This window comes from Paeniglutamicibacter sp. NPDC091659 (assembly GCF_044756805.1).
Classification (GTDB): Bacteria; Actinomycetota; Actinomycetes; order Actinomycetales; family Micrococcaceae; genus Paeniglutamicibacter.
This window is the reverse complement of record NZ_JBIVTO010000001.1, coordinates 646,659-873,740: the sequence shown is the minus strand read 5'-3', so window position 1 is coordinate 873,740 and position 227,082 is coordinate 646,659. Positions and strand designations below refer to the sequence as shown.

General features: G+C 65.5%; 214 protein-coding genes, 1 tRNA gene and 1 riboswitch (2 of these 216 running past the window's edge). Of the genes, 104 read left to right on the top strand and 111 right to left on the bottom strand.

The features are described from left to right. Positions 1-3,717 carry the 3' portion of a PQQ-binding-like beta-propeller repeat protein gene (locus ACIQLF_RS03995; protein WP_400294551.1) on the top strand. Its footprint begins 93 nt before the window's first position, so only the last 3,717 of its 3,810 coding nucleotides appear in the window; its start codon lies beyond the left edge, outside the window; its stop codon occupies positions 3,715-3,717. Between the two features lie 258 nt (positions 3,718-3,975). Here ACIQLF_RS03995 and ACIQLF_RS03990 read toward each other — a convergent pair. Further along, positions 3,976-4,048: transfer RNA gene (locus tag ACIQLF_RS03990), tRNA-Ala, on the bottom strand. Positions 4,049-4,128: 80 nt separating this feature from the next. Continuing rightward, positions 4,129-4,341, bottom strand: coding sequence for a helix-turn-helix domain-containing protein (locus tag ACIQLF_RS03985; protein ID WP_400294549.1), 213 nt, complete (start codon positions 4,339-4,341; stop codon positions 4,129-4,131). 396 nt (positions 4,342-4,737) lie between these two features. Between ACIQLF_RS03985 and ACIQLF_RS03980 the strand changes: the two genes are divergently transcribed. Both ACIQLF_RS03980 and ACIQLF_RS03975 read left to right on the top strand, forming a co-directional pair. After that, positions 4,738-5,214 carry an Lrp/AsnC family transcriptional regulator gene (locus tag ACIQLF_RS03980; protein WP_400294546.1) on the top strand — a complete coding sequence of 159 codons (477 nt, stop codon included), beginning with the start codon at positions 4,738-4,740 and terminating at the stop codon, positions 5,212-5,214. A gap of 144 nt (positions 5,215-5,358) precedes the next feature. Further along, on the top strand, positions 5,359-5,757 hold the full coding sequence (locus ACIQLF_RS03975; RefSeq protein ID WP_387527730.1) for a RidA family protein: 399 nt from the start codon (positions 5,359-5,361) through the stop codon (positions 5,755-5,757). 91 nt (positions 5,758-5,848) lie between these two features. Here the strand turns inward: ACIQLF_RS03975 and ACIQLF_RS03970 are convergent, their stop codons facing one another. Next, positions 5,849-7,549 (bottom strand): PucR family transcriptional regulator, encoded by a 1,701-nt coding sequence (locus tag ACIQLF_RS03970; protein ID WP_400294543.1) that lies wholly within the window; start codon positions 7,547-7,549, stop codon positions 5,849-5,851. 128 nt (positions 7,550-7,677) lie between these two features. On the opposite strand from ACIQLF_RS03970, the gene ACIQLF_RS03965 reads away from it, so the two are divergent. From ACIQLF_RS03965 to ACIQLF_RS03945, 5 genes are read left to right on the top strand one after another with little or no spacing between them, the layout of a single operon-like run. Then, entirely contained in the window at positions 7,678-8,973 is a 1,296-nt protein-coding gene (locus tag ACIQLF_RS03965) for an alpha-hydroxy acid oxidase (RefSeq protein ID WP_400294541.1), read from the top strand. Positions 8,974-8,975: 2 nt separating this feature from the next. After that, on the top strand, positions 8,976-9,917 hold the full coding sequence (locus ACIQLF_RS03960) for an ABC transporter substrate-binding protein (protein ID WP_400294538.1): 942 nt from the start codon (positions 8,976-8,978) through the stop codon (positions 9,915-9,917). A gap of 17 nt (positions 9,918-9,934) precedes the next feature. Beyond that, positions 9,935-10,855, top strand: a complete 921-nt coding sequence (locus tag ACIQLF_RS03955) for an amino acid ABC transporter permease (protein ID WP_400294535.1) — start codon at positions 9,935-9,937, stop codon at positions 10,853-10,855. Beyond that, positions 10,852-11,616, top strand: a complete 765-nt coding sequence (locus ACIQLF_RS03950) for an amino acid ABC transporter ATP-binding protein (protein ID WP_400294532.1) — start codon at positions 10,852-10,854, stop codon at positions 11,614-11,616. The genes ACIQLF_RS03955 and ACIQLF_RS03950 overlap by 4 nt, the downstream gene beginning before the upstream one ends. A 45-nt stretch (positions 11,617-11,661) precedes the next feature. Next, a complete protein-coding gene (locus ACIQLF_RS03945) occupies positions 11,662-12,078 on the top strand; it encodes a RidA family protein (RefSeq protein ID WP_400294529.1) in 417 nt (138 codons plus the stop codon). Between the two features lie 31 nt (positions 12,079-12,109). Here the strand turns inward: ACIQLF_RS03945 and ACIQLF_RS03940 are convergent, their stop codons facing one another. From ACIQLF_RS03940 to ACIQLF_RS03905, 8 genes are all read right to left on the bottom strand, one after another. Further along, on the bottom strand, positions 12,110-13,246 hold the full coding sequence (locus tag ACIQLF_RS03940) for an acyl-CoA dehydrogenase family protein (RefSeq protein WP_400294526.1): 1,137 nt from the start codon (positions 13,244-13,246) through the stop codon (positions 12,110-12,112). A gap of 50 nt (positions 13,247-13,296) precedes the next feature. Further along, positions 13,297-14,229, bottom strand: a complete 933-nt coding sequence (locus ACIQLF_RS03935; protein ID WP_400295036.1) for a cytochrome b/b6 domain-containing protein — start codon at positions 14,227-14,229, stop codon at positions 13,297-13,299. A 39-nt stretch (positions 14,230-14,268) separates the two neighbouring features. Continuing rightward, on the bottom strand, positions 14,269-15,237 hold the full coding sequence (locus tag ACIQLF_RS03930; RefSeq protein ID WP_400294523.1) for an electron transfer flavoprotein subunit alpha/FixB family protein: 969 nt from the start codon (positions 15,235-15,237) through the stop codon (positions 14,269-14,271). Between the two features lie 13 nt (positions 15,238-15,250). Further along, positions 15,251-16,015 carry an electron transfer flavoprotein subunit beta/FixA family protein gene (locus ACIQLF_RS03925; RefSeq protein ID WP_400294521.1) on the bottom strand — a complete coding sequence of 255 codons (765 nt, stop codon included), beginning with the start codon at positions 16,013-16,015 and terminating at the stop codon, positions 15,251-15,253. A 128-nt stretch (positions 16,016-16,143) separates the two neighbouring features. Beyond that, positions 16,144-16,668 (bottom strand): isopentenyl-diphosphate Delta-isomerase, encoded by a 525-nt coding sequence (gene idi / locus ACIQLF_RS03920; protein WP_400294519.1) that lies wholly within the window; start codon positions 16,666-16,668, stop codon positions 16,144-16,146. 224 nt (positions 16,669-16,892) lie between these two features. Continuing rightward, on the bottom strand, positions 16,893-18,422 hold the full coding sequence (locus tag ACIQLF_RS03915; RefSeq protein WP_400294516.1) for an APC family permease: 1,530 nt from the start codon (positions 18,420-18,422) through the stop codon (positions 16,893-16,895). 87 nt (positions 18,423-18,509) lie between these two features. Continuing rightward, positions 18,510-19,388, bottom strand: coding sequence for a universal stress protein (locus tag ACIQLF_RS03910; RefSeq protein ID WP_400294513.1), 879 nt, complete (start codon positions 19,386-19,388; stop codon positions 18,510-18,512). Positions 19,389-19,392: 4 nt separating this feature from the next. Continuing rightward, entirely contained in the window at positions 19,393-20,817 is a 1,425-nt protein-coding gene (locus tag ACIQLF_RS03905; RefSeq protein WP_400294510.1) for a flavin monoamine oxidase family protein, read from the bottom strand. Between the two features lie 109 nt (positions 20,818-20,926). On the opposite strand from ACIQLF_RS03905, the gene ACIQLF_RS03900 reads away from it, so the two are divergent. Continuing rightward, positions 20,927-21,592: a TetR/AcrR family transcriptional regulator gene (locus ACIQLF_RS03900; protein ID WP_400294508.1), complete on the top strand. Its 666-nt coding sequence runs from the start codon at positions 20,927-20,929 to the stop codon at positions 21,590-21,592. Positions 21,593-21,671: 79 nt separating this feature from the next. Further along, a complete protein-coding gene (locus ACIQLF_RS03895; protein WP_400294505.1) occupies positions 21,672-21,911 on the top strand; it encodes a hypothetical protein in 240 nt (79 codons plus the stop codon). Between the two features lie 76 nt (positions 21,912-21,987). Here ACIQLF_RS03895 and ACIQLF_RS03890 read toward each other — a convergent pair whose 3' ends face one another. The 3 genes from ACIQLF_RS03890 to ACIQLF_RS03880 form a co-directional block, all read right to left on the bottom strand. Next, a complete protein-coding gene (locus ACIQLF_RS03890) occupies positions 21,988-22,350 on the bottom strand; it encodes a hypothetical protein (protein ID WP_400294502.1) in 363 nt (120 codons plus the stop codon). A gap of 205 nt (positions 22,351-22,555) precedes the next feature. Then, entirely contained in the window at positions 22,556-23,056 is a 501-nt protein-coding gene (locus tag ACIQLF_RS03885; RefSeq protein ID WP_400294499.1) for a DUF456 domain-containing protein, read from the bottom strand. A gap of 29 nt (positions 23,057-23,085) precedes the next feature. After that, a complete protein-coding gene (locus ACIQLF_RS03880; protein WP_400294497.1) occupies positions 23,086-23,859 on the bottom strand; it encodes a hypothetical protein in 774 nt (257 codons plus the stop codon). Between the two features lie 266 nt (positions 23,860-24,125). On the opposite strand from ACIQLF_RS03880, the gene ACIQLF_RS03875 reads away from it, so the two are divergent. Further along, positions 24,126-25,283, top strand: a complete 1,158-nt coding sequence (locus ACIQLF_RS03875; RefSeq protein WP_400294494.1) for a D-alanyl-D-alanine carboxypeptidase family protein — start codon at positions 24,126-24,128, stop codon at positions 25,281-25,283. Positions 25,284-25,473: 190 nt separating this feature from the next. On the opposite strand, the gene ACIQLF_RS03870 is transcribed toward ACIQLF_RS03875, so the two are convergent. Continuing rightward, positions 25,474-25,662 (bottom strand): hypothetical protein, encoded by a 189-nt coding sequence (locus ACIQLF_RS03870; protein WP_209999827.1) that lies wholly within the window; start codon positions 25,660-25,662, stop codon positions 25,474-25,476. 201 nt (positions 25,663-25,863) lie between these two features. Between ACIQLF_RS03870 and ACIQLF_RS03865 the strand changes: the two genes are divergently transcribed. The 4 genes from ACIQLF_RS03865 to ACIQLF_RS03850 are packed head-to-tail and all read left to right on the top strand — an operon-like array spanning position 25,864 to position 30,735. After that, a complete protein-coding gene (locus ACIQLF_RS03865) occupies positions 25,864-26,622 on the top strand; it encodes a LamB/YcsF family protein (RefSeq protein WP_400294491.1) in 759 nt (252 codons plus the stop codon). Continuing rightward, the gene (locus ACIQLF_RS03860) at positions 26,619-28,259 is read left to right on the top strand and encodes a carboxyltransferase domain-containing protein (protein ID WP_400294489.1); all 1,641 of its coding nucleotides are present in this window, start codon (positions 26,619-26,621) and stop codon (positions 28,257-28,259) included. The genes ACIQLF_RS03865 and ACIQLF_RS03860 overlap by 4 nt, the downstream gene beginning before the upstream one ends. A gap of 11 nt (positions 28,260-28,270) precedes the next feature. After that, positions 28,271-30,013: an acetyl/propionyl/methylcrotonyl-CoA carboxylase subunit alpha gene (locus tag ACIQLF_RS03855; protein ID WP_400294486.1), complete on the top strand. Its 1,743-nt coding sequence runs from the start codon at positions 28,271-28,273 to the stop codon at positions 30,011-30,013. 41 nt (positions 30,014-30,054) lie between these two features. After that, the gene (locus tag ACIQLF_RS03850) at positions 30,055-30,735 is read left to right on the top strand and encodes a GntR family transcriptional regulator (RefSeq protein WP_400294484.1); all 681 of its coding nucleotides are present in this window, start codon (positions 30,055-30,057) and stop codon (positions 30,733-30,735) included. Between the two features lie 77 nt (positions 30,736-30,812). Here the strand turns inward: ACIQLF_RS03850 and ACIQLF_RS03845 are convergent, their stop codons facing one another. Genes ACIQLF_RS03845 through ACIQLF_RS03830 form a run of 4 tightly spaced genes read right to left on the bottom strand, consistent with a single transcriptional unit; the run spans position 30,813 to position 34,292 of the window. Further along, the gene (locus ACIQLF_RS03845) at positions 30,813-32,006 is read right to left on the bottom strand and encodes an ABC transporter permease (RefSeq protein WP_400294482.1); all 1,194 of its coding nucleotides are present in this window, start codon (positions 32,004-32,006) and stop codon (positions 30,813-30,815) included. Continuing rightward, on the bottom strand, positions 31,994-32,692 hold the full coding sequence (locus ACIQLF_RS03840; protein ID WP_400294480.1) for an ABC transporter ATP-binding protein: 699 nt from the start codon (positions 32,690-32,692) through the stop codon (positions 31,994-31,996). The genes ACIQLF_RS03845 and ACIQLF_RS03840 overlap by 13 nt, the downstream gene beginning before the upstream one ends. Next, the gene (locus tag ACIQLF_RS03835) at positions 32,689-33,792 is read right to left on the bottom strand and encodes a peptidoglycan-binding protein (RefSeq protein WP_400294477.1); all 1,104 of its coding nucleotides are present in this window, start codon (positions 33,790-33,792) and stop codon (positions 32,689-32,691) included. Before ACIQLF_RS03835 ends, ACIQLF_RS03840 begins: the two co-directional genes overlap by 4 nt. Then, on the bottom strand, positions 33,789-34,292 hold the full coding sequence (locus tag ACIQLF_RS03830; protein WP_400294475.1) for a hypothetical protein: 504 nt from the start codon (positions 34,290-34,292) through the stop codon (positions 33,789-33,791). Before ACIQLF_RS03830 ends, ACIQLF_RS03835 begins: the two co-directional genes overlap by 4 nt. 171 nt (positions 34,293-34,463) lie before the next feature. On the opposite strand from ACIQLF_RS03830, the gene ACIQLF_RS03825 reads away from it, so the two are divergent. Further along, the gene (locus ACIQLF_RS03825; protein ID WP_400294473.1) at positions 34,464-35,120 is read left to right on the top strand and encodes a response regulator transcription factor; all 657 of its coding nucleotides are present in this window, start codon (positions 34,464-34,466) and stop codon (positions 35,118-35,120) included. Then, positions 35,107-36,360 carry a sensor histidine kinase gene (locus ACIQLF_RS03820; RefSeq protein WP_400294471.1) on the top strand — a complete coding sequence of 418 codons (1,254 nt, stop codon included), beginning with the start codon at positions 35,107-35,109 and terminating at the stop codon, positions 36,358-36,360. Before ACIQLF_RS03825 ends, ACIQLF_RS03820 begins: the two co-directional genes overlap by 14 nt. Positions 36,361-36,368: 8 nt before the next feature. Here the strand turns inward: ACIQLF_RS03820 and ACIQLF_RS03815 are convergent, their stop codons facing one another. Continuing rightward, on the bottom strand, positions 36,369-37,109 hold the full coding sequence (locus ACIQLF_RS03815; RefSeq protein ID WP_400294469.1) for a SurA N-terminal domain-containing protein: 741 nt from the start codon (positions 37,107-37,109) through the stop codon (positions 36,369-36,371). Between the two features lie 241 nt (positions 37,110-37,350). Here ACIQLF_RS03815 and ACIQLF_RS03810 point away from each other — a divergent pair, with 241 nt between their 5' ends. The 8 genes from ACIQLF_RS03810 (at position 37,351) to ACIQLF_RS03775 (ending at position 45,947) form a co-directional block, all read left to right on the top strand. Further along, positions 37,351-37,881, top strand: a complete 531-nt coding sequence (locus ACIQLF_RS03810) for a hypothetical protein (protein ID WP_400294466.1) — start codon at positions 37,351-37,353, stop codon at positions 37,879-37,881. A 117-nt stretch (positions 37,882-37,998) separates the two neighbouring features. Further along, positions 37,999-38,121 (top strand): hypothetical protein, encoded by a 123-nt coding sequence (locus tag ACIQLF_RS03805; protein ID WP_400294464.1) that lies wholly within the window; start codon positions 37,999-38,001, stop codon positions 38,119-38,121. Then, the gene (locus ACIQLF_RS03800) at positions 38,118-38,207 is read left to right on the top strand and encodes a potassium-transporting ATPase subunit F (RefSeq protein WP_209999870.1); all 90 of its coding nucleotides are present in this window, start codon (positions 38,118-38,120) and stop codon (positions 38,205-38,207) included. The genes ACIQLF_RS03805 and ACIQLF_RS03800 overlap by 4 nt, the downstream gene beginning before the upstream one ends. After that, positions 38,207-39,874: a potassium-transporting ATPase subunit KdpA gene (gene kdpA / locus ACIQLF_RS03795; protein WP_400294462.1), complete on the top strand. Its 1,668-nt coding sequence runs from the start codon at positions 38,207-38,209 to the stop codon at positions 39,872-39,874. Before ACIQLF_RS03800 ends, kdpA begins: the two co-directional genes overlap by 1 nt. 6 nt (positions 39,875-39,880) lie before the next feature. Beyond that, a complete protein-coding gene (kdpB, locus tag ACIQLF_RS03790; RefSeq protein WP_400294460.1) occupies positions 39,881-42,052 on the top strand; it encodes a potassium-transporting ATPase subunit KdpB in 2,172 nt (723 codons plus the stop codon). A gap of 59 nt (positions 42,053-42,111) precedes the next feature. Then, positions 42,112-42,741, top strand: coding sequence for a K(+)-transporting ATPase subunit C (gene kdpC / locus ACIQLF_RS03785; protein WP_400294458.1), 630 nt, complete (start codon positions 42,112-42,114; stop codon positions 42,739-42,741). Between the two features lie 3 nt (positions 42,742-42,744). Beyond that, entirely contained in the window at positions 42,745-45,270 is a 2,526-nt protein-coding gene (locus ACIQLF_RS03780; RefSeq protein WP_400294456.1) for a DUF4118 domain-containing protein, read from the top strand. Continuing rightward, positions 45,267-45,947: a response regulator gene (locus ACIQLF_RS03775; protein ID WP_400294454.1), complete on the top strand. Its 681-nt coding sequence runs from the start codon at positions 45,267-45,269 to the stop codon at positions 45,945-45,947. The genes ACIQLF_RS03780 and ACIQLF_RS03775 overlap by 4 nt, the downstream gene beginning before the upstream one ends. 21 nt (positions 45,948-45,968) lie before the next feature. Here the strand turns inward: ACIQLF_RS03775 and ACIQLF_RS03770 are convergent, their stop codons facing one another. From ACIQLF_RS03770 to lysA, 4 genes are all read right to left on the bottom strand, one after another. Then, a complete protein-coding gene (locus tag ACIQLF_RS03770) occupies positions 45,969-46,778 on the bottom strand; it encodes an amino acid ABC transporter ATP-binding protein (RefSeq protein ID WP_400295033.1) in 810 nt (269 codons plus the stop codon). A 16-nt stretch (positions 46,779-46,794) separates the two neighbouring features. Further along, positions 46,795-47,748 (bottom strand): amino acid ABC transporter permease, encoded by a 954-nt coding sequence (locus tag ACIQLF_RS03765; protein ID WP_400294452.1) that lies wholly within the window; start codon positions 47,746-47,748, stop codon positions 46,795-46,797. Next, positions 47,735-48,676, bottom strand: a complete 942-nt coding sequence (locus ACIQLF_RS03760) for an ABC transporter substrate-binding protein (protein WP_400294450.1) — start codon at positions 48,674-48,676, stop codon at positions 47,735-47,737. Before ACIQLF_RS03760 ends, ACIQLF_RS03765 begins: the two co-directional genes overlap by 14 nt. Before the next feature lie 71 nt (positions 48,677-48,747). Then, positions 48,748-50,049 carry a diaminopimelate decarboxylase gene (lysA, locus tag ACIQLF_RS03755; RefSeq protein WP_400294448.1) on the bottom strand — a complete coding sequence of 434 codons (1,302 nt, stop codon included), beginning with the start codon at positions 50,047-50,049 and terminating at the stop codon, positions 48,748-48,750. A gap of 186 nt (positions 50,050-50,235) precedes the next feature. On the opposite strand from lysA, the gene ACIQLF_RS03750 reads away from it, so the two are divergent. Then, a complete protein-coding gene (locus tag ACIQLF_RS03750) occupies positions 50,236-51,849 on the top strand; it encodes a PucR family transcriptional regulator (RefSeq protein WP_400294446.1) in 1,614 nt (537 codons plus the stop codon). Positions 51,850-51,867: 18 nt separating this feature from the next. Here ACIQLF_RS03750 and ACIQLF_RS03745 read toward each other — a convergent pair whose 3' ends face one another. Beyond that, a complete protein-coding gene (locus ACIQLF_RS03745) occupies positions 51,868-53,151 on the bottom strand; it encodes an MFS transporter (RefSeq protein WP_400294444.1) in 1,284 nt (427 codons plus the stop codon). Between the two features lie 233 nt (positions 53,152-53,384). On the opposite strand from ACIQLF_RS03745, the gene ACIQLF_RS03740 reads away from it, so the two are divergent. Then, on the top strand, positions 53,385-54,374 hold the full coding sequence (locus tag ACIQLF_RS03740) for a nucleoside hydrolase (protein WP_400294442.1): 990 nt from the start codon (positions 53,385-53,387) through the stop codon (positions 54,372-54,374). Further along, positions 54,371-55,360 (top strand): adenosine deaminase, encoded by a 990-nt coding sequence (locus ACIQLF_RS03735; RefSeq protein ID WP_400294440.1) that lies wholly within the window; start codon positions 54,371-54,373, stop codon positions 55,358-55,360. Before ACIQLF_RS03740 ends, ACIQLF_RS03735 begins: the two co-directional genes overlap by 4 nt. Before the next feature lie 82 nt (positions 55,361-55,442). Here ACIQLF_RS03735 and ACIQLF_RS03730 read toward each other — a convergent pair whose 3' ends face one another. The 3 genes from ACIQLF_RS03730 to ACIQLF_RS03720 form a co-directional block, all read right to left on the bottom strand. After that, a complete protein-coding gene (locus ACIQLF_RS03730; RefSeq protein ID WP_400294438.1) occupies positions 55,443-56,261 on the bottom strand; it encodes a putative hydro-lyase in 819 nt (272 codons plus the stop codon). A 59-nt stretch (positions 56,262-56,320) separates the two neighbouring features. Continuing rightward, entirely contained in the window at positions 56,321-57,538 is a 1,218-nt protein-coding gene (locus tag ACIQLF_RS03725; RefSeq protein WP_400294436.1) for an NRAMP family divalent metal transporter, read from the bottom strand. Between the two features lie 466 nt (positions 57,539-58,004). Further along, positions 58,005-58,298 carry a DUF1540 domain-containing protein gene (locus ACIQLF_RS03720; RefSeq protein WP_400295030.1) on the bottom strand — a complete coding sequence of 98 codons (294 nt, stop codon included), beginning with the start codon at positions 58,296-58,298 and terminating at the stop codon, positions 58,005-58,007. A 241-nt stretch (positions 58,299-58,539) separates the two neighbouring features. On the opposite strand from ACIQLF_RS03720, the gene ACIQLF_RS03715 reads away from it, so the two are divergent. Further along, entirely contained in the window at positions 58,540-59,997 is a 1,458-nt protein-coding gene (locus ACIQLF_RS03715) for a GuaB1 family IMP dehydrogenase-related protein (protein ID WP_400294434.1), read from the top strand. 31 nt (positions 59,998-60,028) lie between these two features. Here ACIQLF_RS03715 and ACIQLF_RS03710 read toward each other — a convergent pair whose 3' ends face one another. From ACIQLF_RS03710 to ACIQLF_RS03700, 3 genes are all read right to left on the bottom strand, one after another. After that, positions 60,029-60,523, bottom strand: coding sequence for an Lrp/AsnC family transcriptional regulator (locus ACIQLF_RS03710; protein ID WP_387527852.1), 495 nt, complete (start codon positions 60,521-60,523; stop codon positions 60,029-60,031). Between the two features lie 118 nt (positions 60,524-60,641). After that, the gene (locus ACIQLF_RS03705; protein WP_400294432.1) at positions 60,642-61,097 is read right to left on the bottom strand and encodes a DedA family protein; all 456 of its coding nucleotides are present in this window, start codon (positions 61,095-61,097) and stop codon (positions 60,642-60,644) included. A gap of 109 nt (positions 61,098-61,206) precedes the next feature. After that, positions 61,207-62,463, bottom strand: coding sequence for an MFS transporter (locus tag ACIQLF_RS03700; protein WP_400294430.1), 1,257 nt, complete (start codon positions 62,461-62,463; stop codon positions 61,207-61,209). Positions 62,464-62,670: 207 nt separating this feature from the next. On the opposite strand from ACIQLF_RS03700, the gene ACIQLF_RS03695 reads away from it, so the two are divergent. After that, positions 62,671-63,552 carry a hypothetical protein gene (locus tag ACIQLF_RS03695; protein WP_400294428.1) on the top strand — a complete coding sequence of 294 codons (882 nt, stop codon included), beginning with the start codon at positions 62,671-62,673 and terminating at the stop codon, positions 63,550-63,552. Between the two features lie 27 nt (positions 63,553-63,579). Here ACIQLF_RS03695 and ACIQLF_RS03690 read toward each other — a convergent pair whose 3' ends face one another. Both ACIQLF_RS03690 and ACIQLF_RS03685 read right to left on the bottom strand, forming a co-directional pair. Continuing rightward, positions 63,580-64,791, bottom strand: a complete 1,212-nt coding sequence (locus tag ACIQLF_RS03690) for an NAD(P)/FAD-dependent oxidoreductase (protein WP_400294427.1) — start codon at positions 64,789-64,791, stop codon at positions 63,580-63,582. A gap of 91 nt (positions 64,792-64,882) precedes the next feature. Continuing rightward, positions 64,883-65,221, bottom strand: coding sequence for a bifunctional 3-phenylpropionate/cinnamic acid dioxygenase ferredoxin subunit (locus ACIQLF_RS03685; protein ID WP_400294425.1), 339 nt, complete (start codon positions 65,219-65,221; stop codon positions 64,883-64,885). Between the two features lie 251 nt (positions 65,222-65,472). Between ACIQLF_RS03685 and ACIQLF_RS03680 the strand changes: the two genes are divergently transcribed. Beyond that, positions 65,473-66,501: a PQQ-dependent sugar dehydrogenase gene (locus tag ACIQLF_RS03680; RefSeq protein ID WP_400294423.1), complete on the top strand. Its 1,029-nt coding sequence runs from the start codon at positions 65,473-65,475 to the stop codon at positions 66,499-66,501. Here ACIQLF_RS03680 and ACIQLF_RS03675 read toward each other — a convergent pair. The 15 genes from ACIQLF_RS03675 to ACIQLF_RS03605 form a co-directional block, all read right to left on the bottom strand. Further along, positions 66,498-66,908 (bottom strand): hypothetical protein, encoded by a 411-nt coding sequence (locus ACIQLF_RS03675; protein ID WP_400294421.1) that lies wholly within the window; start codon positions 66,906-66,908, stop codon positions 66,498-66,500. The genes ACIQLF_RS03680 and ACIQLF_RS03675 overlap by 4 nt on opposite strands. Positions 66,909-67,099: 191 nt before the next feature. Next, the gene (locus tag ACIQLF_RS03670) at positions 67,100-68,566 is read right to left on the bottom strand and encodes an aldehyde dehydrogenase (NADP(+)) (RefSeq protein WP_400295027.1); all 1,467 of its coding nucleotides are present in this window, start codon (positions 68,564-68,566) and stop codon (positions 67,100-67,102) included. Positions 68,567-68,640: 74 nt separating this feature from the next. Then, on the bottom strand, positions 68,641-70,092 hold the full coding sequence (locus tag ACIQLF_RS03665) for an FAD-dependent oxidoreductase (protein ID WP_400294419.1): 1,452 nt from the start codon (positions 70,090-70,092) through the stop codon (positions 68,641-68,643). After that, positions 70,089-70,355, bottom strand: a complete 267-nt coding sequence (locus ACIQLF_RS03660) for a (2Fe-2S)-binding protein (protein WP_400294417.1) — start codon at positions 70,353-70,355, stop codon at positions 70,089-70,091. Before ACIQLF_RS03660 ends, ACIQLF_RS03665 begins: the two co-directional genes overlap by 4 nt. Continuing rightward, positions 70,352-71,533, bottom strand: a complete 1,182-nt coding sequence (locus ACIQLF_RS03655; RefSeq protein WP_400294415.1) for an NAD(P)/FAD-dependent oxidoreductase — start codon at positions 71,531-71,533, stop codon at positions 70,352-70,354. The genes ACIQLF_RS03660 and ACIQLF_RS03655 overlap by 4 nt, the downstream gene beginning before the upstream one ends. A gap of 8 nt (positions 71,534-71,541) precedes the next feature. Continuing rightward, positions 71,542-72,252, bottom strand: coding sequence for a GntR family transcriptional regulator (locus tag ACIQLF_RS03650; protein WP_400294413.1), 711 nt, complete (start codon positions 72,250-72,252; stop codon positions 71,542-71,544). Between the two features lie 29 nt (positions 72,253-72,281). Then, positions 72,282-73,235: an ornithine cyclodeaminase family protein gene (locus ACIQLF_RS03645; RefSeq protein WP_400294411.1), complete on the bottom strand. Its 954-nt coding sequence runs from the start codon at positions 73,233-73,235 to the stop codon at positions 72,282-72,284. Beyond that, positions 73,232-74,233: a proline racemase family protein gene (locus ACIQLF_RS03640; RefSeq protein ID WP_400294409.1), complete on the bottom strand. Its 1,002-nt coding sequence runs from the start codon at positions 74,231-74,233 to the stop codon at positions 73,232-73,234. The genes ACIQLF_RS03645 and ACIQLF_RS03640 overlap by 4 nt, the downstream gene beginning before the upstream one ends. A 95-nt stretch (positions 74,234-74,328) precedes the next feature. After that, positions 74,329-75,234 carry a dihydrodipicolinate synthase family protein gene (locus ACIQLF_RS03635; RefSeq protein WP_400294407.1) on the bottom strand — a complete coding sequence of 302 codons (906 nt, stop codon included), beginning with the start codon at positions 75,232-75,234 and terminating at the stop codon, positions 74,329-74,331. 128 nt (positions 75,235-75,362) lie between these two features. Then, positions 75,363-76,841, bottom strand: coding sequence for an alanine/glycine:cation symporter family protein (locus ACIQLF_RS03630; protein WP_400294405.1), 1,479 nt, complete (start codon positions 76,839-76,841; stop codon positions 75,363-75,365). Between the two features lie 462 nt (positions 76,842-77,303). Next, positions 77,304-78,098 (bottom strand): endonuclease/exonuclease/phosphatase family protein, encoded by a 795-nt coding sequence (locus ACIQLF_RS03625; protein ID WP_400294403.1) that lies wholly within the window; start codon positions 78,096-78,098, stop codon positions 77,304-77,306. A 191-nt stretch (positions 78,099-78,289) separates the two neighbouring features. Next, entirely contained in the window at positions 78,290-78,799 is a 510-nt protein-coding gene (locus ACIQLF_RS03620) for a hypothetical protein (protein ID WP_400294401.1), read from the bottom strand. A 47-nt stretch (positions 78,800-78,846) separates the two neighbouring features. Then, the gene (locus ACIQLF_RS03615) at positions 78,847-79,056 is read right to left on the bottom strand and encodes a DUF6973 domain-containing protein (RefSeq protein ID WP_400294399.1); all 210 of its coding nucleotides are present in this window, start codon (positions 79,054-79,056) and stop codon (positions 78,847-78,849) included. A 418-nt stretch (positions 79,057-79,474) separates the two neighbouring features. Continuing rightward, positions 79,475-79,732, bottom strand: a complete 258-nt coding sequence (locus tag ACIQLF_RS03610) for a hypothetical protein (RefSeq protein WP_400294397.1) — start codon at positions 79,730-79,732, stop codon at positions 79,475-79,477. A 60-nt stretch (positions 79,733-79,792) separates the two neighbouring features. After that, the gene (locus ACIQLF_RS03605; RefSeq protein ID WP_400294395.1) at positions 79,793-81,082 is read right to left on the bottom strand and encodes an alpha/beta fold hydrolase; all 1,290 of its coding nucleotides are present in this window, start codon (positions 81,080-81,082) and stop codon (positions 79,793-79,795) included. A gap of 464 nt (positions 81,083-81,546) precedes the next feature. Between ACIQLF_RS03605 and ACIQLF_RS03600 the strand changes: the two genes are divergently transcribed. From ACIQLF_RS03600 to ACIQLF_RS03590, 3 genes are all read left to right on the top strand, one after another. Then, complete coding sequence (locus ACIQLF_RS03600) at positions 81,547-82,566, top strand: proline racemase family protein (protein ID WP_400294393.1); 1,020 nt, start codon at positions 81,547-81,549, stop codon at positions 82,564-82,566. Positions 82,567-82,682: 116 nt separating this feature from the next. Continuing rightward, on the top strand, positions 82,683-83,471 hold the full coding sequence (locus ACIQLF_RS03595; protein WP_400294391.1) for a LuxR C-terminal-related transcriptional regulator: 789 nt from the start codon (positions 82,683-82,685) through the stop codon (positions 83,469-83,471). 46 nt (positions 83,472-83,517) lie between these two features. Then, positions 83,518-84,348 (top strand): SDR family NAD(P)-dependent oxidoreductase, encoded by an 831-nt coding sequence (locus tag ACIQLF_RS03590; protein WP_400294389.1) that lies wholly within the window; start codon positions 83,518-83,520, stop codon positions 84,346-84,348. A 72-nt stretch (positions 84,349-84,420) separates the two neighbouring features. Here the strand turns inward: ACIQLF_RS03590 and ACIQLF_RS03585 are convergent, their stop codons facing one another. Further along, positions 84,421-84,852: a VOC family protein gene (locus tag ACIQLF_RS03585; protein WP_400294387.1), complete on the bottom strand. Its 432-nt coding sequence runs from the start codon at positions 84,850-84,852 to the stop codon at positions 84,421-84,423. 191 nt (positions 84,853-85,043) lie between these two features. Between ACIQLF_RS03585 and ACIQLF_RS03580 the strand changes: the two genes are divergently transcribed. The 5 genes from ACIQLF_RS03580 to ACIQLF_RS03560 all read left to right on the top strand — a co-directional run bounded on the left by ACIQLF_RS03580 (position 85,044) and on the right by ACIQLF_RS03560 (position 89,666). Continuing rightward, entirely contained in the window at positions 85,044-85,547 is a 504-nt protein-coding gene (locus ACIQLF_RS03580) for a MarR family winged helix-turn-helix transcriptional regulator (protein WP_400294385.1), read from the top strand. A gap of 211 nt (positions 85,548-85,758) precedes the next feature. Continuing rightward, positions 85,759-86,085 (top strand): hypothetical protein, encoded by a 327-nt coding sequence (locus ACIQLF_RS03575; RefSeq protein ID WP_400294383.1) that lies wholly within the window; start codon positions 85,759-85,761, stop codon positions 86,083-86,085. 312 nt (positions 86,086-86,397) lie between these two features. Beyond that, positions 86,398-86,712 carry a DUF4190 domain-containing protein gene (locus ACIQLF_RS03570; RefSeq protein ID WP_400294381.1) on the top strand — a complete coding sequence of 105 codons (315 nt, stop codon included), beginning with the start codon at positions 86,398-86,400 and terminating at the stop codon, positions 86,710-86,712. 105 nt (positions 86,713-86,817) lie between these two features. After that, positions 86,818-86,936: riboswitch (SAM riboswitch) on the top strand. Between the two features lie 39 nt (positions 86,937-86,975). After that, complete coding sequence (locus tag ACIQLF_RS03565; RefSeq protein ID WP_400294379.1) at positions 86,976-87,521, top strand: OsmC family protein; 546 nt, start codon at positions 86,976-86,978, stop codon at positions 87,519-87,521. 582 nt (positions 87,522-88,103) lie between these two features. Beyond that, on the top strand, positions 88,104-89,666 hold the full coding sequence (locus ACIQLF_RS03560) for an amino acid permease (RefSeq protein ID WP_400294377.1): 1,563 nt from the start codon (positions 88,104-88,106) through the stop codon (positions 89,664-89,666). Positions 89,667-89,776: 110 nt separating this feature from the next. On the opposite strand, the gene ACIQLF_RS03555 is transcribed toward ACIQLF_RS03560, so the two are convergent. The 4 genes from ACIQLF_RS03555 to ACIQLF_RS03540 all read right to left on the bottom strand — a co-directional run bounded on the left by ACIQLF_RS03555 (position 89,777) and on the right by ACIQLF_RS03540 (position 93,591). After that, positions 89,777-91,021, bottom strand: a complete 1,245-nt coding sequence (locus ACIQLF_RS03555; RefSeq protein ID WP_400294375.1) for an MFS transporter — start codon at positions 91,019-91,021, stop codon at positions 89,777-89,779. Between the two features lie 153 nt (positions 91,022-91,174). Then, positions 91,175-91,981, bottom strand: a complete 807-nt coding sequence (locus ACIQLF_RS03550; protein WP_400294373.1) for an ABC transporter permease subunit — start codon at positions 91,979-91,981, stop codon at positions 91,175-91,177. Next, positions 91,978-92,940: an ABC transporter ATP-binding protein gene (locus ACIQLF_RS03545; protein ID WP_400294371.1), complete on the bottom strand. Its 963-nt coding sequence runs from the start codon at positions 92,938-92,940 to the stop codon at positions 91,978-91,980. Before ACIQLF_RS03545 ends, ACIQLF_RS03550 begins: the two co-directional genes overlap by 4 nt. Then, complete coding sequence (locus ACIQLF_RS03540) at positions 92,941-93,591, bottom strand: TetR/AcrR family transcriptional regulator (protein WP_400294369.1); 651 nt, start codon at positions 93,589-93,591, stop codon at positions 92,941-92,943. A 276-nt stretch (positions 93,592-93,867) separates the two neighbouring features. Here ACIQLF_RS03540 and ACIQLF_RS03535 point away from each other — a divergent pair, with 276 nt between their 5' ends. Next, entirely contained in the window at positions 93,868-94,380 is a 513-nt protein-coding gene (locus ACIQLF_RS03535; RefSeq protein WP_400294367.1) for a cupin domain-containing protein, read from the top strand. Between the two features lie 58 nt (positions 94,381-94,438). Here the strand turns inward: ACIQLF_RS03535 and ACIQLF_RS03530 are convergent, their stop codons facing one another. Next, positions 94,439-95,080 (bottom strand): TetR/AcrR family transcriptional regulator, encoded by a 642-nt coding sequence (locus tag ACIQLF_RS03530; RefSeq protein WP_400294365.1) that lies wholly within the window; start codon positions 95,078-95,080, stop codon positions 94,439-94,441. A 59-nt stretch (positions 95,081-95,139) separates the two neighbouring features. On the opposite strand from ACIQLF_RS03530, the gene ACIQLF_RS03525 reads away from it, so the two are divergent. Both ACIQLF_RS03525 and ACIQLF_RS03520 read left to right on the top strand, forming a co-directional pair. Continuing rightward, positions 95,140-95,529: a DUF1304 domain-containing protein gene (locus ACIQLF_RS03525; protein ID WP_400294363.1), complete on the top strand. Its 390-nt coding sequence runs from the start codon at positions 95,140-95,142 to the stop codon at positions 95,527-95,529. Between the two features lie 40 nt (positions 95,530-95,569). Further along, on the top strand, positions 95,570-96,580 hold the full coding sequence (locus ACIQLF_RS03520) for an NADP-dependent oxidoreductase (protein WP_400294361.1): 1,011 nt from the start codon (positions 95,570-95,572) through the stop codon (positions 96,578-96,580). A 100-nt stretch (positions 96,581-96,680) separates the two neighbouring features. On the opposite strand, the gene ACIQLF_RS03515 is transcribed toward ACIQLF_RS03520, so the two are convergent. Continuing rightward, the gene (locus ACIQLF_RS03515; RefSeq protein WP_400294359.1) at positions 96,681-97,415 is read right to left on the bottom strand and encodes a FadR/GntR family transcriptional regulator; all 735 of its coding nucleotides are present in this window, start codon (positions 97,413-97,415) and stop codon (positions 96,681-96,683) included. A 149-nt stretch (positions 97,416-97,564) separates the two neighbouring features. Here ACIQLF_RS03515 and ACIQLF_RS03510 point away from each other — a divergent pair, with 149 nt between their 5' ends. The 3 genes from ACIQLF_RS03510 to ACIQLF_RS03500 are packed head-to-tail and all read left to right on the top strand — an operon-like array spanning position 97,565 to position 100,510. After that, complete coding sequence (locus ACIQLF_RS03510; RefSeq protein WP_400294357.1) at positions 97,565-98,365, top strand: (Fe-S)-binding protein; 801 nt, start codon at positions 97,565-97,567, stop codon at positions 98,363-98,365. Then, positions 98,362-99,867 carry a LutB/LldF family L-lactate oxidation iron-sulfur protein gene (locus tag ACIQLF_RS03505; protein ID WP_400294355.1) on the top strand — a complete coding sequence of 502 codons (1,506 nt, stop codon included), beginning with the start codon at positions 98,362-98,364 and terminating at the stop codon, positions 99,865-99,867. The genes ACIQLF_RS03510 and ACIQLF_RS03505 overlap by 4 nt, the downstream gene beginning before the upstream one ends. Positions 99,868-99,871: 4 nt before the next feature. After that, complete coding sequence (locus tag ACIQLF_RS03500) at positions 99,872-100,510, top strand: lactate utilization protein C (protein ID WP_400294353.1); 639 nt, start codon at positions 99,872-99,874, stop codon at positions 100,508-100,510. 74 nt (positions 100,511-100,584) lie between these two features. On the opposite strand, the gene ACIQLF_RS03495 is transcribed toward ACIQLF_RS03500, so the two are convergent. Next, on the bottom strand, positions 100,585-101,142 hold the full coding sequence (locus ACIQLF_RS03495; RefSeq protein ID WP_400294351.1) for a hypothetical protein: 558 nt from the start codon (positions 101,140-101,142) through the stop codon (positions 100,585-100,587). 169 nt (positions 101,143-101,311) lie between these two features. After that, on the bottom strand, positions 101,312-103,051 hold the full coding sequence (locus ACIQLF_RS03490; RefSeq protein ID WP_400294349.1) for an L-aspartate oxidase: 1,740 nt from the start codon (positions 103,049-103,051) through the stop codon (positions 101,312-101,314). Positions 103,052-103,129: 78 nt separating this feature from the next. On the opposite strand from ACIQLF_RS03490, the gene ACIQLF_RS03485 reads away from it, so the two are divergent. Continuing rightward, entirely contained in the window at positions 103,130-104,071 is a 942-nt protein-coding gene (locus ACIQLF_RS03485; RefSeq protein ID WP_400294347.1) for a LysR family transcriptional regulator, read from the top strand. 93 nt (positions 104,072-104,164) lie between these two features. On the opposite strand, the gene ACIQLF_RS03480 is transcribed toward ACIQLF_RS03485, so the two are convergent. Together ACIQLF_RS03480 and ACIQLF_RS03475 are read right to left on the bottom strand one after the other, a co-directional pair. Then, positions 104,165-104,833, bottom strand: a complete 669-nt coding sequence (locus tag ACIQLF_RS03480; protein ID WP_400295024.1) for an ABC transporter ATP-binding protein — start codon at positions 104,831-104,833, stop codon at positions 104,165-104,167. 78 nt (positions 104,834-104,911) lie between these two features. After that, positions 104,912-106,387 (bottom strand): ABC transporter permease, encoded by a 1,476-nt coding sequence (locus ACIQLF_RS03475; protein WP_400294345.1) that lies wholly within the window; start codon positions 106,385-106,387, stop codon positions 104,912-104,914. Between the two features lie 282 nt (positions 106,388-106,669). Between ACIQLF_RS03475 and ACIQLF_RS03470 the strand changes: the two genes are divergently transcribed. The 6 genes from ACIQLF_RS03470 (at position 106,670) to ACIQLF_RS03445 (ending at position 114,824) form a co-directional block, all read left to right on the top strand. Next, on the top strand, positions 106,670-107,491 hold the full coding sequence (locus ACIQLF_RS03470; protein WP_400294343.1) for a DUF4184 family protein: 822 nt from the start codon (positions 106,670-106,672) through the stop codon (positions 107,489-107,491). Between the two features lie 407 nt (positions 107,492-107,898). Continuing rightward, positions 107,899-108,390 carry a nucleoside deaminase gene (locus ACIQLF_RS03465; RefSeq protein WP_400294341.1) on the top strand — a complete coding sequence of 164 codons (492 nt, stop codon included), beginning with the start codon at positions 107,899-107,901 and terminating at the stop codon, positions 108,388-108,390. A gap of 14 nt (positions 108,391-108,404) precedes the next feature. Next, positions 108,405-109,901 (top strand): NCS2 family permease, encoded by a 1,497-nt coding sequence (locus ACIQLF_RS03460; RefSeq protein ID WP_400294339.1) that lies wholly within the window; start codon positions 108,405-108,407, stop codon positions 109,899-109,901. A gap of 29 nt (positions 109,902-109,930) precedes the next feature. Continuing rightward, a complete protein-coding gene (locus ACIQLF_RS03455) occupies positions 109,931-111,133 on the top strand; it encodes an XdhC family protein (RefSeq protein ID WP_400294337.1) in 1,203 nt (400 codons plus the stop codon). Next, a complete protein-coding gene (locus tag ACIQLF_RS03450; RefSeq protein ID WP_400294335.1) occupies positions 111,124-111,972 on the top strand; it encodes an FAD binding domain-containing protein in 849 nt (282 codons plus the stop codon). Before ACIQLF_RS03455 ends, ACIQLF_RS03450 begins: the two co-directional genes overlap by 10 nt. Positions 111,973-111,977: 5 nt before the next feature. Continuing rightward, positions 111,978-114,824, top strand: coding sequence for a molybdopterin-dependent oxidoreductase (locus ACIQLF_RS03445; protein WP_400294333.1), 2,847 nt, complete (start codon positions 111,978-111,980; stop codon positions 114,822-114,824). Here the strand turns inward: ACIQLF_RS03445 and ACIQLF_RS03440 are convergent. The 12 genes from ACIQLF_RS03440 to ACIQLF_RS03385 form a co-directional block, all read right to left on the bottom strand. Continuing rightward, positions 114,777-115,397, bottom strand: a complete 621-nt coding sequence (locus ACIQLF_RS03440; RefSeq protein ID WP_400294331.1) for an NTP transferase domain-containing protein — start codon at positions 115,395-115,397, stop codon at positions 114,777-114,779. The genes ACIQLF_RS03445 and ACIQLF_RS03440 overlap by 48 nt on opposite strands. 145 nt (positions 115,398-115,542) lie before the next feature. After that, the gene (locus tag ACIQLF_RS03435) at positions 115,543-116,535 is read right to left on the bottom strand and encodes a glycine betaine ABC transporter substrate-binding protein (protein WP_400294329.1); all 993 of its coding nucleotides are present in this window, start codon (positions 116,533-116,535) and stop codon (positions 115,543-115,545) included. A 3-nt stretch (positions 116,536-116,538) separates the two neighbouring features. After that, complete coding sequence (locus tag ACIQLF_RS03430; protein WP_400295021.1) at positions 116,539-117,201, bottom strand: ABC transporter permease; 663 nt, start codon at positions 117,199-117,201, stop codon at positions 116,539-116,541. Between the two features lie 116 nt (positions 117,202-117,317). After that, positions 117,318-118,601, bottom strand: coding sequence for an ABC transporter ATP-binding protein (locus ACIQLF_RS03425; protein WP_400294327.1), 1,284 nt, complete (start codon positions 118,599-118,601; stop codon positions 117,318-117,320). Then, positions 118,594-119,235, bottom strand: coding sequence for an ABC transporter permease (locus ACIQLF_RS03420; protein WP_400294325.1), 642 nt, complete (start codon positions 119,233-119,235; stop codon positions 118,594-118,596). Before ACIQLF_RS03420 ends, ACIQLF_RS03425 begins: the two co-directional genes overlap by 8 nt. A gap of 1,035 nt (positions 119,236-120,270) precedes the next feature. After that, positions 120,271-121,227: a carbohydrate kinase family protein gene (locus ACIQLF_RS03415; RefSeq protein ID WP_400294323.1), complete on the bottom strand. Its 957-nt coding sequence runs from the start codon at positions 121,225-121,227 to the stop codon at positions 120,271-120,273. Further along, on the bottom strand, positions 121,220-121,750 hold the full coding sequence (locus ACIQLF_RS03410; RefSeq protein ID WP_400294321.1) for an ureidoglycolate lyase: 531 nt from the start codon (positions 121,748-121,750) through the stop codon (positions 121,220-121,222). Before ACIQLF_RS03410 ends, ACIQLF_RS03415 begins: the two co-directional genes overlap by 8 nt. Continuing rightward, on the bottom strand, positions 121,747-122,526 hold the full coding sequence (locus ACIQLF_RS03405) for a BtpA/SgcQ family protein (RefSeq protein ID WP_400294319.1): 780 nt from the start codon (positions 122,524-122,526) through the stop codon (positions 121,747-121,749). The genes ACIQLF_RS03410 and ACIQLF_RS03405 overlap by 4 nt, the downstream gene beginning before the upstream one ends. 56 nt (positions 122,527-122,582) lie before the next feature. Then, a complete protein-coding gene (locus ACIQLF_RS03400; RefSeq protein WP_400294317.1) occupies positions 122,583-123,344 on the bottom strand; it encodes a GntR family transcriptional regulator in 762 nt (253 codons plus the stop codon). Positions 123,345-123,375: 31 nt separating this feature from the next. Then, a complete protein-coding gene (locus ACIQLF_RS03395) occupies positions 123,376-124,296 on the bottom strand; it encodes an ABC transporter substrate-binding protein (protein WP_400294315.1) in 921 nt (306 codons plus the stop codon). A 47-nt stretch (positions 124,297-124,343) separates the two neighbouring features. After that, positions 124,344-125,108 (bottom strand): amino acid ABC transporter ATP-binding protein, encoded by a 765-nt coding sequence (locus tag ACIQLF_RS03390; protein WP_400294313.1) that lies wholly within the window; start codon positions 125,106-125,108, stop codon positions 124,344-124,346. Then, entirely contained in the window at positions 125,105-126,034 is a 930-nt protein-coding gene (locus ACIQLF_RS03385) for an amino acid ABC transporter permease (protein ID WP_400294311.1), read from the bottom strand. The genes ACIQLF_RS03390 and ACIQLF_RS03385 overlap by 4 nt, the downstream gene beginning before the upstream one ends. Before the next feature lie 833 nt (positions 126,035-126,867). Here ACIQLF_RS03385 and ACIQLF_RS03380 point away from each other — a divergent pair. The 5 genes from ACIQLF_RS03380 (at position 126,868) to rraA (ending at position 131,223) form a co-directional block, all read left to right on the top strand. Beyond that, positions 126,868-128,517 carry an amidohydrolase family protein gene (locus ACIQLF_RS03380; RefSeq protein WP_400294309.1) on the top strand — a complete coding sequence of 550 codons (1,650 nt, stop codon included), beginning with the start codon at positions 126,868-126,870 and terminating at the stop codon, positions 128,515-128,517. Next, positions 128,514-129,149 carry a bifunctional 4-hydroxy-2-oxoglutarate aldolase/2-dehydro-3-deoxy-phosphogluconate aldolase gene (locus tag ACIQLF_RS03375; protein ID WP_400294307.1) on the top strand — a complete coding sequence of 212 codons (636 nt, stop codon included), beginning with the start codon at positions 128,514-128,516 and terminating at the stop codon, positions 129,147-129,149. The genes ACIQLF_RS03380 and ACIQLF_RS03375 overlap by 4 nt, the downstream gene beginning before the upstream one ends. Before the next feature lie 69 nt (positions 129,150-129,218). Then, positions 129,219-130,067: a fumarylacetoacetate hydrolase family protein gene (locus ACIQLF_RS03370; RefSeq protein WP_400294305.1), complete on the top strand. Its 849-nt coding sequence runs from the start codon at positions 129,219-129,221 to the stop codon at positions 130,065-130,067. 12 nt (positions 130,068-130,079) lie between these two features. Continuing rightward, positions 130,080-130,667 (top strand): DUF805 domain-containing protein, encoded by a 588-nt coding sequence (locus ACIQLF_RS03365; RefSeq protein ID WP_400294303.1) that lies wholly within the window; start codon positions 130,080-130,082, stop codon positions 130,665-130,667. A 91-nt stretch (positions 130,668-130,758) separates the two neighbouring features. Continuing rightward, positions 130,759-131,223, top strand: a complete 465-nt coding sequence (gene rraA / locus ACIQLF_RS03360) for a ribonuclease E activity regulator RraA (RefSeq protein WP_400294301.1) — start codon at positions 130,759-130,761, stop codon at positions 131,221-131,223. A 223-nt stretch (positions 131,224-131,446) separates the two neighbouring features. Here the strand turns inward: rraA and ACIQLF_RS03355 are convergent, their stop codons facing one another. Genes ACIQLF_RS03355 through ACIQLF_RS03345 form a run of 3 tightly spaced genes read right to left on the bottom strand, consistent with a single transcriptional unit; the run spans position 131,447 to position 135,048 of the window. Then, positions 131,447-132,970, bottom strand: coding sequence for an amino acid ABC transporter permease/ATP-binding protein (locus ACIQLF_RS03355; protein ID WP_400294299.1), 1,524 nt, complete (start codon positions 132,968-132,970; stop codon positions 131,447-131,449). 9 nt (positions 132,971-132,979) lie between these two features. Beyond that, a complete protein-coding gene (locus ACIQLF_RS03350; protein ID WP_400294297.1) occupies positions 132,980-133,846 on the bottom strand; it encodes an ABC transporter substrate-binding protein in 867 nt (288 codons plus the stop codon). A 41-nt stretch (positions 133,847-133,887) separates the two neighbouring features. Continuing rightward, complete coding sequence (locus ACIQLF_RS03345; RefSeq protein ID WP_400294295.1) at positions 133,888-135,048, bottom strand: M20 family metallopeptidase; 1,161 nt, start codon at positions 135,046-135,048, stop codon at positions 133,888-133,890. Between the two features lie 126 nt (positions 135,049-135,174). Here ACIQLF_RS03345 and ACIQLF_RS03340 point away from each other — a divergent pair, with 126 nt between their 5' ends. The 7 genes from ACIQLF_RS03340 to ACIQLF_RS03310 all read left to right on the top strand — a co-directional run bounded on the left by ACIQLF_RS03340 (position 135,175) and on the right by ACIQLF_RS03310 (position 142,745). Continuing rightward, a complete protein-coding gene (locus tag ACIQLF_RS03340) occupies positions 135,175-136,110 on the top strand; it encodes a LysR family transcriptional regulator (RefSeq protein WP_400294293.1) in 936 nt (311 codons plus the stop codon). 130 nt (positions 136,111-136,240) lie between these two features. Further along, complete coding sequence (locus tag ACIQLF_RS03335) at positions 136,241-136,825, top strand: flavin reductase family protein (protein ID WP_400294291.1); 585 nt, start codon at positions 136,241-136,243, stop codon at positions 136,823-136,825. Between the two features lie 48 nt (positions 136,826-136,873). Continuing rightward, positions 136,874-138,361: a 4-hydroxyphenylacetate 3-hydroxylase family protein gene (locus tag ACIQLF_RS03330; protein ID WP_400294289.1), complete on the top strand. Its 1,488-nt coding sequence runs from the start codon at positions 136,874-136,876 to the stop codon at positions 138,359-138,361. 29 nt (positions 138,362-138,390) lie between these two features. Then, the gene (locus ACIQLF_RS03325; protein WP_400294287.1) at positions 138,391-139,068 is read left to right on the top strand and encodes a DUF1028 domain-containing protein; all 678 of its coding nucleotides are present in this window, start codon (positions 138,391-138,393) and stop codon (positions 139,066-139,068) included. A gap of 101 nt (positions 139,069-139,169) precedes the next feature. Further along, positions 139,170-140,324: a M20 family metallopeptidase gene (locus tag ACIQLF_RS03320; protein WP_400294285.1), complete on the top strand. Its 1,155-nt coding sequence runs from the start codon at positions 139,170-139,172 to the stop codon at positions 140,322-140,324. After that, positions 140,311-141,744, top strand: a complete 1,434-nt coding sequence (locus ACIQLF_RS03315; protein WP_400294283.1) for an aspartate ammonia-lyase — start codon at positions 140,311-140,313, stop codon at positions 141,742-141,744. The genes ACIQLF_RS03320 and ACIQLF_RS03315 overlap by 14 nt, the downstream gene beginning before the upstream one ends. Positions 141,745-142,088: 344 nt before the next feature. Beyond that, entirely contained in the window at positions 142,089-142,745 is a 657-nt protein-coding gene (locus ACIQLF_RS03310; RefSeq protein ID WP_400294281.1) for an NAD(P)H-binding protein, read from the top strand. Positions 142,746-142,762: 17 nt separating this feature from the next. Here ACIQLF_RS03310 and ACIQLF_RS03305 read toward each other — a convergent pair whose 3' ends face one another. Both ACIQLF_RS03305 and ACIQLF_RS03300 read right to left on the bottom strand, forming a co-directional pair. Next, positions 142,763-143,650: a polysaccharide deacetylase gene (locus tag ACIQLF_RS03305; RefSeq protein ID WP_400295019.1), complete on the bottom strand. Its 888-nt coding sequence runs from the start codon at positions 143,648-143,650 to the stop codon at positions 142,763-142,765. Between the two features lie 29 nt (positions 143,651-143,679). Then, positions 143,680-144,648, bottom strand: coding sequence for an asparaginase (locus ACIQLF_RS03300; RefSeq protein WP_400294279.1), 969 nt, complete (start codon positions 144,646-144,648; stop codon positions 143,680-143,682). A gap of 317 nt (positions 144,649-144,965) precedes the next feature. Here ACIQLF_RS03300 and ACIQLF_RS03295 point away from each other — a divergent pair, with 317 nt between their 5' ends. Then, positions 144,966-146,534, top strand: a complete 1,569-nt coding sequence (locus tag ACIQLF_RS03295) for a long-chain fatty acid--CoA ligase (RefSeq protein ID WP_400294277.1) — start codon at positions 144,966-144,968, stop codon at positions 146,532-146,534. Between the two features lie 39 nt (positions 146,535-146,573). On the opposite strand, the gene ACIQLF_RS03290 is transcribed toward ACIQLF_RS03295, so the two are convergent. The 3 genes from ACIQLF_RS03290 to ACIQLF_RS03280 all read right to left on the bottom strand — a co-directional run bounded on the left by ACIQLF_RS03290 (position 146,574) and on the right by ACIQLF_RS03280 (position 149,038). After that, positions 146,574-147,194 (bottom strand): class I SAM-dependent methyltransferase, encoded by a 621-nt coding sequence (locus ACIQLF_RS03290; protein ID WP_400294275.1) that lies wholly within the window; start codon positions 147,192-147,194, stop codon positions 146,574-146,576. 241 nt (positions 147,195-147,435) lie between these two features. After that, on the bottom strand, positions 147,436-147,975 hold the full coding sequence (locus tag ACIQLF_RS03285) for a DUF2231 domain-containing protein (protein ID WP_400294273.1): 540 nt from the start codon (positions 147,973-147,975) through the stop codon (positions 147,436-147,438). A gap of 217 nt (positions 147,976-148,192) precedes the next feature. Continuing rightward, complete coding sequence (locus ACIQLF_RS03280; RefSeq protein WP_400294271.1) at positions 148,193-149,038, bottom strand: HpcH/HpaI aldolase/citrate lyase family protein; 846 nt, start codon at positions 149,036-149,038, stop codon at positions 148,193-148,195. Positions 149,039-149,245: 207 nt separating this feature from the next. Here ACIQLF_RS03280 and cycA point away from each other — a divergent pair, with 207 nt between their 5' ends. Then, positions 149,246-150,700 carry a D-serine/D-alanine/glycine transporter gene (cycA, locus tag ACIQLF_RS03275; protein WP_400294269.1) on the top strand — a complete coding sequence of 485 codons (1,455 nt, stop codon included), beginning with the start codon at positions 149,246-149,248 and terminating at the stop codon, positions 150,698-150,700. A gap of 107 nt (positions 150,701-150,807) precedes the next feature. Here the strand turns inward: cycA and ACIQLF_RS03270 are convergent, their stop codons facing one another. The 3 genes from ACIQLF_RS03270 to ACIQLF_RS03260 all read right to left on the bottom strand — a co-directional run bounded on the left by ACIQLF_RS03270 (position 150,808) and on the right by ACIQLF_RS03260 (position 154,139). Further along, positions 150,808-151,635 carry a Gmad2 immunoglobulin-like domain-containing protein gene (locus tag ACIQLF_RS03270; RefSeq protein ID WP_400294267.1) on the bottom strand — a complete coding sequence of 276 codons (828 nt, stop codon included), beginning with the start codon at positions 151,633-151,635 and terminating at the stop codon, positions 150,808-150,810. A 221-nt stretch (positions 151,636-151,856) separates the two neighbouring features. Beyond that, on the bottom strand, positions 151,857-153,032 hold the full coding sequence (locus ACIQLF_RS03265; RefSeq protein WP_400294265.1) for an NADP-dependent malic enzyme: 1,176 nt from the start codon (positions 153,030-153,032) through the stop codon (positions 151,857-151,859). 321 nt (positions 153,033-153,353) lie between these two features. Continuing rightward, positions 153,354-154,139 (bottom strand): ABC transporter ATP-binding protein, encoded by a 786-nt coding sequence (locus ACIQLF_RS03260; RefSeq protein WP_400294263.1) that lies wholly within the window; start codon positions 154,137-154,139, stop codon positions 153,354-153,356. A 199-nt stretch (positions 154,140-154,338) separates the two neighbouring features. Here ACIQLF_RS03260 and ACIQLF_RS03255 point away from each other — a divergent pair, with 199 nt between their 5' ends. The 3 genes from ACIQLF_RS03255 (at position 154,339) to ACIQLF_RS03245 (ending at position 158,763) form a co-directional block, all read left to right on the top strand. Continuing rightward, positions 154,339-156,024: an ABC transporter transmembrane domain-containing protein gene (locus ACIQLF_RS03255; RefSeq protein ID WP_400294261.1), complete on the top strand. Its 1,686-nt coding sequence runs from the start codon at positions 154,339-154,341 to the stop codon at positions 156,022-156,024. Beyond that, positions 156,021-157,781: an ABC transporter ATP-binding protein gene (locus ACIQLF_RS03250; protein ID WP_400294259.1), complete on the top strand. Its 1,761-nt coding sequence runs from the start codon at positions 156,021-156,023 to the stop codon at positions 157,779-157,781. The genes ACIQLF_RS03255 and ACIQLF_RS03250 overlap by 4 nt, the downstream gene beginning before the upstream one ends. A 91-nt stretch (positions 157,782-157,872) precedes the next feature. Next, positions 157,873-158,763, top strand: coding sequence for a DUF1963 domain-containing protein (locus ACIQLF_RS03245; RefSeq protein WP_400294257.1), 891 nt, complete (start codon positions 157,873-157,875; stop codon positions 158,761-158,763). Between the two features lie 126 nt (positions 158,764-158,889). Here ACIQLF_RS03245 and ACIQLF_RS03240 read toward each other — a convergent pair whose 3' ends face one another. The 5 genes from ACIQLF_RS03240 to ACIQLF_RS03220 all read right to left on the bottom strand — a co-directional run bounded on the left by ACIQLF_RS03240 (position 158,890) and on the right by ACIQLF_RS03220 (position 163,976). Next, entirely contained in the window at positions 158,890-160,020 is a 1,131-nt protein-coding gene (locus ACIQLF_RS03240; RefSeq protein ID WP_400294256.1) for a FecCD family ABC transporter permease, read from the bottom strand. 17 nt (positions 160,021-160,037) lie between these two features. Beyond that, positions 160,038-161,114 carry an iron chelate uptake ABC transporter family permease subunit gene (locus tag ACIQLF_RS03235; RefSeq protein WP_400294254.1) on the bottom strand — a complete coding sequence of 359 codons (1,077 nt, stop codon included), beginning with the start codon at positions 161,112-161,114 and terminating at the stop codon, positions 160,038-160,040. Continuing rightward, the gene (locus ACIQLF_RS03230; protein ID WP_400294252.1) at positions 161,089-162,000 is read right to left on the bottom strand and encodes a siderophore-interacting protein; all 912 of its coding nucleotides are present in this window, start codon (positions 161,998-162,000) and stop codon (positions 161,089-161,091) included. Before ACIQLF_RS03230 ends, ACIQLF_RS03235 begins: the two co-directional genes overlap by 26 nt. Next, the gene (locus ACIQLF_RS03225; protein WP_400294250.1) at positions 161,997-162,971 is read right to left on the bottom strand and encodes an ABC transporter substrate-binding protein; all 975 of its coding nucleotides are present in this window, start codon (positions 162,969-162,971) and stop codon (positions 161,997-161,999) included. The genes ACIQLF_RS03230 and ACIQLF_RS03225 overlap by 4 nt, the downstream gene beginning before the upstream one ends. A 180-nt stretch (positions 162,972-163,151) precedes the next feature. Continuing rightward, the gene (locus tag ACIQLF_RS03220; protein WP_400294248.1) at positions 163,152-163,976 is read right to left on the bottom strand and encodes an AraC family transcriptional regulator; all 825 of its coding nucleotides are present in this window, start codon (positions 163,974-163,976) and stop codon (positions 163,152-163,154) included. Between the two features lie 121 nt (positions 163,977-164,097). Between ACIQLF_RS03220 and ACIQLF_RS03215 the strand changes: the two genes are divergently transcribed. The 5 genes from ACIQLF_RS03215 (at position 164,098) to ACIQLF_RS03195 (ending at position 168,021) form a co-directional block, all read left to right on the top strand. Then, positions 164,098-164,499 carry a helix-turn-helix domain-containing protein gene (locus tag ACIQLF_RS03215; protein WP_400294246.1) on the top strand — a complete coding sequence of 134 codons (402 nt, stop codon included), beginning with the start codon at positions 164,098-164,100 and terminating at the stop codon, positions 164,497-164,499. A 51-nt stretch (positions 164,500-164,550) separates the two neighbouring features. Next, the gene (locus ACIQLF_RS03210; RefSeq protein ID WP_400294244.1) at positions 164,551-165,234 is read left to right on the top strand and encodes a GerMN domain-containing protein; all 684 of its coding nucleotides are present in this window, start codon (positions 164,551-164,553) and stop codon (positions 165,232-165,234) included. A 68-nt stretch (positions 165,235-165,302) separates the two neighbouring features. Continuing rightward, on the top strand, positions 165,303-166,565 hold the full coding sequence (locus ACIQLF_RS03205) for a PLP-dependent aminotransferase family protein (RefSeq protein WP_400295016.1): 1,263 nt from the start codon (positions 165,303-165,305) through the stop codon (positions 166,563-166,565). A 59-nt stretch (positions 166,566-166,624) separates the two neighbouring features. Continuing rightward, the gene (locus tag ACIQLF_RS03200; RefSeq protein WP_400294242.1) at positions 166,625-166,921 is read left to right on the top strand and encodes a DUF503 domain-containing protein; all 297 of its coding nucleotides are present in this window, start codon (positions 166,625-166,627) and stop codon (positions 166,919-166,921) included. Between the two features lie 311 nt (positions 166,922-167,232). Further along, on the top strand, positions 167,233-168,021 hold the full coding sequence (locus ACIQLF_RS03195) for a hypothetical protein (RefSeq protein WP_400294240.1): 789 nt from the start codon (positions 167,233-167,235) through the stop codon (positions 168,019-168,021). A gap of 170 nt (positions 168,022-168,191) precedes the next feature. Here the strand turns inward: ACIQLF_RS03195 and ACIQLF_RS03190 are convergent, their stop codons facing one another. From ACIQLF_RS03190 to ACIQLF_RS03175, 4 genes are all read right to left on the bottom strand, one after another. Next, positions 168,192-169,655 (bottom strand): L-lactate permease, encoded by a 1,464-nt coding sequence (locus tag ACIQLF_RS03190; protein WP_400294238.1) that lies wholly within the window; start codon positions 169,653-169,655, stop codon positions 168,192-168,194. A 219-nt stretch (positions 169,656-169,874) separates the two neighbouring features. After that, positions 169,875-170,327, bottom strand: a complete 453-nt coding sequence (locus ACIQLF_RS03185; protein WP_400294236.1) for a DUF4383 domain-containing protein — start codon at positions 170,325-170,327, stop codon at positions 169,875-169,877. Positions 170,328-170,461: 134 nt separating this feature from the next. Beyond that, positions 170,462-171,760, bottom strand: a complete 1,299-nt coding sequence (locus ACIQLF_RS03180; protein ID WP_400294234.1) for a cytochrome P450 — start codon at positions 171,758-171,760, stop codon at positions 170,462-170,464. A 67-nt stretch (positions 171,761-171,827) separates the two neighbouring features. Then, complete coding sequence (locus ACIQLF_RS03175) at positions 171,828-173,459, bottom strand: FAD-dependent oxidoreductase (RefSeq protein ID WP_400294232.1); 1,632 nt, start codon at positions 173,457-173,459, stop codon at positions 171,828-171,830. A 305-nt stretch (positions 173,460-173,764) separates the two neighbouring features. Here ACIQLF_RS03175 and ACIQLF_RS03170 point away from each other — a divergent pair, with 305 nt between their 5' ends. Both ACIQLF_RS03170 and ACIQLF_RS03165 read left to right on the top strand, forming a co-directional pair. Next, on the top strand, positions 173,765-174,370 hold the full coding sequence (locus ACIQLF_RS03170; RefSeq protein ID WP_400294230.1) for a DUF1326 domain-containing protein: 606 nt from the start codon (positions 173,765-173,767) through the stop codon (positions 174,368-174,370). Positions 174,371-174,398: 28 nt separating this feature from the next. Continuing rightward, complete coding sequence (locus ACIQLF_RS03165) at positions 174,399-175,169, top strand: DUF2182 domain-containing protein (protein WP_400294228.1); 771 nt, start codon at positions 174,399-174,401, stop codon at positions 175,167-175,169. A gap of 46 nt (positions 175,170-175,215) precedes the next feature. On the opposite strand, the gene ACIQLF_RS03160 is transcribed toward ACIQLF_RS03165, so the two are convergent. After that, positions 175,216-175,593 carry a winged helix-turn-helix transcriptional regulator gene (locus ACIQLF_RS03160; RefSeq protein WP_400294226.1) on the bottom strand — a complete coding sequence of 126 codons (378 nt, stop codon included), beginning with the start codon at positions 175,591-175,593 and terminating at the stop codon, positions 175,216-175,218. Positions 175,594-175,701: 108 nt separating this feature from the next. On the opposite strand from ACIQLF_RS03160, the gene ACIQLF_RS03155 reads away from it, so the two are divergent. The 6 genes from ACIQLF_RS03155 (at position 175,702) to ACIQLF_RS03130 (ending at position 182,283) form a co-directional block, all read left to right on the top strand. Then, the gene (locus tag ACIQLF_RS03155) at positions 175,702-176,307 is read left to right on the top strand and encodes an NAD(P)-dependent oxidoreductase (RefSeq protein WP_400294224.1); all 606 of its coding nucleotides are present in this window, start codon (positions 175,702-175,704) and stop codon (positions 176,305-176,307) included. Between the two features lie 218 nt (positions 176,308-176,525). Beyond that, the gene (locus ACIQLF_RS03150) at positions 176,526-178,193 is read left to right on the top strand and encodes an ABC transporter substrate-binding protein (RefSeq protein ID WP_400294222.1); all 1,668 of its coding nucleotides are present in this window, start codon (positions 176,526-176,528) and stop codon (positions 178,191-178,193) included. A 65-nt stretch (positions 178,194-178,258) separates the two neighbouring features. Beyond that, on the top strand, positions 178,259-179,224 hold the full coding sequence (locus tag ACIQLF_RS03145; protein ID WP_400294220.1) for an ABC transporter permease: 966 nt from the start codon (positions 178,259-178,261) through the stop codon (positions 179,222-179,224). Then, on the top strand, positions 179,221-180,123 hold the full coding sequence (locus ACIQLF_RS03140) for an ABC transporter permease (RefSeq protein ID WP_400294218.1): 903 nt from the start codon (positions 179,221-179,223) through the stop codon (positions 180,121-180,123). The genes ACIQLF_RS03145 and ACIQLF_RS03140 overlap by 4 nt, the downstream gene beginning before the upstream one ends. After that, entirely contained in the window at positions 180,120-181,760 is a 1,641-nt protein-coding gene (locus ACIQLF_RS03135) for a dipeptide ABC transporter ATP-binding protein (RefSeq protein WP_400294216.1), read from the top strand. The genes ACIQLF_RS03140 and ACIQLF_RS03135 overlap by 4 nt, the downstream gene beginning before the upstream one ends. Positions 181,761-182,022: 262 nt before the next feature. Next, positions 182,023-182,283 carry a hypothetical protein gene (locus ACIQLF_RS03130; protein ID WP_400294214.1) on the top strand — a complete coding sequence of 87 codons (261 nt, stop codon included), beginning with the start codon at positions 182,023-182,025 and terminating at the stop codon, positions 182,281-182,283. 27 nt (positions 182,284-182,310) lie between these two features. Here ACIQLF_RS03130 and ACIQLF_RS03125 read toward each other — a convergent pair whose 3' ends face one another. The 6 genes from ACIQLF_RS03125 to ACIQLF_RS03100 all read right to left on the bottom strand — a co-directional run bounded on the left by ACIQLF_RS03125 (position 182,311) and on the right by ACIQLF_RS03100 (position 188,832). Continuing rightward, positions 182,311-182,934, bottom strand: coding sequence for a phosphoribosylanthranilate isomerase (locus ACIQLF_RS03125; RefSeq protein WP_400294213.1), 624 nt, complete (start codon positions 182,932-182,934; stop codon positions 182,311-182,313). A 105-nt stretch (positions 182,935-183,039) separates the two neighbouring features. Beyond that, positions 183,040-183,819, bottom strand: coding sequence for a hypothetical protein (locus ACIQLF_RS03120; RefSeq protein ID WP_400294211.1), 780 nt, complete (start codon positions 183,817-183,819; stop codon positions 183,040-183,042). 142 nt (positions 183,820-183,961) lie between these two features. Beyond that, positions 183,962-185,392, bottom strand: a complete 1,431-nt coding sequence (locus tag ACIQLF_RS03115; RefSeq protein WP_400294209.1) for a dihydrolipoamide acetyltransferase family protein — start codon at positions 185,390-185,392, stop codon at positions 183,962-183,964. A 72-nt stretch (positions 185,393-185,464) separates the two neighbouring features. Next, positions 185,465-186,445 (bottom strand): alpha-ketoacid dehydrogenase subunit beta, encoded by a 981-nt coding sequence (locus tag ACIQLF_RS03110; RefSeq protein ID WP_400294207.1) that lies wholly within the window; start codon positions 186,443-186,445, stop codon positions 185,465-185,467. Further along, the gene (gene pdhA / locus ACIQLF_RS03105; RefSeq protein WP_400294205.1) at positions 186,442-187,590 is read right to left on the bottom strand and encodes a pyruvate dehydrogenase (acetyl-transferring) E1 component subunit alpha; all 1,149 of its coding nucleotides are present in this window, start codon (positions 187,588-187,590) and stop codon (positions 186,442-186,444) included. Before pdhA ends, ACIQLF_RS03110 begins: the two co-directional genes overlap by 4 nt. A 120-nt stretch (positions 187,591-187,710) precedes the next feature. Continuing rightward, positions 187,711-188,832, bottom strand: a complete 1,122-nt coding sequence (locus ACIQLF_RS03100; protein ID WP_400294203.1) for a histidinol-phosphate transaminase — start codon at positions 188,830-188,832, stop codon at positions 187,711-187,713. A gap of 92 nt (positions 188,833-188,924) precedes the next feature. On the opposite strand from ACIQLF_RS03100, the gene ACIQLF_RS03095 reads away from it, so the two are divergent. After that, positions 188,925-189,317 carry a phage holin family protein gene (locus ACIQLF_RS03095; protein ID WP_400294201.1) on the top strand — a complete coding sequence of 131 codons (393 nt, stop codon included), beginning with the start codon at positions 188,925-188,927 and terminating at the stop codon, positions 189,315-189,317. Here ACIQLF_RS03095 and ACIQLF_RS03090 read toward each other — a convergent pair. Next, positions 189,298-190,701 carry a hypothetical protein gene (locus ACIQLF_RS03090; protein ID WP_400294199.1) on the bottom strand — a complete coding sequence of 468 codons (1,404 nt, stop codon included), beginning with the start codon at positions 190,699-190,701 and terminating at the stop codon, positions 189,298-189,300. The two genes, ACIQLF_RS03095 and ACIQLF_RS03090, sit on opposite strands and share 20 nt — an antisense overlap. 79 nt (positions 190,702-190,780) lie before the next feature. Beyond that, the gene (locus ACIQLF_RS03085; RefSeq protein WP_400294197.1) at positions 190,781-191,113 is read right to left on the bottom strand and encodes a hypothetical protein; all 333 of its coding nucleotides are present in this window, start codon (positions 191,111-191,113) and stop codon (positions 190,781-190,783) included. A 200-nt stretch (positions 191,114-191,313) separates the two neighbouring features. On the opposite strand from ACIQLF_RS03085, the gene purB reads away from it, so the two are divergent. Then, on the top strand, positions 191,314-192,723 hold the full coding sequence (purB, locus tag ACIQLF_RS03080) for an adenylosuccinate lyase (protein WP_400294195.1): 1,410 nt from the start codon (positions 191,314-191,316) through the stop codon (positions 192,721-192,723). A 138-nt stretch (positions 192,724-192,861) separates the two neighbouring features. Here the strand turns inward: purB and ACIQLF_RS03075 are convergent, their stop codons facing one another. The 3 genes from ACIQLF_RS03075 to ACIQLF_RS03065 all read right to left on the bottom strand — a co-directional run bounded on the left by ACIQLF_RS03075 (position 192,862) and on the right by ACIQLF_RS03065 (position 196,190). Next, positions 192,862-193,431, bottom strand: a complete 570-nt coding sequence (locus tag ACIQLF_RS03075; RefSeq protein ID WP_400294193.1) for a cysteine hydrolase family protein — start codon at positions 193,429-193,431, stop codon at positions 192,862-192,864. Beyond that, complete coding sequence (locus ACIQLF_RS03070; RefSeq protein ID WP_400294191.1) at positions 193,428-194,867, bottom strand: purine-cytosine permease family protein; 1,440 nt, start codon at positions 194,865-194,867, stop codon at positions 193,428-193,430. The genes ACIQLF_RS03075 and ACIQLF_RS03070 overlap by 4 nt, the downstream gene beginning before the upstream one ends. A 348-nt stretch (positions 194,868-195,215) precedes the next feature. Beyond that, positions 195,216-196,190, bottom strand: coding sequence for a flavin reductase (locus ACIQLF_RS03065; protein WP_400294189.1), 975 nt, complete (start codon positions 196,188-196,190; stop codon positions 195,216-195,218). A gap of 195 nt (positions 196,191-196,385) precedes the next feature. On the opposite strand from ACIQLF_RS03065, the gene ACIQLF_RS03060 reads away from it, so the two are divergent. Genes ACIQLF_RS03060 through ACIQLF_RS03030 form a run of 7 tightly spaced genes read left to right on the top strand, consistent with a single transcriptional unit; the run spans position 196,386 to position 201,802 of the window. Next, a complete protein-coding gene (locus ACIQLF_RS03060) occupies positions 196,386-197,012 on the top strand; it encodes a GntR family transcriptional regulator (protein WP_400294187.1) in 627 nt (208 codons plus the stop codon). Positions 197,013-197,050: 38 nt separating this feature from the next. Continuing rightward, positions 197,051-197,719, top strand: coding sequence for an amino acid synthesis family protein (locus ACIQLF_RS03055; RefSeq protein WP_400294185.1), 669 nt, complete (start codon positions 197,051-197,053; stop codon positions 197,717-197,719). Then, positions 197,716-198,267, top strand: coding sequence for an amino acid synthesis family protein (locus ACIQLF_RS03050; protein WP_400294183.1), 552 nt, complete (start codon positions 197,716-197,718; stop codon positions 198,265-198,267). The genes ACIQLF_RS03055 and ACIQLF_RS03050 overlap by 4 nt, the downstream gene beginning before the upstream one ends. Positions 198,268-198,282: 15 nt before the next feature. Then, a complete protein-coding gene (locus ACIQLF_RS03045; protein ID WP_400294181.1) occupies positions 198,283-199,035 on the top strand; it encodes an alpha/beta fold hydrolase in 753 nt (250 codons plus the stop codon). Continuing rightward, complete coding sequence (locus tag ACIQLF_RS03040) at positions 199,032-200,516, top strand: aldehyde dehydrogenase (RefSeq protein WP_400294179.1); 1,485 nt, start codon at positions 199,032-199,034, stop codon at positions 200,514-200,516. Before ACIQLF_RS03045 ends, ACIQLF_RS03040 begins: the two co-directional genes overlap by 4 nt. A 14-nt stretch (positions 200,517-200,530) precedes the next feature. Further along, on the top strand, positions 200,531-200,737 hold the full coding sequence (locus ACIQLF_RS03035) for a 4-oxalocrotonate tautomerase family protein (RefSeq protein ID WP_400294177.1): 207 nt from the start codon (positions 200,531-200,533) through the stop codon (positions 200,735-200,737). A gap of 18 nt (positions 200,738-200,755) precedes the next feature. Beyond that, positions 200,756-201,802 (top strand): LLM class flavin-dependent oxidoreductase, encoded by a 1,047-nt coding sequence (locus tag ACIQLF_RS03030; RefSeq protein WP_400294175.1) that lies wholly within the window; start codon positions 200,756-200,758, stop codon positions 201,800-201,802. A gap of 292 nt (positions 201,803-202,094) precedes the next feature. Here the strand turns inward: ACIQLF_RS03030 and ACIQLF_RS03025 are convergent, their stop codons facing one another. From ACIQLF_RS03025 to ACIQLF_RS03015, 3 genes are all read right to left on the bottom strand, one after another. Next, positions 202,095-203,045: a CobW family GTP-binding protein gene (locus ACIQLF_RS03025; protein WP_400294173.1), complete on the bottom strand. Its 951-nt coding sequence runs from the start codon at positions 203,043-203,045 to the stop codon at positions 202,095-202,097. Then, complete coding sequence (locus ACIQLF_RS03020; protein ID WP_400294171.1) at positions 203,042-204,721, bottom strand: amidohydrolase; 1,680 nt, start codon at positions 204,719-204,721, stop codon at positions 203,042-203,044. The genes ACIQLF_RS03025 and ACIQLF_RS03020 overlap by 4 nt, the downstream gene beginning before the upstream one ends. Positions 204,722-204,866: 145 nt before the next feature. Then, a complete protein-coding gene (locus ACIQLF_RS03015; protein WP_400294169.1) occupies positions 204,867-206,168 on the bottom strand; it encodes an MFS transporter in 1,302 nt (433 codons plus the stop codon). A gap of 184 nt (positions 206,169-206,352) precedes the next feature. On the opposite strand from ACIQLF_RS03015, the gene ACIQLF_RS03010 reads away from it, so the two are divergent. Further along, positions 206,353-207,282: a LysR family transcriptional regulator gene (locus ACIQLF_RS03010; RefSeq protein WP_400294167.1), complete on the top strand. Its 930-nt coding sequence runs from the start codon at positions 206,353-206,355 to the stop codon at positions 207,280-207,282. Positions 207,283-207,392: 110 nt separating this feature from the next. Here ACIQLF_RS03010 and ACIQLF_RS03005 read toward each other — a convergent pair whose 3' ends face one another. Beyond that, a complete protein-coding gene (locus ACIQLF_RS03005; RefSeq protein WP_400294165.1) occupies positions 207,393-207,995 on the bottom strand; it encodes an NADPH-dependent FMN reductase in 603 nt (200 codons plus the stop codon). Positions 207,996-208,156: 161 nt separating this feature from the next. Then, positions 208,157-208,522: a DoxX family protein gene (locus ACIQLF_RS03000; RefSeq protein ID WP_400294163.1), complete on the bottom strand. Its 366-nt coding sequence runs from the start codon at positions 208,520-208,522 to the stop codon at positions 208,157-208,159. Between the two features lie 125 nt (positions 208,523-208,647). Between ACIQLF_RS03000 and ACIQLF_RS02995 the strand changes: the two genes are divergently transcribed. Further along, positions 208,648-209,079 carry a winged helix-turn-helix transcriptional regulator gene (locus tag ACIQLF_RS02995; protein ID WP_400294161.1) on the top strand — a complete coding sequence of 144 codons (432 nt, stop codon included), beginning with the start codon at positions 208,648-208,650 and terminating at the stop codon, positions 209,077-209,079. A gap of 142 nt (positions 209,080-209,221) precedes the next feature. Here the strand turns inward: ACIQLF_RS02995 and ACIQLF_RS02990 are convergent, their stop codons facing one another. Then, positions 209,222-210,001: a VOC family protein gene (locus ACIQLF_RS02990; protein ID WP_400294159.1), complete on the bottom strand. Its 780-nt coding sequence runs from the start codon at positions 209,999-210,001 to the stop codon at positions 209,222-209,224. 455 nt (positions 210,002-210,456) lie between these two features. Between ACIQLF_RS02990 and ACIQLF_RS02985 the strand changes: the two genes are divergently transcribed. The 3 genes from ACIQLF_RS02985 to ACIQLF_RS02975 are packed head-to-tail and all read left to right on the top strand — an operon-like array spanning position 210,457 to position 215,483. Then, the gene (locus tag ACIQLF_RS02985; protein WP_400295014.1) at positions 210,457-211,806 is read left to right on the top strand and encodes an MFS transporter; all 1,350 of its coding nucleotides are present in this window, start codon (positions 210,457-210,459) and stop codon (positions 211,804-211,806) included. Then, positions 211,807-213,978 carry a molybdopterin oxidoreductase family protein gene (locus ACIQLF_RS02980; RefSeq protein WP_400294157.1) on the top strand — a complete coding sequence of 724 codons (2,172 nt, stop codon included), beginning with the start codon at positions 211,807-211,809 and terminating at the stop codon, positions 213,976-213,978. After that, the gene (locus ACIQLF_RS02975; protein ID WP_400294155.1) at positions 213,978-215,483 is read left to right on the top strand and encodes an FAD-dependent oxidoreductase; all 1,506 of its coding nucleotides are present in this window, start codon (positions 213,978-213,980) and stop codon (positions 215,481-215,483) included. The genes ACIQLF_RS02980 and ACIQLF_RS02975 overlap by 1 nt, the downstream gene beginning before the upstream one ends. A 114-nt stretch (positions 215,484-215,597) precedes the next feature. On the opposite strand, the gene ACIQLF_RS02970 is transcribed toward ACIQLF_RS02975, so the two are convergent. Next, positions 215,598-216,368, bottom strand: a complete 771-nt coding sequence (locus tag ACIQLF_RS02970) for a sirohydrochlorin chelatase (protein WP_400294153.1) — start codon at positions 216,366-216,368, stop codon at positions 215,598-215,600. Continuing rightward, positions 216,365-216,742, bottom strand: coding sequence for a nitrite reductase small subunit NirD (gene nirD, locus ACIQLF_RS02965; protein WP_400294151.1), 378 nt, complete (start codon positions 216,740-216,742; stop codon positions 216,365-216,367). Before nirD ends, ACIQLF_RS02970 begins: the two co-directional genes overlap by 4 nt. Before the next feature lie 405 nt (positions 216,743-217,147). Between nirD and nirB the strand changes: the two genes are divergently transcribed. From nirB to ACIQLF_RS02925, 8 genes are all read left to right on the top strand, one after another. Continuing rightward, positions 217,148-219,778: a nitrite reductase large subunit NirB gene (gene nirB / locus ACIQLF_RS02960; RefSeq protein ID WP_400294150.1), complete on the top strand. Its 2,631-nt coding sequence runs from the start codon at positions 217,148-217,150 to the stop codon at positions 219,776-219,778. Continuing rightward, positions 219,775-220,800 carry a uroporphyrinogen-III C-methyltransferase gene (gene cobA / locus ACIQLF_RS02955; RefSeq protein ID WP_400294148.1) on the top strand — a complete coding sequence of 342 codons (1,026 nt, stop codon included), beginning with the start codon at positions 219,775-219,777 and terminating at the stop codon, positions 220,798-220,800. The genes nirB and cobA overlap by 4 nt, the downstream gene beginning before the upstream one ends. Then, the gene (locus ACIQLF_RS02950) at positions 220,797-221,924 is read left to right on the top strand and encodes a uroporphyrinogen-III synthase (protein WP_400294146.1); all 1,128 of its coding nucleotides are present in this window, start codon (positions 220,797-220,799) and stop codon (positions 221,922-221,924) included. Before cobA ends, ACIQLF_RS02950 begins: the two co-directional genes overlap by 4 nt. A 657-nt stretch (positions 221,925-222,581) precedes the next feature. Further along, on the top strand, positions 222,582-224,075 hold the full coding sequence (locus ACIQLF_RS02945) for an APC family permease (RefSeq protein ID WP_400294145.1): 1,494 nt from the start codon (positions 222,582-222,584) through the stop codon (positions 224,073-224,075). A gap of 44 nt (positions 224,076-224,119) precedes the next feature. Continuing rightward, a complete protein-coding gene (locus tag ACIQLF_RS02940) occupies positions 224,120-224,542 on the top strand; it encodes a VOC family protein (protein ID WP_400294143.1) in 423 nt (140 codons plus the stop codon). Beyond that, on the top strand, positions 224,542-225,306 hold the full coding sequence (locus tag ACIQLF_RS02935; protein WP_400294141.1) for an SDR family NAD(P)-dependent oxidoreductase: 765 nt from the start codon (positions 224,542-224,544) through the stop codon (positions 225,304-225,306). Before ACIQLF_RS02940 ends, ACIQLF_RS02935 begins: the two co-directional genes overlap by 1 nt. A gap of 48 nt (positions 225,307-225,354) precedes the next feature. Beyond that, on the top strand, positions 225,355-226,407 hold the full coding sequence (locus ACIQLF_RS02930) for a Rieske 2Fe-2S domain-containing protein (protein WP_400294139.1): 1,053 nt from the start codon (positions 225,355-225,357) through the stop codon (positions 226,405-226,407). Then, positions 226,388-227,082: the 5' portion of a PDR/VanB family oxidoreductase gene (locus ACIQLF_RS02925; protein WP_400294137.1), read on the top strand. 307 nt of this gene lie beyond the right edge of the window; the window shows 695 of its 1,002 coding nt (coding positions 1-695); the start codon lies at positions 226,388-226,390; its stop codon lies beyond the right edge, outside the window. Before ACIQLF_RS02930 ends, ACIQLF_RS02925 begins: the two co-directional genes overlap by 20 nt.

Sequence of the window (227,082 nt, the reverse complement as noted above, 5' to 3'; positions counted from 1 at the left end):
ACAGGCCACATGATGCTGAGCAACGAGATCGTCGGCATCGAGCAGTCCGCCGCATGGGCGCAGACGATGCTCGCCGGCGCCTGCCCGCTCACCGCGGAAGGCGTGGCCGGCGAGTCCGGCGGCGCGCCCGGCTCCCTCGTCCTCCAGCTGGCCTGGGACTGCAAGCTGACCCAGCTTGACCTCTCTGCCCTGCTGCAGGCGGCCCAGATGGACTCGCTCGTGGTCGAGTTCGACGGCAACACCGTCGTCGCCACGGAAGCGACCCCCGTCGTTGACGCGTACGGCGTGCACGCCCCCGCGCCCACCGGAGCCCTTGAGCTGCCTCCGCAGAGCCTGCTGGTCCTGGCACTGGGACTGGGCGTGGCACTGGTTGTCATCCTGGCCCGCCGCAAGGTCCCCGCCGACTCCGAGTCCGGCTCTGGGCGCCCGAGCCCCGCGCGGACCGGAAAGTTCCGCGTTGCCACCAGCGGCGGCTTGGCCGTGGCCTTGATCGCCCCGCTGCTGGTGCTGGCCCCGACCGCCGCCACCGCTGCCCCGGAAGCCCCCGCGGCCAGCGAATCCCCGGCCACCAGCGAAGCCCCCGAAACCCCCGCACCCAGCGCGGACCCCGCCCCCACCTCCACTTCGACCGCTCCATCCGCTCCAACCGCCAAGACAGCTTCCAGCACCCCCGGGCTAAGCCTGACCACGCAGGACCCGAAGGTCGGGCAGCAGCTCTCCTTCCGCTACATCACCGACGCCCCGGCCTCGAACAACTGGGTGGGACTCTACGGACCGAATGACACCCCGGGCCCCATCGCCGCACGCACCTGGGGCTACGCCCCAAAGGCCGACGGCACCGTCACCCTGGGCAGCGGCGGCCTCGGCGCCGGCACCTGGACCGCACACTTCCTGGCCAAGGACGGCTACGCGCCGCTGGCCGACCCGATCACGTTCACGCTCACCAAGACGACCACCACCGACGTGGCCGTCGTCCAGGGCACCGTGTTCAAGGACCTCGACGCCGACGGCGTCCGCGATTCGGGCGAGCCCGGCATGGGCGGCGTCTCGGTCACCGACGGCGAGGTCTGGTCCAAGAGCGAGGCCGACGGTTCCTACAGCTTCCAGATGGATCGCACCCGCCGCGAAACCGACCTGGTCCAGATCGTGTCCCCGAACGGGTACACCCCCGCACTGCGCGCCGACTCCGTGCCGCAGCACTTCCGCACCGTCCCCGCCGGCCCGTCGCCGCTGACCGGGCTGGACTTCGCCCTGGTGGCGGACAAGAACGCCGCCGACCCCAAGGAAAAGTGGTCGATGGTCTCCGACGTGGAGGTCAGCAACACCACCGACGCCTCGGCCGCCTCCGGCCTGCCGACCTGGACCGGACGCGTGAAGGCGATGTCCGAGAACGCCGAAACCACCATGACCATCACCACCGGTGACCTGACCGTCACCGACTACGCCGCGGAACCGCGTCGCCAGGGCGGCTATGACATCCTGCGCGACGGCCTGACCGCCGGCAAGCTCGGCCACGCCTTCTACCCGGTGATGGGCAACCACGACGTCGGCGGCACCGCCACGTCGGTGGGCTACGGCGGCAGCCTCGAGTACTGGCGCAAGAACATGGGTCCGGAGTGGTACAGCTTCGACCGCAACGGCCGCCACGCGGTGGTCCTGGAAAACAACTACGACTCCTCCGGCCTGAAGCCGCAGCTGGAATGGCTCAAGGAAGACCTGGCCCGCCACGCCGTGGGCAAGCAGGTCATGGTGTTCGCGCACCGCTCGCTGTTCACCAAGTGGGGCCCGGGCGCCGGCATGCAGCCGATCATCGACGAGCTGGCCAAGTACGACGTGCGCATGTTCGCCGCCGGCCACAACCAGCAGGCCGAGTACCGCCGCGGCGCGTTCAAGCGCTCCGTTGAGGTCAACAACATGGGCACCTACGGCCTGGACTCCACCCGCCCCGACTACAAGATCGTCGACTTCTCCGGCATCACCGATGACCCGAAGACAGAAGCCAACGAGGACACCGGCTACATCGGCGGCACGCACCGCCAGTTCGGGGTGAACGACGACGTGGCCATGGTCAGCCCCGCCGCGGGCAGCACCCACGGCCACAAGGCGGGCGTACCCGTCCAGCTGTTCGTCGAGGACGACGGCCGCACCCCGGACACCGCCTCGCTGGTCGTCAAGCGCAAGGAAAACGGCAAGACCGTCTGGGAGGACGGCGCCCTGACCTTCGGCCAGGAGAAGAAGGCCACCGGGATCGTCAACTGCTACACGCCTCCGGGCGGCAAGGCGGAGAAGTGCCCGGAGGTCAGGACCTCCTGGACCCGCGCCGGCGCCCACATCGAGGGCCTGACCCCGGGCAACTACGTCGCGACCATGAACGCCGTCGACACCGCCGGCAAGGCGTGGCCGAAGGTCGTCAACGAGTTCGAGGTCGTCGCCGAGGTCCGCGCCTCGCAGGCCGCCCCGGGCCAGGACTGGCTGCGACAGGGCCGCGACGAGTCCGGCGCCTCGGACAGTGCGGAGAACCCGGGCGCTGACCTGGACCTGCGTTGGTCCGCAAACACCGGCGAGCAGTTCCACCTCAACGGCGCCGCCGTAGTCGATGGCAAGGTCATCGTCGCCTCCCGTGCGCTGGACTCCCCGTACAGCATGATGCTTGCCTACGACGCCCGCACGGGCGCCGAGGCCTGGCGCACCTACCTCGACGGCGACGCCGAGTCCTCCCCCACCGTCCACGGCGACAAGGTCTACCTGACCACCGGCGTCGGTCGCGTGTACGCGCTTGACGCCAAGAACGGCGCGGTTGCCTGGGAAACCATCGACGACGAACACAACAAGGGCGAGACGGTGCGCCGCTACGGCCGCGCCGGTGGCCCGGTGAGCGTGTTCGACCTCGAGGGCAAGCCTCCCGTGGCCGTCTACCAGGAATGGGGACAGGTCATCTGCCGCAACGCCGAGACCGGCGCCAAGCTGCCCGGCGGCTTCTCGGCCCCGGCTGGATGGGGACAGTTCCGCAGCACCGCGGTGCGCCAGCCCGGTTCCAGCACCGCCTACCTGCACTCGGGCTCCAGCCAGAGCCTGATGAGCATGGACCTGAACACCTGCAAGAAGATCTCCTCGGTGGACACCGCGGGTGACCTGTTCTCGCAGTCCTCCCCCGCCTTCACCAACCCAGAAGAAGGAGATCCGCAGCTGGTGACCACCACGGTCTCGGGCACCCGCGGACACAACCCGAAGGACGTCAGCACCAGCTGGCACGCCAAGCTCGGCATCGGCGCCGCCTGCCAGGACGGACCGCCACCGGTCAGCAGCCCCGCGACCTTCGGCTCGAAGGCCTACGTGGCCAGCATCGATGGCGTGGTGCGGGCGTACGACACCAGATCGGACACCCCGGCCACCCCGCTGTGGGAAACCAAGCTGGGTTACCTGCCGGGCGAAAGCCCGATGGATGACCCGTTCCGGGTACAGGCAGGCTGCAAGGGCGAAGGTGCCGGTTCGCCGGCCGGACACGCTCTGGCCACCGAGACTGTCATCTACGCGGGAACCCGCGACGGACGCGTGGTCGCTCTTGACCGGGCTTCGGGCAAGAAGCTGGCCGAGTACAACCTCGGCGCGGCTGTGGCCTCGTCACTGACGATCAGCGGCAACACCTTGTTCGCCCTGACCGACGACGGAACTATGCACGCGTTGGTGGCCACCAACTCGGCACCGAACGGAGGCTAACGCCTGCTGACATGTAGGTACGTTTGTCACCGAGTCACCTAGGAAAGCGGCTCCCGGTTCACTGAACCGGGAGCCGCTTTCGTGTGCCGTTCGGGGCTGCGGCAGGCTGCCGAAGCGGGAACGACATCAAACTTTTGCGATCATTCCATCCCGGCTGTTCGTTCAGGACAGACACCCAGAGGCGACTCACCAAATGCGCAACTTAAACGAAGAATGGCCCGACCAATCCCAAAAGGACTAATCGGGCCATAAATCTAGTGGAGCATAGCGGAATCGAACCGCTGACCTCTTCGATGCGAACGAAGCGCTCTACCAACTGAGCTAATGCCCCGGGTCTCGAGCCAAGGCCCTCAACGATTCATAGCCTAAACCCACAAAACCCCGTGGACAAAATACGGTGACGCAAGGTGCTTAATCGCCGGATTCGTTCTCGATGGAACCGGCCTCGATTGATTCCCGGGCAACGGTGTACTGCCGCTGGATATAGGCCTCGAGCTCGCTGCGTTCCACGCGCCAAACGCCCCGGCCGCCAATCTTGATGGCCGGGAGATCGCCGCTGCGCACCAGCGAGCGCACCTGTGGCAGGTTGACGTTCAACTCGTCGGCAACATCTTCAAGACGCATGAATCTCATACAAAGAACGTTACCCCCATGCCGGGCGGGAAACGTGTCAAACCCAATCTGTGGATATCCAAGCCCCGCACGGGACAGACCGGGCACATCCACCCGTTAACCAAAGCTGGTCCGCGACAACTCCAAGTATTTGGAATCGTTGCGGACCACCTTTGAATTCGACCTGAAACCTTGTGGGTCAGCCCAAACACGGGACCTGATAGGTTCCCGGATCGGGGGTCTGCTCGCCGCGGCTTGTGGCCTTGGTTGAGCTGCTAACAACCACTAAAGCAACCATCGGTCATACCGTGCAACACAGTTGGGAATCGCTGATCATTTTGACTAACATGGAGCGGTAGCAACCGCACAACTTGGTCAATTTGACCGCACTTAGCCGAAGGAGTCGGAATGACGCCGGAATCGTACCAACTGGATGATACGGACAGGCGCATTCTTTTGGCCCTGGATGATGATCCCCGCGTCCCGACCATGATGCTCGCACAGCGACTGGGCCTGGCCCGCGGCACGGTGCAGACCCGCATGGAGCGGCTGGCTTCCTCCGGCGCATTGCGCCCGAATTCCAGCCGCGTAAAGCCGGCCTCCGTCGGGCGAGGCGTCTCCGCCATGGTGAGCGCGGAGCTCGACCAGTCGCACCTCAACGAGGCGATCGAGGCACTGCGGAAAATCCCCGAGGTCCTTGAATGCGTGGCCCCCGCCGGCGACACCGACCTGCTGATCCGCGCCGTAGCCATCGACCCCGACGACCTGTACCGCGTGAGCGAAGAGATCCGGCTGTGCCCCGGCATCACCCGCACCTCCACGTCCATGATCCTGCGCGACGTGATCCCGTACCGCACCACGGAGCTGCTCAAGCGCCTGAGCTAGGGCATCACGCAATTCCGGAACTTCAATTGACCGTTCGGCCGTTTCCCTTGGAAACGGCCGAACGTGTTTCGGCACCTCTTGCCGATGCCCTAGGCTTTTGAAGGGGTCACGACAGGCCTCACCACCAGTCAATCCAGGAGCACCATGAGCACTTCAACAGGCCTGAGCAACATTGACGTTGCAGGCATGACCACCGACCAGAGCCCGTTCCCCAGCGCCACGCGTGCAGGTGACTTCATTTTCGTTTCGGGCCAGGTCTCGAAGGACGAGAACAAGGTCCTGGTGGGCGAGGGCGACATCTACGCGCAGACCGTCCAGACCCTGAAGAACCTGGAAAAGGTGCTCGCCGCCTACGACCTGACCCTGGCCTCGGTGGCAACGACCACCGTTTACATCAACGACGCGGCAATGGCCGGCGAGTACAACCGTGCGTGGGTCGACACCTTCGCCGGACACCGCCCGTCGCGCGCGACCATCGTGGCACCGCTGCTCAACGACAAGCTGCTGGTCGAGGTCCAGGCCACCGCCTGGGCCGGCAAGTAACCCCGCAGACCTGTTGCCCCTTGCGGGTTCGCTGCCTCGGATCCCGGAGCCGCGCACCCGCGAGGGGCATTTTGCTGCCCGGAACCCGCCTTCAGCGTTCCTGCAGCGTCAGGTTGCGCAGCGTGGTCTGGGTGCTGAGATCCGTGGTGGTCAGGCGCAACCATAGCCAGAGGCGCTTTTGCGGATCCTCGAGTTCCAAATTGAAGTTCTTGGCCATCTGCGCAATCCGGTAGCGGACCGTGTTGTTGTGGACATGCAGGTTCGCCGCCATGGTCGAAATGTTTCCGCTGGAGACCAAGTAGGCCCGCAAGGTGTCCATGTAGTCCGTCTGGTGTTCCTCGTCGTAGGACCGGATTGCCTCGATGCCGTCTGCCGTGCCAAGCCCCGTCTCCGCGATGAATCTCCCGACCTTCATGAGGTTCAACGGAATCCTGTGGTCCTCATAAAGGGCGACGGCCGGCACGGCCCTGCCCCCGGCGCTCCCGGCGTTCCCTGCGACGGCTTCCCGGTTCAACAGGTATTCAAGCGCCTGCAGCGCCTCGGTCCGCGATTCCGGCAGGTCCTCGATGCGCCGTGCGATGCCGCCCACCGTGGCAATGAGCGGATGGGAACTGATCGTGTGGGAGTAGGCCCCGATCTCCTGCACGACCCTGCGGTGCAGGGCGCGGGCATCGTTTCCGGGGCAGGGAAACACTGCATAGATGACCGATCCGATCAGCGCGCTGTGGCTTGTCTTGAACTGCACGTTGGACACCGTCGTGACAAGGTGCAGCAGCCGCTGGATCTCGCGCACCGAATCAAGGGAACCCGACTCCGGCCTGGCGATCGTCAGTGCCGCGACCGCGAGCCCCCGGGTCACGTCCAGCCCCAGCTGCGCGGCGGCAAACGAGGCATGCGCGGGGTCGTCGATGAGGGTGCGGATCAGGTCGCCGTTGCGCCTCTCCCCAAAGTCCGAGGCCGAACGCGCATGGAGCATGTGCAGGCCGGCCAGCGGAGCCATCCGGTCAAGCGCCTCCACCGCCGCCGGCACGTTCCCGGCTCCCGGGTCAATGATCCAGATGGAACCCAGCAATTCGCCGCCGGCCCGCACCGCCAACGCCAGCCGGCCGACGCCCTCGTCCGTTGAAGGGATGTACAGCGCGCCGGCTGCCGCATACACGGCCTTGAAATCCGCGTCGAACGCCGGAGGCTTGCTTTCCTGAAGCGCCAGGGTGGTGACGCGCCGCAGCTCGTCGATGGGTTGGCCCGGCAGCGTCGAGTACCCGAGCACCCGCCCGAGCGGATCCACGATGCTTGTGGCACCGTCCGTAATCGATGCGACCGCGTTGGCGAACGCGTAGAGGTCGCCCAGACGCACGCCCGAGACCGAATCCGCGGCGGCACCCATGACCGATGCCCTGGCAAGTGCCACCAGCCGCGTCCAGTCGGCATCGCGGGGCGCCACCAACAGGGCCAGCCCGTTTCGTATTGCCGCTGTTCGCAGCTGGTCCATATGGCTGCCACGCGCCTTGATGATCACCGCCGCCGCGTTGCTGTTGGATGCCCTGTGCAGCAGCTGTTCGAAGTCGGCCGATCCGTAGGTGATTCCGACGGCAAGGATGATCCGGTCATCGACGTTTGTCCACTCATCCAGCGGGTCGTACATCAGCACATCGGAGACCGGATGCTCGAGGTTTTCGGGAGTCGGATTGACGTGAACCAGATCCGCCTGCATGAACTCGATGCAGTTCGAGAGGCGCACCTGCCCCGATTCCGTTCCGGCGACCTGACTTCCATAGCTTTGTGCATCCATCTTTGGAAGATACCACAGGGTTCTGGCAGGTCTTATGGACGTTCTCACATGACCACGCGGAGAGATTTAGATCACTATTGAGGAAGCAGGTGGAACGGACTTCCACGTTAGAAATTTGAGGAAAAGCAATGCGACTGAAAGACATCCTGGCACTCGCCTCCATCCAGGGACCGGCCCGCACGCCGGCCGAGCGACTCAAGCGGAGCTGCCACAGCGTGGAAGACATGCGCAAGCTCGCTTCCAAGCGACTTCCCAAGTCCATTTTCGACTACATCGAAGGCGGCGGAGAAGACGAGTTCTCGATGCGCCGGAACCGCTCATCCTTCGATGACTGGTCGTTCATGCCCAAGTGGGGCTCCGTGGACAACATGGATTTGAGCTCCACCCTGCTCGGCGGACCGACGTCCCTGCCGTTCTACCTCTCCCCCACCGGCGGCACCCGCCTGTTCAACCCCAAGGGCGAAACCGCGGTGGCACGTGCCGCCGAGGCCCAGGGCATCCCCTACGGCCTGGCCCACCTGAGCACCACCACCATGGAGGACGTCAGCGCCGCCGCCCCCACCCTGCGCCGCTGGTTCAACCTCGAGCCGATCGCGGACAAGGTCGAGTTGCAGGCGGTGCTGGACCGCGTCTCCCGCGCCGGCTACGAAGCACTGATCGTCAACGTCGACTGCCGCTCGATCGGCCACCGCGAACGCGACTACCGCAACGGCTTCACCGCCCCGCCGACCATCAAGCCGAAGACCGTCGTCGAGGGCGCACTGCACCCGCGCTGGGCCCTGGGATTCCTCGCCAACGACGCCATTGCCTTCCCGAACCTCGACGCCGAGGAGCCCACCGGCCCGCTGGCGTCCAGCCCGGACATGTGGCGCACCCTGCTTGCGGGCGCCTACGAGCCCACCGACTGGGCCGACCTGCGCGAGATCCGCATGCGCTGGAGCGGACCGATCATCCTCAAGGGCGTGGTCAACCCGAAGGACGCTGCATTCGCCGCCGAATACGGCTTCGACGCCATCCAGGTCAGCAACCACGGCGGACGCCAGCTGGACCACATGGCCTCCCCGCTGGACGTGCTGGAAGACATCGCTGCGGCCGTAGACGGCCGCCTGGAAATCATCGTCGACGGCGGCATCCGCCGCGGTTCGGACATGGTCAAGGCCATCGCACTGGGCGCCACAGCCTGCTCCATCGGCCGCCCGTACCTCTACGGCCTGGCCGCCGCCGGCGAGGTCGGCGTCGAACACGTCATCAACCTGTTCCGCGACGAGATGATGCGCGCCATGATGATGCTCGGCGTCACCAGCATCGAGGAACTTCGCGCCAACGGCCGCGAACTGCTTCGCCACAAGTCAGAGTCATTCCCGTCCGCACCGGCAATGAAGCCGGCGGATTCCGAGAACAGCTACGCAGAAACGAGCCTGTAACCATGAAAAACGAGACACCCCGCCTCCGTTCACGGCGCAGCCGCTTTGCCGCAGCAACCGCCGTGGCAGCCGCAGCCCTGCTGGCACTGACCGCGTGCGGCGGCTCCACCCAAACCGCAAGCACATCCTCGGCCGCCGTCGCCGCCGGAACCTCCGTCCCGGAAATCGCGCTCAACGAGGCAGCCATCAAGATGCTGCCCGAGGCGGTCAAGACTTCCAAGGTCCTGCGCGTGGGCATCCCCACCAACGAACAGCCGACCCAGTACTTCCTGGAAGGCACGCAGGAGCTCACCGGCGTCAACCCGGACATCGCCCGCCTGATCGGGGCGTCGCTGGGTTTGAAGGTGGAAATCCAGGTGGCAAACTTCGACTCCATCATCCCCGGCATGGCGGCCGGCCGCTACGACATGACCGTCTCTTCCATGACCCCCACGAAGGAACGCATGAAGGTGCTGGACTTCGTCGACTACATGGCGATGGGCAACTCGATCGCCGTCGCCAAGGGCAACCCCACCGGGATCGCCAAGTACCAGGACCTCTGTGGCAAGAAGGTCGGGCTGCTCACCGGCTCGTACCAGCTCACGGTGAACATCCCCGAATACAACAAGGACTGCGTCGCGGCAGGAAAGCCGGAGATCGTCTCCAACCAGTACCAGGACACCCGCCAGGCCATCTCCGCGCTCACCAGCGGACGCCAGGACGCGGTGCTCGCCGACTCCCCGATCCTGGACTTCGCCGCCTCGAAGAACCCCACCCTCGAGATCGCCTCCGCCTACGACTTCACCCCCGTGGCCGCAGGCGTCCCCATCGAATCCGGCCTCAAGGATCCGGTTGCCGCAGCGCTGGCGGAAATCATCAAGTCCGACGCGTACAAGCAGGTCCTGGCCAAGTACGGCCTTGAAGCCAGCGCCATCACCGACGCCCGCGTCAACTTCGCCCAGTAGCAATGGAAGTGAACACCATGCAACCCCAGAACGCCCCGTCTGCCACAGCGCAGGCCACGGCCGCGGAGGAACCGGCCCCGGTCATCCCGCTCAAGCACCCGGTACGAAACGCCTTCGCCGCCATCATCGTCGTGGTCGCCGCCCTGGCCGCCATCGACGTGGCGCTCAACGAGCGCTACCACTGGGACGTCGTCGCCGACTACCTCTTCGCCCCGCGCATCCTCACCGGTGCCGCACTGACCCTGATGCTCACGGTCGTCTCGATGAGCGTCGGCATCTCGCTCGGCGCCGTGCTGGCCATCATGCGATTGAGCGAAAACCCTATCCTGAGCACCATCGCCCGGGGCTACATCTGGTTCTTCCGCGGGACCCCGCTGCTGGTGCAGCTGATCTTTTGGTACAACATCGCGGCCCTGTACCCGGTCATCGCCCTGGGGCTTCCCTTCGGCGGACCCTCGATCGTCCTGGGCTCGGCCAACGTGCTGATCACCCCGCTGGGCGCGGCCCTGCTGGGCCTGTCGCTGAACGAGGCAGCCTACATGGCCGAGATCATCCGCGGCGGCATCGGCTCGGTGGACCGAGGCCAGTACGACGCCTCGAAGGCGCTGGGCATGAGCGGTTCCAAGCTGATGCGCCGCATCATCCTGCCACAGGCCATGCGCGTGGTCCTGCCGCCGACCGGCAACCAGGTCATCTCGATGCTCAAGGGCACCTCGCTGGTGTCCGTGCTGGCGATCTCCGACCTGCTGTACTCGGCCCAGATCATCTACTCGGAGAACTACCAGACGATCCCGCTGCTGATCGTCGCCAGCCTCTGGTACCTGCTCATGACCACCATCCTGAGCTTCTTCCAGGAAAAACTCGAACGTCACTACGGACGCGGCTTTGACTCTGTCATCAAGCGCAAGCGTTCACGCAAAGCCAGGAGCGCAAAATGAGCAACGTCATGGTTGAGGCCCAGGGAGTCCGCAAGAGCTACGGGCACCTCGAAATCCTCAAGGGAATCGACCTGCAGGTCCAACGCGGTTCGGTCACCTGCCTGATCGGCCCCTCGGGCTCGGGCAAGACGACTTTCCTGCGCTGCATCAACCACCTGGAGAAGATCAACGCCGGCCGCCTCTATGTCGACGGCTCGCTGGTGGGCTACGAGGAACGCAACGGCCGCCTGCATGAGATGCGGGACAAGCAGACGGCGATCTCGCGCCGCGCCTCCGGCATGGTGTTCCAGCGCTTCAACCTGTTCCCGCACATGACCATCATGGAGAACATCATCGAGGCACCCATCCAGGTGCAGGGCCGCAACCGCAGGGAGATCACCGCCGAGGCCCAGGTCCTGCTGGACCGCGTGGGGCTGGGCGACCGCGGCCGTTCCTACCCGCAGGAGCTCTCCGGCGGCCAGCAGCAGCGCGTGGCCATCGCCCGCGCGCTGGCCATGAAGCCGAAGCTGATGCTCTTTGACGAGCCGACCTCGGCCCTTGACCCGGAACTGGTCGGGGAGGTCCTGGACGTCATGAAGGACCTGGCCGAGGAGGGCATGACCATGGTCGTGGTGACCCACGAGCTGGGCTTCGCCCGTCAGGTCGCCGACCACGTGGTCTTCATGGACGGCGGCGTGGTGGTCGAATCCGGGCCGCCGGCCGAGGTCCTGGACAACCCGCAGAACGAACGCACCCAGGCGTTCCTCTCCAAGGTCCTCTAAGCATCCCCGTCCCGCGTGACCATCAACCAGCTAGGAAAAGTCTCAATGTCAGAAACCAGCAGCATGCTCCGCCAAGAGGTCTCCACCCAGGATGCGCCGCCACCGTCGTGGGCCTACTCGCAGGGCATCGTCGCCAACGGATTCCTTTTCACCGCCGGGCAGACGCCGCACGACCCCGTCACCGATGAAACCGTCGGCATCTCGATCGAGGAACAAACCACCCGGGCCATGCAAAACCTTGCAGCGGTGCTGGCGGCCCACGGCCTGGACTTCTCCCACGTCGTGAAGACCACCGTGCACCTGCACCACCCGGGCCGCGACGCCGCGGGGTTCAACTCGATCTACGAACAGTTCGTCGTCAAGCCCTACCCGGTGCGAACCACCGTGGGCTCGTTCCTCGGGGACTTCCTCGTTGAGATCGACGCTGTTGCGGTGGTCCCGCAGGCGGAAACAGGCAACTAACCGGCACCAAACCCGCGACAAGGGGGTGCGGCTACCGCTCCACCGCCAGGCGCCCGATGATCAGGCGCATGATCTCGTTGCTGCCTTCCAGGATCTGGTGCACGCGCAAATCCCGCACGATCTTTTCGATCCCGTAGTCGGAAAGGTAGCCGTAGCCGCCGTGCAGCTGCAGCGCGGTGTTTGCCGCGTTGAACCCCGCGTCCGTGGCCACCAGCTTGGCCATGGCGCACAGCCGCACGGTGTCCTTGGTGCCGCGCTCGAGCGCGTCCGCGGCGCGCCACACCATGGTGCGGGCGCTCTCCAGCTCTGTCTGCATGTCCGCGATCTGGAAGAGCAGCGCCTGCTGCCCGATCAGCGGGGCGCCGAAGGCCGAGCGTTCCTTCAGGTAGGCGATCGACTTGTCCAGGGCCGCCTGGCCGCCGCCCAGCGAGCAGGCGCCGATGTTGACCCGGCCCCCGTTGAGGCCCTTCATGGCGATGCCGAACCCGGCGCCCTCGGCCCCCAGCCGGTTGCCCGCGGGGATCCGCATGTTCTCGAACACCACCTGGCGTGTGGGCTGGGCGTTCCAGCCCATTTTCTTTTCCAGCGGGCCGAACGAGAGGCCCTCGACGCCGTCCTGCACAATGAAGGCGGTGATCCCGGCGCTGCCGGTGTCGGCGGTGCGGGCCATGACCACGTAGACCCCGGAGCTTCCCGCCCCGGAGATGAATTGCTTGGTCCCGTTGAGCACGTAGTCGTCGCCGTCGCGGACCGCCCGGGTGGTCAGCGCCGCGGCGTCGGAGCCGACGCCGGGTTCGGTCAGCGCGTAGCTGGATAGCGTTTCCATGCTGCACAGCCCCGGCAGCCAGGCCGCCCGTTGGTCGTCGTTGCCGAACTCGTCGATCATCCAGGCGACCATGTTGTGGATGGAAATGTAGGCGGCGATGGTCGGGTCGGCCTTGGCCAGCTCCTCGAAGATCAGGGCCGCGTCCAGCCGGCTCATCCCGGAGCCCCCGAAGTCCTCGCGAACGTAGATGCCGCCCATGCCGAGTTCCCCGGCCTGGGCCAGCACGTCGACCGGGAAGTGCTTGGCCTGGTCCCATACGACGGCGTGCGGGGCGATGTTTTCGGTGGCGAAGTCGCCCACCATGTCGACGATGGATTGTTGCTCTTCGGTCAGGTCGAACATCTGTGCTCCTGTCTTCGGGGATGTGCGGATGGCGTGGGTCGCCGGGTGTCTTACTTGCCGACCTTTCCGGTCAGCGCGGCCACGGGCCGCAGGAAGATCGGCTGGGCCAGGAACCAGAAGCCGACGACCACCACGATCGACACGGCGAAGATGACAAGCCCCGTCCAGTTATCCGAATTGCTGGCCGCGTACATGTGGTTCAGGTTGCGCAGGGCGCCGGTGGCAAACACCAGGGCCACGTGGACCACCACGAAGGCGACGAAGTAGAGCATCACCGGGAAGTGCAGCGCCCGGGCCAGTTCCATGGGGTAGGCCTTGTTCAGCTTCGGGGCCTTCTTGGGCCAAGCCGCGGACATGCGCAGGCCGGTGGCGATGGCCAGCGGCGCGGCAATGAAGACCGTGGTGAAGTAGGCCAGCAGCTGCAGGGCGTTGTAGTTCACCCACCCGTCCTCGGTGGGCCAGTCCAGCGAGAGATACTGCAGCGCCGCGGAGGCCGCGTTGGGGAACACGTCCCAGCTGGTCGGCACGATGCGCATCCATTGCCCGGTGGCGAAAAGCACGATGACGAAGACGATGCCGTTGAGCACCCACAGTGCGTCGAGGGTCAGGTGGAACCAGAGGTCAAGGCTGATCCGGGTCGGGGCGCCCTTGGTTTTGATGAGCCCCTTGTTGTTGCGGACCCAGTGCGCCGCGGGCCGGGTCACGGTGCGCACCTGCCAGCCGGTGCGCACGATCAGCACCAGGAAGAACATGTTCAGGAAGTGCTGCCAGCCCAGCCAGGCCGGAAGCCCGACCGGCGCGCCCTCGGGCAGCGGGGAATGCCCGGGGTACCTGTCCATCCAGGCCTTGACCCCGTCGAGGCCCGTCAGCCACCGGGCCGCCAGCACCGCCACAATGAGCAGGACAACCAGCGATCCGGCAACGACCCCGGCGCGCACCCACTTGTTGCCGGCCTGCTTCTTCTTCGCCGTGGACTGGGCCATCATCACCAACACCTCGCAGACATGTTCTTGTTGCCTTGGTCAGGAACGGTTCTTGAGCAGTTCGATGACCTGGGGAACCACGGTGAAGACGTCCCCCACGATGCCGAGGTCCGCGATCTCGAAGATCGGGGCGTCCTCGTCCTGGTTGATCGCAACGATGGTCTTGGCGGTCTGCATGCCCGCCCGGTGCTGGATGGCGCCGGAGATGCCCAGCGCCACGTAGAGCTGCGGGGAAACGCTGACACCCGTCTGGCCGACCTGCGCCGTTTGCGAAATGAACCCGGCGTCCACGGCGGCCCGCGAGGCACCGACGGCCGCACCCAGCGCGTCCGCGAGTTGTTCGACCAGCACGAAGTTTTCCTCCGAGCCCAGGCCGCGTCCGCCGGAGACCACCGTGGCGGCCCCGCGCAGTTCGGGGCGCGTCGGGTTTTCGGGGGCATCGGCATAGGAATCGATGGTTGCCTGGCTGCCCGCGGCAGGCGCGAGCTGCACGGAAGTCACCTCCGGGGTCGCCGCGGGTGCCTGCTCGTCGATGGCCCCGGAGCGGACGGTGATGATCGGCAGGACGTCCGGAACCGTGGCGTGGACCGTGTAGCTTCCGCCGAAGACGGAGTGCTCGGTGACGATCCTTCCGTCGACCAGCGAGGCATCCACGACGTCGGCGAGCACTCCCCCGCCGGTGCGGACGGCCAGCCGGCCGGCGGCCTCGCGACCGTCCACCGAGGCCGCGGTGAGCACCGCGGCCGGGGCGTGGGCGGCGACGGCGTCGGCCAGCGCATCTACCAGGGGCGCACCCAGCAGGGCGTGTGCCGCATCCGTCCGGGCCGCGTGGATCCGCACGGCGCCCAGCCCGCCGAGCACGGCGATGGTTTCGGGATCCAACGGCGCGGCGGAGACGGTGACGGCGACGGGGGTCCCCAGCCGGGCCGCGACGGCCAGCAGGCCCCGGGCCGAGGCGGGAACGTGTCCGGTGTGGGTGAGTTCGATGAGAACCACGATGTTCGGCATGCTCGGTCCTTTGCTAGATCAGCCGCTGGGCGGTCAGGAAATCGACGAGCTCCTCGGCGGCGGCTCCCTCGTCAACGATCTTGCGGCCCGCGGCCCGCGCGGGCCGTTCGGCCAGATCCAGCACGCGGCTCCGGGGAGGCGACCCCACGCCGAGTTCGGAAGCGGAAAGGGTGGCGACCGGCTTGCGCTTGGCTCCCATGATGCCCTTGAAGTTCGGGAACCGGGCCTCGTCGAAGCGCTCGGTGACGGTCAGCATGGCGGGGAACGCGGCCCGGACCCTCTGGGTTCCGGCCTCGGTCTGGCGTTCGCCGCTCACCACGCCGTGGGTGACGTCGGCGGACAGCAGCGATCCGAGCAGCGGAAGTCCCAGGTGCTCGGCTACCATGGCGGGGATGATTCCCGCGCGGCCGTCGGTGGATTCGTTGCCGGCGATGACCAGGTCGGCGTCCGTGCCGCGCAGCGCGGCGGCCAGCGCCGCAGCGGTGACGGTGAGGTCCGCCCCGGCAAGGGAATCGTCGAGCACGTGGATCCCGGAGTCGGCCCCCATGGACAGTGCCTTGCGGATGGCTTTGGCGGCCTCGGAAGGACCCATGGTCAGCACGACCACCTCGGTGGATTTGTCTTGGTCCTTGACCGTGAGCGCCAGTTCCAGGGCTCGTTCGGTGATTTCGTCAATGACGGGTTCGTTGGCGTCGCGGTCCAGTCTGCCGGTGTCCGGCTCCAGCCTGCGTTCCTCCGCCGTGTCCGGAACCTGCTTGATCAAGACCACGATTTTCATCCAAGTACTCCCTCGATGCTGGGCTTTTCGCTCAATCGTGAGACTACTTGGAAGGCTACGGATTTACTAGGGCTTCCTAGCAAAATGTGGCGCATCGGCGGTGCCCCTTGCGCGGTGCCGGCTGCGGGCTACCCGGCGTCGAGCGAGCCCTGGGCGATCTGTTCCAGCAGCCAGGGCGAAAACGCGAAGGGGGTCGCTTCCGCGGCCAGGCGCAAGGCCGAGGGGTCCACCCAGGCGTATTCCGAGACCTCGTCCGGGTTGGGGTCCAGGTCGGCGCCGATGACGGCGGCGAAGACCGGGCAGATCTCGTTCTCTACGATGCCCGAGGCGTCGACGGCTCGGTAGCGGAAGTCGGGAAGCAGGCTGCGGATCGCTGTGACGCTGGTTCCCAGTTCCTGCCCGGCCCGGCGCGCGATGGCCGCCTCGAAGGATTCCTCGGGCCCGGGGTGTCCGCAGAAGGAGTTGGTCCAGACCCCCGCCCAGGTCTTCTTGGACAGGGCCCGGCGGGTCATCAACAGCTGACCTGCCTCGTTGAACAGGTAGCAGGAGAAGGCCAGGTGCAGCGGGGTTTCGGCGGTGTGCACATGGGCCTTGGGTTCGGTTCCGATGCGGGTGCCTGCCTCGTCCAGCAGCACCACCAATTCCTCGCTCATGACACTCTTCCATCAAGGGTTTTCAAGGGGCCTGCACCGCTGTCGCACTTTGGTTGCTGTTGCGGCGCATGCTTCGATCATCCCATGTCCGGAAACGGGGAGCCATTCGGCCGGTGCAACCCGGAGAGGCTCCCGCACCCGGACATAAAGCTACCCCGCACCGTCGAAGAGGCGTCAAAGACGATGCGGGGTAGCTGGATTGTGGGTGCCGTTGCGGCACGGGCCTACTTCAGGCGCTTGAGTGTCTCGCCCTTGAAGAAGCCGGGCTGGCGCACACGCATGATCACCATGATGATCACGCCGAGCAGCAGCACGCCCATGCCCAGGATGAACACCATGCCCAGGCCGCCGATGTTGGATCCCGATCCGTAGTCCGGGCTCATGGAGTCCCTGGCGGTGCTGAAGAACATCACCAGCAGGACCACGCCGCCGACCAGCGGGGCCAGGAACTTGAAGACGATGTTGCGTGCCGAGGCGAACAGCTCGCGGCGGAAGTACCAGACGCAGGCCAGCGCGGTGACGCCGTAGTAGAAGCAGATCATCATGCCAAGGGCGGTGATGGTGTCCCACAGGGCGTTTTCGCTCAGCAACCGGGTGACGACGTAGAACGCGGCCGCAGCGGCGCCGGCGGTGATGGTGGCCACCGACGGGGACATGAAGCGCGGGGAAACGTTTCCGAAGCGCTCGGGCAGCGCCTTGTAGTAGCCCATGGCCAGGATGGTGCGGGCCGGGGAAACCATGGTCGACTGCAGGGAGGCAGCCGAGGAGGAGAGGATCGCCAGGGACATGAGGATCGCGAACGGACCCATGATCGGGCCGGAGAGGACCGCGAAGATCGATTCCTGGTTGTCCGGGTTTCCGGCGCCCAGCCCGGTGTCGCCGACGCCCGCGTAGGAGATCACGGCGAGGGCGACGACCATGTAGATGGCCATGATGACCAGCACCGTGATGGTGGCGGCGCGCCCCGGCACCTTGTCCGGGTCCTTGGTTTCCTCGTTCATGGTCAGGGTGACGTCCCAGCCCCAGAAGATGAAGATCGACAGGGAGACGCCGGCGGCGAAGGCCGAGAAGGACTCGACCGCCATCGGGTTGAACCAGTCGAGGCTGATCGGGGTGGCGTCGAAGGCCGTGCCGTTGTTCACGTGGATGAACGCCGCAATGGCGAACCAGCCCAGGACGATCAGCTGGAAGGCCACCAGCACATACTGGAAGATCTTGGTGGTCTGCATGCCCCGGTAGGAGATCCAGCAGGCCAGGGCAATGAACACCAGGGTGGTGGGGATGTTGACCCACAGGTTCTTGGTCAGCTCGGCAATGGCTTCGTTGCCGGTGAGCTGGGCCAGTAGGATGTAGAAGAAGTCAACAGCGACCGCGGCAAGGTTCGAGAGCACGATGATGGTTGCGGCGATCAGGCCCCAACCGCCCATCCAGCCGATCCAAGGCCCGAAGGCACGTGTGGCCCAGGTGAACGAGGTGCCGGAGTCGGGCATCGCGCTGTTGAGTTCGCGGTAGCCAAGGGCCACCAAGAGCATGGGCAGGAACCCCGCGAGGAAGATGGCCGGGAGCTGGGTGCCGACTTCGGCGACGGTCGGGCCGAGTGCCGCCGTCAGGGTGTAGGCAGGGGCGATGCAGGAAATCCCGATGACGACCGCGCCAAGGACGCCAACGACGCCCTTGTTCAGTCCCTTTTCGCCGAGGCCCGATTCGGTCTCTAGCATCGGCGTTTTCGCGCCGGTCGCTTCTGGACGACTCATGTTGTAATTCTTTCATCCGGATGCCGTTTCATCCCCTTTCCCGGAAGATGGGATAGGGGATGAAGCGGCATCAAATGGTGGGTAACGCTAGGACTGCGCCGACCCGGGCTTGTAGTTCTTGGGAACCACAACGAGCGGAACCGGCAGGGTCCGCAACATGCGCTGGGCCGTGGGACCCATGAAGAGTCGCCGCTTGCGAGCCAGGCGGCTCGAACCGACGACCGCGATTTCGCCGTCTTCCCAACTCAATTCCGCAATTGCGTCATCGATGTTGGACCCGGAGGCAACCAGCACCTCGGCGTCAAGGTCCAGCGCGGCAACAACCTCGCCGACCTTTGTGCGCGTGGATGCGATCGCCGCCTCGAGCGAGGCTGCGTCGGCATCCATTTCTTCCTGTTCCACCAGGGAAACCACGCGAAGCGGCAATCCCTGGGCGGCGGCGGCCGCGGCAGCGGCCTGCACTACGCCCTTCAGTCCCGGCCGGGTCCCGACGAACGCGGTGACGCGACTGAGCTTTCCGTGGGCCTTTTCCAGCGAGGCGACAGCCTCGGGAGAGCCCATCGCCACCGGGAACGGAGAGGAATGGAGCAGCGCGCTGGCCACCGAGCCGGGGGCAAAGAACCCGACCACGTGACGCCGGCGCCCGCCGAGCACGATGACCTGCGCACCGGTTTCCTTGGCAACCGCGATCAATCCCTCCGCAGGGGAAGGAACCGAACGGGCGATCACCCGCGCGCTGACACCCTGGGGCACCAGCGCGAGGGCCTGCTTGGCCCACTCATCGACCTTGGCGGCCATGATCGAGGAGTAGCCGTGGTCGCTGCCCGGGTACACCGCGGAGAACGGGGTGTGCTCGGGCAGGACAATGGCGATGTCCAGGTGCGCATCGGCTCCGCCCAGGGCCGAAGCCAATGCTATGGCTTCGGCGCCGCGGGCATCGGCCGTGTATCCGACGAGGTAGCGCATGGAACTAGGCGTTCTGTTCCTGCGCGGCGGCGAACTTGGAGACGACGCCGTCGTAGTTCAGGTCGTAGTCGGTGCCGTCCACGGCCGCGACGATGCGTGCGGCGGTGCGGCGGCCCATGCGGACCGCGCCGTCGACGTGCTGGTAGCCTTCGCCGGCCAGGTCCGAGGAGGAGAAGTAGATCGGGCCGACGTTCTTGTTCTGGTCCGGCCCGAAGCGGAACAGGCCGCCCAGGTCGTAGCTGGTGGCGTAGGCGCCGCGGGTCCATTCCTCGGAACCGAAGTCCGAGAGGTAGAAGACCTCCGGGGTCAGTGCCTTCTCGCCCAGGAACGCGGCGATGCCCTTGAGGATGGTTTCCTTGCGCTCGGCCTCGGAAAGCTCGAACATGGCGTCGGCGTTGACGTCGGAGATGAAGCCGACCAGGGTGCCGGTGGACTCGCCGTGGTAGGTGTTGTCGTACACCTCCTGGATGATGCTGTTCGGGCCGAAGCAAGTGCCCGAGAGGCCCTCTTCGCGCCAGAACGGGGTGGAGTACACGGCGTGGACCTTGATGACCAGGCCCATGGACTGGTGCTGGTGGGTCACGTGCTGGCGGCGCGGCATCGGCGGGTTGTAGGAGATGCGCGAGTACAGGTTCGGCGGAACCGCGATGACGACCTTCTTGGCGTTGACGGTGACGTCGGCGCCGTAGGCGGTGACGCCCTCTTCGGACCAGTCCAGCTTCAGCACCGGGTTGTTCAGGTAGACGTCCTCGCCCAGGCGCTCGGCCACGGCGATGGAAACGCCCTGCATGGTGCCGACCATGCGGCGGTCGAGGATGAAGTCTTCGTCGACCAGGTTGGAGAACGAGCCCGCGGAGGAGGACATCAGCAATGCCTGCAGCGCGGAGAAGGTGTGGGCGGGCTTGGTGAGCATGCCGCCGGCGATGAACAGGCCGATGTTGTTGCAGGCGGCCTCGTCGCTGGAGATGGTGCGCAGCCAGTGGTGGAAGGAGATCATGTCAAGCTCCGCGGCCTGCGGGTGCTCCCACGGGGCGTCCGGGTTGACCTGCGCGGTGAGGCGGTCCAACTCGGCGATGAGCTTGTTCATTTCGGCAATGGTGGCTTCGCCGACCGGGAAGTCTTCGCCCTCGTAAACGGTGCGGGCGCCGTCTTCCGCGATGTAGACGGACTTGCCTTCCTTGTAGCGCTCGAAGGTTTCGATGCCCAGTTCCTCGATCAGCGAGTACAGGCCGGTCTGGTCCGGGGAGATCCACTGGCCACCGATTTCGATGGTGGCTCCGTCCATGTTCTGGCTCCAGGTGCGGCCGCCGACGCGGTCGCGGGCTTCCAGCACTGCGACGGTCTTGCCGGCCTTGCGCAGCTCGTATGCCGCGGTCAGGCCCGAGGGGCCAGCTCCGATGATGACGACGTCACGATCCAGAGTTGTCATGATTTCCACTTCTTTCGTTGCGCTAAATGAATGGCGTTCATTTACTAGACTGGTTTAATAGTAGGACAGAAGAGAAGCATTGTGAAGTGAGCCACGTGAGGAGCCCCTTGTGCCCGAAGAAACTGCGCAATCCACGCGCCGCAGGGCCGGCAGGCCGCGTTCGGTGGTGTTGGATCGCGAGCTCATTGCGCGGGCCGCGCTGAAGCTGGTTTCGACGCAGGGATATTCGACGCTGACCATGTCCGCCGTGGCCAAGTCGCTGGGCGTCTCACCGTCGGCGTTGTACAACCATGTTGACTCCAAGCAGGAACTCATGCAATGGATCCAGGAAATCGTGATGGACGGGGTCGATTCCTCGGTGTTCGCCACGCACGCATTGGATCAGGCACTCTTCCGCTGGGCACAGTCGTACAGGGACGTCTTTGCGGAGCATGCCCCGCTGATCCCCATGATCGCCGTGCTCCCGGTTTCGGGTTCCCCGCGAACCCTGGAAATGTATGAGGCAGTGGCAGGGGGCTTCGTGCATGCAGGCTGGAAGCAGGAGGCGATCATCCCGGCCATCGTCGCCTTGGAATCGTTCATCTTCGGCTCGGCACTGGATGCCACAGCCCCGCTGGATATCTTCAACCCCGGCGAGCATGCGGGAAAGCTGCCGCAATTCGAGGGCGCCCTCGATGCCCAGCGAGCCACCGGCAAGAACAACTCAGAAACCGCGTTCCTCACGGGCCTGGCGGCAATCATAGGCGGCCTGCTTGCCGCGGGCGCCGGCAGCTAGAAAAATCCGTCACCACATGGGACGGAGCAATCCGTGGCAACCCGGTGCCTGCGCGCCCCGCAGAACATAGAGTAGTGCCATGAGCCAAACACCCAGCAGCGGCAAGAACCCCGTCACCGGATTCCTGTCCAAACTTACGGCCAAGAACTGGATCGCGATTGTCGGCGCCATCCTTGCCGTGGTCTTCGTTGTGCAAAACCGCCAGAGCGTCCGCATCGAGCTGTTTTTCCTGAATCTCAATGCGCCGCTGTGGATAGCCCTCGGCGTCGTTCTGCTGATCGGCTGGGTCGTCGGACGGTTTTCATTCAGAAAACGCTAGGCCGTACAACCAAAAAATCGCCTCGACCCGCGGCCAACCGGTGTTGGCTGCGCTTCGAGGCGATCGATGTCTGGGATCAGAAGGAACTGCCCATGATCTGGGTCAGCGTTTCCGGGTCGCCATAGGAATAAATGGCCCAGGTCAGGCCGCCGACGATGGCGGTGCTCACGGCGGCCCAGGCCGCCGAAAGACGCATCATCAGGCGGATCTCCTTGCGGCTGATCGACAAACGATCCGCGGAGTAGTCGCCGGCCACCTTGCCGAAACGCTCGGCGGGGGTGACCGCCGCGAGGGCATTGAGGCTCACCAGGAAGTTTGAAGCCGTATCGCTGGTGCCGTCGGACAGCAGCGCCCGGGTCAGGTTGTTCTTGCGGTCCTGGGTCATTTCCACGATGCGATCCCCGTGGCGGGCCAGCAGGATGTCTTCACCAAGTGGCATCGTTCGATGTGCCAGACGCATTGCATTCCCCTTCAAGGTCACCCGGCCGCGGGGAATGAACACCCACGGTTTTCTCAGTCTCTTTCCTTTCGAGACTACGGGCAGGTGGCAGGGCAACCACCGAATACGGGGAGAACGGTTGGCAAACTCACAGGGGTGTGTGGCCCACGCCGCGGGCGCCCTGTGCCGGAGCGCACAAACCCTGTCAGCGCGTGGAGAAATGGACGATGACGCCGATCATCCACACCGAAGAGGCCAAGGCCGCACACCCGAATTCCGTCAACATGCCAAGGCCCATCGCCTTCAGCGCGGACCCCGAGGCCCGCAGCGCCTCGGGCAGGTTCCTGCGGCGCGAGTACTCACCCACGAGCAGCCCGACGCCAAATCCGAGGAACAGCCCGACCACCGGGATGAGGAACATTCCAACGATGGCCAGAATGATCGCCAGGAAGATGGATCCGCGCGGAATGAGTTGTTGCTTGAGGTTCCGCCCGGTGAGGACCGTGGAGGCGCTCCAGCCGGCGAGCGCAATGGCCATGCCGATTCCCGCAGCCCACCACGTTGCCGGGCTGCCTATGATCCAGCCCCAGGCAAGAAGGGTGCCGACGGTGAGCAGGCTTCCGGGCAGCACCGGGATGATGGTTCCCAGTGCCGCTACGGCCAAGAGGATTCCGGCAATGACGGTTGCGATGATTTGGATGTCCACGCACCTAGTCTGACAGGAAGTCCAATGGCCTATTTCGCATCCGGACGATCCGGCCATTTTCCGAAGCGCCGCAACGTCCTGCCGTCTGGGGGATCCGCAATCCAGGTGCCAACCAACGACAGGTCTTTCGGGGTCTGCGCGTGGATGACAACGCCATGGGTTCGTTCCGAGCCGCCGCCGGGGCTGCGGCAAACAATCTCCGTGGTTTGCAGGTCCAGCAGCGCCAAGCCGGCCACCGTCACCAGTACCCGCTCGAAGGGTGGCCGGTAGTTGTGCAACACGGCGCTTCGAAGCGAAGGAGCACCGGCAACCTTGGGCCCCATGCTCCACCAGCCACAAGTGCTGTTGACGGCCTGCGAGATGTTCATGCCGATGTTGAGGCCGTAGAACTTTGCCGCGCGTGTGGGAACCCCCTGGGCAGCAATGCGTTTGGCCAGTTCCGATTCAGGTTCTCCCAACGCTTCGGTCGCATCGCCCCGAACGGTTGCACCAATGCAGCGAAATTGCAGGCTCGCCTCATAGCCACCCATGGATTCCGCATCCAGATGTGGCAGGGCCTCAAGAAACTCCACGACGGACTCGGGCACACGGGGGTCCTTGTACCCCTGCACGCTTCGGAGCGGAAGAACACCGGCATCGATCAATCGATAACCGGCGGTGCTGCCTCGGCCCAGCCGCGCAAAGGCCGCCCGCTTGGAGACCGTACGCTCATCAACCCAAGTGGCATGACGAATTTCTTCCCAGAGTCGCGGCGTGTTCCGATCATTTTCACCCAATCTGCACAGGTCAATACGTAATGGCATCCAGGCTCCCCCAAAAAGTGCTCGGCGCCCGCGCGACAGGTGTGATGCGGGTCTCTTCGAAACTAGATTCCGTAGAATCAATTTCCCATCTCCAAGACGATCCTATGGGTGATTTTGATACTTGATAAGATCTTTTATGAAAAATCTATAGATTGAAAATTGATAGTGTTATCTCTACGTCTCGCGCATCAGGAGATCTCGGACAGGAACGCTTCCAGCCGCCTCCTAGATGTGCACTTCTTTAGCCATGGGGGCCCTTCTCAGTCATGACCAATTTTTCTATGCCTTCTCCTTCGTTGAAGGCACCGGCGAATCGCCACTTCTGGAGATGGGGACTGGTGCTGGGCCTTGGCGCAAGCCTCGTCCTTGCCCCGCTTGCCGCAGCTCCGGCATCCGCCACCCCAACCGTGGCGCACGGGGTCACTCCCGCCGCCGCCCCCGGCATGCTCACACCAGGCCCGCGCCAAGCGACAAGGGCCGCCACCAAGCGCGTCGACATCTCGGTCAAGACCACCGCAAATGTCAATATCCGCCAGGGCGCCTCTGCCAAGAAAAAATCCCTGAAGATCATCCCGGCCAACACCACCTTGCGGGCCACCGCGCAGGCGTCAAACGGCTGGTACAAGGTGAGCTACAAGGGCACCGCCGGACACATTTCGAATGCCCACGCGAAAAAGGTAACGGCGAAGAAACCGTCGGCAACGAGGGTTTCCGGTGGAAGGGCGGTCGTCACCGGCAAGTACAGCACCAACCGCGCCGGGCTGGACGCCAGGTTCTGGACAAAGGACAAGACCACCAGCCTGTACCGCAGCGTTGGAGGAGCCGCGCGGATCAAGGACATCCCCCGCAACTCGGTGGCCTATCGCGACCTGAAGCTGGAGAAGAAGGGCGGGCAACGTTCCGGCTGGTACTTCGTGCGAACCCAGGGCACATCCGGTTGGGTCAAGTCCTCTGCATTGAAGCGCAGCTCCAATGCACCGACAGGCAACCCCAATAAGTACAGCTACAAGTCCATCAAACGCATGACCAACGGCAAGATCGACCAACGGGCGCTGTCCACGGTTTCGTGGGACAAAGAAAAGACGCTGATCGCCGCACCCGCGGTCGCGTCCCTGACCAGGTTGAACACCGCATTCAAGAAGAAGTTCGGCAAGGACCTCACCATTGACCTGTCCTACCGCACCCGGGCGACCCAGGACTACTACTGGAAAGAACTCGGCCCCTACATTGCCGCGCGTCCCGGTACTTCGAACCACGGCTGGGGTACGGCCATCGACTTCCCCGAATCGTACGACTATTCGTTCCGGGGAAAGTACTACAAATGGCTCAAGCAGAACTCGAGCAACTACGGCTGGGTCCACCGCAAGATCCTTGAAGAGGGCAGCCCGTACGCCGAAGCCTGGCACTTCGAGTACTACGGCTAAAAGCCGGGCCATGCATCGGTTGCCCGACCAGTCGGTGTTGATTTAGAAGTCATCTGGCAACGGGTCCGGCGACGCTGGCCGGCTACATCACGAGGACTCGGGTAGTCCACCAAATCTTGGGGGTCGGTGGACTGCCCGCTCTTGTCACCGACAAAGCGCCACGCCCGCCCGACCTCGGCCAACCGACACGTCAGTCGTCGATGATGCACCAGCTGCCGACGCGCTCATAGGCGCTGTCGTAGACGTCTTCCTCGGCGCCCTGCTCCATCGGGTAGTTCTTGAGGTTCCCGGCCCAATACCGAAGGGCCCGGGTGATCTCGGCCTCGGGGTCCAGCTTGACCGCATCGGTATTCATGTCGATCTCGAAAACAAATTTCATGTTCTCCCCGCCCCTCGGTTCGGCGATGCCCATCGGCATCAGACCCTGTTCCCTTATCCTAGGCACCGCAAACCCGCTATGCCATGATTCTGATACATGGGCCCTCGACAAGCCGACGGAACACCGCCCCGAAGGATTGTTGAACAATCTGTGGAATTAGTGCATCCTTAAAGAAACCACATCAAGAGACGGGGGTCACAAATGCCATACATCGACCTGAATTCCGACGTCGGAGAATCCTTCGGCAACTGGACCATGGGCGACGACGCCGCGATTTTCACCTCCGTCTCCTCGGCAAATGTTGCCTGTGGATTCCACGCGGGTGACCCAAGCGTCATTGCCCAGACCTGCCGCGATGCCGTCGCCGCCTCGGTGACCATCGGCGCGCACGTCGGGTACAGGGACCTTGCCGGCTTCGGCCGACGCTTCCTGGACTGCTCCCCCACCGAGCTGGCCGACGACGTGCTCTACCAGCTGGGCGCCCTCGAGGCGCTGACCCGCGCGGCGGGTTCCACCATCAAGTACGTCAAGCCGCACGGCGCCCTGTACAACACCATCGTGCACCACGAGGCCCACGCCCAGGCCGTCATCGACGCCATCCGCGCGTTCGGTTCCGACCTCCCCGTCCTCCTGCTCCCGGGCTCCGTGGCCCTTGCCAAGGCCGAGGCAGCCGGCCTGCGCCCGGTGGCGGAGGCCTTCGCGGACCGCAACTACAACCCGGACGGCACCCTGGTCTCCCGCCGCGAGGCCAACGCCGTGCTGCATGACCCGGCCCAGGTCACCGCCAACATGATCCGCCTGGCCACCGAAGGCACCATCGTTGCCGTCGACGGCTCGGTCATCACCATGAACGCCGAAAGCATCTGCGTCCACGGCGACACCGCCGGGGCCGTCGCCATGGCCGCGGCAGTGCGCTTCGGCCTCGAGAACGCCGGCGTCGGCATCAAGAGCTTCGCATGAGCATCGTTTCCACCCGTTTTGCAGGCACCCGCTCGGTGCTCGTCGAGCTCTCCGACCTCGACTCGGTCCTGGCCCTCGGCGCACTTCTCGAGGCAAGCCCGCTACCCGGCCAGGTCGACGTCCTGGCCGCAGCCAGCACGCTGTTCATCAAGACCGACGGCTGGGCCAGCGCCCAGAAGATCTCCACCGCAGTCCTCGCCATGGAACTGGGCTCGGCCCCGGCCGATGCGGGTTCCCTGGTGGAGGTCCCCGTGTTCTACGACGGCGAAGACCTCGCCGAGGTTGCCCGGCTGACCGGGCTCAGCGTCGAGGGCGTCGTCAACGCCCACTCGCAGCAGACCTGGCGCGCGGCCTTCGGCGGCTTCGCCCCGGGCTTCGCCTACCTGCTGGGCGAGAACCAGGTCTTGAACGTCCCGCGCCGCGACACCCCGCGCAAGGTGGTCCCCTCCGGCGCCGTGGCTCTTGCCGGCGACTACTCGGCCGTCTACCCCCGCCAATCCCCCGGCGGCTGGCAGCTCATCGGCCACACCGACGCGGTGCTCTGGGACCTTGAGCGCCCGAACCCCGCGCTGATCCGCCCGCAGGACCGGGTGCGTTTCATCCCCTCGCGCACTTCCCTGCAGGTGGCCCCGGCCCCGGCGGCCGCCCAGGCACCTGCCGCCCAGCACGCCGCGCACGGCACGTTGCTCGTCGTGGATCAGGGCCTGCAGTCCCTGATCCAGGACCTCGGCCGCCCCGGCTTCGGAAACCTGGGCGTCTCCGCCGCAGGCTCCGCCGACACCGGCGCGGCCAGCCAGGCCAACCGCCTGGTCGGCAACAAGAGCTCCTCGGCCCTCATCGAGAACCTCATGGGTTCGATCACCCTGCAGGCCGCCGGCGACCAGGTGCTGGCCGTGTCCGGCGCCGAGGCGGAGATCATGGTCGTGCCGGTCGAGGACGACGAGTTCCACGAGGAACGCCTGGTCCCCATGAACACCCCCTTCGCCCTGCTCGACGGCGAAATCGTCACCCTCACCCCGCTGGGGCAGGGCCTGCGCAGCTACATCGCGGTGCGCGGCGGCATCGATGTGCCCCCGGTGCTGGGCTCGCGCTCCACCGACTCGATGTCAGGCATCGGCCCGGCCCCGCTGACCCGCGGATCGGTGCTGCCCGTCGGCGCCGTCCACGGCGCGCACGTGGTCGGCAACCCGGAGCCCTCCACGCTTCCGGTCCCCGACGAGGACGGCGTGTACACGCTGCGCATCAGCGCCGGACCGCGCGACGACTGGTTCGGAGAGGCCGGACTGGCCCGGCTCACCGGCCAGGTCTGGAAGGTCTCGGCCGAATCCAACCGCGTCGGCGTACGCCTGGCCCTGGGCGAGGACGCCACCGCGCTGGAGCGGGTCCGTTCCGGCGAACTCGCCAGCGAGGGCGTCGCCATGGGCGCGCTGCAGGTCCCGCCGTCGGGCCTTCCGGTGCTCTTCCTCGCCGACCACCCCGTTACCGGCGGCTACCCGGTCATCGCCGGCGTCATCGCCGAGGACCTCGGCGCCGCCGCCCAGCTCCCGCCCGGAGCCGCGATCCGCTTTGCCCTGATCGACCCGCACGCCCACCACGTCTCCCACGCAGCCCGGGCCACCGGCTCCCGCACCCACTAAGGAATCCACGCATGAAGAAAGTACTGATCGCCAACCGCGGCGAGATCGCCGTCCGCATTGCCCGCGCATGCGCCGACGCCTCCATGGTTTCCGTGGCCGTCTACTCCGACCCGGATGCCGATTCGCTGCACGTGCGCCGCGCCGACGAGGCCTACGCGCTGAACGGCGCCTCCGGTGCCGACACCTACCTGAACATCGGCAAGATCCTTGACATCGCCGCCCGCTCGGGCGCCGACGCCGTGCACCCGGGCTACGGCTTCCTGGCCGAGAACGCCGACTTCGCGCAGTCCGTCATTGACGCCGGACTGACCTGGATCGGCCCCTCCCCGGACTCGATCCGCGCCCTGGGCAACAAGGTCACCGCACGCGAGATCGCCGTGCGCGCCAACGCCCCGCTGGTGCCGGGCACCGAAGGACCCGTGGCCTCGGGCGCCGAGGTCCGCGCCTTCGCCGAGGAATTCGGCCTGCCGGTTGCCATCAAGGCGGCCTTCGGCGGCGGCGGGCGCGGCATCAAGATCGTGCGCAACTTCGAGGAAATCGACGACGCCTTCGACTCCGCGGTGCGCGAGGCGACCGTGGCCTTCGGCCGCGGCGAGTGCTACGTGGAACGCTTCCTGGACAAGCCGCGCCACGTCGAGGCCCAGGTCCTGGCCGACATGCACGGCAACGTCGTGGTCGTCGGCACCCGCGACTGCTCGCTGCAGCGCCGCCACCAGAAGCTCGTCGAGGAGGCGCCCGCGCCGTTCCTGAGTGACGAGCAGCGCGCCTCCATCCACTCCTCCGCCAAGGCCATCTGCCGCGAGGCCGGCTACCACGGTGCCGGAACCGTCGAGTACCTGGTGGCCCCGGACGGGCTGATCTCTTTCCTTGAGGTCAACACCCGCCTGCAGGTCGAGCACCCGATCACCGAGGAAACCACCGGCGTCGACCTGGTCGCCGAGCAGTTCCGCATCGCCTCGGGCCAAGCCATCTCCTTCACCGAGGACCCGGCCCCCCGGGGCCACTCCTTCGAGTTCCGCATCAACGCCGAGGACCCGGCCCGCGGCTTCCTGCCGGGCCCGGGCCGCATCACCGCGTTCGAGGTCCCGACCGGTTCGGGCATCCGCGTCGATTCCGGCGTGCGCACCGACTCGGTGATTCCCCCGCACTACGACTCGCTGATGGCCAAGCTGATCGTCACCGGCGCCACCCGCGCCCAGGCGCTGCGCCGCGCCAAGGTCGCCCTGGACGAGATGGTCATCTCCGGCGTCCCGTCGGTGCTGCCGTTCCACCGCGCCGTGGTGCGCAACGCCGAGTTCGCCAACAACGAGCGCTACGGGGTGTACACCACCTGGATCGAATCCGAGTTCGCCGAGGCGCTGGCCTCCAGCCCGGAGATCGCCGCGGCCGAGCCGGGTTCCACGCGCGAAACCCTGACCATCGAGGTCGACGGCAAGGCCATGAACATCGGCCTGCCGGCCTCGCTCGTCGATTCGATCCGCCACGGCGGCACCGGGATGGCCTTCGACCTGGCCGCCGAGAACATCGCTGCCGCGGCCGACGAGTCCACGCTGGCGGCCCCGATGAACGGCAACCTGGTCAAGTGGGCCGTCGAGGAGGGCGAGGTCGTCGCCGAGGGCGACACCGTGGCAGTGCTCGAGGCCATGAAAATGGAGTCGGCCATCGCGGCGCACCGTGCGGGCACCTTCAGCCGCGGCGCCCAGGAACCGGGAACCGCCATCACCCGCGGCGAAGCACTCGGGAGCATCGCTTAATGCATCGCGGTCTCTCGGCGGGTATCAACTAGATTGGAAAGATGCTGGTGAACTCCGTACTTTCGTCGTTGCCCCTCGCTGAGGGCTCCACCCACGCGCACACCGGCGAGTGGGTGGCAGCGGTGCTGCGCTCGCGCATCGCCGAGGGCCAGCTGCTGCCCGGGGCCAAGCTCTCCGAGCAGTCGCTGTCCGCCGCGCTGGGGGTCTCGCGCAACACCCTGCGCGAGGCCTTTGCCGTGCTGGACCACGAGCTGATCATCACCCGCATCCCCAACCGCGGGGTCTTCGTCTCCTCCCCCGGCGCCAGCGGCGTGAAGGAAATCTACGGCGTGCGTCGCATCATCGAGCCCGCAGCGGTGCTCTGGGGCCCGAACCTGGACGTCGAGGCCCTGGCCGCGATCGTCGTCGACGCCCGTGCGGCGCTGGCCGCCGGGGACATCGCACAGATGGCGGACGCCAACCAGTGCTTCCACGAGCAGCTGGTCCGGGCCACCGGAAGCGAGCGGCTGCAGGAACTCATGACCCGGGTGCTGGCGCAGATGCGCCTGGTCTTCCATGCCATGAGCGACGCCCCGGATTTCCACTCCCACTACGTCGAGCTCAACGCCTCCCTGGTGGAGCTGCTGGTCGCCGGGAAGCGCGACGAAGCCTCGGTCGCCCTGCGCGGCTACCTGGACCGGGCCGAGGCCGAACTCCTGGACCACCTGGGCGAGGGCAACTAGCCGCCGGCCCATGCAGACGCGGAAGCGGCCTTTCGGAATTCGATTCCGAAAGGCCGTTTCCTTTTTCCCCGGCGTTCCTAGGCAGAGGCCAGCGCCGCGGTCGGCGCGGTGCGCGAGGCCCTCACCGCGGGCAGCACCCCGGCGATGGCGCCCACCGCGATGGTCACCAGGATCCCGGCAAACAGCACGGCCGGCGGGATCGCCACGACCCAGCCGTTGGATCTTGCAGCGATCGCGGTGACCAGCCAACCCAGCAGCGTGCCGGCCAGCCCGCCGAGGGCCGAGAGCAGCATTGCCTCGAAGAGGAACTGCAGGCGGATGTGCCGGCGCGTGGCCCCCAGCGAGCGCCGCAGGCCGATCTCCGAACGGCGTTCGAGCACCGAGATGACCATCGTGTTTGCAACCCCGATCCCGCCGACCAGCAGCGCGATCGAGCCCACGCCCACCAGCAGCCCGGTGAACGCCTGGTCCACGGTGTTCTTCGCCGCCAGCGCGTCGGAGGGGCGCGAAACCTTGACCGAGCTGGGCGCCTGCGGGTTGATCGTGGGCGGCAGCAGCTCGCGCACCGCCGCCACCCGGTCCTCCGTGGAACGCTCGAAGACAAGCGTCGGGGTGCCCGTGTAGCCCAACAGATTTCGGGCCGCCGGCTCCCCCACCAGCGCGGTGGAGTCCAGTTCGGGGGCCAACGGGGAGGAGTCCAAGATGCCCACCACGGTGAATTGCTGCCCGCCGAGCCACACCAGCGACCCTGCGCGCTGGATGCCCAGGCGTTCGGCGGTGGTGCGCCCCAGCACCGTGGCCGGAAGCTTCTCGGTGGCCGCGTTGAACCAGCTGCCGTGCAAGAGCTTGGCCCCGGTCGCCGCCAGCAGGTCGCCGTCGGCCACGGCAGCTTCCAGTCCGCCGGTGCGTGAGGCCTCGATCCGGTCGCTGCGGTAGATATTCACGCCCTCGATGGCGCCCAGCGAGCCCACGTGCTGCACCCCGGGGATGCGGCGGATGTTGGCCACTGCTTCCTTCGGCAGGTCGACGTCTTGGCCCAAGACATCGGTGCCGGCCGATACCGTGAGCAGGTTGGTGCCGAGCACCGCGAGCTTCTCCTTGACCAGCGCCTGGCTGGAGGTGGAGATGCCGATGACGGCGATCATCGCGGCAATGCCGATGGCGATGCCCAGCGAGGAGAGCACCGCCCGCATGGGGCGTGCGCGCAGCCCGTGGAATCCCAGTACGAACAGGTCCCCGGCGCGCAGCCGGGAGCGTTTCAGCTGGCCCATGAGGTTACCTTCCTGTCGTCCGAGATGATTCGCCCGTCGCGGATGCGCACCCGGCGCGGCAGCTGTTCGGCCAGCTCGTTGTCGTGGGTGATGACCACTACCGCGGCTCCCTGCTCGTTGAGTTCGCGCAGCACCGAGACAACTTCGGCGCCGGAGGCCGTGTCGAGGCTGCCGGTGGGCTCGTCGGCCAAAATCAGCCGCGGGTTTCCCACCACGGCCCGGGCGATGGCCACGCGCTGGCGTTCGCCGCCGGAAAGCTGCCGGGGGTTGTGTCCCAGCCGGCGGCCGAGCCCGACGCGCTTGAGCGCGGCGGCGGCGCGTTCCCGGCGCTCGCGTGGCGGTATCCCGGTGTAGAGGAGCCCGGTCGCCACGTTCTCCAGTGCGCTGACCCCGTCCGAAAGGTGGAATTGCTGGAAGATGAACCCGATGGTGTGGGCCCTCAGGGCCGAAAGTTCGGCGTCGTTCAACGTGGCCAGGTCGTGCCCGGCAATGAACGCATCCCCGGCAGTGGCTCGGTCCAGCGAACCGACGATGTTGAGCATGGTGGACTTGCCCGAGCCCGACGGCCCGACGATGGCAAGCATCTCTCCTTCCTCGATCACCAGGTCAACCCCGGCCAGGGCGGTGGTGGGCGGGGACCCGTAGGTCCGCTCCACGCCGCGCAATTCAATGACGGGTGTACTCACTTGGCAACCACCACGGTGTCCCCGGCCTTCAGGTCTCCCTTGAGGACCTCGACCAGGCCGTTGGCGAAGATTCCGGGCTTGACCGGCACCAACTTCACCAGCTCGCCCTCGGTGACCTCGACGGCGAATCCTCCGCCGGGCTGGGCGAGGAGCGCGGAAACCGGAACCTGCACCACTTTCTTTGCCTTGACCTGTGTGAACTGCACTCCCACGGGTACGTCCTGCAGATCGGCGGCGGCTTTCTCCTGCTCCAGCACCACGGTCACCGGGATCTTGCGGGTGGCCCCGTCGGCGCCTTCCTGCTCCACCGGGGTGCCGACGGCGGACACGGTTCCGGGTTCCGTGGCACCGCCCGGCAATGAGACGCTGACCTTGGCGCCCTTCTTGGCCAGGGACCGGGCGGAGGTGTCGAGGAAGACCTCAACCTCCTTCTTGACTCCGGTGACGGAGATGATCTCGCCGCCGGCCGCCGAACCCGCCTTGGCCTTGGCCTGCTGAACGCGCACATCCTTGGGAGAGAAGACGATCCGGCCGTGTTCGATCGTCCCGTCCTGGTCAAGCCCCAAGGACTTCTGCCAGTACTTCACTGCGGTCTTGGTGACGGGCGTGAACCTGGTGTCGGGGGTCAGGTGGAAGAACCCCAGTGAGGCCAGGGACTGTTCGAGCTGGAGCACGTCGTTTCCGTCGGTCATGCCCTCGGAGAATGCGCGCCAGGCCGGAAGCTTGCCTCGCATCAGCACCACGGGCTTGTCATCGATGCGGAAGAGCTCGTCGCCCACCGACACGACGGTGCCCGGGGCGCCGGTGGAGGTGACGGTGCCTTCCAGGGCGGTTCCCATGTCCCGCGGTGTCCCATGGCCCAGGTTGCCCTGCACCCGTACGGTCTCCACCAGGTCCCCGCGCACCACCTGCATGCGTTCAAGATCCAGCGGGGTTGGCCCCTCGGCCTCGGCGGCCGGCGGCCGGAGCATGGCCAGGATGCCGAACAGCAGGGCCACGGCAACCATGCCCGACACGGTGAGGAGCACCGCACGTTTGGTGCGCCGAGGACGCTTCATCGCAGGTTCGTCGTCAAGCCGGGTTGCCTCGGGGGCGCTCACTTGCCGTTCTCCTGGCCGTTGGCCTTGTTGGTGCACTTGTCGACGACGTCGCCGTCGGTTTCCGGGCCGAAGGCGCCGGTGGACACCGGTTGTCCCTTCACCGGGTCCGGGTAGTCGTACCCGGCCTCTCGCATGCAGGAGGCGAAGACCAGCTGGAAATCAAACATTTCCTGCTCGGTGGGCTGGTTTTCGTCGACCGGAGGATCCCCGATGGTTTCCGCACACTTGGCGTAGGCCTTGTCGAAGGCCACCATGTCGTACTTCGAGAGGTCCACCGAGCCGGTCATTCCGCCCTCGCCGGTCTCCGGGCCGGTGATGTCGAAGCCCGCGGCCAGCATGCAGTCGTCGGTCTTTTGTCGCCAGTCAATCAGCGAATGCTGGTAGTCGTCGGTCTTTAGCTCGGTGCCCTGCGGTTTTGCCGGGGAGCAGGCCGTCAGGCCCAGCACCAGAACGATCCCGGTGAAGGCCGCGACGCGGCGGGCGATGGAGGTGTTCTTCATGGTGCTGTCCTTGCATTCGATAAGCGGGTGCCTTGTTCTCTTGGAATCCAGCACACCAGAACCGGGGTTTAAGGAAGGTAAAGGTCGGCGTTTACCTTTTCCCAACCGGATTCCTGATTGACTGGTGGAAGTCAGCAGCAGCCAAACCGCGAAGGGAACGGGAAGTCACACGTGCGCGTCCTGATCGTTGAAGACGAGGAATTCTTGGCCGAGGCGATCCACGATCGACTCGCGATGGAATCGATCACCGCGCAAGTGGCGGGCGACGGAGACGCCGCGCTGGCCGCTCTGCTGCAACAGGACTTTGATGTGGTGCTGCTGGACCGGGACATCCCCGGGGTGCACGGCGATGAGGTGGCACGCCGGCTGGCCGCGGACCCGCAGGGACCTGCGGTTCTCATGCTCACCGCCGCCGGGGACCTGGAAGAGCGCGTCGCGGGCCTGGAGCTGGGGGCCGACGACTACATGTCCAAGCCATTCGAGTTCGCCGAGCTGATCGCCAGGCTGCGGGCCCTGTCCCGCAGGAAGTTCACCACGCTGACGCCGGTGCTCGAACGTGGCGGGATCCGCGTTGATTCGGCGCGCCGTGAAGTCAGCCGCGACGGCAACCCAATCTCGCTGACCCCGAAGGAATTCGCGGTGCTGGAATTGCTCATGCAGGCGGGCGGCGGGGTGCTCAGCGCCGAGACCCTTCTGGAGCAGGCCTGGGATGCGAACGCCAATCCGTTCACCCACGCCGTCAAGGTCACCATCAGCACGCTGCGCCGCAAGCTCGGCGAGCCCAGCCCCATCAAGACCGTTTCGGGAGCCGGATATGCCTTCGTCTAGGACCCCGCGACGGGATGCAGCAAGTCCCGGGATCCGCAGGTACCGGGCCACGGTCCGCACGCGCCTTGCCCTGACCTATTCTGCGCTGCTCACCGGGTCCGGCATCATCATGCTCGGCCTCGTCTACGTCTTCATGCGTTTCGTTCCGACCTACGACCTTGCGGCCTCCACCGTTGCCCCTGCGGCAACGGCCGTGCCCGGCTACACGCCCGATCCCCCGGCCCCCGTCGTCGGTGTTCCCGAGGGAAGCGTCCCCGCAACGCCCTCGGGACCTGCCTCCGAATTGCTTGTCACTTCCACCGACCAGATGCTCAACCTGCTGCTGGTGATTTCTTTGGTTGTCCTGCTGGTCCTTGCTGTCTTGGGAGTGGTCGTCGGCTGGGCGGTTGCGGGCCGCATGCTGAAGCCGTTGCAGTACATCAATGCGGCCGTGCGCGACGCGACGCACGGGGACCTGGGCCAGCGCATCGGGCTCACCGGTCCGCGTGACGAGATCTCCGAGCTTGCCACGAACTTCGACACCATGCTGGAGCAGTTGGAGCGCTCCTTCGCCGCATCCAAACGCTTTGCCTCGAACGCCTCCCACGAGCTGAGCACCCCGCTGGCCACCAGCCGCGCCATGCTCGACGTGGCCATTGCCCGGCACGACGACCCCGAGACCGCCAAGGTGTTCCACCGGCTGCGCATCATGAACGAGCGCAGCATCGAGATCGCCCAGGCCCTGCTGGAGCTGGCCCGGGTCGATTCCTCAGCCGCCCGCACCGAGCCGATCGACCTTGCCGCTACCGCTGCCGAGATCGCGCGGGCCTGTGCTGCGGAAGCCGCCGCACGCGGGATAAAGGTGGAGCTCTCGCTGAACCCCGCACCCATGGCAGGGGACCCGGTACTGATCCGCCAGCTGCTGACCAACCTCGTGCAGAACGCCATTCGGCACAACACGGAAAGCGATGGGCACCTGTCCATCCGCACCGCATCGTCGAGGCCCCACGGAGAGGCAACTGTCGCGGTCGCCAACAGCGGGACCATGCTCGATCCGGGCACGGTCCAAAACCTCACCGAACCGTTCTTCCGGGCGGCGGGCCGCACCTCCGCGTCGGGAAGCAAGGGACACGGGTTGGGCCTGTCGATCGTCTCCGCCATCGTCGAACGGCATCGCGGCGCGCTGGCCCTGGAAGCACGGCCAACGGGCGGGTTGTTGGCGACGGTCACGTTCCCCGGCACGAAGGTTCCCGCGGAATAGCCTGCTGGCTACATGTACGTCTTGATTTTGGCACCCTTGCGGAGCTTCTCCACATAGGTCTTGACCGCGGAGGCTTCCTTTTGCAGCTTCAGTTGCTGGCCCAACTCGGATTTGATCTGGTCGAACTTCGGGACCTCGGTGTTTGCCGGTGAGCCCTTGGCCTTCTGTTGCTGGAGCAGCACGTCGTAGGCGGCCTTGAGTTCCGCTTCGGTGGGCTTAAAATCGCCTATCTCGTTGGCGATCAGGCGTTCGACTTCCAGCTGCGTTCGCAGCTGGGCGCGGACCGACTTTTCGTCAATGCCCTGGGCTTCCATGGACTTCAGGAATTCGGTGCTGCTCATCTTGTTGCTCTTGGCGACATCGGCCAGCGCCTGTTCTTGGTCCTTGCGTGTGGCAAAGATCTTTTCCTTCGCCGCCTGCTGGATCAGCAATTCGGTGTTCACCAGTCCTTCGGCAGTCTGCTTCTTCAGCTGCGTCTGGTCGAGTTCCTGGCCCGACATTTGCGCCTGCAACGCCACCTGCTGGAACTGCCCCTCATAGATGCGGGTGAAGTCGGCCTTTGAAATCTTCTCGCCATTCACAGTGGCAACCAGGTCAGGAACGCCCGACAAGTCAGGTTTCGGCGCTTCTGCCTCGGCGCCGGGCGAAGCCGGTGCGGATTCACTGGTCGACGGGCTGGCTTCCGGCTCGGCCGATCCGCTGCACGCGGTCACGAACGACAACGAGGCGATCAGGACGATGGACGCCATCCACTTTTTGTTCACAGTTCACTCCCGGTGCTTAGACAACCCTTGGAACACTAACAGGTGCAGCTGGCACCGGGCTGGATCCGAACGTCCACCGCATGCCCGTCAGCGGGGCCATCCGGGCGCCTCCCTTTGCGTCGTCGTCAGCGAGGGTGCGGGAGAATGGCAGCGTGTTGCCGCAGCGCCGCAACACATGCATCACGATTCGGCTTCGGCACGGATAATCCTCATTCGGTAGGGGACGATGAAGTCCATGAACTTCCGCTCGCTTTCCGGTCACCCCGATCGCACCACAAAACGCCTGATCCGCACCGCATTCGGCCTGACGTTGGCCGGTGCTGCGAGTTTGCTGGTCTCGGGATGCCAACCGCCGTTCTCCGGCGCACCGCCCTGCATGCCGCCCGAATACGTCTTGGATTCCACAAGCTTGAAGGCCGGTGAATCACTCACCGTTTCGGCTCCGGATGCCACATGCGATCCGCGCTACGGCGAGCGCGCCCAGATCCAGATCGATCTCCTGGACGAGCAGAACGAGGCGCTTCTCACCGAGCTGGCTCCGATGGGCGATGCCGGCTCCTTTGAGCACACCCTGCGCATTCCGGCCACCACGAAGCCCGGCAGCTACAGCATCTCCGCCACGCCCTACGGAGTCGATTGGTGCGACGACACCGGCCGCAACAACCGCATTGAAAACCTCGGATTCGGCCAGTCCGGCATGGCCGTCATACGCGTTGCCTGCGCCACTCCATACGTGCCGTTCCGGGTCACCAAATAGCGCGCTGACAGCCATGTTTGGGTTCGTCGGCGTCAGCACCGCGTAGGGCTTTGGCGCCGGGGCGTAAGGATTTCGTGAGGATCGGGTCCACCGCGTTCGGGCGGGTATCTGATGGAGATGTCATCACCGTATCCATCAGGAGGGCCGTCGCCCATCATGCTCGACATCTTGTATCTATTCGCCACCCTCGCGCTGTTCGGCGCGCTGGGACTCGTGGTGCGGGCGGTGGAGAAGCTTTGATCATTTTTGAGCTTGTCGCCGTCGCGCTCGGCATCGCCGGCGTCGCCTACCTTCTTGTAGCACTGCTGAAGCCGGAGCGATTCTAATGTGGTTCACCATCGCCCAGGCCGCCGCACTGGCACTGGCCCTTGCAGTCCTCTACCGTCCGCTGGGCGACTACATGGCGAGGGTATACACCTCCACCAGGGACACGAAGGTCGAACGCGGCCTCTACCGCGTCATGGGCGTGAATCCCTCCGCAGCCCAAACGTGGCAGGCCTATGCACGCTCGGTGCTGGCCTTCTCGCTGATCGGCGTGGTCCTGCTCTATGCACTCCAGCGCCTGCAGGCTTGGTTGCCGCTGGCCTTGGGCCTGCCGGCGGTTCCGCCGGGGCTCGCCTTCAACACCGCAGCATCGTTCGTGACCAATACCAACTGGCAGTCCTACTCCGGCGAATCAACCATGGGTTACTTCGTGCAGGCCGCCGGCCTGGGAGTGCAGAACTTCGCTTCGGCAGCAGTCGGCCTGGCCGTCTCGGTCGCGCTCATCCGCGGCCTGGCCGCACGCAAGGTCTCCACCATGGGCAACTTCTGGGTGGACCTGGTCCGCGGCGTCGTACGTCTGTTGCTTCCGCTGTCGGCAATCGCGGCAATCCTCCTGCTGGCGGGCGGTGTCGTCCAGAACCTCAACGGGTTCACCGATGTGACCACGCTCAGCGGCGGGGTGCAGTCCATCCCCGGCGGGCCCGTTGCGTCGCAGGAAGCCATCAAGCTCCTGGGGACCAACGGCGGCGGATTCTTCAACGCCAACTCTGCCCACCCCTTCGAGAACCCCACGCCGCTGACCAACCTGTTCCAGTGCGTCCTGATGCTGGCCATACCCTTCGCCTTGACCCGCACGTTCGGGGTCATGGTCGGAAACAAGAAGCAGGGCTACACGATCCTGGCCGTCATGGCAGGGCTGTTCCTGATCTCGCTCACCGCACTGACCCTGCTCGAATATGCGGGGGCCGGAACAGGTCCGCAGGCCGCGGGCGCCGCGCTCGAGGGCAAGGAACAACGCTTCGGCATCGGCGGGTCGACGCTCTTCGGCACCACCAGCACGCTGACCTCCACCGGCGCCGTGAACTCCATGCACGACTCCTTCACCGCCCTGGGCGGGATGCTGCCACTGCTGAACATGATGCTGGGCGAGGTCGCTCCCGGCGGCGTCGGATCCGGGCTCTACGGCATGCTGGTCCTGGCCATCATCACGGTGTTCATCGCCGGTCTTTTGGTCGGCCGGACCCCCGAGTACCTGGGCAAGAAGATCGGCTCGCGCGAGATCAAGCTCGCCTCGCTCTACCTGCTCACGGTTCCCACGCTGATCCTTTCCTTCACCGCGTTGAGCTTCGCCATCCCGGGGATCCGCGCCGAGATCGAATCGGTCTCCATCCTGAACCCCGGCCCGCACGGCTTCTCCGAGGTGCTCTACGCCTTCACCTCCGCCGCGAACAACAACGGCTCGGCCTTTGCCGGGCTCACCGCCAACACCCCGTGGCTGAACACGACCCTGGGCATCGTCATGCTGCTCGGCCGGTTCTTGCCCATCCTCTGGGTGCTTGCGCTGGCCGGCACCCTGGCTTCCCAGGACCGCGTCCCCGTCACCGCGGGAACCCTTCCCACCCACAAGCCCCAGTTCTCGGTCCTGCTGGGCAGCATCACCCTCGTCGTCACGGCGTTGACGTTCTTCCCGGTCCTTGTCCTGGGCCCCCTAGCCGAAGGATTGCTCTAACTTCCCATGTCCACTCTCACCAAGCCCCCGACAGAACCGCCGGTCGAAACGGCGGCCCATGCCCACCACCATCCGCACGCCCCGCGGACCAGCGCACTGAGCCTTGCCCAGATCCGCGCCGCCCTCCCGGGTACGTTCAGGAAGCTCGACCCGCGGCAGATGTGGCGCTCCCCCGTGATGTTCATAGTGCTCATCGGTGCGGTGCTCACCACCGCGCTGGCCATCGCCGAGCCCTTCCTGCCGCCGGCTTCCGGCGCGGACAACGCCAACACCCCCGTCGGATTCACCGCCGCGGTGTCCCTCTGGCTGTGGCTCACCGTGCTCTTCGCCAACCTGGCCGAGGCCGTCGCCGAGGGCCGCGGCAAGGCCCAGGCCGCATCGCTGCGCGCCTCCCGCACGTCCACCATGGCCGCCAGGTTCGAGCACTACGACCCGACGGCGGACCCGTCGGGCAGCAACCAGACAACTGTCCTGGCGCCCTCCACCGACCTGCGCATCGGCGACTACGTAAGGGTCGTCGCAGGCGAACTGGTACCGGGCGACGGGGAAATCGTCCACGGCATCGCCGCGGTCGACGAATCGGCCATCACCGGCGAATCGGCACCCGTCATCCGAGAGTCCGGCGGCGACCGCTCGGCCGTCACCGGCGGCACCAAGGTCATCTCCGATGCGATCGTCGTGCGGATCACCACCGCCGTCGGGGACTCGCTGGTTGACAAGATGATCCGGCTGGTCGAGGGCGCCCAGCGCCAGAAGACCCCCAACGAGGTGGCGCTGAACATCCTGCTGGCAACGCTGTCGATCATCTTCCTGGTGGTCGTGCTGGCGCTGAACCCGATCGCCGCGTACTCCAACGCTCAGGTGGGGCTGCCGGTTCTCGTTGCGCTGCTGGTCTGCCTGATCCCCACCACCATCGGGGCGCTGCTCTCCGCGATCGGCATCGCCGGCATGGACAGGCTCATCCAGCACAACGTGCTGGCCCTGTCCGGACGCGCTGTGGAGGCCGCGGGCGACGTGACCACGCTGCTGCTGGACAAGACCGGCACCATCACCTACGGCAACCGCCAGGCAGCCGAGTTCCACCCGCTGGCCGGATACACCGAAGCGGAGCTGGCACGGGCCGCGTCCGACGCCTCGGTCGCCGACGCGACGCCGGAGGGCCAGTCGATCCTGGCGCTCGCCGCGGCCTTGGGCGTGGAGGCCAACCGGAACCCGGACGGCGTTCCCGTCGAATTCACCGCCCAGACCCGCATGAGCGGCATCGACTTTGCGGACGGCAGCGCACTGCGCAAGGGCGCCGGCTCGGCGATCCTGGCCTGGGTCGAGAAGGTCGCGCCGCTGGAGGCGACGCGGCAGCAGGAACTGGAGGCGATCATCGAGAAGATCTCCACCGTCGGCGGAACCCCGCTGGTGGTCGCCACCCGCACCGGGGACACCGCGTCGGTGCTGGGCGTCGTCTACCTCAAGGACGTGGTCAAGGAGGGGCTGAAGGAGCGCTTCGCGCAGCTGCGCGCCATGGGCATCCGCACCGTGATGATCACCGGCGACAACCCGCGCACCGCCGCCGCGATCGCCGCCGAGGCGGGCCTCGACGACTACCTGGCGGAGGCCACGCCGGAGGACAAGATGGAGCTGATCAAGCGCGAGCAGGCCGGCGGCAACCTGGTGGCCATGACCGGCGACGGCACCAACGACGCCCCTGCCCTGGCCCAGGCGGACGTGGGCATGGCGATGAACTCCGGCACCTCTGCCGCCAAGGAGGCGGGCAACATGGTGGACCTGGATTCGGATCCCACCAAGCTGATCGACGTGGTCCGGATCGGCAAGCAGCTGCTGATCACCCGCGGCGCGCTGACCACGTTCTCCATCGCCAACGACGTGGCCAAGTACTTCGCGATCATCCCGGCGATGTTCTCCGTGGTGTTCCCGGGCCTGGCGGTCCTGAACATCATGGGCCTGTCGACCCCGGCCTCCGCGATCCTCTCCGCCGTTATCTTCAACGCCGTGGTGATCGTCTTCCTGATCCCGCTGGCGCTGCGCGGGGTGAAGTACCACCCGCGCTCGGCCGCGGCCACGCTGAACCGCAACCTGCTGATCTACGGCGTCGGCGGGGTGCTTGTCCCGTTCATCGGCATCAAGCTGATCGACATGTTGATCTCGCTGATCCCAGGGTTCTGATGCGCGCCCCAGTTCCCTCCTCCCCCGTCCCGCCCTCCGAAAAGGAATGACCCCACATCATGGCCACCATCCGATCCTGGCCCCGCACCCTCTGGGTGTCGGTGCGCACCCTGCTCATCTTCACCCTGGCGCTCGGCGTGCTCTATCCCGCGGCAATCCTGGGCGTGGGGCGGCTCGCCTTCCCCGCCCAGGCCAACGGCTCGCTGCTTGAGGCACCGGCGCACGCGGCTCCCAACAGTGCCGCCGGCCCTGTCGGCTCCGGGCTGATCGGGCAGACGTTGAACGACGCCTCCGGCAACCCCGACCCGGCCTTCTTCCAGCCCCGCCCCTCGGCCGCCGGCGACGGCTACGACGGGACGGCATCCTCCGGCTCCAACCTGGGCCCGGAGAACCCCAAGCTCCTGGAAGCCATCGCGGAGCGCAAGGCCGCCTACCTGGCCGAGAACCCCGGCACCACCGTGGTTCCGGCCGATGCCCTGACCACATCGGCCTCCGGGCTGGACCCGGACATCTCCGTGGCCAACGCCCTTGACCAGGCGGCACGCGTCGCCAAGGCCCGCTCGCTGGATCTGGCCAAGGTGGTCGCATTGGTCAAGGAACAGACCACCGGGCGGGACCTCGGGTTCCTCGGGGAACCCCGGGTAAACGTGTTGAAACTGAACATTGCCCTGGTGGGGCTGGAGAATTAACACATGACACGCGGAACGCTTCGGGTATTGCTGGGCGCCGCCCCCGGCGTCGGCAAGACCTATGCCATGCTCCAGGAGGGGCACCAGCTGCTGGCCGAGGGCCGCGACGTGGTCCTGGCGCTGGTGGAAACCCATGACAGGGAACCCACCGCCGCGCTGGTGGACGGCCTGGAAATGGTGCCCCGCCGCGTGTTCACCCACCGCGGGGTGCAGCTGAGCGACATGGACCTGGCGGCGGTGCTGGCCCGGGCCCCGGAGATCGCCCTGGTGGACGAGCTGGCGCACACCAACGTGGGCACCGGCGGCAACGAGAAGCGCTGGCAGGACGTGCACGCGCTGCTCGATGCCGGGATCGACGTGATCTCCACCGTCAACGTGCAGCACATCGAGTCCCTCGCGGACGTGGTCCGGGACATCACCGGGGCCGCCCAGCGCGAGACCATCCCCGATGCCGTGCTGCGCGCCGCGGACGCGATCGAGCTGGTGGACCTGACCCCGCAGGCGCTGCGCGCCAGGCTGGGCGAGGGCCTGGTCTACCCGCCCGGGCGCATCGACGCGGCGCTGTCCAACTACTTCAGGCTCGGCAACCTCACCGCGCTGCGCGAGATCGCGCTGCTCTGGCTGGCCGACGAGGTCGACTCGGCGCTGGAAAAGTACAGGGCCGAACACGGGATCTCCACGCGCTGGGAGACCCGCGAACGCGTCATGGTCGCGCTGACCGGCGGCGAGGAGGGCGAGACGCTGCTGCGCCGCGGGGCGCGCATCGCCGCCCGCAGCAGCGGCGGGGAACTCTCCGCCGTGCATGTCACGGCCCCCGACGGGCTGCTCGCCGCGCACCCCAAGGTGCTGGCCGACCAGCGGCTGCTGGTCGAACGGCTCGGCGGCACCTACCACCAGGTGATCGGCGAGGACGTGCCCTCCGCGCTGGTGGAGTTCGCGCGGGCCTCCAACGCCACGCAGCTGGTCATCGGCGCCTCGCGCCGCTCCAAGCTGGCCACGGCGCTGACCGGCCCGGGCATCGGGGCGGGCATCGTGCGCCTGAGCGGGGACATCGACGTGCACATGGTCAACCACGCCGCCGCGGCCCACGGGCACCGGCTGCCGCGCTCCCGCGGGGCGCTGACCCGGGGCCGGACGCTCGCCGGGTTCGTGCTGGCGCTGCTCGGCGGGCCCCTGCTGACCTGGTTTCTGCGCGGGTTGCCCAAGACCGACGACTCCATCACCGTCGACGTGCTCGCCTACCAGTTGCTGGTGGTCATCGTGGCGCTGGTCGGCGGGCTCTTCCCCGCGGTCTTCGCCGCGCTGCTCTCCGGGCTGACCCTCGACTTCTTCTTCATCAACCCGCTGTACACCATCACCATCGCCGAACCCACGCACCTGGTGGTGCTGATCCTGTACATCCTGATCGCCATCCTGGTCTCCGTGGTGGTGGACCAGGCGGCCCGGCGGCACCGCGCCGCCACCAGGTCGGCGGCGGAATCGGCGCTGCTGGCCACCGTCTCCGGCTCCGTGCTGCGCGGTGCCGACGCGCTGGAGGCCCTGCTCAACCAGACCTGCGAGGCGTTCTCCCTGCGGGGCGTGCGGCTTCTCGAGGGCAACGGCGAGACCCACACCGCGGGCACCCCGGGGCCCGGTCCCGCGGGCGCCGTGCTGCCGGTGGGCACGAACGCAACGCTCGAGCTCCACGGCCGGGACCTGCCCGCCGCGGACCGGCGGGCGCTCGCCGCGATCGTCTCCCAGCTGGAGGCCGTGCTGGATTTCCGGGCCGTCTCAGCCGCAGCCAGCGAACTGGCCCCGCTCGCCGAAGCCGATCGCGTGCGCAGCGCCCTGCTGCAGGCCGTCGGCCACGACCTGCGCCGCCCGCTCACGGCCGCGACCACGGCGGTGACCTCGCTGCGTTCCACGGAGGTCGCCTACGGCGAGCGGGACCGGGCGGAGCTGCTGGAGACCGCCGATGAGTCCCTGCACGCGCTCTCCGTCCTGGTCACCGACCTGCTGGACGTCTCGCGCCTGCAGGCCGGCATGCTGGGCGTGAACATGACTTTGGTTTCCGTCGAGGACGTGCTGCTGCCCGCGCTCGAGGAGGCGGGCCTGGGTCCCGCCGACATCGAGGTGGACGTGCCTCAGGACCTGGACCAGCTCACCGCGGACCCGGTGCTCATGCAGCGCATCGTGGTGAACCTGCTGCTCAACGCGCTGCGCTACGGGGCCGGCGCCCGGCGCCCGATCCTCGCCGCCAGCCAGTTCGCCGGCCGCACCGAGGTCCGCGTCATCGACTTCGGCCCCGGCATCCCCGCCGCGGAAAAGGAGGCGATCTTCGTGCCGTTCCAGCGCCACGGGGACACCGACAACCTGACAGGCCTGGGCCTGGGCCTGGCGCTGTCCCGCGGTTTCGCGGAGGGCATGGGCGGGTCGCTGGCCGCGGAGGACACCCCCGGCGGAGGATTGACCATGGTGCTGTCGCTGCCGGCGGCACCAACACCGACGGAACCCACCCCGGGCGGACCGACAGGAGGCGCCAGCGCATGAAGATCTTGATTGCCGACGACGACCCGCAGATCCTGCGGGCCCTGCGCATCACCCTCGGCGCCTACGACTACGAGGTGGTTCCCGCCGCCGACGGCGCCGCCGCGGTGCACCTGGCCGTGGCAACCCACCCGGACCTGGTGCTGCTTGACCTGGGCATGCCCAAGCTCGACGGGCTGGAGGTGATCGCCGCGCTGCGCGGCTGGTCATCCATCCCCATCCTGGTGATCTCCGGGCGTTCCGACGCCTCGGACAAGGTCGCGGCGCTCGACGCCGGGGCCGACGACTACGTCACCAAGCCGTTCTCCACCGAGGAGCTGCTGGCGCGGATCCGCGCGCTCTCCCGGCGCACCCCCGGCGCCTCGGAGGTGCCCGTCATCCGGTTCGGGGACGTGAACGTGGACCTGGCGGCCAAGCAGGTCACCCGGGGGACCCCGGAAAAGCCGGTCAGGCTGACCCCCACCGAGTGGCGGGTGCTGGAGGTGCTGCTGAACAACCCGGGCAAGCTGGTCACCCAGCAGACCCTGCTGACCGAGGTGTGGGGACCGCACCTGGTCAAGGAGACCGGCTACCTGCGCCTCTACCTGGGCCAGCTGCGCAAGAAGCTGGAGGCCGCCCCGGCCGAGCCTCGCTACCTGCTCACCGAGCCCGGCATGGGCTACAGGTTCGTCCCGGACTGAGTCCCCTCGCCGGAGGCCCCGCTAGATCACGTTTTCCAGGAAGGCCCTTGTGCGTTCGTGGCCCGGGTTGTCCAACACCGCCGAGGGCGGCCCGGATTCGACCACCACCCCCCCGTCCATGAACACCACCTCGTCGGCGACGTTCCGCGCGAACCCGATCTCGTGGGTCACCACGATCATGGTCATGCCGCTGGCGGCCAGGCCCTGCATGACATCGAGGACGTCCCCGACGAGTTCGGGGTCCAGCGCCGAGGTCGGCTCGTCAAAGAGCATGAGCTTGGGTTCCATGGCCAGCGCCCGGGCGATGGCCACCCTCTGCTGCTGCCCTCCGGAGAGTTGGGAAGGGTGCAGCGAGGCCTTGTCCCCCAGCCCCACCTGCTCCAGCAGGTCGCGCGCCTGGGCCACGGCCCGCGCCTTGGGGGTCTTCTTGATGCCGATGGGTGCGGCGATGATGTTTTCCAGCGCGGTCATGTGCGGGAAAAGGTTGAACCGCTGGAACACCATGCCGATCCCCTGGCGCTGCCGGGCCACCTCGACGGGCTTCATCTCGTGGAGCTTGCCGTTGCGCTGCGCATAGCCGATGAGTTGGCCGTCGAAGTTGATCCGCCCGCCGTCGATGCGTTCCAGGTGGTTGATGCAGCGCAGGAAGGTGGATTTGCCGGAACCGGAGGGTCCCAGCAGGCACATGACCTGCCCGGCCTGCACCGAGAGGTCGATGCCCTTGAGGACTTCGACCGGTCCGTAGCTCTTCCTGACGCCTTGGGCCTGGACCAGCGGTTGGCGGGCCTCGGTGGCATGGAGCGGGGATGTGGTTTCCAGGGTGCCGTTCATGGTGGTCTTCACTTTCCTAGCTGTGGCGTGCGCGGTTGAACAGGGCGACGATCCGGCCGATGGGCGTGGGGCCCAGGGCTCGGGAACCGCGCCCGTAGTGGCGTTCGAGGTAGTACTGCGGTACGGAAAGGACCGAGGTCAGGGCCAGGTACCAGACGCTGACGACGATGAGCAGTTCCACCTGGTGCAGGTTCTGCGCGGAGATCCTGGCCGCGACGGTGTAGAGCTCTGCCACGGCGATCAGCGAAAGCAGCGCCGTGTCCTTGAGCATCGAAATCGTTTCGTTTCCCATGGGCGGGATGATGACCCGCATGGCCTGCGGCAGTTCGACCTTGAACAGGGTGAACAGCGGGGTCATGCCCAGCGAGTAGCAGGCCTCCTTTTGCCCCGGGTCCACCGAGAGCATCCCGGCACGCACGATTTCGGCGGTGTAGGCGGCCTGGTTGGTGGTCAGGGCGATGACGCCGGCGACGAACGCGGGAATCAACGCGTTGGTGTCCACCGTGAACACCGTGAAGTCGGTGAACGGGATCCCCAACGAGAGTTGCTTGTACAGCAGGCCTAGGTAGCCCCAGAAGACGATCTGCACCAGCAGCGGCGTTCCCCGGAAGATCCACACGTAGAGCCAGGCGACGCCGGCGAGCACCGGGTTGGACGAGAGCCGCATCAGGGCCAGGACGATGCCCAGGATCGTGGAGAGGACCATCGTGATGACTGTCAGCACGACCGTCAGCACCGCGCCCTGGACGATGCGGTCGTTGAACATGTACTTGGAGATCGTGGCGTGGTCGATGTTCGGGTTGTTCCACAGCGAGGTGCACACGCCCACCAGCCCCAGCAGGATGACGGCCGCCAGCACCCACCGGCCCGGGTGTCGCAGCGGGACCGCCTCGATGTCGTGGGGGTTCGGGCTTGCCTCCGACCGCAGTTCCTCCGCGCTTGTGCCTTGCAGCGTGTCATTTCCCGCCATTGTTGACACCGGCCTCGGTCACGGCGAAGTCGCCCAGGTCGTACTTTTCCATCAACTTGGCATAGGTGCCGTCGGCAACCAGGGACTGCAGGGCCAGGCGCAGCGCCTCGGTCAACTCCACGTTGTCTTTCAGCAGGCCGATGCCGGTGTAGACGGGGTTGTAGCCGGACGGGAACTCCGGGTCCTTGACCAGTTCAAAGATCTTTCCGTCCCCGGCGGTTGCCGCGGCGTAGGACGCAACCGCCGCATCCACGACATCGGCAACGGCCTTGCCCGAACGCACGGCGGTCTGGGCGTCGAGTTCGCTGGGCAGCTGCACCAATTCGATGGGGTTCTTGCCCGCGTCCTTGCACTTGGAGGCGTATGCATTCAGGTACTCGCCCTGGATCGTGGCCTTCTGGACCGCAACCGGCTTGCCGCACAGATCGACCAGCGACTTGATCCCGTCGGGGTTTCCCGCGTTGACCAGGATCATGAATCCGGCGTGGAAGTAGTCGACGAAGTTCAGCACCTTCTGGCGCTCGGCCGTGTCGTTCATGCCGGCAAAGATGATGTCGTTCTTCCCCGCCTGCAGCGAGGGGATGGATGCGTCGAAGGCCTGCTGCTGGAAGTTGAACGTGACCCCGAGCTTGGCCCCCATGGCCTGCGACAGGTCGTAGTCCAGCCCGGTGGGGTTGTCGTTTTCGTCGAGCATCTCCATGGGCGGGTTCGGGATGTCGGCCGCCACGTTGATGACGCCCGATTCCTTGAACTTGGCGGGCAGCGCCGCGGCAGCGGTGCTGTCAACGCCGATGTCCAGTGCTGCGGAGCCCGGCCCGGCGTTTGCCGGCTCGTCCGAGGAGCACCCGGCGAGGGTCAGTGCCAGGCCGAGCGCGGCGACGGAGAACATTTTCAGTCCGGGGCGGAAGCGGTTTTCAGTGCTGTTCATGACGGGTTTTCCTTTGGGAGTCCGGGGGGGCACGCAGGTGGGGAGCAAACGATGGGGCAGGGTGAAACGGTTTACCAGCGGCGCTGGAGCGCGGGTTGCTGCGTGCGCAGCAGGTCTTCGTAGGTTTCCCGCGCCACCGCGAGGGTGGAGGAACCATCAGCGCAGAAGATGACCGGTGGCTTGCAGGCGCCGTTGTAGTTGTTGGCCAGCGTGTAGGCGTAGGCGCCCGTGGCCGGCATGGCGACCAAATCCCCGACCTGTGGGTCCGGGAGGGCCACGTCCTGGCACATGAGGTCCCCGGACTCGCATTGGCGCCCCACCACGTCGGCCACCACTGTGGGTTCGGCGCCGAGCTTGGTGGCCAGCAGCGCCTCGTAGCGCTGCCCGGTCAGGGCGATGTCCATGTTGTCGGCCATGCCGCCGTTGACGGCCACGAAGGTCTTGCCGGTGGTCTTGACCGTGTTGACCGTGTACAGGGTGATGCCGGCGCGGGCCACGATGGAGCGGCCCGGTTCGATGATGAGCTTGGCGTCGGCCGGCAGCAGCCTGTCGGCGGCCTCGGTGATGGTGTCCAGGTAGGATTCGACGCTGGGTGCGACCTCGTCGTAGGTGTATTTCACGCCCAGGCCCCCGCCCACGTCGTAGGTGGTGAAGGTGCCGAACTCCGCCACCGACTTCACTGCCTCGGCGAACGGCTCGGTTTCCAGCACCTGGGAGCCGATGTGGACGTGGATGCCCTCGAACTCGAGCATGGGGTGTGCCGCGATGCGGGCAATGGCCCGGGTGATGTCGGCCGGAGGCAGGCCGAATTTGGAGTCGTTTCCGCCGGTGACCTGGGAGGCGTGGGTTGCCGGGGTGATTCCCGGAATCATCCGCAGCAACACCTTTTGCGGTTTGGCGGCCAGCTTCTCGATGCGGTCCAGGTCGTCGAAGTTGTCCACGATGACGGCCCGGATTCCGGCTTCCAACGCCATCTGGATTTCCTGGTCGGATTTGGCGTTTCCGTGCAGATAGATGCGCTCGGGGCTGACGCCCGCGGTCAGTGCCATCATCAGTTCGCCGCCGCCTGCAACGTCGACGCTCAAACCCTCGGCCTGCGCGATGGCGTACATGGCCACGCAGGGAAGGGACTTCGAGGCGAAGAGCACCTCCGAGTTCGGGCGGCGGCTGCTGATCCCGTCGACGAAGCGCCGGATCTGCCGGCGGAGCCCCGTTTCGTCCATGATGTAGGCCGGGGTCCCGTACTGGCGGGCGAGTTCGGTGACGGGGACGCCGCCGATGGACAGTTCGCCGGTGTCGGAAATGGTTGATTCCTCGGGGAGGATCTCCATGAGGAGATCCACCGAGGGCGCTGCTTGCTGGGTCACTGTCATGTGGATGGGATTCCTTCGGGCTGGCAATCACCCCCGCCTCGCGGCCGGAGCGATCAAGTGTGAATGTGATCTGCGTCAAGCGTAGGATTGCCAGCATCGAAAGATTTAGTAGTACCAAACAATATTGACGTGCTTGATTTGTCCTATCCGCTAAAGACGTGCGGGCAGGCGCCGGAAAGGACTCCCTTGAACAACAGCGGTCGACCGCTCAGCCTCGGCGGATTGCTTGGCATCCTGGGCGCACCGTTGCTGACTCCACTCACCGGTGCCGCCGGACTCGAGTCCTCGATCTCGGTCCCCGTCATCCACGACCATTTGGATACGCTGCCGGAAACCCCCGGCGGGATCCTGTTGTTGGTGGGGGTGCAGCCGCAGGCCCCGGGGTTCGGTGAGCTGATGGTGCGCGCGGCCGAGAACGGCTACAGCGCGGTGGCGCTGAAGACCCATGGCCAGCCTCCGGAAAACGGGATCCTTGATGCGGCGCCGCTGCCGGTAATTCAGGTCGACGACCAGGTGCCGTGGCTGCACCTGGACAACCTCATTACCGCGGTCACCAGCGGCAGGCCCGCCGGCACCGCATCGGCCGAGTCATACGGCCAGGACTTGTTCGTGCTGGCAAATGCGTTGGCCACGGCCACCGACGGTGCGGTGGCCATCGAGGACCTGGACCGAAACATCCTCGCCTACTCGAACCTCGAGCGGCATGTGGTCGACCCGCTGCGACGCAGCGGCATCCTGGCGCGCCAAGTGCCCGACATGGAAAAGAACATCGACCAGTACCGCTCCGTGATGCTCACCGACACGGTGGTGCATTTTCCGTACGACCCCTCGGACGGCGAGTTGCCCCGATGCGCCGCCCCGGTCCGTGCCGGACGCCAGATCCTCGGATCGATTTGGGTCATCGAGGACAAGGAACCTCTGGGGCCGGAGGCCGAAAGCGCTCTTCTTGAGGTCGCACGGCTGGCCGCGGTGCATATCCTGCGCGCGCAGAATGCCGTGGACCTCGAACGCCAGGTGCGTACCGAGTGGCTGCGTTCGGCGTTGGACGGTCATGGCTCGGACCCGGCCACTTCGGCCCGCTTCGGGCTGATGGAGGGCCTTTCCCCGGCGTTGCTGGGCTTCATGTTTGCACCCGAAGCGGCGGCCGGCGCCGGCGTGCCGCCGCTGCCGCTGACCCGGCAACTCGGCATCGCGGCCGAGCAGTACTGTTCGATATTCCATTCCAACGTCTCCGCGCTGGAATCCGGCCGCGTGGTCTACGTCCTGGTGCCGGCCATCCGCTCCGAGGCCGCGGCCCTGCGGCTGGCTTCCGGTGCCGCCACCGCACTGGGCGCCCGGCTGGGACACCAGGTCAACGTGGCCGTCAGTTCGGTGGGCGAGAGCCCCGGCACCGTGGCCGACCTGCGCCGCGAGCTTGAAGACATCATTGGCGTGATCGAGCGCCCGGACCCCGGCATGGAAATCGGGCAGGTGGTGAGCACGCGCGATGTAAACGCCGCGCTGCTGCTACGCCAGCTGACCTCGTTGCTTCGCAACCAGCCACGGCTCATTCACCCGGGGATCCATGAACTGCTGGACCACGATGCCCGAACAGGGACCGAGTACAGGGTGAGCCTCTGCGCATACTTTGCGCACACCGGCGACATGGCGGCCGCGGCGCGATCGCTGAACGTCCACCCCAATACGCTGCGCTATCGGGTGAGGCGGGCCACCGAGTTGTTCGACCTGGACTTCACCAGGGGCGATGACCAATTGGCGCTCTGGGTGCAATTGCGGCTGGCGGAGTCCGCCGGCGGCTGAGCCTGCACCGATACCTGTCTAGACCCGCTCGAGCGCGTGGGGCAGGTGCTTGCGCGAGTTCAGCGCGACCGTGGCCAGCGACGCGGTGCACAGCAGGACCATGCCTGCCAGGATCCAGGCACCGCCAATCCACTGGGCCAGGAATGCCACGATGGTCGGGGCAAGGAAACCCGCGTAGGCCAGCGTGTAGAAGTACCCGGTCAGCGCGCCGAGCTCGTGGGCCGCGGCGGCCCGCTGGATTTCCAGCAAACCGCCGACCATGAGCAGGCCGTTTCCGCAGCCGAGGACCGCAGAGGCCGCCAGGCCCAGCGCCGGGGCGGCCGTGAGGATCGCCAGCAGCACCAGGCAAAGCCCCAGCAGCACCACGCCGAGGCCTGTCAGCAGCGACCTGGCGTTGCGGACGGTGTCCACGCGCCGGGCCAGCGGCTGGATGAGCACGCTGCAGCCCAGCGTGATGGCCACGGCCGCCGTGGCGTAGGCCAGGCGCCCCTCCCCCAGGCTGGGAACCACTGCGGGAATGACGGCAAAGCCGGTCGTTCCGGCGGCGAACACCCACGGCGCAGCCGGGGCAACCACCAGCCGGAAGCGCTTGCGTCCCTCGCCGTGGTGCGGTTTGTCCGCGGCCTGGGAGCCCTGTGGCTGGTGTGCCGTCCTGGTTTCCGGCATCCGAGCCAGGACCGCCAGCAGCGGAATGCACAACAGGATGTGCACCGCATAGGGCAAGACCTCCGGGGCCGGCGCCCAAGCCGCCAGCAGACCACCCGTCACCGGGCCCAGCCAGAATCCGGCCGCGGTCATCAGCGAGGCCCGCCGGGCCCCGGAGCCCGGGACCGATTTCAGGTCCCAGGGGGCCTGGGAAAGTTCCTTGACCCAGCTGGTTGCCGCGGCCATCGCCAGGCCCGTGGCGGTTCCCGCCATGAGGCGGCCGATGAACAACGGCGCGGCGCCGAAGACCGCGCCCGTCATGGCAACGCTCGCGACCATCGAGAGGGACACCGCAAAGATCGTCACGCGCTTGCGGCCGGTCCTGTCCGAATAGCGCCCGCCCAACAGCAGTGCGGGCACCAGGCCCGCGACGTAGATGCCCAGCATCGAGGTGACAAGCACCTCGGAGAAGCCGTGGTGCTGCCGGTAGTAGACCAGCAATGAAACGAATTGGTTGGCGCCCCACCCGACCATCGTCAAGGACAGCGCTGCGGGGAACCAAGGTCTTGCGGGTCGTGACACGACGGCGGGGACTCGACTTTCAAATCGGCAGGGTGCGCGGCGAGCACCCTGCCGCGATGGCCGGCGTGGCTGCACAAACGCATTTCAGGCCAGTGTTTCATGGTTGACCTGTGTCCGCTGGTTTGATGACGGGCTGCCCTGCCCGTCTCCCCACACGAAGGCGCTCTCTGCGGGTGCGCTCAGCCCGGGGAACCCGGATCCGGAAACGCCCCTTCCACCGGGACCACCAACGGGGGACAACACCGGTTCCCCGGAGCATGGCAGGTATCCTTGTAGCCAACTCGCACGCCAAAGCCAAGGATTCCAGCATGAACGCCACCCCCGACAACGCCCCCGTTTTCCTCGATTGCGACACCGGGATCGACGATGCCTTGGCGCTGGCCTACCTGCTCGGAGCCGGGGCGAACCTCGTGGGCGTCGGCTCGGTCAGCGGCAACACGGATGCGCTGCAGGGCGCGACCAACACCCAGAACCTCTTGGCGCTGGCCGGACACGGGCATGTCCCGGTGGCCCTGGGCCACCACGACGCGCAGGCACGTCCCTACGGCGGCGGCGCGCCCCACGTCCACGGCCAGAACGGCATCGGCGAGGTCGAGCTGCCCGACGCGGGCCTGGAACTGGCGCCCGAGTCGGCACCCGAGATGCTGGTGCGGCTGGCCCGGGAGCACCGGGGTGAGCTGCGTGTCATCGCCATCGGCCCGCTGACCAACATCGCCGCGGCGCTGCGCCTGGACCCGGAGCTTCCGGGCCTTGTCCGCGAGCTCACCATCATGGGCGGCGCCGCCATGGCCCCGGGCAACATCACCGCGGCCGCCGAGGCCAACATCCACAACGACCCTGAAGCCGCCGCGGAGGTCTTTGCCGCGGACTGGGAGATCGTCCTGGTCCCGCTGGACGTGACGATGAACCATGTGCTCGAGGAAGCCGACCTTGATCGCCTGAAGGCCAGCGAATCCCCGGCGGTGCAGGCCGTCGGGTCGATGCTCGGCTACTACTTCGATTTCTACAAGGGCGTCTTCGGCCGCCGCTGCTCGGTCATGCACGATCCGCTGGCCGCCGCCATCGCCATCGGCCTGGTGCAGGCAACGTCCGCCCCGCATGCACGCGTGGTCGTGGATGCCACCGACGGCCCCGGACGCGGGCAGACCATCTGCGACCTGCGCGGACGCTACAAGGGCTACCCCAAGCCGTCCGGCGCGCGCTGCCGCGTGGTGTTGGAAGCCGGGGAAGGCGCCATCGAGGAGATCATGCGCGGCACCCTGGCGCTGGCCGATGCGCCGTCAGTGGCCCGCCCGTGAAATTGCCTGTCGCCGAACTGCACATACATCTGGAAGGGACGCTGGAGCCCGAGACCATCCTGCGCCTGGCCGGGCAAAACAACATCGAGTTGCCGTGGCCTTCGCTGGAGGAGCTGCGCGCGCAGTACAGCTTCAGCAACCTGCAGTCCTTCCTTGACCTGTTCTATGCGAACATGGCGGTGCTGCGCACCGCCGCGGACTTCCAGGAGATCACCACCGACTACCTGCTGCGCGCCCACGAATCGGGTGTGCGGCACGTTGAGTTGTTCTTCGACCCACAGGCCCATCTCGAGCGCGGCCTGACGCTGACCGAGGTGATCGCCGGGATCCGTGCGGGCCTTCAGGAGGGGCTGGACCGTTGGGGCATCACGCACCGGCTCATCGCCTGCTTCTGGCGCCATGCCCCCGCCGAATCCGCCATGGAGATCCTGCGCACCCTGGTGCAGGAGAAACACGCCATCGACGGCATCGGGTTGGATTCCTCGGAGCTCGGCTACCCGCCGATCCTGTTCCAGGAGGTCTTCGCATTTGCCCGTGAAAACGGTTTGCACGTCGTGGCACATGCCGGCGAGGAAGGCCCGGCCGAATACATCGTCCAGGCCCTTGACCTGCTGAAGGTCGAACGCATCGATCACGGAATCCGCTGCCTCGAGGACCCTGCCCTGGTACAACGGCTGGTGGCCGAACAGATGCCGCTGACCGTGTGCCCGCTCTCGAATGTGCGGCTGCGGGCGGTGGACACCATCGCCCACCACCCGCTGCGGCAGATGCTGGACCTGGGCCTGAAGGTATCCATCCACTCGGATGACCCCGCCTACTTCGGCGGCTACCTGGACGCGAATTTCGCCGCGGTCATCGGGCAGTTCGACCTGAGCCGCGAGGACCAGGCGGTGCTGGCCAGGAACTCGATCGAGGCTTCCTTCCTCGAAGCCCCTGCCAAGGCCGCGCTTCTCGGCGAAGTGACCGCCTGGCTGGAATCACGCTAGATTCACCCCAGAAGCAAAGCAATGCCCGCCCGGTTGAACCGGGCGGGCATTGCTTTGCGCTTACGTATGAATGCGGTCGGCGCTACGGCACCAGGTAGTTGCTGTCGCGTGCGTCGGTGATGAGCATGTGCCCGGGCGCATGGCCGATGGCCAACGCCGGGCGGGACTCCATGACGGCCGCCTGCGGGGTGACCCCGCAGGCCCAGAACACCGGGATGTGCCCTGCAGGGATCTCCACGGGATCGCCGAAGTCGGGCTTGGACAGGTCCGTGATGCCCAGTTCCTCCGGGTTGCCGATGTGCACCGGAGCGCCGTGGACGGCCGGGTAGCGTGAGGTGATGCGCACCGCGTCCGCCACCTGCGAGGCGGGGATCGGGCGCATCGAAACCACCATGGGGCCGCTCATGGATCCGGCGGAGGCGCTGCGGATGTTCGACTTGAACATGGGCACGTTCACGCCCTGGTCGATGTGGGCGATCTTGATGCCGCCTTCCATCAGCGCCGTCTCGAACGTGAACGAGCAGCCCACGATGAACGTCACCAGGTCGTCGCGCCAGTACTCGGCCAGGTCCGTGGGCTCGGCGATCTTCACGCCGTTTTCGTAGACGAAGTATTGCGGGACATCCGTGCGGATGTCCCCGCCCTTCAGCAGTTCCCCGCTGGTCTCCCCCGCGTCCAGCACGCCCAGGATCGGGCAGGACTTGGGGTTGCGCTGGGCAAAGAGTAGGACGTCGAACGCCTGGTCCTTGGGAACGATGATCAGGTTCGCCTGCGCATATCCCAGGGAAAACCCGGCTGTGGGGCCGACCAGCCCGTTGCGGAAGAGCTCGCGGGCCTGCGCCGGGGAAAGCCCTGCACGGTTTTCGGGAAGCCGGGCGGGGCGTGCGTCGGCGTTCGTCATCTGGATGTCCTTTCAATACGCATGGCGGGAGAGGGGCTTTGGGAGGAACCCCGGCAGGGTTAGGCCCAGAGCTTGGCGAGGCCCGCCAGCGAGTTCCAACCCAGGAACAGGGTCAGCAGCCAGGTGACCACGCCGATCAGCAACAGCCACTTCGGGTAGACGTAGCCCTGCAGCAGGTCACGGCGTCGCCAGGCGACCCAGAGCAGCACCGCGAAGCCAACGGGCAGGATCAGCCCGTTGAAGGCGCCTGCGAAGATCAGCAGCGTCTGCGGCGCCTGGCCCAGGAACATGTAGATGACGGCGCAGACCGAGATGAACGCGACGGTGATCAGGTTGCGGGTGCGCTCCGGGGTGGTGGACTTGGTGACGAAGGAAACCGAGGTGTACGCGGCGCCGATCACGGAGGTCAGGGCGGCAGCCCACAGGATCACGCCGAAGGAGCGCATGCCGATGTCGCCGGCCGCGTGGCCGAAGGCCTCGGCGGCCTTGTTGTTGCTGGTCAAAACGACTCCGCCGGCAACGACGCCGAGAATGGCCAGGAAGAGCAGCACGCGCATGATGCCGGTGACGATGATGCTCAGGATCGATGTCCTGGTGATGTCCTTGATGTTGTCGACACCGGCCGCGCCGGAGTCGAGCATGCGGTGGGCGCCGGCGTAGGTGATGTAGCCGCCGACGGTGCCGCCGATCAGCGTGGTGATGATCAGGAAGTCGATCTGCTCCGGCAGGACCGCGTTCTTCAGGGCCTCGCCAACCGGGGGCGCGGCGACGATCGCCACGTAGAGCATCAGCAGGATCATGATTGCGCCGAGCAGGACCACGATCTTGTCCAGGGCCATGCCGGCACGCTTGGAGAGGAAGATCAGGATAGCCACGACGGCGGAAATGATGCCGCCGATCTTGGGGTCGAGCCCCATCATGGCGTTGATGCCCAGGCCGGTTCCGGCGATGTTGCCGATGTTGAAGACCAGGCCGCCGACGAAGACCAGGGCCGCCAGGACCCAGCCGATGCCGGGAAGGACCTTGTTGCCCAGCTCCTGGGCGCGAAGTCCCGAGACGCCGATGATGCGCCAGACGTTCAGCTGGACGGCGATGTCCACCAGGATCGACACCACGATGGCGAAGGCGAACGAAGCCCCGATCCGGACGGTGAATTCAGTGGTCTGGGTGATGAAGCCCGGGCCGATGGCGCTGGTCGCCATGAGGAACATGGCGCCGAGCATCGCTGTGCGCCGGGCTGAAGTGCTGAGCTTCGGTTTAGTGCTGGGAGTCGCCATGATTCCATCCATCGGGGTGCGGGTGACAGCTGTCACAAGTGGGGAGCAATGAAAGGTACATTACATGTTGTTGAACAATCATGGCAAGAGGGTTGTTCAACAATTGAGGCAATTCGGGTGCGCCCACAATGCTTGGAGGCCATCTTCCTCTCATTGAATCGCTCAGGCCCACAGGAGACAACACTTGGTCGCATGCCAAACCTCCACCACGGTCTCGGCAACACGAAGGTCACGGAACCAGCTGCGTCAGGCAGCCACCCGCCTGGCGGCAATGACGGCGCCACGGGGGCCTAGACGTCAACGAATACGACGCCCGGGAACCGATGCAAGGCTGATGGCGTTGCCCCGCACTACCAGGGGGCAACCGTCGAGCGTCGGAGCCAAATAGCCCAAACGGCAAATGCCGCCGGCATGAACCCGTTGATTCCACAGGGTTCATGCCGGCGGCATTTTGTCTTTGCGGAGCCTAGAACTTGTGCTCGTAGGTCAGGCAGTCGGCGTTGTCTGCGCCGGGACCAACCCGAACCTCGGTGGCGGCGCACATGAGGTGCTCATTGTGGGAGCATTCGATGCGCTGACAGGCACCAACGGAGGCCAAGACCTTCGGCAGACCGCCATGGACTCCGGTATCGATAAACGTGGCACACTGCGCGTGGTCGGCGTTGCCGCCGATGGTGATTCCTGCAGCACCGCAATGCGAATGGTCATTGAACGAACAATTTGCGACGGCGCACTCGGCGACGGGGACAGAAACGGCCATAATGCTCTCCCAAAGATTGGCAGCCACGCGGTATTCGAGCCGCTCTTCACCCACCATACGCCCGGAATGGCCAATCAAATTAGTGCTGGTTTTCGGCCCTAATTCCACCCCCGAGGTCTTGGGCCCAAGACTTCCTCACGGCCTCACTTGCCCAACCATTCATGCCCTTACCCTGCGACACCCCGTCACGATGCGTGACGCCAGTCACAGGTGTACCCCCTATTGGCTGTAGCCTGATCGAGTGAAATTTCTCAATGACATCCAGCCAACGCACGACCTCACCTACAGCGACACCTTCATGGTGCCCTCGCGCTCCGCAGTGGTTTCGCGAACCTCGGTGGATCTGATCACCCCGGACCAGGTGGGAACGTCAATTCCCCTGGTGGTTTCCAACATGACGGCGGTGGCCGGCAAGCGCATGGCCGAGACCGTTGCCCGCCGCGGTGGAATCACCATCCTGCCCCAGGATATTTCCTTGGAGGCGCTTCAAGACATGGTCTCCAAGATCAAGCGCGCCCACACGGTGTTTGAAACCCCGATCACCGTCAAGGTCGGCGACAGCGTTTCCAGCGCACTGGCGTTGCTGGGCAAACGTTCACACGGCGCGGCGGTCGTACTGGACGGGCACCGACCCGTTGGAATCATTGCGGAGAAGGACTGCTTGGAGGTCGACCGGTTCACCCCCGTCCAACAGGTCATGACCTCTGAAATCGTCACGGTTTCCAAGGATGCGGACCTGGATTCGGTTTTTGAGACGCTGAGCTCGCGGCATCTGGGCATGGTACCGGTGCTGGACGGGGAGAACCTGGCAGGAGTGCTCACCCGCAAGGGCGTATTGCGTTCCTCCATGTATGCCCCCGCTCTCGACCCGGCCGGGCGACTCATGGTCGGTGCGGCGGTGGGCATCAACGGCGAGGTCAGGGCCAAGACCACCGCTTTACTGGAGGCCGGCGTTGACGTCATCGTCGTCGACACCGCGCACGGGCACCAAGAAAAGATGATCGAGGCGCTTCCGCAGGTCGTTGCCGCCCGCGATGAATTTGCCCAGCGGACGGGACGCAGGATTCCCGTGGCCGCTGGAAACGTCGTTTCGGCGGCAGGCACCCGGGACCTGGTGGCCGCCGGCGCTGACATCCTGAAGGTCGGGGTGGGGCCGGGAGCCATGTGCACCACGCGCATGATGACGGGCGTGGGCCGCCCGCAGTTCTCGGCGGTCCTCGAGTGCACCACTGCGGCGCAGGAGCTCGGCGCCGAAGTCTGGGCGGACGGCGGCGTGAAGTACCCGCGCGATGTCGCCCTGGCGCTGGCCGCAGGCGCGGCCTCCGTCATGATCGGCTCCTGGTTTGCCGGGACCTACGAATCCGCGGGCGACCTGGCCAGCGACGGGCAAGGCCGGCTCTACAAGGAAAGCTTCGGCATGGCTTCGGCGCGCGCCGTCCAGCAGCGCACCCGGCACCAGTCCGCCTACGACCGGGCACGGGCCGCGTTGTTCGAGGAAGGCATATCGCACTCCCGGATGTATCTCGACCCGCAACGTCCCGGCGTGGAGGACCTGATCGATTCGATCATTTCCGGGGTGCGCTCATCGTTCAGCTACGCAGGGGCCTCGTCGATTGCGGAGTTCCGGGAACGCGTGATCGTGGGCATCCAGTCGGCCGCCGGCTACGACGAGGGACGCCCGCGCGACACCTCGTGGTGAGGCCGGTCCGGCCGATTTACCAAGCCGCGGGTCACAGCCAGGGCACTGCGCCCTGGCTGTGCTCGAACACAAGCGACGTCTGGGTGGTTGCCACGGCGGGGTTGGCGGAGAGGTTGTCGAGCACAAACTGACGCACGTCGTTGGAGTCCCGCACCGCCACATGGATCAGGAAGTCGTCGGCACCGCCCAGGAAAAAGAGCTGGGTGACACCCGGCTTGGCCCGCATTTCCTCGGCGAAGGTCGACATCAGGTGTCGGGCGCCCGGGCGGATCTTCACGAAGATCAGCGCCTCGAGCGCGTGGCCCAGGACGACCGGGTCGATTTCCAGGGTGAAACGCCGGATCACCCCGGCCGAGCGCAGGGCATTGAGCCGTGCAAGGCACGTCGAAGGGGCTATGCCCAGCTCTTCGGCCAGCGAGTTGTTGGTGCGGCGCGCATTTTCGGTGAGCATCCGCAGCAATCCCCGGTCGATGTCGTCCAGTTCGACCGGATTGGTCGGTCGAAAATTCTTTGCCGTAATTGCCACCGAGCTACCCGACTTTCGCAAGCATTTCCTGTTTCCATCGATAGTACCGATGAAAATTCGCAATATACCCCAACGCGCCGCAGCAAAAATGGCTTGGAACGCGCGGTTGTTGAGGTGGTTAGCCGTCTTGCCGCCGGTAGCGGATCCAGGCGAAGGTCACGATGGCCACGACCAGTGCACCTGCGACGATCCATTGCCACCCCAAGGCGATCCATGCATAGATGACAGCCATTCCCACGGTGGAATATATGGTGGCCCAGATGAGGCACCCGATGATGACCGAGGGGATGTACCTGGACAGGGGCATGCGGGCCACTCCGGCGCTGGCATTGACCGCGGTCTGGATTCCCACCGTCATGAAGGAGAGCGGGATGGCGAAGATCCCCCATCTTTGGATGAATCGTTCGGCCCGCTGGTAGATCGGACCCGTCATCAGATGCTGGAATCTTGTGTGTTTCACGCCCGCGGCGATGCCTCGACCGAGCCAATAGGTGGTGTTGGCCCGCGCCATGGCCAACAGGAAAAGAAATGCATAAGCCCAACCGAAGGGCGCATCCCGTAACCAATCCATCATCAAAGCCTAGCGGTGCGTTGCATCCATTGGGGCGTTTGGTGAGCCATCTGACATCCAGCGCACACGCGATTGTTCGGCGCAGTCCACTGGTCGGTTGCGGACGGTCCCGTTAAGGAACCGAACGGATGTTCCGCACGAGAAACGCGCCGACCAGCCCGATGCAGGCCGCAACTACAAACAACGCCGAATAGCTTCCGATGACCGTCACCGCAAAGAACGCCAGTGCCGGGGCAATGACCTGTGGCAGTGAATTCGCGATATTGATGACACCCATGTCCTTGGCCCTCGCACGCGAGGATGGCAAAACCTGGGTCAGCAAGGCGAAGTCGACGGCCAGGTAGGCACCGAAGCCCAAACCGAGAACCGCAGCGCCCGCAACCGCGCCCGGGAAAGTCTGGAAAACGGCGATGATCAGGGCCGAACAGGCAACCACGATCGAAGAGAAAATAACGTAGACCTTGCGTTTGCCGCTCTTGTCGCTCATCGGCCCGAAAATCACGGCACTAATGATCACCATGACGGCATATGTACCAGTCAACACAAGGACGCCACCGGCCGGGTCCGGGTGGCGGACCACATCGGTGAGGTAAAACAGCAAATAAACGATGGTCATTTGGTTGCCGGTGTTCATCATCAAGCGGGTCAGCCAGGCCCATCCGAAGTCCGGGTGCTTGACCGGGTTGATCCAGAAACTCTTGACGAATTCGCCCAATTTGAACGGCGACCTGTATTCCTTGGGCAGCTGCGGATCATTCGGCCGCAGCACATAGGGAACGACCGAAACAACCAGTGCCACGGCGCAGATGACGTAGCCGACGGCGACGTTGCCCGAAATCACGAATCCAACCACTGCGCCGAGAAGGATGCCGACCGTCTGGCCCATGGCGGCCAATCCGCCAACGGAACCACGATTGGCCGCTGGAACACGGTCGGGAACCGCGGCGGTCACCGTCGAATATGCCGCGTTGACCGAAGCCTGCAATGCGCACCAGCCGATGAGCATCAGCCCCACCGTCGTGGCACCGGAGAGCATGAGCAGCGAGGCGGCACCAAGAATGGCACCGGCAAGGATCCATGGAGAGCGGCGTCCCATTTTGGAAACGGTGCGGTCCGACAGGGCCCCGAAGAGCGGGTTTGATACAAGCGCCACGGCCGCACCGCAGGCCGTCACCAATGAAAGGATTGCTTCCTTGCTCCCTGCGTCGATGGCAGTCGCCTGCAACCCGAGCAGGACATTCAATGGCGCAAAGATGACAATGTTGATGCCCAGGTTGACCAGCACCACCGAAGTGATCCACCTGCGGGAGACCTTCTTGGTGGGTGCTTGCAGCGCTTCCGGTAGCGTGCCTGTCAAACTGTCATCCATCTGCACTAGACCAATCCCGAGAGCAGGCCTGCACCGGCACCCACGACCAAAGCGCCGATAAGCAGCCAAGTGACCAATTTTGCACGTTTACGCATTGATTCCATAATGCGTTCATCGTAAACGAGTTCTAAATGAATCAGCGACTTGCAAAGCGGAAAAGTGAGGAAGATTTCTCCATTTGGAGGATCCCCGGATTAGGCTAACGATATGAGCGAATCGGGATTCGGACCGTTGGTGTGGAGACCCAGACACCACGGCTGGAATCTTGCTCACCATTTGTTGGCGACCTTCTTGCTGGTCATCTTCCTGGGTGCGGCGGGTGCCTACGCCGTTGTCCACGGAAAGGCAGCGCTTTCGACGGCGTTGCTTGCAAGCGCCGCAGCCCTTCTGCTCGGCGTGGTTTCTGCATTCCGGCGCTCTGCCCATGACAGCCCCGTGGAAACCGCCGCCGTCGAAACCAGCACCGGCCAGCGGGCAGCCACGTGGTTCCCGATCTTCAGGAGCTCGGCCATCCTGGCCGCGCTGGTGGTTGGGCTATCCGTCGTGGTGTTGGTGGCAAGCGTCGCCCTCAGCGCCCGGCTTTTGTTCCTGCACGACTACAGCCCGTTGTTCCTGATCGTGCTGATGGGCATTGCCTTGATCGGTTGCGGGATTTTCCTGATGTTCCGCGGGTTGCGGATGGCCCGGATTGCCGCGACGGCCCAGGACCCCGGCGTCTACCTCACGCGCAGCCGCATCGTGCTTTACGGCTCACGGGGCATGCACGAAATCTACTGGAACGACGTGTCGTCCGTCGAGGCCGCCGATCCCCCGCGGCGACAGCCCCTGGGCAAGCGCGGACCTGCCTGGATTCTTGTCACCTGCAAGGAAGACAGCAAAGCAGGCACTCCGTCGTCAGGGGCCTCCAAGGGACTCAGCGGATTGCTGATCCAGGTCCATGAACTCGCGGCAAACCCGGACGCGTTGCTCCGCACGCTGGCGCACTACCTGCAACACCCGGGGGAACGCGCCGAGCTGGGCACCGATTCGGCCTTGGAGACGGTGTCCGGGCTGGGCCCGGACACCCCAGGACGATCCGCCACGGTCTAGGGCGACGGCCACTCCCGGCGTGTCCTGCTAGCGGGCCAGTTTTTTCAGCGGAACCGAGGGATCTGCCAGGGCCTCCGCGTCCACGACGATGCCCTTGTCGATGATGCGCCGGGCCGCCCGGATGGTCAGCCCTCCGTCGATGGCTGCCGCACCGAGCATGCGTCCCCCTGCATCGAGGCGGAACGCCGCAACGGGCTCGCCGTCGACGAGGCGCAGCACCGTGTGTCCTTCAGCGTTCATCTCGCCCACGCCCTCGACGTGGACTCCGTGCCTGTCGGACCAGAACCACGACGCCCCGTGCAGCGGCGGTTCCTGGTCGAGCAGCGCCGCCGCCGCCGTGGCACCGGTGTTCATCGCGTGTTCCCAGTGCTCGCCGCGGCGCAGCAGTTCGCCGGCATCGGTTTGTGTGCGCGCCAGGTCGCCCACGGCGTAAATGTTTGGGTGGCTGGTGCGCTGGTTCCGGTCGACGATCACGCCGTTGTCGGTCTTGATGCCCGCCGCTGCCGCCAGCGAGCTGTTGGGCACGATGCCGATTCCGACAAGCACCTCGTCGCTGCCGATTTTCCGTCCGTCGGACAGCTCAATGAGGTGCCCGCCCTCCGAAAGGGAGATCCGCACGGGGGTGCCCTGGACGGTGTCGATGTCCGCGGTGGCGTGCATGTCATGCAGGCGGCGGGCCAGTTCGGGGCCCACGGCCGGCACCAGGGGCGGGTCGATCGGGTCGATCAGCGTCACGCGGGCGCCGAGTTCAAGGGCCGCCGAGGCGACCTCGGCGCCGATGAGACCCGCGCCCACGATGGCCAGGTGGACGCCGGGGCGTAGCTTGCCGCGCAGCACGTCGGCGTCGTCACGGTTGCGCAGCGCCAACATCGAGTCCAGTTCCCCGCCCTCGATGGGCAGCGGCCGGGCCGAACCGCCGGTGGCAAGCACCAGGCGATCGGCATGCACCCGACTGCCGTCCTCCAGCAGCACGCCCAGGGGGTCCAGCAGCAGCTCTGCTGCGGCGCCGGTGATGATGTCCACCCGGTGCTCGGCGTACCACGAGCGGGGGGCCAGCTCGATGCCCTCTGCGTCCTTGGTTCCCAGCAGGTAGGCCTTGCTCAGCGGAGGGCGGTCGTAGGGGATCCCCGCAGGGTCGATGATGCCGATGCTGCCGTCAAAGCCGCGGTTGCGCAGGTTCTGTGCCACGGTGAAACCGGACAGGCCCCCGCCAATGATCAGGATCGATTCAACGTTCATGGTGTGGGACGTATGTCCTTCTGCTTGGGTGGTGGTCCGCAGACCTGCGCGGGCGGTGATGCGTGCGGCTTTGACGTGATCGAAAAGCGCCTTAGACGGCCGGGGTGTCCGGGTAAAGCATCAGCTCGCCGTCTTCGACCTCGATCTTGTGGGTGCGTGCGGCAACGGTGGCCGGCAGGCAAAGCGCTGCGCCGGACTTGAGGCAGAACTTTGCCGCGTGCACGGGGCATTCGACCTCGGTGCCTTCGATCCAGCCGTCGGCAAGCGAGGCGGTCTCGTGCGTGCATTCGTCGTTGATGGCGTAGAAGTTGCCGTCCTCGGCGTGGAACACCGCGATGTCGTCCTTGGTGCCGTTCTCTTCGGCGGGAATGACGATGGCTTCGCCTTCGTCGATGCTGTCGACGGAACCGATGTTGATGGCTTCGCTCATGAGGGTGCCTCCTGGTGGTGTCATCGCCGCCGCGGACCGCACGGGGAGATAAGAACTCAATACATGTGACTCCATCATCCCGTGCAATGCCCGCCAGACCCAAAGCCTGATCGCTCAAAGCGTCGAAGTCGCGGCTTGCTCTGGAAGGACGCGGAACTTCGACCTAAACTCTGACCATGACGGCGGTGCAGCCCGGAATGCCAATCGGTGTGGGTCGGCGGTCTTTTCTGCTCTTGGCCGGGGCTGGAACGATGGCCGCATTGTCCTCGTGTTCGGACCCGCTCAAGCCCAGCCCGAATTCACCGGAACCCGTGAACCGCCCGGTGGTGGTGGCCAGCAGCCTGTCGACCCCGTGGTCGATGGCCCGGCGCAGCGACGGCGGGACCCTGGTTTCCGAGCGCGACACGGCGCTGGTCAGGCTCCTCACCCGCGACGGGAAGCTGGAGACCTTTGCGAAGGTGCCCGGTGTTGTCCCGGGCGGCGAGGGCGGCCTGCTGGGACTGGAAACCTTGCAGGACGGCGACCGCGAGTGGCTGTATGCGTACACGAGCACCCGAGCCGACAACCGCGTGCTTCGATTCGAGTTGGGCCCGGACGGGCTCGGGGAGCCCCAACCCGTCGTCTCCGGCATTCCACGGGCCAGCATCCACAACGGCGGGCGGATCAAGTTCGGGCCCGACGGGCTGTTGTACGTGGGCACCGGGGACGCAACGGATTCCGCGGCGGCCCAGGATCCCGCCCGGCTGAACGGGAAAATCCTGCGCCTGAATCCCGACGGCAGCATTCCGGTCGGCAACCCGTTTACCGGATCGCCCGTCTACTCGTACGGCCACCGGAACGTACAGGGGCTTGCCTGGAACAAATCGCGTCGGTTGTGGGCCAGCGAGCTGGGGCCGGACAAGAACGACGAATTGAACCTGGTGGCCCCGGGCGGCAACTACGGTTGGCCGCAAGTGACGGGCGCACCCCACAGGGAAGAGTTCATCGACGCGGTTCATGTGTGGAAGTCGACGGCCGACGCTTCGCCGAGCGCCTTGGCGATCGCGGGCGGCGCCGCCTACGTGGCATGCCTGCGCGGGGAACTGCTCTGGAGGCTGGGCCTCCCGGCGGGCGAGCCTGCGTCGAGAGGCACCCTGCCCGATGCCCGCGTGGTCCTCAAGGGGCAGGGCCGCTTGCGCGACGTGCTCGTCGTCTCCGATTCCGAGCTGTGGATCGCCACCAACGAGGGCGAAAGCTCGCGGGTCATATCGCTCTCGCTGCCCGCTCAGGGCCAGGGCTAGGAGGGTTCGGAAATCATCATTTGGTGCAGGACCAGCGGAACGACATTGCACAACGCCCACAGGCCCAGCATGGTCCAGGCCAGGACCAACATGAACCGCACGTGGGAGCGGGGTTCCTCGATCTGGATCTTCTGGGGTGCCGAGACCTTGTAGTACACCCGATCGGGGTTGCCGGACGGAGCCGGTTCCAATTCATCGAGCGCCCGGCTGTGGGCGGTGCCGTCGGCGCTGGTCCAAACCAGGCATTCCTGGCCCTCGAGCTCGGTGACTTCGCAGGGTGCCTCCCGCCAATTTTGCTGGCTGCGACGGGAAACCCGCGCCACCACAAAAAACCCGATGGCACCGAACAGTGCGATCCAGCCAAAAAGTTCGAGTGCAGGCCCGATCGCCGCAAGGATTTCACGCACAGCTACATGATATGGCTTGTGACCGGCTACGGAAGGTGGTTTCCGCAAACGCCACGCAACGTAAGCGGGTCGGCGATCTTGTTGGCCGGCACGTTTGCCGATGCACCCGGGCAAGCTGCCCCGAAAAAACAGCGGCCCCGGCGGAAGAACCCAAGATGGGTTCTTCCGCCGGGGCCGTTGAAGTCGGGCTGTTAGCGCTTGCCGTTGACCATCTGCGGCACGTTCAGCGGGTTGGCATCCTGCAGCGCCTCGGGAAGCAATGCCTGCGGGAAGCCCTGGTAGGCGACCGGGCGCAGGAAGCGGGAGATCGCGGCGGTGCCCACGGAGGTGCTGCCCACCGAGGTGGTTGCCGGGTACGGGCCGCCGTGCTGCTGCGCGTAGGTCACCGAGACGCCGGTCGGCCACTGGTTCCAGAGCACGCGGCCCGCCTTGCGGGAAAGCACCTCGATCAGCTCCGTGACCTCGCAGTTTTCGGTGCCCACGAGGGTCGCGGTCAGCTGGCCCTCGAAGCTTTCGGCCAGCGCGACGAGTTCGGCTTCGTCCGTGTACTCGACGACCAGTGCGGTCGGGCCGAAGCACTCGGTCTGCAGGGACTCGGGGTGTGCCAGCAGGTCCTCGGCGCTGGTGAGCAGCAGGGTCGGGCTTGGCGGATCGGCCAGCGGGTCCGAACCCTGGGCCAGGACCTGGACCTTCTCGTGGCCCTGCAGCGCCTCAAGCACCTCGACGTAGCCGGCCTGGATGCGGCCGTTGAGCAGCGCGGCGGCTGCCGGAAGCTCGGTGGCGCGCAGGGTCTCGACGATCTCCGAACCGCGCGGGACGAAGATCGTGCCCGGCTTGGTGCAGAACTGTCCGGCGCCCATGGTGAAGGATGCGACGAATTCGCCGGCGATCGCGGCTCCGCGCTCGGCCGCCGCTGCGGCGGTGACGAAGACGGGGTTGTTGCTGCCGAGCTCGCCGTAGAACGGGATCGGCTCCGGGCGGGCGTTGGCCATGTCGAAGAGGGCGCGGCCGCCGGGGATCGAGCCGGTGAAGCCCGCCGCCTTGACGCGCGAGTCCTTCAGCGCGGTGGCGCCGGCCTCGGTGCCCATGACTAGGGCGAAGACGCCGGCCGGGACGCCGGCGGAAGCCAGGGCCTCGGCGATGGCGTTTGCCGTGGCGATGGAGAGTTCCGGGTGGCCGGAGTGTGCCTTGAGGATGACGGGGTTGCCGGCGGCCCATGCGGAGGCGGTGTCGCCGCCTGCCACGGAGAAGGCGAACGGGAAGTTGCTGGCGGCGAAGACGACGACCGGGCCCATGGGCTCGAGCACGCGGCGCAGGTCCGGGCGGGGTGCGCCCATCGGCCACTGCGCGTCGGCGGGGTCGATGCGGGCGTCCAGGTAGGCGCCGTCGCGCAGCACCTCGCCGAAGATGCGCAGCTGGAAGGTGGTGCGCTTGAGCTCGCCGGTCAGGCGGGCCTGCGGCAGGTTGGTCTCCGCCATGGCGATCGGGATGAGGGTGCCGGCCGCCGCGTCAAGGGCGTTCGCGACGGTGTCCAGCACGTCGGCGCGCTCGGACGGGCGCAGGGCTGCCCACGGGGCCGCTGCCTGCTGGGCTGCGACGAGGATTTCCTCGAGCTCGGTGGCTGTCGTCGGGGTGACGGTGATGGTGGTCGTCATGATGGGGTTGGTCCTTTCACGGGGAAGACGGTGGTGGCCCGCGTGGTGGTTCGCGGGTCGAAATCTTGGGTGGGTGGTCAGGAGTCCAGGGGCTGGCGGGAGTCCAGGGCGCTGATCTCGCCCAGGGTCAGCGGGGCAGCGACGGGGCGCTTGGCGAAGGCCGCCAGCGATGCCTGTTCGGCCCCGGCATCGGCGGCCCCCTTGGTGGACAGGCAGGAGACGGCGAAGCCGCAGACCTTGCCCTGGCACCAGCCCATGCCGGTGCGGGTGAAGGACTTCATGGTGCGCGCGTCCGTGGCGCCCAGCTCGTCGCGGGCGTGCACGACCTCGCCGTGGCTGACCTCCTCGCACCGGCACACCAGGGTGTCGTCGGTGAGCAGGTCGTCCCACTTTTCGGGAACGGGGTGCGCCTGGTGCATGGCCCCGGCGAACTTCCGGTGGCGCTGGATCTGCCGCGCGGTTCCGGCTGTTGGCTGCTCGCGGGTGGCCGCGGCGGCCCCGGCGACAAGGCCCTCGGCCACGGCCAGCACGGCCCCGCCGACGCCGGTCACTTCGCCGGCCAGGTAGAGGCCCGGCACGTTGGAGGCCTGCCGGCCGTCGACGACGCAGACCAGCGAGCCGTCGGCGTCGATGCGCGTCTCGGCGCCCAGTGCAACGGCAAGTTCGATCTGCGGGGTGAAGCCCCAGCCGAAGCCGACGACGTCGACGTCCTGGAGCAGCTGTTCGGTGCCCGCGATGACGGCGCCGTCGGCATCGACCTTGGCGATGCGCACCGAGGAGGCGCTGCTCTCCCCCAGCACCTCGGTGACGACCGTGCGGGTGCGGTAGCGGATGCGGTGCTTGGCGAAGACGCCCGCGTACTCCGCGCCCTCCAGCGCCTTGCCCGGAACGCCGCTTGCGGCGCCCAGGTGCGGGAGCCAGTTGGCCAGCGATGCGGATTCGCACACGGCGACGACCTTGCCGCCGGCCTCGGCGATGTTTGCCGCCACCGGAAGCAGGAAGGGACCGGTCCCGGCGACCACAAAGCGCTTGCCCGGCAGGGTGCCGTTGGCCTTGATGAACGCCTGGATTCCGCCGGCTGCCATGACGCCGGGCAGTTCCCAGCCGGGCAGCGGCAGCTGGCGGTCGTAGCCGCCAGTGCAGGAGACGAGCTTGTCGGCGCGGACGGTCGCGGCCTCGATCACGGTGCCGGTGGCGGGGGTCAGGCGCAGCACGAAGCGGCCGGCGTCCTCGCGTTCGGTCATCCACACCTGGGTATTGGGCAGGTAGCGCAGCAGTCCGCGGGATGCTGCGGCGTCGAAGCGCGCGCGCAGGTCCAGGTAGGTCTTCCAGCCGTGGTGGCCGTGGCCGTCGGGCTCGGGAATGACCGACTCGGGGCGGTGGCGCCAGAACTGGCCGCCGGGCTGGGCGCCGGCATCCAGCACGACGACCTTGGCGCCGCGTTCGGCCGCGGCAACGGCCGCGGCCAGGCCCGCCGGGCCCGCGCCGATGACGGCTACGTCGAAGGCAAATTCCTCGTGGGAGTTCATGCGTCGAAGTCCCCTTCAATGGTCATGGAGTCGCACGCCTGAACCATGCAGGCGCGCTGGTTGGGTTGGCCGTCGACGGTGATCAGGCAGTCGTAGCAGGCGCCGATGCCGCAGAAGAGGCCGCGTGGCTTGCCCTCGTTGCGGGTGGTGCGCCAGGCCTTGATGCCCTCGCCCATCAGGACCGCGCCGACGCTCTGGCCGGCGTCGGCCGTCACCTCGGTGGCGTTGAGTGTCACGGTGATCCGCCGCGGGGTGGTGCTCATGCTGCCGACTCCTGTGGGATTTTGGTTGCAGGGGTGAATTCGCCGAAGCGTTCGGGGGCGAAGGGCGCCAGGGACATGTCGGGGGTGAGCCCGGCCAGCGCCTGGGCCACGAGCTTTCCGGTGCCCGCGGACAGGCCGATGCCGGCGCCCTCGTAGCCGCTGGCGTGCCAGAGGCCCGGTGCGCGCGGGTCGTGCCCGATGACCGGCAGGTGGTCCGGGCAGTAGGGGCGGAAGCCGTGGTAGTGGCGGATGATGCGCGTCTTCTCCAGGAACGGGAAGAGCGCGATGGCGTTGGCGGCCATCTGGCGCAGGGCGTCGGTGTTGACGCTGCGGTCGAAGCCGACGCGCTCGCGGGAGGAGCCGATCAGGATGGAGCCTGCCGGGGTGCCCTCGACCACCGGCGAGGACTGCAGGCCGGCATCGGAGCTGCCCACGTTGTCCACGTACTCGGCCGCGTACACCTTGTGGTGCACCATCGGAGGCAGCGGTTCGGTGACCATGACGAATCCCTTGCGGGGCTTCACCGGCACGTTGACCCCGGCCAGCGCCGCGATGTCCTCGGACCAGCTGCCCGCGGCGTTGACGACCGCCGGGGCGTGGAATTCTCCGCGGTCGGTCTTGACTCCGGTGACGGCATCGCCGGAGCGCACGAAGCCGGTGACCATAGTGTGGGTCACGACCTTGGCTCCGGCGGCGCGGGCCAGCTTGAGCAGGTGCCCGGCGACCAGCATCGGCTGGACCTGGCAGTCGTCCGGGTACCAGGCGGCGCCCAGCGCGTCGGGGGAAACGTTTGGCTCGAATTCGCGCAGCCGCGGGATGTCGACGCGTTCGACGTCGATCCCGTACTCGGCCTGTGCCTTGGTCAGGCGGTCCAGCGAGGCAAGCGAGGATTCGCGCGAGGCGACGATGATGCCGCCCTTGGACTCGAATTCCCAGTGCGAGGCGTGCTCGGCCAGGTCTCCGCGCCAGGTGTCCAGGGAGAACTTGGTCAGCTCGAGCTCCGGGCCGAGTTCCTTGTCGGAGACCAGGATGTTGCCCTCGCAGGCGGAACTGGTTCCGCTGGCGGGCAGTCCGCGCTCCAGCACGGTGACGGAGAGTCCTTGCTTGGTGGCGAAGTATGCAATCGCCGAACCGATTACTCCGGCACCAATGACGATGACGTCGCTGGGCGCATTCATGATTACTCCTACTGGGTTCGCTGCTCTGGCGCAGCTGTTTCTTGTTCCGGGGTGCCGGTGTTCCACAGCCCGCGTGCGTGGCTGATGTGGCGGACCATCAGGTCGTGGATGGCCTCGCCGTCGCCGCGTTCCACGCAGTCGATCATTTCGTGGTGTTCCTGGGCCGAGCCGTCGAGCTGGTGGTTGTCCATCAGGGACTTCAGCCCGTACATCCGGGTGCGCAGGCGCAGCGAGGTGGCAAGTTCCACGAGCTGCTTGTTGCCGGCGAAGCTCAGCAGCCGGGCGTGGAACTCGCGGTCGGCGGCGAGGTAGCCGTCGGCGTCCTTGTCCATGGCCTTGCGCACGATGGTGTCGGCCAACGCCCGCAGTTCGGGGATGCTTTCGGCCGGGATCGAGGCCAGGGCGCGCTTGGTCGCCTCCGGCTCGATGAGCAGGCGGATCTCGGCGATTTCCTGCAGCTCGGCATCGGTCATGCCGGTGATCCGGAATCCCTTGTTCTTCACCGTCTCCACCAGGCCCTCGCGGACGAGGTCCATCATGGCCTCGCGCACGGGGGTCGCGGACACGCCGAAGGCTGCGCCGAGGCTCGGTGCCGAGTACAGCTCGCCTTCCACCAGGTCGCCCGAGATGATCGAGGTGCGAAGCCGTTCGGTGACGGTTTCGCGCAGGCTCATCTGGCGGTCTAGTTTTTCAATGGTGAACCTTGAATTGCCGATCATGCTATGTTCTCCGATTTCCACAGGTGCGCTCACGCGTTTTTACTCCTGTGATCTTCATACACCACTGCGGCGGAAACCAAGTCTTCCCATGCCATGCCCACACCCGTGTAAAGTGTCGGCTTGCCCGGGACGCGGCTGAATTTGCCGTTGACGAGGTCCTTGAGGTTCAGCGGGTTGATCTCTTTCCACTCCTCGACGCTGCGCGCGGGGATCAGGTCCCCGCTTTCGCGCCAGGAGGATGCGCGTCCCTCGACGACGACCTCGGAGCGCTTGACGAGCGTCTCGTCGACCTCGCGGGCATCAAGACCGTGCTGTCCCACCGAGGCGATGATTGCGTGGTCGGCCGGCAGCGATCCGTCGAAGAGCGGGGTCGGCGAGGAGGTCACGCACAGGATCACGTCCGCGTTCGGCACGTCCTGGACGCTTCCGCGGGTGACGGTGATGTCCTCGGTGGCCAACTGTTCGATCAGTGCCTGGATGCGCTCGGCGCGCTGGCCCACCACGGCGAAGCTGCCCTCGGGGAAGACCGCCTTGGCCGCACGGATGTGGTTGACGGCCTGGATGCCGGCGCCGAAGACCAGGACCTTGGGGGTCCGGGTGAACGGGCTGTCGCCCGGTGCGTCGGCGATGTTCTTGACCGCGGTCAGGGTCGCCGCCGGGGTGCGGATGGCCGTGAGTTCGGCGCCGTCCATCGAGGCGATGGGCGTGAGGTTCGAGGAACCGAAGAGCAGATAGACGCCCTGGATCTTTTCCCCGCCCTTGGCCGGGTTCAGCGGGGCGATGGTCGCGACCTTGAGTCCGGTGTAGCCCTGGCCGATGGCCGGCATCAGCAGGAATTCGCCGTCGGGCGCCGGCGCAAAGATGCGCGGCCCGTCGATTTCCGGATCCGTCTGGCCGCGCAGCGCGTCCTCGATGGCACCGATGGCGCGGTCGAAGGGAAGCGAGGCGCGAACCTCGGCGGCGTCGAAATATGGCAGCTTCACAGCAGGAATCCCTCCGGGAATGGGTCGCTCGGGTCAAGGAAGTACTGGGCGGTGCCGGTCAGCCAGGCCCGTCCGGTCACGGTGGGGATGACGGCGGGCAGTCCGCCGACGGTGGTTTCCTCGACCAGGCGGCCGGTGAATTGCGAGCCGATGTAGGACTCGTTGATGAAGTCGGTGTCCAAGGCCAGTTCGCCGCGGGCGTGGAGCTGGGCCATGCGGGCGCTGGTGCCGGTGCCGCACGGCGAGCGGTCGAACCAGCCCGGGTAGATGGCCATGGCGTGGCGGGAGTGCTCGGCGGTGGAGCCGGGGGCCTTGAGGTAGACGTGGTGGACGCCGCGGATGTCGTCGCGTTCGCGGTGCACTGGCTCGTCGGCCGCGTTGATGGCGTCCATGATGGCCAGGCCGGCGGTGATCAGGTCGTCCTTGCGTTCGCGTTCGAACGGAAGGCCCAGGTCGTCGAGCTCGACGACCGCGTAGAAGTTTCCGCCGAAGGCCAGGTCGTAGTTCACGGTGCCGTAGCCCGGGACCTCGACCGATGCGTCCAGGCGGTCGCTGTAGGAAGGCACGTTGCGGATGGTCACGGATTCCGCCTGGCCGTCCTTGACGGCGACCTCGGCGATGACCAGGCCGGCGGGGGTGTCCAGGCGCACGGTGGTGACCGGTTCGTGGACCTCGACCATGCCGGTTTCCACCAGCACGGTGGCGACGCCGATGGTGCCGTGTCCGCACATCGGAAGCAGTCCGGAGACCTCGATGTACAGGACGCCGAAGTCCGCGTCGGGACGCGTGGAGGGCTGCAGGATCGCGCCGCTCATCGAGGCGTGTCCGCGCGGTTCGCACATCAACAGGGTGCGGATCCAGTCACTGTGCTCCATGAACCAGAGGCGGCGTTCCGCCATGGTGTCTCCGGGAATGGTGCCGATGCCGCCGGTGATGACGCGGGTGGGCATGCCTTCGGTGTGGGAATCCACTGCGTGGAAGATCCTGTTGGTGCGCATGGTGAAAGCTCTCTGGTGAATCGTCGTTGATTGCGGTGCCGCCGTTGGCCGGCCCCGTGTCCACGGGGCCGGCCAACGGCTATGCAGTTTCGAGGTTACTTGTAACCCTTGGCCACTGCAGCCTCGGTGTCTGCGATGACTGCGGCGCGCACGGCGTCGGTCAGCGGGCCACGCGGCGGACGGCATACGCCGCCGTTGAGGCCGACGACGTCCATCGAGAGCTTGATCGACTGGACGAACTCGGTCTTGGTGTCCCAACGCAGCAGCGAGTGCAAGTCGCGGTAGATCTCGCGGGCGCGCTCCAGGTCCGACAGGTTGCCGGAGGTTGCCAGGCGGTAGAGCTCGACGGTTGCGTGCGGGATGGCGTTCGGGTAACCGGCAACCCATCCAACGGCGCCGGCGAGGCCCATTTCCAGGACGGTGTCATCGGTGCCGATGAGGATATCCATGCCCGGAGCCAATTCCTTGATTTCGTAGGCACGGCGCGGATCGCCGGTGAATTCCTTGATGCCGACGATCAGGCCTTCGTGGAACAGGCGTGCAACCAGGGCCGGGGTCAGGTCGACCTTGGTGTCGATCGGGTTGTTGTAGGCAACAACCGGCAGGCCGGCGGAGGCGGCGAGGCGGAAGTGCTCGACAACCTCGTCGTCGGTGGCGCGGTAGGTGTTCGGCGGCAGGCACATGATGGCGTGTGCGCCGGCATTCTTGGCCTGCTGGGCCCACTTCTGGGTCTGCAGTCCGCCGTAGGCGCCAACGCCGGCCATGACTACGAAGCCCTCCGGAGCGGCGGCAACGGCGGTCTCGATGACCTTGGCGCGCTCTTCGTCGGACAGGGTCTGGTATTCACCAAGCGAACCGTTCGGGGCGATGCCGTCGCAACCGCTGCTGGCAAGGAAGCGAACGTGGTCTGCGAATGCTTCGTAGTCGACCGAGTAGTCGTCCTTGAACTGCAGCGCCGATGCGACGATAACTCCGTGCCAAGGCTTCTTAGTGGTGCTCATGTTGTGTTCCTTTCAAGGGGACTTTTCAATGTTTTGCAAAGTTGTGGGCGATGCTTTCGACTCCATGCCGTACATCACTTTCAAATAGTATCATGTGACATTGCACAGAGGGAAGGGGGCGGGGGAAACTAGTTCTTCCGAGTCTCGCCCGAGGCCAAGACCACCGGGCTTTCGGCGGTTTCGTCCGCCTTTTCGACCCAGAAGTCGGCTCCGCGAATACCCAGGGCAATCGGGTCGAAGACCGGGTCGAGACCCGCCTTGCACTGCCTGTCATAGTCGCGGGTGACCTTGTAGACCACCGAGGTGAGCGCCAGCAGGCAGAGCATGTTGATCCAGCCCAGGGTTCCGTAGCCGATGTCACCGATGGCCCACATCGCATCGGCACTGATGATGCCGCCGAAGAAGGTGATGCCGAGCATACCCAGCTTCAGGGCCCAGTCCAGCACCGGGCTGTCATCGCGGCCGGTGAGGTAGACCAGGTTGGTCTTGGCGATGTAGAAGAACGCAACCAGCGTGGTGAAGGCGAAGAAGAAGAGCGCGACGGCCACGAAGCCCGGGCCGACGCCCGGCAACACGGTGCTGATTGCCTGCTGGGTGTACGCGGCGCCGGCCTTGAGGTCGGGCACGCCCTGGATCAGGACCGTGCCGTCGGGGGCCGTGACGTTGTAGGAGCCGGTCATGATGATCATCAGGCCGGTGGCGGAGCAGACAACGACGGTGTCGATGTAGATCGAGAAGGCCTGGACCAGGCCCTGCTTGGCGGGGTGGGACACCGATGCCGCCGCGGCTCCGTAGGTCCCCTCCCCCACGCCGGCGACGTTGGAGAACACCGCGCGCCGCACGCCCCAGGCCACGGCCGCACCGACGATGCCGCCGAAGACCTGGTGGACGCCGAAGGCCGAAGACAGGATCAGGCTGATGGTCGGAATGATCTGCTCGAAGTTCACGGCGACGATCACCGCTGCGGCAAGGATGTAACCCACGGCCATGACCGGGACCATCAGCTGTGCGGCACCGACGACGCGCTTGGTTCCGCCGATGATGACAAAGGCCATGAGTGCGGTGACGCCAACCGCGCTGACCCAGGTGGGAACGTTGAACGCCGTCTCGACGCTGGAGGCGATGTTGTTGGACTGGACGCCCGGGAACACGAACCCGTAGCCGACCATGGCCACGAGCGACACCGTGACGGCCAGCCACTTGAGCTTCAGGCCGTGCTCGATGTAGAACGGCATGCCGCCGCGGTGCTCGCCGTTGATGCGGCGCTTGTAGACCTGGGCCAGGGTGGATTCGGCGAAGGAGCTGGCCGATCCGAGCAGCGCACAGACGACCATCCAGAACAGCGCGCCGGGGCCGCCGGCGGCGATTGCCGTTGCCACGCCGGCGATGTTGCCGACGCCCACGCGGCTTGCCAGGGTCAAGAGCAGCGCCTGGACCGGGGAGATCCCGTCCGAACTGTTCTTCTTGCTCAGGATCTGGCGGATCATGTCCGGGAACCGCCGGAACTGGACGAATCCGGTCAGTACGGTGAAGAACAATCCGACGGCCAGGGCGAAGTACGCCATGGGGTTCCAGATCGCATCGTTGATGCTGGTGAGCATGTCCATATGTTTTTTCCTAACGTCTTCTCGAACGCATCGGGGATCCCTCAAAACGGACCCGCATCCCGATGCGACGAAGCTAGCCATTCCGGCAGTTTCAAAGCCTCTAAATTTCGCGAAACCGGTCGGGGTCCACCCCGCCGAGTTCCGTCCAGATGCGTAAACCCTCGAACTCCACTGCCGCTCGACGGCTCCCCTTGGGCCGCACGGGCACCAACGCCCATGTGCTCCACATCACCAGTGTATGCAATGGTACATGTCACATTTTCGCGAATCAAGGATTTTATTCGTCTAATTTGGGCCGAAACCGTGCCGAACCACCAAGTTCGCGGCATTCCGCCCCTCACTGGTATTTATGCAAATATGCAGACATGTGAAAGGAGCCCGGCCCATGGAAATCAATCCACGGGCCGGGCTCCCCGGTCCAACAAGGCGGCCGTCCGGCGCCATGCGCGGACCGCGCTCCGTCTAGTCTGTGCGGCTGGTGACTTTTGCGATGATTCCGAAATGATCCGTGTTGGGTATTTTGACTCGTTCCCATGAGGTAGTCGACAAGTCACGAACCAGGACATGATCGATGGCTGTGAAAGCCGGAATCGGCCCCGAGGCTGGCCATGTGGAGATCGGCAAAATACCTGCGGATGCTGCGGTGTCTGTAAAGCTACTTGCGATTTCCCGAAATTCGGGGTGGGCGTAGCTTGCGTTGAAATCACCAGCCATCACGAGTGGCAAATCAGTGTTCTCGCTCTGCCAGGAGTTGATTGATTCAAGTGATTTCTTCCACTCAATAGCTCCACTTATGGGCGGATAAGGGTGAACTCCCGCGATTCGGATGGAACCAAGCTGTGGATGATCGACTGTGGCGACGGGTTGATCAAATGACGTAACCCCCGCTGGTACAGAAATTTCATCCTCTTGCTGCAATGGATATTTAGACAGCATGGCTGTTCCTGCTGTACCGCCGGAAGAAACAGTTCCAGAACGATAAGGAAGCATCTTCTTAATGTCTGGAGAGAGTAAGGACTTGATCAAATACTCGTCTGCTTCAATAAGGATCGCAATATCGACTTCTTGATTCTTGATGACAGCTGAAAGTGATGAAACATCAGCCCCACCCCGTTCAACATTGATGCTCAGAACAGATAGGGGTGCAAATTTTGTCTCCGCTGAGACCTCGCTTGGAACCAGCAAAGGAATGCCGCCAATTATCGAACCCAGAAGCAAAATCAGCGCAGGCAATCGTCGTCGACGAAAGAACATCATGGCTAGAGACAACGCCACAGCTACTACGCAGAATAGTGGGGCGAGAGCTTGAACTATGGGTACGAAGCCAAAAGCAAGTATTTCCAGGTGGGGTATGCCTGCTAGAAATAGCGCTGAAAGTGCCGCGGCACCTGTCAGCTTCGGGGAGCTTAGGAACAGGTGCCGGGGTCGTGAATCATTCATGGAAGACGTCATTTAGAGAGCTGAGCTGTCCATGAGTTCGATCCATCTGTGTTTGCTTCCTTCGTAAAGGAAATCGGTGTCTGCGCAGAAATAACGCTTCCTCCACTTTCCGGTGATTCACAGAAATTTACCTCTGTACGAGAGAAGACACTTACGCCAACAACCTCTGAATCAGTGGCAAAAATAAGTTCGCCCTTTGACTCCGAATCCAGGGGAAGATCCCGAGCTCCTGGCCAGTTGAATCCAAGTGAGTCCTTGATATCTTCAGGTTCTAAGAACGGGCATCCAACGACCACGCGACTGAAATCACCTGCTTCTGCAAATGCAGAAGCGAGAGTAACAGTTTGAGTTGGCTCCTCGTTCAATGCCTTACTGAGCGAATCAACGGAAAAGGCATCTTGGTTCGATCCGCTGCATGCAGTCAGCATCAAAATGCCAATCACACCGCACCAGAAACCTGCGGGACCTTTGTTCACTTGAGTGTTACCAGCTTTCCTTTTGTAGCGTACGTAGAGCATTGGTTGAGCATCCAGGTGTATGAAGCTCCGCGATTTGAGCCGATGGCTCACCCTGTGGCGTTGTTTTTAAGGTCCATGGAGCGCTCTTTTGCAGGACCTTTGTTCACGTCTTCGTGATTGGTTGCAATGATCCCCGCGTAATTTGATCCCATAGATTTCGTCATCCGGGCATTCCAGTAGCAGTGCCTGAAAGCATCGCCCTTTCCGTTATGCAATGTTTTCTTCGCAAAGCGCTTGGAAGCTTCCTTGCTTGCCACATCCGCGTGTGTTCGACCAGCAGCGCACTTTGCTATTGCGAAATTCCCGACACCAACCTTAGCTACACAGTACGCAGCTTCTTTTGCGGACCCGTAAAAGTCACCGTAAGTATCTTGGTATGCCGCGTTGGCTGGGGCTACCGAGGTACTCAGCAAAAGCATCACAGTAGCCCCAGTCAACGCAACTCTCTTCAAGAGTTTTTTCATAATACAGTCATCAAATTCGTAATCGGATGCGAGTAAGAAACCCTAGTAAAACACACTGAAATACGTTGTATTAAAACTGCTTGAATCATCCTGAAAGACCATCAATTTTGATGACCTTATTGCATCCAATCACTATGTAGAATGCCCGAGCTCCGTGAGCATCCGCCTTTGCTGCTGCTAGAACCCGAGGCCTCGGCCGTCGTGTCCGCGGTCATGGACGGGGTTCATCCAGCCGCAGTATGGCGTGGTGGTTTCCGGAGCGCTCTGACACCTTCCCTGCGCCGGATGTACCGATACCTAGGGTTGTGTTCGCATTGATGGCCTGGCGTGTCTTCTCGGGGTCGGTGACCACGTTTTCCAGCGTCTTGACTGCGGTATTGTGGGCCCGACCACGCTGGAGAATTTCGTCAAGGCTCATTGCCTTGAGCTTCTCCAGCAGGGGCACAAGTTCCGGCGGGAACTTGTGCATGGTTTCCTTCCATACCGGTGCCAGCGCGGGGTTTCGGTAGAAACGGCGAGAAATTGCGCGCTAGCCCAGCGGTCCGCCGACCGATTCGACCATCGACACCAGCCGCGGGAACACGCTCGGGGACGAAATGCCGTCATGCTCGAACTCGTTGGTCACCCAGGCCTGCAGGTTCCCGACCTGCGCCGCCGTTTCCAGCGACAGCGGCGCGTCCACGTACATGTCGTCGAAGTAGACGACGGCGGCGACGGGAACCTGGTTTTCCGCCAGTTTCCGCCGGTCGTACAGCGGACCCCAGTCGTCCCGGCGGGCCATTTCGTTCACCGCGGCGCCGAAGGGCTTCAGCAGGCGGATTTCCTCGAACATCCACGGGTACATCATTTCGCCGGTCATCAACAACGGGCGGGCCGACTCGGCGAATTCCGGGTGCAGCTCGATTTCCTGCTGGGCCGCCCAGGCGGTTGCGCCGCTTGCCCCGTCCGCGAAGATGCTTTCCTGCATCACGGCAAACAACGGGTTCTCCGCGTAGTTGCTGCGCCCCTGGATCTGGGTCAGGAAGGTGTCGCTCAATTCGCCGCCCTCGTCGAACGCCTCGTCGACAAGCCAGGCCATGCGCTCAAACCCCGGCTTCCTGCCGAAGTCGATGCCCAGGGACTGGAAGCGGCGCACCGTCAGCGTATCGCCGTCGGGCAGGCGGACATCGCCCACGGCCAGCCGGTCGGCGATCTTCGCCATGGTTTCCATGTGGTGCCCGTAGCGTGCGTAGAATTCCTCGTTCTTCGCCTTGGTGCGCACGTAGGTCCGGCGATAGACCTCCGAGGCATCGGGTGTCAGGCTCGGCAACCCGCCGGTGATGTAGCAGGCGTCCAGCGCCTCCGGCGCCTGGCCGAGGTAGGTCAGCGTGAGGAACCCGCCGTAGCTTTGCCCCAGCGTCGTCCACTTCCGTCCGCCGAAGACGGTCTTGCGCAGGAATTCGGCGTCGGAAACGATCGAATCGGCCCGGAAGTGGCCCAGGTACTCGGCGCCGGAGGCCGCGTCCGGGAAGCGTTCCATCGAGGCCGCGGTGATCCGGCTGCTGCGTCCGGTGCCGCGCTGGTCGAGCAGGAGCACGCGGTGCGTCTTCAGCGCCTCGCCGATCCACCCGGACTTGTCGAGAGGGCGCGGGCCCTTGCCGCCCGGTCCGCCCTGCAGGAACAACAGGACGGGCAGGTCTCGGTGTGACTGCTCCGCGGAGCACAGCTCGCGGGCGAACACCTGGATGGTCCGTTCGTCGGGCTGCGCCCAGTTCAACGGCACCGTCACCACATGGTCACGTATCTGCATTCCTGCTGCCGTGTATTCGGTCTTGATCAATTTGCCACTCTCTCCATGGATTGATGCCTACGTCTTGCCCGCTCGGGGCGATTGCTCGTTTCCCCCTCATGCATGCGTGCCCACCGCGTTGCCGCCGGGCCGTCCAAAACGGGAGGGCTGCTCGTCGGAAACAACAGAAGCCACGTGAACGCCCCGAACGGTGCAGGTCAAGCTACCGATCGACGGTCCACATCCGAAGCCACATGCGTAGGGCCGAAACGACCGTTCGCCGACCTTGACACGCTCTTTTCTATGCAATGTACTATTGCATAGAAGTGCTCTCATTCACAGCGGAAGCGCAAAAATCTCAGTGGCCGGTATCACCTATGACAGGGAGCGGTTCCATTGCCCTTCGCCCTTATGTGCCCCTCAAGTTCAAGCACCTTCTCCCGCGGTTTGGGCGCCAGGTTTCTGGCGCCTGACCCTCACGCCAACCGACACGCATGAGAACGGATCCGAACAACATGACGACAGCATCCATCCAGATCAGCAGCATCGACTACCACACCGGTGGTGAGCCGTTCCGGATTGTCACCGATGGCTACGGTGAGCTTGATGGCCTGACCGTTGCGGAGCGCCGTGTGTCGGCACAAAACAGCCCGGCCGTCGAGAAGATTCGCCAGCTCCTGGTCCAGGAACCCCGCGGACACACGGACATGTACGGCTGCTTCATCACCGAGCCCGACGACTCTGCCGCAAGCTTCGGAGCAGTCTTCTGGCACAAGGACGGATACTCGACGGCGTGTGGACACGGCACGATGGCGCTGGGCGTCTGGGCCGTCGAAGAGGGAATCGTTGAATCCGACCCCAACGGAACAAGCGTCGTCGTGATCGACGTTCCCTCGGGGCGCGTTGCCGCACACGTCGAATCCCGCGATGGCATCGTCCGCGGCGTCACCTTTGAAAACGTTCCGTCCTACGTCGTGGGGCAAGACCTCAAGGTCGACGTTGACGGCAAGAAGTACACGGTCGACCTGGCCTACGGCGGAGCCATCTATGCGTGCCTGGATGTTGCCCAGCTGGACCTGGACATCACCAAGGAGAACTACTCCGAGCTGCGCTCCATCGGCCGCGCCGTGAAATGGGCCTGCAACGACCTGCCCGAGGCCCAGCACTCCGACCCGCGCCAGAGCGGTGTCTACGGAACCATCCTGTTCCAGAAGCTCGAAGACCTCTCGACGGGACCGAACCAGATCAACATGACGGTCTTCGCTGACGGCGAAGTTGACCGCTCCCCCTGCGGCTCGGGCACCTCGGCGCGACTGGCCTGCCTGGCCGCCACGGGCGAGATCACCGAGAATTCGCTGAAGCACGACTCGATCGTGGGCTCGACCTTCATCGGCACCGTCCGGCCCCACGACGTGTCAGGCTCGCAGTTCCCCGCGGTCATCCCGGTGGTCACCGGCATGGCGTACCGCACCGGACGCCACCAGTTCGATCTCAACCCGGATGACGAACTGGGAACCGGCTTCACCCTGTTCTAAATCCCCGAATGCGTTGAGCCGGTTTCGCCGATGGGTTGCAGGCTTTCAGGGAACCTGCGGCCCATCGGACACTGTCCCGAAGCGGGCGGCCGGCGACGTTCCGAGGCAGGCCCTGCATGCAGCTGGATACCGCTGCAGCGCCCGCGCTTCCACGAAATGGAGAGTACCCGTTGATCGACCTTGGGCTGGATGCGATATCCAGGCAGTTCGACGCTCTGGCTTCCGGCGCGGGAACACTGGCCGGTGAATCAATGCCCGCGAGGCCACTCCCCCACTCGGAGATCGAGTTCATCACCGTCAGGAAAAGCCTTGCCACCGCGTATGCGGACATTCAATACCGGGCACGCCGATCGCTCGAGGCTTTCGACCGCGGAATCGACGCACCGGATACCGAGGGGATGGAGAGGGCTCGACGTGACGCCCTGGAACGCGGCGTTCACTACCGGGTGGTCTACGATCCGGCGGCATTCAAGCGAGAGTCGCGCGCTCCGCTGGTTCCGAGTTCCGCCCTTCACGAATCCAGCGCTCGCGTCTCCTCGATCGTTCCCACTCGCTTGGTCATTCGGGACGGGGAAGAATCGCTGGTTTTCAGCAGTGCAAACCACCCGAGCGGGGTCCTGGGGGTTCGAATCCACGACCCGTGCTTCGCCGCATTCCTCAACGACACCTTCGAAACCATCTGGAAATCCGCGACGCCCCCGACCAACGACCGCAGGTCAACCTCGCCGCTGCTGAGCAGTGAAGAACAAGAGATACTGCGATTGCTTGCAACCGGCCTCACCGACGATTCCATCGCTCGCGCGCTCGGCGTCAGCTTGCGGACGATCCAGCGCAAGGTGCAAGCCATCCAGAGAAGTTTCGGGGCAACAAGCCGCTTTCAGCTGGGAGCCCTGAGCGCGGCGTAGGCTGGCTGACAAAGCAGCACGCCGATTTCAGTTCGAGAGGCACCACATGCCAGCCAAGACAATTGTCATCACCGGCGCCAGCGATGGAATCGGCGCGTCCTCCGCCCGACAGCTCACGGACCTCGGCCATCAGGTGGTTGTGGTTGGCAGAAACCCCGAGAAGACGAAGGCCGTCGCAGCGGAGCTGGGTGCCGAATTCCATCTCGCCGACTTCGCCGATCTGGCCCAGGTGCGCACTCTCGCCGCCGAACTCCTGGCCACTTATCCGCGTATCGACGTCCTCGCAAACAATGCCGGCGGGATATTCTCGCCCGTCCGGGAAACGACCGTCGATGGTTTTGAACTCACTTTCCAGGTCAACTACCTGGCACCGTTCCTGCTGACGCAGCTGCTGCTTGACCGGCTGCTCGACTCACAGGCCACCGTCGTGAACACCTCGAGCCTTGCGAACCGCCTGTATGGACGGGTCGATCTGGACGACCTCAATGCGGAGAAGTTCTACAGCCCCAACCGCGCCTACGGGAATGCCAAGCTGCAACAGATCCTGTTCACCCGTGAATTGCAGAAACGCTATGGCTCCCGAGGGCTCTCCGCCGCGGCATTCCACCCGGGCATAGTCGCCACGAGCTTTTCCAGCTCGCCGGGCGCCTCCATGGAAGGGGTCTACGGCAACAAGCTTCTTTCCAAGTTCCTTGCCTCGCCCCAGAAGGGCGCAGACACCCTGGTATGGCTGGCCCACGGAAACGCCCGCGTCGACTGGCCGGCTGGCGAGTACTTCACGCGCAGAAAGGTCTCTCGGACCAACCCGCAGGCCAAGAACCCCGGGCTGAGCGATTCCCTGTGGGTACGCACGGAGGCCCTGCTCAAGGACGACTGACCGGAAACACAAGACTGGTGGGTGGCAAAACAACCTTGGGTCCGCCACCCACCAGAAGCCTATTCGTCGCAGCTAGGCTCCGGCGCCCGGCGATCCTGCGATGTTGACCATCCAATCGATGCCGAACTTGTCACTCAGCATTCCAAACCAGTCGCCCCACGGGGCCTGTGCCAGCGGCTGGCCAATGGTGGCGCCTTCGGCAAGCTTGTCCCAGTAGCCCTGGAGCTCGTCCTTGTCCTCGCCGCTGAGCGTGATCGAGATGGCGGTGCCGCCCTTCCATTCCATGGATTCAGGGGTGTCCGCAGCCATGATGTTCAAGCCATTCGGCCCTCGAAGGTGCCCGTGCATGATCTTCGCATCGTCCGCGGGGTTGTCGGTCTTGGCGAAGTCGAAGTCCGCGAAGGGTCGCAGGTCCAGTTCACCGCCGAAAACCGACTGGTAGAACTCCAGCGCCGGGCGGGCTTCCCCGCGGAAGCTGATGTAGGGATTAAGGATTGTGGCCATGCTGTTCTCCTGACTTGTCGAGGTCTAGCAAGTTGCCATTCTGCACTGCGACAAGGACAAAACGGAAGAGCCCTGCTCGTAGTGTGCCGCTGGCCCCGTGATTTGTCCCGCCCCCGGGGAAGCCGCGGGCCCGGCGTCGTTCACCGATGTTCCGCCCTGTGGCCCCGGGGAAACGCACTAATATGGACTTCATGGAACCCCCTAGCTCCGAGCCAACCCCCGACGTCGACAAGCCCGCCGATCCGCAGGTGCTGGAGCCGTTGATGCAAGAGGTCGAGAAGCAATTTTCGATCATGGCCGTCAAAGCCCGCACCGCGATCCGCAAGCGTGCGCTGGACATCCACCCGGAGCTGCAGCCGCTGGGCTACAGGGTCCTGTCGATTTTGGTCAGGCAACAGGCACAGCAACAAATAGTCCTGGCATCGGAACTCCACGTGGACAAGGCCACCATGAGCCGGACCATCAAGCAATTGCAGAGCCAAGGACTGGTGACCAGGGAGCCCGACCCGAGCGATGGGCGCGCCATGCTCGTCAGCATCACGGATGCCGCCCGGGAAGCATGGGTCGCATCCGGGACACGGGCCAGGATCCTGATGCGCGAGCGGTTGTCGAATTGGGAACCGGATGAGATCCGTCGTTTTGCCGACTTGCTGGCACGGCTCAACGACTCGGAGTCTGAGCAGAGCGAGGGTTAGTCGTCGCCAAACCATGATCGATACCGCCGCCCGGGCCCCAGCAGCCGAGACTTTCCGGCCCCACGCGGCTCGGATGGCACTTGTGATCATTTCGTTGCGCTGGACGGCGATGCTTTTCGCCATTTCATGGCCAAACGCCGGTACGCTCAAAATCTAAGGACGCACCTTAGACATCATTCACTTGCACCATCATCTTTTTCGCGGAGGAAAAATGACTCAGCCGGCCGACAACCAGCCACAGTTCAATGGCGCTGCCCCGTACCAGGGAGCACCTACGTACATCCAGAACAGCCCCGAGCAGCTGCGCGGCGCCCAGCTTGCCCAGACTTCCATGATCCTCGGCATCCTGTCACTCTTCGTCGTCGGGATCATCCTTGGCCCGATCGCCATTTCCAAGGCCAAGAAGGCAGAAGAGCTCCACACTGCGGCAACCGTCGGCAAGGTAACCGGCTGGATCGGAACCATCCTCGCCATTCTGAGCATCATCGCGTTCGTGCTCATCACGGTCGTAGCCGGCATGGCCGCTTCCCAGTCGTAAATCCTCACGAAACCATGAAGATGGCGGCCCACCAAGAATTCAAATCTTGGAGGGTCGCTATTTTTGTGTTTTTGCCAATTGCCCGGCGGCACCCAAGGCAATCTCGGAATTCCCCGAACCGGAATTCTCCGTCTGCGGCGATCCTCCGTTGGCCCAACCCATCTGCAAACGACCGGAATCGCCACGAACCGAAGATGACCCAAGGGCGAGCCTCAAGTGCACCTGCAGTCATCTTTGGCGTCCCGACAAGGCATCTTGCGCCTTTTGCCGTGGGGACTCCGCTAGTCTCGATTCAACCGGATGTTCCGCCGCATGGCCTCCGGCAACCAGAGCTATCACGTCGGAGGAAACATGACACAGTACCCGGAGCTAAATCGAGGCCAACAGCTTGCCCAGACCTCGATGATCCTGGGCATCCTTTCCCTTTTCGTTCCCCTTGTCGGCATCGCCTTGGGCATCATCGCCATCAACAAGGCAAAGGAGGCCGAGCAGTTGAACACCGACGCGACGGTCGGCAAGGTGACTGGCTGGGTCGGCACCATCTTGTGGATCCTGTCAGTGATTCCCTTTTTGCTGCTCATCCCATTCTTCTTGCTCACGCCCTTCTTTTTCTCCACAGGCAGCTGACCCGGCACGCAGCTGACATGGCGGCAGGATCGTCCCCCGTTTCATGACGCTGCATGAAGCATTTTCTTGCCTCGCGCTCGGTATCCCCGGCACACTTGTCAACAGAATCACGAGTTCCAACCATTCACGACCCTGGTCGGTTGGACGGCAACCCCCTTCGTCATAGCGGGGTGCTCCAGGTGAAGATTCGACGCCGTCCAACCGGACCGGCGTAAGTATGGCGACGTGGTTGGCACGCGCCACCACGGAAGGATCGATCTCCCATGTCTGAGACCCTGCTCGAAACCACCCCCGACATCCTGCGCGCCGAGAAGCTCAACGCGGCCGGAAACGCCTGGGGCGAGCGCATCACGGCGGACACCGCAAGTGCCTCGCTGACGTTCAAGGCCAACGGAACCGCCGTCGGCTCCGTCGCCACCGAAGTCACCGCCGGCAAGCACACCTTCCTGGTCGACGAGCCGGTCGGCCTGGCAGGGGACGACGCGGCGGCAAGCCCCGTCGAGTACGCCTTGGGCGCATTGATTTCCTGCCAGGTGGTCGTCTACCGCCTGTACGCCCACCAGCTGGGGATCAAGATTGATTCGCTGGACATCGATGCTGAGGCAGACCTCGACGTGCGTGGGCTCTTCGCAATCGATGAGACGGTTCGCCCCGGCTTCGGCGGCGTCCGGCTCAAGGTGACGGTGTCCGGCCCCGAGACCCGCGAACGCTACGAGGAGCTGCAGGCGGCCGTCGACGCGCACTGCCCGGTCTTCGACATCATTGCCAACCCCACGCCGATCAGCGTGGAACTCGTCGTCGCCGACTAACTATTTGCAGCAATTGATCGAGGGGGCCATCCGGCGGGTGGCCCCCTCGTCGCGTTTGGGCGGCCGATGACGGGCGCATTCGGCCGATCGCCCTATATCACACCCGGTTCGGATGAACACTGGCTCAGGGCCACTGTCGAGTCTTCCCCGGGGTGGCCCGATTCTCATTTTGTGACGAACGCCCGTCATAATAGTCAGTGTCGTTTCGTTGAATCTGAGCAATCAGACGGTATCTCCGAGCGACATTTCCGGGCCTAGCAGGCCCAGATCAAAGACTGTGGCATGGTCTTGATCCAGATAGACCACCGCCGGGAAGCTACCAATGCATCAGCAATACTGTGCCTCGGAGCGGACGAGAACAAGGTTATCCATTCGACCATCTGTGGCTCACGCCTTCGGATTGGCAACCTTGCGTGACGCTCTGTATAGTCCACCACCCCGAATTTCCCCGGAAAAAACCGCACTAATACAGGGATGTGCGGTATGTGAGAAACCAGACACACGTCACGCAGCGGCACCAGCACACGGATCCCCTGTGAGCAAAGTCGCTTCAATGGCCTCCGGTGGTGTTGCATGACACCCATGAGCAGAACTTCCGTGACACTTGAAAATGAATCGCTGGTGCAGCGTGGCACCGCGAACACCGTCGGCGACGGCACCGACGCCGGCAAGCCCGACAACGAACTCAAGCGCGGGCTAAGCAGCCGCCACCTCCAGATGATCGCCATCGGCGGTGCCATCGGCACCGGCCTGTTCGTCGCTTCCGGAGGCACGATCGCCCAGGCCGGACCCGGCGGCGCACTCGTCGCCTACGCGCTGGTCGGCCTGATGGTCTTCCTGCTGATGCAGTCGCTCGGTGAAATGTCGGCGAAGATCCCGGTGGCTGGCTCGTTCCAGACCTATGCGACCCGGTTCGTTTCCCCGTCCTTCGGGTTCGCGATCGGTTGGAACTACTGGTTCAACTGGGCCATCACCGTGGCCGCCGAGCTCGTGGCCGCCGGCATCATCATGGACTTCTGGTTCCCCGGGGTCCCCGGATGGATCTGGGCAGGCTCGTTCCTGGTGCTGCTCACGGGGGTCAATGCACTCTCGGCCAAGGCCTTTGGCGAAAGCGAGTTCTGGCTTTCCATGATCAAGGTCGTGGCCGTCGTGATCTTCCTGATTGCGGGCGTACTGATGATCGTCGGCATTCTCGGGGACACTTCCCCGGGCCTCAGCAACTGGCAGAACCGCGAGGACGTCTTCCACGGCGGCTGGGTATCGATCATTTCCGTCTTCATGATCGCCGGGTTCTCCTTCCAGGGCACCGAACTGGTGGGCGTCGCGGCAGGCGAGGCCAAGAATCCTCGGAAGGAAGTCCCCAAGGCCATCCGCTCCGTCTTCTGGCGCATCATGATCTTCTACATCGGCGCCATCTTCGTGATCGGCTGCCTGATTCCGTTCACCGACCCGAGCCTGCTGGCCTCCGGCGAAGCCGACATCGCCGCCTCGCCCTTCACCCTGGTCTTTGAGCGCGCGGGCATCGCCTTTGCCGCGGCCCTGATGAACGCCGTGATCCTGACGGCGATCCTCTCGGCGGGCAACTCCGGCCTGTATGCCTCGACGCGCATGCTTTACGCCATGGCCCATGACGGCAAGGCCCCGAAGGCCTTCGGCCGCACCAATTCCCGTGGCGTGCCGATCAACGCGCTGCTGGCCACGGCCGCCGTGGGGCTCTTCGGGTTCCTCAGCGCCATCGTCGGGCAGGGCGCCGCGTACGCCTGGCTGCTGAACGTCTCGGGCCTGTGCGGGTTCATCGTCTGGGCCGGAATCGCCCTGTCGCACTACCGGTTCCGGCGCGGCTTCCTGGCGCAGGGCAACAAGGTCAGCGACCTGCCCTACAAGGCATCGTTCTTCCCCATCGGGCCGCTGCTGGCCTTCGCCGTGCTGATCGTGGTAATCGCGGGACAGAACTACGAGGCAGTGCTGGCCGGTCGCGGCATGGAGGTACTCTCCTCCTACATTGGCATCCCGATCTTCCTGGGGCTGTGGATCATCCACCGCCATGTCACCAAGTCGCGCGTCGTGTCGCTGCTGGAGATGGACCTTTCCGGTCCCAAGGACGTCGAGGATTACGTCGAGGAGTACGCCGACTCCAAGGTCTAGCCCGGTTGGATCCAGGCCCGACGACAAAGCCGCAGTTGCCCAAGACCATGGTCTTGGGCAACTGCGGCTTTGCTTGCAATGGGCCCGAGGCCTGGCCGCGGGCGGGGAAACTACTCCACGCGCCGCAGGGCCGGCCGGCGGTAGGCGCTTGCCGCGATGCCCAGCAGCAGCTGGAGCACCACCACGCCCAGGAGCAGGACCAGCGGAACGGTCCAGGCGCCGGTCAGCGCAAAGAGCAGGCCCATGCCGAACGGGCCGCTGGTGGCCACCAGGTAGCCGATCGACTGCGCCAGCGTGCTCATGGCCGTGGTTTCCTCCGGCGTTTCCCCGCTGTGGGAGATGACAAGCAGCACCAGCGGGAAGATGGCAAAGCCGACGCCAAGCGCGATCGCGCTGATCCAGGCCAGGTCCAGCGGCAACAGCAGCAACCCCGTGACGCCGATCCCCGCGGCCACGGAGCAGGTCACCATGGCCGAGCGCAACTTGTTGAGCTTGTTCGCCATCCACAGCACAAACATCGTTGCGGGAATCGACATGATCTGCAGGAGCCCGAGCATGATGCCCGCCTGGGCGGTCGGCATGCCCCGGAAAATCAGGATGGTCGGCAGCCAGCTCATGATCGCGTAGGCCAGGATGCCCTGGACCGTGAACAGCCCGGTGATCACCAGGCCGCGCTTGGTGCGCAGGAGGCCCAGGGCGCTGGCCCGGGGGCCGGCGGCAGGCGCCGGCTTCCCGCTGCGGGCCATCAGGATGAACGGGATGAAGGCCAGCGCGCCGGCAAAGGCGAGCAGGCTCCATGCGGCCAATCCCAGCGTGGGCGACCCCGCGGCCATCGCCAGCGGCACGCTGAGCGAGGATGCGGCGGTGGCTCCGATGGACATGGTGATGGTGTAGACACCGGTCATCATCGAGGTCTTGTGGGCGAAGTTTTCGCGGATGAACGAGGGCATGGCCACGTTGCACAGGGCGATGCCGCACATCGCGGCGACCGTTCCGGCCAGCAGTGCCCAGGTGGCGGGAACCCCGCGGAAGGCAAGCCCGGCGCCCAGCACGCACAAGGCCAGCATGATGGTTCCGCTGAGCCCCAGGCGTCGGGCCACCCATGCGGTCGACGTGCCCGCCGCGGCGAAGACCAGCGTCGGAATGGAGGGAAGCAGCGCGGCAACGAAAGGCCCGTACCCGAGGAACTGTTGCAGGTCGTGGTAGAGCGCCGAGGCGCTGGTGATGCCCGCCCGCAGGTTCAACCCCACCAGGATCACGGCCAGCAGCGAAAGCAACAGGAATCCTCGCGAGACCCGTTGCGGGGTCGGTTGTGGATTTTCGTTGTCCGCTGTTGGTTTTTCCTTGTTGGGCATTCTCACAGGGTACGGGTCGAGCCCGTTCGGGAGCCAATGTGCTGGTGGCAAGGTTGCTCACATCAGGTGAGCAATTGGGGCGAACGGGGACAACCGGCTGCCATCGGCGGAACGCCTGAAGCAGGATGTCCCCACCGGCAATTTCCCTGGATCCTAAGATGCGCCGATGTCGCGGTGCCGCAGCGCCAGCACGCTCACGACGATGAACACCAGACTCAGCCCGCCCAGCCCCGCGACCGCCGCCCACGGGACGCCCTCGACCAGGGGCGACCCGCCATAGGCCCAGTAATAGGGCGAAAAGTTGTGCAGCCACTGCAGGTCCTGGCTCTGGTTTCCCAGGGCGTTGAAGACGTAACCGACCACCGCGACCGCGGTGCCGGCGATGATGCCGAACAACCTGCGCCCGCTCAGCGCCCCCGCCACCAGGGCGCCGGTTCCGCCCAGCAGCGTCAGCAGCACAAACATGAGCACGCCGGCAACGACCTTGGACGGATCGATGCCCAATTGCGCGGGCCCGTTGAGCGCCAGGATGACCACCAGCACCAGGAACGCCAGCAGGAGCATGCGGATGACCAGCGCCGCCGCGCGTTCCAGCACCACCTGCGTGCGGGTCACCCCGTGGGCGAGCGTGAGTTCCAGGAGTCCGGCCTCCTCGTCGCCACCGATCGCGGCGGCTCCCCACGAGATGGCGGCAATGGACATGAGCAGGAAGCCGGTGAGCCCGAAGAACGTGGCCTGGGTGTAGCCGGGGCCCGAGGCAATCTGGTCGTAGTTCAGCGCCTTGATCATTTCCTGCGGCAGGGAGGCCAGCAGCTCGCGCATCTGCGGGCTCCCGCCAATGCTCGGATACAACGGCAGGTACAACGACATGATCGCCAGCAGGCCGATGCCCCACCCGAGGGTCGAGCGCCAGGAATCCGCCAACGCCTTGCGCAGCAATGGATAACGTTGGGTTTTCACTTGCGTGCCACCTGCGGCAAACGGGAATCTGGTCCCCTGTCCGATGAGTACATTTTCAACACCGCTTCCTCGAGATCAGGTTCCTCGATCACCAGGTCCAGGACCCTGGTGCGGGACAGGACGTAAATCAACGGCTCGACAGACCCCTCGATGCTGGCCCGCGCCTCGATCACTCCGCGGTCGCCTCCGTCGTGTACCTGGCGGACTTCAAGGTCGCGGATCCCGGGAATGCCGGCGCAAAGGTCGCGCGCGCCCTGCCGGTCGTGGCCGGGGAAGAGCACCCGCACGTGCCTGATGGCGCTTTCGCGCAGGTTGTCCACCGTGGAGACCGTGACGAGCGAGCCTTCGCGCAGGATCGCGACCTCGTCGGCCGCCTGCTGGATTTCGCTGAGCACGTGCGAGGAGAGGAACACCGTTTGGCCGTTGTCCTTGGCCTCGCGGATCAGGGCCAGGAATTCCCGTTGCATCAGCGGATCCAGGCCGCTGGTCGGTTCGTCGAGGACCAGCAGTTCCGGTTCGTGCATGAAGGCCTGGACGATCCCGAGCTTCTGCTTGTTGCCCTTGGAGAGCCGGCGGGCCTGGTTGTCCAAATCCAGGTCAAGGCGCTCGGCCAACGCCTCGACCATGCCCGGCTTGACCGGGCCGCTGATCGCCGCGAAGTGTTCAAGGATCTTGCGTCCCGTGGTCCGGCTTTCAAGAATCAGTTCGCCGGGCAGGTACCCGATCCGCCTGCGCAGCTCGGGGCCGCCCTGGGTCGGGTCCTTCCCGAGGACCTCGATGGTCCCGGCGCTGGGACGAATGATGTCCAGCAGGCAGCGCATGGTCGTGGTCTTGCCCGCGCCGTTGGGCCCGATGACCCCGAAGATGCTTCCGGGCTGCACACTGAAGTCGATGCCGTGCAGCACTTCCTTGCTACCGTACTTCTTGCTGAGGCCTGAGACCTTGATGGCGGGATCCACTTATTGCTCCTCGGATTTGGCAGGGGTTTCGAGGGCGGCACGGGCCGCATTCAGGAAGCGCTCGTCCGTGTACAAGGGGTGAGTGTAGAGGTCCACCACGGGGACGCCGAGGAGGTTCACGGTGCCGACGCCGAACTCTTCTTGGCCGAGGCTTCGTGCCACGTGCCGACCAAGCACCAACATGCCCATGGAGTTTGTGGCCAGGACGACCGCTGCCGCCCGCAGGTCATCGATCTTTCGAATGCTTCCGTTCGCGATGCCGGCCTCGAGCATGTCCTTGGTCATGGCAACAAGTGCATCGAAGAATGCGTCGCCCAAAGCCGAGTCGTCCATGATGGCCTGGCGGATGTACGCAGTTTCGGCCATGTAGGCATCGGGCTTGCTGAGGTATTCGGCCATCATTTTTTGCAGGGATGCAACATCTGCCTTGTCCACGGCCCGTTGCGAACTGATGCCGAGGATGTGCCGGTCGCAGGCCTCGCGAAGGCCGGCCTTGGAAACAAAGTGGTGGATGACCAGTCCGGGGCTCACCTGCGCGGCCGCGGAAATGTCTCGGATCGTGGTGTTCGCGAATCCGTGTCGGCCAAAAAGCTCGATGGCCGCGTCCCTGATCTTGGATCTTGTGGTGAGATCCTCACCATCTGTACGCATGTTTAAGATGCTAAACACGTGTTCAGGATTTGGTAAGAGGCGAAAGTACCAAAGCGGGATATTTATTCGCCCGGGAGGCATGGGCGCCGTCGACAGTAAGCCGGCCTCGCATTTTCACGGCCTGTCGGGCCGCCCGAAGCCGTCCGCCCCCAGCCAACCAAGGGGTTCATCGCTGGAGGTATTTCTTTGCGGAAAAAGGGCATTGACAGCGGCCCCTCGCGGCCTGACAGTTTCGCTATACACACCTGTACAACGAGGCAGAAGGGACGGCCCACCATGGGCATTCAAGGGGAATCGCGACTAACCATCGTGCAACCGGGGCAAGGACGGCAGGGCGATCTCGGAAGCATCGGGGTTGCCTTCAAGCTATTTGGCGAGCAAACCAATGGGCAGATCTCGATCGTGGAGCACCCGTTCCCCGTCGGGGCCCTGGTTCCGCCGCACCTGCACACCCGTGAAGACGAGTATTCGATCGTCCTTGAGGGCGAGATCGGGTTCAGGTCGGGCGACCGCGAGGTGGTGCTGGGTGCGGGAGGCTACATCACCAAGCCGCGCGGGGAACTGCACACCATGTGGAACGCCGGCAAGGTCCCGGCGAGGATGATCGAAATCATCAGCCCCGCGGGGTTTGAGCATTTCTTCTGGGGGCTGGCCAACCAACTCGAAGCGGGGCCTCCCGATCCCGAGGCCCTCGACAAACTGGCGGCCCACTACGGGATCGAGTTCGCCGACGCCCCGTGGCTGCCTGACATCATCGCCCGCTACGGATTGACGCCACCCATGATCTGACGGGAACGGGTCGCAAGTCGCATGGATTCCGGGAACGGCCGAAGGCCCGGGGCAAGGCCTACGGAACCCGCAGGGTCTCCGGAATCCACTCGCGCACTTGTCCCACGGCGGCTTCCAGGGTCGCCAATGCCTCGGCCAGGTTCAGGCGCGCCAAGAGCAGCGCGCTCATCGCCAGCCCGGCGACAATTCGCGCCCGCGCAAGAACCAGGGAATCGGATTGAGCCGGATCCATGGAGTGCAGTGCACCGGCCACGCCATCGCGCAACTCGAGCTGGTACCCGTCGATCAGCAGCCTCAGTGCTTCGTCGTTGCCCGCGATGCCTGCGGCCGTGTTCATCAACAGGCAGCCGCGGTTCGCGGTCTGCTCCGAAGCCTTCGCCAGGTCGACCGACAGCGACTTCAAGTAGTTCGAGATGCCGTCATTCGCGTGCGACGAGTCGCGCAGCAGGCTCAGGCGCGGCCGAAGGATCGTGTCCATGTAGTCCTGGATCACCGCGTCGAAAAGCCCCCGCTTGGAGCCGAAGCCGTTGTAGATGCTTGAACGGCCCAGCCCCGTGGCCGTTTCAAGATCCGTGATCGACGTGGCCTCAAAGCCCTTGTCCCAAAAGACGCGGCGGGCATCGCCGAGCGCCTTGCCGGTGTCGAATTCCTGCGTTCTGGCCATGAGTCCCGAAATCCCCTTGTTTTGTGTAACGGTCATTCCAGTATATATTGGAACGACCGTTACACAATCACTCCAACGACCCAGGGACACGCCAGATGCTGCCGATCACCATGATCTTCGCCGGCCTTGCCGCCGCAATCCACGTGTACATCTTTATCCTCGAATCCCTGCGCTGGGAGCTTCCCGCCACCCGCAAGGCCTTCGGGATCAAGACGGACGCCGAAGCCAACGCGACCAGGCCGCTGGCCTTCAACCAGGGCTTCTACAACCTGTTCCTGGCGGCCATGACGGTTGCGGGCATGGTCTTTGTGCTTGCATCCTCCCCCGTCGTCGGAGCGACGCTGATTTTTGCGGGCACCGGTTCAATGCTGGCAGCAGGCCTGGTCTTGCTCCTTTCATCTCCCAAGCTGGCGCGCGCGGCGATGCTCCAGCTCACCGCACCCGCCCTGGCCATCATTTTCGGCCTGTTTGCCTTCACCCGCTAACTCCCCCTCCCCAATCCCCACCGAACGGAGCCATGACTTCATGTCCACGCCAAGCAGCACCCAGATCCATCTCGCCAGCCGCCCCATTGGTTGGCCGACCGACGAGAACTTCAACACCGCCACCGTTGACCTGCCGGAACTCGCCGAGGGCGAGATCCGGGTTGCCAACGAGTTCATCTCGGTCGACCCCTACATGCGCGGGCGGATGAACGACACCAAGTCCTACTCGGCACCGTATGCACTCAACGAGGTCATGACCGGCGGCGCCGTCGGCCGCGTGGTCGAATCGCGCGCCGAGGGATTCAACGTCGGGGACCCGGTACTTCACCAGCTCGGGTGGCGCGATGTCGCCCAGGGCGACGCCAGCCAGTTCCGCGTGGTGAAGGACATCCCGGGCCTGCCGCTTTCGGCCTACCTCGGCATCCTGGGCATGACCGCTTTCACCGCCTACGTGGGATTGCTGGACATCGCCGGACTCAAGAACGGTGAAACCGTGTTCATTTCCGGCGCCGCGGGCGCCGTGGGCAGCGCCGCCGGCCAGATTGCGCGCCTCAAGGGAGCCAAGCGCGTCATCGGCTCCGCCGGAAGCGCCGCGAAGGTCGAACTCCTGACCGAAAAGTACGGCTACGACGCCGCCTTCAACTACAAGGACGGACCGGTCCGCGAGCAGCTCCGCGCGGCGGCGCCGGAGGGCATCGACGTCTACTTCGACAACGTCGGAGGCGAACACCTGGAGGCGGCGCTGGATTCCTTCAACCCGGGCGGCCGCGGCGCATTGTGCGGAGCGATCTCCGTTTACAACGCGACGGAGGCCCCCGCCGGGCCACGGAACATGAGCAACATGATCACCCGCGGGCTGAACCTCAAGGGGTTCACCGTGGGCAACTACGCCGAGCACTACCCGGCATTCATGGCCGACATGTCCGAATGGCTCACCCAGGGGAAGATCGTCTTCGACGAAACCGTCGTCGAAGGCCTGGAGAACTCCGTCGAAGCGCTCATCGAGCTGATGCGCGGCGCCAACACCGGCAAGATGGTTGTGAAGCTCTAGGAAACACCGCTTCCGCGGCACCTTTTGGGTCGCAGCCGGGCCGGTTCAACGCACGCCTTCTTGGGCGCGTTGGGTCGGCCCCTTGGCGTTGGGCCGCCGGTTAGATCCGATGCGACTCGGCGTAGAACCACTGGATGTGTTCCCGCAGCAGCTCCGCTGCCCGTTTTCCGTCACCGGCGCTGACAGCTTCATGGATTCCGTGATGCTGGGCGCGCAGGACCGTTGCAATTTTGTTCCAGTCTTTGTTCCCCGGCACCGATTCGCTGACGTAGTCGGCGATGGACAGTCGAAGGGATTCCATCATCGCCTCGATCACCGCGTTGCCGGCCAACGACGAGAGCAGCACATGGAACTGTGCATCCAAGGCGTGGAACTCCTCGCGGTCCAGCCCCGGTGCGTCCATCTCCCCCAGCAATGCACCGGCACGTTGCAGCACGGCAGCGCTTCGCCGGGGGTCGGTGGTCAGGTCCGCGGATTCGGCCGCCCAGGTTTCAAGCAGGATCCTGGATTCGACGATGTCCTCCACCGACAGTTGGCGCGATGCCACATGCAGGCGGAGGGCCGCCGACAGCCCGATCGCGGGCTCCGAAATGACCACGGCCCCGGAATTCGGGCCCGAGCCGGTCGAGGTTCGCACCACGCCCATGGCGTCGAGGATGCGAATGGCATCGCGCACCGAGGCGCGGGAAATCCCGTGCGTCTCGGCGAGCGCACGCTCACCCGGAAGCTGGTCCCCCAACTTGATCCGGCCGGCACGAAGATCCGCCTCAATGCTGTTCAGGACGGTCTCATAGGCTCGGGCGGGAACCGGCCGAGTGCTTGGTTTGCTTGTCACCCGTTCATTTTCGCATGCTTCTCCAGAGCGCCCCGGTGCTCGGACATGACGCTGTTTCCGCCGGTTGGATAGACGCGCGGGCCCCGCCGACCTAGTATGGTCTGACCACATCAATTCTTCGGCAGAGCACGCCGGAAGGGCCTGACGACATGAGAATCGCACTTTTCGCCACATGCATCGTCGATGCCATGTATCCGCAAACCGCGCGCGCCACGGTCAAGATCCTTGAACGCCTCGGCCACGAGGTCGTCTTCCCCGCCGGCCAGGCCTGCTGCGGGCAGATGCACATCAACTCCGGCTACATGGACGAGGCACTGCCGGTGGTCGCAAACCATGTCGAGGCGTTCGAGTCCGAGGCCTACGACGTCGCCGTCGCACCCTCCGGTTCCTGCGTCGCCTCGGTCAAGCACCAGCACCCGGTGCTGGCCGAACGCTGCGGCGACTCGGCGTTGAAGGCGCGGGCGGAGGCAGTGGGCGCGAAGACCTACGAACTCTCCCAGCTACTGGTCGATGTCCTGGGAGTCACCGACGCCGCCGAACAGCTCGGATCGCACTTCCCGCACAAGATCACCTACCACCCTTCCTGCCACGGCATGCGTTCGCTGCGTCTGGGTGACCGCCAGCTGGACCTGCTCAAGTCGGTCGGCGGCATCGAGGTTGCCGACCTGCCCGAGGCCGACCAATGCTGCGGCTTCGGGGGCACCTTCTCCATGAAGAACGCCGACGTCTCCTCCGCCATGCTGGAGGACAAGACCAACAACGTGGAATCCACGGGCGCCTCGCTGTGTTCCGGCGGAGACGCTTCCTGCCTGATGCACATCGGCGGCGGGCTCTCGCGCACCAAGTCCGCGGCAACCACGCTGCACTTCGCCGAGATCCTCGCCAGCACCCTCGACGAGCCGGTCTCCGTGACCGGCGAGGTCCTTGTCGGAAAGGCGGGCGCACGATGAGCAACGTCTTCATGGGCATGCCGAGCCTTCCAGTGTTCGGCGACGGCAACCTGCACATCGACGAGCCGTTCCCGGCCGCCGCGCACCGCGAACTGGGCAACACCCAGATGCGTGCCAACCTGCGCCATGCCACCCACACCATCCGCGACAAGCGGCTGAAGGTGGTTGCGGAGCTTCCCGACTGGGAGGAGCTGCGCGACGCGGGATCAGCCACCAAGAACCACGTCATGGCGAACCTGCCGGCGCTGCTGGAGGAGTTCGAGAAGAACTTCACCGCACGCGGCGGAACCATCCACTGGGCCCGCGACGCCCACGAGGCCAACAAGATCGTTGCCGACCTGATCCGCGACCAGGACACCACCGAGGTCGTCAAGGTGAAGTCGATGGCCACCCAGGAAATCGGGCTCAACGAGTACCTCGAGGAACGGGGCATCTCCGCCTTCGAGACCGACCTTGCCGAACTGATCGTCCAGCTGGGCCACGACAAGCCAAGCCACATCCTGGTCCCGGCCATCCACAAGAACCGCACCGAGGTGCGCGACATCTTCCTCAAGGAAATGCCGAACGTGGACCCGGACCTCACCGACGAGCCGCGCCAGCTGGCCATGGCCGCCCGCGCGCACCTGCGCCGCAAGTTCCTCTCCGCGAAGGTCGCCGTCTCCGGCGCCAACTTTGCCCTGGCCGACTCCGGAACCCTGGCCGTCGTCGAATCCGAGGGCAACGGCCGCATGTGCCTGACGCTGCCCGAAACCCTGATCACCGTCATGGGCATCGAGAAGCTGTTGCCGGGCAAGGAGGACCTCGAGGTCTTCATGCAGCTGCTGCCGCGCTCCTCCACCGGCGAGCGCATGAACCCCTACACCTCGCTGTGGACGGGCGTCACCGAGGGCGACGGGCCGCAGAACGTGCACCTGGTCCTGCTGGACAACGGGCGCACCGCGGCGCTGGCGGACAAGTACGGGCGCACCGCGTTGAACTGCATCCGCTGCTCGGCCTGCATGAACGTGTGCCCGGTCTACGAGCGCACCGGCGGCCATGCCTACGGCTCCACCTACCCGGGCCCGATCGGCGCGATCCTCTCCCCGCTGCTCACCGGCATCAAGTCCGAGGAAAACAGCTCGCTGCCCTACGCCTCCTCGCTGTGCGGCGCCTGCTACGACGCCTGCCCGGTGAAGATCAACATCCCCGAGATCCTGGTCCACCTGCGCGGAGAGGACGTGGATTCCAAGCGCGGCGCGAAGAAGCTTCCCACCCAGATGGATTTGATGATGAAGGGCGCCGGCTGGGCGTTCTCCTCCGGCAAGCACCTGGCCCTGCTGGAAAAGGGCCTGCCGCTGGGCAAGCTCGCCGCCGGGCGCGACAAGAAGATCAAGCGCTTGCCCGGCATCGCCGCCGGCTGGACCCAGTCGCGCGACGTGCCCGCTCCTCCGGCGCAGTCCTTCCGCGACTGGTGGAAGAAGGACCATACGCCGGTTGCCCCCACCCACAAGCAGGAGAACTAAGCAGATGAGCGCCAAGGAAGAAATCCTCGCCCGCATCGCCTCCGCGCTGCACGACGCCCCGGTCCCGGCGCCCATCCCCCGCGAGTACCGCAAGACCTCGGACATGCCGCAGGCGGAGCTCGTCGAGCTATTGGTCGACAGACTGGAGGACTACAAGGCCCATGTGGATGTCGTGGAGCAGTCGGAGCTTCCCGCAGCCATTGCCGAGCGGCTCAGGGATGCGGCAAGCTACGTCGTTCCCCACGGTATCGACGAATCCTGGCTGGCGGAGGCATCGCTTGCCGACGATGCCCGCCGCCGCGTCGATGCACCGGGCGCCGTGCAGAGCGTGACCGAGCTGGACGCGACCAGTGCCGTGCTGACCTCCTCGGCGGTGTCCATCGCAGAGTCCGGCACGATCGTGCTGGACGGCACCCCCAACCAGGGACGCCGGGCAATCAGCCTCGTTCCAGACCACCACGTGTGCGTGGTTCCCGCGTCCAGCATCGTTCGGCTTCTGCCCGAAGCGCTTCCCCGCATGGACATCACCCGACCGCTGACCTGGATCTCGGGTCCCAGCGCGACCAGCGACATCGAACTCGAACGCGTCGAGGGCGTGCACGGCCCGCGACGGCTTGATGTCATCATCGTGAAGGGGCTTTGACCCCGGACGACAGGAGGTGGCACCCACGGTTCGTGGGTGCCACCTCCTTATTCTTTCTGCGTTGGGCCTTCGGGCTAGCGCCCGCCGATCACTCCCTTCTCGATGGCCTTGGTGACGGCGTCCGCCTCGGCCTGCGTGAGGGTTCCGTCGCCCACTGCGGCATCCAGCTTCGACTTCAGTGCGGTCGCCCGCTCGGTCTGGGCCGCCGCCCGGAGTTCCTCAAGGGCCGAGGTCACCTTGGATTCCTCGATGCCCAGCGAGTCGGCCAGGGACTTGGCCAGCGCCGCATCCATCGCGGTGCGGTCCGGCTTGGTGCCGTCCTGGTTGGTCCCATCCGTAGGACGCTCTGTCGACTTGTTGGCCTTCCTGAACGTGTCCAGCGCGTCACTGATCTTGCTCTCATCGACACCCAGCTTCTCGGCCAGGCCGGAGGCCATTTCCATGCCCCCGCCGCGGTGTCCGTCGGGCCCTCCGCGCTCCGAGGGCATGGACTGTGTGGTGCCGGTGGTCGCACCGGAAGAGCTGGAAGAGCTGGAATCGGCTGCGGAGGCGACCCCCGCCAGACCCAGCCCGGCGACCAGAGCCAAAGCCGCGGCGGAAGTGCCCAATGCCATCTTCTTTTTCATTGCCATGAGTGTTCCCTTCAGTGGCCGCCCGGAGCGGTACCAGTTGGTGGTCCGGCATTCCTCGCCGGCTCCCTACCAACATTGCGCGACGCTGTTATGCCGGGACTGTTCGAGAGCTAGCAACGGGCTGTGACAATGGGCAACACCTCTCGGGCGTACGCTCTTGGACCGGCCGCTACTCGACCAGTTTGCCGGCCGTCGAGACTTCCTTGATCAGCTCAGCGATTTCCTCCGGGATGGCCGGGATTTCTTCGCGGACGACGCCCGTATTTGGCGACCACACCAGATTGACCTGCAGCGCCGGATCCATCTCCGGATAGTCGCTGCGGTTGTGGCAACCACGGGTCTCGCGGCGTTCGATGGCCGCCTCGAGGGTTGCGCGGGCGGCCAGTGCCGAGGCCTTCAGGTCGAAGGCGTGCGCCAGGTCCTGGTACCCGGCGATGTCCGGGTGGATGCCCACTTCCCCCATGCGCTCCTCGATCTCGTCGAGCTTGGCCAGCCCGGCTTTCAGGCCTTCCTCGTCGCGCACCACGCCGGCGTGCTCGGTCATCATGTTGCGGATGGCGCGCTGCAGGGCCCGGACGTTTTCGTGTCCGTCGGCGGCCAGCAGGTTGTCCAGCTCCGCCCGGGCCATGGCCAGTGCCTCGGCAGAACGCGGCTGGGATTCCAGCGACGCCGAGTACTTCGCAGCCGCCCGTGCCACGATGCGTCCGAAGACCAGCAATTCGATGAGCGAATTGCCGCCCAGGCGGTTGGCTCCGTGCAGGCCGCTGGATGCCTCGCCGATGGCGTAGAGGCCGTCGACGTCCGTGCTGTGGTCCTCCGGGCGGACCCAGACCCCGCCCATCGAGTAGTGCGCGGTGGGCGCGATCTCGATCGGTTCCTGGGTGATGTCGAGCATCTGCAATTCCAGCATGGTCTGGTAGACGCGCGGCAGCCGGTCCATGATCGTTTCGCGCGGCAGGTGAGAGACATCGAGCCAGACGCCGCCGTTTGCGGTGCCGCGGCCTTCCTTGATCTCGGTGTAGGCGGCCAGTGCAACGCGGTCGCGGGTCGAGAGTTCCTTGCGGATTGGGTCGTAGCGTTCCATGAACCGCTCCCCCAGCCCGTTGCGCAGGATGCCGCCCTCGCCACGGGCTGCCTCGGAGATCAGGGTTCCCGCTGCGTTTTCCGGTTCGATAATGCCCGAGGGATGGAACTGAACGAGCTCGGGGTCGCGCAGCCGCGCGCCGGCATCGACAGCCAGACGGAACGAGTCGCCGGTGTTCTCGTCGCGGCGCGAGGAGGTGCGGCGCCAGATGCGGTTGTGTCCGCCCGCGGCCAGGATGACGGAATCGGCGTGGATGAGGTAGCGCTGACCGCTGTTGATGTCGAAGCCGTAGGCGCCGAAGACCTGGTTTCCGCGCACCAGCAGCCGGGTGATGTAGACCTCGTCCAGGATGGGGATGTCCAACTGCTGGGCGCGGTTCACCAGGCTGCGCTGGATTTCCAAGCCGGTGTAGTCCCCGGCAAAGGCGGTGCGGCGGAAGGTGTGCGCCCCGAAGAAGCGCTGCGAGATGCGCCCGTCTTCTTCGCGGGCAAAGCCCATCCCGTAGCGTTCCAGGTCGGCGATTCCCTGCGCGGCTCCGCGGGCGACGATCTCCACCGTGTGCGGGTTGGCCAGGTAGTAGCTTTCCTTGATGGTGTCGGCCGCGTGCTGCTGCCAGCTGTCATCCTCGTCCATGGTCCCGAGTGCTGCGTTGATGCCGCCCGCGGCGAGCGAGGTGTGTGCGTCGTTGCGCGGACGCTTGCCCACAGCAAGCACGTCGACCCCCATCTCGGCCAGCTCGATCGCGGCCCTGAGGCCCGATCCGCCGGTGCCGATGACCAAGACGGTGGTGGAAATCTGTCGTTCATTCTTTGTTGATGCGCTCATGTCTTCAACGCTAAGAACGGCACTTTGATTAGTCCAATGAATCCTTCGAGTCGTTTCGATGCATATAGGCTATTGATCATGAACCTGGAACAGCTCCAAAGTTTCGTGGAAGTCGCCCGAATCGGCCATTTCACGCGTGCCGCCGCGCATCTCCACCTGGCCCAGCCTTCGCTCAGCCGGCAGATCTCCACGCTGGAATCTGACCTGGGCGCAGCGCTTTTCCACCGCGCACGGGGCAACATCACACTGACTGACGCCGGCGAATCCCTCCTTCCGCTGGCCAAGCGCATGCTCGCCGACGCCGACACCGTCCGCTACGAAATGCAGGAACTGGCTGGCCTGAACAAGGGACGGGTGCGCCTCGGCGCCACCCCGACGCTGTGCATCAGCCTGGTGGCCGAGGTCCTGACCTCGTTCCATGCAAAGTATCCAGGCATCGACCTGCACCTGACGGAGCGAGGCTCGCGCGGCCTGCTGGATGAACTTGCCGGCGGGGCCCTCGACCTTGCCCTCATCACCACGTCGGAGGACCGGTCGGCCGCGTCGGCCAGCCTGCAGCGGATCCCCCTGCTGACCGAGGAACTTGTGGTCATTTCTGCGATCCACAGCCCCGCCTTGGAGGGCGTCGAGACGCTCACGCTCGCGAAACTGGCGGCACTGCCGCAGATCACCTTCCACGAAAGCTACGACTTGCGGGCGGCCACCATGCAGGCCTTCCACGACGCGGGACTGACCCCGAAGGTGGTCCTTGAAGGGGCCGAAATGGATGCGGTGCTGCGGTGCGTGGAACGCGGGCTCGGCGTCGCGGTGGTTCCGGCCATGGTCTTGGTGGATCGCCCCGGGCTGCGTTCGGCGAGGCTCTCCGAACCCCGGCTCGCACGCTCGATCAGCCTGGCCCACCGCAACGACGTGACGTTGACGCGTGCGGCACAGGCCATGCAGCGCATGATCATCGACACGGCCAACATCCTTTCGTCGAACGACGCAGCCACCGATGCCCTGATCACCCGCGCTTCCTAGTGCTGCCGGGTTCCTAAGCACAGGGCGAACGCCCCTGTCGCGAAGCTCGTGGCTCCCCCCTCTGGCGAATGGCGGAACCACGAGCCTTCCGCTTTAGTCCGCCTCGGTGACGCGTCCGGCCTTGATGTTCAGCCGTCGCTCGGCGCGTGCCGCAACGGCCGAATCGTGCGTGACCATCACGATGGTCAGGCCTTCCCTCCACAGCTTCTCGAAGAGGTCCATGATGTCGTCGCGGGTTGCCTCGTCAAGGTTTCCCGTCGGTTCGTCGGCCAGCAGCACCTTGGGGTCCTTGGCCAGGGCGCGGGCGATGGCAACACGTTGCTGCTGGCCGCCGGAGAGCTCCCCCGGCAGGTGGGTGCCGCGCTCCCCCAGCCCCACCGAGGCAAGGGATGCTGCCGCGCGCGCCGCACGCTCGGCGGCCGGCAATTTCAGCGGGGCCAGCCCCATCTCGACGTTTTCCTGCGCCGTCAGGGTGGGGATGAGGTTGTAGTGCTGGAAGACGAAGCCGATCTGGCGTGCCCTGATGTCGGCCAGTGCGCCGTCGCCCAGGGTTGAGATCGGCTTGCCCGCGAGGCTCACGGTTCCGCCCGTGGGGCGGTCAAGGGCGCCGAGCATCTGCAGCAGCGTCGACTTGCCGCCGCCGGTCGGCCCCTGGATGGCCACCAGCTGACCCGTGGGGATCACCAGGTCCACGCCGTTGAGGGCATGGACCGTGCGCGACTTCTGCGTGTAGGTCTTTTCCACCTTCGCGAGCCGGAACATGGCTTGTTCGGTCCCGGTCTCGGGCACCAGGTCTTGTGTCAGTGTCTGTTCACTCATGTTTGTAATCTCCTTTGGTTCCTAGGCAACCGAGCGCAGGGCCTCGGCCGGCCGCAGGCGCGCGGCGCGCCACCCGCCAAGAATTCCCGCCAGCAGTCCGCCGGCGATCGCGATGGCCACGGCGACCGCGCCGACCATAGGCGTGATGGGCAGGTTCAGCACCACTTCCGCCGCGCTGCCCACGGCGTTGGCGACGGCGGCCGGGCCGCCCTGCATCGTGCCAGGCCCACCGGCTCCGCCGGCTCCCATGGGTCCCGTTGCCGCCGCCGAGGCGCTGAGCGTCGGGGCGAAGAAGTTGATGGCGAGGATCCCGGCCAGACCAATCAGGATTCCCAGCGCGCCACCCAACAACGACTGCACCAGCGATTCGCCGGCCACCTGGCGGACGATGCTTGAATTGCGCCATCCGATGGCCTTCAACGTGCCGAACTCACGGGTGCGGCGTGCCACCCCGGAAAGGGTGAGCAGGATGGCCAGCAGGAACGCCACGGCCAACACGGCGATGGAAAGCCACGTGCCCAGCGACGAAACGAGTCCGGATGCCGTGGACAGCGACCCCGACACGGTGGCGGCCAGGTCCTCCTGGGTGTTGACGGTGTTCTCCGGCAGGGCCGCCTGCAGCCCCGTCTTGACCGCGGCGATCTGCGAGGCGGATAAGGCCTGCACGTAGACGGTGCTGACCTTCTTGGCGTTGTCGGAAAGCTTCTGGGCAACATCCAGGGGGATGTAGGTGTTGGACGCCGTTTCTGCGTCCGCCCCCGACCCGGCGACGATGCCGACGATCGTGAACTTGGTCCCGGCGATCTCCACCTTGTCCTTGAGCTTCAGTTCCTCGGTGGTCGAGTAGGTCGCATCGACCACCAGGTTGTTCTTGCCCGCGTCGTCCGCGGACAGCAGCCTGCCGTCCTGCAATGTGGCGGAGGCCAGCGGACCGATCGTGTCGGACTTGGAATCGACTCCCATGACGCTGAAGGAGTTCACGTCGAATTGCCCGCCGCCACCCGGGCCCGCTCCCTGCGGCGGGGTCGCGTTGGTGCCACCGGAGGTGGATCCGGTGGTCCCGCGCTGGGGCAGCTCGCCGTCGAACGTGGAATTGGTCAGTGCCAGCACGCCCGAGGCGGCCTTCACCCCGTCCTGCCCGCTGACTGTGTCCACCGCCGACGCGTCGAAGGTCGCCGTCCCGCGGCCGCTCATCAACACCGATTGCGACACCGCCGTGGTGCCGTCGGAGGTTGTCGTTCCGGCGTCTGCATCGAACTCGAAGCGGGGCCCGCCGCGGCCTTCGCCTGCCGCCGGGGGCGTGGGTGTTGCGGTCACGGTGATGTCGGTGCCTACCCCGTACACCGACGCGAGCGCCGCGCCCTGCGCGTCCCTGACACCCGCGGACAGGGAGTTGACGATGACCACCAGACCGATGGCCAGTGCCATGGCGATCGCGATGATGGCCGTCTGTTTCCGCCGCCCCGAAAGCTCGCGTCTCAAATAGCGTGTGAACATGCCGATCCCTTCATTGCGCGGACACTTGCCGCGCTCGAAGTTCAAGTTATGCCCAAGTCCTGTGCCCTGACTTGGGCTGGCCTGTGGCCTCAATAAGGGTGGGCTGTGCCGTCACTGTGCCCAGGCTGTGCGGCCGGCCGCCGCCCGCCCGCGGTGGACGTGTTGGTGCCAACAGTCGACACGGTCCCTCGTGTCGGCGGCTGCGACTAGGCTTAAGGGCGAACCCATTCGCTCCAACTCATTGCTGCACCGTGGGCTCTGAAACGACTCTCGAGGATTCTCTTGCCATTCACACTGGCCCACCCGGCCGCCGTCCTACCGTTCCTGCGCCAGCCCTTCGTCCCGATCGCGTTGGTCGCCGGGGCCATGGCCCCGGATGTTCCATACTTCCTCAAGGTCCCCACGACTAGCGGCTCCTGGTACGAACCGTTGGTCAACGGCGGCAACTCGCACGACCTGGCTCAGATCCTGACCGTCGGATTCCCGCTGGCGTTGCTGCTCGCCGCAGTCTTGTGGCTTGTGGCGAAGCCGGTGCGCTGGTCGGTCCCCGACGCGTGGGTTCCGGCAAAGGAAGGGCTGCGCGGACGCCGGCCAAGCAGCGCGCGCATTGCCCTGTGGACGTTCTACTCGCTGATTCTGGGTCTGGTCACGCACATCGCGTGGGACTCGTTCACCCACTCCTACGGCTGGGTGGTCCAGAAGCTTCCGTTCCTGGCCGCGCAGCCGATCGCCGGGGTGCCGATCTATCGCATCCTGCAGCACGGCAGCACGCTGGCCGGACTGGTGATCCTGGCGCTTTGGTACCTCAAGCGAGTCAAGGCAGCCCCCGCTCCGGAACGTGGCGGCAAGGCGAAGGGTGCAGGCCTGCGCCTGGCGCTGCTGCTGTCGGTGCTCGCAATATCAGCCCTTGCCGTCGCTGGTTTCGCCGTGGCGGGGGAACTGTCCATCGGCACTGCGTTCACTCTCGAGACGTTCCTTTGGACCACCATCACCCACGGCGGAGCCGCCTTGGTCGTGGCACTGGTGATCTACGCAATCGTGTGGCACGCCGTAACTGTGGCCAAAAAGTTACGTGTTGCCGCAGGGTCCGGCACCCAGGCCTGACTGCTGCCACCACCGCTTTGCCACCGCCCTCGGATCGACGATCCGGGGGCGCTTTGCATTCTGCATACAGTCATATCAGTAGATATTTCCACTATCGACAACCCTTCATTCAACACAATGCGCGGCGGCAAAAAGACCTTCACGACCCGAACAGAAGCTTTCCCGTCCGGCCAAGATTAATCGAACAATTTCACGATGCAGATAAAAACTTCCGCAGAATGGGTGGCGCAGGTCACATGATCTTGCTATCTTGGTGTTTGCCAAAGGCGGGCTTCCCGGTCGGGAAGTTATCTACCAGGCGCTACTAATCCATCAGCCATTTCGAAGCTGCGGACAGTCGCCTCGGGAAACGAACCATTGGCGACACCGATCCAGCTCTTCGTCTGGAGCATAAGGAAGTCGCCACCATGTTTAGCACCACTGTTTCAGCGGAACACCTTGCGGCAGCAGTCGCCATCGCCGCGGAGAATGTCCGCAATGCCGGAGGTCCCTTCGGCGCCCTGATCGTCACCGCCGACGGATCACGCTTCGAGGGAGTCAACCGGGTCACCGCAAACAACGACCCCACGGCCCACGCCGAAGTCACTGCCATTCGCAACGCCTGCTCTTCCCTGGGCACCTTCGACCTGAGCGGGGCAGTTCTCTACACCAGCTGCGAACCCTGCCCGATGTGTTTGGCCTCGGCACTCTGGGCGCGCGTCTCACGCGTGGTCTTTGCCGCAAACCGGCACGATGCGGCGGACGCCGGATTCGACGATGCCGCCTTCTACGAGTTCTTCGAGGGCGACGCCGCCGACCGCGCCAAGCTCATGCCGGTGGAACGAATCCCGGACGACGGTTTCGACCACCTCGAGCCCTTCACCCTTTGGTCCTCGCTCGACACCCGTGTCGAGTACTAGGTAGGGCGAGTCAGATGACCATCGTCAACTCGAACCACGAACAGACCCACCCCGTGACAACCGAACCGCCGGTCCTGGCCGGCAACTCGGTTCTGGAACGCACCTTCAAGATCGCCCAACGCGGATCGACGGTCAAGCGGGAAATCCGTGGCGGCATCGTCACCTTCTTCACCATGGCCTACATCGTGGTGCTCAACCCCTTGATCCTCGGCGGCTTCAGCCCCGACGCCGCCCCCGTGGACGTGGCGGGAAACTTCCTTCCCGCCGCCGCGGTCGGCGCGGCCACCGGCCTGACCGCCGGCCTGCTGACCATCGTCTTCGGGCTGGTGGCGAACCTGCCCTTCGGGCTCGCCGCAGGGCTGGGCATCAACTCCTTCCTGGCCGTCTCCGTCATCGGCGACGTCACCTGGCCCGAGGCCATGGGCCTGGTCCTGCTCAACGGCATAGTCATCGTGATCTTCGCGTTGACGGGCGCCCGGACGGCCATCTTCCGGGCCATCCCCAAGGACCTGAAGGCGGCCATCACCGTCGGCATCGGCCTGTTCATCACCTTCATCGGATTCGTCGACTCGGGCTTCGTCACCCGCACGCCGGCCGGCCCGCCGGTCCAGTTGGGCACAGACGGTTCCATCTCCGCATTCCCCACCATCGTCTTCGTCATCGGCGTGGTGCTCATGGGCGGGCTGGTGGCCCGCAAGGTCCAGGGCGGATTGCTGATCGGCATCATCGCCACCACCATCCTGGCCGTCGTCGCCGAAAAGGTCCTGCGCATCGGGGCCGCCAGCGAGGCGAACCCCGGCGGCTGGCACCTGAACGTTCCCGAGCTTTCGGGACAGGTCCTCTCCATCCCGGACTTCTCCATCATCGGGCAGTTCGACATGTTCGGGGCCTTCTCACGCATCGGCCCGCTGGCCGCGACCATGCTGGTCTTCACCCTGGTGTTCACCAACTTCTTCGATGCCATGGGCACCATGACGGGCCTGGCCAAGAGCGCCAACGTTTCCCGCAAGGACGGCACCTTCCCGCGCATCAAGTCTGCCTTCGTGGTCGAGGGCATGGGCGCCGTGTTCGGCGGCATGACCAGCACCTCCTCCAACACCGTCTACGTCGACTCGGCGGCGGGCATCGGGGAAGGCGCACGCACGGGACTGGCCTCGGTGGTCACCGGCATGTTGTTCTTGGGGGCAATGTTCCTGACCCCGCTGACCTCGGTGGTTCCCATCGAGGTGGCCGCCTCCGCCCTGGTGGTGGTGGGCACCATGATGGCCGGGCAGATTCGCGCGATCAACTTCAAGCGCTTCTCCGTGGGCATGCCGGCATTCCTCACCCTGGTCACCATGCCGCTGACGTACTCGATCGCCAACGGCATCGGCGTCGGATTCATCTCCTGGGTGCTGATCAATTCACTGGCCGGACGCGGGTCGAAGATTCACCCGCTGATGTGGGTGGTTTCGGCAGGCTTCCTGGTCTACTTCGCGCGCGGACCCATCTCCCTGATGCTGGGCGCCTAGCCCCGGCGCTTCCCGAAGGACGTTGCTCAATGCTCAATCTCCATTCGGGGTTGGACACCGCGATGGTGGCTACCGGCGATCCGTTCGCCGTGGCCACCATCGTGGGCACCACCGGCTCCACCCCGCACCCCATCGGCACCTCGATGCTGATCCATGCCGACGGCTCGACGACGTCCTCCCTCACCGGCGGATGCGTGGAAGGCGCGGTGCACGCCGCCGCGCTCGAGACCCTCGAAGACGGCCACCCCCGCCGCGAACACTACGGCTACTCACCCACCGACGCATTCGCCGTCGGTCTCACCTGTGGAGGCGAAATCGACGTGCACATCGCACCCTTTGCGCCGGAATCGTCCATGCACGACGTGCTGGACCAATTGGCAACATTCCAGGCCACGGATCCCGTGGCACTGATCCGCCGGATCGACATCGGCTCCACCGGGTCGGTGCTGGTTCCCAACCCGGGACACCTGGGCATCCAGGACCTCGCCGAGCTCCTGGTCCCGGTGGTCGGCGAAAACGCCAGCTCGCTGGCGGCAACGCTGTGCTTCCAGCTGGTTGCGGGCGGACGCACCGGCATCGTGGGCCTTGAAGGCGAGGGGGCTTCCTGTGTCGAAACCACCATCGAGCTGATGGTCGAGTCCCGGCTCAGCCCGCCGCGCATGATCGTCTTCGGCGCCAACACCTTTGCCGAGGAACTGCTCAAGCTCTCCGCGATGCTGGGCTACCAAGGCACCCTGTGCGATCCCCGGGCCGCGTTCACGCTGCAGCCGCGCTTCAACACCGCGCACGAGATTTCCACCCTATGGCCGCACGAATACCTGGCGGGCGAGATCGCCGCGGGGCGCATCGATTCGCGCACAGTGCTGTGCATCCTGACGCACGACCCCAAGTTCGACATCCCGCTGCTGACCCTCGCGCTGCGCCAACCCGTTGCCTACATTGGTGCCATGGGTTCACGCAGCAGCCACGAGGCACGCATGACCGCCCTGCGCGCGGAACGGGTTCCCGAGCAGGACCTGGCCCGGCTGCACTCACCGATCGGGCTCGACCTGCAGGCCGCAACCGCGGCGGAGGTGGCCATCAGCATTGCCGCGGAAATCATCGCCAACCGCTCCGAGCACGCCACCACGAGTCCGCTGAGCACCCGGTCCGGGTCCATCCACACCCGCTCCCGGAACACCCCCGCGACCGCCGGCCAAGCCATGACACAGGAGGTCCCGGCATGGACATGAACACCATCGAAGCGGTGGTTCCCACCACCGACCCGGACGACTACCGCGACGGGGACGCCTGGCTCGCCGGGGGCACCGTGCTCTTTTCCTACGGATCCCAAACGCTGACCCGGCTGCTGGACATCACCGCCGCGGGATGGAAGGCGATCACCGTGCGCGAGGACGGCATCGAATTCGCCGCGACCTGCACCATCGCCGAACTCTACGCACTGCCCGAAGACCCCTCCCTGCCGGGCGGGTGGAAGGCGTTGGAACTGGTGCGGCCAGCCTGCGACTCCTTTGTTGCCTCGTTCAAGGTCTGGAACCTCTCGACGATGGGCGGCAACATCGCCACCTCGCTGCCGGCCGGGCCCATCATTTCCCTGTGCTCGGCGCTGGACGCCGACGCCGAAATCCACGGCCCCGGCGGGACCGTGCGCCGCCAGCCCGTGGCGGACCTTGTCACGGGCAACGGAACCAACACCCTGGCCCCCGGCGAGCTGATCCGCTCGCTGCACGTCCCCGCCCATGCGCTGCGCGCCCGCACGGCGTTCCGCCGTCTCTCGCTCTCGAACCTCGGCCGCACGGGGGTGATGGTCATCGGACGCGTCGACGACGACGGGCTGTTCACGCTCACCGTCAGCGGATCCACCAAGCGCCCCGTCCAGCTGCGCTTCGCCGCCGGCCACCACCCGCGCCCCGCGGAACTCCTGGCCGAGCTGAAGTCCCGCATCGCCCCGGACGCCTATCACGACGACATCCACGGCCGCCCGCCCTGGCGCGAGGAGATGACCCATCGCCTGGGCCTGGAAGTCCTGGCCGAGCTGTTGCCCGCACCCCGCGTCCCGATCGAAGGTTGAGTCCAATGTCCATCCACATCAACGGCCAGCCGGCCGCCGGCACCCCAGAGCCAGGCCAATGCCTGCGCACCTTCCTGCGCGCCGAGGGCGCGCTGGGCGTGAAGAAGGGCTGCGACGGCGGGGACTGCGGCGCCTGCACCGTCCATGTCGACTCGGTTCCGGTGCATTCGTGCATCTACCCGGCGGTGCGCGCCGAGGGGCACGAGGTGACCACCATCGAGGGCCTCGCCGCGGTCCAGGGAACCGCGGGATCGCTGGCCCCCATGCAGGAGCAGGTGGCCAGGGCCCAGGGATTCCAGTGCGGTTTCTGCACCGCCGGGCTGATCATGACGGCCTCGACCTTCGACGAGAAGCAGCTGGAGGACCTGCCCCGGAACCTCAAGGGCAACCTCTGCCGCTGCACCGGCTACCGGGCCATCGAGGACGCCGTGCTGGGACGCGACGGGGACGCCTGCTCGCACCCGCCGGAGGAAAGCTGCGCCCTGGACGGCGGCGATCCCGTCGCGTCGGGCCCCGTGGGGAGCAACGTCCCGGCCCCCGCGGCAAACGCCATCGTGACGGGTCAGGCCCGCTACGCCCTGGACATCCCTTCCGGGGAGCTGCCCGACCTGCTGCACATGAAACTTGCCCGTTCCCCGCACGCCCACGCACGCATCCTGCACATCGACGCCACCGCCGCGCTGGCCATTCCCGGCGTGCATGCCGTGCTGAGCCACGTGGACGATCCGGGCGTGCTCTTCTCGTCCGCGCAGCACGAACTCATCGAGGACGACCCCGACGACTCGCTCATCTTCGATTCCGTCGTGCGCTTCAAGGGGCAGCGCGTCGCGGCGGTCGTGGCCGACTCCGTGGCCATCGCCGAGGCCGGGGTCAGGGCGCTGGAGGTCGACTACGAGATGCTGCCCGCCGTCTTCTCGCCCTTCGAGGCGATCGCCGACGGGGCGCCGGCGATCCACGCCGGCAAGCCCGCCGCCTCGCGCATTGCCGACGCATCCCGCAACATCGTGGTCGAGGTCCACCATGAGATGGGCGACGTGGACGCCGCCCTGGCCGGCAGCGATGCCAGCTACACCGAAACCTTCAACACCCAGCGCGTGCAGCATGTCTCGCTGGAGACGCACGCCGCGACAGGCTGGTTCGACGACGCGGGGATCCTCACCGTGCGCACCTCGACGCAGGTCCCGTTCCTGGTCAAGCGCACGCTCGAAAGGATCCTCGGCCTTCCGCACGATTCGGTGCGGGTTGTCGCCGGCCGCGTCGGCGGGGGCTTCGGAGGGAAGCAGGAGGTCCTGGTCGAGGACGTCGTCGCCCTGGCCGTGACACGGCTGCGCCGCCCGGTGCAGCTCGAGCTCACTCGCACCGAGGCGCTGACCGCCACCACCACCCGGCATGCCTTCAACGTCAAGGTCAGCGTGGCCGGAAACAGGAACGGCGAGCTCACCGCCCTGGCCATCGAGGTCCTCAGCGACACCGGCGCCTACGGCAACCACGCGCCGGGGGTCATGTTCCACGGCTGCTCCGAGTCGATCGCCGTGTACAAGACAGCCAACAAGCGGGTGGACGCCGCCGCCGTGTACACCAACACGGTGCCGGCCGGGGCCTTCCGCGGCTACGGACTGAGCCAGACGATCTTCGCCGTGGAATCGGCCCTGGACGAGCTCGCCCGGCGCCTGGGCCTGGATCCGCTGGAGTTCAGGGCCAACGTGATGCTGCGCGAGGGCGACCCGATGCTTTCGCTCCATGCCGAGCCCGAGGACGACCTCCTCTACGGGTCTTACGGGCTTGACCAGTGCGTCGAGCTGGCCCGGAACGCACTGGCGCGGGGAGCCGAGCGCGGTGCCGACGGACGCGAACTGGGCGAACACTGGCTCATCGGCGAGGGCACCGCCCTTTCCATGATCGCCACGGTTCCCCCGCGCGGCCACTACTCGCATTCCACCATCGAGTCCCTGGGCGACGGCAGCTTCCTGTTGAAGGTCGGCACCGCCGAGTTCGGCAACGGCACCTCCACCGTGCACACGCAGCTGGCGGCCGATGCGCTGGGAACCACCGCGGAATCGATGTTCCTGCGGCAATCCGACACCGGGCTCACCGACCACGACACCGGAGCCTTCGGCTCGGCCGGAACCGTGGTGGCCGGCAAGGCGACCTTCGCCGCGGCGCAGGCCCTGGCGCTGCAGCTTCGGGAAGTCGCGGCGGAGCTCAGCGGGATCCCGGTCGAGGAGTGTCTGCTGGTCCCCGCGGGCGTCTCCTGCGCCGGAACGCTGGTTCCCCATGCAGACCTGCTTGCCGCGGCGCGCCCGTCACTGCGGCATCAAGCCGAGGGCCGGTGGGGCGGCACGCCCCGCTCGGTCGCCTTCAACGTCCACGGCTTCCGGGTGGCCATCGATTCGCGCACCGGGGAGCTGCGCATCCTGCAAAGCGTGCAGGCGGCGGACGCGGGCGTCGTGGTCAATCCCCGGCAGTGCCGCGGCCAGATCGAGGGCGGCATCGCCCAGGCACTCGGGGCGGCCCTCTACGAGGAAGTGCTCATCGACGGGAGCGGAAAGGTCGAGACCGACGTGCTGCGGCAGTACCACATTCCGACCTTTGCCGACGTGCCCCGCAGCGAGGTCTACTTCGCGAAGACCAGCGATTCGCTGGGTCCCCGCGGAGCCAAGTCCATGAGCGAAAGCCCGTTTAATCCGGTGGCGCCGGCGCTCGCCAACGCCGTGCGCGATGCCACGGGCATCCGGTTCACCAGGACCCCGATTCGCCGCGACGACATCTACCTGGCGCTTCGGGCGGCGGGCAAGGTCCCTCCGCTAGTCCTCACCGAGGAGGTGGAGGTCCAGGACGGTATCAACGTCTGAGCCCGTGTCCAGGTCCGAGCAATCGACGATGTCGATCAACTCCCGGTGCGCGGCCAGGTAGGCGCGGGCCCCCGCATCTCCGGCGGCAGCGGCCGCTGCGGGTTGCGTGTGCTCCGGTGCGAACAGCACCGGGTGCCCGCGCTTCAGGGCTTCGGTCCCCTGGCGATAGCCCGCAGCGGTGATCCGTCCGGGGCGGTGGGCCGCCCTCAGCCGGCGGACCACGTCGGCATCCATGCCGGGCTGGTCCACCAACGCCACCAGCGCGCCGGCCCCGGGAGGAACCGCCGCCATCCCCAGAGCAAAAGAGGAGCCCATCCCGGTGGACCAACGATCATTGATCAGTATCTTGACCCCGACGTCACGCAGGTGCGCAGCCACGCGTTGCGCCTCGGCGCCGAGCACCACCACGACCTCGTCGCATCCGCCCAGAAGCAGGGCCTGGACCGCCGAGTTCAGCAGCGTTTCCCCGTTGCTTTTCACCAACAGTGCCTTGGGGCCGCGGCCCAGCCGCGATCCGGATCCTGCGGCAAGCACAACGCCGTAGCAAGGTGGCCGATTGGCGGGATTGGTCATCTGCCCATCCTAGAATGCATTCCCGCTCGACGGGTATGCACCGCGACCGAGCACCTCAAAATGTCCGGGCGCATTGCAAAGCAACCGGTGCGGGTTGGTTTCACGTGAAACCAACCCGCACCGGTTGCTTTGTCTGAACTGTATGTCAGGGCTTGGAGATGAAGCCCTGCTTGACCATCCAGTCGAAGGCGACGTCGGCGGGCTCGCGTCCGTTGACATCCACCTCCAGGTTCATGGCCCGGAGTTCCTTGTCGGTCAGCAGCGGTGCGATCTTCGCGAACACGTCGGCCATGCCCGGGTACTGCCCGAGGAACTTGCCGTTGAAGACGGGCGCCACGTTGTAGGCGGGGAAATACCCCAGGTCGTCTTCCAGGATGGTGAGGTCCAATGCCTGGATGCGCCCGTCGGTGGTGAAGACCTCGCCGAAGTTGCAGTCCCCCGAGTCGGTGGCGCTGTAGATCGCGCCGGTGTCATACACCCCGACGTTCGAGTCGGGAACCGAGGTGGCGTCCCCGCGCGTGAGCCCGTAGTGCGCAAGCATCGGGTTCAGCCCGTCGAGCCGCGAGTTGAATTCGGCGTCGACGCAGAACGTCAGGTCCTTGGGCGAAAGGCCCTTCAGCTGCGACATCTTGGTGATGCCGCCGAGCTTCTCGACGGCCTCCGAACGCACGGCCATGGCATAGGTGTTGTTCATGGGCGCGGGCTTGCCCCAGTCAATGCCGTTTTCCAGGTCCTGCTCGTGCACTTTTTGCCATTGCTCCTGCTGGTTGGCAATGCCGTCCTCGTGCCCCAGGTAGGTCATCCAGGCGGTGCCGGTGTATTCCCACATCATGCTTGCCTGGCCCGAACGCAGGAGCTCCCGAGCCGGTTGGCTGCCGGGAACGTTGGTGAGGTCGTTGATCTTGAATCCGGCCGCCTGGCCCGCAAGCACGGCGATCTTTCCCAGCACCAGCTGTTCCGTGTAGTTCTTGCTAGTCACGCTCATCGTCGCGTTCTCGGGCAGCCCGGGAAGCTTCTGGATGCTTCCGGGACCGGCCGCCGGCACGTACGACGCCGCTGACGACAACCCGCATCCGGTCAGCAGGATCCCGGCCGTGGCCAAAAGCGCCGCGGGTTTGATCCATTTTCCAATACCCATGATTCAGAGTCCTTTCGGGCGGGCCAGCTGTTCAACGACTCGGCCGAGCCAGTCAATGAGCAGCGCCAACAGCGCCACGAGGATGGAACCCGCAACCAGCACGGTGGTCAGGTTGAGGTTCACGCCGGTGGTGATCAGGATGCCGAGTCCGCCGCCGTTGACGAAGGTCGCCAGCGTCGCGGTTCCGACAAGCAGCACCAAGGCGGTCCGGATGCCGGAGAGCATCACCGGAACCGCCAGCGGCAGTTCGACCTTAAAGAGCACCGCCATGGAGCTCATGCCCATGCCGCGACCGGCTTCCACGAGCCGTTCGTCGACCTGCTTGAGCCCGACCATGGTGTTGGTCAGGACCGGCAGGATGGCATAGAGCACCAGCGCGGAAATCGCCGGCCGGAAACCGAAGCCCATCCAAAACGCCAGAATGACAACCAGTCCGATGGCGGGTGCCGCCTGGCCGATGTTTGCAACGGCCATGACGGGTCCGGTGAAGCGGCGCATCGACGGACGGGTCAGCACGATGCCCAGCGGGATGGCAATGACCAACACGATGAGTGCCGACAACAGGGTCAGCTGCAGGTGCTCGACCGTGTAGCCCCACAGGACAGCGGGGTCCAGGGTCATGCGCTCGGTGTCGGTGAGGTCGGCGTTGAGCAGCCAAAGCACCATGGCCGCGACCGCAGCGGCGATCCCCAGCAGCTGAAGCCAGAGCACGCGCCAGGGATGTTCGATGCGAAGCGTCGGGATGTTCTGCTGCGCCAGTTCGGTGGTGGCAGCCGTCGAACTCATCGCGCGCCCTCCGCACTAAGTGCTTCTTCGGGTGCGCTCCCTCCGGCTTGGCCGTCGCCTGCAATGGCACCTTCGAGGGCAACGGCAGGGATCGCGCCGGAGTTCAGGCCCACGGGAGCGTCGCCTTCCGCGTCGGCGGCCGAAGCGTGGGCGGCAGAGATCGCCTCCATGATGGTTTGCACGTTGATCACGCCGAGGTAGGCATCGCGGCGGCCCGTCACCACGGCGGTTTCCGAGCTCGCCACCAACATGGTGTCCAGGGCATCGTTCAACGTCGCCTGGTCGCCGACCACAGGCGTCGACTCGTCGATGGTGTCGTCGATGATCTGCAGGCGGGACAGCTGGCGGCGAGTCAACCGGCGGATCGGGCGGCGGCGCTTGTCGAGCACGACCGCCAGCGAATCTCCGGCACCCTGGACGCGCGAAAGCACGTCGCTGGCCAGTTCGCCGGGCTGTGCCGTGACCGCGCTGCGCAGCTCGACCTCGTTGACCCTGGTGAGGGTCAGCTGCTTGAGGCCCGCGCCCGAACCGATGAAGTTCTCGACGAACTCGTTGGCGGGGTTGGCCAGGACGCGTTCGGGCGAGTCGTACTGGACCAGCTGCGCTCCCTCGTCGAAGACGGCAATCCAGTCGCCCAGCTTGACGGCTTCGTCGAAATCGTGGGTGACCATGACGATGGTCTTCTGGACCTCGGACTGGATGTTCAGCAGCTCGTCCTGCAGGCGCTGGCGCGTGATGGGGTCCACCGCGCCGAAGGGCTCGTCCATGAGCAGGACGGGAGGATCGGCGGCCAGCGCGCGGGCGACACCCACGCGTTGCTGCTGTCCGCCTGAAAGTTCCTTGGGGTACCGGTCCCGGTAGATCGCAGGATCCAGGGAAACCAATTCCAGGAGTTCATCGACGCGTGCGGCGATCTTGGCCTTGTCCCAGCCAAGCATCTTGGGCACGATGGCGATGTTCGCGGCAACCGTCATGTGCGGGAACAGGCCGCCGGCCTGGATCACGTAGCCGATGCGGCGGCGCAAAGTGTCGCCATCCATCTTGGTCACGTCTTCGCCGTTGATGACGATCTTGCCGCTGCTTGGCTCGATGAGGCGGTTGATCATTTTCAGGGTGGTGGTCTTGCCGCAGCCCGAGGGGCCGACGAACATGACGATGCTGCCGGCCGGGATTTCCAAGGTGAGGCCGCCGACTGCGGGCTTGGCCTGGCCTGGATACTGCTTGGTGACCACGTCAAGCAAGATTGCTGCGCCGGTGACGGCGTCATTGTTTTCAGACACGGATACCTCGCGGGGTGGTTAGTCGGCCAATGCCGAGCAAAATGAGATCAAGAATGAACGCCAGAATGACCACGCCGATCACTCCGACAAGTACTGAGTCAAAGGCCTTGGCGCCTCCGAGGCGCGAAAGGCCGGAGAAGATGAATCCGCCAAGTCCGGGACCCAGCCCATAGGCGGCAATTGCGGCAACGCCCATGACCATCTGGGCCGATACCCGGATTCCGGAGAGGATGATGGGCCATGCCATCGGGAGTTCGACGGTGGCCAGCGTCCGCATGCGGCCCATGCCGATGCCCCTCGCTGATTCCACGATGGACGGGGAAATTCCCGCCAGCCCAACGATGGTGTTGCGGAGAATGGGCAGTGCTGCGAAGAACGCCACGACTATGACGGCCGGAGCCACGCCGAATCCGAACGGCGCGATCAAAAGGCCGATGGCGGCAAAGGACGGAATCGTCAGGCCGATTGCGGAGACACCGTTTGCCATGGACGACAGTGACTTACTGCGGTAAACAAGTGCCGCGATTCCCACGGCGATCAGCGTTGCGAGGATTAGACACTGCACAACGAGGGAAAAATGCTGCCAGGAGGCAAACAGTATTTGGCGGTATCTTTCGCCAACAAATTCAAACACATCAAGACCTGCTTCACTTAGGTTACGTAGCTCGCTCTCTTCGACCCAATGGGCCTAGGATACTTGCCAAACATAACCCGACTGCCCCTCACATATCCAACCGAGAGCGCTCTCAGGCATTACTTTGATTAGTTTGTAATTGACGCCGTTCGATGAAAAATACTCTCCCACTAGTCAACTGTTCGTGATTTGAGATAATGACGAATATCACCAAATAATATTTTGAATTATCGATGGTTTTACAAAGTTTTCAGCACTTGGCGCACAGGTTGGAACCAGCCAACACCCAGCCGGATCAGCATCTTCCCGCCCAGGTTCGAGCGGGAAATCCCGTAACTCGACCAACGGATTCCGCACCGAAAACCACGTCGAGAACAAGTGCCGCCGACACGCACCCGGCGCCGCAAAGGCCCGCACCCAACATGCGCCGCGGTCCGGTCCATCACACACGTTCCGCTCGGCTGCGGCGAAATCTGGAGCCTGACAAGTCGAAAGCGTTTTATCTGGCACCCAGGACCGCGTTGTCCGGGCCCCAGAAGCACGGACAGAGGACCCCAGTCGACACTAGTCATCACGGCGATCGACGTGCCCTCATCGCGACTGCAGGCTACCCCTCGCACACGCCGAGCAACCCGGCCGTTCGCGACGTCGGTCGCAGGGAGCGCAGCGTCCGCGGGGAAGAATTCATTTTCAAGGAAGTGCACTCGGAGGCGCCAATGCACGCCAATTTTGCAATCGAGTGTTCACGCAGGATTCCAAACAGCCCAAGAATTTATCAAGAATTTCCACCCCGTCGCGCAACATCAACCAGACGGCAACCGATTTCCAAGCGCCCAAACCTGCGGATTTCAAATGGCTGTAATTCCAAGAAATTCAATCACATTTTACGCAATCATTTCCGGTACCGAAACCCCATATTTACCTGCGAATCCAGAGTAGCCAAACGGGGTAGCGACAAGGCGGGAGCAGGTCTGAAAATCGATGTCGATCATCAGTCCCGCTCCCGCCTTGGGAACGTGCCTTTAAACCAGCCGCCTAGGCAGTGACCTCGGAGGTCGTTTGTGCCCGCCTGAAGTTCTCGATGTCCTCCCGCGAGGCCACCCCGCCCCTCGGGCCCTCGATGGTGACGGCGCGCGACGCGGCGGCCACCGCAAATTCAACTGCCGAGCGCAGGCCGGTGGATTCCGACAAGGCGAAGACCAAGGCTCCGCCGAAGGTGTCCCCCGCACCGGTCACGTCGACCACCGGCACGGTGTAACCGGGGACCGTCCGGACGCCGATGCCGTCGTGGATTTCCGCGCCGGCCGCGGCCAGGGTGCGGATGACCGTCCTGACCTCGTGCTTGCGCATCCACGCGGCGACCACGGCCGGATCCGGGTCGCCGAAGGACAGCTCGAAGCCGATTTGGTTCATGATGATGACGTCGGCGCCGTACAGGTAGCCTTCGTCTCCGGCAACGAATCCCTCGACGTCCAGATCGAAGACCACACGGCGGCCGTGTTCGCGCAGCTGGGCCAGCACCGCATCCCCCGCGCTGGTTCCGGCCCGCAGCCGCTTCGCCCGGGACAGGGTCGTGTACAGGAACCCGGGTGCCTTCAGCGCCTCCATCGCTTCGGGCGGCAGGATCATGGGGCTGTCACCGGTCTCCGCATAGAGGACCACGTGTTCGCCGCCCACCAGGAAGATCATGTTCCGCGAATCCGGGACCTCGGGGTCGTACAACATGTGCGTGGTTCCCAGGCCGTAGCGGCCGAGGTCGGTACACAGCCGCCGGGACAGCGCGCCGTCGTTCAGGTGCGAGATGAACTCCGTCGGGCCGCCGAGCCCGGCATGGACGGAAGCGGCATTGGCGATCATGCCGCCCACGTAGCTTCCGGTGGCATCGAACGGCGCCTTGTCGGCCAGCTCGGGCCAGCGTTCCGCCGTGAAGTAGTCGTCCAGGGCCACGTCGCCGATGAAGAACGCCGTGTGCCGCGCGGCCGCGCTATCCACGGTTGCCCCCTGCAGCGCTCACGCCGACCTCCACATGCACGGGCCCGTCCTCGACATCGGTCCAGGTGGACCCCCCGTCGCCGCCACAGGTGGCCATCCAGTAGTAGTAGGCATCCCCGTCAACGCCGTGGCACGCGTCGTGCCACGTGCCCTGGTGAAGGACGACGGCGGTGCCCGGGTTGATCACGAATGCCCGGACATCGGCGGCGTTCGGTTGCCCGGCGTCGGTCGGTGCGGCGACGGCCAGGACCACCGGGGAGCCCGCGGTGAAGAGGGCTTCCTCGGTGCCCAGGTGGCGCTCCATGCGCCGCGTGCTGAACGGTGCGCCGCTGCCAAGGGTCATCCCGAGGGAGCCGTTGGTGCTGATCAGCGGGTTGGCGGTGTAGACGTCGGACCAGCCGTCACCGGAAGAGACCACCAGCCGAGCCGCCGGTTCCTCCGGCTGGAGCGCCGGAACCATGGCGTGGACCCGGCCGAACGGCGCGAATTCCTCGGCCGTCACGGGCAGGGCTTGCAGCTTCACCGGACGGCCTGGCCGTTGGCGGTGCCGGCCAGCGTGCGCAGCGCACGCACCTCGCGCATCAGCAACTCGACGTGGGCGGCGGCGATCCGGCCGGTGTCCACGTGGGTGTCCTTGAGGAAGCTGCCCACGATCGCGCCGTCCGTCGCCTCAAGCTGTTCGTGCACGTTGGACGCGGTCAGGCCGGCGCCGATCAGCAGCGGGAACGTTTCGCCCACGACGGAGCGGAAACGCTTGACCTTGTCCAGGTCGGTTTCCTGGCCCGTGGCATCGCTGGTGATGACAAATGCGTCGCACCGGTCCATGCCGATGACCAGGTCCTCCGCCTCCGTGCGGCCGGAGTTCACCGGCTGGTACTTGAAGCGCACACCGCCGAACAGCACGGAGTCGACCTCCCCGCGAAGTTCCTGGAGCTCTAGTGCGAATTCCTCGTCGGCTTCCGGCGCCAGGTGCCCGGCGACCGAGTCCATCTGGATGAAGTCGACGCGGAACTGGCGGGCCAGCTCGAAGGCGAGCAGGTGGTCGTGCAGGACGTTCACGCCCACCAACAGGTCGGGGTGCTTGCCCTCCAGCCATTCCAGGACATTGCGCACGTCGGTCTTGTCGCCGAAGTAGTTTTCCACGACGACGCCGTCAACACCCTGGCTGCGGAGAATTTCCAGTTCCTCCCGGGCAATGTCCAGCCGTTCGGAGGCGGAGTCGCCCGAAAGGTGGAGCATGCCAAGAATGGGCTTGGGCTGGCTGAAGGTCCGGCTAAACCGGCTGTCACCGATGGTCAAGGGAAAGTCCTAACTTGTGAATGAGGGGTATCCGGCATGCGCCGGAGTTGGAAGCCTTAAACGGCCCGCGGCGGAGAGCTTTGCCCCGGCGGCGTCCCGTTCCAGGACGTGCCGACGCGCATTTCCAGCGCGGGCGAGTAGATCACCGAGGTGTGTTCGACCAGCTCGTCGTCGCTGCTGTACACCTCGCCACTGGCGCAGATGAACCCCGGAACGTCCGGAAGCTCGCCGAACACCCGGCGGGTCAGCTCCGAGGGCAGCGCCACTGACAGCGAGATCTCGGAGCGGACCGGCGCGACGCCGTAGTGCTCGCGCAGCACTTGGTAGAGGGACAGATTGTCGAAGCCGAAATTCTCCAGGCCGGGGAACCGGCCCAGATCCAGCACCGACGTGTCGAGGTTCAGGAACGTGTGCGAATCGTTCGTGGCGACGCCGCGGGCCCGGACCAACCGCAGCTGCGGTCCGTTGGGGCCGTCCTGGACTTCCTGGGACAGGACCTCCGTGACGGGCCGTTCGTTGCGTGCCCGGGAAAAGTCCGTGAAGCCGCCGAAGTTCCAGATGCTGTGGTTGATGGGCGTGTAGGTGACGATGGTCCCCTTGCCCCGGATCTGGCGGACCAGCCCCTCTGCAACCAACAACGACACCGCATGCCTGACGGTGCTGCGGGTAATGCCGTGCAAATCCCGCAGCACCGTCTCCGACGGGATTGCCTCGCCCTCCGCGTAATCGCCCTCGAGGATCCGCTGGCGCAGGTCCCTGTAGAGCTGTGCGTACAGCGGTGCCGAATCCTGTGGATCGAGCGCAAACTCAGCTGTCATGCGTATCTGTCCCCCTCATGTGTTTCTGTCGTTACTTGCCGGCGTTGATGGTGATCTTCTCCAACGCGGCATCCCTGAGTCCGTACTGTTCAAGAATCCTCAGGTAGGTTCCGTCCGCCCGCATGGCCTCCATCGTGGCCTGGATTGCGTCCCGGAGTTCCGTGGATTCCTTGGCAACGCCGATGCCGTAGTTGCCTGGTTCCAGTAGATCACCGATCGTGTAGAACTTGTCCGGCTGCTGTTTCTGCAGGTCAAGAATGCCTTCGAAGCCAATCAGCGATGCCTGCGCGCGGTCCTGCTGCATCTGCAGGATCTCCTCGGCCTGGGTGGGGACCTGAAGGATCTTGATCTGGTTGTCGGCCGCACAGGTCGACTTGCTCAGTTCCTCGGTGGACTGCACCCAGCTGGTTCCGGTGGAGACGGTCACCGTCCGGCCGCAGAGATCCGCAAGGGTCTTGATGTCCTTCTGGTTCTGCACCGGGGCGAAGAACTGGTTGCCGGTCCTGAAGTAGTCGACGAAATCGAGCTGGCCCTGGCGCTTCTTCAGGTCCGAGAACGCGGTCCACACGATGTCCGCACGGCCCGTGGTCACCGAGACGATCAGCTGGGCGAAATCGACGTTCTGGAAGTTGGGCTTGAGCCCCAGCCGCGCGGCGAGCTCGTTGGCCAAATCGATGTCGGCGCCCTTGAGCTCGGTGGAACCGGCGTCGGAGTACTCCATGGGCGGGTAGGCGAGGCTGATGGCAATGTTGAGCGTGCCGGCGTCGCGGATCTTGGCGGGCAGCATGGCCTGCAGTTCCGGGCTGGCCGGGGTTGCCGCGCTGGTTTCGCTGCCGGCCGTGGCCGTGCCGGAACCGCCGCAGCCGGTGAGCGCCAGGGTGGCGGCCAAGGCCATGATCGCCGGGGCGGCGGTCAGCTTGGCTGTCTTTGTGGTCCAAGAAAACATCGTCATTGCTGATTCCTTTTCGATGGTGGAGCGATGGGTGGAGTGGTGGTTGGTTAGTTCAGGACACGCGTGAGGAAACTCCGCACGCGGGGATCTTGGGGGTTGGCCAGCACCTCGGACGGCGGGCCGATCTCGCGGATGGTGCCGTCGACCATGATGGCCACACGGTCCGCCACGTCCCGGGCAAAGGCGATCTCATGGGTCACGACGATCATGGTGGTGCCGGAGGCCGCGAGCTTGCGCATCACGTCCAGGACCTCGCCCACCAGCTCCGGGTCAAGGGCGGAGGTGGGTTCGTCGAACAGCATGACCTTGGGGTTCATGGCCAGCGACCTGGCAATGGCCACGCGCTGCTTCTGACCGCCGGAAAGCTGCGAGGGGTAGGCCCCGCCGCGGTCGCCCAGCCCCACTGCCGTCAGCAGTTCCGTGGCCCGGGCCGTCACCGAGGCGCGCGATTCCTTGCGCACGGTCATGGGGCCCTCGATCACGTTCTGCAGCGCGGTCATGTGCGGGAAGAGGTTGAAGTGCTGGAAGACCATGCCGATCTCGCGCTGCTGCTGGCGGACCTTGCGTGGAGGAAGCTCGCGCAGCACCCCGTCCCGCAGCTCGTAGCCGATGATCGAACCGTCGATCCACACCACGCCGTCGTCGAGTGTTTCCAGGTGGTTCAGGCAACGCAGCAGCGTGCTCTTGCCGCCGCCCGACGGGCCCAGGATGCACAGGACCTCGCCGTCGCTGACCTCCAGGTCGACGCCCTTGAGGACTTCTTGTCCGTTGAACTTCTTGTGGACATTGATGGCTTTGACGACGGTGGTCATGACTGCTCCTCGTTGACGGGCCGGGACGCCGAGCGGGACAGGCCGAAGCTGAATCGGAAGGGTGGGCGGCTGGCGCCGTGGGCCACGCCGCGGCCGTAGTAGCGCTCGATGTAGAACTGCACGATGTTCAGCACGGTGGTCCCGAGCAGGTACCAGACTGCGCAGACCAGCAGCAGTTCGATGACCGCGCCGTTGACGAAGTAGACCTGTTGGGCGGCATTGAGCATTTCCGTGAACGAAATGGCCGTGGCCAGCGACGAGAACTTCAGCATCCCGATGGCGGAGTTGCCCATCGGCGGGATGATCAGCCGCATCGTCTGGGGCAGGATGATCCGGCGCAGGGTCTGGAAACGGGACATGCCCAGGGTCTGCGCCGCCTCGGTCTGGCCGTGGTCGACGGAGCTGATGCCGCCGCGGACCACTTCGGTCATGTAGGCGCCCTCGTTGATGCCCAAGCCCAGCAGTGCCGCCACGAACGGCGTCACGACGTCCACTGTCCTGGCCTCGAACAGCCCCGGGATGGTGAGGGTCGGGAAGACGAGCGCGATGTTGAACCAGATCAGCAGCTGCAGCAGCACCGGGGTCCCCCGGAAGATCCACACGTACAGCCAGGCGACAAATCGGGTCACGGGGTTGTGCGAGAGCCTCATGACGGCAAACAGCGTGCCCAACCCGGCACCGATGATCATGGCGAAGAAGGAAATCAGCAGGGTGTTGGCAAAGCCGCGCAGAATCACTTCGGCGGTGAGGAACTTGCCCACCACGTCCCACTGGATCTGGCCGTCGGCGAATGCCTTGACCAGAAGACCAAGCAGAACCACCACGATCACGCCGGACAGCCACCGCCCCGGGTGCCTCAAGCGGACGATCTTGTAACTGCGTTGTTGCAGAGCATCCGCCCCGACACGGGTAGTGTCCGAGGCCACTTGGGAAAGCATCGGCATGGCCCTCAATCTCTAAGTTGTATGGTCAGGTGTACAACTTGAATTTAGGGTGACGCCCGACACGAGTCAAGCATTTTTGGATTGTGACTCGCGCGCTGGATTTTCGCCCTCCCACCGACCCCGAACGGCACTTCGAATGGAATAATCGCAGGATCCTCGTCCGCCAGACGCGGCCGCCTGCCGCCGCTCCCGACGAACCATGCCAGAAACACCAACTCAAGTACGGAAACGGCAGTCCACCCGAAAACCAGGCACGGAGGACGCTGCCCGGACCTCGAACCTGTCAGGAACCGCCGGTTTTCCCATGGAGCGAGAAGTTGGAATTTTCGACGCCGCGGAGTTCCATGACGCCGCACGGCGGAAGAATGGTTCCGTCTCGCCGCATGCGGACACCGCGCGACGCCGACTCGGAGCACCGAAACAGAACACGCTACGAATACAGGAACGGCACGGGCGCTGCCATGGATGCGTGTTGGGGGTTGGGCGAGAGCGGGCCACCGAACGGTGGCCGACATATCCGGGGGGGACCTGTGATAACCCGGTGCATCGGCTTCGCGGTTTCACGCGCCTCGACACTCCCCCGGAGTGGACACGGCCTTCGTTTCGCGTTCGCGGCATAGACTCACGGAAGTAGCCTCAAGTATTTACGTTCCTCTTTTGGGCTGCGACCTGCACTTTTGGCCCGTGTTGAACATGGGCGCCGTTTCTGCGGTACGGGTTGCAGCATGCGCAATCGGGGAATGCAGCCGACAACAAGGAGAAGCCTTGCACCTCCGCTCCGCCAGCCCCAGCCGCCCGATTCACATCTGCTTCCAGTGAGCGGCGAGCCAGTGCGTCCCCGTCCGCAACCCACCGTCATCACCCACACCCGCGTCATCGATGGAAGCGGAGCGCCCGCCTACCTCGGTGATGTGGTGCTCGAACACGGCAAGATCACCGCGATCCTGCCGCCGGGCGGCTACACCGATGACACCGGGACCACCCGGATGATCGACGGCGCGGGGCTGATCACCTGCCCCGGGTTCATCGACATGCACGGGCACTCGGAACTGCAGATCCTGCTGCGCCCGGAACACCGGGCCAAGCTCACCCAGGGCGTGACAACCGAGGTGCTCGGCCAGGACGGCCTGTCCTACGCGCCGGTGGACGATGCCATGCTCGGGACCATGCGGGAGAAGCTCGCCGGCTGGAACGGGAACCCCCCGGAGCTGAAGTATTCATGGCGCACGGTCGGCGAATACCTGGACCGGCTGGATGCGGGCATCGGCGTCAACGCCGCCTACCTGTTGCCGCAGGGCACCATCCGGGCCCTGGCCATGGGCCTGGGTCCGGGCGAACCGACGCCCGAGCAGCTGAGCGCCCAGGTGAAACTGGTGGCCGACGGCATGGAACAGGGAGCCGTGGGCCTGTCCTCCGGGCTGACCTACACCCCGGGCCTGTACGCCGGCGAGGCCGAACTTGCCAGGCTCTGCGCCACGGTCGCGGCCTACGGCGGATACTATGCGCCGCACCACCGTTCCTACGGGGCCGGCGCCCTTGACGCCTACGCCCAGATGATCGCGCTCGCCGCCGAATCCGGGGTGGCACTGCACCTGACCCACGCCACCCTGGACTTCGCGCCCAACGAGGGCAAGGCACCGGAATTGCTCGCGATGCTTGATGCGGCCTTGGAGGCCGGCGTGGACGTCACCTGCGACACCTACCCGTACGTCTCCGGGGCCACCGCCCTGGCTTCGCTGCTGCCCGGCTGGGCCGCGGCCGGGGACTCGGACACCGTCATCGCCAGGCTGGAGGACGACGCGACGGCCGCCAAGATCCGCCACGACATGGAAGTCAACGGATCCGACGGGGCCCACGGAATGCCCGTCGACTGGGATGCGATCGAGATCGCCTCGGTCGACACCCCGCAGCTGTTTGTGCTGGCCGGGCAAACGATCGCGGAGATCGCCCGCATCCAGCGCGTCGAGCCGTTCACGGTCTTCTGCAACGTGCTGGCCGCCGACCGCCTCGCCACGGGAATCCTGCTGCATGTCGGCAACGAGGAAAACGTCCAGGCCATCATGAAGCACCGCACGCACACCGGCGGATCCGCCGGCATGCTGGTCGGCACCAAGCCGCACCCGCGCGGCTGGGGCACCTTCCCGCGGTTCGTTTCCCACTACGCCCGCGACCTGGGCCTGATGGACGTGGCGGAGATGATCCACCACCTCACCGGGCGCCCGGCGGCCCGGCTCAAGCTGGCCGAACGCGGCCTGCTGCGCGCCGGGTACGCCGCCGACCTGGTGGTCTTCGACCCGGATGCGCTGCTGGACATGGCCACCTACGCCGACCCGCGGCAGCCCGCCGCCGGCATCAACTACGTCTTCGTCAACGGCGTCTGCGCCGTCGACGACCACCGGCCCACCGGTGCGCTGGCGGGCCGCGCCCTGCGCCGCACCCCGGAAGGGACGACCCAGGCATCATGAACACCCCGGAAATGATCGAGATGCTCGAACGCGACAGGGCTCTGGCAGTGGTCAGCGCCCGGTCCATCGACGATGCGGCCCAACTGTGCGCAGCGCTGGCCGGTGGCGGCATCACGGCGGTTGAGCTGACCTTCACCACCCCCGATCTGCTCGCCCATGTGTCGCGGGCCGTCGAAACCGCGGCCGAGCACGGGGCGACGATCGGCGTCGGCACGGTGCTGCACGCCGACCAGGCCCGCGCGGCCATCGACGCCGGCGCGCAGTTCCTTGTCACTCCCGGAATCCGCCCGGAGGTCGCCAAGGTTGCAGCCGCCGCCGGAGTGCCGTTCTGCCTGGGTGCCATGAGCCCCACCGAGGTTGCCATGGCCTTGGACCTGGGATCCACGGTGGTGAAAATCTTCCCGGCCGGGACCCTGGGTCCGAACTACCTCCGTGAGTTGCTGGAACCCTACCCGGGGGCGCGTTTGCTGCCCTCCGGGGGCATCGACCTGGCAAACGCCGGCGAATTCCTCGCTGCAGGGGCCCTGGCCGTGTGCTGCGGCGACTCGGTGGTCCCGCCGGGGCTTGCCGCCTCCGGGGACTATGCGCGGATCCGCGAGCTGGCCGCCGGATTCACGGCCGCGCTGCGCTAGGAACACCGCGTGCGCGGGCACCTTGTCTTCTTTGCCGCGGCGCGGGTGCACCTGTGATGTGATGATTCCATGAAACTTGCAACGCTGCGCCGAGCCGGTGCCACCGAGACGACCTTTGCCGCACTCATCGAGGGCGACGCGGCCTTCGAGCTCGCGGGCTTCGCCGACGTCGGGGCCTTCCTGGCCGCCTCCGACGAGGCCCGCATGGACGCGCTCGACGCGGCCGTCGGCATCGACACCGCCGTCCCGCTCGCCTCGGCCGACTACGCGCCGCTGGTCCTGAACCCCGCCAAGGTCTATTGCATCGGGTTGAACTACCGGAACCACATCGCCGAGGTCGGCAAGCAGGAACCCAAGTTCCCGACGGTCTTCACCAAGTTCGCTTCCTCGCTCACCGGCGCCAACGACGACATCGAGATCCCCGCCGAGGACCACCGGATCGACTGGGAGGGAGAACTGGCGATCGTCATCGGCACCAAGGGGCGCCGCATCGCGGAGTCGGAGGCGGCAAACCACATTGCCGGCTACGCGGTGTCCAACGACGTGTCCATGCGCGGCTACCAGGGCCGCAGCACCGAATGGACGCAGGGCAAGTGCTGGGACGCGGCATCCCCGCTGGGCCCGTGGCTGGTCAGCGCCGAGGACTTCACCCCCGGCGCGAAGATCACCACCCGGGTCAACGGCGAGGTGGTCCAGGAAGACTCGACCTCCGACCTGGTCTTCTCCCCCGCGGCGCTGGTCGCCTACCTCTCGGTGCTCAACGAGCTGCGCCCGGGCGACGTCATCCTGACCGGAACCCCCGCGGGCGTGGCGCTGGGCCGCCGCAACGAGGCGGGCCGCCACCCGTGGCTCAAGCCCGGCGACGTGCTGGAAACCGAGATCGAATCCCTCGGCACCAGCCGCAACACCTTCATCTAGCACGGAGGCACGGTGTCTTACCCTCCGCAGTCCGATCCCCCGCAGTTCGATCCCCGGCAACCGCCGAATCCCTACCTCGGCCAGGTCCCCGGCCCGTATCCCGGCCAGTATCCGCCCTCGGGGTCGGGAAACCCGCAGGAAACGCCCCTGCAGCTGCCCGCCTACGGCGTCGGGATGGGCACCGCCATCAAGCGGGCCTTCCGGAAGTATGTGGTCTTCGGCGGACGCGCCTCGCTGTCCGAGTACTGGTGGCTGGTCTTCTTCGACGCCGTCGCCTCGCTGGCGTTCCTCTGCTTCTTCATGGCGCTGGACGCCTCGACGACGGACCCGGCCACCGAGGAGCTCAGCGGGTTGACGGTGCTGGCGTTCCTGCTCTGGATCGGCTTCGGCATGGCCATGTTCATTCCCACGCTTGCCGCAACCTCCAGGCGGCTGCATGATGCGAACTTCAGCGGCGCGCTGCTCTTCCTGCACCTGGTGCCGGGCGTCGGCCCGCTGGTCGTCGCCATCCTGTGCCTGTTTCCCTCGACCCCGGCCGGGGCCCGCTTCGACGCGGGTTTCCATCCCGGCGTGGGAGCCTACCCGCCGTACCAAGGCTGAGCGTCCGCACTTGGATGATCCCGGGGGGGTGTTGCGCGACCATCGCGTAACACCCCGCGGTTTTTCCGCGCCCGAATCGTAGGCTGGGGCCATGAGCTTCACTACTTGCGATCTTTTCGATGCCGACGAAACACTGCAGTCGCTCTCGCTGCAGCTTGCCGATTTCGGCGCCCGCCCCCGGTTTTCCGGGCCCATCCGCACGGTGCGCTGCTACCGCGACAACGGCCTGGTCAAGTCGCTGCTGAACTCCCCCGGAGACGGCGCGGTCCTGGTGGTCGACGGGGCCGGCTCCCTGGAGTCCGCCCTCATGGGCGACATGATCGCCGCCGCCGCAGTCAAGAACGGCTGGGCCGGGGTTGTCATCAACGGCGCCATCCGCGACCGCGTGGCGCTGGCGCAAACGGAGCTGGGCATCAAGGCCCTGGGTTCCAACCCGCGCAAGAGCGCCAAGGACTCGGTCGGCGCCGTCGACGTGGTCGTTGACTTCGGCGGGGTCGTCTTCAAGCCCGGCGCCACGCTGTGGAGCGACGAAGACGGAATTCTCGTCGGGTCCTGATGCCGCAGCCGGTGGGCTCCGCGCAAACTCCGGTCGGGGCCCGCTCACAATAGGTACCGGGTGCAACTCCTCGCCGGAGAATCCGGGAGCCGCGCGCCCGCTCTTCGCGCTTGGAGCCGCTGCCTGAATCCGGCCATCCAGGATTGGCTCGGGTGCTTGTGGACAAACACAGCAGTGGGCGGCGTGGCAACCAACACCACGCCGCCCGCTGCTGCTTCAACGACTAAACGCCCGCCGAGACGTGCTTGACGAATCGCTGGACACGATCGCAGCCATCCGGACCGAAGATGTGTTCCGGAGAGCCGGTGTCGACGACGTTGCCGTCCTCCATGAAAACGACCCAGTCGGCGACGTCGCGGGCCAACCTCATTTCGTGGGTGACGATCACCATCGTCATGCCGTCATTGGCCAGGCCCGCGATGACATCCAGCACCTCTGCCACGAGCTCCGGGTCCAGCGCACTGGTGGGTTCGTCGAAAAGCATCACCGACGGCTTCATGGCCAGGGCCCGGGCAATGGCGACGCGCTGCTGCTGGCCGCCGGAAAGCTGGTGCGGATACTTGGAACTGTGTTGTCCCATGCCCACCCGCTTCAGGAGTTCGCGGCCGTACTCGTCGGCCTCCGTCTGGGTCATCAGCTTGGTCTGCACAGGTGCCAGCGTGACATTTTCCAGCACGTTGAGGTGCGGGAAGAGGTTGAAACGCTGGAAGACCATGCCGATATTGGACCGCTGTTGCGCCATGGCGGCATCGCCCAGGGGCAGCTTCCGTCCGTCGCCATCCATCCGGTAGCCGATGGTCTCTCCGTTGACGACGACCTGGCCTCCATCGTGTGGTTCCAGGTGGTTCAAGGTGCGCACAAGCGTTGTCTTGCCCGAACCCGATGGCCCGATCACGACAACAACCTCTCCGCGGTGGACGTCGAGATTCACGCCCTTGAGAACCTGGTTTTCGCCAAAGGTCTTGGTGACCTCTTCCGCACGCACCAACTTGTCGCCCGCATGCGGATGGCGTTCACGGACTCGCGCCGTCAGGTGTTCGATTTCCGCCGGGCCGCCCTCTAGCTTCGTGTGGCGGCGCGTTACGTCCAGCTTGCGTTCCAGCGCCGCGCGCAGCAGGTCAAAGACCGTCACCAGCAGGACGTAGAAGGCAGCGACGGCGGTCAGCGTCTCCAGGACCAAGAAGTTCTGGGTGAAAAGCCGCTGGCCGACCAGCAGGATCTCGGGAAGCGAGATCACGCTGGCGAGCGAGGTGAGCTTCAGGATCGAGATGAACTCGTTGCCCAGCGTTGGAAGCGCGATACGGAATGCCTGCGGCAGCACGATCCGGCGCTGGAACTGCCCGTAACGCAGGCCGAGCGCCTTGGCCGCCTCACGCTGGTCGAGTCCTACCGAGAGCAGGCCGCCACGGTGGATCTCCGCCATGTAGGCCGCCTCGTGCAGGACCATGGCGATCAACGCTGCGTTGAACGACGATCCCAGGATGACCTGCGAGGCGGGGAACACCTGCGGGATGTTGTAGGCAAAGACCAGAAGAACCAGCAGCGGCAGGCTCCGGAAGAGCCAGATGTAGAGCCCGGCGATCACATTCAGTGCCCGCTTGCGCGATTCGCGCATGAGGGCCAAACCGATTCCGGCGACGTTGGCGATCGTCCATGACAGGACAGCCAAGGCCACCACGACGCCGGCGCCCTTCCAAAGATCGGGATCCAGGAACAACGAAAACGTATATCCCCAATCAAACACCATGGCACTCACCTATTTCCGGTTCAATGATTCTTTGAGGACCTCGGGATCCACCGGCTCGAGGTTGTACTTGGCCAGCAGGTCCTTGTAGCTGCCATCGGCCTTCATGGTTTCAATGGCTCCGGCCACCGCGTCTTGCATTTCGGCGTTGCCCTTGCTGACACCGATGCCCACAGCGATGGGATAGATCAATTCCTGGCTGCTCAGGACCAGGCGCTTGCGGGACTTCTCCACGGCAATCTTGGCGACGGCGCCGTCTGTCATCTGCGCATCGACCTGATGGGCCAGGAGCGCCTGGGTGGCTTCGGGATCGGTCGGGAATTCCTTGACGGTGATGGGACCCTTGCCGTTTTCCTTGCACTTGTCGCTCTCGGCATGCGGCATGATGTCGGCGATGACCGTTGCCGTGACAACTCCAACGCTCTTTCCGCACAGATCCTGCGCAGTCACGTACTTGTCCCCGTCGGCAAGGCTGATAATCGAGTTTCCGGTCTGGAAGTAGGGTACAAAGTCGACTTCCTTGGATCGGGCCGCGGAAATGTAAAGCGTCGAGGCGATCACGTCATAGCGGTTGGATTTGATGCCGGCGACGATCTGCGCGAAACGGGTGTCGGTGAAGCTGGCCTTGAGGCCCAGGTTGTTGGCCACGGCATTCATGAATTCAACGTCGAAGCCTGCCGGCTTGCCGTCCTGCAGCATGTCGTAGGGAGGATACGTTAGGTCAACGCCGATATTGAGGATGCCCGGGGCCTTGGTGGCCACTTTGGGGACGGTGCCGTCGACGGGGGCGCTGGCATTGCTGGAACCCGCGCATCCGGTCAGCATGAGTGATGCGATGGCTGCACACCCAACGAGAGTACTGCGGAAAGTCTTACCCATGATGTTCTCCTTGTTAAAAGTTGCGGCGCCGAAGAGTGATGCTAGACGCTCTGGTTACACCAGCCACTTACTACTGCGGCGTATATCTCGATAATTTCTTCGTATTTCGCCAGTTCCACCCATTCATCGGCCCAGGAGTAGGGAGGTGTGCCCGGACCGATGTTCACCGAAGGAATGCCTGCTTGGTGGAGCGGAACCATGTCGGTCCAGAACGGAATGCCCTGGAAAACCGGTTCGGTGCCAATGCTGTGCATGGCCGCAGCCACGGCACGAGCGATGGGGCTGTCTTTGTCGATTTCGTATGGGAGGCGGGGGCCGGAAAGCCAATGTTCGCTGAATTCAACCGTCGCATCGATGCGCGGATCGGTTTCCGCGAGTTTCTGAATCATGCTTTCCGCTTGGTCGCGCACGTCGTATGGGTCTTGGCTGGGAAGCAACCGGATATCGCAGGTCATTTCGCAACGGTCCGGAACCTGGTTGTGCTTGGTGCCGCCGCGCACAGTGCCGATGTTGAGCTTGGGTCCGCCGGGGAGTTCCGGGTGCGGGTGGTACGGCATTTCGGATTCGAACTTCCGCATGCCCGCGAGGACCGGTTCCATGGTTTCAATGGCGTTGAGCCCGAGTTCCTTGGCGGAAGTATGGGCCTGCTTGCCGTGTGTGGTGACCTTCAGGTAGGCGGCTCCCCTGTGGACCGTGCCGATGGTGTTGTCTGTGGGCTCGCCGCAGATGCCCGCGTCCGCAGTAAATCCCGCTTCGAGGAGCGAACGGGTGCCGACCCCACCTTCAAAGTGGCAAGAGACGCCCTGGAACACAACGTCGCCCTTCGGACGCTGGCCGCCGGTGGCAATGCGGCGCATGACGGCAAGGGCGGCAGTGGTAGCGGCCTTCATGTCCGCAATGCCCGCCCCATAGATGCGGCCATCCTCAACCGTTCCGCGGAAGGGATCCTTGGTCCAGTCCGGTGAGGCTTCATACGTGTCCAGATGCCCGTTCAGGAGGAGCGACTTGCCGCCGCCGGTTCCTCGGATGCGCCCACCAACCGAGTACCGTCCGGGCATCGATTCAACGAGTTCCACTTCGTCAACGCCCCATTCACGCATCTGCTGCGCAATAAATTCGGCCAACGGCGTTTCATTACCCCATGTTGAGTCAATGGAAAGTATTTCCTGAAGCAGCTGTACATCGGCGCTGTGCTCTGTCATTGGTCCTCCTTGGTGGCTGGTCGCCCGGTGCCCTCGCCGTTTGCGACCTCTACGTTGTGAAAACTATGCAACACTTTGCGAGTGCTGAATATCACATGAATTCGAAGGAAGGTATCGGAAAAAACGATGGCTGAAATAACGCTCAAGCAACTCGAATACTTGCTGGCCGCGGCCGAAGCCGGCAGCGTCACAGGTGCCGCCGCAAAGCTGTTCCTCAGCCAATCCGCCGTTTCGACAGCACTTGCCGACCTCGAGCAGTCGCTCGGCGCCCAACTGTTTGTTCGCCACCCGCGAGGGATGAGCCTCACTGCAGTGGGTCGCGAGGTGGTGGCCGACAGCAGGCGGATCATCATGGGCATTGAGGAAATGCATGAGTCCGCCAGAAGCAGCGTCGATTCGCTGGCCGGAAAGCTGCGTGTCGGCTGCTATTCGTCCCTGGCGCCCGTGCTGCTGCCAATGGTGATCGATGATTTCCTGCGAAAGCACCCGCGGGTCGAGCTCTCGTTCATGGAAGGCGACCAAAAGACGCTCGCCGACTCCCTCGCAAACGGGGCGCTGGACCTGATCATCATCTACGACTACCAGCTGCACGAACTCAAGCAATCCGGGGCATTTACCCTGACAAGGGTTTATGCGTCCAAGCCCTATGTGGTCCTACCCGTCGACCACCCATTGGCCGAACAGCGTCGGGTCTCCCTGCGAGAGCTTGCCCCCGAACCGATGATCCTTTTTGACCTTGCCCCCGGCGGGGAGTACTTCCTGTCGTTCTTCCAGCTTGAGGGGCTGGAACCGACGGTCCGCTTTCAGACAACCAGTTTCGAGATGGTTCGCGCGCTTGTCGCACGCGGCCTCGGGTACTCCATCTTGAGCCAGCGCACCGCAATTTCCATGAGTTATGAAGGGCTGCAGGTGGCCACGCGGGAACTTGCGGCGGACATCCCGCCGCTGGGCATTGCCACTGCGCATTTGTCCAGGGTGCGGCCGACTGCACGCGTGAGGGCGTTTATGGAACAGGTCGAAACCAGCCTTGCGCTCTGGAACGGAATGCATGAACCTCGATGAAACCGGTTTCGATTTTTTAGATGGATAACTAAGAAATAATCTGCTTGTTCAATTACGACTTGAATCACAGACTGATCTTGTGAACATTCAGACCGGCACCAGTTCCGGTCGATCCAAGGAGGTTGATTCAATGTCTACGTCAGTCAAGCCAGCTGCCACTGTTGGCCTCAAGAACGATCCAGAGGCTTTGCGGAACGCGTTCGTTGGGGCCATGGGACGCGCCGCCACCGGCGTGACGGTTGTTGGCACCGACGGCCCCAGCGGCAGGTACGCCCAGACGGTCAGCGCCATGTGCTCGGTGACAGCCGATCCAACCACCCTGCTGGTGTGTGTGAACCGAAAGAGCCCGCTCAACGAGGCCATCGTCAAGCACGGCGTTTTCTCCGTCTCGTTGCTGGGGCGCCAGCACGACCACGTGGCCGACACCTTTGCAGGCCGGCCTTGGCCCGGCAAGGAACGCTGGGATTTCACCTGCGGAGAATGGGCACCGCTGCCTTCGGGCTGCCCCACGTTGGTGGACGCGTTGGCTTCCTTTGACTGCACCCTTCGGCAGGTCGTCGAATGCGGCACCCATTACGTCTACTTCGGGAACGTCACCGCGGTCGGAGGCCAGCCAGGCGAACCCTTGACCTATCACGCTCGTACCTACGGCAAGCCGGAACCGGTGGAACCGTCAGTGTTTCCCGACTATCCGGGCTCGGGACCGGTGCGCTAAAACGCCAGCGTTATCCAACTAATTTTCATGCGAGAAAGGTAGAGGCAAATGCTTCGTACTGGTGAAGAATACCGCGAGTCCATTCGAGACGGCCGCAAGGTCTACGTCAACGGCGAGCAGGTAGACGACGTAACCACCCACCCCATGTTCAAGCCCATCGTCGATCAACGTGCCATGATTTTCGACATGGCTCATCAAGAGTCGACACAAGCAGCGATGACCTACGCCGATGAAAAGAGCGGCGAACTCAACGCGATCGGAAACCGCCTGCCGCGAACCCAGGAAGACTGGTGGGACAAGCGCCGCGCAGTTGACCTGACGCTAGGCGAGGCCGGCGGAGTCGTTACGCGAGTCGGCGACGAGACCATTGGTGAAATGTGGTCCCTCTTTGACGGACAAGATGTCCTCAACGAGGTTGACCCGCGTTTTTCAGAAAACATCCGGCGACACATCGAACGTTCCATCACCGCCGACACATTCCACATATCGGCCAATACCGATCCCAAAGGCGACAGGTCCAAGGCGCCCCAAGACCAGGATCCGGACATGCTGCTGCATGTGGTGCGTGAAACCGACAACGGGATCGTCGTTCGCGGCGCCAAGTACGAAACGGCCGCGGCATACGCCAACCAGGCATTCACCAAGCCGACCATCGCCAACTGGGGCAACGACACGCTCTCGAACTACGCGGTCGGTTTCGTAGCGAACCTTTCCAGCCCGGGCTTGAAGTTCATTTCCCGTACGGGCTTTGCCGGTCGGGCGTCGGCCAAGGACTACCCGCTGTCCAACCGTGTGGACGAAGTCGAATCACTGGTCATCTTCGACGACGTGGAAATCCCTTGGGAGGATGTGCTTTTCTACCGCCACACGCGTGCTGCCGCGTTCATCCGCTCCACCCTGCACCGCTACAGCGCATTCCCGTTCGTTCAGCGCACCCAGCATCTCGCTGACATGATGATCGGTGCCGCCCTGTGGAACGTCAAGCAGACCGGTCTGGAGAAGCAGCCGGCCGTTCAGGAGAAGCTGGCCCAACTCGCCTGCTACCGCGAAAACATCAATGCGCACCTGACCGCATCCATTGCCATGGCAGAAACGAGCCCCGGCGGACTGCTCATGCCAAACCAGTCGCTGCTCTACACCGGTCGGGTGACGGCCTTGTCGCAGCTGCCCACGATGATGCACATTGCTCGCGAACTGTGCGGCGGCCAGATCTGCATCACTCCCGATGCCGCCACGTTCGCACACCCGGACACCAAGGACTGGCTGGACAAGTACTACAACGTCAACGAGAACTGGATTGCCGACGATCGCCGCAAGCTCCTGGCCTTCGCCCGCGACCTGCTCAACAGCGACTACGCCGGGCACCGGCTTACCTTCCAGCTCTTTGCCCAGTCGCCGCCGTTTGCCCAGCTCGGTGCCATCTACCGGAACTTCGACTTCGAGGGGCCGCTCGACCTCGTGCGCAAGGCCGCGGACCTTTCCGACCGGGTCACCGGCGACACGAACGGCACCGCCAAGCTTGCCAGCCGAGTTTGAGCCACTGAGACAACCCCTAGGACATTGACATGACATTTTCACTGGTTGCCCGTGATCCCCGCACCGGCGCGTTCGGAATGGTGGTCACTTCCTCCAGCCCAGCGGTGGCCGCCCGATGCGTCCACTTGCGTTCAGCGGTGGGAGGCGTTGCCTCGCAGAACGTGACCGACCCTGGGCTGGGCGAACGAATTCTCAACGCGCTTGAGTCCGGTTCCAACGCGCAGCTCGCGCTGGACAGCGTCGCCCGGGATGCGGAACATATCGATTTCCGGCAGGTCGCCGTCGTTGACAAGGACGGCAACGTGGCTTCGTTCTCCGGATCGGGGACGCTTGGGACCAACCGCGTAGTTGCCCTCGACGGAGCCGTGGCGGCGGGCAATTTGCTCTCCGATCCGGGAGTTCCGGCCGCCATCATGGCTGCCTACCAAAATTCGGCGGCAAGTGCCTTCGAGCGTCGGCTGTTGGATGGCTTGGTTGCCGGGTTGAACGCCGGCGGCGAGGAAGGCACCGTCCACTCTGCCGGTCTGGTGGTTGTTGATGGACATTCTTGGGCGTCTACCGACCTACGCGTTGATTGGGATGACGAGGACCCGATCGGGGTCTTGGAGGATCTCTGGGAGCGTTGGGCGCCTGAAAAGGAAGCGTACCGTTCCCGCGCAATCAACCCGACGATTGCCCCGTCGTATGGGGTCCCCGGGGACCTCTGACGACGAAATGCCAGTGGGTCCCGGACCATCGGTCCGGGACCCACTGGCATTACCCGGATCCCTGATGTGCATCGCGATTGAGAAGGAAGTTGGAACAAATAGTGCATGAGCATGTTGTGCGTCGCGTTGAAGAAATTCAGCATGGACTCGTCGAGCTTTCGGAGAGGATCCATGCCCACCCCGAGCTGGGCTGGAAAGAGTTCAAGGCGGCCGAATGGACTGCACAATTCCTGGAGAGCCACGGCTTCGAAGTGGAACGTGGATACCTCGGCTTCCCCACTGCCCTGCGAGCCGTGTTTGGATCGGGACGCTTCCGTGTCGGCCTTTGTGCTGAATACGACGCCCTGCCTGAATTGGGTCATGCATGCGGACACAACCTGATTACCGCCATGTCGTGCGGGGCTGCCATCGTGTTGGCCGATCTGGCAGAGCAATACGACCTGACGGTGGAGGTTTATGGCACCCCTGCCGAGGAAGGCGGCGGCGGCAAGATAGAAATGCTCAAGCGTGGGGCGTTCCTGGGTCTGGACCTGGCGATGATGGCTCACCCCGGCCCCGTTGATTCCGCGGAGGCCCGGCCCTTTGCGGTGGGACACCACCATATTTCCTATCGAGGGAAGTCGGCTCATGCTGCTGCCTACCCCGAGCAGGGAGTGAACGCGAACGACGCGTTCGTTGTGGCCCAAGTTGCTCTTGGACTATTGCGACAGCAACTGCCTGGCACCATCAAGGTGCATGGCATCCAGACGCGCGGAGGAGAAGCCCCCAACGCCATCCCGGAACATACGGAAGGCCGCTGGTATGTCCGCGCCGAAACCCTTGAAGAGCTGGTGCTGGCCGAGGCCCGTGTGCGCCGTTGCTTTGAGGCAGGCGCGCTGGCCACGGGATGCGACCTCGAAATGACCCCGGAATCCGAGCCGTACTCCGAGTTCCGGACCGACACACGGGCACTGGAAATGTATGTCCACCACGCACAAAAACTTGGACGTCGTTTTGACGCGCCCGCGGAGCACGCAACCATGAACCGGGCTTCGACCGACATGGGCAATGTGTCACAAATCGTTCCGGCCATTCACCCCTACATTGGGCTGCACTGCTATCCGGACTCCAACCACCAGCTGCAATTCGCCGAGCATTGCGTCGGGGCCGCAGCCGAAAGTGCAATTCATGATGGGGCTGCGGCCCTGGCCCTGACGGCTTTGGACTATGTAGGTAGCCATCTCCGAAACGAAAGGAACGAATATGTTGGGCAATGAGCCGGCAAGACCGCTTTCCACCCGTCGGGAACACGACTCCATGGGTGAGGTCGAGGTACCGGGCTGCGCCTACTACGGGATCAGCACCGAGAGGGCCCGCCAAAACTTCCCGATCAGTGGTCGAACCATTGGAGATTTCCGTCATCTGGTCTGGGCTTTTGGTGCGGTCAAAGCGGCCGCCGCGCGGGCAAACGAGTCAACGGGACTGCTCAGCGCCAAGCATTCCATGGTCATTCAAGCCGCAGCCGCCGAAGTCATGGATGGCATATTCGATGACCAATTCGTGGTTGACCGCATTCAGGGCGGCGCGGGAACCAGCACCAACATGAATGCCAACGAGGTCATCGCCAACCGGGCATTGGAACTACTGGGACATGAAAAAGGCCAGTACCAGCACCTGGATCCCATCGACCACGTCAATCGCAGCCAGAGCACCAACGACACCTATCCCACGGCCGTAAAGATTGCACTGCGCCGCTCCCTGGATGAGCTCGTCGAGGAACACGGCAAACTGGCGGCGGCATTCGCCATGAAGTCCTTGGAATTCGCCGACATCCTCAAGATCGGACGCACCCAATTGCAGGATGCCGTCCCGATGACCCTTGGACAAGAATTCGGTGCCTTTGCCGAAACATTGCGAGAGGACAATGACCGCATGTGTGAAATGCGGTTGCACCTGGCCGAAATCAACTTGGGTGCCACAGCAATCGGCACCGGCATCACGGCTTCGACCGAATACAGGGCACTCGTGGTTCCGGAGCTCGCCAAAATCACCGGGCTGCCCCTGATGGCGGCGGTCAACCTCGTGGAGGCGACATCCGACACCGGTGTGTTCCTTCTGCTTTCCGGAATGATCAAGCGGGCGGCGGTCAAGTTGTCCAAGATCTGCAACGACTTGCGGTTGCTGTCGTCGGGACCGCAATCGGGTTTCGGCGAAATATACCTTCCAGCGGTCCAAGCCGGATCCTCGATCATGCCAGGGAAGGTAAACCCGGTGATCCCGGAAATGGTGAATCAGGTCGCTTTCCGAATCGTCGGCTCCGACATGACAGTGACCATGGCAGTGGAAGCAGGGCAGCTGCAGCTCAACGCCTTCGAACCTGTGATGGCCGATGCATTGCTGGAATCCATGCAGTGGCTGACCCACGCGAGCAAGACCTTGAGGGAACGTTGCGTGGTGGGAATTGAGGCAAATGAAGTCCTTCTCAAGCAACGCGTAGAAGGTTCCCTTGCCGTCATCACGGGGCTGACCCCGCTCCTGGGATATGCCGTATCCGCTGAATTGGCCAAGGAAGCCTTGCACGGAACAAAGAGCCTCTCGGAACTGATCCTTGAACGCGGGCTGTTGAGTGAATCCGAGCTGGCGGAAGCCATCTCGCCGCGGAATCTCACGGGAGCGGCGCAAACGGTTTCCAGCTAGCCCGACATGCCGGGACAAGGAATCTCCTCCGAACGGACAGCGAAACGGCAGACACGTTGGCGCGTGGGTCGTTGAACAGCAAGCCGTCGGCAGTTCAACGACCCCGTATCAAACCATTGGAGGACCATGACCGGACGGCCTTGCCGGAGCCGCCGTCCAGTTGCCGGCCTGCCGGAACTTCTTGATGGTCCCCTGAGGGCAGCAGGAACAGGGCTTTGCGTTCCCTCATTCCGCACCGCACTGTGTAGGCTCGTCGGCAGGGGCGAAGCCGGACAATCCTTGCGGCAACCACCGCCCGGTTGAGCCAAGCACTCAATTGTCCACGGACGAAAGCAGGCACCACCATGAAGGTCACCGTCATCGGCGGACACGGCAAGATCGCGTTGCTCACGGCAAGGATCCTGGCAGGCCGCGGGGACGAGGTCACCTCGGTCATCCGCAACCCGGAGCATGTTCCGGATGTCGCGGCCACCGGCGCGCTCGCCCTGGTGCTGGATGTGGAAGCGGCAACCGCCACCGAGCTGGCGGAGGCCTTCGCCGGCTCCGACGCAATCGTCTGGTCCGCGGGCGCCGGCGGCGGAAACCCCGATCGGACCTACGCGGTGGACCGGGACGCGGCGATCCGCTCCATGAACGCGGCCGAGCTGGCCGGCATCAAGCGCTACGTGATGGTCTCGTTCCTGACAGCCGACACCGAGCACTTGGTGCCGCTGGATGATCCCTTCTACCCCTACATGGCAGCCAAGATCGCCGCCGACGAGCACCTGCGCGCCGGTGCGCTCGACTACACGATCCTTGGCCCCGGAGCGCTGACCCTCCAGGAGCCCAGCAGGCTGCTCGATCCCGCGCCGGACGTCTCCGGCGACACCGGCACCTCGCGGGGCAACGTCGCGCTGGCGATCGCGGCGGCGCTTGACGACCCGTCGACGATCGGGCGCACCATCAACTTCACCGATGGCACGGTTCCGGTTGCCCTGGCCATCGCCGCCGCGGGCGGCTGATCCCGGCGACGGGTCCGTCAGGTTTTCAGGCGCGGGTTACGCCGCGCGAAGTCACGGGCGAGATCTTCCATGCGGGCGAACTCGACGCCGTCATGGGACTGGATGTGGTCAAAAAGCCGCTCTAGCATGAGCAGGTTCTGCGGCTTGCCCGAGACATCGGGGTGGATGGCGATCGGGAAGACTGCATAGTCCATTTCGCGGTAGACCCAGTCGAACTGGTCCCGCCAGAGCTGTTCGACGACCTGCGGGGACACGTACCCGTGGCTGTTGGGGCTGGACTTGATGAACATCATCGGCGGCAGGTCGTCGAGGTACCACGAGGCGGGGATCTCGATCAGGTCGGTTTCCCCGCCGCGAACCAGCGGCTTCATCCATTCCTTGGCGGAGTCGGCCTCGTAGTCGATATTGGTCCAGGAGTCCCCGACCCGCACGTAGTAGGGGGTGAAGTCGTCGTGCATCAGGGAGTGGTCGTAGAGGAACCCGCGCTCAAGCAGGATCTCGTTGGTCACCGGGGAGAACTCCCACCACGGCGCCACGTAGCCCACCGGCTTGCGCCCGGAACGCTTCTCGATGAGGTCGGTGCAGTAATCGAGGACTTCGGTTTCCTGCGAGCGAGTCATGGCGATCGGATTCTCGTGGCTGTAGCCGTGCACCCCGATTTCGTGTCCGGCAGCCACCACCGCGTCGAACTGCGCCGGGAACGTCTCCACCGAGTGTCCCGGCCAGAACCAGGTCACGGGCATCTGGCGGCGCTGGGCGAGCTGGAGCAGCCGCGGCACGCCGACCTCGCCGGCGAACATGCCGCGGGAGATGTCGCCCGGGGAATCTTCCCCGCCGTAGGAGCCCAGCCAGCCGCCGACCGCGTCGACGTGGATGCCGACCGAGACGTAGATTTTCTTGGACATCATGTCTCCTCTGTGAGAGGTGGGTGTTTTTAGCAGTAGGTCTTGAATGCTGCCGGGAATTCTTCGGGCCCGGTGCCGCAGGAGAGCAGGACGGCAGCGAGAATGCGCGCCTGGAACGGGTTGAGGTCGCCCGCGGGAATGGCGCCGGACGCAACCAGGTCGATGCCGCCGCCGTTGCCGTAGGTCGGGACGATGGGTCCCCATGGCGCCCGGGTGCTGAGCACGACGATGCAGCCGTTCTCCGTCGCCCGTTTCACGGCGTCGGCGAATCCGGGCCCCGCGTTGCCGACCCCGGTGCCGGCCAGCACGACGACGCGGCTCCCGAGCTGCACCGCGTAATCCATGAGCTCCGGCGTCGCCCCGGGATACGCGGTGATGATTTCCGCGCGGATGCCATCGAACGCCGCCGTCGGCATCGGCAGCGACGGGTAGCGGCGGGGCGCGGCCGTGACCACGAGCCGGCCGCCCGCCATGTGGGCCACTTCGGTGCCGCCCCCGAAGGCGCTGCCAGCGGTGGTATGCACCTTGCGGGCGCCGCGGGCCGAACGGACCGTCCCGTTGAAGGAGATCAGCGCCCCGGACTCTCGCAAATGCTTGTTGGCCGCCGCTCGCACCGCCTCCGCGACGTTGCGCGGACCGTCGGCGTCGGGGCTGTCCGCAGTGCGCTGGGCGCCGGTAAGCACCACGGGCTTGGGCGAGGCATGCACGAGGTCAAGCAGGAATGCCGTCTCCTCGAGGGTGTCGGTGCCGTGGGTGACCACCACGCCGTCGGTGCCAGGCTCGGCGATCGACTGCCCGACCTCCTCGGCAATCCGGCGCAGGTCGGCCAGGCCGAGGAGGTAGCTGCCGGTGGTTAGTACGTCGCGTGCGCTGACAGTGACATCGCCATACTGCGTCTGGGTCAATGAGGAGGAGGTGTCGGTGGCAACGGCTCCCCCGGGCCCGTGTCCACGCGAGGCGATGGTGCCTCCAGTGCCCAACAGCTGGATGCGGGCCACTGTGCGCCTCCATTTCGAGCGGGGCCGACCCCGCAGAGGGCGGGCCATCCATGAGGAAGAGAGCTGCAACTGCTTGTCCAATATGACTCACACGGAAGCAGAATGAAAGGTCTGCGAACCACGTACTTTCCCGGCGGCGGTGCGACCACGAATATCCGGCGTCCCTGCCGCTGACTCCGCGGGCCGCTTCGGCCGCTCGGCCACGTGGTGGTCGAGGAGTCGAACACCCAGCAATGGAACCCAGTTCCTTGACATGAGCCCGAGTCTCACGAAAGACTGGCGTGACACAGCTCATATCAACCCATGGAGTCGCAGCAGTGAACACCCCCACGGCAAACGCAACCCTGTCAGTCGCAGCAATCCTGGCCGAATCGGCACGGCGCCACACCGACCGCCCGGCCATCACCTTCGGCGGCGTGAGCACCAGCTACGGGGAACTGTGGGACCAGGCCCGCGCCTACGCCGGCGCCCTGCGCGACGCGGGAATCGGCGAGGGAGACCGCGTTGCGGTGCTCATTCCCAACGTCACCGACTTCGCCCGCGTCTACTACGCGGTGCTGTCCCTGGGCGCCGTCGTGGTGCCGATCCACGCGCTGCTCAAGCGCCACGAGATCGAGTACATGCTCGCCGATGCCCAGGTGAAGACGATGGTCTGCGCCGCCCCGCTGCTGGGCGAGGGCGCACCCGGCGCCCAGGCCGCAGGCGCCAAGGTGTTCACGGTGCTGTCCCCGGAGGCCGGGGGCCTGCCGCGCCTCGAGGACCTCGCCGCGGCGGCAACCCCGATCGACACCTACCTGCCGCGCAACCCGCTGGACATCGCCACCATCCTCTACACCTCCGGCACCACCGGCAAGCCCAAGGGCGCCCTGGGCACCCACCTGGCGCTGGTGGAGCAGGTCAACGTCATCCTGCTCAACACCCTGGACATCCGGGTGGGCGACAAGATCTTCGGCGGCCTTCCGCTCTTCCACACCTTCGGGCAGACCGTGGTGCTCAACGCCGGCCTGCGCGCCGGCGCCGAACTGCTACTGATGCCCAAGTTCACCGGCGAGGCCGCGCTGTCCATGGTGCTCGACGAGGGCGTACACATCTTCGCGGGCGTCCCCACCATGTACGTGGGGTTGCTGGAGGCGGCAAAGTCGCGCCCCGAGGCCGCCCCGGAACTGCGCTACGCGGTCTCCGGCGGAGCCTCGCTGCCCCTGGCCGTACTCGAGGCCTTCAACGCCCGCTTCGGCGCGCTCATCCACGAGGGCTACGGGCTGACCGAGACGTCCCCGGTCGCCAGCTTCAACCACGTCGGCAAGGAGCCGCGCCCCGGAACCATCGGCCAGCCGATCTGGGGCGTCGAGGTGGAAATCGCCCGGGCCGAGGTCCACGACTCCATCGAGCTGCTGCCGCGCGGGGAACTCGGGGAGCTCGTGGTGCGCGGGCACCTGCTCTTCTCGGGCTACCTCAACCGCCCGGAGGCCACCGCGGAGGCCGTCGTCGACGGCTGGTTCCGCACCGGCGACCTGGGCACCAAGGACGAGGACGACTACGTCACGATCGTTGACCGCAAAAAGGACATGATCCTGCGCAACGGCTACAACGTGTACCCGCGCGAGGTCGAGGAAGCTCTGATCACCCACCCGGACATCGTCAACGTCGCCGTCTTCGGCGTGCACGACGACAAGCACGGCCAAGAGGTCGCCGCAGCGGTCACCCTGGTTGCCGGAAGCACGCTGACCGGGCAGGAGATCAGTGCGTACGGGGAATCGCGACTGGCCGCCTACAAGTTCCCGCGGCGCATCGAGATCCTCACCGAGTTCCCGCTGGGCCCCAGCGGGAAGATCCTCAAGCGCGAGCTCGTCGCCAGGTACCAGGAGTCCCAGGCGTCAGCGTCCTGAACGCCCCAGCCAACACCCTGCGGCCCGTGCGCGACGCGTTCAGTCGCGCACGGCCGTGCCCAGGCTGAACGCGCCCTCGAAGCGCAGCACGCCCGGCTGGTAGAAGGAATCCAGCTTGGTGATGCGGAATCCCGCCTCGCGCAGCATTGCGGAATTCGACCGGGTCAGGTGGCAGCCACCGGCCAGGGCCTTCTGGACTGGCTCAAGGCGGCGCTGCCACCGCCGGACGCGCTCGTCGGGCGCCAGCCCGTGTTCCAGGAAATGGAGTTTCCCGCCGGGCTTCAGCACCCGGCGCAATTCGGACAGGGCCGCGACCGGGTCGGGAATGCTGCACAGCGTAAAGGTGCTCAGCGCTGCCTCGAAGCTCTCGTCCGCCTCGGCCAGCCGCTGACCGTCCAGCGAACCGCGCACCACCTTGACCGACGAGGCACTGCGTGCCTTGACCGAAAGCTTCCAGGCCGCGTCAGACGGTTCGACCGCCACAACGCAGTCCACCGCCGAGGGGTAGTGCCCGATGTTGCTGCCCGAGCCGAAACCGATTTCCACGACGTTCCCGCGCAGGGACGCACAGACCAGCTCGCGCAACGGCCCCAGGGTCTTGTTGCCGCAGGAGACCGCGATCAGCCGGGGCAGCACAAGCCGTTCGTAGATGTTGGCCATCTTGCGCTCCGTCCCTTGGCGTCGGCACCACATTCAGCGTGGTCGCCCATTGTTGCGCGGACAAGCCGTGCGGACGGTTCGAGCACGACAGCGGCATCACGTGCACGCTGCCGGGGCGCGTCGACGCCGGCGATCTGGGCTTGGGCTTGGGCGCTTGGGTATCAGCACTGGCGGTTCCCTGATTTCACAGGGAAGGCAGAGGGGCCCGCCCACGGCTTGGTTGACTTGCCGGGCCGATGGTTCATTGGCCGGCGGTGGTCCTGCGTGCCGTTCCGCGGTTGAGCGCCAGATGTCCACCCAGGAATCCGGCTCCTGCAACGATCGCGTTTCCTGCGAAGCCGAGCCGCACGCCGAGGGTGTGGCGGCCGCGCATTCGCGCGATCAGGGACCCCAGGAGAAGAAATACGGCGACGTCGGTGCCCAGCGCGTGCACCGCGCCGATCCGGCGCTCGGTGCCCGTCAGTTCCGCCCAGTCACCGGCACCTGCGATGGCGGTCGGTCCGGCCGCAGCCAACCCGGCCCCGACCAAGAGCGTGGCACTGCGACGCGCCTCGGACCCTCCGGCTACATCGAGGATGGATGCGCTGACCCAGCACCCGAGCGTCAGGTCGGTGAGTAGCGGATGCACCGAGTGGCCGAGGACGCTGGTGTGAAACGGGCTGCGCCGTGCCCAGTCGATAACCGGCCCGTAGACGAACTCTTGGGCGACAGCCACCTGTTCCGAGAGGGGACTCTCACCCACGGCTCGGGCCACCCGTTGCGGCAGAGACAATTCGCTCATGCTCATTTACGGTACGCCGAAGCCACGCCGCTGTATAGGGAGCTACGCGGGCATCTTGACATGATTCCCCGGGGGGAGAACGGATCAACGAACAAGCCGCCGCACGGGCGCGTTAAAGGCAAAAACCGCGGCCACCGTTCCTCTTCCTGCCCCATGGAGGGGAAGGAAGCAACGATAGCCGCGGCATGGAGCCCGGAACAGGGGTTCCGGTGAAACCTTAGGCGTTCCACAATCCGTAGGAGTCGGCCAGCTCGGCAATCTTCTGTGCACGTGCAAGACGCGGCAGGTAGGAACCGTCGCCCACCGAGGCGCCGGCGGCGTGGGCATCGAGCATGTCGTGGGCCCAGTGCAGTTCATCGGCGCTCGGTGAGAGGCCAAGGTTGATCTCGTCGACCTGGGTGCGGGAAAGCGCCAGCTTTCCGGTCATGCCCATGGAGGCGGTGATGGCCGATTCGGCCAGGACCTCTTCGGCGGAGGCGCCCGGGGCGGGCGGGCCGTCGATGGCGCCCGGCAGCTTGCCGACGCGGGATGCAACGACGAGCTTGCCACGCGCATAGGCCAGGGCTAGCGGGTCGCCGGATACGCCGGTGTCCTTGCGGAAGTCGTTCACGCCGAAGGCCAGGCGGAAGGTGCCCGGTGCCGAAGCGATGGCCGTTGCGTTCTCGATGCCGATGGCCGATTCGACCAGTGCGAGCACCGGTGTGCCTGCCTGCAGGCGCATGGCGGTGTAGGTGACCTGCTCGGGCTTTTCGGTCATGGCAAGCATGACGCCACGAAGGCCCGGCGTCTTGGAAAGCGCCGCAAGGTCCTTGGCCCAGAAATCGGTGTCGATGCCGTTGACGCGGACCCACGCCGTCATTCCGGTGGAGAGTGCCTCCACGACGCTGTCGCGGGCCTCGTCCTTTTTGTTGTCCGGTACTGCGGCCTCCATGTCGAAAATAACGGAGTCTGCCTCGGAGGCCAGGGCCGGTGCGAAGTCTTCCGGCTTGGAAGCGTTTACGAGCAGCCAAGAGCGCGAAAGTTTGGCTGGAAGGGAAGCTGCGCGACGGTTACGGAATGCCATATCAGATAGCCTACCGAGTTCTCCGCCCAACCTTCCACCTAGCGTCGCTTCCAAGACTTGTCCCGGAACCCGCGGAACCGACGTCGTCCCAAGCGGGCGTAACCTTTCGGTGTAGGAAACCACCTTGGTGGTTGATTGCGTGCACCAAACCGTAGGGCCGCAGAGTGGACATCTGAGCACGGCCCGCCAGCAGGAAGCTCGACCAATATGCCCGAAATTAGCACGGCGGAGAAACCGTCTCCGCACCTAGAGCGCGGGCTTACGAACCGCCATATTCAACTCATTGCGATCAGCGGTGCAATTGGCACCGGACTGTTCATGGGCTCGGGAAAGACCATCTCGGTCGCCGGCCCCTCTGTGATATTTGTCTACATGACCATCGGCTTCATGCTGTATTTCGTCATGCGGGCCATGGGCGAGTTGTTACTGAGCAACCTCGACTACAAGAACTTTTCAGACTTCGCAGGCGATCTTTTGGGCCCCTGGGCTGCATTCTTCACCGGCTGGACCTACTGGTTCTGCTGGGTGGTCACGGGCATCGCCGATGTCGTCGCCATCGCCCATTATGTGGCCTTCTGGTGGGGCGACCTGTCCCTCTGGATTCCGGCACTCATCGCCATCGTGCTGCTGCTCGGATTGAACCTTCCGACGGTCAAGGCCTTCGGCGAAACCGAATTCTGGTTCTCGCTGGTCAAGATCGTTGCGATTGCCGCGCTGATCATCATCGGCCTGACCATGATTCTCACCGGGTTCGAGCACAACGGCACCCAGGCCTCGTTCTCCAACCTCTGGGAACATGGCGGCATGTTCCCCACCGGCGTCACCGGCTTCATCGCCGGCTTCCAGATCGCAGTCTTCGCCTTCGTGGGCATCGAGTTGGTCGGCACCACTGCGGCCGAGACCAAGGACCCGACCACGACCCTGCCCAAGGCAATCAACTCGATTCCCGTGCGCGTCCTGCTCTTCTACGTGGGCTCGCTGGTCATCCTCATGGCAGTGCAGCCATGGAACATGTTTGATGCCGAAAACTCCCCGTTCGTGGGAATGTTCGCCCTGGCAGGGCTGGCCGGCGCCGCGGGCATCGTGAACTTCGTGGTGCTCACCTCCGCCGCCTCGAGCGCGAACTCGGGCATCTACTCGACCTCTCGAATGATCTACGGACTGGCCAACGAGGGCTCGGCTCCGAAGGCGTTCCGGAAACTCTCGAACAGCAAGGTCCCGCGCAACGCGCTGGTGTTCTCCTGCATGTTCCTGCTGGGAGCGGTCGTGCTGCTCTACGCGGGCGGTTCGGTGTCGCAGGCGTTCACGCTTGTCACCACGGTTTCCGCGCTGTGCTTCATGTTCGTGTGGTCGATCATCCTGATCAGCTACATCGTGTTCCGGCGCCGCCGCCCCGAGCTGCACCGGGCGAGCAACTTCAAGGTTCCCGGCGGCGCGTTCATGCCGTACGTGGTGCTGGCGTTCTTCGCCTTCGTGCTGTGGTCACTGACGACCCAGGCCGATACTCGGCAGGCCCTCATCTTCACCCCCATCTGGTTTGCCCTCGTGGGAATCGGCTACCTGGTGCTGCGCCGCAACCCGGCGCACCTTCGCCTGCGCGAGGCACACCGCAACAAGGTCGTCGCCGAGTATGCGGCGCTGAAGGCACGCGTGAACGCATAGCAACCATGCGCGCCAACGGCGGGCGGGAAACCCTGACCGGGTTTACCGCCCGCCGTTTTGCGTACCCCGTGCCGGTCCGGCGAAGGCACCCGGGCGACGTAAGCGGTCTAGGGTTGCGCGGCGAAACCGACCGGCACCGCGGCGGCCGTCCACGCGCTTCCGTCCGCGGCGCTGGATATGAACAAAAGCAGCGTGCCGCCGCCGCTGCCGCTGCCGCTGCCGCTGCCGCTGCCGGGATTCTCCCACTGGATGCTCCCGCTGAACGGTTCCAGGTCGGGCCCGGATCCACCCATGACGATCCCGGTTCCCAGCGGCACCGCCGTCCCGTGGGCATAGACCTCGACGCCCACTGTCGCCTCGAAGGCGCGCGACAATCCGGAAAGAGCCACCGGGGAACCGATCATGTCACCGGCCGCCGGCACATCCAGCCGGATCTCGCTGCTGGCGGCCCCGATGGCGTACCAATGGCCGTCGGAAAGCTGCCGCAGCATCACGGTGGTCACCGCTCCGCCCTCGGTGGAGCGGACCTCCAGCTCGCCGGAGCGTGCATCCCCCTGCATGAATTCGCCATAGACAGGGTCTGCGAACCCGGCCAACTCCTCGGCGAATCCGCCGGCCGCGTCTTCCGGGGTCCCGTAGCGCAGGGTGCCTCCCGGATCCGGCCAAATGACCGTCGCAGCCTCGGCGGCGGGCAGCAACGCCGGCGGGGTGCCGGGCAGTTCCGAGGCACTGGCCGTCGGCGACGGGGGCGCCGATGTCGCGGAGGGGCCGGGCGAACCGGGCGATGTGGTGGTTCCCGGGCCGTTCTGGCCGGGCCCGCCTGCCTGTTGCATCAGCAGGACCGCGATCCAGACAGCGGCCGCCACGAGTGCTGCGGCAAGCAACACGATCACGGCATTCCGGCCCCGGGCGGACGGTGCTGGGTTTTCGTTCATGGGTGCACCGTAACAACGCGCATGCCACGCCAACAAGCCCGGGCAGGCCGCATTTCGGCGACGGTTTCACTGCACGTCGCGGCCCGGAAAGGGCTTCGGAGGTGTCGGCACGAGAGCTGGTTTCCCCGTCCCCGGGGCGGACAGGGCCTTGGCCACGGACGGCTCCGGCCCGGCCGCCCCGCGGGGTGACCGGGCCGGAGTCGTCCGTGGAAGTCGGCGCGCTACTGGTCCTGTGCGGCTTTTCCGACCGCGGCGGCGACCGCAGGCATGACGCGCGGGTCAAGCGGCGAGGGAACGATGTAGTCGCTTGAGAGCTTGTCCTCGGCCAGCGCGGCGATCGCGTGGGCCGCGGCGATCTTCATTTCCGGGGTGATGCGGCGGGCGCCGGCGTCCAGGGCACCGCGGAAAATGCCGGGGAACGCCAGGACGTTGTTGATCTGGTTCGGGAAGTCCGAGCGCCCGGTGGCCACCACGGCTGCATATTTGCGGGCGACCTCCGGCATGACCTCCGGGTCCGGGTTGGACAGGGCGAAGATGATCGCGTTCTCGTTCATCTGGACCAGGTCTTCCTCCGCGAACTTGGAAGATGAGACACCGACAACGGCATCGGCGCCGTCCAGGGCCTCGCGGATGCCGCCGATGATTCCGTCCTTGTTGGTCAGGGCCGCGTACTTTGCCTTGATGCTGTTCAGGTCGGTGCGGTCGCGGTGGATGGTGCCCTTGGAATCGACCAGGACAACGTCCCCGACCCCTGCATTGATGAGGATCTCGGCGACAGCGATGCCCGCGGCCCCGGCGCCCGAGACGACGACGCGCATCTGCCCGAACGTCTTGCCCGCGACCTTGGCCGCGTTGATGAGGGCCGCGAGGACCACGACTGCGGTGCCGTGCTGGTCATCGTGCATGACCGGGCAATCCAGGGCCTCGATGAGGCGTTCCTCAAGCTCGAAGCAGCGCGGGGCCGAGATGTCCTCGAGGTTCACCGCGCCGAAGCTGGGTCGCAGGCGCACGAGCGTCTCGATGATCTCGTCGACGTTGGTGGTGTTCAGGACCAACGGGATCGAGTCCAAGCCACCGAATTCCTTGAATAGCGCGCTCTTTCCCTCCATGACGGGAAGCGATGCGGCGGCGCCGATGTCGCCAAGTCCCAGCACCGCGGTGCCGTCGGAGACGACAACCACCAGGCGCGAGGCCCAGGTGTGGGTGGCGTGCATGGCCGGATCCGCCGCGATGGCGCGGGAGACCTGGGCGACGCCCGGGGTGTAGGCGATGGACAGGTCGCGCTTGGAGGTCAGCGGCATCGTGCTCTGGACGGTGAGCTTGCCGCCGATGTGGGCGTCGAAGATATCGGCGTCGGTGATGGTTGCGGCAGCATTGAGAGAGGTGTCGACAGACATGAAAGTCTCCTAGAAAGTTCTGAACGAAGAGGAAGCGAGGAAACGAACCAAATAGTCGTTGGGCTTGGAGAGCTGGGTTGACACGTCGTAGTGTCGAACGCTCTTACTTCGCCTCGCTGTGCGCGTGCCGGCCCGGGGTGGGGGCTGACGGCAGTGCCGCACTGGTCAGTACTTTCTTTAGACCGTAAGCCCCACCGTACGGCACTGCGGTATCCCTTGGCCAGACTTCCACGTAACATTCTCCGGGCCGCATCGCATCCGAGGTTTCCGCCAAGGCCACCCCGGCTGCCCCTCCTCGGCCGGGTTCCCTTGACCGCGAACCTAGCGGACTGCGGACCCGAGCGGGATCACCAGGGGCGTGTGGGAGACGGGATCGGGGATGATCATGCACGGCAGCCCGAAGACTTCCTCGACGAGTTCGGCCGTCACGATTTCGGAGGGGTTGCCCGCGGCGACCACGTTTCCGTCCTTCATGGCGATAAGGTGCGTCGCGTAGCGGCAGGCATGGTTCAGGTCGTGCAGGACCGCGACCATCGTTTGGTTGTTCTCGCGGTTGAGCCTGCTGAAAAGTTCCATCAGTTCAATTTGGTGGGCGATGTCCAGGTAGGTCGTCGGCTCGTCCAACAGCAGCGTCGGTGTTTGCTGGGCCAGTGCCATGGCCACCCAGACCCGCTGGCGCTGGCCACCGGAGAGCTCGTCGACCTGTCGTCCGGAAAGCGAGGTGACGTTTGTTGCGGCCATGGCATCAACGACGGCCGCCTCGTCGTGTTTGGACCACTGGCGGATCAGTGACTGGTGCGGGTAGCGGCCGCGTGCCACCAGATCCGCGACCGAGATTCCGTCCGGTGCCGTGGAGGTCTGCGGAAGCAACCCGAGTTTCCTCGCCACCTCCTTCGCCTTGTAGGAATGGATGGTGCGCCCGTCGAGGACGATCGAGCCGTTCTTGGGTTTGAGCAGGCGTGAGAGGGCCCGAAGCAGCGTCGACTTTCCACACGCGTTGGGTCCCACGATCACGGTGAACGCGCCCTCGGGAATCTCGATGCTCAGGTCCCGGGAGATCACCCGGTCGTCGTAGCCCAGGGTGATGGTCTCTGCTGCAAGTGCCATGGAACGTTACTTTCACGTTTGATCCGCTCCCCCGCGGGGCGCGACTGTTCGGGGCCGGGGCGATGCTGCTGTTCCCGGAGTTGCGTACAACACAAGCAAAGCAGGAAGACTCGCCGATTCATGCCGTTTTTCGCTGATGTGTCCGTCTGGCGATACAGCATGTCCAGCCCGGCCCACGGGCATTGCATAGGCTCTTGGGGTGGCCCCAACAAAAACCAGCAACCGTCGCCCCGTTGATCGGGACTTGTCCCCGGATTTCTCCGCTATAACCCTTGGCAAACATGCCTTGCGCCACGGCGCATTCGCCGAAGGGCGTGGCCTTCAGCTGGGGGCCTCGACCGCCCTGCTCATGATCCACCAGGTCTGCGAGGCCCTGGTGCCGGTGCTGATCGGCGTGGGCATCGACAAGGCCATCGGCCCCTCGGATCTGGGCGCACTGTTCTGGATCCTCGGCGGACTGGCCGGCCTCTTCCTGATGCTGACCTACAGCTGGCGGCATGGCTACCGGCTGACCAACCGGGTCTACGGATTCGGCGACCACTCCCTGCGCCAGATGGTCATCGCCAAGGTGCTCGATCCGCGGGCCACCGGCAAGCAATTCGGTGCCGGGCGGACGCTGAACATCGCCACCTCCGACACCGCGATCACCGCCGGGCTGAGCTGGGTGGTCTCCCAGATGAGCGCGAGCCTCGCGGCACTGGTCACGGCCGCGACCTCGCTGCTGCTGATTTCCTGGCAGCTGGGCCTGCTGGTCCTGGTCGCCACCGCGGTGTTCCTGGTGCTCATGCACTTCATCACCGCCCCGCTGGAACGGCGCACGCACCTCCAGCAGGAACGTGCGGCCGAGGCCACGGGCCTGGCCACCGACCTGGTCACCGGGTTGCGCGTGCTCCAGGGCCTGGGGGCCACTCGAACCGCCACCGAACGCTACAAGGAAACCAGCAGGGCCTCGCTGCAGGCAGCCCTGGGCACGGCAAAGTCCGAGGCCCTCTTTTCCACCGTCACCCTCGGCCTGAGCGCCATGTTCCTGGCCGCGATCACCTGGGTGGCCGCGTCCATGACGCTGGCCGGCGAGATCAGCATCGGCCAGCTGGTCACCGTGGTGGGCCTGGCCCAATTCATCCAGGAGCCGCTCAGCTCCCTGGCGTACTACCCGGCCGCCCTTGCGCAAAAGCGTGCCGCGGCCAAGCGCATCGTTGCCCTGTTGAACACCGAGGTCGATGCCGATGCGCCCGAACCGGCCACGGATTCCACGCCCACCGGCCCTGCGGCCTTCCACGAATTGCTGGTGCGCGGCGAGGGAAGCCACCCCGATATCCGGCTGCTGCCCGGCAGCATCACGGGCCTGCGCACCGATGCGAGAAGCTCTCGCGAGCTGACCCTGCTGCTGGCCGGGCGCGCCGATGACTCCAGCCAACGGGTACAGATCAACGGTGTTCCCGCCGCCGCCTGCGGGCTTGCGGCACTGCGCTCAATGGTGTTTGTCTCCGATCACGACGCTGCGATCTTCACAGGATCCATCCGGGAAAACCTGCACGCGCAAGCACCTCTGGACACGGTGTTGGGAGCCACGGGCCTGGCCGAAATCAGTGCCAAACTCCCGTTGGGCCTGGACGCTCGGGTCGGCGAACAGGGCAGTGCACTCTCCGGCGGCCAACGCCAGCGGCTGCTGCTGGCCAGGGCCCTTCACCAGCCCCAACCGGTGATCGTATTGGTCGATCCAACCACGGCCTTGGACTCGGTGAGCGAGGCGCGCATCGCCGCGGCGCTGAACGGCCCGGGCTCCGTCGCGCTGCTGATCATCTCGGATTCCCCGCTGCTGTTGGGGGCCTGCGACACCGTCATCGACACCGTTTCCCTACACACCGCCGGAGTGAACCCATGAACGAGCCACCCACCGGGGTCCCCGCGGCCGACAGACTGCCGATCGCCGACGGCCGGACCACCTGGCGCCACGTCATCCGGATCTTCGGGGCCAGGCGCTGGCTGGTGGCGTTGACGGCGTTCACGCTGCTCTGCGTTGCGGTGACCGGGTTGGCGATCCCGGCGCTGCTCGGCGTGATCGTGGACGTCGTCTCCGCCAAGCGCGGCGCGCAGGCGCTGCTCAATTCGCTGGGACTGCTGTTCATCGCGGCGCTGGCCACCGGGATCCTGACCGGCATCTCCCAGGTGCTGCTGGCCAAGCTGGGACAGAGCGGCCTGGCCCAGCTGCGCGAGGAGGTCTTCGAATCCGCCATGGAGCTGCCCCAGGAACGCCTGGAGCGCGCCGGCAGCGGGGACCTGATTTCGCGGGTATCCCGCGACGTGGACGCCACCAACGAGGCCATCGGCGGAATCCTGCCGACCTTCATTTCCGCGCTGTTCACCATCGCACTCACGCTGCTGGGGCTCGGCGTGCTCGACTGGCGCTTCGCCGCCGTCACCCTGTTGTGCGTCCCGATCCATGCCCTGGCGCTGCGTTCCTTCCTGCGCCGCAGCGGCCCGATCTACCGGGCGATGCGCGTGGCGGAGGCCGAACGCGGCCAGCACCTGCTCGAGGCCACCGGCGGCGCCGACACCATCAGGGCGCTGGGTGCGGAGCAGCACCACGTCTCAACGGTTGCCGCCTCCAGCCGCGGTGCCGTCGGCCTGATGCTGAAGGCCGTAGTGGTTTCCTCGCGGTTCTACGGGTGGCTGAACATGGCCGAGCTGCTGGGCATGGCCGCGATCCTGTCCACCGGGTTCTTCCTGGTGCGTGCCGATGCCGTCACCATTGGTGCGGCGACCGCGGCGGCGCTGTTCTTCCACCGGCTGTTCGGCCCGATCGGGGCCCTGCTGGCCAACGTCGACGAGCTACAAAAGGCCGGGGCCGGGCTCGCGCGCCTGGTCGGGCTGATCGATTCGGACCGCGAGCGCGAAGACCTCGCAGCCGACCCTGCCCCGGGCACCGCGCCCGGCGTGGTGGTCAGCGGGCTGTCGGCCGGATACCAGGACGCCCCGGCAGTGATCACCGACTTCGAGCTGAGCATCGCCCCGGGCGAGCTCGTGGCCCTGGTGGGTTCCAGCGGCGCCGGAAAGACCACGCTCGCCCGCGTGCTGGCCGGGAGCCTGGACCCCAGCGCGGGAACGGTGCTGCTCGATGCGTCCACGGCCCCGAAGCTGGGTCACAGCACCCTGCTGGTCAGCCAGGAGGTGCATGTCTTCAGCGGCACCATCGCCGAAAACCTGCTGCTGGCCGCCCCGGCAAGCACCACGGAGGAACTGCTCCGGGCCGTGGACGAGGCCGAAGCCCACTGGATCCTGGCGTTGCCCGAGGGACTGGACACCGTGGTGGGTCACGGGGCGTTGCACCTGACCGGGGAACAAACACAGCATCTGGCCCTGGTCCGGGCGTTGCTGAACAAGGCGGGCCTGGTGGTGCTCGACGAGGCGACGGCGGAAGCGGGGTCGGCCAGCGCCGCCCTGTTGGAACGCGTGGCCATGCGCATCACCCGCGGCCGCACCGCGGTGGTGGTGGCGCACCGGCTCTCCCAGGCGGCCCAGGCGGACCGCATCCTGGTCATGGAGGACGGGCGGATCGTGGAGCACGGAAGCCATGCGGAACTGCTCGCCGCCGCCGGAACCTACGCCACCTTGTGGGCGGCATGGAGCGCCCGCGGCTAGCGAGCATCGATGAATGTCGGGCGGGCATCCAGGCGCGCCCGCACGTCATGGAATGGCCACTTGATCACCAAAATTTGGTTGGATGGTGGACATGTCGAAATTTTCCATGGCGCCCGTGCACGCGCCATACCCCGCGGCGCACGAATGGCTCCGTGGCATCGTCACGGACGATTCCGTGGACGTTGCCTACTCACCCGTGATTACGGAGCAATCATTCGAGCCCGGTGATCAGGAACTGCGCGAGGTGTGGCCGGAAGGCGCCCAACTGTGTTGGTTTGGCGGGCCTGCCGCCGCGCCCCTGGAGCGGTGGCCACGGAACGGCAACGGCGAACCGCTGGCCCACGTGATTGCCCTGGATCTTGCCATGGTCGATGGAACCGCGCACCCCGTCGACAAGGCATCGTGGCCCGGCCGGCGCGAGGGATTGCCCAAGGCCGGCGTGCTCGAGGTGTTTCACGATCTCCAGTCATTCGGCTTCGAGGCCCAGGACAAGGCCGACCGCTGCTGGGTGGTGCGTTGGGTGCCGGAACCCGACAGGTCGGTCCTCGTTGATGCCCCAACAGACCTGGATACGCCGACCGAGGTGTGCCAGGTGGCCTTGACGCTGAATGGATTCACGATTCCGGGTGGGCACAATTTTGTGGGTTCGGGCCGGAGGCTGTTCGACCAGGTTGAAAAGGCCGGCTCCGACCTCCAACGCACGTGGATGTACCAACGACAGATCGGCGACGCCGTGGAACCCCTCCCGTACAGCCACGTCTACGGGCATCCGCATCGCAACCAAGCCGTCGCCGTTGAGGTCCTCGAACAGGTTCTTCCACTGGAGGCGGATGACCAGTACCGCCTGATTTTGGGCATCGAGAGCTGGACCTTACTGGCAGGCTGGTTCGGCGATGCCGGGAATCTTGAAGTCTGGATGCGGCAGTCCGACCTTGACGCGCAGCGCTTCGATGAAGCCTGGTGCCTGATCCGTACGGACTGACCAAGCGGGCCGCGCCGTGGGTGAAATGCGGGGAACACACACCACATGGCGTGCGTTCCCCGCATGATTTTCGGTTCAAGAATTGGCTGGACCCCGATGTGGACTCAGTCCTGCATCCGATTCCTGTCAGCTGCGCTTGGCCTCGCGAAAGAGCAGCCACACCAGGTACATCCCGCCGAGGCTGACGGTGACGACTCCGACAGGCATCTGGATCGGCGCCAGGGCATGCTGCGCGATCAGGTCGCTGGCCAGCAGCAACAGGGCCCCGAAGACACCCGCGGAAAGCATCGACACCCGCCCGCTTCCGGTCATGCGCCGGGCGATCTGCGGGGCGGCGAGCGCCACGAACGCGATGGGCCCGGCCGCGGCGGTGCAGATTGCCGTCAGGCACACCCCGACCACCAGCAGCCACAGCTTGGCCGGCTCGGTGTTGATGCCCTGCGCCGCGGCGGCGTCGTCGCCCATTTCCAGGCCCTGCAGCGGCCGCGAGAGCAGCATCAGCACGGGGACCAGAGCCGCGGCGATGAGCAGCAGCGGGACGGCACGTTCCCAGCCCGCGGTGTTCAGTGAACCGGAGCCCCAGATTGCCGCCATCATGGCCAGCTGCAGGTCCGCCTTGATGATCAGCCAGGTGTTGATGGAACCGAGCATGGCGCTGATGCCGATGCCGACGATGATCAGCCGGAAGCCCTGGATGCCGCGCTTGAACGCCAGCAGGTACACCACCGCCGCGGTCGCCAGTCCCCCGGCAAAGGCGCCGATGGCGGTGGACACGAATCCGCCGCCTAGCAGCAACATGGAAACCAGCGCGCCGGTGTAGGCGCCGGCGTTGAAGCCGATGATGTCGGGGCTGCCCAGCGGGTTGCGGGTCAGCGACTGGAAGATCGCGCCGCTGATGCCCAGCGCCCCGCCGATCACGATCGCCATGAGCACGCGTGGCAGGCGCCAGGAGACGACCACCAGCTCGCTCTTGGGAGTGCCCTTCCCCAGCAGCGTCTGGAGGACCTCGGAGGGGGCGAGCACGAAGCTGCCCATGGACATGCCGGCAACCGCCAGCGCCCCGATGAGCAGCACGGCGCCGGCGCCGGTCAGCGCCGGGCGTGCCCTGATGACCAGGGAGGGGCCGTGCGCGCCCAGGCGCAGCCGCCAGACGCGTTCCCCGAAGTCGATCCGGGGAGCCTCGGCGCGCTTCAATGACGCCGGGGATTCCTCTCGGTCCCCCCGCGTCGCGGGATCCGCCGCCAGGTCCGTGAGCATGAGCGTGTCCTCTCCTTTCATAGGGTGCTCGCCGACTTCCGGCGCACCAGCCAGATGAGCACCGGGGCGCCGATGAACGCGGTGACGATGCCGACCTGCAACTCGTCGGGTCGGATGATGAGCCGGCCCGCGATGTCCGCGCCGACCAGCAGGGACGGGGCCAGCAGGATCGTGTAGAGCATGATCCAGCGTTGGTCCGGGCCCGTGATCCAGCGCGCGATGTGCGGAACCATCAACCCGATGAAACCGATCGGGCCGGCGGCCGCGGTCGCCGCGCCGCACAGCAGCGTGACGGCGATGACCACCAGCACGCGGGTGCGTCCCAGGCTAGCGCCCATGGTCGCGGCGTGGTCGTCGCCCAGCGCGGTTGCGTTCAGCGACCGGGAAATCAGCAGGGCGATCGCCAAGCCCGCCGCCACGCATCCGGACAGCCAGCCCAGCGCCCCGACCGGGGTTGCGGCCAGCGACCCGGCACCCCAGAAGCGCATGGCGTTGAACGTGGATTCATCGAGCAGGATGAATCCCTGGGTGATGCCGGAGAGCACTGCGCCAAAGGCGATGCCCGCCAGGGTGAGTTTGATCGGCGTTCCGCCCGAGCGGCCGCGGGATCCCAGGAAGTAGACGACGGAAACGGCCATTAGTGCACCGGCGAAGGAGTAGAAGACGAACTCGCCCATCTCCCTGGCGCCGAAGAACGCAACGCCCATGACCACGGCGAAGGCGGCGCCCGAGTTGACGCCCAGGATGCCGGGATCCGCCAGCGGGTTGCGGGTCAGCGCCTGGATGAGCGCACCGGAGATGCCCAGCGCGATGCCCACCAGCAGGCCGGCAAGTGTCCTCGGGGCCCGGAAGTCGATGATCGCCGCGTGGTCAGGAGTGGACCCCCGGCCCGTCAGCGCCTCGATGATGATCATCGGGTTGACCTCGCGCGACCCGAGTAACAGGCTCGCGACCAAGACGGCAACCAACAGCGCCAGGGCGGCCACAGCCCCGGCGATGCGGCGCGAATTCACGCGCATCAACCCCGGTGCGGCGGCCTGCCCGGCCTGGTTGGCAGGAGATGCGGCCTCAGAGACCGTTGGCGTCGAAGGCATCGGCTACTTCATCCTGAATGATTTCCGGGTCCTTGTCCGTGGACCACAGTTCTTCGAGCCACTTCTTGAAGTCCTCGCCGAGGGCTTCGTAGCGTTCGTTCCATTCCTCGGCCTTGTCGGTCCAGTAACCGACGACCTTGAAGTGGGTGACGGGGAGCTTGAGCTCCTTGCGCAGGTATTTGCGGGCCTCACGGGTCACTCGCGCTTCACCGGCGACCCAGATGTATCCCGGCCCCTCCGGCAGGTCCATCTCCCGCAGCACCTCGGCGAGCCGGCTCGGTGAATTGCCGTTGCCGCCGTGGATCCAACGCACCTGCATTTCGTCCCCGAGCTGCAGCGGCTGCTCGTGGGCAGGCCCCGCGACCTCCAGGATGGCGGTGGTGTGGATGCCGGCCGGTGCGTTCTCCAGCAAACGGGCCGCCGCCGGCAGCCCGGTGGCGTCCGCCAGAAGAACCTGCCAGGTTGCGTCCGCGGGCAGTTCGTAGAGCCCGGTGGGGGTGTTGAATCCGACCTCGGATCCCGCCCGGACCGAAAGTGCCCAGTCCGCGGCGATCCCGCCGGGGTGCACCACGAAGTCGACGCTGATTTCGCCGGCCTGCGGGTCGACGGAGCGGATGGTGTAGGTGCGCATGGGTCCGGCGACCTGGTCCGGGGTGTACTCCCAGTAGTCGCCCTCGGGGTGCGGGTACACGGGGATGCTTTCGCCGCGCTCGGGCAGGAAGAGGCGGATGTATTCGTCGCCGATCCCGGTGGAGATGAAGGTCGCAAGATCCGGGCCGCCCAGCACGATGCGCATCATGCCCTCGGTGAGACGTTCGGTGCGCATCACCACGGCACGGTAGATCCGGTTGGGAAGCTTGGTATCGTCCAGCGTTGCCTCGCTCATGGCAGCAGCGCCTTTTCCACGACGTCAACCAGTGCCATCTGGCCGCTGGGCGAACCGTAAACCATTTCCATGTTGAAGCCGGTGATCTGGTCGTCCTTGACGAAGCCAAGGTCCTTCCAGACGCTGCTGGCGTTCAGTTTGTCGGAGGTCTGGAGCAGCGTCCTGTCCTCGCCGACGCCGACCGAGGTGAAGACCTCGTCGATGCCCTTGAGCTTGTCCAGCTGTTCGAGGCTCAGCTGGGTTCCCTCGCCGTCGTTGTCGCGCGCCAACGGGGTGATCTTCAGCCCGAGGTCGTCGAAGACCAGGCAGGCGATGCCGTAGCAGTCCAGGCCGACCTTGCCGTCGTAGAAGGACATGTTGGCAACCACCGGGTCAATGCCTGCGGCCTTGATCTTGGCCTTGACCTCGTCGATGCGGGCCTGGTACTTGTCCATCCAAGCCTGGTACTGCTCGGTGCGGTTGAGCACCTCGGCGGTCTTCTTGAAGTGGGTGCGCCAGTCGGCACCATCGAACCCGTTGTAGTTGTAGGTCGGCGCGATCGGGCTCAGTTTCTTGGGGATCTCCGTGTCGTATGACAGCCCGCTGAGGATGAAGTCGGGGTTGGCCTCAAGGACCTTCTCGTAGTTGAATTCCGGGTAGTTCGCGAACGGCGTCACCCCGGCAAGCGCTTCCTGCGGGAAGAAATCCGGGAACGTGGTGAACCCGTTGTCACCCCGGATGGGCTGCTGGTCGGCCAGCTTGATGCCCAGCGTGATCAGGATGTCGGTGTCCGTGGTGTAGAAACCGAGGGCGCGCTGCGGATCCGCGGGGACCTCGGCCGTGCCGAATTCATTGCTGATCGAGATCGTCTGGGCTTCGTCCGGTGCCGGCGTCTGGTTCTGGGCGGCCGGGCCGGCGCCGCAGGAGGTGAGCAGGAGTGAGGCCCCGAGGGCCGCAACGACTCCGAGGTGCTTGGTCGACATGGTTTTCATGGGGAATCCGATTCTGCGAGTGGTGTGGAGGGAAAGCTTTCGGCAACCCCGGCGTCTCAAAATGCCCACCAGGAAGTTAGGGTTACCTACCTTGTATCTCCACAGTAAATCGCCATCATGCCGCGAATCGGACAGGCAGTGGCTCGAAGGCGACATACTCTGGTTGCCAAATCGGCCGACCTAGGCCTCGAGGAGTTCCCCCTGGACGGCGCCCGGCGTCTGGCCAACCTCCTTGCGGAACGCCGCCACAAAAGCACTCACCGACAGGTATCCGACCCGACGGGCGACCTGGCCGACGGGAAGGCCATCGAGCAGGAGGTTCAACGCGATGCGCAACCTGGCCTGCAGGCGCCACTGGGCAAACGTCATGCCCGTTTCCCGGATGAAAAGGCGCGAGAGATTGCGTGGACTGGCACCCACGCGAAAGCCCCACAGCTCGAGCGTGCAGTCCTCCGCGGGGTCATCGAGAATGCCGCGGGCAACGGTGCGCAACCGATCGTCTTCCGGCAGCACGATATCCACGACGCGCAGGTCGGTCGGACGCAGCATGCGGAATGCAACACTCTCGGCATCTCGCCGCAGCTCCAGGTCGGCGTCGGTGCGCTCAAAATGCAGAAGAAGCTCCTGCAGGACGGTCGGCATGGCAATCGCGGTCGGCCCGGTCCCCGGTGCAGCGCCCAGCTGGGTATGGAAATAGGTGCAACGGAATTCCGTACGGGGCCCCGCCAAGACCGCATGATCCTCGCCGGCCGGCACGAGCAGGCCAAGTCCCGGGGGCACCATGAACACGCCATGGCCGGTCTCCACGGTCAGCACGCCCCGGCTCCCCCACAACACCTCGTGGAGGTTTTGATGCCAATGCGACTCCCAGGCCTGTCCGGAGGGCGTGGTGAAGAGGCTGGTGTGCACGCGATAGAACCGCGCGCAGGAGCTATCGAAGCACGTCAGTGACGCATCGGTTGGTGCTTGACGTTCGACCGGGACGGCCGGGGGTGCAGATGCCATGGGGACCACTAATTTAGAAAGGATAACCTTGCGTTATTGATCCTAACAGCAGCAGGGTTGCCTAATTTCGGTGCCCGTGGCGCTCACGGTTCATGTTCCATGCGACGGATACGATGGAAGCATGCCTTCTCCGACCACGTCACTAGCCAAGGCCACTTCGTTCCCCGCCTTGGATCCGAAGCTCGCCACCAAGCTGGCAGCGGCCCTCGACGAATCCGCCGACACGACAATTTTCGTCAACGGCACCGCCCTGCAACTGCCGGACACGGCCCACTCGGCGCTCATTGAGGTCCTGCACAGGATGTCGCGCGGGGATGAGGTGAGCATCAGCACCGTCGAGTCGCTGCTCAACACATCCCAGGCAGCCCAAATGGCCGGCATCTCGCCGAGCTACCTGCGCAAGCTCACCGACTCAGGCGTCATTCCGGTTGAGTACCGCGGCACCCACCGCCGCATTCGCCCCGCGGCCATCGAGGCATGGCTGGAAACCCGCGAACATCCCCAAGAGGGCAACGCGGAATAGGCCAAAGCGCAACCTTCTTGCGCTTCCCTTCCCAATCCAAGGCTCACTACGGTGGGCACAAGTGTCCGCGAATCCCCGACCCAGGAGGTCAACATGTCGTTCCGCCAGAAGCCCGCGCCCTATGCGACGGTTTTGATCGCAGGCTTGCTCGGTTTGGCATTGAGCGGATGCTCTCCCGCAGAGCCTCCCGTGCCCGGGAGCACTTCCGCCATCCAGTCCCCGAGCAACACCGTCTCCGCGAGCCCGACACCGACCATGAGCGCACGCCCTTCCAGCCCATCGGCATCGTCGAGCCCTTCCAGCGCGCCCGCATCGCCCAGCACCAAGACGGCGAAACTCACGGTGTTCTACGTGGCCGTGGACAACCAGGAGGGGGTCTCGGGACCCAAGATCGGCTGCGGGGACACCCTGGTGGCGACGGAAACCGGCCCGGTGGCATTCACCAACAAGGTCGAGGCGGCAATGAACGCCCTGCTGAAGGACAACTCTCCAACCCACGGGGAATCGGGACTCAAGAACGCCGTGGCCGCATCCAACCTGAGCTACAAGTCCTCCACCGTGAAGGGCGACCAGGTCACGGTCAACCTCAGCGGAACCGTGATGTCGGGCGGCACCTGCGATGACCCGCGCATCATCGAACAGCTGAAATACACGGCAAAGGTTGCGGCGGGCGTGGGCGGCGCGCGGATCCTGGTCAATGGATCGGACATCGAAAAAATACTGAGCCAAAAATAGAAAACTGTTGACTTATAGGCAACAAATGTTGATAGGGTGCGTGTGTGAGGTCACAAACTGAAGCCGACATGAGCGGCGAATCCGAGCTTGCGCTTGCACGCGCCGAGTCCCTTTCACGCCACGAGACTCTGTTCTCCGAACGTGCATCCCACATCAAGCAGTCGGCCGTGCGAGACGTCTTTGAACTCTCGCTCGACCCGACGCTTGTCTCGCTGGCCGGCGGAAACCCCTACCTGCAGTCGCTGCCGCTGGCCAAGCTCGGCGAGATGGCCAACCGGCTGATCGTCGAGGAGGGCATGAGCGCCCTCCAATACGGCAGCGGCCAGGGCACCGAGGAACTGCGCGCACAGATCTGCGAGGTCATGGCGGAGGAAGGCATCACCGATGCGAACCCCGACAACATCGTGATCACCACCGGGTCCCAGTCCGCCCAGGACGTGGCCTGCAAGGTGTTCTGCAACCCGGGCGACACGGTGCTCTGCGAGGATCCCACCTACGTGGGTGCGTTGAACACGTTCGAGGCCTACCAGGCCAAGGTCGAACCGATCGCCACCGACGAACACGGGCTGATTCCCTCGGCACTGACCGAGCGCATCGCGGAACTGCGCCAGGCCGGCGCGAACATCAAGTTCCTCTACACGATCCCGAACTTCAACAACCCCTCCGGCATCACGCTTGCGGCCGAGCGCCGCCAAGAAATCGTGGACATCTGCGCCGCGGAGAACATCCTGGTGCTGGAGGACAACCCGTACGGGATGCTGCGTTACTCGGGCGAGCCCATCAAGCCGCTGCGCGCCGGCAACCCGAACCACGTGATCTACATGGGTTCGTTCTCCAAGATACTGGCCCCCGGCCTGCGCATCGGCTGGGCGCTGGTTCCGGAGCACCTCTTCCGCCGCTTCTACCTTGCGGCCGAGGCCGTCTCGCTGTGCCCGGCAACGCTGAATCAGATGCTGATCAGCGAATACCTCAAGGGCCACGATTGGCGCGGACAGATCAATGAGTACCGCTCGCTCTACTCGGCACGCTGCGAGGCAATGCTTGGGGCGCTCGACGAATACATGCCGGCAGGTGTCCACTACACCCGCCCGGAGGGCGGCTTCTTCATCTGGGTGACGCTGCCGGAGGGCATCGACACCTACTCGCTACTGGCCAAGGGCATCGAGGCCGGGGTGGTGTTCATCCCGGGCGCAGCCTTCAGCCCGCACGACGCACCGAGCCACAGGCTGCGTCTGGCCTTCAGCGCAGTGCCGGAGGAAAAGATCCGCGAGGGCGTCAGGCGCTTGGCGCCGGTGCTCGCCGCGGCGATCGAGGCCAACACAAGCGCCTAGGAACGGCCCGCGGCCCGGTCGGCGCAGCAATGCCACGGAGCGTGGCGCATGATGTATCCATGTGGTTTGGATGGATCGAGTTCGACCTGTTGCTGGGCGAGGTGCACTCGCTCAAGGGCAAGCGCTCCGTCGTGCGCCCGATCATGGCCGAGATCAGGCGCCGGTTCGAGGTTTCCGTCGCGGAGACCGGAGAGCTGGAGCTGCACCGGCGCGCCGGGGTGTCGGCGGGGCTTGTCGCTGCCGATGCCGCGCACGTGATCGAGGTGCTCGACGGCATCGAGCGGCTGGTCGCCGCGCGACCTGACGTGGAATTGCTCAGTGCCCGGCGCCGGCTGCATTCCTCCGAGGACGAATAGCCGCTCCGGCGCACGGCCGGCGGGCTATGGCGTGTCTCCTGATACGGAATCCGCGATTAGCCAACTCCAGATGAGCACGGCAAGTAGAACGATGGCCGATCTGTAAGTTCAGCGCGAGGGCCGTGAAAGTGGATTGATGCCCGAAGTTGGCGGCAGCCCTGGAACCGGAAAATCCGACCCGAATCCTCACCGTCACGAATCGCCGGGTAGCGAGGCACACCCTGTTGACGGCCCGCTTCCAATGCGCTTGACAGGGAATGCCGGCTGTTAGGGTGGTATTCCCTGTCACTCATACATTCATTGGGGAAACTATGTCTCGACGCATTTTTGCGCCCATTCTGGCGCTCACCATGTCCGCAGGGCTCGTCGTTGCCGGAACCATGCCAGCAAGCGCAGCGCCGGTCGCTCCCGTCGCCGCCGTGCAGGCAGTCAAAACGGCACCGACCAAGGTCACGATCAACAAGATCAAGACCGCCACGGTCAACAAGAAGACGAAGACCGCCACGGTCAAGCCTTCGGTGAAGTCCTCGGGCCAGGCAAAGGTCTCCTCGTCGAAGATCACCGTGAAGCAGGGCAAGAAGACCGTCGCCAAGAACGTGTCATCCGCCAAGCTCAAGGCCGGCAAGTACACGGTCACGACGACCGCGAAGTACAAGACGTGGACCAACAAGACGACCAGCAAGACCGTCAAGACCACGAAACTGGTCTCCGACGGGAGCAAGCTCGTAAACATGACCTGTGAAGTAGTCGGTGCCGAGGATGGTGATATTGAAGTCGGGGGTTCCAGCCCGATCCCGGCCACTGCCTTGTACTTCGAATGCAAGGGTGCGTTCGACGGCGTGTATGAAACCGTGGCCTACTTCTCTGATGCCGTAGTTCCCGGATGGGCCCCCTCGGGTTCGTCGGACAGCGTTCTTTGGCTTGATGACGTGCCCACCGCCCCGAAAGTTGATATGGCGGCTGTGAATACCGTCAAGGTTGGCGTCCTGCCTTTCGAGAAGCTGTACAAGACCACAGCTACTGTTCAGAAGACCACCACCAAGGTCTGGTCCAAAGAGCAGAGCAAGACGCTGAAGCAGACTTTGACCGTGAAGAAGTAGCAACGGTTGGTTCGTGAAGGCGTCGGACGGGGGAAACCCGGCCGGCGCCTTCCATTGTTTTCGGAGCCATGAATCAGGTTGGTGACTCAGCCAAATGCTGGGTTGATAAGCGACTAGTAGCGCTTGGTTAGGTTGGTGCCCGTTCGCGGCGCCAACCTAACCAAGCGCTACTAGTAGACCAACCAGGTGACCACGCCCAGCAGCAGGCACACGCTCACCAGCAGCGCGGCGATCCTCGGCGCGATCCACGCCGTGACTTCCTGCTCGCTGGGGTGTTCAACCTCCGGATCTGACTCGCGGCCCGGATCCAGCGCGGCCATTTCATAGGCCAACAGCATGCGCGAGGGTGCCAGCATGGTGGCCATGGAAGCCGTCACGTTGGAGACCGCCACCAGCTGCAGCACGGACGAGCCCATTGCCAGCGCCGCCTGCGCCTGGGTGGCGGAAAGCATCGAGTTCGCCCCGGTGTTGGACCCGGAGATGAAACCCGCGAACCCACCGGCCACGGGCCCCAGCACCAGGTAGGCCGGACCCATCGAGGCAAGGGCCGACCCCAATTCCTGCCCCATGCCCGAAAGCGCCAGGACCGCACCCAGCACCGTGAAGGCGCCAGTGGTCACCCCGACCGGAATCCACGAACGGTAGGCCGCACGCATGCGCCCGCCCAGCCGACGTGGCTCGTTTCCCGATGCCGGGGCGATGCTGTGCGCGACCAGGCACGCAATCAGCAGCCACACGCCGCCGCTGGCCAGCGCCCGCTTGAGCAGCGAGGCCTCCATCCCGGAGGTGGCAAGCCGGGCCAGCAAGAGTCCTGCGGCGAGCACTGCGTATGGCAGGAGCGAGCGCAGCACCTGCGACCCGGCCGGAACCAGGCTGCCGGCGACCTTGAACGCCACCAAGTGCACCAGGATCACCACCAACGAGCCGACGATTCCCGCCGGGGGCGTGCCCATGAGCAGGTTCGCGGCAAGGATCCCGCCGTTGAGCAGCAGCGCGGCGGCAACCAAGTGGGCCAGCAGGCGGCCGGGGCATTCGGCTCCGCGGCGCAGGACCAGCCAGCAGGTGAGTGCCGAACCCAGCATGACCGGCAGGCTCAACAAGGCGGAGCGAACGCCCACGTCAAACAGGCTCAGGCCGGCCAGATCCGCGGCCACCAGCGTGCCCGGGCCCAGCGCTCCCCACGGCACCGCCACCAGCCCCAGCAGGCTGAGGACCGCGGCGCGCCGCACGTCGTGGCCCAGCCGCAGCAGCAACGGGACTCCGACCGTCACGCCGATCCCGAAACCGGTCACGGATTCGGCGAAGGGCACCAGCCCGAACACCACCAGCACCGTGCCGGCCTGCAGGTTGGATGCGCTTTGCCCCAGCCAACCGGAGATGCTGGCCATCGCGCCGGTCTCCGTGGTGATGCGGGAGAGCAGCACGCCGCCAAAGAGGATCAGCAGCACCTCGAGGATGGTCGGACCGAAGAGCACCCCCGCACCCAGCCATTTTTCGGGGCCGACGGGGAAGAACACCAAGGCCACGGCCAGCCCCGTCGCCAGCGACCAGAGCGCCATGTTGATGGCCTTCGCCCGGGCAAGGAACAGGGCCATGGCCACCACGATCGGGAGGGCGGCTGCGATGGCCAACATGTCTTGGTTACCCCTTTGGATTGCTCACGGCGGATCGAGGGAGGACGCCCTCGGGCGGATTCCTTCGAGGCCGAGACTACCCGTGCGACCGGATGCCGGCCGATTCGGGTGCTGCGGTCCGCTTCATGTCCACGACACAGGGCCCGAAACCCGCCGGCCTGTTTGATGGAAGAGAACAGGTCGACGGATTCCGGGCCCCGAGTTCAGAGTGGAGTGGTTCTAGGCCATGCGGTGCACGGGGGTCGCGCTCCTGCCCAGGATGAGCCCGAGTGCGGCCATGCCCACTCCGAGGACAAAGTGCAGCACGTTGTCCGCCGTATTGACTGGAACGAAGTTGGCGGCGCTGGCCTGGTCAATGAAGACCCCGTAGAACCCAAGGACCAGGTAGATCACGCCGCCGATCACCAGGAAGCGCTTGGCCGCCACCGCGTTGCGCCCGAGGGCCAGGCCCGCGACGCCGAAGAGCAGGTGCACGATGTTGTGCAGCACCGAGACCTGGAAGATCCCCAGCAGCATGGAGCCGGAGTGGTGTCCGGCCATTCCGAGGTGTTCGGTGTTGCTGGTGATGCCCGGGATGAATCCCAGGATTCCGACCAGCAGGAAGACCGCACCCACGGCCAGTGCCGCGTATTGCACCAGGGTTCGGTGGGTGGTGGCGTGTGTTGAAACCATGATGAACTCCTTGAATCACATTGTTCTCCAACGCCTGCTGCGTTGCTGACACTGTGTATTCGGAGTCCTCGGGCGTGCGGATTGGATGGCGGCCCGAAGTTTTTCGAACCAGCACCGCCCCGCCGCGCCAACCGCTAATCTTCGATGCCGTCGATGTCCATCTCCAGGTGCAGCGGGCCGCGCAGGATCGGGCTGATCCGGTACGGCGGCGGGTCGGTGACAAGCAGCGGGTTCCGCAGCCGCCGGGCCATCTCGGAGAGTGCGACCTGGGCTTCCATCCGGGCCAGCGGCGCACCGAAGCACATGTGGATGCCGCCGCCGAAGCCGAGGTGCTCGTTGTTTTCCCGGTCCGGCACAAATCTGTCCGGGTCGGTGACGTGGCCGGGGTCGCGGTTGCCGGCGCCAAGGACCAGCGTGATGGCTGAGCCTTCCGGGATCGTGGTCCCGGCGACCTCGATGTCGGCGAGCGCCGTGCGGAACGGCACGAAGTGCACCGGGGGTTCGTAGCGCAGCAGTTCCTCGACCATCGGGATGGCAAGGTCCGGGTCATCCTTTAGCCGCTGGAGCACCTCGGGGTGGCGCAGCAGGGCCAGCGCTCCGTTGGAGATCAGGTTGACTGTGGTCTCGTGGCCCGCGATGAGCAACAGCAGACCGACGCTGACCAGTTCCTCGGTGGTCATCCTGCCTTCGGGGCCGTCGTCGGTGGCCATGGCGGAGAGCATGTCGGTGCCGGGGTTTTCCTGGTGCGCCGCGACGAGCTCGCTCATGAAGGCGTTCAGTTCCTTGCCCGCCTCCTCGCCGCGCGCCTTCTGTGTTTCGAGGTCCAGGCTGGGGTCGGTGGATTGCAGGGCCATGTCCACCCAGACGCGGAAACGGGCCTTGTCCTCGTCGGGGACCCCCAGCAGCTCGCAGATCACCGACACCGGGAACGGGTAGGCCAGGTCCTCGACGAAGTCGATCCGGGTCTTTCCCTCCATCTTGTCGATCAAGTCGGTGACCAGCCGCAGCATCTTGGGTTCCAGGTCCGAGACCCGACGCGGCGCGTTCGGCGGCCCGAAATGCCGCATGGCCAGCCGCCGCATGCGGTCGTGCTCGGGAGGGTCCATCAGCAGGAAGGTCTTGGACATCATCTGCCGGCCGTCGACTTCCCCGTCCCCCTCTGTCTGGGCCGCGGTCGCGGCTTCGATCCTTTCCTCGGCGCCGCGCACGCCCGCCGCTTCGGCCGCCATCGCCAACGCGTGGGGATTGCGGCTCAGGTCGGAGCTGACCCGCGGGTCGTGCAACAGCGAGACTATTTCCGCGTAGGTGCTCACGAGGAAGGCGCCGTCGGGCAGCTGGCTCACGGGAGTCTTGCGCATCTCCTGGTACAGCGGATAGGGGTCGGGCCGGTTGGAGTAGTCCAGGACCCGGTCCCAGATGCTTGGCACGGTCATGATGCTGGCTCCTTGGTTCGTGCGGAGGATTGACTGGCGCCGGTCCTTCAATGGCCGGCAGGGGAAGTTAGCGCAGCGGCGTGCGGTTCAGCGTGGCGCGGCGCTCCCCCGGGTCGTGCCCCGTCACCACGACCGTCGCGTCCTGGGTGGGGCTGGCCATGGCGTGGAACCCTGCGGGGACCGGCTCCGCGTGCGTGGGCTCGTCGACCAGTGCGAGCGGCGGCGGGAAGGGGGCGGCCCGCTCGATCAGCGGTTCGTAGAACTCCACCCACTTGTTCTGGTTGAAGGCGACGGCCGCGACGATGCGGCCCTTGTAGCCGTAGACGGCCAGGAACCGGCGCTGGGCCACGGAACCCTGGGTGATGACGACCTGGTCGGCTACGGACGGCACCCCCACGCTTTTGATTTCGTGGCCGAACTGGACCGACCAGAACTTCGGGACGGCCAGGTGCGGCCAACGTCCCGGCTGCCCGGTGACCATGTTGTGCGCCGCCACCTCCGCCTGGGAGACGACGTTGCCCCAGTGCTCGATGGCCAGGAACTGGTAGCCGAACATCGGCTGCGGGGCCCGTGCCACGTCGCCGGCGACGAAGATGTCGTCGGTGACAAGACCGTTCGCGTCGATGACGCGGCAACCCGCATCGCAGGCAACGCCCCAGGGGCCGCAGGCCAGCCCCGAGTCCTCCAGCCAGTCGACGTTGCGGATCACTCCGAGGGCCGCGACGGCCACGTCGACCTCGAGGGTCGTGCCGTCGGACAGGAGGACCCTGCGCAATTGCCCGGTCGAATCCCCCTCCAGAGCCGTGACCCGGACACCGCAACGCAGGTCGACGCCGTTCTCCTTCTGGATTTCCCCGGCGATCGCGCCGATCACCCCGCCCAGCGCGGCCCCGAGCGGGGCCGGTCCCGCCTCGGCCACCGTCACGTCCAGGCCCAGCTCGATGCAGACTGAGGCGATCTCCGAGCCGATGAACCCGGCACCGATGACCAGCACACGCTTGGGGCGTGCTGCCAGCAGCTCCTGCAGCCGGGCGCCGTCCTCGCGGGTGCGCAGGGTCAGCACGCCCTTCAGCGCGGCTTCCTCCGAGTTCGGCCAGGGCCGGGCCCGCACTCCCGTACTGATCAGCAGCTTGTCGAAGCCGAGCGCGGTGCCGTCGGCAAGGCGCACCTGCTTGCCGTGCAGGTCCAGCCCCGTGGCCGCGACCCCCAGCCTCCAGTCCGCGTCGATCTCGCGCTGCCGGGGCAGGTCCGTGTGTTCGGGGGAAACCATTCCGGCCGGGACCTGCTTGGACAGCGGCGGCCTGTCGTAGGGCTCGTGCGGCTCGTCGCCGACCAGGGCCAAGGACCCCGCGAAGCCCTCCTCGCGCAGCTTCTCGGCCGCCCGCAGTCCGGCCAGCGAGGCACCGACGATCACGATTCGCCCGGTCTGCATGAAGGTGTCCTGGCTGCCGTCGCCGGAGGCGGCTTCCTTCGGCGGTGCGCCGGGGCGGGACGGGGTTGCGGCCCCCTCCACCCTGTCGAGCGTGATGGCCTGGACCGGGCACGCGGCCGCGGCACGCAGCACGCGCCGGCGCTGCTCCTCGGAGGGATTCGGGTCATAGACCAGCGCTTCGTCGCCCTGGATGGAAAAGACATCCGGCGCGAGGAAGGCGCATTGTGCATAGCCTTGGCATTTGGTGAGGTCGACGACGAGTCGCATATCGAACTCTTTCCTTGTTCCGACCCTGGGGCATCATTTTTGAGTCTAGGCCTGGCACCGGGGCAGGGAAAGGGCGGCAGCTGGCAGTACCGTGTGAGCGCCTTGCGGCAGCCGCCGGGGCTCCGTTCGCGTGGCTCTCGGACGGGCGAAAGCGACGCGCGCAAACACGGATCGGCGTCGGTTCCGGAGGGGTCCAAGAACTTGCAGCGCTGGCCCGATCCGGTGGTCGTCCGCGTATTGACCGGTCTTCCGGGCAGGTGCAAACTTAATGCGAGCTGGGGGGGAAAATCCGGAAGGAGCCCACCATGGGCTGGCATATTGAAGGCACATACTTCGAAAACTGCAATTGCGATTCCATCTGTCCCTGCGCAACCTCGGGGTTTACCGCACCGGCCGACTACGAACGTTGCCAAGTGGCGCTGGCGTTCCACGTCGATACCGGGGAGATCAACGGCATTGAAGTCGGCGGGCTTACGGTTTGCCTGGTCGGCGACGCCCCGCAGATGATGAGCGAGGGTGGCTGGAAGATCGGCGTGCTGATGGACGCGGCAGCTTCTCCCGAACAGGCAGAGGCCCTCGGCTCCGTGTTCGGCGGACAAGCAGGCGGGCCGATGGCGGGCCTGGTCCCGCTGATCGGCGAGATGGCCGGCATGGAGTCCCACGAGATCAATTATTCCGACGACGGACGCCGCCACCGGGTCCAGGTGGGCGACGCCATCACCGTCGACGTCGAGGACTTCGTTTCCCCGCTCGATGCCACGGGACTGGGGGTCCGGGTCAGCGGCGTCGGCTTCCCCGCGGACACCTTGGCCGCAGGCACCGGCAGCACCGGCACCGTCGATGTCTTCGGAATGGAATGGGACAATGCCGGCAAGAACTCCTTCTCGGCACCCTTCACCTGGGCGGCCTGACACGGCCAGGCGCGCAGCCCTCACGGTAATGCCTCTTCCGGGGTTGCTGACCCTGCTGGCTTGCGCCCTGGTTGCCTGGTATTTCACCATCCTGGCTGCGGCCCGCATGCCCGTTGGCCCAGGCACGATGGGTCTGGGCCTGTTCGGGTACTTGGTCGGCTGGGAACTGATGATGTCGGCGATGATGTTGCCGGCGCTGGCGCCCCTCTTGGGCGTGTATCTCAGGTCCCTCCGGTCGGTGCCCAACGGCTGGATCAGGACGGCCCGCACCGTGGCCCTCGTCGCCGGCTATCTGGCGGTCTGGGCGTTGTTCGGCATCCTGGCCTACGGTGCCGCGGCACTCGGTGGGGCCTTGGCCGCGCGGGCACCGGCGGCCGCGCCGTGGGTGGGCGCCGTCCTGCTGGTAGCGGCCGGGGCCTACCAGCTCACGCCGCTGAAGAATCTCTGCCTCCGGCACTGCAGATCCCCCGTGACGTTGCTTCTGCACGTATCGGGCTACAAGGGTCCGCTGCGCGACGTGCGGACCGGCATCTACCACGGGGCGTACTGCACCGGATGCTGCTGGGGCCTGATGCTCGTGCTGATCGTCGTCGGCACCATGAACCTGGCGTGGATGGCCGTCATTGCGGCGGTGGTCCTTCTGGAAAAGACGTGGCGGCACGGGGTCGCTTTCAGCCGCGTCGTCGGCGTCTGCCTGATCGCCTTCGCCCTCGTCGTTCCGTTCTTCCCCGGGCTGTTGCCGGGACTGCACCTCGACCCTGCCATGGATCCGGGCATGGATCCCGGAATGGACATGTAGGGGCCCGACAGTTTTCCGGGAACTCGCGAGTGTCCCCAAGAATGGCCTAGGCGTCGTGGCTCTCGTCGTAGTCGTCGCGTGCCTGCAGGATCAGCGCGGCATGGTCCTGCGACCATTCCCGGATGACTTCCAGCGGGCCGAGCACCGTGCGGCCCAAATCCGTGAGCTCGTACTCCACGCGCGGCGGAACCTCGGGGTAGATGGTGCGGTTCAACAATCCGTCACGTTCTAGCGAGCGCAGCGTCTGGGTGAGAACCTTGGGGGTGACGCCGCCGATGTCGCTGCGCAGTTGGGAGAAGCGACGTGGTCCGTCTTTCAGGGCCAGGAACACCAGCGGCGTCCATTTGTCGCCGAGCCGCTGCATGATGACCCGCGACGGGCAGCCGAGGGTCATGACATCGAAATCCTTGGCCTCAGTATCCATGCGGTAACCATATTACGTTGAGGTACTCGGTATCAAGTGGATACTATTGAGAAACTTACCCGGCGCGGGACGCCAGAACCCGCACCAGCAACCCGAAGGGAACGCATCATGAAAATTGCCGTTTACGGAGCAACCGGCATGGTTGGCAGCCAGATCGTTGCCGAAGCCTTGAACCGCGGACACCAGGTCACTGCCGTTTCACACTCGGGCAAGACCGTCGAGGGAACCACCAGCGCCACGGCCAACCTGAGCGACATTTCCGCCTACCGCAAGCTCGCCGCCGAGAACGACGTCGTCGTGCTCGCCGTTCCGCCATCGCGCACCGGCGAGGACCACCAGGCCTTCATCGACGCCCACGAGGAAATCTCCGAGACCCTCGTCCCGGCACGCCTCTTTGTCGTTGGCGGAGCCGGCGCCACCGAGGTCAACGGCGTCCGCTTGGTTGACACCCCGGGCTTCCCCGAGGCCTACATGCCCGAGGCCCGCACCATGGGCACCATCCTGGACTTCTACACCTCGGCTTCCGGCCTGGACTGGACCATGCTGGCCCCGGCACCGGCAATCGCACCGGGCCCGGCCACCGGGTCGATTGTATTGGGCAACGATTCGCCGGCCGGCGACCACGTGAGCACCGGCGATTTTGCCGTCGCCGCGCTCGACGAGATCGAGGACCCGAAGCACCTGCACCGCCGCTTCACCGTGGCCAGCGCCTAACCAAGGCCTGGCGCCAGGGCGTGTGTCGCAACCCCACTTGGGGTTGCGACACACGCTCTGCCGCGTTTAGCCAACAGTCAATCGCGCGCCGGCGACTATGACCTCGCGCACAGTGTCGACCCCATCAGCATCGGCTGATCTATGGTGGATGCGGTGCGCGCACGTTGATGTGCTGTGCCCGACCCCCACGACATCATCTTCATGCAGGAAGTTGTTCCATGATTCACGCCCGCACCCTGGCACCCCGCGTTCTGTCCACGAGCGCCATGCTGGCCGCCGCCCTTCTCCTGGCAGGCTGCACCTCCACCCCCGCCCCGGCCCCGGGAGCCGGCAACGACGCCGGAACCCCGGTATCCGGCGGCACCCTGGTCTACGCCTCCGGCGACGCCGAGCCCAGCTGCCTGGACCCGCACGTGGGCGGCAACTACCCGCAGGCTCTGGTCTCCTCGCAGTACCTCGAGACGCTCTACACCAAGGACGCCAAGGGCGAACTGGTCCCGTGGCTGGCAAGCGGCTCCACCGTTTCCGACGACGGACTCACGCGCACCGTGAAGATCCGCGAAGGCATCAAGTTCACCGACGGCACCGAGCTTGACGCCGCGGCCGTGAAGGCCAACTTCGAGCACCTGCGCGACCCGAAGACCGCCTCCTCCACCGGCTACCTGGCCCTGGGCAAGATCAAGACCATGAAGGCGGTCGACGCCTCGACCCTGGAGCTGAAGCTCTCCACCCCGGACAACGCACTGCTGGAGTCCTTCTCCATGCCGTGGGTCGCCATCGAGTCCCCCACCGCGCTGAAGCGCTCCCAGGAAGAGAACTGCGCGGCCCCGGTGGGCACCGGCCCGTTCAAGGTCGAATCCTGGAAGAAGCAGGACTCGGTGAACCTGGTCCGCAACGCCGACTACGTCCAGCCAACCGACTCCCCGTCCCACGCGGGCCCCGCCTACCTTGAGGGCATCACCTGGCGCTTCATTCCGGAGGCGGCAACCCGCTACGCGGCCCTGCAGGCCGGCGAGGTCAACATCATCGACAACGCGCAGCCGGACACCATTGCCGCCGCCGCGAAGAACGACACCATCAAGCACCTCGATGCCCCGCGTCCCGGCGCCTCCAACCGCATCGAGCTGAACTCCTCCAAGGCGCCGTTCGACGACGTGCGCGTGCGCGAGGCCTTCATCCACGCGGTGAACGTCAACGCCGGCGTCGACTCGCTCTTCTTCGGCACCGCCAAGCGATCCTACTCCCCGCTCTCCAGCGTCGAGCCGCTGGGCTTCAGCGAGGAATCGCTCTTTGCCTACGACCCGGCCAAGGCCGGCGAGCTGCTTGACGCAGCCGGCTACACGCAGCGCGACGCCGAGGGCTACCGCACCAAGGACGGCAAGCGCCTGTCCCTGGTCTTCCCGGTGAGCACCAGCCAGTCGATCCCCGCCGAGCAGTCGCTCTTCGAGCAGCTGCAGGCCACCGCCAAGGAATCCGGCATCGAGATCAAGATCAACCTGCTGGACCTTTCCAGCTGGTACGGCGAATTATTCCAGCACAACTACAACCTGGTCTCCGCCCCGTACACCAAGGTCGGCCCGAGCGTGCTGAGCATCCTCTTCCACTCGGATTCCACGATCCCCGCCCCGTCGGGCTACTTCGCCAACCTGTCCCAGGTGAAGAACCCGGAGCTGGACAAGCTGCTGGAAACCGCGGGTTCCACCAAGGACGACGCCGAGCGCAAGGACCTGTACGCCAAGGCTCAGAAGCTGGTGCTTGAGGGTTACTACCTGCTTCCGTTGTACGATCAGCAGAACCACTTCCTGTACTCGGCCAAGACCCAGGGCGTGGGGACCACCACCGCGGTTGCCTCGCCGACGTTCTTCGACACCTGGCTCAGCAAGTAACCACCCCGGCCTAGGCCGCCGCACCACCAGCGAGCACCACCAGCGAACGAAGATCCCGCCCACCGATGAAACCGCCACCGCGATCCGGCACGCGACTTGGGAAAGTCGCCTACTGGACGCTGGGCAAAATCGGTGGCGGGATCTTTGTGCTGTGGGCCGTCGCCACCGCGATCTTCTTCGGGATCCGGATGATTCCAGGCGACCCGGCGGAGGCGATCATGGGCGGCCCCGGCTCGCAGGCCTCGGCCGAGGCGCTGGCGCTGGCCCGCGCCGAATACGGGCTTGACCAGCCGTTGCCGATCCAATACTTCGGCCAGCTGTGGCGGCTGGCCACCGGCGACCTCGGCACCTCCTACTCGCTGAAGGTCCCCGTGGCCGAGGTGCTCGGCGAGCTGGTGCCGCCCACGCTCACGCTCGCTGTGCTGTCCCTGCTGGTCGCCTGGGTGCTGGCGCTTGCCGTGGCCACCGCCTCCATCCGCAGCGGCGCGGCCGGGCGCGCGCTGGCCTCCGGGCTGGAGATCGTCTCCGCCGCCGTCCCGCACTTCTGGCTGGCCAGCGTGCTGATCCTGCTCTTTTCCACCACACTGGACTGGCTGCCGCCGGTGAGCACGCAGACCCCGGCCGGGCTGGTGCTGCCCGTGGCCACCCTGGCGCTGCCGCTGGCCGGGTTCCTGGGGCAGGTCATGCGCGACTCGATGCTCGATGCCCACACCTCCTCCTTTGCGCTCTCCGCACGGGCGCGCGGCGAGAGCGAGAACGGGGTGCTGCTGCGCCACGCCCTGCGCCACGCGGCGCTGCCCGGCATCGCGCTCTCCGGCTGGGCGTTCGGCTCCCTGCTCTCCGGCGCGGTGGTGGTCGAGTCGATCTTCGCCCGCCCGGGGCTGGGCCGCAGCCTGCTCTCCGCGGTGACCGCGCGCGACATCCCGATGGTCACGGGCGTCGCGCTGCTTTCGGCCGCCGCCTACGTGGTGATCATGGCGTTCTCCGACCTCGCCGAGCGCCTCGCCGACCCCAGGGTGCGTGCGGCATGACCCTGGTGAAACACGAACCGCCGCACGAGCTGCCACCCGGCGACCCGGTGCTCGCCGGGCACCGGAGCAAGCTGCGGGCCCTCGGCGGTTCCCACGAGTGGGTTGCCCGGCTCCGGCTGGCCTTCCCGGTGCTGGTACTCGGCTTCTTCGTGCTCGCCGCCATCGTTCCCTCCTGGCTGGCCCCCTTCGACCCGCTGGCCATCAACCCCGCCGACGCGTTCTCTCCCCCGGGCCCCGGCCACCTGCTGGGCACCGACGAATCCGGGCGCGACATCTACTCGCGCATCATCCACGGCGCACGCCCCTCGCTGCTGATCGGCGCCGCAGCCACGGCCATCGGGCTGGGCCTCGCGCTGGTCCTGGGCACGGTCGCCGGCTTCGGCGGCCGCTGGCTGGATGCAGGCGTCGGGCGTTTCCTCGAGGTGCTCTTTGCGCTGCCCGGGCTGCTGCTGGCCCTGGTGTTCATCGCCCTGGCCGGACCCGGCGTGGGCACCACGGTGGTCGCCGTCGGGCTGACCACCGCGCCCGGCTACGCCCGGCTGATCCGCGGCCAGCTCATCGCGCTGCGCAACTCCCCCATGGTGGAGGCCGCCACGGTGTTGGGTCGCAGCCGCGCCAGGATCCTCACCACCCACCTGCTGCCCAACGCGCTGGCCCCGATCGCGGTGCTCGGCACCCTGGGACTGGGCCAGGCCGTGCTCTGGGCCGCCTCGCTGAGCTTCCTGGGCCTCGGCGCCCCGCCGCCGGCCCCCGAGTGGGGTGCGATGCTCTCCGCCGGGCGCACCTACCTGTCCCTGGCCTGGTGGATGACGTTCTTCCCCGGCCTGGCCATCGTGCTGGTCGCCGCCGCCGCCACGGTGCTCTCGCGTCTGCTGAACACGGAGGGCGGGAAGCGATGAACGGATCCGTTCCCGCGCTCGAGGTGCGCAACCTCAACGTCTCCTTCGGCGCCAACCACGTGGTCCGCGACGTGTCGTTCTCCCTGCAGCCGGGCTCCTGCCTGGCGCTGGTCGGGGAATCCGGTTCGGGCAAATCCGTCACGGCGCGCTCGCTGATCGGCTTGGCAGGCCCCCGCTCCTTGGTGCGGGCCGAGGCCATGTCCCTGGCCGGCCGCGACGTCCGGGCACTGGGCCAACGTGCGTGGCGCGGGCTGCGCGGCAAGGACGTCGGCTTCATCCTGCAGGACGCGCTGACCTCGCTGGACCCGCTGCGCAGGATCGGCCGGGAAATCGACGACGCGCTGCGCCTGCACACCGACGTTTCCCCCGCCCAACGCGCTTCCCGCGTGCTGGAGTTGCTGGAATCCGTGGGGCTGGATGACCCGGCGCTGCGGGCCGGGCAGCTCTCCGGGGAACTGTCCGGGGGCATGCGCCAGCGCGCTCTGATAGCCTCCGCCATCGCCCTGGACCCTGCGCTGCTCATCGCCGACGAGCCGACGACCGCCCTTGACGCCACGATCGCCGCGCAGGTGCTGGACCTGCTGGGCGAGCTGCGCCAACAGGGCTCGGCCATGCTGATGATCAGCCACGACCTGGCCGCGGTGTCCCGGGTGGCCGATTCGATCGCCGTCATGCAGTCGGGGCGCATCGTGGAATCGGGTCCCGCCGAACAGGTCCTCGGCGACCCGCAACACGAGTACACCAAGCGGCTGCTGCGCGCGGTGCCGGCCGGCAAGCCGCGCCACACCAGGCTCTCCCCCGCCGCCGAAACCCCGTCCGGCATCGAAGTCCAGGCGGGACCGTCCCCCGCCCAAGACCCCGTCCCGGTGATCACGGCCCGGTCGTTGTCGAAGACCTTCCGGGCCCCGGGACGCAAGGACTTCGCTGCGGTATCGGATGTCGGATTCGAACTCCTGGCCGGGCAGACCCTCGGCGTGGTCGGCGAATCCGGGTCGGGCAAGACCACCACCGCACGCATGGTGCTGGGGCTGTTGGCCCCGGATAGCGGCTCCGTCGAGCTCTTCGGCGAGCAGTGGAGTGCCCTGCGCGAATCGGAACGCCGGGCCACGAGGCCGAAGCTCGGGGCCATCTACCAGGACCCGCTCTCCTCCTTCGACCCGCGCATGAGCGTGGAGAAGCTGCTGGCCGACGCCCTCAGCGCCGGGGCCACCCGCAACCCGCGGGCCCACCGGGCGCGCATCGACGAGCTGCTCGGATTGGTGGGGCTGGAGACCTCGCTGTCGGCCCGGAACCCCGCCACGCTTTCCGGCGGGCAACGCCAACGACTGGCGATCGCCCGGGCTCTGGCGCCGAACCCGCGCGTGCTCATCTGCGACGAACCCGTTTCCGCGCTGGATGTCTCGATCCAGGCGCAGGTCCTCGACCTGCTCGATGACCTGCAGCGCAAGCTGGGCCTCAGCTACCTGTTCATTTCCCACGACCTTGCCGTGGTCAGGCACATGAGCGACGACGTGTTGGTCATGCAGGGCGGATCCGTCGTGGAATCAGGGCCCGTCGAGTCAGTCTTCAACGACCCGCAGCACCCCTACACCCGGGCGCTGCTCAGCGCCTCTCCGAGGATCTTCGCCGGCGATTGAGCCGGATGCGAACCTGGTTCAGGCGTAGAAGTATTGCGCCCCCATGCAGCTGTGGCAACTCCTCTTGCACCGGCAACGCAATCCAGGACTTCGACGGCTACGAACACCACTACAACGAAGGATACGACGGTTGGCCAAGCCGCCCGATCCGGGCGCAAACTGTCGGAGCGTGGCGAGATGCTTTAAGCAAAACCCGGACCCTCCAAACCGGCCCTCAGGCCGATCCCAACCCCACAAGCCGCAGGACCCCAAGGACCCCGAAATGCGCACCCAAGTAGCAGCCGAAACCCTCTCCATCGGCAGCGTAACCGCCACCATCACCGACCGCACCGCGGCAGGCGCCCCGGTTGCCACGCATTTTGTGGTCACGGTCCCCACCACGGTCCTGCCGGCCGACCGGCTGGGATGGGCCATGTGGCACCTGCGCCGGTTCCTTGAGGATCACGCCCCGGCGGTTGTCCCGGCCGTGGTCCGCTACGAGGTCAAGTCGTTCACCGCCGCCGTCTCGTTTATCTTCAGCTGAGCCGCTCCCGGGCAAGGAACCAGCCGATCATTCGGCCGAACGTGCCGCCCGGATGAAGTCGGCAATCAGCCCGTTGTCCTTGATCCCGCGGCTTGATTCGACCCCGCTTGAAACATCGACGCCGCTTGGCTTGAGGGTATTGACCAGTCCCGCGACATTGCCCGGGTTGAGTCCCCCGGCCAGAAGCCACATGCCCGCAGGCGGTTCGGCCAGCACGTTCGTGGCGTCAAAGGTGACACCCGCTCCCGGCTCCACGGCGTCGATCAGGATGCGTTCCGCATCCCACAGCGAACGCTCCTTTGCCGGCAGCGCCTCGAACGCGTCGACGGAAAAGGCCCGCAACGTCTTGAACCCCGCGGCCTGCAGCACCCGGACGTCTTCGATCGGTTCGTCCCCGTGCAGCTGCACGGTGCTCACGGCCGCACGCTTCGCGATGTCCAGGACCTCGGCCAGCGGTTGGTTGCGGAAGACGCCAACGGTTTCGACGGACTTTGGCACTGTCCCGCCGAGCGTGCGCGCCAGTTCGGCATCCACGGTGCGGGGGCTGCCCGGTGCGAAGACGAACCCCACCGCGTCGGCCCCGGCGTCAACGGCCGCGGCGATGGACTCGGGAGTGCTCAGCCCGCAGATCTTGATGTACAGCTGTGGCATTGGTGTTCTTCTCCGTCGCAAGTCCTTGGTTACCCCATCAATGGTATCCAGTGGCGCCGCGCCGGCTTGGATCCGTGACCTGCGCACGGCCTCGCGGTGAGGCCGCTACTTCTCCGGCACCGCCTCGACGCTGAGCATCAGCGCCACCATCTGCTTGTACCCGGTCGTATCCATCATCTTGATGGCGTCTCCGAGGCTGACGTCTTGAACCTTGAATCCCAGGCTCTTGGCGAAGCCGTTGGTGGTTTCCAGCATCGCGGAAACGCCCTTGCGCGGGTGGAAATAGGCGATCTGCGGAAGCTCGTCGCGATCGGCAGCCAGGACCGCGTCGTCAACCATGAGGGCCGCCGTCCGGTAGTTCTCCCTGGTGGGGGTGTTTGCCAGCGAGTGCTCGAAGAGAACCACCGTTGGAGCCGCCAGGTTGGAATCCAGCTTGATCGTTTCAAGCCGGGTCCGCACATAGGTGGCGTCCCCGGAATTGTCGTCGGCGGAGTCGGCGCTGAATTCTGCGATTTGAATGCCGTTGGGGTCGACGATGTTCCATTTGGCATACGGGTTCTTTCTGGGATCCCCCGCGGGTTCACAGCCTTCGCAGTCCTTTTTGGCCACGATTCTCCACTCGGCCGGGTACTTGAAACTGACGCCGAAAGTTTCAAATGACTTCCACTCGGAGGTGTCGACCCGTGGCGCCTGGGTGGGTGGCGGCGTCGGGGCTCCGGACGTGGCAGCCGGGGATTGCAGCCCGGTTCCGCTCGGGGCAGAGCCCGGTATCGGCGTGGCAGCGCACCCGGCCGCAAGGGTCACCGCCGCGGCCGCACCGAGCCAGTAAACAAGGGGCTTACGGCGCACGGGGAAGCGGACCGGGCTGTGGATGGTGGCGTGCATGGCCGTTCTCCTTGAGCAAGGGTGCCTGGGTGAAAACCTGCTTGCCACAAATGTGCCCGATCCGCTCCTTAAAGCCAAGAGACCGGGTCCACACACCCCGTTTCCAGGGCGTCGGACTCGGTCTCTTGGATCGCGAACCGGGTTAGTCGAGCAGCAGCGCGGGCTCCTGCATGATGGCGGCGACATCGGCCATGAAGCGGGCCGACAGGTCCCCGTCGACCACGCGGTGGTCGAAGGAGCCGCCGAGGGTGGTGATCCAGCGAGGAACAACCTGGCCGTCGACGACCCACGGCTTCTGGCGGATGGTGCCGAAGGCGACGATCGCCACCTCGCCGGGGTTGATGATCGGGGTTCCGGTGTCGATCCCCAGCACGCCGATGTTGGTCACCGTCAGCGTGCCGCCGGTCATGTCTGCCGGGCTGGTCTTGCCGGCGCGCGCGGTCTCGGCCAGGTCGTTCAGGGCGATGGCCAGCTCGCGCATGGACAGGTCCTGCGCTTCCTTGATGTTCGGCACCATCAGTCCGCGCGGGGTGGCCGCGGCGATGCCCAGGTTCATGAAGTGCTTGACCTGGATCTCCGCGCCGTTTTCGGTCTCGACCCAGGAGGCGTTGACGGAAGGGTTGCGGGCCGCGGCCCAGATGACGGCCTTGGCCAGAACCAGCAGCGGGGAGACCTTGATGCCTTCGAAGTCGCGGCTCTTCTTCAGGCGTGCCACGTATTCCATGGTGCGGCTGGCATCCACGTCGACGAAGATCGACACGTGCGGTGCCGTGAACGCCGAGTCGACCATGGCCTTGGCCGTGGCCTTGCGGACGCCGCGCACCGGGGTGCGGATGATGCGGTGGTCCAGCTCCACGCCCTTCGGGGACCAGAACGTCGGGGCCGCGTCGCGTTCGGCCTCGCGCTGCGCCTTGTAGGAGAGCACGTCCTCGCGGGTGATCTCGCCCTTGCCTCCGGTGCCGATGACCTCGGTCAAATCGATGCCGAGCTCCTTGGCGACCTTGCGGACCGGAGGCTTGGCCAGCACGCGGTTCACGAGTGCGGCGACCGCCGGCTTGGCTGCGGCGGTCAGCCGCGTTCCGGCGGCACCGAGCTCGGTGGCGCGGCGGGAAATGGTGTCGGCCAGCGCGGCGGGCGTTGCCGGTGCCGTTGTCGCTGCCGGGGCCGGGCGGCTTGCGGCAGCGGGCTCGGGGCGCGAGACGCGGGCGCGGCGCTTCACGGCGTCGGCCTTCGGCCCGGAGCCGACCAGCGGGCCCGGCTCCTCACTGGCCACCGGGGTGTCCGCCTCGGCGATGTCGGCAACCGCCGGCACGTTGGTCAGCGGCTCGGGCTGGCTGCCGACCTCGTCCACGGTGAACAGCGGCGCACCCACGGCAAGGGTCTCGCCCTCGGCCGCGTGCAGGGCCTTGACCACGCCGGCGTACGGGCTCGGCAATTCCACGAGCGACTTGGCCGTCTCGATCTCGGCAAAGACCTGGTTGATGGCCACGGTGTCCCCTGGCTTGACTTTCCAGCTGACGATTTCCGCCTCGGTGAGGCCTTCGCCGACGTCGGGAAGATTAAAGGTGCTCATCGTCTGACTCCTTAAGGGAACGTTGATGGGTCTGTGGCGCGCAAACGCACCGGTTGAGGTGGGCGGGCGTGCCTAGTAGGCGAAGGAGCGGTCGAGCGCCTCGAGGACCTTGTCGATGTCCGGCAGGTACTGTTCCTCGACCTTGGCCACCGGGTAGGGCATGTGGAATCCGCCGACGCGGATGACCGGTGCCTCCAGGGAGAGGAAGGCCCGCTCGGTGATGCGGGCGGCGATTTCTCCGCCGAGTCCGCCGAAGGTCGGGGCCTCGTGGGTGACGATGAGCCGTCCGGTCTTTTCCACCGACTCGGTGATGGTGTCGAAGTCGATCGGGGACACCGAACGCAGGTCGATGACCTCCACGGATCGCCCGTCCTCGCGCGCGGCCTCCGCCGCGGCAAGCGCCACGGGGACCAAGGGGCCGTAGGTGACGATGGTGGCGTCCTCGCCGGGGCGGATCACCTGCGCCTTGAAGGCGTCGGCGGCCGGGCGCTCGGTGTCGACCTCGCCCTTGAGCCAGTAGCGGCGCTTGGGTTCGAAGAAGATCACCGGGTCCTGGCACGCGGCGGCCTGCTGGATCATCCAGTAGGCGTCGTGCGCGTTGGACGGCGCCATGATGCGCAGGCCCGCGGTGTGCGCGAAGAGCGCCTCCGGGGATTCGGAGTGGTGTTCGATGGAACCGATGCCGCCGCCGTACGGGATGCGGATGACCACCGGGGCGCCGAAGCGGCCCTCCGAGCGGGCGCGCATCTTGGCAAGCTGCGTGGTGATCTGGTTGAACGCGGGGAACACGAAGCCGTCGAACTGGATCTCGGCGATCGGCGAGTAGCCGCGGATGGCCATGCCGATGCTGGTGCCGATGATTCCGGCCTCGCCCAGCGGGGAGTCGATGACCCGGTCGGGACCGTAGGTGTCGATCAGCCCGTCGGTGACGCGGTAGACGCCGCCAAGGCGTCCGATGTCCTCGCCGATGAGCAGGGACTTGGGGTCGTCGGCAAGGACCTTGTCCAGTCCGGCGGTGATGGCCTTGGCCAGGGTCATGGTGGTGGTGCTCATCGGGTGGCCCCTTCCTCGGTGTTCTCTGCGAAACCTGCCTCGTATTCCAGGTGCCACTTGAGCTCCTCCTGGATCAGCGGGTGCGCCTCGGCATACACATTGGCGAAGGACTGCGCCAGTTCGGGTTCGGGGAACGCCATGGCTTCCTCGCGAACGCGGCTTGCCATGGCGTGGCCGTCGGCGACGACCTGTTCGAAGAACGCCTCGTCGGCCAGGTTGTTGTCGCGCAGGTGCTTCTCAAGCCGGGCCACCGGGTCGCGGCCGACCCAGGCTTCCTCGTCGGCACTCATGCGGTACTTCGTGGGGTCGTCCGCCGTGGTGTGTGCGCTCATGCGGTAGGTGACGGCCTCGATCAGGGCCGGTCCCTCTCCGCGGCGGGCGCGTTCCAGGGCCCAGCGGGTGACGGCCAGGACGGCGAGGACGTCGTTGCCGTCAACGCGGATTCCGGGGAAACCGTAGCCGGCGGCGCGCTCAGCCAGGGGAACCTTTGACTGCACGTGGAACGGCACGGAAATCGCCCACTGGTTGTTCTGGCAGAAGAAGACCACCGGAGCCTGGAAGCTTGCGGCGAAGACCATGGATTCGTGCACTTCGCCCTCGGTGGACGATCCGTCGCCGAAGTAGGCGACGACAGCGGTGCCTTCCTTTTCCAGGCGTTCGGCGTCCCAGCCGGCCTGGTCGCGTTGCACACCCATCGCGTAACCGGTGGCGTGCGGCATCTGGGCCGCCAGCACCATGGTGTACATGTGGAAGTTGTTTTCCCGCGGATCCCATCCGCCATTGGAGATGCCCCGGAAAATGCGCAGCATCTGGGGGAAGTCGACGTTGCGGGTCAGCGCCACACCGTGTTCCCGGTAGGTCGGGAAGATGTAGTCGTTGGGTCGGGTGGCCCGACCGGATCCGATCTGGGCGGCTTCCTGCCCGCGCAACGGCACCCACAGGGCCAGTTGGCCCTGACGCTGCAGCGCGGTGGCCTCCTGGTCGAATCGGCGGGTCAGCGCCATGTCGCGGTAAAAATCGCGAAGCATTGCGGCGTCTACGTCTTGGATGTAGCTGTCGTACTCGGCATGCGAGCGACGCTCACCTTCGGGGGTCAGCAGCTGTATCAGCGTTTCGTCCGAGGGCTCGTGCACGGTTTGGGTCATACCGAGGGTCCTTACATAAATGAAATATGCCCCAATCGGAATGCATTCCGCATGGGGCATATAGCGGGTTTATTAGTTCAAGCCTAACGTTCTAAAGTCGCTGATTACGACTTATTCGCCCTAGGAAAGCGAAGAACCTTTTGGATAGTTCCGACAAAGATCCACAAAACGGGTGTTTGCCTCGACCTCGCCGATGCTCACACGCACGCCTTCACCGGCGAATCCTCGCACCGATAGCGCCTGAGTCTGTGCAATCTCAACGAACTCGGCGGTATTCGCTCCCAGTGGCAGCCAGACGAAGTTGCCTTCGGCCTGCGGAATGTCCCATCCGAGCTCCTTGAGCGCATGCACCACACGGGTACGCTCGTCGACAATCCTTTGTACCCTTTCGACAACCTGGTCGTAGTTGGCCAGCGAGGCCACTGCCGCATCTTCGGCCAGCGAGGAAACGGCGAACATGGTTGCCCCGACGCGCAGGTAGTTGGTGATCTCCGGGTGAGAGACCGAATATCCCACGCGGAGGTTTGCCAACCCGTGGGCCTTGGAGAAGGTCCGCAGCACCACGACGTTGGTGTGCTCCCGGTAGGTCTTGATGCCATCCACGGCGTTTTCGTCACGCACGAATTCCTGGTACGCCTCGTCGATGACGATCAGCACATTCGAGGGAACCTTGGCGATGAAGGACTCGACCTCGTCCTGGGTGAGGATCGGCCCGGTCGGGTTGTTGGGCGTGCACAGCAGAATGACCGAGGTGCGCTCGTTGACGGCTTCGGCCATGGCGTCGAGGTCGTGGCGGCCGTCGGCCAGCAACGGAACTTCCACGGGCAGCGCGCCCGCGGTCTGGACCACGATCGGGTATGCCTCAAAGGAACGCCACGCGTATACGACCTCGTCTTGCACGCCGTCGACGTCCTCGCCGGCAAAGGTTGCCAGGATCTGCGTCAGCGCGCCGAGCGATCCGGCCCCCGTGACGATGTCGTCGGCCGGCACGTCCAGGAACCCGGCAAGCGCGTTGCGCAGCTTGGTCGAGAGCGGATCCGGGTAGCGGTTCACCGAAACCTGTTCGCGGATCGCATCGAGCACCGCGGGGATCGGCGGCAACGGGTTCTCGTTGGAGGAGAGCTTGAATGCAGCCAACCCGGAAACCTCGGCCGGCGGTTTCCCGGCGGCATACTTTGGCATCCGCCCAATGATGGTGCGGGGCTGAACCGGATCGTGGGACACAGGGTGTTGGGTGGTCATGGTCACAGCTTATCGAATGGGGCACCTGAGAAGCGGCTGAGAAGTGCGCGTGTACGCCGATGGCTCACATAAACGTGTGCAATTATGGGGCCATGATTGCGATTATCATCCGTGTGGTTATCAATGCCCTTGGGTTGGCTGCTGCTGCGTGGGTCGTGCCAGGCATCAGCGTCACCCCTGCACCAGTCCACGACAAGACCCTGGGCATAGTTTTGGCCTACCTCACCGTGGGCCTGATTTTCGGTCTGGTCAACGCACTGATCCGACCCATCGTGAGCGTCCTGTCGCTGCCGATCACGTGCCTCACGTTGGGGCTCTTTGCCATCGTCATCAACGCGGGCATGCTCATGCTGACATCGTGGATCACCACCTACATGCCGTTCGGGCTGCACGTGAACGACTTCTTCTGGGATGCAATCATCGCCGCGCTGATCATTTCCGTGGTCTCCGCGCTGATCGGATGGATCACCCCCAACCGGAAGTAACGGGAGGGACGGCTTTCTGCTTTTCCTTCGGCGGCCGAGGACTCTCCGCGGGCCGGGGTGCCGGGGCGCCCTTGCCCGCGGGAACGACCCGCCTCAACTGGTAGGAACGCACGGTCAGGCTGCCGGACCCGGCCAGCAGGGTCGCCAGCTGGCCAGTGGATTCGGCGATGTCCGGATCCGTTGAGCCCCTGAGTTCACGGGCGTGTTCCCGGTAATTGGCCAGCTTGTGCGCCTGCCCGAATCCCGTGTTCGGCAGGTCCTCCGACGGGTCGGGACCATCGAAATAGACGGTGACCCGGTTCCGTCCCGCGGGGTTCGGCGACCCGTCGGTCCCCGGCACCATGTCCTGGCGGTCTTCCAGGTGAAACGCCTTCGTTGTCTTCGGCAGTGCCGCCAACGCCACCGGGGATCCCACCGTCAAGACATAGGACACGTCGAAGGTGTCGCTGAACCGGGTGTCCCCGGCAAGGTTTGCTGCGTGGATTCCGCCCTGGCTGTATCCGCTAAGCACGACCGTGTCGCCGGGCTTGGCACCCGCCTGCGCCAGCGCGTCCCCCACCGCCGCCGACACATGCTGGGATCCGAAACCCATGGCCTCGGCGATGCCCGCGGTGTCCCAGGGGTTCATTCCGCTGGACCCCGGCTGGACGCCGCTGAGGCCCTTGACCGACTCGAGGCCCTCGCGCAGCGGGTCCGATTGGGTGCCGGGGATGGTGACGATATGCACCGGCGGCCCGTCGCCCTGCACCGTGCTGATCAGGAGGCTGCCCGGCGGTTCCTGCTCGGCGATCGCTTGCAGGTCCAGCATCGTGTCCAGGGCACCCCTGGTTTCCAGCGTGCGGGTCCCGTTGAGTGCGGCGACCTCGACCGGCCCCGTCTGGATGAGGCCGAGCCCGGCCAGCCCGGGTCCCAGCACCGGATACAGCCGTTGGGCCACGCCCGTGTCAAAGAGCCCACCGTGTTCCCTGTCCCGCAACAGGGCCAGGCTCCCGGCCGGTCCCGGAAGCAGTGCACCGAGCATGGCCGGGGCCTGGTTGATGAGGTCCTCCATGGTGTCGGTGCTCGGGCGGCCCTTGTTTGTCGCCAGGTCCCACATGAGGATCAAGGGCAGCAGCGCACCGCGCGCATCGTTGACTTGCCGCGTGGCAAACGCCTCGGACTGTTCATAGGCGTCGCTGGCGGCTTGGACCCTGAGTGCCAGGCCGCCAGCCTCCGCCGCCCGGACCGAGCAGAGCGCCGCCAGCTCGATGACCGAGTTCGCCGCGGCAAGCACGCGCTGGCGCATCAGGACGGCGCCCAGCAGCAATAGTGCCGCGGGAGGTTGGGGCGAAAGGGCCAGCTTCGCGGCCCCCTCCAGAAGTTCGGCACCCGCCGCCGCCAGCATTGCGGAGCCCCGCTCAAGTTCCTCGAGGGAAAATTCGACCCCGCCACTCCCCCGCGACTTTCGTATCCCATCGATGCCCCTAGTTCCCCAACCCGAGTCCGCCCAGCAGCCCGATCGGCAATCCTCCCGGCATCGACACCGGTCCAAGGGTGGTCAACCCGGACAGCATCGAAGCCTCGATCTCGGCAAGGTCGGCGCGGGCGGCCCAGATTTCTCCACGTGCCGTTTCCAGCCGCGCATCAAGGTCGGCAACCTTGGAGGCCAACTCCGCGGCGCGGTCCCTGAACGCGCGGCCGGCCGGGGATTCCCATTGCAGGTTGAGCACCTCATCCAGCTGTTCCCGTGCCCGGTACACCACCGCCTGGGTGGCCACCACCCGCATCAGCATCTCGTCGGCAATTGCCTCCAACATCCCTGAATCACGTCCCCTTCGGGTTGCGGCGCTTCGCCTTGTTACGCAGCCATTGCGTGCAACGGTACAAGCGCCACGGGCACCGAACGCCCGGCGGGTCCCGGATTGTGGATATCCCCGCCACTCGGGAGCGCACCCGCGAGCGTGTGGGGCGTCACTCTCCCGGCCGCAGTGAGGCAAAACATGAAAGAATGGGCATCATGGCTGATTCCGCGCGCATTTCACTTGCATCCGAACCCCTCGCCCTTGGTGCCCTGGACGGTCGTTACCGTGCAGCAGTCGCCCCATTGGTCGACCACCTCTCCGAAGCGGCCCTCAACCGCGACCGCGTCCACGTTGAGGTCGAGTGGCTGATCCACCTGACCGACAACTCGGTGCTCCCGGGCACCTCCCCGCTGAGCGAGGAACAGCGTGCAGCGTTGCGCGCCATCGTCACCGAGTTCAACGCCGCCTCGGTCAACGAGCTGGCCGAGATCGAAGCCGTGACCGTTCACGACGTCAAGGCCGTCGAATACTACATCGGCCGCCGCCTCGAGGCCATCGGCATCGCCGACCTGACCGCGTTGGTGCACTTCGGTTGCACCTCCGAGGACATCAACAACCTCTCCTACGCCCTGGGCGTCAAGGATGCCGTCATGAACGTGTGGCTGCCTGCCGCTCGCACCCTGGTCGCACAGATCACCGCCATGGCCGAGGAATCCCGCGACGTGCCGATGCTCTCGCGCACCCACGGCCAGCCGGCAACCCCCACCACCCTGGGCAAGGAACTCGCAGTCCTGGCATGGCGCCTGACCCGCCAGCTGGACCGCATCGAGAAGACCGAGTTCCTCGGCAAGATCAACGGCGCCACCGGCACCTACGCCGCCCACTACGCCTCGGTCCCGTCGGCCGACTGGCAGGAAGTCTCGCGCTCCTTCGTCGAGGGCCTGGGCCTGACGTGGAACCCGCTGACCACCCAGATCGAGTCGCACGACTGGCAGGCAGAGCTGTACGCGGACATGGCCCGCTTCAACCGCGTGCTGCACAACCTGTGCACCGACGTGTGGAGCTACATCTCCATCGGCTACTTTGCGCAGATCCCTGTTGCAGGTGCCACCGGTTCCTCGACCATGCCGCACAAGGTCAACCCGATCCGCTTCGAGAACGCCGAGGCGAACCTGGAGATCTCCAACGGCCTGCTCGACACCCTGGGCGCCACCCTGGTGACCAGCCGCTGGCAGCGCGACCTCACAGACTCCTCCTCGCAGCGCAACATCGGCACCGCCTTCGGCCACTCGCTGCTGGCGATCTCCAACGTCGCCAAGGGCCTTGACCGCCTTGACGTCGCCGAGGCCGTTCTGGCCGACGACCTCGACCACAACTGGGAGGTGCTCGGCGAGGCCATCCAGATGGTCATGCGCGCCGAGGCCATCGCCGGTGTCGAGGGCATGGAAAACCCGTACGAGCGCCTCAAGGACCTGACCCGCGGCCAGCGCGTGGACGCGGCCCGCATGCAGGAGTTCGTCTCCGAGCTGGGCCTGTCCGCGGATGCCGAGGCACGCCTGCTGGCGCTGACCCCGGGCACCTACAACGGCATCGCCTCGCAGCTGGTCGACCACCTGAAAAAGTAGCGGCTTAAAACAACGAGGTCCGTGGAGCCGATTGGCTCCACGGACCTCGTTGTTTTCTGGGCGGTCTCACACGTTCCGAGGGGGGATCGAACCGCATCAGCGCCGCCCTCCCGGTCACCGTGCCGGTTTCATTGAAACCTAGTTGGCAGGCTCCAGGAGGCTTTCGCTGGTGCACACCGTCACCATGGGTGAGAGCAGTTCCATCAGTTCCAACGCCTGGTCGTGGGCGCGCGGGGTGGCCCCACCACAGGCATCGGAGACCACGGTGACGTGCTTCCCTGCATCCACCGCACCCAGCACCGTGGACAGCACGCAGCAGTCGGTGGCCACACCGACCACCACCAGGTGCTGGTATCCCTCGGTCATCCTAGCCAGCTCCGCTCCCCACTTGGTGAAGGTCGGCAGTGAGAGAACCTGCTCGTTGCCCTGCAGGGGCAAGGTGATGTTCCAGCGGTCGGATTCGGGTTCCTCGCGGCACTCGTCCCACTTGTTGTAATAGTCCGCCCAGGCGCCAAGCTCCTGCGGGTCGCGCACAAACCGCGTCCAGATGACCTGTTCAAAGGAGTCGCGCAGCTTGCGTACGTTCTGCTCCACGTCTTGGTAGTTCGAGACGAACCACTGGCTCTGCGGTTCCTGGAAGATCCGCTGCATGTCGATCACCACTAGCGCCGCGTTCTCACGCTGTCCAGTCCTGGCAAGAGGTGTCATGAATTGTTCGATTCCTTTTCCAAGTCGTGGCGCAGTTCGCTGATGCCGGGGCGGTCCGCCACGCGCATGCCCGCCGGAACCGGCAGCTTGTACAGGACTAGGTAGGCCACCGCGGAGGCGACCGCGCCGGTTATGAAGCCCAAGTCACCGAAGGTGTTGGCCAGCGAGGCAAACGGTCCGGTGAACAGGCTCGTGTTCCAGAACAGTGCGGAGACCAGGCAGCCGACGACCCAGGCGATGAAGCCCCACTCGAAGCGCCGTCCCGTGTTGAACAGGTCGGCGACGGCCGAGGCAATGTTCTTGCGCATGCGCACATAGTAGTCCAGCAGGAGCACCGTGCTGAACGGCACCACCAGGTAGGCCAGCACCGAGAGAAAATCGTAGAATCCGCCGTATGGGTTGGTCTGCATCAGCAGGGTCATGCCCAGGCTGAGGATCGCCACGATGATCACGCCGGCGATGCGGCTGACCGGAACCTTGATGGTCAGCAGCGACAGTGATCCGCCGTACAAATTCATGGCGCTGACTGGAAGGGTGGAAAGCACCACGGTAAGCATCGCCACCGGCGCCCAGCTTCCGGTCAGTTCAGCCAAAGCCTGGATCGCGTCGAGCTCCCCGGCGAAGCTGGAGACCAGTACGCCGATGCTTCCAAGCCAGACCATGGCAATGAAGCTGCCGGCGGCGGTGTAACCGACCACCTTGGCGTGTGAAGTGTTGCGCGGCAGGTAGCGCGAGAAGTCCGAGGCGAACGGGGTCCAGGTCATCACGTAGGCGAAGAAGAACCCGGCGAAGGTCACCCAGCCGGCGAAGCTACCCATGTACAACGGAGCACTGGTGTCCACCCCGAGGCTGAAGTCCGACTCGCGCAGGGACAGGATAGAGATAACCACGAACAAGATGGTCAACACCACGGTGGCGATCTTGTTGACCAGGTGCACCAGGTTGTGCCCCCAGATCGCGAATACCGACTGCACCGCGAAAATCAACGTCGCTGCCAGCGCGAACGGGACATCGACCAGCGTCTGCAGGGCAATGACCGCGAACACGGTGTTGACAGCCGTCCAGCCGATGGCCGAGACGATGGTCAGCACGGTGATCGGCAGGAAGTTGCCGAAGAATCCCATCGGGCCGCGGCCCTGGACCTGCTGTGGCACGCCCAGCTTGGTGCCGATACCTGCCAGCACGCCCATCACCAGTACGCCCAACAGGGTGCCCGCAGCCACTGCGGTCAGTCCTTGGACGACCGACAGACCGAACAGCGATGAGAAGAACCCTGAAACCATCACAGCCAACACCATGTTCGCGGCGAACCACAGGGTGAACTGGCTGCGCGGGTGGCCATGGCGTTCGGTATCCGGGATTTGCTCCGTGGCGAACGGTTCGGCTTTCGTCAACGAGGTGCCGTAGGCCGGCGTTGATTCATCATGTACCGACATTGAACTGTCCTTTTCTTAAGTGTTTGTGTGGTTGCCGTTGCATCGGGTGAACTCATCCATGGCTACGTGTTGTATTGGGTCAGGTTGTTCCCGCTGAACGCCCGGGCTCCGTCACCGCCCTTGGTCCCTCGTCCTGCGGGCGTACGGTCTGCGAAGTTTGCCCGGTTCCGTGTTCTGTTGCTCCGGAACCGACAGCCTGGAACCGGTCAGAATGCCTGGACCAGCGAATGGCCCGGCTGTGGGACGATCACTGTGAAAGGCACCGCGGAGAGGAACACTGCCTGCCGGAGTGCTTGCGGGCCGACAACCAACAGCGGCACGATGGCACGGGCCCCGGCGAGCAAAACCCTAGAGCTCGGTAAGCTCTGCGCCGTCAAAGAAGCGGCCGGCCTTGTAAACCATGGGTGCAAGCTCAGCGACCTCCGAATGCTTCACCTTCGCGATGAAGACGGTGTGCGTCTTGGCCTGGAAACGTTCCTTGATTTCGGCTTCGATCGAAGCGGCGGACCCGTCAATCAGCGGGCTGCCATTCGGGCCTTCATGCCACTGAAGGTTGGCGAACTTGTCATCGCCCTTTGAAGCGAAGACGCCCAGGGTATCGCGCTGCTCATTGCTCATGATGTTGATGCCCAGGTGAGTGGACTTGAACAGCGAGGAGTAGGTGCTGGTGGTCTTCTGCACGCAGACCAGCACCAGCGGTGGTTCCAGGGACACCGAGACGTAGGAGTTCGCAGCCAGTCCGCGCGGCTTCCCGGCGTCGTCGATGGTGGTCACCACGGTGACTCCTGTAATGAACTGGCGGTTGAAACCTTTGAGCTCATCGCGGCCTGGAATTCCGCTCAGGTCGTCAACCACCGTTTCCTCGGGGGTTTCGAAGGCCGAACGCAGCGAGGGAACACCGACATCCGCCAGTAGCTCGCTCTGATCCCAAGTAACCTTTTCACTCAGGATCTTGTCGCCCTGGAACTGCAACAGGTTCGACCCGCGGGTCTCCACGGTACTGCCGGTGGCCGGCACTCCTTGCAGGTCATTGGTGAAGGTGCCGGTAGTACGCCAGAAGATGGCGGCAGCGCCGGTTTCCGGGTCGATCACGATGTTGTCGATGTGCGTGGCCAGATCCGGGAACGCGGCACGTACATCCATGATTTCCTGCTTCAGGTCCTGAGCATTGGCCACGTGCAGGGACTGAGCGCTCTCACGGCGGTATTCCGGATGAAGCATGGCATCCAGGGCGTCAAATTCGCCATGGTCCCATGCCGCTTCCCATGCGGCAATGAGCGCGTTCTTGGTGAGTTGAATCTTCGAATCTTGAATTTGTTGCATGCAAGAATCGTAGCATTCGATGTGACTGAGTCAACAGAAATTAGGAAATTCTTTGAAAACACGGGAACTTTCCGGCAACTGCTTGCATACAAGAGAATGTGGGGATAGTGTTCTTGTATGCAAGAGATCACTCCACTTGAGTCAAAGGCCCGCCCGGACTCGACTGAACCACCGCTACTCACCCGGCTACGTCAAATGATCGTGACAGGAGCGGTGCAGCCCGGTGATTTATTAGCCGAGACCGCGTTGGCCCAGGAATTCGAGATGAGCCGCACCCCGATCCGCGAAGCGCTCAAGCAGCTTGAGCGTGAGGGGCTTGTCGAGGTTCGAGCCCGCGTTGGCACGTTCGTTCGCAAACCAACCCAGCGAGAAATCCATGAGATGTTCCAGCTCAAGGAGGCCTTCGAAGGGCTGGCGGCCGGATTGCTGGCTCGTCGAGGCAGGGTACCGGAACTCTTGCTGCTGCAGGAGAACATTGCCCAGTCAACCGAAGCAGTCGAAAACGGGGATGCGGAAAGGTACTCGCAACTGGTGCATGAATTCCACAGCACGTTGGTTGCCGGAGCCGACAACCTCAAGCTCTCAGAGCACTATGACCTGCTGATGAACCAGCTGGCCTACCACCGGATTGTCTCCCAGACATTGAGCATGCCCGGCCGACTGCGGAACTCCGTGAATGAGCATCAGGCCATCATCGACGCCATCCTTTCCAAGGATCCGTTGGCGGCCGAACTGGTGATGCGCCGCCACGTGGCATCCTCGAGCCAATCCGCGGTCCTGGCCGCCCTGCACGAAACCGGCACCATCGAACTCGACCGATAGCAGCGCGGCGACCGGACCGCAAAGTCAAAGGAAAACTTATGAACAGCCCACTCGCCACCACGGCAAAAACAATCGACCTCAGCCAACGCCCAACGCTGCGCGAGTACTCCGATATCGCCGGGGCGATCGGACTGCGCAAGATCACTACCATCATCGAGGAAGTCCCGCACGAATCGCTCGGAACGATCACCCGAGCAACGGCGACAGCGGTCATCGCCAACCCTTGGATCGGCACCGGCATCTCACATGACCTGGCCGAACGTTCGGAGGCCATCGCACCGCTGCTTGCCAAACTTCTCTCCGACCGCCTATTGGAGGTGCTGGGCGGAGCCGAAAAGATCGAGGCGTTCGGCAAGGCCGCACTGGTGGGCCTGGACGGCGAGCTGGAACACGCTGGCGCACTGATCCACACCCCGTACTTCGGCAACTTGCTGCGTGAGGCCCTTGAAGGCACATCGATCATCTGCTTCGTCGACGGCCAGGCCACCGCCGGAGAACAGTTGCGCGTGCCCTTGTGGCACAAGACCGCCGCGGCAACCCGCAGCCACTACCAAACCATTGAGCTTTCCTTGCCCGATGCACCGCATGCAGGGGAAATTGCCGTGATCGCCGCCGCTTCCACCGGCCCTCGTCCGCATGCGCGGATCGGCGACCGCACCACAGACCGTTCAATCACCTCCGAAATCCTGAAAGGAATCACACTGTGAACTACCGCAAACTAGTGACCATCATCGAAGAGACCGCCTCCGAGGGCGGCCGAGCAGTTGACCCGACGGCCCGCGTGGTCATCGTGGCGGCGGTGTTCGACAACCCCTGGGCCGGCCAGGGCTTCGTCGAGGATCTGACCGAGGGCATCGACAAGGTCGCCTCCGACCTGGGCGCTCTGCTGGCGCCTCGCGTGCTCGAGGCCCTGGGTGCTCCGCTTGAGGCCTACGGCAAGGCCGCGATCGTGGGACTCGACGGAGAGATCGAGCATGGCTCGGCGCTGATCCACACCCTGAAATTCGGCAACCACTTCCGCGACGCCGCCAACGCCACCACCCTGCTTCCGGCCGTGGAGAAGCGCGGACCGGCCGGCGTGCAGTTCGACATCCCGCTCAAGCACTTCACCGATGCGACCATCCGCTCGCACCACCAGAGCATCGAGGTGAAGATCGCCGACGCACCGCACCCGGGCGAAATCATCATTGCACTGGCCGGCGCCACCCAGGGTCGCCCGCAGCAGCGCCTCGCGGCACTGTCCACCGAGCTGTAGGCAGCCGGGGCGAAGATGACGAATTCCAAACAGGCCACGGTGGTTCTGCTGCATGGTGTGGGTTTGGACCACACCATGTGGCGGCCTCTTCAGAAGCAGCTGGGCCGCGAATCCCTGGCGCTGGATCTGCCGGGCCACGGCACACGGCCGGCGCTGCGCGAACCGCAGGACCTGGCCGACTTGGCTAGCGACGTGCTGGGGCGGATCCCCGGATCCGAGCCGGTGCATTTGGTGGGATTCTCACTCGGTGCCCTGATCGCCCAGCACATCGCGCGCTTCGCCCCCGAACGGGTACTGACCCTCACCGCAGTAAATTCGGTCTGCCAGCGGACCGCGGAGGAATCCGCGGCCGTTGAGCAGCGTCTGGCCACCGCCGGAGAACGCTTCCACGAGGGCGTGGACCAGGCGATCGAGCGCTGGTACCCGGCCGGGCAGAGCACGGTTCCGGCCGAGCTCATTGACGACACCCGGCGGGTGCTGGCTGCCAATGACCTGGAATCCTACCTGCACGCCTACGCGGTCTTCGCCCGAGGCGACCGCGAGATCGCACAGGAACTTGGCTCGATCACCCAGCCAACGCTGGCCATCACCGGCGAACTGGATCCGGGCTCAACCCCGGAGATGTCCCACCGGCTGGGGGCGGCCATCCCCCATTGCAAGGTGCACATCGTTCCAGGAGCCAGGCACATGCTGCCCGTGGAGAATGCCCCCGCCTTGGCAGCACAGTTGAACAGTTTTTTTAGCGAGAATGAAGGAAAGCCATCATGACCGAGCGCTACATGCACTTCATCAACGGTGAATACGTCGCCCCGAGCGAAGACCGCTACTTCACCAGCACCAACCCCGCGACGCTCGAGGAACTCTACGAAGCGGCCCGCGGAAACACGCAGGACGTCGACCGCGCGGTGAAGGCCGCCCATGCCGCATTCACTTCCTCGGCATGGAGCTCCCTGAGCGCCACCCAACGCGGCCACCTGCTGCGCCGCCTGGGAGATCTGGTAGGCGAGAACGCCGAGAAGCTGGCGATGAACGAATCGCTTGACAACGGAAAGCTGCTGCGCGAGATGCGCGGACAGATGGCAACCCTGCCCGAGTACTACTACTACTATGCGGGGCTGGCCGACAAGGTCCAGGGCGCGCAGATTCCCACCATGAACCCGGCGATCCTGAACTACACGCAGCGCGAGCCGCTGGGCGTGGTCGGAGCCATCACCCCGTGGAATTCGCCCCTGACCCTGACCACTTCGAAGATTGCCCCGGCGCTGGCCGCCGGCAACACCGTGGTGATCAAGCCCAGCGAATACACCTCGCGCACCGTGCTGCTACTGGCCGAACTGGCCGAGCAAGCCGGTTTCCCCGCCGGCGTCATCAACGTGGTCACCGGCTTCGGCGCCGAAGCGGGCGCCGCGCTGGTCAGCCACCCGCTGCTGGCGAAGATCTCCTTTACCGGGTCGACCGCCACCGGCTCGCACATCGCCGCCCAGGCCGCCAACCGCTTCATCGGCTGCACCCTGGAGCTGGGCGGCAAGAGCCCGAACATCGTCTTTGACGACGCCAATGTCTCCAACGCTGCGATGGGCGTGATCGCGGGCATCTACGCGGCGGCCGGACAGACCTGCATTGCCGGCAGCCGGGTGTTCGCCCACAAGTCGGTCTACGACGAGCTGGTGGAGAAGGTCACCGCGCGTGCCCGGTCGATCGTCATCGGAGACCCGCTGGCCGATGCCACCGAGCTGGGTCCGCTGGCGTTCGCCGATCAGCTGGAGAAGGTCGCTTCCTATGTGAAGATCGGTACGGACGAGGGAGCCACCGTGCTGGCCGGCGGCTGCCGTCCCGAGGGGCTCGCGCTGCCCGGCTACTACTACGCACCCACGGTGCTCACCGATGTCAACAACGACATGCGGGTGGTGCGCGAGGAGATCTTCGGCCCGGTCGCCGCGATCATGCCCTTCGAGCACGAGGACGAGCTGCTCGGCATGGCCAACGACACCGAATACGGCTTGGCGGCAGGTGTCTGGACCCAGAACCTGTCCCGCGCACACCGCATGGCGCGCAAGCTTGAGGCCGGCACGATCTGGGTGAACACCTACCGTGCCATGTCCCCGATGTCCCCGCGCCAGGGGTTCAAGAACTCCGGTGTCGGAATCGAGCACGGCCTCGAGTCGATGAACGAATACACCCGGCTGAAGAGCGTGTGGATCAACACCGACGAGTCGCCGGTCGCAGACCCGTTCGTCATGCGCTCCTAGAAGGGAAAAACATCATGCCACTGATAGACGTCTCCATCGCCAAGGGCCGCAGCCCCGAACAACTGCGCGCGCTGATGGACGCCCTGCACAACGCCGCCGTCCACACCGTGGGCGCGGCCCCGGAAAACATCACGGTCATCGTGCGCGAGATCGAACACGAGCACTGGTCGCGGACCAATGTGACGATCGCCGAACGAAACCAGCAAAACACCACTACCTAAGCCCGAAAGGAACTAGCCATGCGCTTTTCCCTGTTTATCCACATGGAACGCTACGATGAGTCGCTCACCACCCAGCAGCACTGGGAGAACCTGGTCGAACTGACCCAGATGGCCGAAGCCGGTGGCTTCGGCACCGTGTGGATCGGTGAGCACCACTCGATGGAGTACACGGTTTCCCCGAACCCGCTTCCACAGCTGGCCTACCTCGCGGCCAAAACCTCCACCATCCGCCTGGGTGCCGGCACCATTATCGCCCCGTTCTGGAACCCGATTCGGGCTGCCGGCGAGGTCGCCCTGCTCGATGTCATCAGCAACGGCCGCGCCGAGCTGGGCGTGGCCCGCGGTGCCTACCAGTTCGAATTCGACCGTGTCGCCGGTGGACTGCCGGCTACCGATGGTGGCAAGCACATGCAGGAGATCATCCCTGCGATCCAGAAGCTCTGGGAGGGCGACTACGCCCACGACGGTGAAGTATGGCAGTTCCCCACCTCGACCTCGGTGCCCAAGCCGGTGCAGAAGAAGGTTCCGGTCTGGGTTGCAGCGCGTAGCCCCGAATCCCACGACTACGCCGTGGCCAACGGCTGCCACGTCATGGTGACCCCGCTGATGAAGGGGGACGAAGAGGTGGAGTCGCTGGTCGAGAAGTTCGAGACCGCGATCGCCAACCACCCCGAGGTCACCGAACGCCCCGACATCATGGTGCTGCGCCACACCTACGTCCATTCGGCCGACGAGCCGGAGGCCTGGCGCCCGGCGGCCGAGGGTATCCAGAAGTTCTACCGCACCTTCGATGCCTGGTTCGGCAACAAGACCACGCCCGTCAACGGCTTCCTTGAGCCCAGCCCGCTGGAGAAGTTCGAGGGCCGCGGCGACTTCACCGCGGATTCGCTGCACAAGACGGCGATGATCGGCACCCCCGATGAAGTTGTCGAGCGCTTGCGCCGCTATGAAGACCTCGGCGTCACCGAGTACAGCTTCTGGAACGACAACTCCCTCAGCCACGAGGAGAAGAAGCGTTCGCTGCAGCTGTTCATCGACGAGGTCGTTCCGGCATTCGCCAAGTAACCGGGAACCGGCATTTCCCAGGCAGGGCTCGGGTTCGTTCGGAACCCGAGCCCTGCTACGTTTTGCCACCAAACACAACACCAAGCGAGGCCATCGCAGGCGTGCCGGGCACGGAAAACCCGTACGAGCGCTTGAAGGACCCGACCCCGGGCACCTGTAACGGCATCGTCTCACAGCCGGTAGGCCACCTGAAGAAGTAGTCTCCGGGCGGATTCTTCCGCTTCTTGATGCGGCTTAGGATCGCCCCGGCCTGTTGGCCGGGGCGATTTTTTTGCCACCGAGGCGGAGAGTACTAGCGGCCGGGAATCGCCAGGGGCACAACACCTACGACCGCCGCCAGCGCTGACCGGGCATTCTCCAAAGACGCTGTTCGCTCGGCGCCGGCCGAAATCAACACCAGCCGGGCGGCGTCGGGTGCAGGAGCCTCCGCCAAGCGTTCGGTGACCTCCACGCGGCCCGCCGCCAGGTGCACCTCATGCCAACGGCCGTCCGCGTCTTGAACAATGCCCTTGGCTCGGACCAGCCATTCCGACTGTGCAGACAAAACCCGCCGAAATGAATCGACATCGATCGGGCCTGCCACCTCAACCGTGCAGGTGGAATGGACGTCGGCATGTTCGTCCGCCACCACGGGACCGGTTGGCTCCAGTGGCCGCACATCAAGGCCAAAGAGCCGGGCGGCGGTAAGCTGCGGGTCCAACGGATCCTGCTGCACCACAAATGCCTGCGGGGCCGACGCTTCGCAAATCGCCAGTGCCGCCGTGACGTCCCTGTGCGCGGCCAGGTCCGTCTTGGTGACCAGGACCAACTCGGCCGAACCCAGCTGACGGCGAACCGTGTCCCCCACGTACTGGTCGCGCGACAATCGTACGATGGCCGTCGCATCGGCACAGACGACAACGGGGCCGGGGGCAAACCCCGGGTAGCTACGCCAGGCAGCCAGTTCGCCGGGGTCTCCCACCCCACTGACCTCGCAAATGACGTTGTCGAGGTCCTCGCGTGCCGCCAACGCCGTCATGGTGCGTGCCACGTCGTCGTTGAGCTGGCAGCAGATGCACCCGTTGCTCAGCTCGATCGTGTCGCCGTCCGCCGACCGGATGAGGTCCGCATCGATGTTGACGCTGCCGAAATCGTTGACCACCACGGCGGTGCGGCCCGGCAGTGCCCCGGAAAGCAGCCGGTTGACCAGCGTCGACTTTCCGGAACCCAGGTAGCCGCCGATCAGACCCAGACGGGGAGTCAAGGCGTGCCGGCCATGACCGGGGCTGCGACGTTGCTTGCGTGGTGACGCCCGCCCACCATGGTGCCGTAAACGTGGATCTCGCCGATCCGGGTGGCCGGCACGTCGAGGGGGTCCTCGGCCAGGACCGCAACGTCGGCGAACTTTCCGGCTTCCAGGGAGCCGACCTCGTGGTCCATCTTCAGCATGTACGCGCCGCCCAGGGTGACTGCCTCCAACGCGTCCGCGGCGCTGATGCGTTCGTGTTCGCCCATGACCCGCCCGGAGACCGTCAGCCGGGTGGCCGCGTGCTTCATGGTGTGCAGCGGACCCAAAGGCGTCACGGGGGTATCCGAGTGCAGCGAGATCGGGACCCCGTGGCGCAGCGCGGTGGCCGCCGCGTTCATCCGTGATGCACGGTCCGGGCCGACCGTGAGGTCCATGTGCTGGTCGCCCCAGGCCCAAATGTGGTTGGCGAAAATGTTGGCGCACGCACCCAGCGCGGCCAAGCGACGGTACTGTGCACTGGTGGTCAGCTGAGAATGGGTGGCGGTGTGGCGGTGATCGGGACGCGGGTACTTGGAGAGGATCGCTTCGAGCGTCTCGATGAACAGCTGCGTCGTCTGGTCGCCGTTGCAGTGGACGTGGACCAGGATGCCGGCGCGGTGGAAGGTTTCGAAGGCCTCATGGAATTCTTCCGGGCTGACGGCCCAGATCCCGTTGGGCTGGTCGCCGTAGTAGCCGGGCTCCATGAGACGGGCCGTGAAGCCTTGGATCGCGCCATCGAGCATGAGCTTCACGTTGCCGAAGCGCAGCTTGTCAGTGGATTGTTCACGCAGGAGCACCAGTCGCTTGGCTGCATCCTCGAGCGACAGCGACACGTTTCCGACGCCCACGCCGAAGTGGAACACGTTGATGCGGGCGGGGAAGTCCTCGTCGACGGCGGATCGGTAGATGTCCACGCCCTCGTCCTCCATCAGCACCTGCGAGCCGAGGTCGGTCAGGGTGGTGGTGCCGGTGTTCACGCCGTCCTGGGCGAAGGCCCGCAGGGCTGCCGGGTTCGTGAACATCGCCCCGCGGCCCTCGGTCAGGCGTCCCACCAGGGCCATTGCCACCATTTCCTGGAGCTCGCCCGTGGGGTTGCCGTTAGCGTCCTTCACAACGCCAATGACCTTGGTATCCGCATCGATTCCGTAGACCTCCAGTGCCGCCGAGTTCACCGAGACCGAGTGTGCACTGGTGTGCATGATGTGGATCGGTCGGGTGGTCGAGACCCGGTCCAGGTGCTTCGTCGAGAGCCTTTCGCCCGGGAAGTAAATGGGGTCCAGTCCCCAAGCCAGCAGGGGTGCGTCGGGATCCTTTAGCTCAGCATCGGCCTCGATCAGCCGTGCGACGATATCGTCAATGCTTCGGCAACCGGGCCACAGCTTTCCGTTGGGGTCGGTGCGATCCATCAACCCGACGTAGGTGTCGTTCCACATGTTTCCCGTTCCCGCGTGGCTGTGCGATTCAACGAAGCCGGGAACCAGGACGGCGTCCGCGTAGCGTTCATCGAGAACCGTATTCGGGTACGCCATCAATTCGGACACGGTGCCAACGGCGCGGATCCGGTCGCCGCGCACGGCAATTGCCTCGGCGGTCGGACGCGCCGGGTCCATCGTGCGGATCATTCGGGCGGGGTAGACAATGGTGGGTTCCATGGAAGAGCAGCTGCCTTTCGCTAATTCTGAACTTGGTGCGGGTAGTGAAATGCCGATCGGCCTGCACTGGACACATTGCGGAAACGCGAAACAATTTCGGGTTCCCGCAAGGCCCCAGCGACCAGGCCGATCAGGCCGAGCGGTGCTACTGCTGGTTGACGAGTTCGGACTCTTCCTTGCTGGCCTTGCCGAGCAACGGGTGGGTTTCCGGGACCCCGCCGAACCGGACCACGAGGAACACGATCGCGGCATAGATGGCCAGGTAGATACCCGGCGAGATTGCCGAGCCGGTTGTCTCGACCAGCCAGGTGCCGACCAACGGAGCGGTGCCGCCAAGCAACGCGTAGCCGACGTTGTAGCTGACGGCCGCGGAGGTGAACCGGGTCTTGGTCTGGAAGATTTCCACGAAGATCGTGGCGCTGCCGGCGCTGTAGACCAGCAGCGGCAGGATGTAGACCAGTTGGCCGAGCATCGCGACCCAGACGTTGCCGCTGGTGATCAGCAGGAACGCGGGAATCACCAGGATCACCACGCCGGCCGAACCGATCAGCAGCATCGGCCGGCGGCCGATCTTGTCGCTGAGATGCCCCGCGAACGGGGTGGATATCGCCATGATCGCCATGATGATTGCGTTGAGACCCAGCGATTGGGCCCGGGTCAGGCCGCCGACCGTCTGCAGGAAGGAGACGAAGTAGCCGGCCAGGAAGTAGAAGGACAGCGCCGTCAGGCCGCAGACAAGCGCCACCTGGACCATGCGCACACCGTTGGTGCGGAAGGCCTCGCTGATCGGGCTGTACTCCTTGGCATCGGCCGACTGGAGCACCTTCTGGAATTCCGGAGATTCCTCAGTCCGGCTGCGGATCCAGAACCCGAACACCGACAGCGGCAACGCCAGCAGGAACGGGATGCGCCACGCCCACTGTTCGTACCCGTCCGGCCCGAACACCAGGTTCAGCCCCAGGATCAGGCCGCCGGCGAAGACGCCGGGAAGCGCCGTTGCCGCAATTGTGATGCACAGCCACAGCCCGCGCCGCTCCAGCGGTGCGTGCTCCAGCACGAAGGCCGGTGCCCCGACGGATTCGCCGCCGGCGGAGAAGCCCTGGATGAGGCGGAAGAACACCAGCATGACCGGTGCGGCGAACCCGATGGCCGCGTAGGAGGGCATGAGCCCGATGCCGACCGTCGCCAGGCCGATGCCCATCAGGGTGATGAACAGGACCGGCCTGCGGCCGATCCTGTCGCCCAGCGCACCGAAGAACAGGCCGCCGAGCGGACGGATCAGGAAGGCCACGCCGAAGGTGGCGAAGGTCGCCAGCATCGCGGTGAACGTCGATCCCTTGGGGAAGAAGTGCGTCGCCAGGATCAGGGCGCTGAGCCCGTACAAGCTGAAATCGTAGAACTCGATGAACTGGCCGACGGCGCCGCCTGCCAGAACCCGCTTCTGCATCGATCCGGCCGGCTTAGGCCCGGAATCCGCATGCGCTGAGGGTGAAATACCCACTAAAGCCTCCAAGGAATCTCTGTCTATCACTGTGATGACCAACACAGCTTGCGCCAATTCCGGAGGTGGCGTCCAATCAATGCTTTTTCACGCTAGCATTGCCAAAATCAATACAAAGGAGAATCGGACAGTGCTCGATGACGCAACGATCGTCCAGTTGGAGTATTTCCGCACGGTGGTCCGCCTGGGCAGCCTGACGCGCGCGGCGGAGGCATTGAGCGTCACCCAGCCGACCCTGTCGACGTCGATTGCACGCCTGGAGCGGCAGTATCGCGTCCAGTTGCTCGCGCGCATCCCGCGCAAGGGTGTCGAGCCGACCCTCGCGGGCACCCGGTTGCTGACGGAGCTGGAACCCCTGCTGGATTCGGTCGGGCGCCTGGGCTCGATCGCCAGGGGCACCGACGATCCGCTGCGTGGCGAACTGAGTGTGGGCATCTACGCCCCGCTTGCGCCGTTCTACTCCTCGACGATCCTGCTGGAGACGGCGCGGCTCATGCCCGGGGTCACGCTCACCATGACCGAGGGAAACCTGGACGAACTGCCCGAAGCCTTGCGCCGGCGCCAGCTCGATGTGGCGCTGATGTATGGCGACGAGCTGACCCCCGAGTTCGGAACCACCCCGCTACGCACCATCCCACCCCACGTTGTCGTCGCCGAGGACCACCGGCTGGTCCGAGCGGGCCGCACATCGGTGTCGCTGCACGAGCTGGCGGACGAACCTGCGGCGTTCCTCTCCATCCCCCAGTCGTTCAAGCGCTACATCAGCTACTTCCAGGCACTGAACATCACGCCGAACATCAAGTACACCTCGACCAGCTACGAGGTGATCCGTTCCTACGTCGCGTCCGGACTCGGATACGCGCTGCTGCACCACGAACACCTGACACACCAGACGCATTGCGGCAGGAGCCTGGTACCGCTGCGGATCGAGGACGACGTCATGCCCTCGCGGCTGTGCGTCGTGACCCCCACGTGGGACCAGCCCCCGGCACGCACGGGACGCCTGATCGAGGTCATCGGCAAGGTGGTTGACCAGTTCGCCGCGCGCGCCCCTCGATAGGGTGACGTGCGGGTAGTTCGTCGCAGCAGAAACGGGCAACCACTTCCCCCTGCACTTAAAAAATCCGGCCAGGCCACCGAAATCAATCGATGAACTGGCCCGATATGGAGCTAGGCTCCAGCGGCCACCGACTCCTCGGCTTTGCTGCGCAGTCGCGCACCAAGGGCCTCGGCGGCGGCACGGATCTCCGTTCCATGGCTCGCAATGATCGGCCCTGCGTCGGTGAGCCGCCAGTCGGCGCCGTAGGAATCGCGTGGAAGGGTGAGTTCCACGTTGTCGGCCACGAGGTCCAGCCCGACGAACTCGAGCACCGAGCGCAGCTGCGCCCCGGACTGGCTGCCGCCGTGGCCGCCGTAGCTCACGATGAGCGAGGGCTTGGACGACCACTCGTGGTAGAGGTAATCGACGGCGTTCTTCAGCGCTGCAGGGTAGCCGCCGTTGTACTGCGGCGTCAGGAACACCACGGCGTCGCTCTCTTTGACCATCTTGCTCCACGCAATGGTATGGGGCTTCTGGCAGTTGCCCATCGCGGGCATCAGAGGCTCGTCAAGCATCGGCAGGGCGAGCTCGGCGAGGTCGATGATTTCGACCTTCGATCCCGAGGCCTCGGCGAGCACTGGCGCCAGGGCTGCAGCGAGCTGGTCGCCGACGCGCACGGGGCGAACGCTGCCGATGATGATCTTGATGAGCGGTCGTTCGGTGGAAGTGGACATGCTGGGTGGCTCCTCTCCAGGAGCAAGAGTTGCTTCTGTCTACGGCGACGCAAACCGGGCCCATGTCTCACGGGCGAATGCGGTTCTGGGAAGCGGCTGGACCGCACGAAAATCACGGGGATTTACCGCTGGAGCACCGGGCCATACCAGTCCGGCGCTTGTCACAATTTCGGGATGACGATCCAACCGATTGCGACAACCAGTGCGACAACGCCGAGGATCAGGCTGGGAAGGAAGGGTTCCTTCCGGCGTACGTGCAGGGCCGTAGCGACGATCATCGTCACGAGCAGTCCCACTGCTGCAACCGGGGTGAGCCAGGGCGCGATGCCCGTTGCGGCCGGCAGAATCAAGCCGATGGCGCCGAGCACCTCGACGATGCCGATGCCCTTCAACTGCGCGGGGGTCACCGTTTCCACCCATTCCATTTGTTCGCGAATGCCGGCGTACGGCTTCACGACTTTCATGCTCCCGGCCATGGCGAAGAGTGCTGCAAAAATACCTGTGACTACCCAAAGAGCAATATACATGGGAACTCCTAGTTCGTTGGTTACTAATAGTGCATAACGCACCAACTGTTAGGATATTCCCCAGAGGACTGCCGCACTTCTACGTTCGTTACGCACCTTGAGGTGCGTATTGGAAAGGAACAGACATGAAAACCGATCCGCCACAAGTGCAAACGCCCAAATCCATCCACGTGCTCGGCGATACCGACGGCGCGGCGATGTGCAGCACGGACAACCCCGCCAGCCGCGTGATCCGCGAGGTTCTCGCCCGTGTCGGCGACAAATGGAGTCTGCTAGTGATCGGGCTCTTGCACGACGGTCCCCGCCGTTTCACGGAGATCCAGCGCAGTGTCGACGGGATTTCGCACCGCATGCTCACCCAAACGCTCCGCAGCCTCGAACGCGACGGGCTCGTCACGCGCACGAGCTATCCGGAAATCCCTCCTCGCGTCGAGTACGCAACGACACCACTCGGCTGCTCCTTGAGCGAACCGGTGATCGAACTCGTGGGCTGGGCGGCAACCAATCACCGCGCGATCCTGGACGCACGCGCGGCATTCGACGGGCCCGAAACCTAAACAGCCGCGGTTCGGATGCGGTGTTCCGGAAGTGGACGGTATTCGTTCCGGCCCCACGATGGTTGCCTACCGGCGGATTCCGGGCACAAACAACGCCGACCGCGACCCCTGCGGGATGCTGCCGGCCTTGTTTCGGCCGGGATTAACCTTGTTTGATCTCCTGGGTGATCCAGAACGGCGCGCCGGTTGCGTCCGTGAGCGCCGCGTTGCGGCCAAAGGGAGTGTCCTCGGCCGGCTGGATGACCGTGCCGCCGCGGGCCAGTGTCTTTTCGATGGTTTCATCCGCGTTGTCGACGGCGAAGTAGACGTGCCAGTTGGCAGGTGCCTCGGCAGGGAGGAACGAGCTGGCGTCCATGATTCCGGCTTTGGCTTCCTCATTGGCGCCAAGGGTGGAGTAGCGGAACTCGTCGGTGTCTCCCACGACGTTGATGTCCCAGCCGAAAACGTCCTGGTAGAACTTCACTGCGGCCGGGAAGTCGCGGGTGAAGAGCTCGTGCCATGCGGGGGCTCCGGACTCGGCAACGAGCTGGTAACCCGTGTGGCCGCCGAATTCCCAGAGGCCGAGGCTCGCTCCGCCGGCATCGCCGATCATCGCCATCTTGCCCTGCTCCGGGACTTCCATCGGCGGCATGTAGACCGCGCCGCCGTTGGCTGCCGCAGCGTCCACCGCAGCGCCGATGTCATCCACGCGCAGGTATGTCGACCAGACGTCCGGGTACCCGGACTGGCCGTCGTTCATCATGAGGCCGGCGACGGGCTGTCCGTCCTTGAACGCCATGGTGTAGCCGCCGTACTTCTCCTGGTCGCCGACCTCGTAGGTCCATCCGAAAAGCTCGGAATAGAAGTCCATCGAGCGCTGGGGATCGGCGGTCATCAGGTCGATCCAGCATGGCGATCCGGAGGTGATGTCTGGCTTGGGCATGTGTTTTCCGTTCCGTGAGTGGGGGGCTGTTCCAGTGGCGAGTCTATGTCCGAGGCTGGTGCGAGGCAATGAACTTTTGGACATATTCCAGTGAACCTTTTGCCCCGGGAATCGATGGACCATGCCGCCTCCGGCTAGGCATTTCTCCTCCACACCAAGACGACAACGTGACTCATGCATGAGCGTATCCGCCCAGCCCAACAGTTCCATGGCGTTGCCCCATAGCCTGAATCTTCCAACCGCGTTTCCAACAGGTTTCAGGATTCTCCCGTTTTGTATTGTGATCGTGATTTCCATTTACCCTTGGCGCAACAGCAACTGCGCCTCGGTGAAATCCCGCTCTGGAATGCTCAACAGCATCAACCACGAGTGAAAGGGAACGATTCGCTTTGAGCACCCAGCTAGAGTCCGAACCGCAAACGATCGGCACCGTCACAGCTCCCACGACTTCCCTGATGATGACCAAGGGTCGGTGGGTCAGCAATTGGGACGCGGAAAACCCTGAATTCTGGAACAACATCGGTCGCTCCACCGCCGCCACCAACCTTCGCTGGTCAATTTTCGCCGAGTTCCTGGGCTTCGTCGTATGGCAGCTCTTCGCAATCGTCGCGGTCTACCTGCCGAAGGCCGGATTCGAATACAGCACCACCCAGCTCTTCTGGTTGATCTCGATGCCCAGCCTCGTCGGCGCAACCCTGAGAATCCCCTACACCTTCATGGTCGCCCGCTTCGGGGGCCGGAATTGGACCATCGTCTCCGCCCTGCTGTTGCTGATCCCTGCAGGCGGCCTGGCCCTGGCCGTTTCCGACACCGGCACCCCCTTCTGGGTCATGCTGACCCTGGCCGGGCTCGCCGGGTTCGGTGGCGGCAACTTCGCCTCCTCGATGGCCAACATCACCTACTTCTACCCGGCCTCGCAGAAGGGGTGGGCCCTGGGGTTGAATGCCGCGGGCGGCAACCTCGGCGCGGCGGTGGCCCAGCTGCTGGTGCCGATCGCCATCACCGTCTTCGCCGCCGGCTCGTTGCAGCTGCCGATGGCGGGCATCATCTGGATCCCCTTGATCCTGGTGGCCGCGTTCGGCGCCTGGCGCAACATGCACAACCTGACCTCGGCCCGGTCGGACGTGCGTGGCGCGCTGGCCTGCCTGAAGGAAAAGCACCTGTGGATCATCGCGACCCTCTACATCGGCACCTTCGGATCCTTCATCGGGTTCTCGGCCGTGTTCCCGAAACTCATCGCCGACACGTTCACCGGATACTCCGCCTTCCAGCTGGGCACGGCCACGATTTCGCTGGCCTTCCTCGGCCCCCTGGTCGGTTCCCTGGCCCGTCCCTTTGGCGGGAAACTTGCCGACCGGTTCGGCGGCGCGAGGATCACCCTCGGCGCCCTGACCGTCATGGCAACGGTGACCGTCGGCTTGGTGCTGACCCTCGCGCACGCCAACTTCTGGCTCTTCCTCGCCCTGTTCCTGGTGCTCTTCACGGCCAGCGGCATCGGCAACGGCTCGACCTACCGGATGATCCCGGCGGTCTTCGCGTTGCGCGCCACGGCGGCGTCCGCCGGTGAGGGAAGGACCGGCGAGGTAGGCGCTGCCCGCAAGGCGGCCGCGGCACTCGGTCTGGTCTCGGCCATCGGGGCCTACGGCGGTTTCCTGGTCCCGCAGGCCCTGGGCCTCTCGATCTCGCTGCGCGGCTCCTACACCCCGGCATTCTGCATCTTCGTCGCGTTCTATGTGGCGCTCATGATGGTGACCTGGTTCTGCTACGTTCGCCGCGGCACAGAGTTCGCCAACCAAGGAGTCTGAGTGAGCATTCCGACCGAGGCCGTACACGTCCACCAGGCCACCGACACACACTGCCCCTACTGCGCCCTGCAATGCGGCATCGCATTGGAGCCGACGCCCTACGCCGCCGAACCGGTAAAGCTGAGCGGGAGGAACTTCGAAACCAACGGCGGCGCCCTGTGCCGCAAGGGCTACAGCGCGGCGAGGCTGCTTCGGCACGCCGAACGGCTGGACACTCCCCTGTTGCGCCGGCCCGACGGCGGCTTCGCACCCATCGGCTGGGACGAGGCGCTGGACCTGGTGGCCGAACGCGCCGCGGGAATCCGTGCCGAACACGGGGCGGATGCCGTGGCGGTCTTCGGCGCCGGCGGCCTGACCAATGAGAAGGCCTACCAGCTGGGCAAGTTCGCCCGGCTGGCCCTGGGCACCTCGCGCATCGACTACAACGGCCGGTTCTGCATGTCCTCGGCCGCAACGGCCGGAAACCGCGCGTTCGGGCTCGACCGCGGGCTGCCCTTCCCGCTGGCCGACCTGGACGGGGCCTCCATGATCCTGATGCTGGGATCCAACGTCGCCGACACCATGCCCCCGTTTGTGCGGCACCTTCAGGGCGCCCGCACCTCCGGCGGACTGGTCGTGGTGGACCCCCGCCGCTCGGCGACGGCCGAGCTCTGCGCCAACGGCGCGGGCTGGCACCTGCAACCGACACCCGCCAGCGACCTGCAGCTGCTCCTGGGCCTGGCCCATGTGCTCCTCACGGAGTCACTCGTCGACCACGAGTACCTGGCACGGCGGACCAACGGCCTGGGCGCGCTGCGCAGCTCGCTGGCGCAGTGGTGGCCCGAACGGGTCGAATCGGTGACCGGCGTTCCCGCCGGCGAGATCCGCCGCACCGCCCGTGCGCTGGCCCTGGCCGCGCGGTCGGCGAAATCCGGTGGCGGACCCGTCTATATCCTGACCGGCCGCGGCGTGGAACAGCACGCCAACGGCACCGACACCACCACGGCCGCGATCAACCTCGCGCTGCTGCTGGGGTTGCCGGGCACCGCCGCCGGCGGGTTCGGCACCATCACGGGCCAGGGCAACGGCCAGGGCGGGCGCGAACACGGCCAGAAATGCGACCAGCTGCCCGGCTACCGAAAGATCACCGACCCCGCCCACCGCGCACACGTGGCCAGGGTGTGGGGCGTGGACCCGGAAACCATTCCCGGCCCCGGCGTGCCGGCCACCGAGTTGCTGCACACCCTGGGCACCGAGCACGGCGCACGCATGCTCATGGTGCACGGATCGAACCCGGCGCTCTCCTCGCCCGATGCCTCCCGGGTCATCGCCGGGTTGCGGCGCCTGGACTTCCTGGTGGTCTGCGATTTCTTCCTCTCGGAAACCGCGGCCGAGGCCCACCTGGTGCTGCCGGTGCTGCAGTGGGCCGAGGAGGAAGGCACCATGACAAACCTTGAGGGGCGGGTGCTGCGTCGGCGTGCCGCGCTGGATACGCCGGGGATGGCGCGCAACGAATTGTGGATCCTCGCCGAGCTGGCCCGGCGACTGGACTCCCCCGGGACATTCTCGGCCGATGCCCGCGAGGTCTTCGAGGAGCTGCGCCTGGCCTCGGCGGGCGGCCTGGCCGACTACTCCGGGATCGACTGGGACGACCTCGACGCGGGGGCCGCGGTGTACTGGCCCTGCTCCACCGCCCAGCCGGTCTCACGCGAACCCGGGAGGCGTTCGGGCACGCCGCGCCTCTTCCTGGAACGCTTCGCCCACCCCGACGGCAGGGCCGTGATCGTCCCCGTCCACCACACCCCGCCACCCGAGGCCGCCCACCAATCCGGCATGATCTCGCTGGTCACCGGCCGGTTGCTCGAGCACTACCAAACGGGCACGCAGACACGCCGCGTGGCGGAGCTGAACGCCGCGGCGCCCGAGGCGTTCCTGGAAATCCACCCGGCCACAGCCCTGGCGCACGGCATTGCCGAGGGGCAGCGCGTCGCGCTGGCCAACGGCCGCGGCCGGATGGTCGCCCGGGCACGGCTGACCGCCGGGATCCGGCTGGACACGGTGTTCCTGCCCTTCCATTTTTCCGGCGCCAACAACGCCAACCTGCTGACCCCGGCGCTGGTCGACCCGCTCAGTGCGATGCCCGAGTTCAAGCACGTCCCCGTGTCGCTGTTTCCCCTGGGAGAGGAGTCCTGATGCCAGGCACCCCGGAACGCATCATCGTCATCGGGTTCGGACCCGTGGCCGCCTCCCTGGCGGAGGGCCTGCTCCCCGGCATCGCCGACGGCAGGATCCACCTCACCGTGGTTTCCGCCGAAAAACACATGGCCTACAACAGGGTGCTGCTTGCCGAGTTGGCGGTCGGGGCCACCGAGGCCGAACACCTGGGCATGGTCGACGAGCAGCGGCTGCTGCAGGCAGGCATCGACCTGCGACTCGGCACCAAGGTCACCCGCGTGGATCGTTCACGCGGCCAGGTGCGCTTGGAGGACGGCAGTGCGCTGCCCTACGACCGGCTGGTTTTTGCCACCGGCGCGCGGCCGGTGATCCCGACCCTGCACGGAGTGAATTTCGAGCCGCACGTCGAGGCCAAGCTGCCCTGCGGGGTGCTCGCCCTGCGCACCCTCGAGGACGCCACGGAACTGAACCAGGTGCTTCGGCGCGAGGGCCGGGTGCTGGTGCTGGGCGGAGGAATCTTGGGCATCGAGGCGGCCCTGGCCATGGCCAAGGCCGGGCATTCCCCGGTGCTCATCCACCACGGAGAGGCGCCGCTGGGCCGCACGGTGGACGCCGACGGCGGGAAACTCCTGGCTCGGGGCCTGCGGGCCGCGGGCATCGAGGTGGTTTCCGGCGTCCGGGCGACGCGCGTGGAAAAGGACGAGAAGGGATTCACCGGTCTGGCGACCGAGGGCCACGGAGTGATCCCCGGCGATGCCCTGCTCATCTCGACGGGTGTCCGGGCGCGCACCGAATTGGCCGCGGGGTGCGGGCTGAAGGTGAACCGCGGGATCCAAACCAACGAATACCTGGTTGCCGATACCGAGAACCGCATCTTTGCGATCGGTGACTGCGCGGAGGTTGCCGGCCGCGCACCGGTCGGGCTGTTGGCCCCGGGGTGGGCACAGGCCGGTTGGCTGGCGAACTTCATGCTCACGCACCCGGCGCCGCGCCCGGATGCCCCCACCGAACACCTGGACCCCGCGATCGCCCCGCCGACCCACCATTCCTCGGACGTGATGATGCTCAAGGGCCAGGGGCTGGAGGTGACGGCCGGCGGAAACATCTCGGCCGGACTCTGGGACGGGGGCGAGGACCACGTGACGGTCTTTGCCGACCCCGCGGCGGGACGCTACCTGAAACTCGTTACCAGGCACGGGATTCCCACCGGTTTCCTGGCCATGGGGCTGCCCCGGACCAGTGCCGAGCTGGTGCTGGCCTACGAGCGTGGCAGCGTGTTGCCGCAGGACCGCTCGACGCTGTTGCGCCTGGATGACCCGTGCGCGCCGCAGACACCGGTGGCCGCGGGCCCCGATGACCAGTTGTGCCGCTGCTCGGGTGCCACACACGGACAGGTGGCCCAGGCAGTGGAGGACGGGTGCCTGACGGTCTCCGAGGTGGGCGATGCATGCCGCGCCGGCACCGGATGCGGCGGCTGCCGCGCCACGATCGAGGCGATGCTGAAGGTTCCGGTTCCCGTCTGAGAACCGGCGAGCGCGGTACGCAAAAGCCGTCCGATCCTGTGGGTTCACGGATCGGACGGCTTATTGGTGATTCCAGGTCAAGGGCGGCATCGCAGAGAGCGGCAAAGCGAGGTTCTATGCGATGGCCTGCCGGTATCGCTTGACCACCATGTCAACCAGTTCCTGCGGCGGGTTCTCTCCGGGGACCAACAGCGGCTTGCCCAGCACGTCCGGTGCGCAGCCTGCCGCCAGATCCGCGAAATGGCCGGGAGCCAGCAGGTAGGTGGAAACCGCCGTGCGGACTCCCGGGTTGTGTGTGCGCGCCGCGTTGATCGTGGCGCCGAGTCGTGGTTCGGCGGCCGAAATGAATGCGGCGGTGACCGGAACCTGCAAGTGGCCGGCCAGAAGCTGCGCCATGGTGCGGCAGTCGGCGACGCCCGCGGGATCGGTCGAGCCTGCGCACGCCAGGATCACAGGCTCGCCCGGAACCCAGCCGGCCTCCAGGAGGCGGCGGCGCAGCACGACCGCCAGCCCGGTGGCAGGGCCCAGCGGACGTGCGACCCGGGTACCCGGTCGCAACGCCGCGGCTTCGGCAAGATCGCCGGACGCATGAGTGCCTGCGGAGAGCAGCAACGGCACCAAGACTGCCGACGCATCCGGCCCCAGCACCCCCGAGCGGACGAACCGACCGGCCCTCGGGTGCTCGACATCCACGAATGCACCATGCACCGGGGTGTCACCCATGGCAGTGCCCACGGCATCCACGAGTCCCTTTACCGCGTCGCGACCGGCCCGATCGCCAGTTCCGTGGGAGACGGCCACCAGCGTGGGCTCGGGCAGCATCTCGGCCCACCCCTGCCACGCGGCGTGGTCCATCATGGCTGGTTCTGCATACACCGTGGTCATGGCGTTCCCGCCATCCACAGCTGTCCCTGTCGTTCGACCAGCGGGAAGACCGGCAGCGGCTGCGCGACGGCGCTCAGGCAGTCGCCGGTGTCCAACCGGTACACCTCCTTGTGCAGCGGGCACGCGATGGTCGACACCCGGTTGCCGTCGATCATCCGGTCGCCCAAAATCCCCCTGGCCATGACCTTGGCCCCGCTGGTGGGGCAGTGGTGGGACGCGGCGAAAAAGTCCTCGCCGTCCGTACGGAACAGGGCGATCTGCTTCCCTCCCAGCCATGCTGCTTCACCCCATCCCGGCTCGAGGTCCTCGGGTCGGCACACCGACACCATGCCGTCTTCGGATTCGAGTACGGCTTCTTCGACTACAGCGCTCATCACTGGGTTCCTCTCGACTGGTTTTTTCGATCCGGGGTTTCCGGTCCGGGTTTTTTGGATCCGGCTTGTTGCGATGAGGCGAGCCTACGGAGCCGTTGTTTCACGCTCGACGTTCTGGTGTTGCGCACCTGTAAACCGTCCCTCACACCGCCGGAAGGATCCGGTGAGGCGGAGTGATCCCGCCCGAAACCGGCGGTCGCCGCGAGGCCGCGGCGCGGGTAAAGAACGTCTGGTCCGGAGATCGTTTCATCCATGTTTCGGGACACTCACCCCACGTCATGTGATTGGTGCACGAAATTGTGCAGACCGAAACGCGTGGGTCATCGGGTGGCAAAACCGGCTCCCTAGGGTGGAAAGCAGTCAACCACAGCACCCTTGGGTCGTGAGCGAAAGTCGAGTTACAAAATGAGCGCAGTGAATGGATCACGCCGCATTGTGGTGGTTGGCGGAGGCCCCGCCGCCCATCGTTTCACCGAGGCCATGGCCGGCCGGGAGCCGAGCAACGTACACATCACCGTGCTCACCGAGGAAGTCCACCTTCCCTATGACCGGGTCGCACTCTCGCAGGCGTTGACGAACCCCGGGGTAGACCTGACCCTGGGCGATGCCGGGCTGTGGGAACGGGAGAACATCACCCTTGAAACCCATGCCGCGGCCATCGGGATCGACAGCGCCAACCGCCAGGTTTCCACGGCCGACGGGCGCAGCTTCGAGTACGACGAACTGGTCCTGGCCACCGGCTCCAACGCCGCCACCCTGCCCATCCCAGGCTCCGAGCACACCCACGTGTACCGGACCCTGGAGGACGTCTGGGCCATTGCCGCCGGCGTGAACGAACTTGCCGACCGCCTGGGCCGCACCCCGGTGGTGGCCACCATCGGCGGCGGTTTGCTGGGGCTCGAGGCGGCCGCCGGCGCCCAGGCGCTCGGGGCGGACGCGGTGGTCATCGACGGCGGCAAGTGGCTCATGGGAACCCAGCTCGATGAGGGCGCGGGCCAGGCCATGGGCCGGCTCATCGCCGACACCGGTTTCACGGTGCACGGCGGGGTCTTCCCGCAGGAAATCATCACCGGCACCGAGGCAGGCGAGGTGCGGGTCGAGGGCGTGCTGATGGCCGATGGCCGCCGGATCGAGGCTGACATGGTGGTGGTCTCGATCGGCGTCCGGCCGCGCGACGAACTGGCCCGCAGCCACAACGAATTCCTTGATGCGGACCAAAGCCCGGCACCGCGATTCGGCCTGGGCCAGCGCGGCGGCATCGAGATCGACGCGCGCTGCGCCACGGCCGTGCCGCATGTCTGGGCCATCGGCGAGGTCGCGAACTTCGAGGGGATGTGCGTGGGCCTGGTGGCCCCGGCCAACGCCATGGCGGAGGTGCTCGCCGAGCAGTTGCAGGGCGGGTCCGCCGAGTTCGGCGGGTTCGACACCGCCACGAAGCTCAAGCTTTCCGGCGTGGACGTTGCAAGCTTTGGCGACGGTTTCGCGCGCACCGAGGGTGCTTTGGAGGTGGTCTACGCGGATGCGCCGCGCGGCCTCTACCAAAAGATCGTTGTCTCCCGGGACGCCAAGGTGCTCCTGGGCGGGATCTTCGTGGGAGATGCCAGCCCCTACCAGGCGCTGCGTCCGCTGCTGGGCCGGGAACTCCCCGCCGAGCCGGGTGCCTACCTCAGCGCCCTGGGCGGCGAGGCGCCGGACGGCGAGCTGCCCGACGACGCCGTCCTGTGCTCGTGCAACAACGTCAATGCCGGAACCATCCGGGACGCCGTGGGCGGCTGCGGAAGTTGCGAGGGCCAGGAACCCGTCACGAACCTTTCGGCGCTGAAGGGCTGCACGCGGGCCGGAACCCAGTGCGGCTCGTGCGTGCCCATGCTCAAGAAGCTCATGGAAACCGAGATGCTCAAGAACGGGGCGGTCATCTCGGCGGCCATGTGCGAGCACTTCGAGCTCTCGCGGGCCCAGCTTTTCGAGGCCGTCCGCGTGGCCGGCCTGAAAACCTACCCGGAAATCATGCAGCGCTTCGGACAGGGGGCGGGCTGCGACATCTGCAAGCCGGTGATCGCCTCCGTCCTCGCCTCGCAGACCTCCGGGCACCCGATGGAAGGCGGGCTGGCCGGCGCGCAGGACACCAACGACCGCGTCATGGCCAACATGCAGAAGGACGGCACCTACTCGGTGGTCCCCCGGATCCCGGGCGGGGAAATCACCCCTCAGAAGCTCGGCGTGATTGCCGCGGTGGCTGCCAAATACAACCTGTACACCAAGCTCACCGGCGGGCTGCGCATCGACATGTTCGGCGCCAGGCTCGAACAGCTGCCGGAGATCTGGAAGGAATTGGTCGATGCCGGATTCGAATCCGGGCAGGCCTACGGCAAGTCCCTGCGCAACGTGAAGACATGTGTCGGCTCCTCCTGGTGCCGCTACGGCATGCTGGATTCCGTGGCCATGGGCATCGAAATGGAACTGCGCTACCGCGGCTTGCGGGCGCCCCACAAGTTCAAGATGGGCGTCTCCGGGTGCGCCCGCGAATGCGCCGAGGCCCGCGCCAAGGACGTCGGCGTCATCGCCACCGCGGAAGGCTGGAACCTCTACGTGGGAGGCAACGGCGGCGCCAATCCCGCCCACGGCCAGTTGCTGGCAGGCGGGATCGACGACCAGACACTGATTCGATACGTGGACAGGTACCTGATGTATTACATCCGCACGGCAGACAAGCTCCAGCGCACCGCCCGCTGGATGGAGGACCTCGACGGCGGCATCGAGATGGTCCGCTCCGTGGTCGTCGAGGACTCGCTGGGCCTGGGCGCGGAACTCGAGGACGCCATGGAAAACCACATCGGCAGCTACGAGGACGAATGGGCCGCCACGCTGGCGGACCCGGAGAAATTGCGCCGCTTCCGTTCCTTCGTCAATGCGCCGGGCCTGTCCGATCCGGACCTGGAATACGTCCCCGAGCGCGGCCAGCACCGTCCGGCCGCACCGGTTTCACTGGGAGCCAGCATCGGCATCGGTGCCCCGAATTCAACCTGGGAGTCATGATGTTCACCGGCAACCTGCAGCTCAACGGCCACCATGTGCTCATCGCGGGAGAACCCCGGGCCGCGCGGCGAGCGGTGGCGCGCTACAAGGCCGCCGGCGCCCACGTCCTTGAGGCACACGATCCAAGCGCGGCGGAAAGGCTGCTGGACGCGGCACACCGGATCCGCCTGGTCGTTGCCGTCGACGACGGCAACCCGGGGTGGGCGGTCCTGGACAGGCTGGCCGAGGGCGAGGCCATCCTGCTTTCCCACGAGCCCGCGGCAGGGGCCGAGGGGTCCGTGACGCTGCTCGGCGGCGGCCCCGGCAGCAGCGACCTGCTCACCGTGCGCGGGGTCGCCTCGTTGGCGGCGGCAGACGTGGTGTTCTACGACAGGCTGGGCCCCAGCCACGAGCTTGCCCGGTTGGCACCGGGCGCCGAGCTGGTGGACGTGGGCAAGGCACCTGGCCACCACAAGGTTCCCCAGACGCGCATCACCGAGCTGATGATCGAATCGGCCCGTGCCGGGAACAACGTGGTGCGGCTCAAGGGCGGGGACCCGTACGTCTTCGGGCGCGGCTCCGAGGAGCTGGCGGACTGCCGGGCCGCGGGAATCCAGGCGACGGTGATCCCCGGGATCAGCAGCGCGATCTCGGTGCCGGGGGCCGTCGGCATTCCGGTGACGGCACGCGGAATCAGCAAGGGCTTCACGGTGCTCTCGGGTCACGACCCGTTCACCGAGCAGGAGCTGGGGCACATGGCCGGCTTCGGCGGCACGTTGGTGGTGCTCATGGGCGTTGCCACGCTGGAGCAGACCACCGCGGGGCTGTTGCGCCACGGTCTTGATGCCGGCACGCCGGCCGCCATCATCGAGCGCGGCTGCACCGACACCCAACGCAGCACCCGGGCGACCCTGGGGACGCTGGCCGAGGCGGCGCGCAACGCGCGTTGCAGCAACCCGGCGGTCATCGTGATCGGCGGGGTCGCGGCCCTGGGCGACCAGGACGTTGAGCTGCAGTCGCTGATGCCGGCGGTTGCTCAATGAGCGTGGCCGAGCTGGACACAGTTGGCCGTGCGGCCTCGCCCCTGTCCGGATTCCGGATCGCCGTCACCTCGGAACGTCGTTCGGCCGAACTGATTGAGGCGTTGCAACGTCGGGGCGCGCAGGTGCAGCACGCCCCGACGTTGCGCATGGCACCGCTGGTCGAGGACGCGGAATTGCTGGAGCAAACACGGCTGGTCCTGGGCCTGCAGCCCGAATTCGTGCTGGTCAGCACGGCCTACGGCTTCCGCCGGTGGTTCGAGACGGCCGATGCCGCCGGCCTGGGCGACGAGCTCACGCAAGTCCTGCACGACGCGTCGATCCACGTGCGCGGCCCCAAGGCCCTGGGCGCCGTGCGCGCGCTGGGCTTCGAGGCCGACGGCATGAGCAGCGACGAACTGACCTCCACGCTGGTTTCCGAGGTGTCCCCGAAGGTTGCCGGCAAGACCGTGGTGCTGCAACAGCACGGAATCGGCGACGACCCTGCGGCACAGGCCCTGGCGGACGCCGGAGCCAGCGAGGTCATCCGGATCAGCCCGTATCGCTGGGGACCCCCGGAGGACGCGGACCGGATGACCCACTTGCTTCGGGCCCTGTGTTCCGGGGCCATCGACGCAGTCACCTTCACCAGTGCGCCGGCGGTCCGCGCGCTGCTCGCCGCCGCGGAGGAGCAGGGCTGCTACACGGAACTGCTGGAGGCGCTCCAGTTCAGAGTGTGCTGCGTGACCGTGGGACCGGTGACGGCCGCCCCGCTGCGGGAAGTCGGGATCGAACCGCTGGTCCCCGAACGGCACCGGATGGGTGCCATGATCCGCATCCTGGTGGAACACCTCTCCGACAGCGGGTCGATCAGCTGCCAAACCGTTCTGGGGTCCTGCGAGCTGCGCGGGGACACCGTGCTCCTGGGCGGGGACGACCGCGAACTCAGTGCCATCCAGCTGAAACTCTTCAAGGCGATCCTGAGCGCTCGCGGTCGGGTGGTCCCCCGTGCCCGGCTGGTCTCGCTTTTGCCCGACGGCTCATCGGACCACGCCCTTGACATGGCACTGAGCAGGCTTCGGCGGGCCTTGCCGGACCCGCAGCTGATCTCCACTGTCGTCAAGCGCGGCTACCGGATCAACGTCTAGAGCCGCCTCTGATCGTGGGCTGCGTGGTTGCCGGTCCCTGTCGTGCCGATCGCGCGGGACCGGAAGCTGTGCGCTGATACGACGCTGACGTGTAGGGCAGCGGCCATCCGGCTCGCCGACTCTCCCGCATGGGCGGGAACCGACCAAGCCTCCCGCATGCACCCTGCGGGAGGCTACTGCGCGTTCGGAAGACGGGCAGCCATTGGCCTGGGTCGCTGGCGACGAATGTTGCGCACAGGCAGACCGGCCGGTCGAAGACCGTTGCGTTTAAGTTGCACCGACACAACCCCGTCCCGCAAAGTCCACGCGATCGGCACTCATCCAGTCGACATGTTACGAACGGATGCGCCGAAACGAGTGGGAACTTTTTTCCTGGCACCCATGCGTCCTGAGCACTTTGCGCAACGCAGGCAGTTCCGCGTCCCAGCACATTGAATGCCACCCCCAAACAGGTCAAACAACGCAATGCGTAGTTCAATTTCGAACAAAAACGCATTATTCGCTCAAAATTCCCCGTTGCGCCACGCAATGCGGAGGTGTTAGCGTCATCACGTTCATCGATGCGCAAGGGATCAACAGACGTGATGCTCCTGTCCGCGCACTACACAGATTATGGATTGATACGTTTTCGATCCCTCTCTCAGGAGCAGATACCCAGTGAGCGAACAACAATCAACCGTGGGCGATCAAGCCTACGAACGCTCCCTTCGCTGGTGGGACGGTTTCACGATCAGCCTGTCCATCCCCGCAGCGCTCTTCATCATCATTGGATATTCCCTCGGCGCGCTGGGCGCACTGACCGCCATTGCGTTGGTGGTCGCAGTCGCCATCCTCGCCTGCCTGCAGAACTTCATTTATTCGGAAATGGCGGCCATGTTCGGCGACAAGGTCGGCGGCATCGCGCTATACGCCAACCAGGGGTGGCGCAGCCGTAATGCCTTCGTCGGACCGCTGGCCACATTCGGTTACTGGTTCTCCTGGTCCAGTTCGCTTGCCATCTACGGACTCCAGATCGGCACGCTCATGCAGGCCGAGTGGTTCAGTGACCAGACCTGGACCATCTCCACGGGCACCGCGGAAATCGGCCTTCCACACCTGATCGCACTCGTAGTCTTGCTGATGGGCTGGGGCCTGAACGTGCTGGGCATGCGCCCGGCCATGGGCATCATGTACGTCACGGGCGTACTGATCCTCATCCCCATCGTCCTCTTCGCGTTGGCACCACTGATCTCCGATTCGTGGAGCGCCGAGAACCTCGCATGGTCCCTGGGCGCGGGCGACAACCCTGCCTGGCAGACCTCGCTCGCCTGGATGTTCGTGATGGCGTGGAGTGTCTACGGCATCGAATCCGTCGCCTCATTCGTCCCGGAATTCAAGAACCCGATCAAGGACTCCAAGATCGCCCTCCGTCTGGCAGGATTCTTTGTCATCGGCGTGTACTTCCTGGTCCCGCTGGGGGTATCCGGATTGGCAACGCAAGAGGAAATCTCCGCCAACCCGGTCACCTTCTACATCCAGGCCGCAGAACAGGTCCTGCCCGGCAGCGGACCGTGGGTGACCATCTGCTTGATCGCCGGGCTGATGCTCATGATGGTCATGACAACCGCAGCAGGCGGCCGCGTACTGCACGGAAGCGCGTTGGAGGGCCTGACCATCAGGCAGCTTGGCGAATTGAACCGCCGCAAGGTTCCTGCCCGTGCCATGAGCCTGGACCTGCTTGTCAACGTCGTATTGATCATCTTCGTCGGCGAGGCGCTCGCGGTGGTTGTCGCCGGCATCATGGGCTACCTGATCTGCCACATCCTCTCGCTGACTGGATTCATCCAGCTGCGTCGGGACCACCCCGACGCCCCGCGCCCCATCCGCCTGGGCAAGCAGTGGGTCAAGATCGCCGCGCTGCTTGCGATCATCGACTCATTCATCCTGGTCGTCGGCCTGTTCAGCGCCGGCATCACCGGCTACGGCGGGGTCCGCGAGATCATCATCGGCGTGCTGGTGCTCTCGCTGTCGCTCGTGCTCTACGCCTACCGCCAGCTGCGCCAGGAACGGCAGCCGCTGCGCCTGCGACACCCGAACCCGCGGCCAGACATCGTTGGCTACGACGTGCCCGAGGCACCGGGGACGGCCGAGCCCGCAGCCATCCAGCAGTAGCTATCCACATTCCACACCCCCCTCACCCACGGAAAGGAACAGTCATGCTCAAGCTCAAGCGCATCGACAACATGGACATCCTCAGCAACAACTTCGATGAGATGGTGAAGTTCTACACCGAAACCCTCGGACTGAAGTTCTTCCTCCCATACGAGCCCGGCGAAGGCTGGGCAGGCATCGATTTCGGCAACCTGACCCTGTACCTGTTCGCCACCGAACACCAGGACATGGTCTTCCGCCGCACCGGCATCAACGAGAAAGACCCGGCAGGATTCGATTCGTTCGCCTTCGAGGTCGAGGACCTGGACGAGGCCCACGTGTTCCTCAAGGACAAGGTCCAGTGGGTGCACGACGAGATCACCATCTGGAAGCACCCCTCCGGCCGCTGGTACCGCTACCGCCCGTTCTTCGACCCGGACGGCAACATGATCTACGTGACCGAACCGCATGCAGGGGAAGACGAATAATGTCCACACTTCCCAACGAACGGCTCGACGGGCGCGTGGCCCTGGTGACGGGCGCGGCCCGCGGCATGGGTGCTGCGCACGCCAGCACCCTGGCGGCCCGCGGCGCCGACCTGCTGCTCATCGATCTGGACGAAGCCGAACTGACCGCCTTGGCTGCGCAATTGCGGGAAAACACCGGGGTCAGGGTCGTAACGTTGTCCGCGGACATCACCGCACCGGGTGCCGCCGAAACGTTTGCCGCCACGGCCGTCGATCAGCTCGGCGGGCTGGACATCCTGGTCCACAACGCGGGCATCATGCACGACTTCAAGACGCTGGAACAAACGGATGCCGCCGCGCTGCGCCCCTACTTCGAGGTCAATGTACTGGCACCCTATGCCATCACCCGGGCGGCGCTTGGTGCGCTGCGCGCCTCGAAGTCCCCTCGGGTCATCTTCATTTCCTCCTCGTGGGGTCAGGTGCCCGACGGCCACTCCTACGGGTACATGATTTCCAAGGCCGCGCAGCTGTCCATGATGCGGGCCCTTGCCAAGGAACTTGTCGCAGAGGGCATCCTGGTCAATGCGGTAACCCCCGGCGCCGTGGCCACCCGGATGATCCCCGACGAGGTCTACGCCGAGGAACTTGCCGCGGTCCCGCTGGGACGTCTGGCCGATCCACTGGAAATCGCGGCTTCCGTCGCCTTCCTGGCATCCGACCAGGCGTCCTTCATCACCGGGCAGACGCTGAACGTCAACGGCGGCGCCCTCATCGTGGGCGTCTAGCCCACCCGCAACCCCACCTTCACCACACAGTAGAAAGCACGATCGATCATGAGCACCACCAGCTCCCCCGAAACGAACTCCAAGCGATTCCTGGCCGAGGCGGCCATGCGCCGATCCTGGTTCCCCGTGGCACGCATTACGGACCTGGGCAAGCCACAGACGGCAACGCTGCTGGGCACCAACCTGGTGATCTTCCGCGACGGTGCAGGCGATGTCGCTGTGCTGGACCGCCGATGCCCGCACCGAGGCGCCGACCTGTCCAAGGGCGAGGTGCATGAAAAATCGATCGGCTGCCCGTACCACGGTTGGGAATTCGGCACCGGAACCGGTGCCTGCGTGCGCGTTCCTTCGCTGGCGGACCAAGCCAAGGTCCCAGCGCGGGCAGGGGTCAAGAGCTACCCGGTCGAGCTGCGCTACGGACATGTGTGGACGGTGCTTGAGGATCCCATCCGCCCCGTCTACGACGTGGCACGCTGGAAGGGCTTGGATCTGGAATGGCTGGCGGGACCGGTCATGGATTCCTCGGTCGGTGTTGGCATCACCATCGAAAATTTCCGCGACGTCGCCCATTTTCCGTTCGTGCACAAAGTCTCCATGGGACCTACCCCGGAGGTCGTCGAGCCCTTGGCCGTGACCCGCGACGGGCTGGATATCCACATGGAGCGCGAGCTGAACGCCGGCACGGGCGAATGGGCGGAGGACGGAGACGCCATGATGTACTACGAGTGCTCGGCCCCCGGGCTTGCCACCATCACGTACAACTACGAGCGCCTGGGCCACAGGATCGTGGCGGGATTCCCGTGTCCTGTGGACTACAACACCGTGAAGATCTTCTGGGGTGTTGCCAACGAAGTTGGTTACAAGGGCGCGGGCTTGGAAGAGTGCCTGCGCATCGAGGAAATCGTCTACCGCGAGGACCTGCCGATCGTAGAGGGCATGGACCCGCGCGAGATCCCGTGGGACGCCGAGGTGCAGGAATACTCCGTCCCGGCAGACATGTTCACCCTGAACTTCCGCCGGTCCTTCAACGAATTGATCACCCGGGCCAAGACCGCCCTTGAAAGCGAGAAGGAGCAGGACCATGACTACGCCACTGCTTGAGCGGACCTCGCGCGCCGCTGCAGCCACCCTTGAGGTGATGGTCGTTGCAACCCGCCGCGAGGCCACCGACATCACCTCCTTCGAACTTGTCGCGGCAGACGGCTCCGCGCTGCCGGACTGGACGCCGGGCGCCCATGTGGATGTGCACCTGCCTTCGGGCATCGTCCGGCAGTATTCGCTGTGCGGGGATCCGGGAACGAACTCCAGCTACACCATCGCCGTGCTCGAACAATTCGCGGGCCGCGGCGGATCGCTGGAAGCCCACCGCGCGTTGCGCGCCGGGTCGAGGATCACCATCGGCACCCCGCGGGATAACTTCCCGCTGGTCGAGGCCCCGCGCTACGTTTTTGTCGCCGGAGGGATCGGGATTACCCCGATCCTGGCCATGATCAAGAAAGTGCAATCCACCGGCGGCGTTTGGGAGTTGGTGTACGGCGCGCGCAGTGACGATCATTTCGCATTCGCCGGGGAATTACGTGAGCTTGGTGGCGGGCAGGTGCGCTTCGTCAGCGCCGAAACCGATGGCCACCCGGATCTTGACACCCTGGTTGAGGAGAGCGCCGGGGCAGCCGTCTACTGCTGCGGACCCGGCCCGCTCATGGACGCACTGGCTGCCAAGATGGATGCCGCGGGACGCTCCCCCGACCTGTTCCTGGAACGATTCACCCAGGCGCC

Bases quoted from the DNA above. Each gene is read 5' to 3' on its own strand.
- ACIQLF_RS03985 (WP_400294549.1), bottom strand. From the start codon at position 4,341: ATGCGTCTTGAAGATGTTGCCGACGAGTTGAACGTCAACCTGCCACAG.
- ACIQLF_RS03980 (WP_400294546.1), top strand. From the start codon at position 4,738: ATGACGCCGGAATCGTACCAACTGGATGATACGGACAGGCGCATTCTT.
- ACIQLF_RS03975 (WP_387527730.1), top strand. From the start codon at position 5,359: ATGAGCACTTCAACAGGCCTGAGCAACATTGACGTTGCAGGCATGACC.
- ACIQLF_RS03970 (WP_400294543.1), bottom strand. From the start codon at position 7,549: ATGGATGCACAAAGCTATGGAAGTCAGGTCGCCGGAACGGAATCGGGG.
- ACIQLF_RS03965 (WP_400294541.1), top strand. From the start codon at position 7,678: ATGCGACTGAAAGACATCCTGGCACTCGCCTCCATCCAGGGACCGGCC.
- ACIQLF_RS03960 (WP_400294538.1), top strand. From the start codon at position 8,976: ATGAAAAACGAGACACCCCGCCTCCGTTCACGGCGCAGCCGCTTTGCC.
- ACIQLF_RS03955 (WP_400294535.1), top strand. From the start codon at position 9,935: ATGCAACCCCAGAACGCCCCGTCTGCCACAGCGCAGGCCACGGCCGCG.
- ACIQLF_RS03950 (WP_400294532.1), top strand. From the start codon at position 10,852: ATGAGCAACGTCATGGTTGAGGCCCAGGGAGTCCGCAAGAGCTACGGG.
- ACIQLF_RS03945 (WP_400294529.1), top strand. From the start codon at position 11,662: ATGTCAGAAACCAGCAGCATGCTCCGCCAAGAGGTCTCCACCCAGGAT.
- ACIQLF_RS03940 (WP_400294526.1), bottom strand. From the start codon at position 13,246: ATGTTCGACCTGACCGAAGAGCAACAATCCATCGTCGACATGGTGGGC.
- ACIQLF_RS03935 (WP_400295036.1), bottom strand. From the start codon at position 14,229: ATGGCCCAGTCCACGGCGAAGAAGAAGCAGGCCGGCAACAAGTGGGTG.
- ACIQLF_RS03930 (WP_400294523.1), bottom strand. From the start codon at position 15,237: ATGCCGAACATCGTGGTTCTCATCGAACTCACCCACACCGGACACGTT.
- ACIQLF_RS03925 (WP_400294521.1), bottom strand. From the start codon at position 16,015: ATGAAAATCGTGGTCTTGATCAAGCAGGTTCCGGACACGGCGGAGGAA.
- idi (WP_400294519.1), bottom strand. From the start codon at position 16,668: ATGAGCGAGGAATTGGTGGTGCTGCTGGACGAGGCAGGCACCCGCATC.
- ACIQLF_RS03915 (WP_400294516.1), bottom strand. From the start codon at position 18,422: ATGAGTCGTCCAGAAGCGACCGGCGCGAAAACGCCGATGCTAGAGACC.
- ACIQLF_RS03910 (WP_400294513.1), bottom strand. From the start codon at position 19,388: ATGCGCTACCTCGTCGGATACACGGCCGATGCCCGCGGCGCCGAAGCC.
- ACIQLF_RS03905 (WP_400294510.1), bottom strand. From the start codon at position 20,817: ATGACAACTCTGGATCGTGACGTCGTCATCATCGGAGCTGGCCCCTCG.
- ACIQLF_RS03895 (WP_400294505.1), top strand. From the start codon at position 21,672: ATGAGCCAAACACCCAGCAGCGGCAAGAACCCCGTCACCGGATTCCTG.
- ACIQLF_RS03890 (WP_400294502.1), bottom strand. From the start codon at position 22,350: ATGCCACTTGGTGAAGACATCCTGCTGGCCCGCCACGGGGATCGCATC.
- ACIQLF_RS03880 (WP_400294497.1), bottom strand. From the start codon at position 23,859: ATGCCATTACGTATTGACCTGTGCAGATTGGGTGAAAATGATCGGAAC.
- ACIQLF_RS03875 (WP_400294494.1), top strand. From the start codon at position 24,126: ATGACCAATTTTTCTATGCCTTCTCCTTCGTTGAAGGCACCGGCGAAT.
- ACIQLF_RS03870 (WP_209999827.1), bottom strand. From the start codon at position 25,662: ATGAAATTTGTTTTCGAGATCGACATGAATACCGATGCGGTCAAGCTG.
- ACIQLF_RS03865 (WP_400294491.1), top strand. From the start codon at position 25,864: ATGCCATACATCGACCTGAATTCCGACGTCGGAGAATCCTTCGGCAAC.
- ACIQLF_RS03860 (WP_400294489.1), top strand. From the start codon at position 26,619: ATGAGCATCGTTTCCACCCGTTTTGCAGGCACCCGCTCGGTGCTCGTC.
- ACIQLF_RS03855 (WP_400294486.1), top strand. From the start codon at position 28,271: ATGAAGAAAGTACTGATCGCCAACCGCGGCGAGATCGCCGTCCGCATT.
- ACIQLF_RS03850 (WP_400294484.1), top strand. From the start codon at position 30,055: ATGCTGGTGAACTCCGTACTTTCGTCGTTGCCCCTCGCTGAGGGCTCC.
- ACIQLF_RS03845 (WP_400294482.1), bottom strand. From the start codon at position 32,006: ATGGGCCAGCTGAAACGCTCCCGGCTGCGCGCCGGGGACCTGTTCGTA.
- ACIQLF_RS03830 (WP_400294475.1), bottom strand. From the start codon at position 34,292: ATGAAGAACACCTCCATCGCCCGCCGCGTCGCGGCCTTCACCGGGATC.
- ACIQLF_RS03820 (WP_400294471.1), top strand. From the start codon at position 35,107: ATGCCTTCGTCTAGGACCCCGCGACGGGATGCAGCAAGTCCCGGGATC.
- ACIQLF_RS03815 (WP_400294469.1), bottom strand. From the start codon at position 37,109: ATGGCGTCCATCGTCCTGATCGCCTCGTTGTCGTTCGTGACCGCGTGC.
- ACIQLF_RS03810 (WP_400294466.1), top strand. From the start codon at position 37,351: ATGAAGTCCATGAACTTCCGCTCGCTTTCCGGTCACCCCGATCGCACC.
- ACIQLF_RS03805 (WP_400294464.1), top strand. From the start codon at position 37,999: ATGTCATCACCGTATCCATCAGGAGGGCCGTCGCCCATCATGCTCGAC.
- kdpA (WP_400294462.1), top strand. From the start codon at position 38,207: ATGTGGTTCACCATCGCCCAGGCCGCCGCACTGGCACTGGCCCTTGCA.
- kdpB (WP_400294460.1), top strand. From the start codon at position 39,881: ATGTCCACTCTCACCAAGCCCCCGACAGAACCGCCGGTCGAAACGGCG.
- kdpC (WP_400294458.1), top strand. From the start codon at position 42,112: ATGGCCACCATCCGATCCTGGCCCCGCACCCTCTGGGTGTCGGTGCGC.
- ACIQLF_RS03780 (WP_400294456.1), top strand. From the start codon at position 42,745: ATGACACGCGGAACGCTTCGGGTATTGCTGGGCGCCGCCCCCGGCGTC.
- ACIQLF_RS03775 (WP_400294454.1), top strand. From the start codon at position 45,267: ATGAAGATCTTGATTGCCGACGACGACCCGCAGATCCTGCGGGCCCTG.
- ACIQLF_RS03770 (WP_400295033.1), bottom strand. From the start codon at position 46,778: ATGAACGGCACCCTGGAAACCACATCCCCGCTCCATGCCACCGAGGCC.
- ACIQLF_RS03765 (WP_400294452.1), bottom strand. From the start codon at position 47,748: ATGGCGGGAAATGACACGCTGCAAGGCACAAGCGCGGAGGAACTGCGG.
- ACIQLF_RS03760 (WP_400294450.1), bottom strand. From the start codon at position 48,676: ATGAACAGCACTGAAAACCGCTTCCGCCCCGGACTGAAAATGTTCTCC.
- lysA (WP_400294448.1), bottom strand. From the start codon at position 50,049: ATGACAGTGACCCAGCAAGCAGCGCCCTCGGTGGATCTCCTCATGGAG.
- ACIQLF_RS03740 (WP_400294442.1), top strand. From the start codon at position 53,385: ATGAACGCCACCCCCGACAACGCCCCCGTTTTCCTCGATTGCGACACC.
- ACIQLF_RS03730 (WP_400294438.1), bottom strand. From the start codon at position 56,261: ATGACGAACGCCGACGCACGCCCCGCCCGGCTTCCCGAAAACCGTGCA.
- ACIQLF_RS03725 (WP_400294436.1), bottom strand. From the start codon at position 57,538: ATGGCGACTCCCAGCACTAAACCGAAGCTCAGCACTTCAGCCCGGCGC.
- ACIQLF_RS03720 (WP_400295030.1), bottom strand. From the start codon at position 58,298: ATGGCCGTTTCTGTCCCCGTCGCCGAGTGCGCCGTCGCAAATTGTTCG.
- ACIQLF_RS03705 (WP_400294432.1), bottom strand. From the start codon at position 61,097: ATGATGGATTGGTTACGGGATGCGCCCTTCGGTTGGGCTTATGCATTT.
- ACIQLF_RS03700 (WP_400294430.1), bottom strand. From the start codon at position 62,463: ATGGATGACAGTTTGACAGGCACGCTACCGGAAGCGCTGCAAGCACCC.
- ACIQLF_RS03695 (WP_400294428.1), top strand. From the start codon at position 62,671: ATGAGCGAATCGGGATTCGGACCGTTGGTGTGGAGACCCAGACACCAC.
- ACIQLF_RS03690 (WP_400294427.1), bottom strand. From the start codon at position 64,791: ATGAACGTTGAATCGATCCTGATCATTGGCGGGGGCCTGTCCGGTTTC.
- ACIQLF_RS03685 (WP_400294425.1), bottom strand. From the start codon at position 65,221: ATGAGCGAAGCCATCAACATCGGTTCCGTCGACAGCATCGACGAAGGC.
- ACIQLF_RS03680 (WP_400294423.1), top strand. From the start codon at position 65,473: ATGGCCGCATTGTCCTCGTGTTCGGACCCGCTCAAGCCCAGCCCGAAT.
- ACIQLF_RS03665 (WP_400294419.1), bottom strand. From the start codon at position 70,092: ATGAACTCCCACGAGGAATTTGCCTTCGACGTAGCCGTCATCGGCGCG.
- ACIQLF_RS03660 (WP_400294417.1), bottom strand. From the start codon at position 70,355: ATGAGCACCACCCCGCGGCGGATCACCGTGACACTCAACGCCACCGAG.
- ACIQLF_RS03655 (WP_400294415.1), bottom strand. From the start codon at position 71,533: ATGAATGCGCCCAGCGACGTCATCGTCATTGGTGCCGGAGTAATCGGT.
- ACIQLF_RS03650 (WP_400294413.1), bottom strand. From the start codon at position 72,252: ATGATCGGCAATTCAAGGTTCACCATTGAAAAACTAGACCGCCAGATG.
- ACIQLF_RS03640 (WP_400294409.1), bottom strand. From the start codon at position 74,233: ATGCGCACCAACAGGATCTTCCACGCAGTGGATTCCCACACCGAAGGC.
- ACIQLF_RS03635 (WP_400294407.1), bottom strand. From the start codon at position 75,234: ATGAGCACCACTAAGAAGCCTTGGCACGGAGTTATCGTCGCATCGGCG.
- ACIQLF_RS03630 (WP_400294405.1), bottom strand. From the start codon at position 76,841: ATGGACATGCTCACCAGCATCAACGATGCGATCTGGAACCCCATGGCG.
- ACIQLF_RS03625 (WP_400294403.1), bottom strand. From the start codon at position 78,098: ATGATGTTCTTTCGTCGACGACGATTGCCTGCGCTGATTTTGCTTCTG.
- ACIQLF_RS03620 (WP_400294401.1), bottom strand. From the start codon at position 78,799: ATGCTCTACGTACGCTACAAAAGGAAAGCTGGTAACACTCAAGTGAAC.
- ACIQLF_RS03610 (WP_400294397.1), bottom strand. From the start codon at position 79,732: ATGCACAAGTTCCCGCCGGAACTTGTGCCCCTGCTGGAGAAGCTCAAG.
- ACIQLF_RS03600 (WP_400294393.1), top strand. From the start codon at position 81,547: ATGACGACAGCATCCATCCAGATCAGCAGCATCGACTACCACACCGGT.
- ACIQLF_RS03595 (WP_400294391.1), top strand. From the start codon at position 82,683: ATGCAGCTGGATACCGCTGCAGCGCCCGCGCTTCCACGAAATGGAGAG.
- ACIQLF_RS03590 (WP_400294389.1), top strand. From the start codon at position 83,518: ATGCCAGCCAAGACAATTGTCATCACCGGCGCCAGCGATGGAATCGGC.
- ACIQLF_RS03585 (WP_400294387.1), bottom strand. From the start codon at position 84,852: ATGGCCACAATCCTTAATCCCTACATCAGCTTCCGCGGGGAAGCCCGC.
- ACIQLF_RS03580 (WP_400294385.1), top strand. From the start codon at position 85,044: ATGGAACCCCCTAGCTCCGAGCCAACCCCCGACGTCGACAAGCCCGCC.
- ACIQLF_RS03575 (WP_400294383.1), top strand. From the start codon at position 85,759: ATGACTCAGCCGGCCGACAACCAGCCACAGTTCAATGGCGCTGCCCCG.
- ACIQLF_RS03570 (WP_400294381.1), top strand. From the start codon at position 86,398: ATGGCCTCCGGCAACCAGAGCTATCACGTCGGAGGAAACATGACACAG.
- ACIQLF_RS03565 (WP_400294379.1), top strand. From the start codon at position 86,976: ATGTCTGAGACCCTGCTCGAAACCACCCCCGACATCCTGCGCGCCGAG.
- ACIQLF_RS03560 (WP_400294377.1), top strand. From the start codon at position 88,104: ATGAGCAGAACTTCCGTGACACTTGAAAATGAATCGCTGGTGCAGCGT.
- ACIQLF_RS03555 (WP_400294375.1), bottom strand. From the start codon at position 91,021: ATGCCCAACAAGGAAAAACCAACAGCGGACAACGAAAATCCACAACCG.
- ACIQLF_RS03540 (WP_400294369.1), bottom strand. From the start codon at position 93,591: ATGCGTACAGATGGTGAGGATCTCACCACAAGATCCAAGATCAGGGAC.
- ACIQLF_RS03535 (WP_400294367.1), top strand. From the start codon at position 93,868: ATGGGCATTCAAGGGGAATCGCGACTAACCATCGTGCAACCGGGGCAA.
- ACIQLF_RS03530 (WP_400294365.1), bottom strand. From the start codon at position 95,080: ATGACCGTTACACAAAACAAGGGGATTTCGGGACTCATGGCCAGAACG.
- ACIQLF_RS03525 (WP_400294363.1), top strand. From the start codon at position 95,140: ATGCTGCCGATCACCATGATCTTCGCCGGCCTTGCCGCCGCAATCCAC.
- ACIQLF_RS03520 (WP_400294361.1), top strand. From the start codon at position 95,570: ATGTCCACGCCAAGCAGCACCCAGATCCATCTCGCCAGCCGCCCCATT.
- ACIQLF_RS03510 (WP_400294357.1), top strand. From the start codon at position 97,565: ATGAGAATCGCACTTTTCGCCACATGCATCGTCGATGCCATGTATCCG.
- ACIQLF_RS03505 (WP_400294355.1), top strand. From the start codon at position 98,362: ATGAGCAACGTCTTCATGGGCATGCCGAGCCTTCCAGTGTTCGGCGAC.
- ACIQLF_RS03500 (WP_400294353.1), top strand. From the start codon at position 99,872: ATGAGCGCCAAGGAAGAAATCCTCGCCCGCATCGCCTCCGCGCTGCAC.
- ACIQLF_RS03495 (WP_400294351.1), bottom strand. From the start codon at position 101,142: ATGGCAATGAAAAAGAAGATGGCATTGGGCACTTCCGCCGCGGCTTTG.
- ACIQLF_RS03490 (WP_400294349.1), bottom strand. From the start codon at position 103,051: ATGAGCGCATCAACAAAGAATGAACGACAGATTTCCACCACCGTCTTG.
- ACIQLF_RS03485 (WP_400294347.1), top strand. From the start codon at position 103,130: ATGAACCTGGAACAGCTCCAAAGTTTCGTGGAAGTCGCCCGAATCGGC.
- ACIQLF_RS03480 (WP_400295024.1), bottom strand. From the start codon at position 104,833: ATGTTCCGGCTCGCGAAGGTGGAAAAGACCTACACGCAGAAGTCGCGC.
- ACIQLF_RS03475 (WP_400294345.1), bottom strand. From the start codon at position 106,387: ATGTTCACACGCTATTTGAGACGCGAGCTTTCGGGGCGGCGGAAACAG.
- ACIQLF_RS03465 (WP_400294341.1), top strand. From the start codon at position 107,899: ATGTTTAGCACCACTGTTTCAGCGGAACACCTTGCGGCAGCAGTCGCC.
- ACIQLF_RS03460 (WP_400294339.1), top strand. From the start codon at position 108,405: ATGACCATCGTCAACTCGAACCACGAACAGACCCACCCCGTGACAACC.
- ACIQLF_RS03455 (WP_400294337.1), top strand. From the start codon at position 109,931: ATGCTCAATCTCCATTCGGGGTTGGACACCGCGATGGTGGCTACCGGC.
- ACIQLF_RS03450 (WP_400294335.1), top strand. From the start codon at position 111,124: ATGGACATGAACACCATCGAAGCGGTGGTTCCCACCACCGACCCGGAC.
- ACIQLF_RS03445 (WP_400294333.1), top strand. From the start codon at position 111,978: ATGTCCATCCACATCAACGGCCAGCCGGCCGCCGGCACCCCAGAGCCA.
- ACIQLF_RS03440 (WP_400294331.1), bottom strand. From the start codon at position 115,397: ATGACCAATCCCGCCAATCGGCCACCTTGCTACGGCGTTGTGCTTGCC.
- ACIQLF_RS03435 (WP_400294329.1), bottom strand. From the start codon at position 116,535: ATGGGTATTGGAAAATGGATCAAACCCGCGGCGCTTTTGGCCACGGCC.
- ACIQLF_RS03430 (WP_400295021.1), bottom strand. From the start codon at position 117,201: ATGGTGCTTTGGCTGCTCAACGCCGACCTCACCGACACCGAGCGCATG.
- ACIQLF_RS03400 (WP_400294317.1), bottom strand. From the start codon at position 123,344: ATGACAGCTGAGTTTGCGCTCGATCCACAGGATTCGGCACCGCTGTAC.
- ACIQLF_RS03395 (WP_400294315.1), bottom strand. From the start codon at position 124,296: ATGACGATGTTTTCTTGGACCACAAAGACAGCCAAGCTGACCGCCGCC.
- ACIQLF_RS03390 (WP_400294313.1), bottom strand. From the start codon at position 125,108: ATGACCACCGTCGTCAAAGCCATCAATGTCCACAAGAAGTTCAACGGA.
- ACIQLF_RS03375 (WP_400294307.1), top strand. From the start codon at position 128,514: ATGAACACCCCGGAAATGATCGAGATGCTCGAACGCGACAGGGCTCTG.
- ACIQLF_RS03370 (WP_400294305.1), top strand. From the start codon at position 129,219: ATGAAACTTGCAACGCTGCGCCGAGCCGGTGCCACCGAGACGACCTTT.
- rraA (WP_400294301.1), top strand. From the start codon at position 130,759: ATGAGCTTCACTACTTGCGATCTTTTCGATGCCGACGAAACACTGCAG.
- ACIQLF_RS03355 (WP_400294299.1), bottom strand. From the start codon at position 132,970: ATGGTGTTTGATTGGGGATATACGTTTTCGTTGTTCCTGGATCCCGAT.
- ACIQLF_RS03350 (WP_400294297.1), bottom strand. From the start codon at position 133,846: ATGGGTAAGACTTTCCGCAGTACTCTCGTTGGGTGTGCAGCCATCGCA.
- ACIQLF_RS03345 (WP_400294295.1), bottom strand. From the start codon at position 135,048: ATGACAGAGCACAGCGCCGATGTACAGCTGCTTCAGGAAATACTTTCC.
- ACIQLF_RS03340 (WP_400294293.1), top strand. From the start codon at position 135,175: ATGGCTGAAATAACGCTCAAGCAACTCGAATACTTGCTGGCCGCGGCC.
- ACIQLF_RS03335 (WP_400294291.1), top strand. From the start codon at position 136,241: ATGTCTACGTCAGTCAAGCCAGCTGCCACTGTTGGCCTCAAGAACGAT.
- ACIQLF_RS03330 (WP_400294289.1), top strand. From the start codon at position 136,874: ATGCTTCGTACTGGTGAAGAATACCGCGAGTCCATTCGAGACGGCCGC.
- ACIQLF_RS03325 (WP_400294287.1), top strand. From the start codon at position 138,391: ATGACATTTTCACTGGTTGCCCGTGATCCCCGCACCGGCGCGTTCGGA.
- ACIQLF_RS03315 (WP_400294283.1), top strand. From the start codon at position 140,311: ATGTTGGGCAATGAGCCGGCAAGACCGCTTTCCACCCGTCGGGAACAC.
- ACIQLF_RS03310 (WP_400294281.1), top strand. From the start codon at position 142,089: ATGAAGGTCACCGTCATCGGCGGACACGGCAAGATCGCGTTGCTCACG.
- ACIQLF_RS03305 (WP_400295019.1), bottom strand. From the start codon at position 143,650: ATGTCCAAGAAAATCTACGTCTCGGTCGGCATCCACGTCGACGCGGTC.
- ACIQLF_RS03290 (WP_400294275.1), bottom strand. From the start codon at position 147,194: ATGGCCAACATCTACGAACGGCTTGTGCTGCCCCGGCTGATCGCGGTC.
- ACIQLF_RS03285 (WP_400294273.1), bottom strand. From the start codon at position 147,975: ATGAGCGAATTGTCTCTGCCGCAACGGGTGGCCCGAGCCGTGGGTGAG.
- ACIQLF_RS03280 (WP_400294271.1), bottom strand. From the start codon at position 149,038: ATGGCATTCCGTAACCGTCGCGCAGCTTCCCTTCCAGCCAAACTTTCG.
- cycA (WP_400294269.1), top strand. From the start codon at position 149,246: ATGCCCGAAATTAGCACGGCGGAGAAACCGTCTCCGCACCTAGAGCGC.
- ACIQLF_RS03270 (WP_400294267.1), bottom strand. From the start codon at position 151,635: ATGAACGAAAACCCAGCACCGTCCGCCCGGGGCCGGAATGCCGTGATC.
- ACIQLF_RS03265 (WP_400294265.1), bottom strand. From the start codon at position 153,032: ATGTCTGTCGACACCTCTCTCAATGCTGCCGCAACCATCACCGACGCC.
- ACIQLF_RS03260 (WP_400294263.1), bottom strand. From the start codon at position 154,139: ATGGCACTTGCAGCAGAGACCATCACCCTGGGCTACGACGACCGGGTG.
- ACIQLF_RS03250 (WP_400294259.1), top strand. From the start codon at position 156,021: ATGAACGAGCCACCCACCGGGGTCCCCGCGGCCGACAGACTGCCGATC.
- ACIQLF_RS03245 (WP_400294257.1), top strand. From the start codon at position 157,873: ATGTCGAAATTTTCCATGGCGCCCGTGCACGCGCCATACCCCGCGGCG.
- ACIQLF_RS03240 (WP_400294256.1), bottom strand. From the start codon at position 160,020: ATGCTCACGGACCTGGCGGCGGATCCCGCGACGCGGGGGGACCGAGAG.
- ACIQLF_RS03235 (WP_400294254.1), bottom strand. From the start codon at position 161,114: ATGCCTTCGACGCCAACGGTCTCTGAGGCCGCATCTCCTGCCAACCAG.
- ACIQLF_RS03230 (WP_400294252.1), bottom strand. From the start codon at position 162,000: ATGAGCGAGGCAACGCTGGACGATACCAAGCTTCCCAACCGGATCTAC.
- ACIQLF_RS03225 (WP_400294250.1), bottom strand. From the start codon at position 162,971: ATGAAAACCATGTCGACCAAGCACCTCGGAGTCGTTGCGGCCCTCGGG.
- ACIQLF_RS03220 (WP_400294248.1), bottom strand. From the start codon at position 163,976: ATGGCATCTGCACCCCCGGCCGTCCCGGTCGAACGTCAAGCACCAACC.
- ACIQLF_RS03215 (WP_400294246.1), top strand. From the start codon at position 164,098: ATGCCTTCTCCGACCACGTCACTAGCCAAGGCCACTTCGTTCCCCGCC.
- ACIQLF_RS03205 (WP_400295016.1), top strand. From the start codon at position 165,303: ATGAGCGGCGAATCCGAGCTTGCGCTTGCACGCGCCGAGTCCCTTTCA.
- ACIQLF_RS03200 (WP_400294242.1), top strand. From the start codon at position 166,625: ATGTGGTTTGGATGGATCGAGTTCGACCTGTTGCTGGGCGAGGTGCAC.
- ACIQLF_RS03195 (WP_400294240.1), top strand. From the start codon at position 167,233: ATGTCTCGACGCATTTTTGCGCCCATTCTGGCGCTCACCATGTCCGCA.
- ACIQLF_RS03190 (WP_400294238.1), bottom strand. From the start codon at position 169,655: ATGTTGGCCATCGCAGCCGCCCTCCCGATCGTGGTGGCCATGGCCCTG.
- ACIQLF_RS03185 (WP_400294236.1), bottom strand. From the start codon at position 170,327: ATGGTTTCAACACACGCCACCACCCACCGAACCCTGGTGCAATACGCG.
- ACIQLF_RS03180 (WP_400294234.1), bottom strand. From the start codon at position 171,760: ATGACCGTGCCAAGCATCTGGGACCGGGTCCTGGACTACTCCAACCGG.
- ACIQLF_RS03175 (WP_400294232.1), bottom strand. From the start codon at position 173,459: ATGCGACTCGTCGTCGACCTCACCAAATGCCAAGGCTATGCACAATGC.
- ACIQLF_RS03170 (WP_400294230.1), top strand. From the start codon at position 173,765: ATGGGCTGGCATATTGAAGGCACATACTTCGAAAACTGCAATTGCGAT.
- ACIQLF_RS03165 (WP_400294228.1), top strand. From the start codon at position 174,399: ATGCCTCTTCCGGGGTTGCTGACCCTGCTGGCTTGCGCCCTGGTTGCC.
- ACIQLF_RS03160 (WP_400294226.1), bottom strand. From the start codon at position 175,593: ATGGATACTGAGGCCAAGGATTTCGATGTCATGACCCTCGGCTGCCCG.
- ACIQLF_RS03155 (WP_400294224.1), top strand. From the start codon at position 175,702: ATGAAAATTGCCGTTTACGGAGCAACCGGCATGGTTGGCAGCCAGATC.
- ACIQLF_RS03150 (WP_400294222.1), top strand. From the start codon at position 176,526: ATGATTCACGCCCGCACCCTGGCACCCCGCGTTCTGTCCACGAGCGCC.
- ACIQLF_RS03145 (WP_400294220.1), top strand. From the start codon at position 178,259: ATGAAACCGCCACCGCGATCCGGCACGCGACTTGGGAAAGTCGCCTAC.
- ACIQLF_RS03140 (WP_400294218.1), top strand. From the start codon at position 179,221: ATGACCCTGGTGAAACACGAACCGCCGCACGAGCTGCCACCCGGCGAC.
- ACIQLF_RS03135 (WP_400294216.1), top strand. From the start codon at position 180,120: ATGAACGGATCCGTTCCCGCGCTCGAGGTGCGCAACCTCAACGTCTCC.
- ACIQLF_RS03130 (WP_400294214.1), top strand. From the start codon at position 182,023: ATGCGCACCCAAGTAGCAGCCGAAACCCTCTCCATCGGCAGCGTAACC.
- ACIQLF_RS03125 (WP_400294213.1), bottom strand. From the start codon at position 182,934: ATGCCACAGCTGTACATCAAGATCTGCGGGCTGAGCACTCCCGAGTCC.
- ACIQLF_RS03120 (WP_400294211.1), bottom strand. From the start codon at position 183,819: ATGCACGCCACCATCCACAGCCCGGTCCGCTTCCCCGTGCGCCGTAAG.
- ACIQLF_RS03115 (WP_400294209.1), bottom strand. From the start codon at position 185,392: ATGAGCACCTTTAATCTTCCCGACGTCGGCGAAGGCCTCACCGAGGCG.
- ACIQLF_RS03110 (WP_400294207.1), bottom strand. From the start codon at position 186,445: ATGAGCACCACCACCATGACCCTGGCCAAGGCCATCACCGCCGGACTG.
- pdhA (WP_400294205.1), bottom strand. From the start codon at position 187,590: ATGACCCAAACCGTGCACGAGCCCTCGGACGAAACGCTGATACAGCTG.
- ACIQLF_RS03100 (WP_400294203.1), bottom strand. From the start codon at position 188,832: ATGACCACCCAACACCCTGTGTCCCACGATCCGGTTCAGCCCCGCACC.
- ACIQLF_RS03095 (WP_400294201.1), top strand. From the start codon at position 188,925: ATGATTGCGATTATCATCCGTGTGGTTATCAATGCCCTTGGGTTGGCT.
- ACIQLF_RS03090 (WP_400294199.1), bottom strand. From the start codon at position 190,701: ATGCTGGCGGCGGCGGGTGCCGAACTTCTGGAGGGGGCCGCGAAGCTG.
- ACIQLF_RS03085 (WP_400294197.1), bottom strand. From the start codon at position 191,113: ATGTTGGAGGCAATTGCCGACGAGATGCTGATGCGGGTGGTGGCCACC.
- purB (WP_400294195.1), top strand. From the start codon at position 191,314: ATGGCTGATTCCGCGCGCATTTCACTTGCATCCGAACCCCTCGCCCTT.
- ACIQLF_RS03075 (WP_400294193.1), bottom strand. From the start codon at position 193,431: ATGACACCTCTTGCCAGGACTGGACAGCGTGAGAACGCGGCGCTAGTG.
- ACIQLF_RS03070 (WP_400294191.1), bottom strand. From the start codon at position 194,867: ATGTCGGTACATGATGAATCAACGCCGGCCTACGGCACCTCGTTGACG.
- ACIQLF_RS03065 (WP_400294189.1), bottom strand. From the start codon at position 196,190: ATGCAACAAATTCAAGATTCGAAGATTCAACTCACCAAGAACGCGCTC.
- ACIQLF_RS03060 (WP_400294187.1), top strand. From the start codon at position 196,386: ATGATCGTGACAGGAGCGGTGCAGCCCGGTGATTTATTAGCCGAGACC.
- ACIQLF_RS03055 (WP_400294185.1), top strand. From the start codon at position 197,051: ATGAACAGCCCACTCGCCACCACGGCAAAAACAATCGACCTCAGCCAA.
- ACIQLF_RS03045 (WP_400294181.1), top strand. From the start codon at position 198,283: ATGACGAATTCCAAACAGGCCACGGTGGTTCTGCTGCATGGTGTGGGT.
- ACIQLF_RS03040 (WP_400294179.1), top strand. From the start codon at position 199,032: ATGACCGAGCGCTACATGCACTTCATCAACGGTGAATACGTCGCCCCG.
- ACIQLF_RS03035 (WP_400294177.1), top strand. From the start codon at position 200,531: ATGCCACTGATAGACGTCTCCATCGCCAAGGGCCGCAGCCCCGAACAA.
- ACIQLF_RS03030 (WP_400294175.1), top strand. From the start codon at position 200,756: ATGCGCTTTTCCCTGTTTATCCACATGGAACGCTACGATGAGTCGCTC.
- ACIQLF_RS03020 (WP_400294171.1), bottom strand. From the start codon at position 204,721: ATGGAACCCACCATTGTCTACCCCGCCCGAATGATCCGCACGATGGAC.
- ACIQLF_RS03015 (WP_400294169.1), bottom strand. From the start codon at position 206,168: ATGCAGAAGCGGGTTCTGGCAGGCGGCGCCGTCGGCCAGTTCATCGAG.
- ACIQLF_RS03005 (WP_400294165.1), bottom strand. From the start codon at position 207,995: ATGTCCACTTCCACCGAACGACCGCTCATCAAGATCATCATCGGCAGC.
- ACIQLF_RS03000 (WP_400294163.1), bottom strand. From the start codon at position 208,522: ATGTATATTGCTCTTTGGGTAGTCACAGGTATTTTTGCAGCACTCTTC.
- ACIQLF_RS02995 (WP_400294161.1), top strand. From the start codon at position 208,648: ATGAAAACCGATCCGCCACAAGTGCAAACGCCCAAATCCATCCACGTG.
- ACIQLF_RS02990 (WP_400294159.1), bottom strand. From the start codon at position 210,001: ATGCCCAAGCCAGACATCACCTCCGGATCGCCATGCTGGATCGACCTG.
- ACIQLF_RS02985 (WP_400295014.1), top strand. From the start codon at position 210,457: ATGATGACCAAGGGTCGGTGGGTCAGCAATTGGGACGCGGAAAACCCT.
- ACIQLF_RS02975 (WP_400294155.1), top strand. From the start codon at position 213,978: ATGCCAGGCACCCCGGAACGCATCATCGTCATCGGGTTCGGACCCGTG.
- ACIQLF_RS02970 (WP_400294153.1), bottom strand. From the start codon at position 216,368: ATGACCACGGTGTATGCAGAACCAGCCATGATGGACCACGCCGCGTGG.
- nirD (WP_400294151.1), bottom strand. From the start codon at position 216,742: ATGAGCGCTGTAGTCGAAGAAGCCGTACTCGAATCCGAAGACGGCATG.
- nirB (WP_400294150.1), top strand. From the start codon at position 217,148: ATGAGCGCAGTGAATGGATCACGCCGCATTGTGGTGGTTGGCGGAGGC.
- cobA (WP_400294148.1), top strand. From the start codon at position 219,775: ATGATGTTCACCGGCAACCTGCAGCTCAACGGCCACCATGTGCTCATC.
- ACIQLF_RS02950 (WP_400294146.1), top strand. From the start codon at position 220,797: ATGAGCGTGGCCGAGCTGGACACAGTTGGCCGTGCGGCCTCGCCCCTG.
- ACIQLF_RS02940 (WP_400294143.1), top strand. From the start codon at position 224,120: ATGCTCAAGCTCAAGCGCATCGACAACATGGACATCCTCAGCAACAAC.
- ACIQLF_RS02935 (WP_400294141.1), top strand. From the start codon at position 224,542: ATGTCCACACTTCCCAACGAACGGCTCGACGGGCGCGTGGCCCTGGTG.
- ACIQLF_RS02930 (WP_400294139.1), top strand. From the start codon at position 225,355: ATGAGCACCACCAGCTCCCCCGAAACGAACTCCAAGCGATTCCTGGCC.